Here is a 230686-nt window from a genome sequence, read left to right on the forward strand (position 1 = left end):
ACCAATTCTGAGGTTGATCTTCAGTACCAGCATCGAGATCAGCGCGGAAAAGAAGATCGCCGTGCCGGTCGCGGAAATCGGGTCGAGTTTGAACACCGCCGGTATAGCGGTCGGGGCGGCCACGATCGGTGCGACCTTGATCACCATTTGGTCCAGATGCGGGATCGCGAAGTTGAACACCCAGCTGTACATCGAACCGCCAGCGGCAAACATTGCCTTGAAGGGTTTCAGGGTCCAGATAGTGACCAGCACGGTGAGGATCAGGAACGGTGACCAGGCTTTGAGAATTTCACCGAGGCTGTAAGGCGAAGCCACGGTGCTGCGCGGCTGACCGAAACCGCCGGTGCTGGCGCTGACTACGGAAGCCGAGACGGCGCCAACGATGTGTTGGCCCGCTGCGCGCTTCGGCTGCCATACCTTCAGGAACAGCGTCAGGGAAATCAGACTGGCCAGGGCCGAGGTGATGTCCGGCAGTTCCGGGCCGATGTAGTTCGAGGTGAAGAACTGGGTGACGGCAAAGCTCAAACCGGCGACCAGTGCTGCCGGCCAGGTTTCCCGCACGCCGCGCAGGCCATCCATCATGAACACCAGCCAGAACGGCACGAACAACGACAACAGCGGCAGTTGACGGCCGGTCATGGCGCCGATCTTAAAGGCGTCGATTCCGGTCACTTGCCCAGCGACGATGATCGGAATCCCCAAGGCACCAAACGCCACTGGCGCGGTGTTGGCGATCAGGCACAGGCCAGCGGCGTACAGCGGGTTAAAGCCCAGCCCTACAAGCAGTGCGGCGGTAATCGCGACCGGCGCACCGAAACCGGCTGCACCTTCCAGGAAGGCACCGAAGCAGAAGCCGATCAGCAGCACTTGCAGGCGCTGGTCGTCAGTGATTGACAGCACCGAGCTGCGGATCACTTCGAACTGACCACTCTTGACCGTCAGTTTGTAGAGGAATACCGCCGCCACGATGATCCAGGCAATCGGCCACAGACCGTAGGCGAAGCCATAGCCGGCGGCGGCGAAGGCCATGTCGACCGGCATCTGGAAGGCGAAGATCGCCACAGCAATGGACAAGGCCAGCGTGATGCTGCCGGCCACATGTCCTTTGAGCCGGAACACGGCCAATGCCAGGAAGAAAAACACGATGGGGATAACGGCCGCGAGCGCGGACACGCCGAGACTGCCGAGCGGGGAATAGAGCTGTTGCCAGGTTTGCATATGGGGTGGCCCCTAATTGTTGTTGGTCAGGCACTGGTCAGCGTTCTTGGATAATTGGTAATACCAATTTACAATCGCTGTTGGCTAGGGTAAAAGCCTTGTAGGCGGCATGTCAATTTGCCGTTCTAAAACTTTTGTCGAATAAGCGGTGCAGAGGGCATCTGGTCCGCTCGACAAAATGCCATCTGATAGGTGCTGGCATAGCGCTGATAGGCCAGAATAGAGAGCCCGGCGAGTCGTCGGGATCGTGGAGAATTGAGTTATGGGGTTTGATCAAATTCGTCAGCGCCGTTTGTCTGACGATATTGTCGAGCAGCTCGAGGGGATGATCCTCGAGGGCACGCTGAAGGCGGGTGAGCGCTTGCCGGCCGAGCGCGCGTTGGCCGAGCAGTTCGGCGTGTCACGCCCGTCGTTGCGCGAAGCGATTCAGAAACTGGCGGCCAAGGGCTTGCTGGTCAGTCGCCAGGGTGGCGGCAATTACGTGGTGGAGTCGCTGGGGTCAACCTTCAGTGATCCGCTGCTGCATCTGCTGGAAAGCAACCCTGAAGCGCAGCGCGATTTGCTGGAATTTCGCCACACTTTGGAAGCCTCCTGTGCCTATTACGCGGCCTTGCGCGCTACGGACGTTGATCGCGAGCGGTTGACCACGGCCTTCAACGAATTACAGGACTGCTATACGCGTCATGATGAAGTGAGCCGTGCGGAAGAGGGCGCGGCGGATGCGAAATTCCATCTGGCGATTGCTGAAGCCAGTCACAACGCGGTGTTGCTGCACACCATTCGTGGGTTGTTCGACCTGCTTAAGCGCAACGTGGTGACCAATATCGGCGGGATGTACAAGCAGCGCACCGAAACCCGCGACATGCTGATCACCCAGCATCGTGAGTTGTACCTGGCGATTATCGAAGGAAGGGCAGAACAGGCGCGGGAAGTTTCAAGCCGACACATTTTGTACGTGCAGGAAGTGCTGGAAGAAGTGCGTCAGGAAATGCAGCGCATGGCTCGGGCGGAGCGGCGCAAGGGGATGTAGGTTTGGCTGATGATCGTTCCCACGCTCCCGCGTGGGAATGCATCCCGTGACGCTCCGCGTCACAAAGCGGACGCGGAGCGTCCATTGCTGCATTCCCACGCGGACGGTTCGACGCCTCGACGTGGGAATGATCAAGGTGAAGGATTACTCTTCCTTACCCTTGTTGCGCACCGCACGCTGCAACTCGCGACCGGCGTCGCGTTCGCGTTCGGTATCACGCTTGTCGTATTCCTTCTTGCCCTTGCCCAGAGCGATCTCGCACTTGACCATGTGCTTGCTCCAGTACCAGGACAGGCACACGCAGGCATAACCTTTTTGCTGCACGGCAGTGGCCAGCTTTTCCAGCTCGCGCCGGTTGAGCAGCAACTTTCGGGTGCGGGTCGGATCAGCGATAACGTGGGTGCTGGCGGTCATCAGAGGCGTAATGTGGCTGCCGAGCAGCCAGGCTTCGCCATCCTTGAGCAGTACGTAACTGTCAACCAGTTGTAGCTTGCTTGCCCGCAGACTTTTTACTTCCCAGCCGGCCAGGACCAGACCAGCCTCGAACTTATGCTCGATGAAGTAATCGTGTCGCGCCTTTTTATTCTGCGCGATGGTCCCTGTTGGGTGTTTCTTCTGTTTAGCCATAGGGGCGGCATTATAGGGAGTTGCAAGCAAGTCGGCTACGGTGTCGCTACGTGCTTGAGCAGGTTGATTGAATCCCGGACAATGCGGCCTCTTTTTTGAACGCTTGGGCGTGATAACGATGTCGACAGACAAGGTTTCTGTCCACGGCAGTTGGGCTAGCCGCTGGGTCTTCATACTCGCCGCGACCGGTTCGGCCGTGGGCCTGGGTAGTATCTGGAAATTCCCATATATGGTCGGCATCTATGGCGGCGGTGCCTTTGTGCTGATGTTCCTGGCCTGTATCGCGCTGATCGGTATGCCGGTCATGTTGGCCGAAACCCTGATCGGCCGTCGTGCCCGGCAGAGCCCTGCCAACGCCTTGAAGGTGCTAGCGCTGGAAGCAGGGCATTCGGCGAAGTGGTCCTGGGGCGCATTTGCCGGAATGATCACGGCATTGCTCATCCTGTCTTTCTATAGTGTGGTCGGCGGCTGGTCGCTGGATTACATCATCAATATGGGCCGTGGTGACTTTCAGGGAGTAACGCCTGATCAGGTTGGCGCGTATTTTGGCAATGTAATCGCCGATCCATGGCGGCTGACACTTTGGCACACGATTTTCATGCTGCTGTCTGCCGTTGTCATCGCCAAAGGCGTCGTTGCCGGGCTCGAACGCAGTCTGCGGATCATGATGCCGCTTCTCTTTGTGATGATTCTGGTGCTGCTGGGCTACAGCATGACCACTGGCCATTTCATGGAGGGCGTGCATTTTATGTTCGACTTCCACCCGGAAAAAGTACTCGATGGCTTGTTGCCCGCCATGGGGCACGCGTTTTTTTCCCTGAGCGTAGGCGTCGGTTCGATCATGATCTACGGCGCCTACATGCCAAAGAACTCATCGATTTCCGGCACCATCGTCGGCGTGGCACTGCTCGATACCTTCGTTTCCCTGGTGGCAGGTCTGGCATTGTTTCCGATTGTGTTTGCCGCGGGTCTGAACCCGAGCGAAGGCCCTGGCCTGATGTTCGTCAGCCTGCCCTTTGCCTTTGGTAACGTAGCGTTCGGCCAGTTGATGGGCGTAGTGTTTTTCGTGCTGGTAGCGATTGCCGCGTGGAGTTCGGCGATTTCCTTGCTCGAGCCGATGGTGGCTTACCTGGTTGAACGCACGAAAGTCAGCCGCGCGTGGGTCACCTTCTGGCTGGCATTCACCTGCTGGTTTGTTGGCCTGGGCACGGTGTTCTCCTTCAATATCTGGAAGGAAGCCAAATTTTTCGTGAACGAAGGCGGTTTGTTCCACCTCTATCAATGGGGCGCGGCCGGAGGCCTGGATTTCTTTGGTGTGATCGATTTCTTCACCTCGCGGATCATGTTGCCACTCGGTGGTTTGTGTTTCGTGGTGTTTGCAGGCTGGGTGATGGGCCGTGAAGCGGTACGCGACGAGTTGTCGATCCGCAACCCTGCGTTGTTCGCCTTGTCCCTGTTCTTGATGCGCTATGTGGCGCCCATCGGCATTCTTGTAGTGTTTGCCGCCCAGCTGTGGAAGTGACGCTGACATGACGACACACATTCAACGTTCGGCCTTGCTGCCGTACCCGGCGCAAGCGCTGTATGACCTGGTCAACGACGTGGCGCGTTATCCGGAATTCCTGCCGTGGTGCTCGACGGCCGAAGTGCTGGAAAGCTCTCTCGAGCATATGCGCGCCAGCGTAGGTGTGGCCAAGGGTGGCCTCAGTCAGCATTTCGTGACTCGAAATACCTTGGTGCCCGGACATTCGATTGAGATGAACCTCGAGAAGGGTCCGTTCAACCAGTTGCATGGCGTCTGGGTGTTCAAATCGTTAGGGGAGAAGGCCTGCAAGATCAGCCTGGACCTGTCGTTTGATTACGCCGGGCCGATTGTTCGCGCTACCTTGGGGCCGTTGTTCAATCAGGCGGTCAATACGCTGGTGGATGCCTTCTGCCAGCGCGCCAAACAGATACATGGTTGAGGTCGTGATCGACGTTGAGGTGGTCTATGCCGCCATTGATCGTCAGGTGCTCCTGTCGCTGACGGTGCCGGCAGGAACAACCGTGCGGGCGGCTTTACTGAAGTCTGGTGTCGGCGAGGCGTTTACGGAGCTGGATCTGGCAGATTGCCCGGTAGGGATCTTCGGCAAAGTGATCGCTGATCCGGACAATCGTCCTGTCCAGGCGGGTGATCGCATCGAAATATACCGGCCATTGCTGGCTGATCCGAAAGAGGTTCGCCGGTTGCGTGCTGCCAAAGCTGCTGAGGCCAAAACCCGGAATCAGTGATTCGCTCAAACGCTGGACAATAAAAAACCCGGACATGCCGGGTTTTTTATTGCGTCGCAAATTATTGCGGCGAGGTTTCCAGAGGTTCTGGAGTCGGGACTGGAACGGTTTCTACACCGTCGACGTCTTTCTGGATCTGATCCAGCAACGAACCTGGCTTGACCGGTTTCTCCGGTTTCGGCTGCTCGACGTTTTCTGCTGGCGCAGCAACTGCAGTGCCGCTGTCCTTGCCGAGAATGGCTTCGTCCCGGCTCACGCCTGGCATGAAATCACCAGAGAGGCTGACAAGTTGGTCATTAGGGTTGAAGATAACGCTAATGCGTTCCTGTTGGCGTTCACCACCACCGGGTTGCAGGCTATACAAGTAATCCCAGCGATCGGCATGGAACGTGTCAGTCAGCAGAGGGTTGCCCATGATAAACCGTACTTGCCGACGGGTCATTCCCGGGCGTAACTGGTCTATCATGTCCTGCGTGACGACATTGCCCTGCTGGATGTCGATTTTGTAAACCCCGGGGAATGAACAACCGGCGAGTGCGAGCAGTCCCACAAAGGTGAAACTGGTTAGCAAGAGCTTGGTGTTTTGCATCGGTGGGCGACTTCCACTATCTTGGCTGGGACAACGTAAACGCCGATCATACCCGCATTAAGAGAAGCTGCGAAGCAGCATCGCGAGAAAGCTGACCATGGTTGAAAATAGCGAACTACGCAAAGCCGGCCTCAAAGTGACCCTTCCACGGGTCAAAATTCTGCAAATGCTCGATTCCGCCGAGCAACGCCACATGAGTGCCGAGGATGTCTACAAGGCGCTGATGGAGGCTGGTGAGGACGTCGGTCTGGCCACGGTTTACCGTGTTCTGACTCAGTTCGAGGCAGCTGGCCTTGTGGTGCGGCACAACTTCGACGGAGGCCATGCGGTCTTCGAGCTGGACGACGGCAAGCATCACGACCATATGGTCAACGTCGAGACCAGTGAAGTGATCGAATTCTTCGACGAAGAAATCGAGCGTCTGCAGAAGGCAATCGTCGACAAGTATGGCTTCGAGATGGTTGATCACAACCTTGTACTGTACGTGCGCAAGAAAAAGTAAGCATGTCGCGCGAACTTAAGGTTCGCGAAACGAGCGAAGGCGACCCCAGGGTCGCCTTCGTGCTTTCTGCGGATCTTAAATTTTCGCAGTGACGACCATTTTTTTGGCGTGAGCCAGAGATTCCTTGGTGAGGTCGATGCCTCCCAGCATCCGCGCCACCTCTTCGACACGATCATTTTTGCTCAGTTTGGAGACGGCTGTGTGAGTGGCATCCTCACCGCGCACTTTGTGCACGAATAGATGCTGATGCCCCTGCGCTGCTACTTGCGGCAAGTGAGTGACCGTCAGAACCTGCCCGCGCTCCCCCAGTCGACGAAGCAACTGGCCAACGATCTCGGCGGTCGGGCCGCCGATGCCCACGTCCACTTCGTCGAACACCAGGGTCGGTACACGCGACGTTTGCGCGGTGATCACTTGAATCGCCAGGCTGATCCGTGACAGCTCGCCGCCGGATGCGACTTTTGCCAAGGCTTTCAGCGGTTGCCCCGGGTTGGCGCTCACGAGCAGTTCTACCTGTTCAAGGCCATTGGGTAGCAGTTCATCGCTGCTGTTGGGGCGCAGTTCGATGGTGAAACGACCGCCGGGCATGCCCAGTCGCTGGATTTCCTGCTCCACGGCACTGGCCAGGCTGCTCGACGCCTGATGGCGTAAATCGCTCAGCTCACGAGCCTTCTCCTGATAATGACGGGCATAGGAGGCCAGTTCATCGCTCAGGCGCTCGATGGATTCGTCGTTTGCATTCAGGGTCTCGATTTCATCGAGCAACTTCTGCTGCATCTCCGCCACTTCGGTCGGCTGGATGCGGTGTTTGCGCGCCATGGTGTAGATCGCATCAAGGCGTTCCTCCAGGTACTGAAGGCGCGCCGGATCGGCGTCGAAGTTATCAAGGAAGCGGTTCAGTTCCCCCACGGCTTCTTCGACCTGGATCTGCGCACTGGTCAGCAGGCTACTGGCCTCGCCCAGTGCCCCAATCGAATTGTTGACGCTCGAAAGGCGGTTGAGGCTGGCGGTGAGGGCGTTCAGCACATTGCCGGAATCACTTTCGCTGCATTGCTCGACCACTTGCCGGCAAATGCCCAGCAGGGTTTCGGCGTTGGTCAGGTTCTTGTGTTCCTGTTCCAACTGCTCCAGCTCGTTTTCGCCGAGGCCGAGGTTTTCCAGCTCTTCGAGTTGATAGCTGAGCAATTGATGGCGAGCGCGTTGTTCGTCGCCGGAATTGGAGAGGCGTTCCAGTTCCTGGCGGGTCTGGCGCCAGCGTTGGGCGGCCAGATGCACGTGACGGGCAAGGTCTGTTGCGCCGGCGTACTCGTCGAGCAGACGGCGGTGCGTGTCGGTCTTGAGCAGGGATTGGTGTTCGTGCTGGCTGTGGATGTCGATCAGCAACTCGCCCAGGGCCTTGAGATCGCCGAGGGGGCAGGGCGTGCCATTGATGTAGCCGCGCGAGCGCCCTTCGGCGGTAATCACCCGGCGCAAGATGCACGGGCCGTCACTCTCCAGGTCGCGCTCAGCCAGCCAGGCGCTGGCTTCCGGAATATCGACCAGGTCGAAGGTTGCCAGGATATCGGCCTTGTCTGCGCCGGGACGGACCACGCCGCTGTCGGCGCGATCGCCCAAGGTCAGGCCCAGGGCGTCGAGCATGATCGACTTGCCGGCGCCGGTCTCCCCTGTGATCACGCTCATCCCGCGATCGAGTTCGAGATCGAGATGTTCAACGATGGCGTAGTTATGTACGGACAGGTGCACCAGCATAAAGGCCGCTCCCAGGCTTTAGGTCTGGTTATTTATACAGTGTTTTGTTTCTGGCTGACAATGCCCACCCTTAGCTTGATTTGCTTGACCCGACGAAATCCTTAGTGCGCCCGGGAATGACAAAGCAGCTGTTTTTTGTAGGGTTAATCAATAAGCGCCCCTTGAAGCTGAATTTTGCGGCCCCATATAGCTGGGCAGAAGCGTGAGTTGAGCTCGCGGACGATATTGAAAGGAGAAATCTATGGCTGACGAACAGACAGTGGATACGCAAAATCTAGACGCCGATCAAGCTGCCCAGGATTCGGGTGATGAACTGGCGACTCGTGTTCAAGTGCTCGAAGAGCAATTGGCTGGCGCTCATGATCAGGCTTTGCGTGTAGCGGCTGATCTGCAGAACGTCCGCCGTCGCGCCGAGCAGGATGTCGAAAAGGCTCACAAGTTCGCGCTGGAAAAATTCGCCGGTGACTTGTTGCCAATCATCGACAGCCTGGAGCGCGGTCTGGAGTTGTCCAATCCGGATGACGAAAGCATCCGTCCAATGCGCGAAGGCATTGAGCTGACCCTGAAAATGTTCCAGGACACCCTGAAGCGTTATCAGCTGGAAGCGATCGATCCGCATGGCGAACCGTTCAATGCCGTTCAGCATCAGGCAATGGCCATGCAGGAAAGCGCCGACGTCGAGCCGAACAGCGTGCTCAAGGTGTTCCAGAAGGGCTATCAGCTCAACGGTCGCCTGCTGCGTCCGGCCATGGTCGTGGTCAGCAAGGCCCCGGCGCCGGTTTCGCCTTCGATTGACGAACAAGCTTGAAATTAGCCGCAAGGCCCCCATTTAGAAGTCAAGCGTTTAAGTGCTACCGCAGTTAGCCACCACTGCTGCGGCATCCAAATCCAAAGTTTCGGGAGAGTGAACATGGGCAAAATTATCGGTATCGACCTGGGGACTACCAACTCCTGCGTCTCCGTGATGGAAAACGGCGTAGCCAAAGTTATTGAAAACGCTGAAGGCACGCGTACCACGCCGTCGATCATCGCTTATGCCAACGATGGTGAAATCCTCGTTGGTCAATCGGCCAAGCGTCAGGCAGTGACCAATCCGCACAACACCCTGTATGCGGTGAAGCGTTTGATCGGTCGTAAGTTCGACGAAGAAGTCGTACAGAAAGACATCAAGATGGTCCCGTACAAAATCGCCAAGGCTGATAACGGTGACGCTTGGGTTGAAGTGAACGGCCAGAAAATGTCGCCGCCACAAATCTCGGCTGAAATTCTGAAGAAAATGAAGAAGACCGCCGAAGACTACCTCGGCGAGCCAGTGACCGAAGCGGTGATCACCGTTCCGGCCTACTTCAACGACAGTCAGCGTCAAGCGACCAAAGACGCCGGCCGCATCGCGGGCCTGGACGTAAAACGTATCATCAACGAACCAACCGCAGCTGCTCTGGCTTACGGTATGGACAAGGCCAAGGGCGATCACACCGTGATCGTTTATGACTTGGGCGGCGGTACTTTCGACGTTTCCGTGATCGAAATCGCTGAAGTCGATGGTGAGCACCAGTTCGAAGTGTTGGCCACCAACGGCGACACGTTCCTGGGCGGTGAAGACTTTGACATTCGCCTGATCGACTACCTCGTCGACGAATTCAAGAAAGAAAGCGGCATGAACCTTAAAGGTGACCCGCTGGCCATGCAGCGCCTGAAAGAGGCCGCTGAAAAAGCCAAGATCGAACTGTCTTCGAGCAATTCGACCGACGTGAACCTGCCGTACATCACTGCAGACGCCACCGGTCCTAAGCACTTGAACGTGAAAATCTCCCGCGCCAAGCTCGAAGCGCTGGTAGAAGACCTGGTTCAACGCACCATCGAACCTTGCCGCATCGCTCTGAAAGACTCCGGTATCGACATTGGCGCGATCAATGACGTGATCCTGGTGGGCGGTCAGACCCGCATGCCACTGGTTCAGAAGCTGGTGACCGAGTTCTTCGGTAAAGAAGCACGTAAAGACGTGAACCCGGACGAAGCCGTTGCCATGGGTGCTGCTATCCAGGGCGCAGTATTGGCCGGTGACGTGAAAGACGTTCTGCTGCTCGATGTCAGCCCGCTGACCCTGGGTATTGAAACCATGGGTGGCGTGATGACTGCGCTGATCGAGAAAAACACCACGATTCCTACCAAGAAGTCGCAAGTGTTCTCGACTGCCGATGACAACCAGGGCGCTGTGACCATTCACGTGCTGCAAGGTGAGCGTAAGCAGGCTGCTCAGAACAAGTCTCTGGGCAAGTTCGACCTGGCCGAGATTCCGCCAGCGCCACGTGGCGTGCCACAAATTGAAGTGACCTTCGACATCGACGCCAACGGCATTCTGCACGTAGGCGCCAAAGACAAGGCTACCGGCAAGACTCAGTCGATCGTGATCAAGGCTAACTCCGGACTGTCCGAGGAAGAGATTCAGCAGATGATTCGCGATGCTGAAGCCAACGTCGACGCAGATCGCCAGTTCGAAGAGCTGGCCGCTGCTCGTAATCAGGGCGATGCGCTGGTTCACTCGACGCGCAAAATGGTCGCTGACGCTGGCGACAAAGTGACCGCTGAAGAGAAGACTGCAATCGAAGCCGCAGTAGTTGCCCTGGAAGCCGCCGTCAAAGGCGACGACAAGGCTGCTATCGACGCCAAGGTAGAAGAGCTGTCGAAAGTCTCCGCGCCAGTGGCGCAGAAGATGTATGCCGAACAGGCTCAGTCTGCGGAAGGCGCGGCACCGCACGACGAAAAAGCTGAAAAAGCTGACGACGTTGTCGATGCCGAGTTCGAAGAAGTCAAAGACCACAAGTAAGTTATTGGTCGCCCGGTTGACTGCCTTCAGGCGGTGACTGGTAGGATGTCGCCGCGCGGGAGCTTGCTCCCGCGTTGGCGTGTCTGGAGTTAGCGAATTTTTACAGCATGCGACAAGGCTCGTGTGTTGGCGGTATGGCCGGGAATGCTCCTGCTTTTCGAGCTGAAAGTACCGCATTGAATCAAAGACCAGGATCGTTGAATTGACGTGAGTTGGGTCCGGGCCTGTATTGGGGCTCAACGAGTTTGGCGAGGCTCAGGAGAGGTTTGCCGAACGTCCTTAAGAGTGCAAAGACTTATGGCAAAGCGTGACTATTACGACGTGTTGGGTGTTGAGCGTGGCTCAAGCGAAGCAGACCTGAAAAAGGCCTACCGTCGCCTGGCAATGAAGCACCACCCGGACCGTAATCCCGATGACAAAGCATCGGAAGACATGTTCAAGGAGGCCAACGAGGCCTACGAAGTGCTGTCCGATTCCAGCAAACGCGCGGCCTACGACCAGTACGGTCATGCCGGTGTCGACCCGAGCATGGGCGGCGGCGGTGCCGGGTTTGGCGGTCAGAACTTCTCCGATATCTTTGGTGATGTCTTCAGTGACTTCTTCGGCGGCGGTCGCGGCGGTGCTCGTGGCGGCGCTCAGCGCGGCAGCGACCTGCGTTACACGCTGGAATTGAATCTGGAAGAAGCGGTGCGCGGTACGACCGTGAATATCCGTGTTCCGACACTGGTCAACTGCAAGCCGTGCGACGGTTCGGGTGCCAAGAAAGGCTCCGCGCCGATCACCTGCCCGACGTGCGGCGGTATCGGCCAGGTGCGCATGCAGCAAGGCTTCTTCTCGGTGCAGCAAACCTGCCCGCGCTGCCATGGTCAGGGCAAGATCATTTCCGATCCGTGCGATTCCTGCCAAGGCCAGGGCCGTGTCGAAGAGTACAAAACCCTCTCGGTGAAAGTGCCGGCCGGTGTCGATACCGGTGATCGCATTCGTCTGTCCGGCGAAGGTGAGGCGGGTGCTCAGGGTGGTCCGACGGGCGACCTGTACGTGGTGATCAACGTGCGCGAGCACGCGATCTTCCAGCGCGACGGCAAGCACCTGTTCTGCGAAGTGCCGATCAGTTTTGTCGATGCGGCATTGGGTGGCGAGCTGGAGATTCCGACCCTCGATGGTCGAGTCAAACTGAAAATCCCTGAGGGGACTCAGACCGGCAAGCAGTTCCGTGTTCGCGGCAAGGGCGTTGCGCCAGTGCGCGGCGGCGGTGCTGGTGATTTGATGTGCCGTGTGGCGGTCGAAACCCCGGTCAACCTGGGTCGTCGTCAGCGCGAGTTGCTGGAAGAGTTCCGCAGCTCTCTGGCGGATGACAACAGCCATTCGCCTAAAACCACCGGTTGGTTCGAAGGCGTGAAGCGCTTCTTTGGCGATTTGTAAGGAGTCGGCATGCGACGTATAGCTGTGATGGGCGCTGCCGGGCGCATGGGCAAGATCCTGGTCGAGGCAGTGCAGCAACGCGCGCCGCTGACCGGTCTGACGGCAGCCATCGTACGCCCTGGCAGCACGCTGATTGGCGTGGATGCCGGTGAGCTGGCTTCGCTCGGGCGTATCGGCGTGCCGTTGTCCGGTCATGTGGAGGCGGTGGCCGATGAGTTCGACGTGCTGATCGACTTCACACTCCCGGAAGTCATGCTGAAAAACCTGGCGTTCTGCCGCAAGACGGGCAAGGCCATGGTGATTGGCACTACCGGTTTGGACGCTGCGCAGAAGCAGTTGCTGGTGGAGGCGGGCAAGGACATTCCCATTGTGTTCGCAGCCAATTTCAGTGTTGGTGTGAACCTGTCGCTGAAGCTGCTCGATATGACGGCTCGTGTGTTGGGTGATGAGGCGGATATTGAAATCATCGAGGCTCATCATCGGCACAAGATCGATGCGCCTTCAGGTACGGCCCTGCGCATGGGCGAGGTCATCGCAAGCGCCCTGGATCGTGATCTGCAAAAGGTTGCGGTTTACGGGCGTGAAGGCCACACCGGTGCGCGTGAGCGTGAAACGATCGGCTTTGCCACTGTTCGTGGTGGTGATGTGGTTGGCGATCATACGGTGCTGTTCGCTTGTGAGGGTGAGCGACTGGAGATCACGCATAAAGCGTCCAGTCGCATGACCTTCGCCAAGGGCGCTGTACGTGCTGCGTTGTGGCTGGAAGGTCGTGAGCCGGGTCTTTACGACATGCAAGACGTGCTCGATCTGCGTTAAGATGCGCCCGAAACCGGGTTCCAACACACTGTTTGGACCCGGTTTTATTACGCCAAGCGACGTCCTGTCGCATTCCCCGGCCTTTAAGGCTCATTGGCGGTAGACCAAAAATGCCTTTTTCTGTAAGCTACAGCTTTAGTGTGTCCACTAAAAGCGCGCAGAATTATTCGGTGAAGAAGCGGGGTGACGTGTCCATACGTCACTCCGCTTTTTTACAACCTGCGATCGCCCTTTCAGGCTTTATTTACGGGAGGTCTTCTTGACTAAGCCAGCCATACTCGCCCTTGCTGATGGCAGCATTTTTCGCGGCGAAGCCATTGGAGCCGACGGTCAAACCGTTGGTGAGGTGGTGTTCAACACCGCCATGACCGGCTATCAGGAAATCCTTACCGATCCTTCCTACGCCCAACAGATCGTTACCCTGACTTACCCGCACATCGGCAACACCGGCACCACACCGGAAGACGCCGAGTCTGACCGCGTATGGTCCGCTGGCCTGGTCATCCGTGACCTGCCGCTGGTTGCGAGCAACTGGCGTAACACGATGTCCCTGTCCGACTACCTGAAAGCCAACAACGTTGTGGCAATCGCCGGTATCGACACTCGCCGCCTGACGCGCATCCTGCGTGAAAAAGGCGCGCAGAACGGCTGCATCATGGCCGGTGACAACATTTCCGAAGAAGCCGCCATCGCCGCCGCTCAGGGTTTCCCTGGCCTCAAAGGCATGGACCTGGCGAAAGTTGTCAGCACCAAAGAAAAATACGAGTGGCGCTCAACTGTCTGGGATCTGAAAACCGACAGCCACGCGACCCTCTCAGCCTCTGAGCTGCCCTACCACGTGGTTGCATACGACTACGGCGTCAAGCTGAACATCCTGCGCATGCTGGTCGAGCGCGGTTGCCGCGTGACCGTGGTGCCGGCACAGACACCCGCTGCTGAAGCCCTGGCTCTGAAGCCGGACGGTGTGTTCCTGTCCAACGGCCCTGGTGATCCGGAGCCTTGCGACTATGCGATCCAGGCGATCAAGGACGTGCTGGACACCGAGATTCCAGTCTTCGGTATCTGCCTCGGTCACCAGCTGCTGGCCCTGGCCTCCGGTGCCAAGACCCTGAAAATGGGGCACGGCCACCACGGTGCCAACCACCCGGTTCAGGATCTGGACAGCGGTGTTGTGATGATCACCAGCCAGAACCACGGTTTTGCGGTAGACGAAGCGACCTTGCCAGCCAACGTCCGCGCGATCCACAAATCGCTGTTCGACGGCACCCTCCAAGGCATCGAGCGTACCGACAAGAGCGCCTTCAGCTTCCAGGGTCACCCTGAAGCCAGCCCTGGCCCGAACGACGTAGCACCACTGTTCGATCGCTTCATCAATGAGATGGCCAAGCGACGCTGATCGCTCGCCGTGATGTAGCAAAGCATGAGGGCGGTCCCGATGTCGGTGCCCCCTCAAGGCTCCAAAGATTGAACAAGACGGCTTGCCGACTGACCTGCGGATTTGAGTGACAAACCCATGCCAAAACGTACAGACATAAAAAGCATCCTGATTCTCGGCGCTGGCCCGATCGTGATCGGCCAGGCCTGCGAATTCGACTACTCCGGCGCCCAGGCCTGTAAAGCCCTGCGCGAGGAGGGTTACCGCGTCATCCTGGTGAACTCCAACCCAGCGACCATCATGACCGACCCGGACATGGCCGACGCCACCTACATCGAACCGATCAAGTGGCAGACCGTTGCCAAGATCATCGAGAAAGAGCGTCCGGACGCGCTGCTGCCGACAATGGGTGGCCAGACCGCTCTGAACTGCGCACTGGACCTGGAGCGCGAAGGCGTTCTGGAAAAGTTCGGCGTAGAGATGATCGGTGCCAACGCTGACACCATCGACAAGGCAGAAGACCGTTCGCGCTTCGACAAGGCGATGAAATCCATCGGTCTGGACTGCCCGCGTTCGGGTATCGCCCACAGCATGGAAGAGGCCAACGTGGTCCTCGAGAAGCTTGGCTTCCCGTGCATCATCCGTCCGTCCTTCACCATGGGCGGCACGGGTGGCGGTATCGCTTACAACCGTGAAGAGTTCGAAGAAATCTGCGCCCGCGGCCTCGACCTGTCGCCGACCAAAGAGCTGCTGATCGACGAATCCCTGATCGGCTGGAAAGAATACGAGATGGAGGTTGTCCGTGATAAGAAGGACAACTGCATCATCGTCTGCTCTATCGAAAACTTTGACCCGATGGGCGTGCACACCGGTGACTCGATCACTGTTGCGCCAGCACAGACTCTGACGGACAAGGAATACCAGATCATGCGTAACGCCTCTTTGGCGGTACTGCGTGAGATCGGCGTGGAAACCGGTGGTTCCAACGTCCAGTTCGGCATTTGCCCGGACACTGGCCGCATGGTCGTCATCGAAATGAACCCGCGCGTATCGCGTTCCTCGGCCCTGGCGTCGAAAGCTACCGGTTTCCCGATCGCCAAGGTCGCGGCAAAACTGGCTGTCGGTTACACCCTCGACGAGCTGTCGAACGACATCACTGGCGGTAAAACCCCAGCGTCCTTCGAACCGTCGATCGACTACGTCGTCACCAAGTTGCCGCGCTTCGCCTTCGAAAAATTCCCGAAAGCCGACGCACGCCTGACCACTCAAATGAAGTCGGTCGGTGAAGTCATGGCCATCGGCCGGACCTTCCAGGAATCCCTGCAGAAAGCTCTGCGTGGTCTGGAAGTGGGCGTTTGTGGCCTGGACGAGAAGCTCGACCTGAGCAACCCGGAAAGCATGAGCGTGCTCAAGCGCGAACTGACCGTGCCGGGCGCCGAGCGTATCTGGTACGTGGCTGACGCCTTTCGCGCTGGCCTGTCGGTCGAAGACATTTTCGGCATGAACATGATCGACCCGTGGTTCCTGGTGCAGATCGAAGATCTGATCAAGGAAGAAGAGAAGGTCAAGACCTTGGGTCTGGCCAGCATCGACCGCGACATGATGTTTAAGCTCAAGCGCAAAGGCTTCTCCGACATGCGTCTGGCCAAGCTGCTGGGCGTGACCGAGAAAAACTTGCGTCGCCACCGTCACAAGCTGGAAATCTTCCCGGTCTACAAGCGCGTTGACACCTGCGCAGCCGAGTTCGCCACCGACACTGCCTACCTCTACTCGACGTACGAGGAAGAGTGCGAAGCCGCGCCGTCGGGCCGCGACAAGATCATGATCCTCGGCGGCGGTCCTAACCGTATCGGTCAAGGCATCGAGTTCGACTACTGCTGTGTACACGCGGCGCTGGCCCTGCGCGCCGACGGTTACGAGACCATCATGGTCAACTGCAACCCGGAAACCGTTTCCACCGACTACGACACCTCCGATCGCCTGTACTTCGAGCCAGTCACCCTGGAAGACGTGCTGGAAATCGTCCGCGTCGAGAAGCCCAAAGGCGTGATCGTCCAGTACGGCGGCCAAACCCCGTTGAAACTGGCTCGTGCCCTGGAAGAAGCTGGCGTGCCGATCATCGGCACCAGCCCTGACGCTATTGACCGTGCCGAAGACCGTGAGCGTTTCCAGAAGATGGTTGAGCGCCTGAACCTGCGTCAGCCGCCAAACGCCACCGTGCGCAGCGAAGACGAAGCGATTCGTGCCGCCAGCAAGATCGGTTACCCGCTGGTGGTTCGCCCGTCCTACGTGTTGGGCGGTCGTGCGATGGAAATCGTCTACGAAGAAGAAGAACTCAAGCGCTACCTGCGTGATGCGGTAAAAGTGTCCAACGACAGCCCGGTGCTGCTCGACCACTTTCTCAACTGCGCCATCGAAATGGACGTGGATGCAGTTTGCGACGGCACCGACGTGGTGATCGGCGCGATCATGCAGCACATCGAGCAGGCCGGTGTTCACTCCGGTGACTCCGCATGCTCCCTGCCGCCGTACTCGCTGCCTGCACACATCCAGGACGAGATGCGCGAACAGGTCAAGAAAATGGCTCTGGAGCTGGGCGTTGTCGGCCTGATGAACGTTCAGTTGGCGCTGCAAGGCGAAGACATCTACGTCATCGAAGTCAACCCGCGCGCTTCCCGTACCGTACCTTTCGTGTCCAAGTGCATCGGCGTTTCCCTGGCGATGATCGCGGCTCGCGTCATGGCAGGTAAAACCCTGAAGGAAATCGGCTTCACCAAAGAAATCATTCCGAACTTCTACAGCGTGAAAGAGGCGGTATTCCCATTCGCCAAGTTCCCTGGTGTGGACCCGATCCTGGGCCCAGAGATGAAGTCCACCGGTGAAGTGATGGGCGTGGGTGACACCTTCGGTGAAGCGTTTGCCAAAGCACAGATGGGCGCCAGCGAAGTGCTGCCAACTGGCGGTACCGCTTTCATCAGCGTGCGTGATGACGACAAGCCACTGGTTGCAGGCGTGGCCCGTGATCTAATCAACTTGGGCTTCGAAGTGGTCGCCACTGCCGGTACTGCCAAGGTGATCGAAGCCGCAGGCCTGAAAGTGCGTCGTGTGAATAAGGTGACCGAAGGTCGTCCGCACGTGGTCGACATGATCAAGAATGACGAAGTCACCCTGATCATCAACACCACTGAAGGTCGCCAGTCGATCGCCGACTCGTACTCCATTCGTCGTAATGCCCTGCAGCACAAAATCTACTGCACCACCACCATTGCTGCTGGCGAAGCCATCTGCGAAGCGCTGAAGTTCGGTCCCGAGAAGACCGTGCGCCGCTTGCAGGATCTACACGCAGGATTGAAGGCATGATCAAGTACCCAATGACCGTCCAGGGCGCGAAAGCCCTGGAAGAAGAACACGCTCACCTGACCAAGGTCATCCGCCCGAAGCTCAGCCAGGACATTGGTACGGCTCGCGAATTGGGTGACTTGAAGGAAAACGCCGAGTACCACGCTGCCCGCGAGCAGCAAGGTATGGTCGAGGCGCGGATTCGTGACATTGAGGGCCGGATTCAGAATCAGGTCATTATTGATGTCACGACCATTCCTCGCACCGGTAAAGTGATATTCGGTACCACCGTTGAAATCGCCAACGTCGAGACGGATGAGCGCGTCACTTACCACATCGTGGGTGAGGATGAGGCTGACTTCAAACTCGGCAAAATTTCGGTGGGTTCGCCACTGGCCCGCGCCTTGATTGCCAAGGAAGAGGGTGATGTGGTTGCCGTGAAAACGCCGGGTGGCGTAATCGAGTACGAGATTGTCGAAGTTAGCCACATCTGAACGCAGGCGCCCGCTACGTGCGGGCGCCATGCTTTGGCAGCTGACTCAGATGTTGTGGGTTGGCGGCCTGTGGCTATTGCTCATCGGCCTTGTGCCGGTGCTGGGGCGAATTGGCCTGGCACCGCTGCTGATCGACGAAATTGCAGACATGCTTGATGCGCTGATGGTGGGATTCGCCGCAGCGTGCGTGACTTTTCAGGCTTTGGTGCTGGTTCAGGCCGAGGGCCTTGCCAGTCTATGGCGCGATATTCGCGGGCAGCTGCTGCTGATGGCGCTGTATGCGTGTGCGATGTATGTCGCGGTGCGTATCGGCTGGCCGGATGCGGTGCGTTGGCAGGTGTTCAGCTATCTTGTTCTGGGCTTTTCCGGGCTGGTGCTGGTGTTGCAGCCAGTGCCTGGATGGAGTGGCAGGGTGCGCGAAGCACACCCTTGACCCTTGTCATCACTTGAAGCGATGGACGTTCGACAGCTGCTTGTTGACGCTGAAGTTCTTGCGGTAAATCAGTGCCATCTTGCCGATGACTTGAACCAGATCCCCTTTGCCGACCTTGCAGAGTTCTGCAATGGTCGCCAGGCGCGATTCGCGATCGAGGATGTTGAGCTTGATTTTGATCAGCTCGTGATCCGCCAAAGCGCGTTCAAGTTCGGCTAACACACCTTCAGTCAAACCGTTGTCAGCCACAGTCAAAACTGGTTTCAGATGGTGGCCAATGGATTTGTACTGTTTCTTCTGCTCTTGAGTGAGCGGCATAATCTGACCCCTGTGTCTGATCTTGTAAAAAGCGGCGGCCAGTTTACCCGAGCGAGTCCGGGACCGCCCAGTTAATCACGACCCGTTTTATTTTCGAGGTGGCCCGTGGCCCGTTCCAAGACAAGCCTTAAGTGGCTGCAAGAGCATTTCAACGACCCATTCGTCAAAATGGCGCAAAAAGATGGGTACCGCTCTCGTGCCAGCTACAAACTGCTGGAAATCCAGGACAGAGACCGTTTGATCCGTCCAGGCATGAGCGTGATCGACCTGGGCGCCGCCCCGGGTGGTTGGTCCCAGGTGACCAGTCGTCTGATTGGTGGGCAAGGTACGCTGATTGCTTCCGACATCCTTGAAATGGACAGCATCCCTGATGTGACCTTCATTCAGGGCGACTTCACCGAGGACGCCGTGCTGGCGCAGATTCTCGAAGCTGTCGGAAAAAACGAGGTAGACCTTGTGATTTCCGATATGGCCCCCAATATGAGTGGATTGGCGTCTGTTGATATGCCGCGATCGATGTTCCTGTGCGAGTTGGCGCTGGATCTGGCGACTCGGGTGTTGAAGCCCGGTGGTGATTTCTTGATCAAGGTTTTCCAGGGTGAAGGTTTCGACGAATACCACAAAAGCGTTCGCCAGCAATTCGAGAAGGTCACGACGCGCAAGCCTAAATCATCGCGCGATCGCTCTCGTGAGCAGTATCTGCTGGCTCGTGGTTTCCGCGGTCGCAGCGAGGAATAAGAGGTTTTTCGACCGGGGTGATAGGTTTTTAGTATTTCGCCCCGTGAGCATTAGCGAATAGTGTGTAGAAAGTGTTTCACAAAGGGTTACAGACGGCGCCTGCCAGAGCCGTAGGTAATGTAGTAAGTTAGGCCGGTGAATATCATGCGAAGCGCGCGCCATTAGCGGAGCTTGCTTCAGAGGGTAGTTAATTGAACGATATGGCAAAGAATCTGATCCTGTGGTTGATCATCGCGGCTGTCCTGGTGACAGTGATGAACAACTTCTCCAGCCCTAACGAGCCGCAGACCCTCAACTATTCCGACTTCATCCAGCAGGTCAAGGATGGCAAGGTCGAGCGCGTAGCAGTTGACGGCTATGTGATTACCGGCAAACGCAACGATGGCGACAGCTTCAAGACCATTCGTCCTGCAATCCAGGACAACGGTCTGATCGGCGATCTCGTGGATAACCACGTTGTGGTCGAAGGCAAGCAGCCTGAGCAGCAAAGCATCTGGACTCAACTTCTGGTCGCAAGCTTCCCGATCCTGGTGATCATCGCCGTGTTCATGTTCTTCATGCGGCAGATGCAGGGCGGTGCCGGCGGCAAGGGTGGGCCGATGAGCTTCGGCAAGAGCAAGGCGCGCCTGCTCTCCGAAGATCAGGTGAAAACCACTTTGGGTGACGTTGCCGGTTGCGACGAAGCCAAGGAAGAGGTCGGTGAACTGGTCGAGTTCCTGCGTGATCCGGGCAAGTTCCAGCGTCTGGGTGGTCGCATTCCTCGCGGCGTACTGATGGTGGGTCCTCCTGGCACCGGTAAAACCTTGCTGGCCAAGGCGATTGCCGGTGAAGCCAAAGTGCCGTTCTTCACCATTTCCGGTTCCGATTTCGTCGAAATGTTCGTCGGTGTCGGTGCCAGCCGTGTTCGTGACATGTTTGAACAGGCCAAGAAACACGCTCCATGCATCATCTTCATCGATGAAATTGACGCCGTCGGTCGTCATCGTGGTGCCGGCATGGGTGGCGGTCATGACGAGCGCGAACAGACTCTCAACCAGTTGCTGGTAGAGATGGACGGCTTCGAAATGAATGACGGCATCATCGTCATCGCCGCAACCAACCGTCCAGACGTACTTGACCCGGCATTACTGCGTCCGGGCCGTTTCGACCGTCAGGTTGTCGTCGGTCTGCCGGATATCCGTGGTCGCGAGCAAATTCTCAAAGTTCACATGCGCAAAGTGCCAATGGGTGACGATGTCGCTCCGGCCGTAATCGCTCGTGGTACTCCTGGTTTCTCCGGTGCCGACCTGGCCAACCTGGTGAACGAGGCGTCGTTGTTCGCAGCCCGTACCGGCAAGCGCATCGTCGAAATGAAAGAGTTCGAGTTGGCCAAAGACAAGATCATGATGGGCGCCGAGCGCAAATCCATGGTCATGTCGGAGAAAGAGAAGCGGAACACCGCTTATCACGAAGCGGGCCACGCAATTGTTGGTCGCGTGGTGCCTGAGCATGATCCGGTCTACAAGGTGTCAATCATTCCGCGCGGTCGTGCGCTGGGTGTGACCATGTTCCTACCGGAAGAAGATCGCTACAGCCTGTCCAAGCGTGCGTTGATCAGCCAGATCTGCTCGCTGTACGGCGGTCGTATTGCTGAAGAAATGACCTTGGGCTTCGACGGCGTCACCACCGGTGCGTCAAACGACATCATGCGTGCCAGCCAGATTGCACGAAACATGGTGACCAAGTGGGGCTTGTCGGAAAAACTCGGCCCGTTGATGTACGCCGAAGAAGAGGGCGAAGTGTTCCTCGGTCGCGGCGGTGGTGGTCAGGGTGCAAGCTTCTCCGGTGAGACAGCTAAGCTGATTGATTCCGAAGTGCGCAGTATCATTGATCAGTGCTACGGTACGGCCAAGCAGATCCTCACGGATAACCGTGACAAGCTCGACGCAATGGCTGATGCCTTGATGAAGTACGAAACGATCGATGCCGATCAGATCGACGACATCATGGCGGGTCGTACACCTCGCGAGCCTCGCGACTGGTCAGGAGACAGCACCGGTACCTCCGGAACACCTCCGACGGTGCAGGATGAGCGTCCGGAAAAACCTATAGGCGGTCCGGCTGCTGACGTTTAAGGTTTGAAATGACTTCTGTTCTGTCCTCGACCCGGTTGCCTTGCGGCAACCGGGTTCTTGATTTGGCCCGGACGCATGTCATGGGCATTCTCAATGTCACTCCCGATTCCTTCTCTGACGGTGGCCAATACAGCCAGCTCGATGCGGCCTTGCGCCATGCTGAGGCTATGGTGGCAGCCGGCGCGACCCTGATCGACGTCGGTGGCGAATCGACCCGGCCGGGCGCCAGGGCGGTTTCACCGCTGGAAGAGCTGGAGCGCGTGGCACCCATCGTCGAGCGAATTCATCGCGAACTGGATGTGATTATCTCGGTCGATACGTCCACGCCAGCGGTCATGCGCGAAACCGCACGACTTGGGGCTGGATTGATCAATGATGTGCGATCGTTGCGGCGCGATGGCGCTCTTGATGCGGCCGCGGCCACGGGTCTGCCGGTGTGTCTGATGCATATGCTTGGTGAGCCGGGCGACATGCAGGACAATCCGCATTATCAGGACGTCACGAAAGAGGTGGGCGAGTTTCTCGCTGAACGGATGGCACAGTGTGCGTCGGTGGGGATTCCGGCTGAACGGATCATTCTTGATCCGGGTTTCGGCTTCGCGAAAAACTTGCAGCACAATCTAAGCTTGTTCAAACATATGGAGGCCCTGCATGCCTTGGGGCGGCCCCTGTTGGTCGGGGTTTCGCGAAAGAGCATGATAGGTCAGGCCTTGAATCGTCCGGTTGGAGGGCGTCTGTATGGGGGTCTGGCGCTTGCGGCGCTGGCTTCGGTCAAGGGTGTGCGTATATTGCGCGTCCATGATGTGGCCGAAACTGTCGATGTGGTGCGGATGATCGCCGCAGTGGAATCAGCCGAATAAACGATGGAGTACTTATGACTAAAAAATACTTTGGCACCGACGGCATTCGTGGTCGAGTCGGCGAGTACCCGATTACTCCTGATTTCATGCTCAAGCTCGGCTGGGCTGCAGGCATGGCATTCCGCAAAATGGGCGCCTGCAAGGTACTGGTGGGCAAGGACACCCGGATCTCCGGCTATATGTTCGAATCGGCGCTCGAGGCCGGGCTTACGTCGGCCGGTGCGGATGTCATGCTCCTGGGTCCGATGCCGACACCGGCCATCGCCTACCTGACGCGTACCTTCCATGCCGAAGCGGGCATCGTGATCAGTGCCTCGCACAACCCTCACGATGACAACGGCATCAAATTTTTCTCCGGAAAGGGCACCAAGCTTCCGGATGAAGTCGAGTTGATGATCGAAGAACTGCTCGACACCCCAATGACTGTGGTTGAGTCGAGCAAGATCGGCAAGGTATCGCGAATCAACGATGCCTCGGGCCGTTATATCGAATTCTGCAAGAGCAGCGTTCCTACCGGCACCAGTTTTGCCGGGCTGAAGATCGTGATCGACTGCGCCCACGGTGCGACCTATAAAGTGGCGCCTAGTGTGTTCCGTGAGCTGGGGGCCGATGTCGTTGTGCTTTCTGCTCATCCTAATGGCCTGAACATCAATGAGAATTGCGGTTCAACCCATATGGAGCCTTTGCAAGCTGCTGTATTGGCTGAACATGCTGATTTGGGTATTGCCTTTGATGGTGACGGTGATCGAGTCCAGATGGTCGATCACACTGGCGCGGTCGTCGACGGCGATGAGTTGCTGTTCATCATTGCTCGCGATCTGCATGATCGCGGCAAGTTGCAGGGTGGTGTAGTCGGGACGTTGATGAGTAACCTGGGGCTGGAACTGGCCCTGGCGGATCTGGCGATCCCTTTTGTGCGCGCCAATGTCGGTGACCGATATGTGATCGCTGACCTGTTGGAGCGCAACTGGCTCGTAGGTGGTGAAAACTCAGGGCATATCGTCTGCTTCAATCACACCACGACGGGTGATGCGATTATTGCTGCACTGCAGGTGCTGATGGCGCTGAAACGTCGCTCCGAGGGTCTGGCTCAAGCCCGTCAGGCATTGCGTAAATGCCCTCAAGTGCTGATCAACGTGCGTTTCGGCGGGGGTGCAAGCCCTCTCGATCATCCCTCGGTCAAAGAGGCCAGCGAGCGCGTTACCAACGCTATGGCTGGTCGTGGGCGCGTGCTGTTGCGCAAGTCCGGGACGGAGCCGCTGGTGCGGGTCATGGTCGAAGGCGAGGACGAAACACAGGTTCGCGGTTACGCTGAAGAGCTTGCAAAACTGGTTACTGAAGTTTCTGCCTGAATTCGGCTTGCCAGCCATGATTGTGTTGGGTAACATCTGCGCCCACTTTGACCGACGAGGTACAGCATGCGTCGCCCTATGGTAGCTGGTAACTGGAAGATGCACGGTACCCGCGCCAGCGTCGCTGAGCTGATCAATGGCCTTCGTCATCTGGCCTTGCCGAGCGGTGTTGATGTAGCGGTATTCCCGCCTTGCTTGCATATCAATCAAGTGATTGATGGCTTGAAAGGCAAGTCGATTTTGGTCGGCGCGCAGAATTCTGCGGTGGAATCCATGCAGGGTGCACTGACCGGTGAAGTCGCGCCGAGTCAATTGGTGGATGCAGGTTGTTCCCTGGTGCTTGTCGGGCACTCCGAACGCCGTCAGATTATGGGCGAGCAGGACGGTATGCTAATTCGCAAGTTCGCAGCGGCGCAGGCATGCGGCTTGATTCCGGTGTTGTGCGTAGGGGAAACCCTTGAGCAGCGTGAAGCCGGTAAAACTCTTGAGGTTGTCGGGCGTCAGCTGGGCAGTATCATAGAGGAGCTGGGTGTTGGTGCTTTTGCAAAGGCAGTAATTGCTTACGAGCCGGTCTGGGCCATTGGCACCGGGCTGACTGCTTCGCCGCAACAGGCGCAGGATGTGCACGCAGCCATCCGCGCTCAGTTGGCGGCAGAGAATTCTGAGGTCGCACAAGGTGTGCGGCTTCTATACGGCGGCAGCGTGAAGGCGGCCAATGCGGTCGAACTGTTCGGCATGCCGGATATCGATGGGGGGCTCATTGGTGGAGCTTCCCTGAATGCAGATGAGTTCGGTGCGATTTGTCGCGCCGCGGGAAACTGAAAAAATGCTGGAAACAGTCGTAGTCGTTTTTCATCTGCTGGGCGCATTGGGCGTAGTTGCTCTGGTATTGCTGCAGCAGGGTAAGGGTGCGGATGCTGGCGCGTCTTTCGGAGCAGGTGCTTCAAATACTGTGTTCGGAAGCCAAGGTTCCTCTACCTTTCTTAGTAAATTTACTGCTATACTTGCCGCCGGTTTCTTCATAACCAGCTTAGGGTTAGGTTACTTTGCTAAAGAGAAAGCTCAACAGCTGACTCAAGTAGGTTTGCCAAATCCGGCAGTGTTGGAAGTTCCAAAGCAACAACCGGCTTCTGATGATGTACCGGTGCTTCAAGAGCAAAAGTCGGCTACTCCAGCGACTGACGTGCCTCCAGCTCAAGAGCAAAAGTAAGAAGGGTTTCAGACGTAGTATTGCCGAGGTGGTGGAATTGGTAGACACGCAACCTTGAGGTGGTTGTGCCCATAGGGTGTAGGGGTTCGAGTCCCCTTCTCGGTACCAATTGTCAGGAGAGCCCGCGGTTGCGGGCTTTCTTGTAGGTGGAAGGTTACATTGACCCTGTCAGGGATCGGTCGTATACTTCCGCCCCAGCTTTGTCGCGGGGTGGAGCAGTCTGGTAGCTCGTCGGGCTCATAACCCGAAGGTCGTCGGTTCAAATCCGGCCCCCGCAACCAGTTTAAGGAGCCCCTTTTAAGGGGCTTTTTATTAGCTGGACACTTTCAACGCCGCTGTTCGACGGCGTTTCAAGGATGGGCGTTTCGCCCATTTTTTTATTTTGCACAGCATGCACATACATGCACGAGGGGGTTCAGGTGTCGAGCAAGCTAGAAGAGTTGCAGGCCTTGCTGGCCCCGGTGGTCGTGGCCCTAGGCTATGAATGCTGGGGTATTGAGTTTTCGGCTCAAGGTCGCCACTCAATGTTGCGCGTTTATATTGATAAAGAGGGCGGCGTGCTGGTGGACGATTGTGCCATCGTCAGCCGTCAGATCAGCGGTGTCCTGGATGTTGAAGATCCGATCGCCGTTGAGTACACCCTTGAAGTTTCCTCGCCTGGCATGGAACGCCCACTGTTCACAATTGAGCAGTTTGCAAAATTTGCCGGTGAACAAGTGAAGATCAAGTTGCGCTCGCCTTTTGAAGGACGACGCAACTTTCAGGGCCTTCTGCGCGGTGTAGAAGAGCAGGACGTCGTGGTGCAGGTAGAAGACCATGAGTTCCTGTTGCCGATCGATATGATCGACAAGGCCAACATTATTCCCAGTTTTGACTGAGACGCGGATCCCGCGGATCCAATGGCTTGCGAAAGGCGAGGCGTACGATGAGCAAAGAAGTACTGCTGGTTGTTGAGTCGGTATCCAATGAAAAGGGCGTACCGGCAAACGTAATTTTTGAAGCGCTGGAGCTGGCTCTGGCCACTGCTACCAAAAAGCGGTTCGAGGACGAAGTCGATCTGCGTGTGGAAATCAATCGCCACACGGGTGTTTATGAGACATTCCGTCGCTGGACGGTCGTCGAAGAAGCAAACCTGGACGATCCGGCCATCGAAACCTGGCCGAGCAAGGTTGCCGAAACGCATCCGGGTGCTCAGGTCGGTGATGTAGTCGAAGAAAAGATCGAATCCATTGAGTTCGGCCGGATCGCTGCACAGACTGCCAAGCAAGTCATCGTGCAGAAAGTTCGCGAAGCCGAGCGTGCTCAAGTCGTTGATGCCTATCGCGAGCGCCTGGGGGAAATCATCTCCGGCACCGTGAAGAAAGTCACCCGCGACAACGTGATCGTCGACCTGGGCAACAACGCTGAAGCGTTGCTGGCTCGTGAAGACATCATCTCTCGGGAAACCTTCCGGGTTGGCGTGCGCCTGCGTGCGCTGCTCAAGGAAATCCGCACCGAGAACCGCGGCCCGCAGCTGATCCTGTCGCGTACCGCGCCGGAAATGCTGATCGAGTTGTTCCGCATCGAAGTGCCGGAAATCGCTGAAGGCCTGATCGAAGTAATGGCGGCATCCCGTGACCCGGGTTCGCGCGCCAAGATCGCGGTCCGCTCCAAGGACAAACGCATCGACCCGCAAGGCGCTTGCATCGGTATGCGCGGTTCGCGCGTCCAGGCAGTGTCGGGTGAGTTGGGCGGTGAGCGTGTTGATATCGTCCTTTGGGACGACAACCCGGCTCAGTTTGTGATCAATGCAATGTCGCCGGCTGAAGTGGCGGCAATTATCGTTGACGAAGATGCCCATGCAATGGACATCGCCGTTGGCGCAGACAATCTGGCTCAGGCCATTGGTCGCGGTGGTCAGAACGTGCGTCTGGCTAGCCAGTTGACTGGCTGGACCCTGAACGTGATGACCGAATCGGACATCCAGGCTAAGCAGCAAGCAGAAACCGGCGACATCCTGCGCAACTTCATCGACGAGCTGGAAGTCGACGAAGACCTGGCACAGGTGCTGGTAGATGAAGGCTTCACCAGCCTGGAAGAGATTGCCTACGTACCGTTGGAAGAAATGCTCAACATCGACGGCTTTGACGAAGAAACCGTCAACGAGCTTCGCGCTCGCGCCAAGGATCGTTTGTTGACCAAAGCCATCGCTACTGAGGAAAAGCTGGCAGACGCCCATCCGGCCGAAGACCTGCTCTCGCTTGAGGGTATGGACAAGGATTTGGCGATGGAACTGGCGGTGCGCGGCGTAATTACCCGCGAAGACCTGGCCGAGCAGTCTATTGACGATCTGCTCGACATCGACGGCATTGACGATGATCGTGCCGGCAAGTTGATCATGGCCGCCCGAGCCCACTGGTTCGAGTAATTAGGCGCGGCCTGAGGAGAGAAGTGCATGACGCAAGTCACGGTGAAACAACTGGCCGATGAGGTCAAAACACCGGTAGAGCGCCTGTTGCAGCAGATGCGTGAGGCAGGTCTGCCGCACACCGCCGCCGATGAAGGTGTGAGCGATAGTGAGAAGCAGTCTTTGCTGACTCACTTGAAGAGCAGCCACAAGGCGAAAGTGGAAGAACCGCGCAAGATTACACTGCAGCGCAAAACCACCAGCACCCTGCGTGTTGCTGGCAGCAAAAGCATCAGCGTTGAAGTGCGCAAGAAGAAAGTCTTCGTACAGCGCAGCCCGGAAGAAATCGAAGCTGAGCGCAAACGCGATCTGGAAGAACGTCGCGCAGTAGAAAATGCTGCTCGTCAGAAGGCTGAAGAAGAAACCAAGCGTCGCGCCGAAGAAGAAGCGCGTCGCCAGCCTGCTTCTGCGCAAACTGCTACTAACGACGCCGTTGCAGCACCTGCTGCAGTTGCCGAGCCGGTACGCCAAAGCGCACCGGTTGTGGCCGCTGCACCAGCACCGTCTGCCGACGCTCGCAAGCAAAACGAACAGCGCCGTCCGGACAAACCACGTGCCGACGATAACAATCGTCGTGGCAGTGGTGATGGTGAGCGCAAAAACGCTCCGCATCGTGCTTCGGTCAAGGAAAAGGCGCCTGCTCCACGCGTTGCTCCACGTACTACCGACGAAGAAAGCGATGGCTTCCGTCGTGGTGGTCGCGGCAAGGCCAAGCTGAAGAAACGCAACGCTCACGGTTTCCAGAGCCCAACCGGCCCTGTCGTGCGCGAAGTGAAGATCGGCGAGACCATCACTGTTGGCGATCTTGCCCAGCAGATGTCGGTCAAGGCTGCTGAAATCATCAAGTTCATGTTCAAACTGGGTACTCCAGCGACCATCAACCAGGTATTGGATCAGGAAACTGCCCAGCTTGTGGCCGAGGAATTGGGCCACAAAGTGACCCTGGTCAGCGACACCGCCCTGGAAGATTCCCTGGCCGAGTCCCTGAAGTTTGAAGGTGAATCGTTCTCCCGTGCACCGGTTGTGACCGTAATGGGCCACGTTGACCACGGTAAGACCTCTCTGCTCGACTACATCCGTCGTGCCAAGGTAGCTGCAGGCGAAGCCGGCGGTATCACCCAGCACATCGGTGCGTACCACGTTGAAACTGATCGCGGCATGGTCACTTTCCTCGATACCCCGGGTCACGCCGCGTTTACCGCAATGCGTGCTCGTGGTGCCAAGGCGACTGATATCGTGATCCTGGTCGTTGCAGCGGACGACGGCGTAATGCCGCAGACCATTGAAGCGGTCCAGCACGCCAAGGCTGCCGGTGTTCCGCTGGTTGTTGCAGTGAACAAAATCGACAAGCCGGGCGCTGATCTCGATCGCATCCGTAGCGAACTGTCGGTTCACGGCGTGACGTCGGAAGAGTGGGGCGGCGACACCCCGTTCGTATCGGTTTCGGCGAAAGTCGGTACTGGCGTGGACGAGTTGCTCGAAGCTGTTCTGCTGCAGGCTGAAGTTCTGGAACTGAAAGCGACTCCTTCGGCTCCTGGCCGTGGCGTCGTGGTTGAATCGCGTCTCGACAAAGGTCGTGGCCCGGTTGCTACCGTTCTGGTTCAAGACGGTACTCTGCGCCAAGGCGACATGGTGCTGGTCGGTTCGAACTATGGCCGCGTTCGCGCCATGCTCGACGAGAACGGCAAGCCAATCAAGGAAGCCGGTCCTTCCATCCCTGTCGAGATCCTCGGCCTGGACGGTACCCCGGACGCTGGCGACGAGATGAGCGTAATTGGTGACGAGAAGAAAGCCCGTGAAGTGGCTCTGTTCCGTCAAGGCAAGTACCGCGAAGTCAAACTGGCCCGTGCTCACGCCGGCAAGCTAGAAAACATCTTCGAGAACATGGGTCAGGAAGAGAAGAAGACGCTTAACATCGTCCTCAAGTCCGACGTCCGTGGTTCGCTTGAAGCGTTGAACGGTGCCTTGAACGGCCTGGGTAACGACGAAGTGCAAGTGCGTGTTGTCGGTGGCGGTGTCGGTGGTATCACCGAGTCCGACGCTAACCTGGCACTGGCCTCCAGCGCTGTTCTGTTTGGCTTCAACGTGCGTGCCGATGCTGGCGCTCGCAAGATCGTCGAGCAGGAAGGTCTGGATATGCGTTACTACAACGTGATCTACGACATCATCGAAGACGTCAAGAAAGCCCTCACCGGTATGTTGGGCAGCGATGTTCGCGAGAACATCCTGGGTACCGCTGAAGTGCGTGACGTGTTCCGTTCGCCGAAGTTTGGCGCGATCGCCGGTTGCATGGTTATCGAAGGTGTTGTTCACCGTAACCGTCCAATCCGTGTACTGCGTGAAGACATCGTTATCTTCGAAGGCGAGCTGGAATCCCTGCGCCGCTTCAAGGATGACGCTTCCGAAGTACGTGCCGGCATGGAATGCGGTATTGGCGTCAAGAGCTACAACGACGTCAAAGCTGGCGACAAGATCGAAGTCTACGAGAAGGTTCAGGTTGCTCGCAGCCTCTAACTCGCGCACTTCAAGGGCCACGGCGAGCCGCCGCATGCAAGTGCGCGGCACGGCGTCAGGACTCTAAACGCAACGCCCGGTCTGGCTTTTGTCAGGCCGGGCGTTTGCCGCTTTCAGACCCCACGGGTTTCACCGTGTGGCAGTAACAGGTAACAAGACATGGCAAAAGAATACAGCCGTACCCAACGTATCGGCGATCAGATGCAGCGTGAGCTGGCACAGTTGATCCGTCGTGAAGTCAAAGACCCACGCGTAGGCCTGGTCACCATTACCGCTGTTGAAGTCAGTCGTGACGTCGGTCACGCCAAGATCTTCATCACCGTGATGGGCCAGGACAACGCCGAAGACATCGCGCAAAGCATCAAGGTGCTCAACTCCGCCGCCGGTTTCCTGCGTATGCAGTTGGCTCGCGAAATGAAGTTGCGCAGCGTTCCACAGTTGCACTTCCACTACGACGAAAGCGTCGTGCGTGGCGCGCACCTGTCGGCCCTGATCGAGCGTGCGGTGGCTGAAGACAATCAGCACCCGGTTGCGGCAGAAGCCGAAGACACCAAGGAGTAATCGGTGGCTCAGGTCAAACGGATCCGCCGTAACGTCAGCGGCATCATCCTGCTCGACAAGCCGCTGGGGTTTACCTCCAACGCGGCATTGCAGAAGGTTCGCTGGTTGCTGAACGCCGAGAAGGCCGGGCATACCGGCAGTCTTGATCCGCTGGCCACCGGCGTGCTGCCGTTGTGCTTCGGTGAGGCCACCAAGTTCTCGCAATACCTGCTCGATTCCGACAAGGCTTATGAAACCCTGGCGCAACTGGGCAAGACCACCACCACGGCCGATGCCGAAGGTGACGTTTTGCAGGAGCGACCAGTGACCGTTGGTCGCGCCGATGTCGAAGCTGTGCTACCGGGTTTTCGTGGGCAAATCAGTCAGATACCGCCGATGTACTCGGCGCTCAAGCGTGATGGCCAGCCGCTGTACAAGCTGGCCCGTGCAGGCGAAGTAGTGGAGCGCGAACCGCGTTCTGTTACTATTGCGCGCTTGGAATTGCTGGCCTTTGAGGGTGATACTGCGCGGCTTGCGGTGGATTGCAGCAAAGGCACCTATATCCGCACCCTGGTGGAGGATATCGGTGAGCAACTCGGTTGTGGCGCTTACGTTGCGCAATTGCGACGTACCCAGGCCGGGCCTTTCACGCTGGCTCAGACGGTCACGCTTGAAGAGTTGGAAGCCGTACATGCCGAAGGCGGCAACGAAGCGGTCGACCGCTTCCTGATGCCATCGGACAGCGGCCTGCTGGATTGGCCGCTGTTGCAGTTCTCGGAGCACAGCTCGTTCTACTGGCTTAACGGCCAACCGGTACGGGCCCCGGATGCACCGAAGTTCGGCATGGTACGGGTACAGGATCACAACGGTCGCTTCATCGGTATCGGTGAAGTGAGCGAAGACGGGCGCATCGCGCCACGTCGACTGATTCGGTCAGAATGACCGAACGAGGGTGGCTGTTAACAGGCACGGTCACTTCCTCATTTTATAGATACAGGGATTTGTCCCTGGCCTGTTGAAGCTGTTTCTTTGAAACAGTTTCCTGATAAAAGGATTGCCTCATGGCTCTCGACGTTCAAGAAAAAGCTCAAATCGTAGCTGACTACCAGCAAGCTGTTGGTGACACTGGTTCGCCAGAAGTGCAAGTTGCACTGCTGACCCACAACATCAACAAACTGCAAGGTCACTTCAAGATCAACGGTAAAGATCACCACTCCCGTCGTGGTCTGATCCGCATGGTAAACCAGCGTCGTAAGCTGCTGGACTACCTGAAAGGCAAAGACGTGAGCCGTTACAGCGCTCTGATCGGTCGCCTGGGTCTGCGTCGCTAATAAGCGATTGCGCTAGAGGTTGGTTGTCTGTCGTGCGTCAGTGGGTTTCCCGCTGGCGCATGGCAGGCTCCCAGCCTCAAGTTTTATCTGGATACACGTTTTACCCTGGACAGGCGTTGGGTCGACTCCCGACATTGCCCAAGAATTTCGCAAGAAGACAAGTTCCCCAAGAGCCACAAAAGAAGGTAGGACACCGTGAACCCGGTAATCAAAAAATTCCAGTTCGGTCAGTCGACCGTTACCCTCGAGACTGGCCGTATCGCCCGTCAGGCCTCCGGCGCAGTATTGGTCACCGTTGACGACGACGTCAGCGTATTGGTGACCGTAGTCGGTGCCAAACAAGCCGATCCAGGCAAGGGCTTCTTCCCTCTGTCCGTTCACTACCAGGAAAAGACTTACGCTGCCGGTAAGATCCCTGGCGGTTTCTTCAAGCGTGAAGGCCGTCCTTCCGAGAAAGAAACCCTGACTTCCCGACTGATCGACCGCCCGATCCGTCCGCTGTTCCCAGAAGGCTTCATGAACGAAGTGCAGGTTGTCTGCACCGTCGTTTCCACCAGCAAGAAGACCGATCCGGACATCGCTGCGATGATCGGTACCTCGGCTGCGCTGGCCATCTCCGGCATTCCTTTTGATGGCCCGATCGGCGCTGCCCGCGTTGCGTTCCACGAAAGCACCGGTTACCTGCTGAACCCGACTTACGAACAACTGAAAGCTTCGAGCCTGGACATGGTCGTTGCCGGTACTTCGGATGCCGTTCTGATGGTTGAATCGGAAGCCAAAGAGCTGACCGAAGACCAGATGCTGGGCGCGGTACTGTTTGCTCAAGACGAATTCCAGGTTGTGATCAACGCTGTTAAAGAACTGGCTGCCGAAGCTGCCAAGCCGACCTGGGCCTGGGCTCCACAACCAGAAGCTACCGCTCTGCTGGGCGCTATCCGTGCCGAGTTCGGCGACGCGATCTCCCAGGCTTACACCATCACCATCAAGGCCGACCGTTACGCTCGCCTGGGTGAGCTGAAGGACCAGGTTGTTGCCAAACTGTCCGGTGAAGAAGGCCAGCCATCTTCCAGTGAAGTCAAAGCAGCTTTCGGCGAAATCGAATACCGCACCGTTCGCGAAAACATCGTAAACGGCAAGCCACGTATCGACGGCCGCGACACCAAGACCGTACGTCCTTTGAACATCGAAGTCGGTGTTCTGCCTAAGACCCACGGTTCGGCACTGTTCACCCGTGGCGAAACCCAGGCTCTGGTAGTTGCGACGCTGGGTACTGCCCGTGACGCACAACTGCTGGACACCCTGGAAGGCGAGAAAAAAGACCCGTTCATGCTGCACTACAACTTCCCTCCGTTCTCGGTAGGTGAGTGTGGTCGCATGGGTGGCGCTGGTCGTCGCGAAATCGGTCACGGCCGTCTGGCCCGTCGTTCGATTCAGGCCATGCTGCCTGCTGCCGACGTGTTCCCGTACACCATCCGTGTTGTGTCGGAAATCACCGAGTCCAACGGTTCGAGCTCCATGGCTTCGGTCTGCGGCGCTTCCCTGGCGCTGATGGATGCCGGCGTTCCGATGAAGGCACCGGTTGCCGGTATCGCCATGGGTCTGGTTAAAGAAGGCGAGAAATTCGCCATCCTGACCGACATCCTGGGTGACGAAGACCACCTCGGCGACATGGACTTCAAAGTAGCCGGTACCGCCAAAGGTGTGACCGCGCTGCAGATGGACATCAAGATCAAAGGCATCACCGAAGAAATCATGGAAATCGCTCTGGGCCAAGCCCTGGAAGCGCGCCAGAACATCCTCGGTCAGATGAACCAGATCATTGGCCAGTCGCGTACCGAACTGTCGGAGAACGCTCCGACCATGATCGCGATGAAAATCGACACCGACAAAATCCGTGATGTCATCGGTAAAGGCGGCGCGACCATTCGTGCGATCTGTGAAGAGACCAAGGCTTCGATCGACATCGAAGACGACGGCTCGATCAAGATCTTCGGCGAAACCAAGGAAGCGGCTGAAGCGGCACGTCAGCGCGTTCTGGGCATCACCGCAGAAGCTGAAATCGGCAAGATCTACGTCGGTAAGGTTGAGCGCATCGTCGACTTCGGCGCATTCGTCAACATCCTGCCGGGCAAGGACGGTCTGGTTCACATCTCGATGCTGAGCGACGCTCGCGTTGAGAAAGTGACCGACATCCTGAAAGAAGGCCAGGAAGTGGAAGTGCTGGTACTGGACGTGGACAACCGCGGCCGTATCAAGCTGTCCATCAAAGACGTAGCAGCAGCCAAGGCTTCGGGCGTTTAATCACCCCCCACGCCTGACCGCTTCAACGTTATAAAAAATACCCTGCAGTGAAAGCTGCGGGGTATTTTTTTGCCTGCAAAAAAATGAGACGAGTCACGAAGTTGCCTGACCCCAAAGTCAGTGCTAGGTTTAGCCCACTGCCCGTGTAGCTCAGTTGGTAGAGCAGCGCACTCGTAACGCGAGGGTCGCAGGTTCGACTCCTGTCTCGGGCACCAGCGACACGTTGTTTTCAGATGATCCCGAATGGTTCTGAAGGCCAGATAAGCCGGGCTTCAAACGGTTTTTTTGCGTCAGAGAGATCCTTGATGATCCAGATCCATCTTCCATTCCCCAGATCAAAGAGAACGCCATGACCGTTAAAGAGTTGACCCAAGAAGCCAGACACGAAGAAGCGCTGAAAAAGTACTTGCTGGATTCGCCCCAGTTAGCCGAAGAGATCAAGGACTTGCCCGCCGACGATCAGAAAGACCAGATCCAGTGGGCGTTCGAGGATGAGGCAGAAGCCCAGGGCTTGCAGCCGTGGGAGCTGACGCTCAAGTACACCTCAACCCCTGAAGAGTTCGAGGCGGCGCGCGTTGTTCTGCACAAGGAGGCTGCCGAGGTGTTGGGCGTCGAGTGGGAAGAGTACTGCGAGATGAATAATCTGGTGTTCTGATAAAAACGCCAGCCTCACGAGGCTGGCGTTTTTCATTCACACAAGTCTTATCAAAGGCTCAGGCGCATCGACAGATCGACAGCCTTCACATCCTTGGTCATTGCACCAATGGAGATGTAATCCACCCCGGTTTCGGCGATCGGTAGCAGCGTACTTTCGTTGATACCGCCGCTGGCCTCCAGTTTCGCCTTGCCTGCGTTCAGACGCACGGCTTCGCGCATGTCATCCAGGCTCAACTCGTCGAGCATGATGATGTCGGCACCGGCTGCCAGGGCTTCCTTCAGCTCCTCCAGGCTTTCCACTTCGATCTCCACCGGTTTGCCCGGGGCAATCTTGCGCGCGGCGTTGATGGCCTCCGGGATGCCACCGCAGGCAGCAATATGGTTTTCCTTGATCAGGAACGCGTCGTACAGACCGATGCGGTGATTGTGGCAACCGCCGCAGGTCACGGCGTACTTCTGCGCCAGACGCAGCCCCGGCAAGGTTTTACGGGTGTCGAGCAACTTCACCTGGGTCTCGGCAACGTAATCCGCCAAGGACTGCGCGCGTGTGGCCACGCCAGAAAGCAATTGCAGGAAGTTCAGTGCACTGCGTTCGCCCGTCAGCAGCGAGCGCGCCGGGCCTTCGAGGTGGAACAGCGCCTGATTGGGTTTCACCCGCTCGCCATCACGCACCTGCCAGTGCACCGCAACACGTGGGTCCAGCTGCCGAAACACTGCTTCAACCCAGGCTGTGCCGCAGATGACGGCAGCGTCGCGGGTAATGATGGTGGCTTTGGCCAGGCGTTCGGCCGGGATCAGCTGTGCGGTGATGTCGCCGCTGCCGATGTCTTCGAGCAACGCACGGCGCACGTTGGCTTCGATTTCGGCGGTCAAATCGGCGAGACGTAGATTCGGCATAACGGACTCCACAAACAAAGTGGCCCGATTATAGGGCCATGGCGCCGGGCAACCCAAGGCATCAGACGCGTTCCCATCGCTGTGAAACCTGCATTTGATCGATTCGCTTGAGCAATCGGCACTCAGTCAATGCCTTCCATAAGCGTCTATTTCAATGGGAAGCGCAGAGTCTGCTGGTACAGGGGACATCTTTTGCAAGATAATCCGCCTTGCTTTTGACGTCATGGCTTTGACGTGAATTTGAATTGACGACCATTCGAAGACTCACCGTTTCAGGAGGCCTGAATGCACAACGACGGGAATGTAGTGCCTTTGCACAAGGTTGCTACCGACCAGGCGACTCACTCGCCGCTCGCCCGCCTGCCTGTGATTCTGCTTCAGGTTCGCGACAAGGCCGCTCAACAGCTCAGGCATGGATTGCAGGAACTGTTCGATAACGCCGACGACACGCTGTTCGAAATGGCCGACCGGGCCCGCAATGACGTCGATCAGAGTCTCTTCTTCGAAGCCATGCGCGACTTGCGCCTCAAGCGCAAAAACATCGAACGCGGCTTTCTCGAGCAATTCGTCGAGGCTTTTGTTCGCCTCACACAGTACGACACCACTCAGTCTGCCTTGTCCCAGGCGCTGGCCTTCGACGCCGCGACGGCGCTGTCCAATGATGAGATGGAGCGCAGCGTGGCAGTGGAGGCGATGGTCAGCAAAGTGCTGAACCGCGACGGCTTCGCCCTGGATCAACTGAGTGCCCGGCTCAGCGCACTGCTGGGCAGGGAGCTGCTCGATCAGCACAATCCGATGGGGCCGGCGATGCTCTGCGAGTACTTTTTGCAGGCTGGGCGCAACCTGGGGGTGGAGATCAAGGTCAAGCTGATCATCCTCAAACTGTTCGAACGCTACGTGCTCAGAGATGCCAATCAGCTCTACGCCGAAGCCAATCAGTTGCTGATGGCCACCGGTGTTCTGCCCGACCTCAAACCTGCTCCTGCGCGTCGGGCCACGGATCGTGCGGCTGCCAGCGTGGGTGTTGAACCCGCGCCGGCCAACACCCGCGTCGGTGGCCCGCCGATCGACGACAGCGTGCAGGAAGTCTTCGCCGCGTTGCAGCAATTGCTGTTTCACGTGCGTGGCAGTGTCGCGCCGACGCTTGAGGCCAGTGCCCAGGCACAGCCGATTTCCACCCGCGACCTGCTGCGCCTGCTCTCGCACTTGCAGCAATACGTGCCGGCGCCGGCAGCCCAGGACGACTTCGATCTGCGAAACCAGCTCGAACAACTGCTGACCCGGGTCAGCGTCAAAAGTGGCAAGTCACGCGTGGTCGGGGTGGCTGACGAAGACGTGATCAACCTGATCGCGATGCTCTTCGAATGCATCCTCGATGACCGCAACCTGCCGGATTCGCTCAAGGCGCTGATCGGCCGTTTGCAGATCCCGATGCTGAAAGTGGCGGTGCTCGACAAAAGCTTCTTCAGCCGCAGCAGTCACCCGGCTCGGCGCCTGCTCAACGAAATTGCCACCGCAGCCATGGGCTGGGGCGAGTGCGATGACCATGAGCGCGACAGCCTGTATCTGCGCATCGAGCAAGTGGTGCAACGGTTGCTGAACGATTTTGTCGATGACCCGGCGGTCTTTTCCGAATTGCTGGCGGATTTTCTCGCCTTCACCAGCGACGAGCGCCGTCGCAGTGAGCTGCTGGAGCAACGAACCCGTGACGCCGAAGAAGGCCGCGCCAGGACTGAACTGGCCCGCCAGTGCGTCGAACAGGTGTTGAATCAGGCCCTGTTGGGCAAAGTATTGCCGCAACGGGTGGTGGTGTTTGTCCAGGAAGCCTGGAGCAAAGTGTTGCTGCTGACGTGCCTCAAGCACGGCGATCAGTCAGCCGCGTGGCACGCCGATGTGCAGACCATGGAGCAATTGATCTGGAGCGTGCAGCAACATGCCCAGCCCGACGCGAGCCTGCGCTTGTTGGCGCTGGTGCCTGGGTTGCTCAAGTCGTTGCGTGATGGGCTGAGCAGTTCGGCATTCGATCCGTTCGCCACCCGCGAGTTTTTCAGTGAGCTGGAAGCCTTGCACGTTCATCTGTTCGAGCGTCCAGGGCACACGCTTGAACAGTCTGTCGATACGCCGGTAATGGTCGAAGTGCTGCAGGAAGTTGTCCTGCGTACCGCCGACGAAGGGCCGGTCGATACGGCGTCAGTGCGTGTGCCGGAGAACGATGCCGATCTGCTTCAGGTCGATCAGCTGCGGTTGGGGTGCTGGGTCGAGTTTCAGGAAGACGAGGAAAACACCCTTCGCTGCAAGCTGGCGGCGATCATTGAAGCCACCGGCAAGTACATTTTCGTCAACCGCACCGGAATGAAAGTGCTGGAGCGCAGTCGCACCGGTCTGGCGCTGGAGTTCCATCGTGGCGCGGTGCGAGCGCTGGACGACACGTTGCTGTTCGACCGGGCGCTGGAGTCGGTGATCGGTAACCTGCGGCGCCTCAATCGCGGCAAGTGATCGCGCCCCGAGGGTCTATCACGGCATACTGGGCGCCATCACAGTCGTCGTTGAAGGAACCTGTATGCAGTTGGACCCCGCGAGCGGTTGGTGTCAGGGTGTGCGTTTATGCCCCTCGCCCAACTTCAATGCGCGCCCCACGGGCGAAATTTCCCTGCTGGTGATCCACAACATCAGTTTGCCGCCAGCGCAATTCGCCACCGGCAAGGTGCAGGAATTTTTCCAGAATTGTCTGGATGTCACGGAGCATCCCTACTTTGAAGGGATCGCCGACCTGCGTGTGTCTGCGCACTTTCTGATCGAACGTGACGGCACAGTCACTCAGTTTGTCTCTTGTCTTGAGCGTGCCTGGCATGCTGGCGTTTCGAGTTTCGAAGGGCGGGAAACCTGTAACGATTTTTCCCTGGGCATCGAACTTGAGGGCACGGATGATCTGCCGTTCACCGACGCTCAGTATCAAACATTGACGACCCTGACCCGGCAGTTGCAATGCGCCTTCACGGCCATCACCGCACAGCGCATCTGCGGGCATAGCGACATCGCACCTGGGCGTAAAACTGATCCGGGGCCCGCGTTCGACTGGGCACGCTATCGCGCTGCCCTGGCAAAAGAGGAACAATAATGAGTTTTCTGGTGTTGCTGTTGGCGGTCTGGATCGAGAAGTTCTCGGCCCTGCGTCATCGGGTTCAGCGTGATGGCGGTTGGGTCCGCGAGCTGAACAAGCTTGAGGTCAGTCCGCGTCTGGCGAAAAGTCCGTGGCTGATCTTGGTGATACTGGTTTTGTTGCCAGTGGCACTGCTGGGTTTGTTGCTGCTGGTGCTGGACCCGGTGGCTTACGGTCTGCTGGCGTTGCCGGTGCACCTGCTGGTGGTGATTTACAGTTTGGGCCGCGGCGATCTGCTGGCCGGTCTTGGGCCGTTTCGCGATGCCTGGCGCCGGGAAGACCTGCAAGCTGCCGCTCATGTAGCGGACCGCGACCTGGGTATCTGCGCCGATAGCGGCGAACAACTGCTGGAACGGGTCGAAGGGCATCTGCTGTGGGAGGCCTATCAAAGCTTTTTCGCGGTGATTTTCTGGTACTTCCTGCTGGGTCCGGTCGCGGCCCTGAGCTATCGACTGCTGGCCCTGGCCGAAGAACACGGGCAGAACCCGGCCGTGGTCGAGCGCGCCGCACAACTGCGTCATGCGTTCGACTGGGTGCCGGTGCGTCTGCTGGCGGCAAGTTTTGCGCTGGTCGGTAACTTTGTCGCCGTCGGCCGGGTGATGGTGCACGAGCTGCTGAACTGGAACATCAGCGCCGCCCAATTGATCGAGAAGGTCGGGCTGGTGGCCGGTGAAATTCCAGCGCCGGTGGTCGGGCCTGACGGCATCAACAGCCTCGACCGGATCTGGGAACTGTTGCTGCGCGCGGCGGTGCTCTGGTACGCCGGTTTTGCGTTGTGGACCGTCCTTCCGTAATTGCGCAGTGAACTCCATTTGTGGCGAGGGGGCTTGCCCCCGTTGGGGGCAAAGCCCCCCCCGTTAACCTTAAGTTACAAAACCTCCCGCCGATTTAAGCTATACAGAGCTAGCGCCGAATAGTGGCTATCTGCTTTCGATCCGCGCCTGCCAATAAAAATAAGAAATCAAAGGGAGATCTCCAGTGAAGAGCTTGCTCTATCCCGCTGTCGCGCTGATGAACCGCCTGAGCTTTGGCATGAAGTTCAGCCTTATCAGCGTGCTGTTCCTTGTGCCGATGCTGGTGACCAACTTCTATCTGGTGCGCGATTCTTATCGAGAATTCCAGGGCACCCGCGTCGAACTGCAAAGCCTCGACCTGCTGGGTAGCAGCCTGACGTTACGGCGCGATCTGGAAACCTTGAACAACCTGGTACAGATCAACGTCACCCTCGGTCAGTCCGGCAAGGCCGGCAATGTCGAGTCGCAGATCAGTACCCTGGAGCAAAGTGTGCTGACCCGTTTGCAAGGGCTGACGGCGATGACCACTGACCCCGAGCAGATCATCGTTTTCGAGGGTAAACGCGATGAAATGATCGCCGCGTTCAAGGCCCAACAAGCAGAAAGCTCCCTGCAAAGTAAAAGTGGGATGATCGGCAAGTTGCTCGGCAATGCGCAGATTTTCAGTCAGATCATTGCCAGTCAGGCCGGCCTCAGCCGCGACACTCAGAGCGACATGCGCCAGCTGAGCGAACTCATTACCAATGTCACCCCGCCCGTTACCCAGCTTCTGGGTGAAGGCCGGGCGATGGGCTCTTTTTCGCTGGGGCAGGGCTTTCTCAACTCGGCATCGAGTACCCGTTTTGATGAGTTGCTGGTGCAGATCGAAAAACTGCAGGCCGAATATGCGCTGAAGTTGCAGGACGCGCTCGGTTCCAGCAAAGCGGCACGGGAAACACTGGCTGCTCAGGCCGATAGCAGCAAGGCTTCGTTGAAAAAGGCCAGTGAACTGTTCGAAGAGCAGGTAGTGATGGCCGATACGCTCAATACGCCTTGGCAGGGCTTTTACGATCAGGTCACGGGCCTGATGGACCAGACCTACAAACTTAATGAAGCCACCCTGAGTTTTCTCGGCACCCAGTTACAACAGCGACTGGAGCAGAACCGCACCCATATGGTCTTGCAGGCTGTGGCGTTGTCGGTGGTGTTTGTGCTGATTTTTTACCTTTACGGCGGCTTCTACGCCTCGACCCGCACCACCCTCAAGCGTCTTGGTGCTGTGATGGACAAGGTGGCGGCGGGTGATATGACGCAGACCTTCAGCGCTAACAGCCGCGATGAACTGGGCGAACTGGGCGAGGTGTTCAACGGCACCGTGAAGAAAATCCATGACCTGATCGAACGAGTGGGGCAGACCGTCGGCGAGGTCGAGCGCCAAGCCGGGCAGGTGCAGAACGTCTCCGCCCAGAGCAACCAGGCCGTGGCGGGGCAGCGCACGCAAATCGAGCAGGTCGCGACGGCCATGAACCAGATGTCGGCCACCTCCCTTGAGGTGGCGCGCAGTGCCGCAGCGGCGGTCAGTAGCGCCCACAGCGTCAATGACGAGACCATCAGCGGTCGCGGGCTGGTGGAGTCCCAGCAGGGCAGCATCGCTGCGCTTGCCAGTGAGATTGATCAGTCGGTGCTGGTGATCAATCAACTGGCCAGCGATAGCCAGTCCATCAGCCGCGTGCTGGAAGTCATCAAAAGCATCGCCGAGCAAACCAACCTGCTGGCGCTCAACGCCGCCATCGAAGCCGCTCGGGCCGGTGAGCAGGGTCGTGGTTTTGCGGTGGTGGCGGATGAGGTCCGGACCCTGGCCAAACGTACCCAGCAATCGACCGAAGAAATCGAGCAAATGATCGCCAAGCTGCACAGCGGTGTCGGCGCTGCGGTGAAGGCCATGGGTACCAGTCATCAGATGGCCAACGGTACCGTGGGGCAGTCGGAGAAGGTTCAGCAAGCGCTGGAGAACATCCTCGGCGCCGTCGGCATGATCGTCGATCAGAACCAGCAAATTGCCGCGGCGGTGGAGCAACAGACTGCGGTGGCTCACGACATTGACCAGAATATTGTCGAGATCAACCGCGCGGGTGAACGTACCGCCGAAGGGGCGCACCAGACCGAGGATGCGAGTCGTGCGTTGTCGGCTCAGGTGGTGGAGCTCAAACAGTTGATCAGCGCGTTTCGGGTCTGAGTATGATCGCTCCCACGCTCTGCGTGGGAATGCAGCCGGGGACGCTCCGCGTCCCAAAAGTCGTGACGCAGAGCGTTACAGGCGGCGTTACCGCGCAGCGTGGGAACGATCGGTGACTAACGCCAGTTGAACAGCTCACAGGCATTGGCAGTGCTGGCGGCGGCCAATTGCTCAGGGCTGATCGCCATGATCCCGGCCAATGCGGAGCAGATCGCCGGCAAGTGAGCCGGGCTGTTGCGTTGACCGGGAAACATGGCGGGCGCCATGTCCGGGGAGTCGGTTTCCAGCACTACCGATTCAAGCGGCAGTTCACCAAGTACGCGATGCATGCGCAGCGCCTGCGGCCAAGTCGCAGCACCGCCCAAACCAAGTTTGAAACCAAGCTTGATGTACTCACGAGCCTCTTCCTTGCTGCCGGCGAAGGCGTGGATGATCCCCGCGCGTTTCAACTTGAATCGTTTAAGCGTGGCAATCACCGCCGCATGGCTGCGTCGCACATGAATCAGAGCTGGCAGATTGAAGTCCACCGCCAGTTGCAGCTGCGCATCGAACAACGCCTGCTGGCGCTCGCGATCGAGGGTTTCGATGAAGTAATCCAGACCGATCTCGCCCACGGCGCACAACTGCCGATGGCCAGCCAGGCGGGTCAGCCAGTCGCCGAGTGCCGTCAGGTCTTCGGGACGATGATCATCCAGATACACCGGGTGCAAACCGAACGCCGCATGCAGGTCGGGATCGCTTTGCACCAGATCCCAGACCCGCTGCCAATTGCCCTGATAAACCCCCAGCACCACCATCCGCCGCACGCAGAGGGCGCGGCTCTCGGCCAGCAGCGCCGAGCGATCGGCGTCGAAGACCGGGAAATCCAGATGAGTGTGGCTGTCGATCAGCTCCACGGTTCAGTCCTGGCGAATACGCTGCTTGAAGGTCCGCGCGATGGCCTGCACGCCGGGTTGGTAATCCGATTGTTCAATGGCGGCCAGGGCCAGTTCCAGGGCTTTATCGGCGATGAGCTGATGCTGCTGGGCCATGGCATTGACCGGCAGCGGCAGGAAATCCAGCAACTGTGTGTCGCCGAACGTGCCGAGGCGCAGCGGACGGGTTTTGAGCGGGAAATCGTGCAACGCATCGAATACGCCCTGAAGCAGCACGTAGGAAGTGGTCACCAGCGCATCCGGAAAATGGCCCAGACGCTGTAGCAATTCGTTCATCAACTGCTTGCCGCACTCACGGCTGAACGACTCGCCGTGCTCGATCAGCACCTCGCCACTGAACCCGTCCAACGCCTCTTTGAAACCTGCCGCCCGCTCCTGGCTGATGCTCAGTTCGGGGCGTGCGCCGATCAGTGCGATCTGCTTGGGCAGCGGGTCCAGTAGACTGCGGGTCAGTTGCAGGCTGGCCTCGCGGTCATCGCTGATCACCGAGCAAAAATGCTCAGGCTCCATGACCCGGTCGATCGCGATGATTGGAGTGCCCTTGGCCTGCAATTGGCGATAGCTGTCATCGCCGGCCGGCAAACAACTGGCGACGATCAACGCATCGCAGCGTCGAGCCCGGAACAGTTGCAGCAACTTCCGTTCGCTGTCCGGCGCATCGTCGGAACTGGCGATTAGCAACTGATAGCCACGAGCCCGGGCGCCTTGTTCCAGCAGTTTGGCGATTCGTGCGTAACTGGGGTTTTCCAGGTCCGGCAGAATGAAACCCAAGGTGCGAGTGTGCCGACTGCGCAGCCCGGCAGCCTGGGGATTGGGCGTAAAGCCATGTTGTTCGACGACCGCGCGCACGCGCTCGACGGTGGCACTGCTGATACGTTGCTGCTCTGCCTTGCCATTGATGACATAGCTGGCGGTGGTAACGGACACACCGGCCAACTGGGCAATATCACTGAGTTTCAACCCGGGATTTCCTTATTTTTTCGAGTTTGCACCGACATTTTCGCCAATCCTACCCGATTCAGGCAGACGACCATTGCCTTCGCGCGTCCGACAATTGGACTTCAAGGATGAGACATTATCGAGTAACGTGCCAATCAATCTGGATTAAACGTTTCAGCAAGCATATTTCCTGCGTTATAGGCGCCTTTGCCGGTTCTGACGCGAAACCGCCAAAACTGCCCCTGAAAAGGTTTGCCTAAGCGCCTAAGCTGAATCATTCAAAACAATACCTGGCGTCCGAAGACGCTAAAAAGGAAAAAGCATGCTCGAGCTCACCATAGAGCAGATTTCCATGGGCCAGTCGGCTGTGGATAAGTGCGCAGCGTTGCACCTGCTGGCCCAGCATCTGGTCGCCGATGGCCTGGTGGACGAGGGTTATCTCGCCGGGTTGCAGGCGCGCGAAGTACAGGGCTCGACCTTTCTCGGTCAAGGTATTGCCATCCCCCACGGTACGCCGCAAACCCGCGATCAAGTGTTTTCCACCGGCGTGCGGCTGATGCAGTTCCCTGAGGGGGTGGATTGGGGGGATGGTCAGATCGTCTACCTGGCGATTGGTATTGCGGCCAAATCCGACGAACACCTGCGCCTGTTGCAACTGCTGACCCGTGCCCTCGGTGAAACCGACCTGGGCCAGGCGCTGCGCCGCGCCAGTTCCGCCGAAGCCCTGTTGAAACTGTTGCAAGGCGCGCCGCAAGAACTGGCGCTGGATGCGCAGATGATCGGCCTCGGTGTATCCGCCGATGATTTCGAGGAACTGGTTTGGCGCGGTGCACGTTTGCTGCGTCAGGCCAACTGCGTGAGCAACGGTTTCTCTGCGGTGTTGCAACAAGTCGAAGCGCTGCCGCTGGGCGACGGCCTGTGGTGGTTGCACAGCGAACAAACGGTCAAGCGTCCGGGCCTGGCCTTCGTCACGCCGGACAAACCCATACGCTACCTCGGCCAGCCGCTCAGTGGCCTGTTCTGCCTGGCCAGCCTCGGTGAAGCCCATCAGGCATTGCTCGAACGCCTTTGTGCGTTGCTGATCGAAGGTCGCGGCCATGAATTGGGCCGCGCCACCAGCAGCCGTAAAGTCCTCGAAGTCCTTGGCGGTGGACTGCCGGCCGATTGGCCCAGCGCTCGCATTGCGCTGGCCAACGCCCACGGGTTGCACGCGCGTCCGGCGAAGATCCTCGCGCAACTGGCGAAAAGTTTTGAAGGCGAAGTTCGCGTGCGCATTGTCGACGGCCAGGACAGCGCAGTGTCAGTGAAGAGTTTGAGCAAACTGCTCAGCCTCGGCGCCCGTCGCGGTCAGGTGCTGGAATTCATCGCTGAACCGAGCATCGCCGCCGATGCATTGCCAGCCTTGTTGGCCGCCATCGAAGAAGGCCTCGGTGAAGAAATCGAACCGCTGCCAGCCGTGAGTCAACAGCGCGAAGTGATTGCCGATGTGGCCGAGGTGATCCTCGCGCCAGCGTCCGGCAGTCTGGTTCAGGCCATTGCCGCCGCACCGGGCATCGCCATCGGCCCGGCGCACATTCAAGTGCTGCAAACCATCGATTACCCGCTGCGCGGTGAGTCTGCCGCCATCGAGCGCGAGCGCCTCAAACAGGCGTTGGCGGACGTGCGTCGCGACATCGAAGGCCTGATCGCACGCAGCACGTCCAAGGCCATTCGCGAGATTTTCATCACTCACCAGGAAATGCTCGACGACCCGGAATTGACCGATGAAGTCGACACCCGTCTCAAGCAAGGCGAAAGCGCCGAAGCGGCGTGGATGGCGGTGATTGAAGCAGCGGCCAAACAACAGGAATCGCTGCAGGACGCCTTGCTCGCCGAGCGTGCCGCCGACTTGCGTGATATCGGTCGTCGGGTACTGGCGCAGTTGAGTGGCGTCCAAACCCCGAGCGAGCCTGAGCAACCGTACATTCTGGTGATGGATGAAGTCGGTCCGTCCGATGTCGCCCGCCTTGATCCGACCCGCGTCGCCGGCATTCTCACTGCCCGTGGCGGCGCCACCGCTCACAGCGCAATTGTCGCGCGAGCCTTGGGGATTCCGGCGCTGGTCGGCGCCGGCCCGGCCGTGTTGCTGCTGGCGCCGGGCACGCCATTGCTGATTGATGGTCAGCGCGGCCGCCTGCACGTGGACGCCGACGCGGCGACCTTGCAGCGCGCGACCGAAGAGCGCGACACCCGCGAGCAACGTCTCAAAGCGGCCGCCGAACAACGCCATCAACCGGCGCTGACCACCGACGGTCATGCGGTCGAAGTGTTCGCCAATATTGGTGAAAGCGCGGGTGTCATCAGCGCGGTGGAGCAGGGCGCCGAAGGGATTGGCCTGCTGCGCACCGAACTGATCTTCATGGCTCACTCGCAAGCGCCGGACGAGGCGACCCAGGAAGTCGAATACCGCCGCGTCCTTGATGGCCTGGCCGGTCGTCCCTTGGTCGTTCGCACCCTCGACGTCGGCGGCGACAAACCGCTGCCGTACTGGCCGATTGCGAAAGAAGAAAACCCGTTCCTCGGCGTGCGCGGCATTCGCCTGACCCTGCAACGTCCGCAGATCATGGAAGCGCAATTGCGTGCCTTGCTGCGTGCTGCCGACAACCGCCCGTTGCGGATCATGTTCCCGATGGTCGGCAGCGTCGATGAATGGCGCCAGGCGCGGGACATGACCGAACGTCTGCGTCTGGAAATCCCGGTTGCCGACCTGCAACTGGGGATCATGATTGAAGTACCGTCGGCTGCATTGCTCGCTCCGGTACTGGCCAAAGAGGTCGACTTCTTCAGCGTCGGCACCAATGACCTGACCCAATACACCCTGGCCATCGACCGTGGTCATCCAACCTTGTCGGCCCAGGCTGACGGCTTGCACCCGGCGGTGTTGCAACTGATCGACATCACCGTGCGCGCGGCGCATGCCAACGGTAAGTGGGTCGGCGTGTGCGGCGAACTGGCGGCCGATCCGCTGGCGGTGCCGGTGCTGGTCGGTCTGGGCGTGGATGAGCTCAGTGTGTCGGGTCGCAGCATTGCCGAGGTCAAGGCGCGGATTCGCGAACTCAACCTGGTCCAGACCCAAATCCTTGCCCAGCAGGCCCTGGCCGTGGGCAGCGCCAATGAAGTGCGCGCATTAGTGGAGGCCCTGTAATGGCCAAGATCCTAACCCTGACCCTCAACCCGGCGCTGGACCTCACCGTCCAGTTGCCGGTTCTTGCACCCGGTCAGGTCAACCGTAGCGACGAGATGCACACCCACGCCGCCGGTAAAGGCGTGAACGTGGCTCAGGTGCTCGCGGACCTCGGGCATCAGCTCACGGTCAGCGGTTTCCTCGGGGAGGACAACCTTCAAGCGTTCGAAACCCTGTTCGCCAAGCGCGGGTTTGTCGACGCGTTCATCCGTGTTCCGGGTGAGACGCGCAGCAACATCAAACTGGCGGAAAGCGATGGGCGCATCACCGACATCAACGGTCCCGGACCCTTGGTGAGTGAAGTCGCGCAGCAGGCATTGCTCGATCGCCTCGACCAGATTGCGCCGGGGCATGACGCGGTCGTCGTTGCCGGCAGCCTGCCTCAAGGCATCAGCCCTCAATGGTTGCAGGCGTTGATTGTGCGTTTGAAAAATCTCGGTTTGAACGTGGCGCTGGACACCAGCGGTGAAGCCTTGCGGGCAGCGCTCAACGCCGGTCCGTGGTTGATAAAACCGAACACCGAAGAACTGGCCGATGTGCTGGGCTGCGATGTGAATTCAGTGGCCGCCCAGGCGCAAGCGGCTAGCCGCCTGCACGCTCAAGGCATCGAGCATGTGGTGATCTCCCACGGTGCCGACGGGGTGAACTGGTTCAGTGTAGGCTCGGCGCTGCATGCCACGCCGCCCAAGGTCAGTGTCGTCAGCACGGTGGGCGCAGGCGATTCGTTACTGGCCGGCATGCTCCACGGGTTGCTCAGTGCCGACACGCCTGAACAGACCCTGCGCACCGCCACGGCGATTGCCGCGATGGCGGTCACCCAGATCGGTTTCGGTATTGGCGACGCCACGCAGTTGGCGCGGCTCGAACAGGGCGTGCGCATGCGCACCCTGACAGAACAATAAGAGGGTTTGTAATGAAGTTAGCGATTGTTACGGCCTGCCCGAATGGCATGGTCACCAGCGTTTTGTGCGCCCGTTTGCTCGATGCAGCGGCCCAGCGTCAGGGCTGGAGCACCAGTGTCGAAGTCAACGATGCCGCGCACCCTGAACGCCAATTGTCTGCGGCCACGATCGAGGCGGCCGAGTGGGTGTTGCTGGTGACCAGCGCGCCTGTGGATATGTCGCGATTCGTCGGCAAGCGGGTCTTCCAAAGCACGCCGGCGCAAGCCCTGCAAGATGTTGAAGCGGTGCTACGGCGCGGTGCTGAAGAAGCTCAGGTATACGTCGCCCCCGAGGTCGTCGCCGAGCCTGCTGCGGTGGTAAAAAATGCGCCGCGACTGGTTGCAGTCACCGCATGCCCGACAGGCGTCGCTCATACCTTCATGGCCGCCGAGGCTTTGCAGCAAGCGGCAAAACGCCTGGGCTACGACCTGCAAGTGGAAACCCAGGGCTCGGTCGGTGCGCGCAATCCGCTCAACGCCGCAGCGATTGCCGATGCTGATGTGGTGCTGCTGGCGGCAGACATCGAAGTCGCCACCGAGCGTTTCGCCGGCAAGAAGATTTACCGTTGTGGCACCGGCATCGCCCTCAAACAAGCCGAGGCGACGCTGAACAAGGCGTTGGCCGAAGGCACGCAGGAAACCGCTTCGACCGGCGCCAAAGGCCCGGCCAGGCAAGAGAAAACCGGTGTCTACAAACACCTGCTGACCGGCGTGTCGTTCATGCTGCCGATGGTGGTGGCGGGCGGTCTGATGATCGCCTTGTCGTTCGTGTTCGGCATCACGGCTTTCAAGGAGGAAGGCACGCTCGCAGCAGCCCTGATGCAGATCGGCGGCGAGACCGCGTTCAAGCTGATGGTGCCGCTGTTGGCGGGTTACATCGCCTACTCGATCGCCGACCGTCCGGGCCTGGCGCCGGGGATGATTGGCGGTCTGCTGGCAAGCACCCTGGGCGCCGGTTTTATCGGCGGGATCATTGCCGGTTTCATCGCCGGTTACGCGGCGCAGGCGATCAATCGTTATGCGCGCTTGCCGCAAAGTCTTGAGGCACTGAAACCGATTCTGATCATCCCGTTGCTGGCGAGCCTGTTCACCGGTCTGGTGATGATCTACGTGGTGGGCAAACCGGTGGCCGGGATGCTCGAAGGGCTTACGCACTTCCTCGACAGCATGGGCACCACCAACGCGATTCTGCTCGGTGTGTTGCTGGGCGCGATGATGTGCGTCGACCTTGGCGGGCCGATCAACAAAGCCGCGTATGCGTTCTCGGTGGGGCTGCTGGCGTCGCAAAGTTATGCACCGATGGCGGCGACCATGGCGGCCGGCATGGTGCCGCCGATTGGCCTGGGTATCGCCACGTTCATCGCGAGACGCAAGTTCGCCCAGGCTGAACGCGAGGCCGGGAAAGCCGCGTTGGTACTGGGGCTGTGCTTTATCTCCGAAGGCGCGATTCCGTTTGCCGCCAAAGACCCGTTGCGAGTGATCCCGGCGAGCATCGCCGGGGGTGCGCTGACGGGTGCGTTGTCGATGTATTTCGGCTGCAAACTGATGGCGCCGCACGGCGGGTTGTTCGTACTGGCGATCCCGAATGCGATCAACCATGCGCTGTTGTATCTGCTGGCGATTGTGTCGGGGAGCCTGCTGACGGCGGTGGCGTATGCGCTGCTCAAGCGACCGGAAGTTGTTGAGATGGCGCTAGAACCCGCCAACGCCTGACACCAAACCCTTGTGGGAGCGAGCTTGCTCGCGATGACGGACTGACATTCGACATAGACATCGACTGTCAGGCCGCTTTCATCGCGAGCAGGCTCGCTCCCACAAGGGATCTGGTGTGTTGGCAAATCACTGATGACGTCGGAATGGGTTACTCGATACACACCAACTGCACGATGTGGTTCTCGTCTCTCAGGGTTCTGCCGGTCCAGTCTTCAAGTGTTCGCACTTGTTCTAGCGAAAGATCGTAGCCGTCAAACTCATCCTCTGGTGTATGCCAATCCATTAGTTTTGCTAGTTCCTTGTGACGGCTATTGGGTATTTCCACACTCAGGAGAAGCTCCTCACTGTGTCTGTCGAAGACCTCTATGACATGTTTCATTTTTCTTTAAATCCAGACCCTGAGTTGCGCGCCATTCAAAGCTCACTCGTAGCTGCTGAGATACAGCATTAGATCCTTGGGAAGTTCAATCATTGCGAGATTCTCAATGGCTGTAACCTGCTTGGCGGATAGTAGATGGCTTGCCATGGCATCCTTTTCTTCATGCCAAGCCATTATCGGCATCAGGGCATCCGTGGTAATGGTCCGGGACAAATCCACCTCGAATACGGCCAAGTCACCGTTTTCAGGTATTCCGTAAATCTGAAACTTCAGCTCGTACTTCATGGTTCAACCGCTCTAGTTTTGTTTGCTGGCTTTGTCTGGGCCCCCGTCTCCGGGTTGAACTCACCGAGGTGTTTTCCACGCTTGTTGTACTTCTCCAGCGCTCCATGTTGAGAGTCCCATTCGTAGATCGTACCGTCTTCATCTTTCCATCTATCGCGTAACCCACCGCCTTTTTTTGGAGTTTTAGGTGTTGCGCGTTTGAGCCCTGGGAACGCAGGGAAGCTGTTCGGTCTGGGGTGATAGCTGTGATCCCCCGGCAATACGCTCAGCATAATGTAGACCGGCTCTACACCTGTGTCGGCAGGGAACCAGATTGATCGCATCCTGATACTCGGGCGGATGCTCCGGGTTCACTAATGCTTTGTTGGCTTGCTCGGTGGGCGGGTATACCCATACGGACGGTAGTGGCGGTGCGCCTTCCAATGCAGGAATTCCCAGTACAACATCAGGATTCGCTGCTGGCGTCCAGGTCAGGCCAATCCCGTTACCGATGTCAGCAACAAACTTCTCGCCTTCTTGAGTGGCCTTGATGACCGGGACAAACTCCCAGTCTTTTTTCCCGCCTGTGTAAAAGCCGTAAGCGTTGACTGAGCCATCCGGCAATGCCTTTACATTGATACGGACACGGGTTCGCCCCGTATCCAGCATTGCGTATTGCTCATTTTGGTAAAAGGCACTGTCTGGCGAAATGCTGGTGTTCGGCATCAATACCGCAACTGTCCCGACCGCTGCACTAGTCGCCACAACCGCTGAGCCTGTTAGTAGACGCAGTGCAAGAGAACCGCCGAGACGTTGGGAAATGACGCCGCCCGTTGCCGAGGCACCCACCAGTTTCAGTGGAATCCCTTCGGCGGTGATCGCGACCCCGGTGCCAAGCACTGCCCACAACCCGTAGTCACTCAGTTTCTCGACGGGGACAAACCCGGTCGAGTTGTTGTGATTAATTACGCCGTCTGGGAGGTTGCAGCTTTTGGCGAACACGCAACCCATGGTATTGGGCTTCGCCTCTGGCTGCGAGGGGCGCTCGTTCCGTCGGACTTCATCGCGAGCCAGTCCTTTTTCATATCGGAGAATGTCTGCATCTTGACGCCGTATGTCGTCTGGGGTCGGTTTGCGGGGGCTACAGCGGGGACAGCCGCACATATAGAAGCTTCCATACTTTCGATGAAAAACATCCACCCTAGCGGGGAGTTCAAGTGCTGGCTGTAGGGCTATTCCCAAATGCCATATTCCGTTTTCCCTATATTGCCGACCAGTGGACAAACCTGTTCCTACTGGTCCCGGGAGCTGCTTTTTTTTGCATCAATATGCGGTTGTCCCGGAGGCTACACAGCCTTGCGCCGTTGCCTACAACTGCGCCAGAATCCGCCGGCTTGTGCGCCTTGGGGGCCGTCTGTAAGTTGGTTCTCGTCACTGCCCATCAGTGATCGGGTTTAGTAGCCCGTGGTTTTCCGGGGCGTATAGCGCATCAGATAGTCAGGTATTCATCCCTGCACTTTATGGTGGCTGTGCGTAGGGCGCTCTCGGGCGCGCCGGCTTCCTGGATTCCCGGTCTACTAACCTGCGTACAGCTACCACCTCTTGTTTAGTAGCTCGAGAGTGGTCGCCCTAATATTGGTATCCAGGAAATGTTTAAATCGACTACAAATCTGCCGGGCGACGACCCGGCCGCTCGATCCGAATCAATCGATCCAGAAAAACTCAACCAGAATCCACGCAAGCCCAGCACAATCTTCCTCATAGACCCCAAAATCGACAACCAAACGTTGCTGGAATACGCCTGCGAATCGCTGGCCTCAGCGAATGTCATGGCGAGTGACTTCGCGAGGTATCTGCAAGGCACGCAGTGCAACACGATGTTGGGGATTCAGCAGTCGATCATGTTGGGAGAACTGGCGGTGAATCGGGTGCTGGATAATCTGGATCCGCCCGGCTAGCCGCCGGATACTGTGGGAGCGGGCTTGCTCGCGAATACGGTCTTTCAGTCAGCACATTTGTTGAATGTTAAATCGTCTTCGCGAGCAGGCTCGTTCCCACAGGAGATTGCGTTTTCACACGGACGTCATGCGTGCATGCTTTAGTTTTCCTTTTCAGGGAGAACACTATGAGCGAATTCGACCTCGGCCGTCGTCGTGTCATGCAAGCCGTTGGTGCCGGGCTATTGTTGCCAGGCCTGGCGCCGGCGGTGATCGCCTCGGTCAAGGATCGTCCGCAACTCACCGATGGCGTGCAGTCCGGCGACCTGCTGGGCGACCGGGCGATGATCTGGAGCCGCTGCGATCGCCCGGCGCGGATGGTGGTGGAATGGGACACCCGCAGCCTGTTCAGTAACCCTCGTCGTTTTGTCTCGCCATTGGCCGTCTCCAATACTGATTTCACCGCCCGGGTCGAACTCACTGGCCTGCCCGCTGACCAGGCAATTTTCTACCGTGTGCACTTCGAAGACGCCCAAAGCGGTGTCGCCAGCGAACCCTGGTTCGGCCATCTGCGCAGTGTGCCGCAAACCCGTCGCGACATCCGTTTCGTCTGGAGCGGCGACACCGTCGGCCAGGGCTTCGGCATTAACCCGGACATCGGCGGCATGCGCATCTACGAAGCCATGCGTTTGCGTCTGCCAGACTTCTTTATTCACAGCGGCGACACCATCTACGCCGACGGTCCCATACCTCCCCAGCTCACCACGGAGAGCGGCCGTGTGTGGCGCAACATCACCACTGAAGCCAAGAGCAAAGTCGCGGAAACCCTCGATGAGTATCGCGGCAATTACCGCTACAACCTGATGGACGAAAACATCCGCCGCTTCAACGCCGAGGTCCCGCAGATCTGGCAGTGGGACGATCATGAAGTGCTGAACAATTGGTCGCCGGGCAAGCAATTGGATGAACGCTACAAGAGCAAAGATATCCACGGCCTGGTAGGTCGCGCGCGTCAGGCCTGGTTGGAATACGCACCGATGCGGTTGCAGAGTGCCGATGGGGGCGGGCGGATTTATCGCAAGCTCAGTTATGGTCCGTTGCTCGATGTGTTCGTGCTTGATATGCGCAGCTATCGCGAAGCCAATGGCGACAACCTGGGTGCCGCGAAACCGTTCCTCGGCCGTGAGCAACTTGACTGGCTCAAGGCTTCATTGAAAGCCTCAAGCGCGCAATGGAAAGTCATCGCCGCCGACATGCCGATCGGCCTCGGCGTACCCGACGGCGAAGTCAGCCCTGGCGTGGCGCGCTGGGAAGCGGTGGCCAACGCAGACCCAGGACCGGCTCAGGGGCGTGAGCTGGAAATTGCCGAGTTGTTGGGCTTCCTGCGGGCGCAGCAGGTGCGCAATTTTGTCTGGCTGACGGCGGATGTGCATTACTGCGCAGCGCACCACTACCATCCGGACCGTGCGGCGTTTCAGGATTTCGAACCGTTCTGGGAATTTGTCGCCGGGCCTTTGAATGCGGGCAGCTTCGGGCCTAATCCGCTGGATAAAACCTTTGGCCCGCAGGTGGTGTTCGAGAAAGCACCACCGGCACAAAACACCTCGCCGTTTGCCGGGTTTCAGTTTTTTGGTGAGGTGAATATTGAAGGGCAGACGGGGGAGATGAGTGTGGTTTTGCGTGATCTGGATGGGGTCAGTGTGTTTGAACAGCGGTTACAACCGGTCTGAGATATCAGCACATGATCGTTCCCACGCTCTGCGTGGGAATGCAGCCCGGGACGCTCCGCGTCCCATCTAGAGCCGAACGCGGAGCGTCCGTTGAGGCATTCCCACGAGCGTGGGAACGATCAGGCATGGAGGGTCAGTAGACGTCGCGGCGATAACGGCCTTGTTCGATCAGCCGGTCGACTTCTGGAATCCCGAGCACTTCATTGAGTACGTGATCCACGCCTGAAGCCATTCCCTGCAAACTCCCGCAGATGTAGATAACGGCACCATCAGCCAACCACTTTTTCAACTCCCCAGCCGACTCACGCAGTCGATCCTGCACATAAATCTTTTCGGCCTGGTCTCGGGAAAACGCTAGGTCCAAACGCTCCAGATCCCCCGAAATCAACCATTCCTCAAGCTCGGCACCGCACAGGTAGTCATGTTCCCGATGACGTTCGCCGAACAACAGCCAATGACGTTGCTGCCCATCGGCGATCCGCGCCTTGAGCAAACTGCGCAACCCGGCCAGTCCTGTGCCGTTGCCCAGCAAAATCATCGGCACCGGCTCGGTCGGTAGATGGAAACCGCTGTTGCGTCGTACGCGCAGGCTGATGGTGCCGCCCACAGGGGCGTGTTCGGTCAGCCAACCGGAGCCGACGCCCAAGCGGTCATCGGGATGCAGTTCCTGGCGCACGATCAGTTCGAGGATGCCGTCGGCGGCGATCGAGGCGATGGAGTATTCGCGCATGGCCAGGGGCACCAAGGCATTCACCAGTGCCTGGGCATGCAGGCCGACCAGATGGGTTCTGTTATCGGGCAGTTGTCGACTGGCGAGGGCTTGCTCCAGCGGTTGCGACAGGTCATCGAGCGTCACCGTGGCCCGACCGTCAATGCCCAGGCCATCAAGGAAATGTTCGATTGCCCACGGACCGTTGCGCGGCAAGACTTCCACCAGGTCACCGGCCAGCCAACTGCTGGTGGTGGGGGCGGTGAGGCCGAGCAAGTACACGCCCGAACCGGTGCTGTCAGGGTTGAGCCGTTCGCGGCGGGTCAGCGTCCAGTTGTCGTAACTGGGCGCTTGCCAGGTGTCCACGGGTGTCTGTCCGGTCAATAGGCCGAGTTGCTGCTGCCAGTGACGCAAGGCGTAAGGGTCGCCGCTGTCGACTTCTACCGGCGCGAACAGGGTCTTGCCTCCATGCTCGCCCAGCCAGGTGTGCAAGCGTCGGGCGAAACCGCAGAAGTGCTGATACTGACGATCGCCAAGCCCAAGCACGGCGTAGTTCAGGCTTTCCAGTCTCAACGCCTGGCCCAGCACCTTGCGTTCGAAGCGCCGGGCACTGTCCGGTGCTTCGCCGTCGCCGAAGGTGCTGACCACGAACAGCGCATTGCCGGAATCACGCAGATCCTGCTCGCTGACATCCGCCAGCGGCTGAACCTTCACCGGCAATCCGGCTGCTTGCAATTGTCCTGCGGTCTGCCATGCCAGTTGCTCGGCGAACCCGCTCTGGCTGGCGAAACCGATCAACCATGCGGGAGCGTCGCTACCCGGTTGCGCGAGACCTTTTTGGGCATCCTTGATCTGCTTTTTCTTGCGTCGACGATCGAGGTACAGCAACCAGCCAGTGACAAAGAACACCGGCATGGTCAGCGCGCTGAGCGTCAGGATAATCCGCCCGACAATGCCGAAGTAGCTGCCGACGTGCAGCGCGTAAATGCTGGTCAGCAGTTGCGCCTTGAGGCTCTTGTCGCTGTAGCGGTCATGCCGTTTGACGATGCCGGTCGCCGGATCGAGGGTGATCTGGTTCAGTGCGCGGTCGTGGGGCGAGCTGCTCAACAGGTAGAACACGGTGGCCGGCTGCCCGGCCACGGGCGGCATGCGGATGTTGTAGGCGCTCAGTGCCGGACCGGCAGCGCTGTAGATGCTGCTCCACATCACTGCGTAATCGGCGGTGGGCGCCGGGCCGCTCGGTGCAGGGCCACGGCCGCCGCGAACACGCTCGTTCTGCGGCGCGTCGGAAAGTAATTGGGTCAGCCCCTTGTTGTACCACTCATAGGACCAGGACAACCCGGTCAGCGCCGCCAGAAGGTAAAACACCAGGCACCAAGTACCGGCCACCGAGTGCAAATCCCAGTTAAAGCTGCGGCCCTTTTTCTTCCAGTCGAGGGTCAGCCAGGCGCGCCAGCTTTTCCACTGACGTGGCCAGCGCAGGTACAGACCGGACAGGCAGAAGAACACCAGAATCAGCGTACAGGCACCGGTGATCTGCCGACCGCTATCGCCCATGGCGAGGAAACGGTGCAGTTGCAGCATCAGGCCGAAGAAGTCCCGGCCAGTGGCGTCGCCCATGAACTCGGCGGTGTACGGGTTGAAGTAGCGCATCTCGCCGCGGCGCTCACCCGGCGGTGGAGTAAAGGACACCCGCGCGGCGTTGCCGCTGTCGGTCTCGACCCAGAGCATCGCGACTTTCTTGCCGGATGCACCCTCGATTTTCTCCACCAGCTCAACGGGCGGCAGGACGCCAGCGACCTGCTTCTCGACCTGCAACACAGAAGGGTTCAGCGCGCGCAGGATTTCATCCTGAAACGACACCGTCGCCCCGGTGATGCCCATCAGGGCCAGTACCAGTCCGGCGCTGATGCCGAAAAACCAGTGCAACTGGAACAGGGTTTTCTTCAACACGTCGCTCGCCTTGTTCGTTCGGAAATAATCATCACGGCGCGCATTATGCCGTGGGTTGTCGAGAAACATTCTTTTTACGCACAAAAGCCCCGTTCACCTGGATGAACGGGGCCTTGGTCTTCACGCGTCTATCAGAAGTGGAAGTTGGCGCTCAGCAGGGCGGTACGACCCGCCGCCACGTGGGCGTAGTGCGTCTGGAACACCTGGTCGAAGTAACGCTTGTCGGTCAGGTTCTGCACATTGAGTTGCAGGTCGACGTTCTTGGTCAGGCGATAGCTGGCCATTGCGTCGTAGCGCCAGTAGGAGGGGATCTCCACCGAGTTGGCGACGTTACCGAACTGCGAATCGACAAAGGTCGCACCGGCGCCGACGGTCAACTTGTCCGGTACCAGGTCGTAGGTCGACCAGAACGTGAAGTTGTTCCGAGGGGTGCTGGGCATGTGGTTGCCTTCATCGGCGGCGAGGGTGGTTTTGACCACTTCGCTTTCCATGTAGGTGTAGCCGCCGAAGACCCTCCAGTTACGGGTCAGCTTGCCGCTGTAGCTCAGTTCCACACCATTGACCTGCTGTTCGCCGTCCAGCACTTGAGTGGTGCCGCCGTCCGGATCGTTGATGCGGGCGTTGGTTTTTTCGGTGCGGAACAGTGCGGCGGTCAGCGACAGGTCGTCACCGAAGAAGTCCCACTTGGTGCCGATCTCGTAGTTGCGGTTCTTTTCCGGGTCTAGATCGGTGTTGTTCGCCGCCAGTTCCAGGCCACCGTTGCCGCTGGTTTCACCGGACGGGTTGCTGGAGGTGGAGTAGGCCGCGTAGATGCTGCCGTTAGGCAACACGTTGTAGACCACGCCGATCTGGTAGTTGACCAGGTCGCTGGTGTTCTCACGGGAGAAGTCGTTCGCTGGAGCGGTGCTGCTAGCGTTGGCGTGGCCGCTGGATTCGACCTGGTAGTTGTCATAACGCAGGCCCAGGTTCAGGGACCATTGCTCGTTGAACTTCAGCGTGTCGAACACGTAGGCCGCAGCGGTTTTGGTGTTGGTGTCAGTGAACGCGGCGCTGTCGGTGATCGACCCGTTCCAGCTATCTCCAGGCGTCGGGTTTTGCAGACTGGTGCAGTCGCCGGAGTTGAAGAGGGCGCGGTTGCAGCGGGTGCCGCTGGCGGTCGAGGTCAGGATGTACGGGCGGTTGTGGGTGTCTTGATAGGAAAACTCAAGGCCGGTGACCAGGCTGTGCTCGATGGCGCCGGTGTTGAACTTGGCACTCAGGTCAGTCTGGTTGATCCAGCCGCTGGACGTCGAATTACGGCTTTTCGCGCCGCGATACACGCTGCCATTGACCGCGTTGCCCTTGCTGTCGTCCGGGTTGGTGACAACGTAGTCGAGGGTCGAACGGGACATGCGGAAGCTGTTCGAGACCGTCAGGGCATCATTCAGATCGTGTTCGATCTTGAGGGTGCCGCTGTCATTGCTGGTCTGGCGATAGTCGCGACCGGTGAGGCCGTAGAAGTTGTCGCGATCGACATTCACAGGTTTATCGACGTTGTACTTGCTGCGGTTGGGGCTCAAGGTCAACGGGAGGCCGTAGTCGGGCATGTCGTCAGTTTCGACGTGGTAGTAGCCGACGGTCAGGCGGGTGTCGGTGCCCAGGCCAAACGCGAAGGAAGGTGCCACGCCCCAACGGCTGACGTCCACGGCATCACGGCCGGCGACGTTGGCTTCATGCTTCATCAGGTTCAGACGGAAGGCCGAGGTGTCGGTCATCTGCTGGTTCAGATCGAGGGTGGTGCGCTTGGTCTGGTCCGAGCCCCAGGTGAAGCCGCCGTTGTAGGCATTGCCCAGCTTGGCGGTCTTGCTCACCAGGTTCAGGCTGCCACCGGTGGAACCCGCGCCGGTAAAGGCCGATCCCGGACCCTTGCTGACTTCGATCGATTCGACGTTGAAGATCTCGCGGCTCTGGGATGCCGGGTCGCGCATGCCGTCGATGAACACGTCGCTTTCTGCGTTGAAGCCGCGAATGATCGGACGATCGCCGGCCGGGTTGCCGCCTTCACCGGCGCCGAAAGTGATACCCGGCGTGGTACGCAGCGCGTCGACCAGACTGGTGGCGCCCGTGTCGCGAATCACTTGTTGCGGAATCACGGTGACGCTTTTCGGCGTTTCACGCAGCGGTGCCGTGTATTTCTTGGAAGCCGAAGTATCAGTCTTGTAGGAAGTCTCGTCCTGGGCTTCGCCGGTGATATCGGTAGCGCCCAGGGAAATCACATTGCTCGGTGCTTTTTCGTCGGTCTTCTCAGCCGCGAAAGCCATGTGGCCCGCAGAGCTGGCAGTGATCGCGACGCCAATTGCAGACGCGAGCAAACGCGGTGAACTGACCGGTAATTGTTGTTTTTGGCGTGACATGAGAATTCCCCTCCCCAAGGATTTGAGGCGGCGGAATATAGGGTAAATACGTATTTGTATCAATTGCGAAACGTTACTATTTGCGACGAATTTACATTCTTTACAATTTACCCTTACGGTTTTTGGTGTCTCGTACGTCACGGGGGTTTTACAGAGTCAATAAGAATCAATACCATTGCCGCCTCTTTGTCTTCAGGTGTCTTCCCCATGCTGCTGCATATTCCCGGCGTGTTCGCGAAAGAAGAAGTGCAGCGCATCCGCGAGGCTCTGGAGCAGGCAGATTGGGCTGACGGCAAGATCACCGCCGGTTACCAGTCGGCCAAAGCCAAACACAATCTGCAACTGCCCGAAGGTCACCCGCTGGCCAAGGAGGTCGGCGCGGCGATGCTTGAACGGCTGTGGAAAAATCCGCTGTTTATGTCAGCCGCGTTACCGCACAAGGTCTTCCCTCCGTTACTGAACTGCTACACGGTCGGCGGCAGTTTCGATTTTCATATCGACAACGCCGTGCGCCAGCCCAAGGGCAGCAGCGAGCGGGTGCGCACCGATCTTTCGGCCACCCTGTTCTTCAGCGAGCCGGACGACTACGACGGCGGTGAACTGGAAATCCAGGACACTTTCGGCACTCAACGGGTGAAGTTGCCCGCCGGTGACATGGTCTTGTACCCCGGCACCAGCCTGCACAAGGTCAATGCCGTCACCCGCGGCACCCGATACGCCTCATTTTTCTGGACCCAGAGCCTGGTTCGCGAAGACAGCCAGCGCGCCTTGCTGTTCGAGATGGACGGAGCGATCCAGCAGCTGACCCAGGACATGCCCGATCACCCTTCGCTGATTCGCCTCACCGGTACCTATCACAACCTGTTGCGTCGCTGGGTTGAGGTGTAAGTGTCGGACTTTCGTTTACGCCGTGAGGAAGTCCTCGACGGTGATCGGCTCAAAGCGATGCTCGAGGAAAGCCCGGCACGGGCGGCTCAGGCGATTCTGATTGCTGCCCGCGAAGGCGTGCTCGATGCTCAGGCACTGTTGGGGCAGATTCTGCTGGACGGGCAGGGCATCGAACGGGATCAGCCGCTAGCCTTGCGCTGGTTCGAGATCGCCGCCCAGGGCGGACATCTGATGGCGCGCAACATGCTCGGTCGTTGTCATGAACAGGGCTGGGGTTGCGTTACCGATGCCTCGGTAGCCGCAAGGCATTATCGTCAGGCTGCTGAAGCGGGCCTGGATTGGGCGATGTACAACTACGCCAATCTGCTGGCCACTGGTCGTGGAGTGATCGAGGATCAGTTGCAAGCGCTGAACCTGTATCGGCATGCGGCTGAACTGGGCCACGCCAAATCAATGAACCTGCTGGGGCGTTATCTGGAAGACGGGCGGGTTTGCCCGGCGGATCCGCAAGCTGCGCGTGATTGTTATCGACGCTCGGCGGTCGGTGGAGATTTTCGTGGGCAGTTCAGTTATGCCGCTGTGCTGGCGGATGAAGGCAAGATCGATGAGGCGCTGGGCTGGCTGCACAAGGCACTGGATGGCGGGAATCTGATTTTTTTGCGGGTGGCGAGCAAAGCACTGTTGAACGCTGTGAATCCGCAGATTCGCGGATTGGCGGCCCTCTACCATCAACGCGTCGCTCAGATGAGCGATGAGCGGAGCGTGCCAGGGGTTGTTGAGTTGGTTTAAATCACTATGATTGGAAACTAATCACACCTCATCAAATTGCATCCTGGAGACGAGATCATGGTTGCAACCAAAGTCCTGACTGCCCACGTACCCCTGGAATTGGCTGATAAAGTCGATCAGATGGCTGCGAGGATGGAGCGCTCACGGGGCTGGATCGTGAAGCAGGCGCTTGCCGACTGGGTAGATTTGGAGGAAGAGCGAAGCCGACTGACTCGCGAAGCAATGGCTGACGTTGATGCTGGGCGGGTGATCGATCATCAGTCTGTCCAGGCTTGGGCCGACAGTTTGAGTACTGATAAGCCGTTGCCGGTACCGTACTGATGGAGTTGAAGTGGACGAGTAAAGCGTTATCGGATCTGGCAAGGCTTTTTGAGTTCCTTGCCGTGGTCAATCGTCCTGCGGCAGCACGCACTGTGCAATCTCTCACTCAAACTCCCTCGGCCTTGCTCAGCAATCCGCGAATCGGAGAGCGAGTCGACGAGTTTGAGCCGCGAGATGTGCGACGACTTTTAGTCGGCCATTACGAAGTTCGGTACGAGATCCAAGGCTCCACACTCTACGTACTTCGTCTTTGGTATGTGCGAGAAGACCGATAACCTGCTTTCAGATGTGTAGAATTTCAGACAAAAAAAAGCCCATGACACGTCATGGGCTTTTTTATTTCATACGAGTAGCGCTTACACGTAAAACGACTTCAGCGGCGGGAAGCCGTTGAACTCAACCGCGCTGTAGCTGGTGGTGTAAGCACCGGTCGACAGCCAGTACAAACGGTCACCAATCGCCAGGTTCAGCGGCAAACCGTATTTGTAGTTTTCGTACATGATGTCGGCGCTGTCGCAGGTCGGGCCGGCGATGACCACTTCTTCCACTTCGCCTTTCTTCTCGGTCCAGATCGGGAACTTGATGGCTTCGTCCATGGTTTCGATCAGGCCGGAGAACTTGCCCACATCCGTGTACACCCATCGCTCGACGGCGGTACGGGATTTACGTGCAACCAGCACCACTTCGCTGACCAGGATGCCGGCGTTGGCGATCAGCGAACGGCCTGGCTCCAGAATGATTTCCGGCAGTTCGTCGCCAAAGTCTTCCTTGAGGAAACGGATGATTTCTTCAGCGTAGGTTTCCAGGCTGTTGGTGCGGGTGATGTAGTTGGCCGGGAAGCCACCGCCCATGTTGATCAGCTTCAGGTGGATGCCGTCTTCTTCTTTCAGGCGTTCGAAGATCACTTTGACCTTGGCGATCGCCGCGTCCCAGACGCTGATGTCGCGCTGTTGCGAGCCGACGTGGAACGAGATGCCGTAAGGCACCAGGCCCAGGTCGCGGGCGAGGATCAGCAGGTCCATGGCCATGTCGGTCTGGCAGCCGAATTTGCGCGACAAAGGCCAGTCAGCGGTGGTCGAGCCTTCGGTGAGGATGCGCACGTAGACTTTCGAACCCGGTGCAGCCTTGGCGATGTTGCGCAGGTCGGCTTCGGAGTCGGTGGCATACAGACGCACGCCCTTCTCGTAGAAGTAGCGAATGTCTTTGGATTTCTTGATGGTGTTGCCGTAGCTGATGCGATCCGGGCCGACGCCCTGGTTCATCACTTTATCGAGCTCGTAGATCGAGGCGATGTCGAAGTTCGAGCCTTTCTCTTTGAGCAGGTCGATGACTTCGACGGCCGGGTTGGCCTTGACCGCGTAGTAGACCTTGGCGAATTCGAAACCGGCGCGCAGGTCGTCGTAGGCCTGGCTGATCATCGCGGTGTCGATCACCACGAATGGGGTTTCTTGCTGATCGGCGAACGCCTTCATTTTCTGGAAGGTATCGCGCGCGAAATAGTCATCGACGTTGATCGACATGCTGGGAACTCCTACTGGCAAACTGAAATTAACAATGGGTGCAAATGAACGTCCTCCGTATCCCCACTTTGGTTCGCCTACTTCCCAAGGCATGTCGCCGAAAGCAAAAAGGCCACGGGAGGCGGTGCTTCCCTTGGCCTTGCTGTCTCGTCGTCAGTACTTGAGCCGGATGGATCGTTTCCAGCATGGACGTTCGGCGCGAACTTTAGGGCGTGAGGGGCTTGAGATCAACAAAAAATGTCGCGTTTTTGCACGCATCCGTCGTGCGGTCTCGGACAACTACTGATGTAACCGAACCTGCATGACAGTGTGATGTTCCCTTACATGCTCATTCCCACGCTCTGCGTGGGAATGCATCCAGAGACGCTCTGCGTCTCAAAGGACGGACGCAGAGCGTCCAGGCAGGCATTCCCACGCGGAGCGTGGGAACGATCAGTAGAAAGGGATCAGGCGACCGCAGTCTCGGCCGGCGAAACAATGCTGGTCTTGCCCCCACGGGACTTGCCGGAACTCAAATACTCGGCAATCGATTCCTGAGTCACCTCACCCAGGAACACCCGCTCGGCATCCATCACCGGCAGCCACGAGCGGTTGAACTCGTACATGCGCGACAGCAGGATGCGCAAATGCTCGTCGTAGGCTGCGGTGGCGTTGAACTCGCGCAGGTATTGCGCGCATGTACCGGTCTGACGGTGCAGGTCGCGACGTCGTACATAACCCAACGCCTTGTTCTCACCATCTGTGACCACCACATAACGACGGTCCAGTTCGTCCATCAATTCAAGGGCTTCCGCCACCGGCGTTTCCGGGCTCACCGACGGTGCGTTGTCCGCTGCATCTTCGGCTTTCACCAGCAACAGACGCTTGAGGGTGCTGTCCTGGCCGACGAAGTTGCTGACAAAGTCATCCGCCGGGTGCGCCAGCAGCGTGTCCGGGTGATCGATCTGCAACAGTTTGCCAGCGCGGAAAATTGCGATTTTGTCGCCCAGCTTGATCGCTTCGTCGATGTCGTGGCTGACCATGATCACGGTCTTGTTCAGCGCCCGCTGCATTTCGAAGAATTCGTTCTGGATCATTTCGCGGTTGATCGGGTCGACCGCGCCAAACGGTTCGTCCATCAGCAACAGCGGTGCATCCGCCGCCAGAGCACGAATTACGCCGATCCGCTGCTGTTGGCCACCGGACAATTCACGCGGGTAGCGATTCAGGTATTGCTTGGGTTCCAGCTTGATCATGCTCATCAACTCGCGGGCGCGGTCGTGGCACTTCTGTTTGTCCCAGCCCAGCAGGCGCGGAACGATGGTGATGTTTTCCTCGATGGTCATGTTCGGGAACAGACCGATCTGCTGGATCACATAACCGATGTTGCGGCGCAGGGTCACAGCATCGAGGTCGGTAGTGTCTTCGCCGTTGATCAGGATCTTGCCCGAGGTCGGCTTGATCAGGCGATTGATCATTTTCAGCGTGGTGCTTTTGCCGCAGCCCGATGGCCCGAGGAACACACAGATCTCGCCTTCATTGACGGTCAGGCTGACCGAGTCCACGGCTTTCACATCTTTGCCGTTGCTTTGGAAGGTCTTGCTGAGGTTTTGAAGTTCGATCATTTGAGCAATCCTTTTGGAGTCAGCGTGCGTTGCAGCCATTGCAGAAGCAGGTCGGCGAAGATGGCCAAGAGACTGACCAGCACGGCGCCGACGATCAGCATCGACATGTCGCTGCGGCTGATGGAAGCGAGAATGAGTACACCGAGGCCACCGGCGCCGATGGTCGCGGCGATGGTCATGACACCTATGTTCATGACCACGGCGGTGCGCACGCCGGCGAGGATCACGGGCACGGCGATCGGCAACTCGACCATGCGCAGGCGCTGGCCAAAGGTCATGCCGATACCGCGCGCGGCTTCGCGAATGCCGGGTTCGACGCCGGTCAGGGCGAGGTAGGTGTTACGCATGATGGGCAGCAGCGAGTACAGAAACACCGCGGTAATCGCCGGCATCGGCCCCAAGCCTTGGCCGAATTTCGAATAGAACGGCAACAACAGGCCGAACAGGGCAATCGACGGCACGGTCAGCAGCACCGTGGCGCTGGCTTGCAACGGGCCGGCGAGGGTCGGGAAGCGTGTCATCAGGATGCCCAGCGGCACGCCGACCAGAATCGCCAAGGTCACGGCAATACCGACGAGGGTGATGTGCTGCCCGGTCAGTTGCAGGACCAATGGCCAGTCGAGATGGGAAAAGGCGTTCAGAAATTCCATGGCTTTTCCTCCTCAGTTGATGGGGTGTTGGCGCAGGAAATCGGCGGCAACGGATGAAGGGCTTTCGTGATCGACATCGACCCGCGCATTGAGCTGGCGCATGGTGGCGTCGTCGAACAGTTCAGCCAGCGGCTTGAGTTCTTCGGCGAGTTTCGGATGAGCATCGAGATACGTCTGACGCACCACCGGTGCTGCGGTGTAGTCCGGGAAGTAATGCTTGTCGTCTTCGAGCAGTTTCAGCTTGAAGGCGTTCAAACGACCGTCAGTGGTGTAGACCAGACCGGCAAACACCTGACCATTGCGCAGAGCGGTATAGACCAGCCCTGCATCCATCTGGCGGATGTTTTTGCGGGTCAGGTTCATGCCGTAGAGGTCCACCATGCCGTCCAGACCGTCGGAACGGTTGGCGAACTCGGTGTCCAGCGCCACCAGGTGATGGGTCTTCGCCTCAGCCTGCATCACCGTGTTCAGCTCGCTGATGGTGTTGATCTGCGGGTAGGCTTTTGCGGTTTTTTCCGGCAGGGCCAGGGCGTAGGTGTTGCTGAACTTCGACGGAGTGAGCCAGATCAGGCCTTTTTTTGCGTCGAGTTCTTTCACCTTGGCGTAGGACTGAGCGCTGTCGAGCTTGTCAGTGATGTGGTTGTAAGCCACCAACGACACGCCGGTGTATTCCCACATCAAATCCAGCTGACCACTTTCGTGGGCGCTGCGAGCCAGGTTGCTGCCCAGACCGCCGGTCACCTGAGTGTCGTAACCCTTGGTGCGCAAGTATTGGGAGGTGATTTCCGCCAGCAGGGTTTGTTCGGTGAACACCCGGGCGCCGATGCGGATCACGGGTTTTTCAGCGGCTTGGGCGATTCCTGCCAACAGCAGGGCGCAGCCTAGAAATAAGCTACTGCCTTTTATAAAAAGAGCTTTCATGAGAATTCCTTTGCAGGCTTAAGACGGGCGCAAGCCGCGTTCGAGCCAAAGGCGGCTGGTGAGTGTCACCAGGCCGTCAAGCAGCAAGGCCAGCAGGGCGGTGCAGGCCGCGCCGAGCAGCAGTTGCGGCTGATTGTTCAAGGCGATGCCTGGGAAAATCAGGCTGCCCAGACTGTTGGCGCCGATCAGGAACGCCAGCGGTGCAGTCCCGACGTTGATCGCCAAGGCCACGCGCACGCCACCGATGATGATCGGCACGGCGTTCGGCAGTTCGACCCGCCACAGGACTTGAGTCGGCGTCATGCCGATGCCGACGGCGGCTTCCTTGAGCGATCCCTGGACGTTTTTCAGGCCTTCATAGGTGTTGCGCACGATCGGCAACAGCGAGGCGAGGAACAGGGCGAAGATCGCGGGGCCGCTGCCGATGCCCAGAATCCCCAGGGCGATGGCCAGTACGGCGAGAGGCGGAACAGTGTTACCGATGTTGAAGATCTGCATGAAGCGTTCAGCGCGGCCAACCATGGTCGGGCGGCTGAGGAAGATACCGGCGGGGATGCCCACAACGAGGGCGGCCAGCATGGAGACAAGGACGAGAATCAAGTGGGCTTGCAGGTAAAACAACAAATCGTCGCGGTACTGTTCGATCGTGTTGGTGCCAATCCAGTGGACCAGCAGGGCCAGAAGGGCGACGACAACCGCACCTCCTATCAGCCCCTTGCCATAGCGAATAGCCACAGGCGGACTCCTTTTTTCTTTGTCGGCGAACGCAGTCCTTTGTGGCATGCCATTCCTGGCTGCCTGGAATAAACGTCGCGAGAAGCAGCTCTTCATGCTGATGGAACCGCATGAAATCGAGCCATAAGCGCAGCCTCGTCAGGCTAACTTGCAGATTTTTCAAACCCTGCTACGAGTGCTGTAACAGGGGAGTGGACGCCTCCACCTTTTAAAAGGTTCCATATTTAGCAGCATTTAGCCACCCTTGATGTCCCAACGGTCCCGTTAATCGCCATAGGCGACAGGGTGAGCGGTGGTCCGTGGCGCTCGGTTTGCGCTATACTCGCCGCCCTTTTTTGAATCACCTGCCAGGCGATTTCCCATGACCAAACAGGCCGCCGAAGTCGCGAAGCGCCGCACTTTCGCCATTATTTCCCACCCCGATGCCGGTAAAACCACCATCACCGAGAAGCTCTTGCTGATGGGCAAGGCGATTGCGATTGCTGGCACGGTGAAATCCCGTAAATCCGACCGCCATGCCACCTCCGACTGGATGGAAATGGAAAAACAACGGGGTATTTCCATTACCACGTCGGTCATGCAGTTCCCGTATAGCGATCACATGATCAACCTGCTCGACACCCCGGGCCACGAAGACTTCTCCGAAGATACCTACCGCACCCTGACGGCGGTGGACTCGGCCTTGATGGTCCTCGATGGCGGCAAGGGTGTAGAGCCACGGACCATCGCGCTGATGGACGTCTGCCGTCTGCGTGACACGCCGATCATCAGTTTCATCAACAAACTCGACCGCGACATCCGCGACCCGATCGAACTGCTCGACGAAATCGAAGCGGTCCTGAAGATCAAGGCGGCGCCGATCACCTGGCCGATCGGTTGCTACCGCGACTTCAAGGGCGTTTATCACCTCGCCGACGACTACATCATCGTCTACACCGCCGGTCACGGCCACGAGCGCACCGATGTGAAAATCATCGAGAAGCTCGACTCCGATGAAGCCCGCGCGCACTTGGGCGACGAGTACGATCGCTTCGTCGATCAGCTGGAGCTGGTGCAGGGCGCCTGTCACGAATTCAATCAGCAGGAATTCCTCGACGGCCAACTGACTCCGGTGTTCTTCGGTACTGCACTGGGCAACTTTGGTGTCGATCACGTGCTCGACGCCGTGGTCAACTGGGCGCCGAAGCCGCTGGCCCGTGTCGCCAACGAGCGCACCGTGGAGCCGGCTGAAGAGAAATTCGCCGGCTTCGTGTTCAAGATCCAGGCGAACATGGACCCGAAACACCGCGACCGTATCGCCTTCATGCGTATCTGCTCCGGCAAATACGAAAAAGGCATGAAGATGCGCCACGTGCGCACCGGCAAGGACGTACGGATCGGCGATGCGCTGACGTTCTTCTCCTCCGAGCGTGAGCAATTGGAAGAAGCGTTTGCCGGCGACATCATCGGCCTGCACAACCACGGCACCATCCAGATCGGCGACACCTTCACCGAAGGCGAAGTCCTGGGCTTCACCGGTATCCCGCACTTCGCCCCGGAACTGTTCCGTCGCGTGCGTCTGCGTGATCCGCTCAAGTCCAAGCAACTGCGTCAGGGCCTGCAGCAACTGGCGGAAGAAGGCGCGACCCAAGTGTTCTTCCCCACGCGCAGCAACGACATCATCCTCGGCGCCGTCGGTGTGCTGCAGTTCGATGTGGTCGCCAGCCGTTTGAAAGAGGAATACAAGGTCGAGTGCTCCTACGAGCCGATCACCGTTTATTCCGCGCGCTGGATCGATTGCAGCGATAAGAAGAAGCTCGAAGAGTTCCAGATCAAGGCTGTGGAAAACCTCGCGATTGACGGCGGCGGTCATCTGACCTACCTGGCCCCGACCCGGGTCAACCTGGCGCTGATGGAAGAGCGCTGGCCGGACGTGAAATTCCGTGCGACGCGTGAGCATCATTAAGCGTTGAGTTGAGAAACCGGAAACCCCGATGCGTCAGTCTTGGGGTTGATCGTTCCCACGCTCTGCGTGGGAATGCAGCCCGGGACGCTCCGCGTCCCAAAGCGGACGCAGAGCGTCCATTGAGGCGTTACCACGCAGAGCGAGGGAACGATCATTTCAGAAATAACCATTCGACCTAACCCCAATTCAAAACCCATCTCCCCGCCAACTTCATTCCGTCCATTCGTGAGTGTCCATCTGTTTTTCTGTAGGTCTTTTTTCCTGATTCCGTAGCTGGACTCTGATTTTCCGTGACTGGCGTTTTTACCCGAGACAACGAAACCGTTGACGTCTAGTGTTCAGAGGACATTTCGCTAGCAGCGACTTCACACGCGCAGGAGTACAAGCGATCAAAGGCATGATCAGTCGGCTGACTCACCTGATTCGGTTAGATGGCTACTTCTGTCCAATGGCCTGGGTGCTGGCGGCGCTGCTCTTCATCAATCGCTTGAGCACCATGGTCAAACTGTTCATGGCGCTGTACCTGCGCCAGGAGCTGGGGCTGGCGATTGAAACCGTTGGTTGGTTGTTATCCGGTTACGGGGCCGGCTTGCTGATAGGGTCAATGGTGGGTGGACTGCTGAGTGATCACTTCTCCACGGCCCGGCTCACGGCGGCGTTGTTTTTTGTTTCGGCGTGGGTATTGCTCTGTTTGGGGCTGGTCATTGAAGTGCCTTGGCTGGCCGGGATGCTGCTGCTCAGCGGTGCACTCGATGGTGCGATTCGAACGCTTCATCAGCGCTTGATCATGGAATATTGCCAGGTTGCGCAGCGCGCCCGAGCACAGTCACTGAGTCGTGTTGCCAGAAACCTGGGTATGGCTGTCGCGGGGGTGGTCGGTGGGGTTTTGGCGCAGACTGATTTTCGCTGGGTGTTTTTTGCCAGTGCGGTGATGACACTGTTGGCGTTGCTCTGGTTTGTCCGCACGACATGGCATCGACCGGTTCTGATGCCGGATGAGGTGTCTGATAGTGCTTCAGGCTCATGCGTCCCGTATCGAGATAAACCTTTCCTTTGGTTGTTGGCGGCTGCTGTCTTGCTCGGCCTTGCCTTTGACACGGTCTACAGCATGCTGGGTAACTACTTGCTCGATTATTATCAGTTGGATACTGAAGTCATCGGATGGCAATTTGCACTCAATGCAGTGCTGGTGGTGTTGCTGCAAATTCCTCTGTCTCATTGGAGCGAGCGCTGGGGGGCACGCCGGCAGCTGGTGGCGGGCAGCGTGTTGTTGGCTTGCGGGCTCGGAATGCTGCCTTTCGGTACCGGGCTGTTGTATGTCTGCCTGTCGACGGTGGTTTGGACGTTTGGCGAAGCTCTATTCATGCCGCCACTGAACGTGCTGGTTATGCGGCATGCGCAAGTAGGAAAAAGTGGGCACTACTTTGGCCTTTTTTTCATGTGCTGGAGTGCGAGTGCACTGCTTTCGCCCGTGCTTGGAGGCCAGCTGTATGGTCATTTCGGTGGGCATAGTGTCTGGCTGGCAGCCGCGGTTCTGGCGATGCTTTCCATACCGCTGATTTATCAGGCGACTCGCTTGTCGGAGCATCAAAAGGATCCTCCCTTAGCGCGCGGTGAGCCCGCTTCACTTAGCTGATCTGGCTATAGGCATTATTTAAAACCAATCTTCCGTCCAATGGCATTCCGTCCATTCGTTAGCGTCCTATCTGGAGAACCGCGCTGATCGGAACTAAATTTCATTCAGCGCCAGACAGGCACCCACGCTTCACTTATGAAGGATGGAATCGGCTATGAGCATTTTTCAACGCATTGTGCTGTTGCTTAAGGTTTTGGTGATGCTGTCCGTTGGCCTGTCGGCGGGGGCGTGGGCGGAGTGCCCGGACCACGGTGAGCAGGCCTCGAGCGGACAGGTGGAGAACAGTAATCTGATGATCGCCAAATCCGAATCGGAACCCGGTGACCAGGGTCAGGGTGGCAGCGCGGACGATGACGACTCGACCACTGACGGACCGGACACCGACGAGGATGAAGAGGCTTAAATGACAGACAAGAGAAAACCCCTTCTGCCGGACTGATGTGCAATCCAAAAGAAGGGGTTTTTTCAACTCATCAAAAGCGCGCCCCGGTGATCGGGGCGCGTTTTTTTATGCCGCGCCGTCGAGGAATTGCTCGGCGTAGTGGCACGCTACCTGGCGGCTGTCGAGCAGGCGCAGGGCCGGCTCTTCGGTGCTGCAGCGTACGGTCGCGTACGGGCAGCGCTTGTGGAACGCGCAGCCGGATGGCGGGTTCAGCGGGTTGGGCAACTCGCCGACGATCTTGATTTTCGGCTTGTTCGGGTCAGGGTGAATGGTCGGGGTGGCCGACAGCAACGCCTGGGTGTACGGGTGCAGAGGACGCTCGTAGATGTCGTTCTTCGGTCCCATTTCCACTGGGCGACCGAGGTACATCACCATCACGTCATCGGCGACGTGTTGCACCACCGCCAGGTTGTGGGAGATGAACACGTAAGCGGTGTTGAACTCTTGCTGCAAGTCCATGAACAGGTTCAGCACCTGTGCCTGAATGGACACGTCCAGCGCCGAGGTCGGTTCATCCGCGACCAGCACTTTAGGCTGCAACATCATCGCGCGGGCCAGGGCGATTCGCTGGCGCTGACCGCCGGAGAACATGTGCGGATAACGCTGGTAGTGCTCAGGGCGCAAGCCCACCTGCTTCATCATCGCCTGAACTTTCTCGCGACGTTCGGAAGCCGACAGGTTGGTGTTGATCAGCAGCGGCTCGCCGAGCTGGTCACCGACTTTTTGCCGTGGGTTCAACGACGCGTAAGGGCTCTGGAACACCATCTGCACGTCTTTGCGCAGTTGCTTGCGTTCAGCCTTGTTCGCGCCGGTGACTTCCTGCCCGGCGATTTTCAAGGAACCGGAGGACGGCTCTTCAATCAGCGTCAGGGCACGGGCCAGGGTGGATTTTCCGCAGCCCGATTCGCCGACGACAGCGAGGGTCTTGCCGGCTTCCAGTTCGAACGACACACCGTTCAAGGCGCGCACGGTCGCATGGCCCTTGAACAGGCCACGGGACACTTCGTAGTGACGGGTCAGGTCGCGGGCGGTAAGTACGACGGCCATTACGCCACCTCCTGATTCAGCGGGTAGAAGCAGCGGGCGAGGCTGTTGCTTTTCGGGTCAAGGGTTGGACGTTGCTGACGGCAGGAATTCTGCACATACGGGCAACGCGGCGACAGCAGGCAACCCTGCGGGCGGTCATAACGACCGGGAACGATACCCGGCAGCGTGGCCAGGCGCGTGGCGCCCAGGCTGTGTTCCGGAATCGCCTTGAGCAGCGCTTCGCTGTACGGGTGCGCCGGAATGTCGAACAGCTGAGGCACTTGACCCACTTCCACCGCTTGGCCGGCGTACATCACGCACACACGCTGAGCGGTTTCGGCCACGACCGCGAGGTCGTGAGTGATCAGCACCAGACCCATGTTCTGTTCTTTCTGCAGGGCCAACAGCAGGTCCATGATTTGCGCCTGAATCGTGACGTCCAGTGCGGTGGTCGGTTCGTCGGCGATCAGCATTTTCGGTTCGCCGGCAATCGCCATGGCGATCGCAACACGCTGGCTCATGCCACCAGACAGCTGATGCGGGTAGGCGTCCATACGGCTGGCGGCGCCCGGGATTTCAACTTTTTCCAGCAGTTCGATGGCGCGTGCGCGGGCTTGCTTGCCGGACATTTTCAGGTGCAGACGCAGCACTTCTTCGATCTGGAAACCGACGGTGTAGCTCGGGTTCAGCGCGGTCATCGGGTCCTGGAAGACCATGGCCAGGTCTTTGCCGACGATTTTGCGACGCTGACGGTTGCTGAGCTTGAGCATGTCCTTGCCGTCGAAATTCAGCGCGTCGGCGGTGACGATCCCCGGATGTTCGATCAGGCCCATCAGCGCCATCATGGTCACGGATTTGCCGGAACCCGATTCGCCAACGATGGCCAGAACTTCGCCCTTGTCCACGGTAATGTCGAGACCGTCGACCACCGGAACGGCGTTCTTGTCGCCGAAGCGAACGTTGAGATTCTTGATTTCTAACAGTGACATTTGAATCTCCTCAGGCGGCATTCTTGAGTTTCGGGTCCAGCGCATCGCGCAGGCCGTCGCCCATCAAGTTGATTGCCAGCACGCTGAGCAAAATGGTCAAACCAGGCAGACTGACGACCCACCAGGCGCGTTCGATGTAATCGCGAGCCGAAGCCAGCATGGTGCCCCACTCAGGGGTTGGCGGTTGCACGCCAAGGCCGAGGAAGCCCAGTGCCGCGGCATCGAGAATCGCCGAGGAGAAACTCAAGGTGGCCTGAACGATCAGCGGTGCCATGCAGTTAGGCAGCACGGTGATGAACATCAGGCGTGGCAGCGTGGCGCCGGCCAGACGCGCGGCGGTCACGTAGTCGCGGTTCAGCTCGCCCATTACCGCTGCGCGGGTCAGACGAACATAAGACGGCAGGGACACCACGGCGATGGCAATAATGGTGTTAATCAAGCCAGGGCCGAGGATGGCGACAATCGCCACCGCCAGCAGCAGGGATGGCAGGGCTAGCATGATGTCCATCAGACGCATGATGGTCGGGCCCAGCAGGCGCGGGTAGAACCCGGCGAACAGACCCAACAGGATGCCCGGAATCAGCGACATCACCACTGACGACAAGCCGATCAGCAGGGACAGGCGCGAACCGTGGATCAGACGCGACAGCAGGTCGCGACCCAGTTCATCGGTGCCGAGCAGGAACTGGATTTGCCCACCTTCCAGCCAGGACGGCGGGGTCAGCAGGAAGTCGCGGTACTGCTCGCTCGGGTTATGCGGTGCCACCCAAGGGGCGAACAGTGCGCAGAAAATCACCAGCAGCATGAACATCAGGCCGGCGACAGCGCCTTTGTTCCTGGAGAATGCATGCCAGAATTCTTTGTACGGGGACGGGTACAGCAGGCTTTGATCGACTGCTACCGATGGAATTGAAGTGGTCATGGTCATGATGATCTCAGCGCTGATGACGAATGCGTGGGTTGGCAAAGCCGTAGAGGATGTCCACCACGAAGTTGACCAGAATCACCAGGCAGGCGATTAGCAGGATGCCGTTCTGCACCACGGGATAATCCCGTGCGCCAATGGCTTCGATCAGCCATTTGCCGATGCCGGGCCAGGAGAAGATGGTTTCGGTCAGGACCGCACCGGCCAGCAATGTGCCGACTTGCAGGCCGACCACGGTCAGTACCGGAATCAGCGCGTTGCGCAGGCCGTGAACGAACACCACGCGCGACGGCGACAGGCCCTTGGCGCGGGCGGTACGAATGTAATCTTCACGCAGCACTTCGAGCATCGAAGAGCGGGTCATCCGCGCGATCACCGCCAGCGGGATGGTGCCAAGCACAATGGCCGGCAGGATCAGGTGGTGCAGCGCATCGAAGAACGCACCGACGTCATCGGCCAGCAGCGTGTCGATGAGCATGAAGCCGGTCCGCGGCTCGATGTCATAGAGCAGGTCGATCCTCCCGGACACCGGGGTCCAGCCCAGTGATACCGAGAAGAACATGATCAGGATCAGGCCCCACCAGAAGATCGGCATCGAATATCCCGCCAGGGAGATGCCCATCACCCCGTGGTCGAACAGGGATCCTCGCTTGAGTGCCGCGATCACCCCGGCCAGAAGGCCCAGGATGCCGGCGAACAACAGGGCGGCCATGGACAGTTCCAGGGTCGCGGGGAATAGAGAAGTGAATTCGGTCCAGACGCTTTCACGGGTACGCAGGGATTCGCCGAGATCGCCGTGGGCCAGTTTGCCAACGTAATCCAGGTATTGGGCATACAGGGGTTTGTTCAGCCCCAGGCGTTCCATTGCCTGAGCATGCATTTCGGGGTCGACGCGACGTTCGCCCATCATCACTTCCACGGGGTCGCCAGGAATCATGCGAATCAGTGCGAAAGTCAGCAAGGTGATGCCGAAGAATGTGGGGATCAATAACCCCAATCGGCGGGCAATAAAACTAAACATCTTGTGGTGTACCTCATCAGCCGGTTAGGCGTGCCCGGCATTCCTGGGTCAGGAATGCCGGTAGTTTCTTATCTACTTCACCTGGGTGGTGGCGAAGTTATTAGTGGTGAGCGGGCTAATGTGATAGCCCTCTACGTTGTTGCGCATTGCGGTGAACATACGGGTGTGCGCCATGCTGATCCATGGCTGGTCCTGATTGAAAACTTCCTGGGCTTGTTCGTAGAGCGCTGCACGTTCCGTCGGGTTCACTTTAGCCCGAGCTTCGTCAATCAGCGTCTGGAATTTCTCGTTGCACCAGCGCGCGTAGTTTTCGCCGTTCTTGGCTGCTTCGCAACTCAGATTAGGCGTCAGGAAGTTATCCGGGTCGCCGTTATCGCCCGCCCATCCGGCAGACACCATGTCGTGCTCGCCGTTTTTCGCGCGTTTGAGCATTTCGCCCCATTCCATGACGCGAATGTCGACCGTGATCCCGACCTTGGCCAGGTCAGCCTGCATCATCTGCGCGCCGAGCATCGGGTTCGGGTTGGTTGGACCGCCGCCGTTACGGGTGAACAGAGTAAAAACACTGCCATCCGGCACGCCCGCTTCCTTGAGCAGGGCGCGAGCCTTGTCTAGATCACGTGGCGGGTTTTTCAGGCCGTGGTTGTAGCCTAGCAGCGTGTCCGGGAACGGATTGACCGCGACAGTTGCGTTGCCTTTGCCAAACAGCGCGTTCACGTACGCAGCCTTGTCGAACGCAATGTCGATGGCCTTACGCACACGCACGTCGCTCATGTATTTGTGCGAGGTGTTCATCGCGATGTAGGAAACGGTCATCGCGTTCATCTCATCAACCTTCAGGTTGGTGTCTTTCTTGATGCTCGGGATGTCATCCGGTTTCGGATACAGAGCGACCTGGCACTCGTTGGCCTTGAGCTTTTGCAGGCGCACGTTGTTATCGGTGGCGATGGCGAGGATCAGGGCATCAGCCGGCGGCTTGCCACGGAAGTAGTCCGGGTTGGCCTTGAAGCGCACCTGGGCATCTTTGTTGTAACGCTGGAAAACGAACGGGCCGGTGCCGACCGGCTTGTTGTTCAGGTCGCCGGTCTTGTCGGCCTTGAGCAACTGGTCGGCGTACTCAACGGAATAGATCGAGGAGAAGGCCATGGCGACGTCTGCCAGGAACGGCGCTTCGCGACGGGTCAGCGTGAATTTGACGGTGTTGTCGTCAACTTTCTCGACGCTTTTCAGCAGTTCCTTGAAGCCCATGCTTTCAAAGTACGGGAAGCCCACGCTCGACTTGTTGTGCCACGGATGTTTCGGGTCCAGCTGACGCTGGAAGCTCCAGACCACGTCGTCGGCGTTCATGTCGCGGGTCGGCTTGAAGTATTCGGTGGTGTGAAACTTGACGCCTTTGCGCAGGTGGAACGTGTAGGTCAGACCGTCCTCGCTGATGTCCCAGGATTCGGCCAGTGCCGGAATCACTTCAGTGGTACCGGGTTTGAAGTCCGCCAGACGATTGAAGATGGTTTCGGCCACTGCATCGGCGGTGACTGCAGTCGTGTACTGGACCATGTCGAAGCCTTCCGGACTGGCTTCGGTGCAAACCACCAGGGGTTTGGCCGAGACGCCAACAGCGACACTCAGCAACGCGGCAGCGATGGCCGCACGTAGGGGAAGCATTTTCATCAAAGAACCCTCTGCAATCGGTTGAAGACAAAAAACCGAACGGCCGACTCGTCATGAGTCAGCCGTCGGGCAGTGTTTTTACAAAATCTTGAACGGGATAGTGGTCACGAGACGGAACTCGTTGATGCTGCCGTCAGACTGGTTATCACTGGCGCGGTGAGTGGTGTAGGTCGCGCGAACAGTGGTGGCCTTGAGCGGACCGCTTTGCACGGCGTACGAAGAACCGATGCCGTATTCATAGTGGTTCTCGCCGTCCATGTTGCGAACGTCGTAGGCGGTACCGGTGTAGTGCGTACCGTCGATGCCCCAGCCGCGAGCCTGGTAGATGTTGAACTTCAGGCCTGGCACGCCGTATTCGGCCATGTTCAGACCGTAGGCGATCTGGAAGGACTTCTCGTTCGGGCCGTTGAAGTCCGACAGCAGGGAGTTGGCCAGGTAGATGCCGTTGGTTTCGTGCAGGTAGTCGAAGTACTCGTTACCGTTCACTTCCTGGTACGAGAAGGTCAGGCTGTGGGCCTGGTGAGTCAGGCCGAACGACAGAGAGTAGGTGTCGTTGTCGATTTCACCCATCAACTTTTTGCCTTCGTCGACGGTTTTGTAGTAGTTCAGGCCGGTGGTCAGGCTCAGGACCGAGCTGTCACCCAGTTCGTGAGTAGCGCCGAAGTAGTACTGGTTCCAGAAGTCTTCGACGTTGGTCGCGTACAGGCTGGTTTTCAGGCTTTTGAACGGCTGATAGTTCAGGCCGGCAGTGTTCACGTGGTCGGTTTCAGCGCCGTTGTTGGTGTACTCGGAGCGGAACTTCGACAGGCTCTGCTCGGTACGTGGCGACACGCGGTCGAAAGTGCCGAGGTCGAACGACAGGTTGTCGAACTCTTCGCTGTGAATGGCCACACCTTCAAAGCTTGAAGGCAACGGACGGTTGCCGATGACATCGACGATCGGGCTGCTGAAGTTCATGCGGCCGGCGGTCAGGGTGGTGTTGGAGATACGTGCCTTGACGTTGGCCAGACCCAGTTTGCTCCACTGATCCACGGCATCGCCGTTGGTGTGAGCCAGGGTACGGTTGGAACCGCCCTTGATGTCTTCGCGGCTGCGATCCAGCGCAATGGCGTTGTAGGCAGCAACTTCGGTGCTGAAACCCACGGTGCCTTGGGTGAAGCCCGAGGTGTAGTTCAGGATGGTGCCCTGAACCCAGTTGATGCGACGCGAGCCGGTCAGCGTTTCACCATGGCGTTCGTACTTGAAAGTACCGCCACGTTGTTTGTCTTCGTTGGCATACCAGTTACGGGTAGAACCCGACAGGCTTTGGCCATCGATGAAGCCTTTGGCTTCCGACTGGGAATTGGTGCTGGCCAGTTGGGTCGGAACGAAGTCCTGGCTTTGGGTTTCTGCGTAAGCCGTGGCGGTTACGCTGCTGATGGCCATAGCCAATAGCGCAGATTTACTCAGTTTCATGGGGTGAAGCTCCTTTCTATCTTTTTTTTATGCCGGTCTTTTTTTGTGATCCGGCTATTTTTTTTTTAACTCATTCAAGGCATCGCAAACGTTTGCTACACGCCGAACTGAGGATTTACGGCAATACGCTTGCGTGAGGGCGGAATCCGCCCTCAGCGTTTCTGGCTAATCGATTATTTTTCTATGCTGACGCCCGAGAACACGTTACGACCGAAAGGACTCACCATGAATCCTTCGATTTTGGCGCTCAACGGCTGGTTAACCGTCGAGTGAGCGACTGGCGTCATGGGCACCTGCTGCTTGAGGTACTGCTGCGCCTGTTTGTAAAGCACGGTGCGCTGGTCGCGGTCGGTGACGACCTTGGCCTGCTTGATCAGCTTGTCGTAAGCCGGATCACACCACATGGAGTAGTTGTTGCCGCCAATGGCGTCGCAGCTATAAAGCGTGCCGAGCCAGTTGTCCGGGTCCCCGTTGTCACCGGTCCAGCCAATCAGGCTGATGTCGTGTTCGCCATTCTTGGTGCGCTTGATGTACTCGCCCCATTCGTAGCTGACGATCTTGACCTTGAGGCCGATCTTCGCCCAGTCAGCCTGAAGCATTTCGGCCATCAACTTGGCATTGGGGTTGTACGGGCGTTGGACCGGCATGGCCCAGAGGGTAATTTCAGTGCCTTCCTTCACGCCGGCAGCCTTGAGCAGTTCCTTGGCTTTTTCCGGGTTGTAGGCGACGTCTTTGATGGTCTCGTCGTAGGACCATTGGGTCGGTGGCATGGCGTTGACCGCCAGTTGCCCCGCGCCTTGGTAAACGGCGTTGAGAATGCCCTGCTTGTTCACCGCCATGTCCAGCGCCTGGCGAACTTCGAGTTGATCGAAAGGCTTGTGCCGAACGTTATAGGCGATGTAACCGAGGTTGAAACCAGGCTTCTCGATGAGCGTGAGTTTCGGGTCGTTCTTCAGCGCAGTCACATCGGCAGGGCGCGGGTGCAGGGTGATCTGGCACTCGTTGGCCTTGAGCTTCTGCACGCGCACCGAGGCATCGGTGTTGATGGCGAAGATCAGATTATCGAGCTTGACCCGGCTCGGGTCCCAGTACTGCTTGTTGCCGGTGTAACGGATGTTGGAATCTTTCTGGTAGCTCTTGAACACGAACGGCCCGGTGCCGATCGGCTTCTGGTTGATATCGCTCGGTTTGCCTTCGGCCAGCAGTTTGTCAGCGTATTCGGCGGACAGAATGGCGGCGAAGCTCATGGCGATATTCTGGATGAACGCGGCGTCCACGCTGTTGAGTGTCATGTCCACGGTCAACGGCCCGGTCTTCTCGACCTTGGCGATGTTCTTGTTCAGGCTCATCCCGTTGAAATACGGGAACTCGGTCGGATAAGCCTTACGGAAAGGTTGCTGTGGATCAAGCATGCGATTAAACGTGAACAGCACGTCGTCGGCGTTGAAATCACGGGTCGGCGTGAAGTATTTGGTCGTGTGAAATTTCACCCCTTCGCGTAGGTGAAAAGTGTACTTGAGGCCGTCCTCGGAAATATCCCAACTAGTGGCCAAACCTGGTACGACGTTGGTGGCGCCTTTTTCGAACTCTGCCAACCGGTTGTACAACGGCTCGGCGGCGTCATTATCGGTCGAAGTCGTGTACTGCGCGGTGTCGAAGCCAGCGGGGCTGCCTTCGGAGCAGAACACCAGGCTGTTATTGGCGGCCTGGCTAATGGAAGTGGCGGCCAGCAGGCCGGTGCCCAGTAATGCGGATAAAACCAAGGTATGGCGCATGACACTCGCTCCTTATTTTTAGTGTTTTAACAATGAGCCGTCCCGTCCAGAGACGTGGAGGCCTCACTGATCTCAAACCATGACGTGCAGCAAAAACCGAGAGCCCACGCCTGCACTGGTCAGATCCCGACGGTATGAGCGATGGGTCTGGCAGTAAATGCGTAAAGTCCTAAAGACTTGTAGGAAAGGTCAACGCGTCCGACACCGCTGCCGTAATACTCAGCGGAAATGGATGTGGGTTGTTTCCTACTTTCTCGGCAGATAAAGCAACGGCGACGTCAAAAACGTCGCCGTTGCCAAACCTTATTTGCTGACGCTGACGCCGTAGAAGGAGTTCAAACCGAATGGGCTGATCTTGAAGTCCTGCACGTTGTCGCGCATGGGTTGGTACACCGTCGAGTGAGCGATAGGTGTCATTGGAACGGCGTCCTTGAGGACGTGTTGCGCCTGTTTGTACAGTTCGGTGCGCTTTGCCTGGTCGGTTGTGCGCTTGGCTTCTTTCACGATGCCGTCAAACTTCTTGTCGCACCACTTGGAGAAGTTATTGCCGCTCAGCGAGTCGCAACCAAACAACACGTTGAGCCAGTTGTCCGGATCACCATTGTCGCCGCTCCAGCCGATGATCATCGCCTGGTTTTCGCCGCCTTTGGAGCGCTTGATGTACTCGCCCCATTCGTAGCTCTGGATCTTGACATTGAGACCGATCTTGGACCAATCGGACTGCAGCATTTCTGCCATCAGCTTGGCGTTCGGGTTGTATGGACGCTGCACCGGCATCGCCCACAGAACGATTTCGGTACCTGGCTTGACGCCGGCTTCCTTGAGCAGCTCTTTAGCTTTCTCAGGATCGTATTTGGCGTCTTTGATGGTGGTGTCGTAGGACCACTGGGTCGGCGGCATGGCATTAACAGCCAGTTGGCCGGCGCCCTGATAAACCGAATCAATGATCTGCGGTTTATTCACCGCCATGTCCAGCGCTTCGCGAACTTTCAGGTTAGCCAACGGGTTTGGCTCGTTGCTGCCCTTGACCTTGTCCATCACGTTGTAGGCGATGTAGCCCAGGTTGAAACCGGCCTGGTCAGGCATTTTCAGGGTCTTGTCTTCCTTCAGCGCCTTCAGGTCAGCCGGACGTGGGAACAGAGTGATCTGGCACTCGTTCTTCTTCAGCTTTTGAATACGCACCGACGGGTCGGTGGTGATGGCGAAGATCAGGTTGTCGATCTTGACGTCTTCAGGCTTCCAGTAGTCCTTGTTCCCGGTGTAGCGGATGTTGGAGTCTTTCTGGTAGCTCTTGAACACAAACGGGCCAGTGCCGACCGGCTTCTGGTTGATGTCGGCGGCTTTGCCTTCCTTGAGCAACTGAGCAGCGTACTCGGCGGACTGGACCGAGGCGAAACTCATGGCCATGTTCTGGATGAACGCGGCATCAACTTCTTTGAGGGTGAACTTGACGGTGTGGTCGTCGACTTTATCGATCTTGGTGATGTTGGTGTCCATCCCCATGTCGGTGAAGTACGGGAATTCGGTCGGGTATACCTTACGGAACGGATCATCCTTGTTAATCATGCGATTAAAGGTGAACAGCACGTCGTCGGCGTTGAACTCACGAGTCGGTTTGAAATACGCGGTGGTGTGGAACTTGACGCCTTCACGCAGGTGGAAGGTGTAAGTCAGGCCGTCATCGGAGATGTCCCACTTGGTCGCCAGACCAGGAATGACAGCAGTGCCGCCACGTTCGAACTGAGTCAAACGGTTGAACATGGTTTCTGCAGAGGCGTCGAAGTCGGTTCCGGTGGTGTACTGACCAGGATCAAAACCGGCCGGGCTCCCTTCGGAGCAAAACACCAGGTTAGTCGCCGCTTGGGCGAAAGGTGCGCTAGCTAACAAACTTGCGCCGACTAAAAACGGAATGACCGCGTGTTTAAGCATGGTGGCCTCATGATTGTTGTCATTTTTGGAATTAGAGGACGACCTCGTGAGTCGTGCCTGCGGATACTTATGCAGGGGCCATACCCATTGCAAGATCCTGAGTGGCAACAAGCCTTAAACAGTGGTACGAACGTACCTTAATGTCGCATATGTATAAATTCCTGCGCATTTGACCGTTTGCGCAGGTTTTTTTCGGTGCAAATCGCGCACCGACAGAGGGCGACCGGGGCGCCTGGCGCACCCGGTTGGAGCGAGGTGTTACTTATTTATACCCACACCATAGAAGGGTGTGAGACCGAACGGGCTGATCTTGAAGTCGGTGACTTCCTTGCGCAGCGGCTGAAACACCGTCGAGTTCGCAATTGGTGTGATAGGTACTTTTTGCTTAAGGATTTGTTGTGCCTGTTGGTACAAATTGATCCGTTGCTGTTTGTCAGTGGACACTTTGGCCTGCTGAATCAATTTGTCGTACGCCGGGTCGCACCACTTGGCGTAGTTGCTACCTTTCACCGTGGCGCAGCTGTAAAGCACGCCGAGCCAGTTGTCCGGGTCACCGTTGTCGCCGGTCCAGCCATCAATCATCTATGGTCGTCGATTTTGTCTACGCTCTTGATCGTTTTGTTCAGGTCCATGTCGGCGGCAGGTAAGTGAGCACAAATCCCTGGTTAGATATAGGCGAGGGATGCATGCTCGTAAGGCAGGAGCTTGAAATCCCACATGGAAGATTTGGAATGACTCGAATTGTTGAAATCCTGATGTACACCTTGAAACCGGGATCAGGACTGGATTTCCATCGAATAATGCAGGAAGTAAGCGTTCCGCTTCATTTAAAGGCGGGTGTGGATGTCGTTTCTTATGGCGGCTCTTTGCATGACGATGATAGCTATCATTTGATTCGCTCCTATGAGAGCGAGAGCCATCGCCAAGCTTCTCAAGATCTTTTTTACTCAAGTACTGAATGGAAGCAAGGTCCGAGAGCAGGCATCATCAGCCGAATTGAAGTCAGTACAAAGACAGTTATGGCGCTCACTCAAGATGCGATTGATACCATCAGAGCTTCCCGTAAATCTAACCAGGGCTGATGCTCAATCAGCGTAGCCATTCACTAACAATCTCGGGGTAGTCGGTGAACCGTGTGCTGGACACCATCGATCCGGTATAGACCGCGTTAGCGTTCATCGTCGCAACGCCGCCCGAAGCAGGCTCGCCCCCACAGGGATCGAGTGTGTACATGGATTGTGTGCACGACACAGATCACATGTAGGAGCGAGCCTGCTCGCGATGACGGCGGATCAATCACCACAAAGTCATCAGACCCACCCCAGCTTCCGCCAGGCAATAAAAAACGGCGATCACTTCAGTGACCGCCGTTTCTGTGTACGGGTTATCGAATCAAGGCATCAACACTTCGATCGCTCCATCCGCCGTCATGCTGACCTGGCTGGTGCCGGCTTCAACTTCCGGGGTCACTGGTGCGGAGTCCATGGCGGCGGCTTTCATCATCATCGGCCCGCGCATGTACGGCTGTGGATAACCGTTGCTGTTCAGGTTCAGGTTAACGATTTTGTAACCCTTGCCACCCAAGGCGTCGGTCGCCAGTTGAGCTCGGGTCTTGAAGGCCGTCACGGCTTCTTTAAGCAGCGCATCTTCGCTGGCCTTGCGGGTTGGCGTGGCGATGGCGAAATCCATGCCGCCCATTTTCAGGTCGGTGAGAAGTTCGCCGGTCAGTTTCGACAGCGCGGCGAAGTTCGAGCTTTCCAGGCGCAGTTCGGCGCGTTCGCGCCAGCCGGTGATTTTCTGGCCCTTGGTGTCGTAGATCGGGTAGCTGTTGCGGCTGCCCTGACGCAGGGTGATGTCTTTGACTTCTTTAGCCTGGGCCAGCGCTTTGTTCATGGTGGTGCTGACGTCGGCGGCAAGTTTGGCCGGGTCGGTGTTTTGTTCTTCGGTGTAGAGGGTCACGATCATCAGGTCGCGGGCGACTTCCTGACTGACTTCGGCGCGCAGGGCGATCTGGTTGTAATGAAGTTCGTCGGCAGCCAGGGCCGGGAGGCTGGCGATAGTGCCAACGCTGAGGGCGAGAAGGGCGGCGCTGCGGCGGAATGTGTGCATGAAAGCTCCTTGATGAGGGCGCAGGTGATGGTTCGGGGGCCTGCGTGAAACCATCAGACTCTAGCTTTTATGATCCGGTTCGCCCAGTTACAACTTCTATACAGATAGTGGTGGCCGCTGGCGGGTCGTGCGCAAGTTTTAACGAACAAGCGGCACCGTACCTGTCAGGTCTGACAGTAGATATGGTTTTTTACTTGATGCAGCATGATCTCGAGCCAAGCCAAACTTGGCCGTTAGCGGCAACGGCGATGGCTTCGATCATCACTAAGTCTGACAGAGGAAATCAAAATGGACGAGCAACGTAAAACGGAGATGAGAAACCATGGTTATGACGTTCTCGAAGTCGCCGGAGGTACTGACAGTTGGATAGCCGTTTTCGTCGGCGGACAGCAAGTAAGCGGCAAATTCGGAACTTGGGACGAAGCTTGGGCGGACGCCTGGAACAGGTATAACTCCAGAGTCGCTCCCTCTCATTACTAATTGTCTCGATATTTGAGCGTCTACAACCAGCCACCACCAGAAATTCGGGGGAGTGAATGGTTGCTTCGCCAAACCGGCAATGACCAATGGATTGCCGGTTTTCTGAAGAGGCAGTGTGCGCAATGCACATGAAATCAGGTGTCCGCCTCGACAGCGTTTCTGATTTGTTGTCTCCACTCCGAAAAGTCTTAGCTTGCACAGATCGTCGCACCCTGTGGTCGTTTGCCGCACTTTCGCCCCTCCACCCCGCGCCTTGGTTATACTCCGTGCGATCCGCCTGGAGCGCTCATCAGGAGAGCTCATGCTCGCCCCCGTTCAAATCACTTCTGCTACTCGCCAGAATCTCTGGCGACTGACGTTCATCCGCACGTTGGTGTTGGCCGCTCAGGCCGGTTCCGTGGGCCTGGCCTACTGGCTCGACTTGCTGCCACTGCCCTGGTTTCAACTGGCCGCAACCCTCGGTTGCTCGATGTTGTTGTGTGCGTTCACGGCCATTCGCCTGCGCACCTCATGGCCGGTTACCGAGCTCGAATACGCCGTGCAACTGGCCTGCGACCTGTTTATCCACAGTGCGTTGCTGTATTTCTCCGGCGGCTCGACCAACCCCTTCGTCTCTTATTACCTGGTGCCGCTGACCATCGCCGCCGTGACCTTGCCATGGCGCTATTCGGTGATTCTGTCCGGTATCGCGTTGACGATGTACACCCTGCTGCTGGCGCGCTTCTATCCGTTGCAAACCTTCCCTATCGCTCGGGAAAACCTTCAGGTTTACGGGATGTGGCTGAGTTTCGCCTTGGCCGCGGCAGTCATCACCTTCTTCGCCGCACGCATGGCCGAAGAGCTGCGTCGTCAGGATGAGCTGCGTGCCATTCGTCGTGAAGAAGGCTTGCGTGATCAGCAATTGCTGGCCGTCGCCACCCAGGCCGCCGGTGCCGCCCATGAATTGGGTACGCCGCTGGCGACCATGAGCGTGCTGCTCAAAGAGATGCAGCAGGATCATCACGATCCAATGCTGCAGGACGATCTGAAGGTGCTGCAAGATCAGGTCAAGGCGTGCAAGCAGACCTTGCAGCAACTGGTGCGCGCCGCCGAGGCCAACCGGCGTCTGGCGGTGGAGATGCAGGACGTCACCGATTGGCTCGACGAAGCGCTGAACCGCTGGCACCTGATGCGTCCGGAAGCCAGTTATCGCTTCCAGCGCTTGGGTCAAGGCACCGTTCCGCGCATGGCGCCGCCGCCGGACCTGACCCAGGCACTGCTGAATTTGCTCAACAACGCCGCCGACGCTTGCCCCGAAGGGCTGCAAGTGACGCTGGACTGGAATGCCGACGACCTGACCATCAGCATCCGCGACCACGGCGCCGGTGTGCCGCTGGCCATCGCCGAGCAGATTGGCAAACCGTTTTTTACCACCAAGGGCAAAGGTTTCGGCCTGGGCCTGTTTTTGAGCAAGGCCAGCGTGACACGCGCCGGTGGCTCAGTGAAACTCTACAGTCATGAGGAAGGCGGCACGCTCACCGAGCTGCGCCTGCCCCGTGTCGCCCGAGGAGACGAACATGAGTGACGAGATCCAAGTCGAAGGCGAAGAACTGCCGCATTTGCTGCTGGTAGACGACGACGCAACTTTTACCCGGGTGATGGCCCGTGCCATGTCCCGCCGTGGCTTTCGCGTCAGCACCGCCGGTTCCGCCGAAGAAGGCCTGACCATCGCTCAGGCCGACCTGCCGGACTACGCCGCGCTGGACCTGAAAATGGACGGCGATTCCGGCCTGGTGCTGTTGCCCAAGCTACTTGAGCTGGACCCGGAAATGCGCGTAGTGATCCTCACCGGTTACTCGAGCATCGCCACCGCCGTCGAGGCGATCAAGCGCGGCGCCTGCAATTATCTGTGCAAACCGGCGGACGCCGATGACGTGTTGGCCGCGCTGCTTTCCGAGCACGCCGACCTCGACACGCTGGTGCCGGAAAACCCGATGTCGGTGGATCGCCTGCAATGGGAGCACATCCAGCGCGTGCTGACCGAACACGAAGGCAACATCTCCGCCACTGCCCGCGCCTTGGGCATGCACCGCCGCACGCTGCAGCGCAAACTGCAGAAGCGTCCCGTTCGTCGCTGAACGACAATCGCCGTTTCGAGGAATGTACGAGCTAGTGCGGCAGTCGTTTTTTAATAAGGCTACCCAGCTATCGGGTAGCCCACGGACGATTAATTTTTAACGATGAAGGTGAGTACAGAAGACTTTGTAAGTTCTCCGTCAGGAGGTGCTGCGTAGTAAAACGCTTTTACGCTGCTGCCTATATCCTCGGGAATAAAAATATCCTTATTAAATCTCCAGACCTTTTCATTGGTTTTGGGTTGTTCGGGGTGGTCTTTATTGGCTTCGCGGTCAAGCTCTCCTGAAGTACCGTCTGGGTACTCCATTTCAAAAGCCCCATATTTATAGCCTTCTAACCGGGTAGTTCTAAAGACGACCTCGTCACCTTCAATGCTCGCCAAAGACAGCGTCCCGTCTCGTATTTCGTCGCAAGTGAGTGTCGGTACTTCAGATTTTTCAGTGCTCATACCCGGTCCCCTTTCGCTAAGGATTCGCTTGATTTACCTGTTCAGCCTGCGGCTACAGTTAAGCGCTGCGGCGCTTGGGCTTTCTACTGTCATAAATGACAGTAGCGACCAGCGGTGTCTTTTGAGTGGCCAAATCCCGTCACCGATGTTCCGGAATTGGCTGAATATCCCCTGAACAATTCATGACCGCCCTCGCGATAACAGGGTCTGATCATCTATGATCGGTTCGTGTGTGTTCTTTTCTTTATCGAGCCTTATCCATGAATCAGAACGCTGAATATTGCGCGGTCAATGATGCTGTGCGCGGGCAGTTTTTTCGCAAAGTCTGGGCGATGATCACCCCTTACTGGCGCAGCGAAGAGAAGGGCAAGGCCTGGACGCTGCTGATCGCCGTGATCGCGCTGTCGCTGTTCAGTGTGGCGATTTCGGTGTGGATCAACAGTTGGTACAAGGACTTCTACAACGCCCTGCAGAAAAAGGACGAAGCGGCCTTCTGGCAGTTGATTTTGTATTTCTGCGGCATCGCGGCGGTGGCGATCCTTGGCGCGGTGTATCGGCTCTACCTGACGCAGATGCTGACGATTCGCTGGCGGGCCTGGCTCACCGAGAAGCATTTTGCCCGTTGGCTCAGCCACAAGAATTACTACCAGCTGGAGCAGGGCGGATACACCGATAACCCGGACCAGCGGATTTCCGAAGACCTCAATAAATTCACCAGCAACACGTTGGGCCTGGGGCTCGGGTTGATCCGCAACATCGTCAGCCTCGTATCGTTCTCGATCATTCTGTGGGGCGTATCGGGCAGTATCGAAGTGTTTGGTTTCACGATTCCCGGTTACATGTTCTGGTGCGCGCTGGTATACGCCGCCGTCGCCAGCTGGCTGACGCATTTGATTGGCCGTCGCCTGATCGGCCTCAACAACAACCAGCAACGCTTCGAAGCCGACCTGCGTTTCTCGATGGTGCGGGTTCGCGAGAATGCCGAAAGCATTGCGCTGTACAACGGCGAGCCTAATGAGAACCGCCGCTTGAGCAGCCGTTTCGGGATGGTCTGGCACAACTACTGGGACATCATGAAAGTGTCCAAGCGCCTGACCTTCTTTACTTCCGGTTATGAGCAGATCGCCGTCATTTTCCCGTTCATGGTCGCCGCGCCGCGTTACTTCACTGGCAAGATCGAGCTGGGTGAGCTGATGCAAATCAACTCGGCGTTCGCTAACGTCCAGGATAACTTCAGTTGGTTCATCACGGCGTACCAGGACCTTGCCGAATGGCGCGCCACCTGTGATCGTCTGCTGAGTTTCCGCCAGGCCATGACCGACAACGAAGAGCGTGCGCCGGCGATTGATGTGCAAAACCATGGCTCGGCGTTGAAGGTGCATAACCTTGGCCTCGACCTGGCGGATGGTCGTCACCTGCTGACCAACGCCGACATGACCGTGGAGGAGGGCGAGCGCGTCATGCTCAGCGGGCGTTCCGGCAGCGGCAAGTCGACCTTGCTGCGGGCGATGGGGCATTTGTGGCCTGCTGGCCACGGCAGCATTCGCCTGCCGTCGGCACGGTATCTGTTCCTGCCGCAAAAACCGTATCTGCCGATTGGCAGCCTGCGTGAAGCGCTGAGTTATCCACAGTCTGGCGATACGTATCCGCACGAGCGCTATGTTCATGTGCTGGAAACCTGCCGTTTACCGCATCTGGTATCGCGTCTTGATGAAGCGAATCACTGGCAGCGCATGCTGTCGCCGGGTGAGCAGCAGCGTCTGGCCTTTGCCCGTGCGCTGCTGTATGCACCGCAATGGCTGTATATGGACGAAGCGACCTCGGCGATGGACGAGGAGGACGAAGCGTCGCTGTATCAAACCTTGATCGATGAAATTCCGGGATTGAGCATTGTCAGCGTTGGGCATCGCAGCAGCCTGAAGCGGTTCCATCCACGGCATGTTCGTATCGAGAATGGCCATCTGGTGGATCAGACCGTGACCGCCTGATATCCATCGCCCTGATGTGGGGGGCTTTTGTGGTGAGGGGATTTATCCCCGTTCGGCGGCGCAGCTGTCGTGAACCCTCTGCACTCGGTGAACTTGTTACACCGAGGCTGCAGGTTTTAGGATGGCTCTGCCATCCAACGGGGATAAATCCCCTCACCACAGCTTGCTCCTACAGGGGCGGTGGTGATCGTACAACCGCGTTGAGCTATGATGCGGTTTCAGCCGCAACCTTCGAGAAAGACGTTCACCATGGAAAACCCGATCGACGCACCACGCCTCCCTCGCAAGCGCCGCAGCCTCGCTCAGGAACTGGTGACGGTGCTGTCCGACCAGATCCGCGACGGTCACCTCAAGCGTGGCGACAAGTTGCCCACCGAGTCGGCAATCATGGATGCCCATGGCATCAGCCGCACCGTGGTGCGCGAAGCGATTTCGCGTTTGCAGGCGGCCGGGCAGGTGGAAACCCGCCATGGCATCGGCACCTTCGTGCTCGACACCCCAAGCCCGAGCGGTTTCCGTATCGACCCGGCGACTGTGGTGACGTTGCGCGATGTGCTGGCGATTCTGGAATTGCGCATCAGCCTCGAAGTGGAGTCCGCCGGTCTCGCCGCGCAACGCCGCAGCCCCGAGCAGTTGGCGTTGATGCGAGCGGCGCTGGACGCGTTGAATGAAAGTGTCTCCCATGCCAGCGATGCCGTGGCGTCCGACTTCCAGTTTCACCTGCAAATCGCCCTGGCAACGGGCAACCGCTATTTCACCGACATCATGACCCACCTGGGCACCAGCATCATTCCGCGTACACGCCTCAACTCCGCGCGCCTGGCCCATGACGATCAGCAGCACTACATGAATCGCCTGAGCCGTGAACACGAAGAAATTTACGACGCGATTGCCCGCCAGGATTCCGATGCGGCCCGGGCGGCTATGCGCTTGCACCTGACGAATAGCCGGGAGCGGCTGCGCCATGCCCATGAAGAGGCAGAGGCGCAGCGAGGGTAGGCTTTTAACTGCTCGGCGACAGAAGCATTTTCAACAACCGTTGTCGCCTGGGCTTGACTACTCCACTACAGATGCAGTTGCTTTGTCAGAGGTGACTTTGTTTGGCTCGTTCGGGAGCTTCACGGTGTACCAAGCGGTAGCTTTTTCGCCTACCTTGTCTGCGAAGTTGCTGTGCCGGATTCTGCTGTCAACGTAACCTGTGTTACCAGGCTTTACAGTATGGTCTTCGCTACCAAACTGCCACGTCATGAATACCGACACGATAGTGTTTTCCGGCATACCGTTGGTATCGACGCGAACATAAATGTCTCCCGGGTTAACAGATACGGAAATCTCGCCTCCGAGATCTCGATGATGGATATCTTGATATTTCGGAGCTGGATAGTCTTCGGGTTGCGTAGTCATGCTGAAATGTCCTTCTTCATGAATTGAATTCGCCTGGAATTGCTCGAGACGTTCGATACCGTCTCAAGCCAGACTCTAAGGTGAAGAGACTTCGTCATCTACTGTCAGAAATGACAGTTCAGATGAGTGGCAACTCAGTCCATTCAATCGACACGCCGCTGATCGATTGGCCCAATCATGGTTATGTCCTATCAACACCTCCGCCAACGAATCACCTGATTCGCCGTTAGCCTTGTGGCGGTGTTTCCCGTCCTTGATCGCCTAGCTAACCGCCGCCCTTGTAATCGACAAGGAAGATTTCCAATGCCAAGGAATTACTTTTCCGACTCGAAATTTTGGGGTTGGCGATGAAATGCAGTTGACGGTTATTTTTTAAGTTGTACGATGACCTACAACTTCGGCGCAGGCTGAATGGTTTCTCACACACACACACATATGTCGCTACCCAGGGTGTTCGAATAATGAATCCACAAGAACTGAAGTCCATCCTCTCTTCCGGTCTGCTGTCTTTCCCGGTTACCGATTTCAATGCTCAGGGCGACTTCCATCGCGCGGGCTACATCAAACGTCTCGAATGGCTGGCCCCATACGGCGCCTCGGCATTGTTCGCCGCGGGCGGCACCGGTGAGTTCTTCTCTCTGGCGGCCAGCGAATATTCGGAAATCATCAAGACGGCCGTCGATACCTGCGAAACCAGCGTGCCGATTCTGGCCGGCGTTGGCGGTTCGACTCGTCAAGCCATCGAATACGCACAGGAAGCCGAGCGTCTGGGCGCCAAAGGCCTGTTGCTGCTGCCGCACTACCTGACCGAAGCCAGCCAGGAAGGTGTTGCCGCCCACGTTGAAGCGGTGTGCAAATCGGTGAAGATCGGCGTGGTGATTTACAACCGCAACGTCTGCCGCCTGACCGCGCCATTGCTGGAACGCCTGGCCGAGCGCTGCCCGAACCTGATCGGCTACAAGGATGGCCTGGGCGATATCGAGTTGATGGTGTCGATCCGTCGCCGCCTCGGTGATCGCTTCAGCTACCTGGGCGGTTTGCCGACCGCCGAAGTCTACGCCGCGGCTTATAAGGCCTTGGGCGTACCGGTTTACTCCTCGGCGGTGTTCAATTTCATCCCGAAAACCGCAATGGATTTCTACCACGCCATTGAGCGCGAGGATCACGCCACCGTCGGCAAGATCATCGACGACTTCTTCCTGCCGTACCTGGACATCCGTAACCGCAAAGCCGGTTACGCGGTGAGCATCGTCAAGGCCGGGGCAAAAATTGCCGGCTATGACGCAGGTCCTGTGCGTGCGCCGCTGACCGATCTGACCGGCGAAGAGTACGAAATGCTCGCCGCGCTGATCGACAAGCAAGGTGCGCAGTAACACACCCGATTAAACAGGCCGCTGAGCAATCAACGGCCTTTTGCGTGAGGACTTCTTTTTTAGGGGAAAGTGTTGTGGCAGATGCAAAGCGTTTCGATAACTACATCAACGGTGAATGGGTGGCGGGCAGTGATTACTGCGCCAACATCAACCCGTCCGAACTGACCGACACCATTGGCGAATACGCCAAGGCTGATCTGGCTCAAGTCCATGCCGCCATCGACGCCGCTCGCGCCGCGTTTCCGGCGTGGTCGACTTCGGGCATTCAGGCGCGTCACGATTCGCTGGATAAAGTCGGCAGCGAAATCCTTGCTCGCCGCGAAGAGCTCGGCACTTTATTGGCTCGGGAAGAGGGCAAGACCCTGCCTGAGGCTATCGGCGAAGTCACTCGCGCCGGCAACATCTTCAAGTTCTTCGCCGGTGAATGCCTGCGCCTGTCCGGCGACTACCTGCCGTCGGTGCGTCCGGGCGTGAACGTCGAAGTCACTCGCGAAGCGCTGGGTGTGGTCGGTCTGATCACGCCATGGAACTTCCCGATCGCGATCCCTGCGTGGAAAATCGCTCCGGCGCTGGCCTACGGCAACTGCGTCGTGCTGAAACCGGCGGACCTGGTGCCGGGTTGCGCCTGGGCGCTGGCCGAAATCATCTCCCGCGCAGGCTTCCCGGCCGGCGTGTTCAACCTGGTGATGGGCAGCGGTCGAGTGGTGGGCGATGCGCTGGTGCAGAGCCCGAAAGTCGACGGCATCAGCTTCACCGGTTCCGTGGGCGTTGGTCGTCAGATCGCCGTCAGTTGCGTGTCGCGCCAGGCCAAGGTTCAGCTAGAAATGGGCGGCAAGAACCCGCAGATCATTCTCGACGACGCCGACCTCAAGCAAGCGGTCGAGCTGTCGGTACAGAGCGCGTTCTACTCCACCGGCCAGCGTTGCACCGCCTCGAGCCGTTTCATCGTCACCGCCGGGATTCACGACACGTTCGTTGACGCCGTGGCCGAGCGCATGAAGTCGATCAAGGTCGGTCACGCGCTGAAAACCGGCACCGACATCGGTCCGGTGGTTTCCCAGGCTCAGCTTGAACAAGACATGAAGTACATCGACATCGGCCAGTCCGAAGGTGCGCGTCTGGTCAGCGGCGGCGCTCTGGTGACCTGCGATACCGAGGGCTACTACCTCGCGCCAACCCTGTTTGCCGACAGCGAAGCCGCGATGCGCATCAGCCGTGAAGAGATTTTCGGCCCGGTAGCCAACGTGGTTCGCGTAGCGGATTACGAGGCAGCGCTGGCCATGGCCAACGACACCGAATTCGGTCTGTCCGCGGGCATCGCCACCACATCGTTGAAGTACGCCAACCACTTCAAACGCCACTCCCAGGCGGGGATGGTGATGGTCAACCTGCCGACGGCGGGCGTGGATTACCACGTTCCATTCGGTGGGCGTAAAGGTTCATCCTATGGCTCCCGCGAGCAAGGTCGCTACGCACAAGAGTTCTACACCGTCGTAAAAACTTCTTACATCGGTTCGTAACCCGCTGCCCCCGCGCGAGGTCCTTGCCCAAGGCCTCGCGCGGCACAAGACCAAAGAATGTTTTACCCGCATAAAAATAATCAGTGGGAGTACATCTACATGCAAGCGACCAAGCCGACCCACGTCCGCTATTTGATTTTGCTCATGCTTTTCCTGGTGACCACGATCAACTACGCCGACCGGGCCACTATCGCCATCGCGGGCTCCAGCCTGCAAAAAGACCTCGGCATCGACGCGGTCACCCTCGGTTATATCTTCTCTGCATTCGGTTGGGCCTACGTGGCCGGGCAAATTCCCGGTGGCTGGTTGCTGGACCGTTTCGGCTCGAAAAAAATCTACGCGTTAAGCATTTTCACCTGGTCGCTGTTCACCGTGTTGCAGGGCTATGTCGGTGAGTTCGGCGTGTCCACGGCGGTGGTTGCGCTGTTCATGCTGCGCTTCCTGGTGGGCCTGGCCGAAGCGCCATCCTTCCCCGGTAACGCGCGCATTGTGGCAGCCTGGTTCCCGACGGCTGAACGCGGTACGGCGTCTGCGATTTTCAACTCGGCGCAATACTTCGCCACGGTGCTGTTTGCGCCGCTGATGGGCTGGATCGTCTACAGCTTCGGCTGGCAGCACGTGTTCATCGTCATGGGCGTGATCGGCATCATCTTTTCGGGGATCTGGCTGAAGGTAATCCACAGCCCGCGCCAACACCCGATGATCAACGAGGCCGAGTTCAAACACATCGCCGACAACGGCGGCATGGTCGACATGGACCAGGACAAAGGCAAAGGCGCCAAGGCCGACGGTCCGAAGTGGGACTACATCCGCCAGCTGCTGACCAACCGCATGATGCTCGGCGTGTACCTTGGCCAATACTGCATCAACGCCATCACCTACTTCTTCCTGACCTGGTTCCCGGTGTACCTGGTACAAGAGCGCGGCATGACCATCCTCAAGGCAGGTTTCATTGCCTCGCTGCCGGCGATCTGCGGCTTTATCGGTGGTGTGCTCGGCGGCGTGATTTCCGACTACCTGCTGCGCAAAGGGCATTCCCTGACCTTCGCCCGCAAGGCGCCGATCATTGCTGGCTTGCTGGTCTCCAGCAGCATCGTGGCCTGCAACTATGTCGATGTTGAATGGATGGTCGTCGGTTTCATGGCCCTGGCGTTCTTCGGCAAAGGCGTGGGCGCGCTGGGTTGGGCGGTAGTGTCTGACACGTCGCCGAAGCAGATCGCCGGTCTCAGCGGTGGTTTGTTCAACACCTTCGGCAACATCGCCTCCATCACCACGCCAATCGTGATCGGTTACATCATCAGCTCCACCGGTTCGTTCAAATGGGCGCTGGTGTTTGTCGGCTGCAACGCACTGGTCGCAGTGTTCAGCTACCTGGTGATCGTGGGGCCGATCAAACGTGTGGTCCTCAAAGAGCCGCCAGTCAGTGGCCCTGAAACGAACCATACATTATCTGAAGCGCATTCCTGAGGAGCGGCGTCATGCAGTTGATTGAACATTCCGACTCGCCGCGCTACATCCGCCTGCACGAGCGGGACAACGTCGTGATCGTGGTCAATGACCAGGGCGTGCCTGCCGGCACCGAATTTCCGGACGGTCTGGTCACCGTGGATTTCGTGCCGCAGAGCCACAAGGTCACCCTGGAAGACATTCCCGAGGGAGGCCAGGTGATTCGTTATGGCCAGACCATTGGCTACGCGTTGCAGCCGATTCCGCGCGGCAGCTGGGTCAAGGAAGATCAACTGCGCATGCCGACCGCGCCACCGCTGGACAGCTTGCCGCTGTCCACCGAAGTGCCGGCGGCACAGGCACCGCTGGAAGGCTTTACGTTCGAGGGTTTTCGCAACGCCGACGGTACGGTCGGTACGCGCAACATTCTGGGGATTACCACGACTGTTCAGTGCGTCACGGGCGTACTCGATCATGCGGTCAAGCGCATCAAGGACGAGTTGCTGCCCAAGTACCCGAACGTCGATGACGTGGTCGCGCTGACCCACAGCTACGGCTGCGGCGTGGCGATTACCGCGACTGACGCGTACATCCCGATCCGTACCGTGCGCAACCTGGCGCGTAACCCGAACCTGGGTGGCGAAGCGTTGGTGATCAGCCTGGGCTGCGAGAAATTGCAGGCCGGCCAGGTGATGCACGAGAACGACAATTCGGTGGATTTGAGCGATCCGTGGCTGTACCGCTTGCAGGATTCAAGTCACGGTTTCACCGAAATGATCGAGCAGATCATGGCGTTGGCCGAGACCCGTTTGAAGAAACTCGATCAGCGTCGCCGGGAAACGGTACCGGCGTCCGAGCTGATTCTCGGCATGCAGTGCGGCGGCAGCGATGCGTTTTCCGGCATCACCGCCAACCCGGCGCTGGGCTATGCCTCGGACCTGTTGCTGCGGGCGGGCGCGACGGTGATGTTTTCCGAAGTCACCGAAGTGCGCGACGCCATTTACCTGCTGACGTCCCGTGCGCAAACCGAGGAAATCGCTCAGGAACTGGTGCGTGAAATGGACTGGTACGACCGTTACTTGGCCAAGGGCGAAGCGGATCGCAGCGCCAACACCACGCCGGGGAACAAGAAGGGCGGGTTGTCGAACATTGTCGAGAAGTCCCTGGGCTCGATCGTCAAATCCGGCAGCAGCGCGATCAATGGAGTGCTTGGCCCTGGCGAGCGTTTCAAGCACAAAGGGCTGATCTTCTGTGCGACCCCGGCCAGTGATTTTGTCTGCGGGACGTTGCAATTGGCGGCAGGGATGAACCTGCATGTGTTCACCACTGGACGTGGCACGCCGTATGGGCTGGCGATGGCGCCGGTGGTGAAGGTGTCGACCCGGACCGAGCTGGCGCAGCGTTGGCCGGACCTGATCGACATCGATGCCGGGCGGATTGCGACCGGGCGGGCCTCGATCGAAGACCTCGGCTGGGAGTTGTTTCACTACTACCTGGATGTGGCCAGCGGGAAGCAGCAGACGTGGGCGGAGAAGCACAAGCTGCATAACGACATTACGTTGTTTAACCCGGCGCCGATTACCTGAGATTGTGGCGAGGGAGCTTGCTCCCGCTGGGCCGCGAAGCGGCCCCAAAAGAAGGGACTGCTGCGCAGTCCAGGCGGGAGCAAGCTCCCTCGCCACAGGTGACCATTGCCTGCTCGACCAGACGCCAGAGGACTGGGTGGCTTATCATTAGCCCCCTAACGACGCTCACCCAAGGTTACCCCCGGCATGCTGGCTATCTTCCTCGAAACCCTGAACATCACCGCGCCGGTGTTTGCCATGCTGTTTCTGGGTGTGCTGCTCAAGCGCATCGACTGGATCAACGACAACTTTATCCACACTGCGTCGGCCCTGGTGTTCAACGTCACCATGCCGGCGTTACTGTTTCTGGGCATCCTGCATGCCGACCTGCACGCCGCGTTGCAACCGGCACTGCTGATTTATTTCTCGCTCGCCACCCTGGTGAGTTTCGCCATCGCCTGGGGCTGGGCGATCTGGAAATGCCCGCGGGTAGACCGGGGGATTTACACCCAAGGCGCATTTCGCGGCAACAACGGGGTGATCGGCCTCGCACTGGCAGCGAGCATGTACGGCGACTACGGGATTTCCCTCGGGGCGATTCTCGCGGCGTTGGTGATCCTGCTTTACAACACGCTCTCGACCATTGTGCTGGCGGTTTACAGCCCGGTGATCAAGTCCGACCCTTGGAGCATCTGCAAAAGCGTGATGGTCAATCCGCTGATCATCAGCGTGTTGGTGGCGGCGCCGTTTGCCTACTTCAAGATCAGCTTGCCGGGATGGCTGGAGACGTCCGGCCAATATCTGGCGCAAACCACCCTGCCATTGGCGTTGATCTGTATCGGCGGCACGCTGTCACTGGCGGCATTGCGCAAAAGCGGCAACCTGGCGCTGAGCTCAAGCCTGGTGAAGATGATCGGCCTGCCGGTGCTGGCGACACTGGGTGCGTGGCTCTGGGGCTTTCGTGGTGCGGAGTTGGGCATTCTGTTTCTGTACTTCGGCAGCCCGACCGCCGCCGCCAGTTTTGTCATGGCTCGTCAGGCTAACGGTAACCATGAATTGGCGGCGGCGATCATCGTGATCACCACGTTGATGGCCGCGGTCACCACCAACATCGGGATCTTCCTGTTGCAGTGGGGTGGGTGGATCTAGTCGGCTTTTTGGTAGCTATCGATCACTTCCTGCGCCGCCCGAAACGCATCGATTGCCGCCGGCACGCCGGCATACACCGCGCAATGCAGCAACGCCTCGCGAATCTCTTCCACGGTGCAGCCATTGTTCAGCGCACCACGCACGTGACCTTTCAATTCCTGCGGGCACTTCAATGCGGTCAGCGCGGCGAGGGTGATCAGGCTGCGGGTTTTCAATGGCAGGCCTTCGCGGTTCCAGACGCTACCCCAGGCGTGCTCGTTGACGAAATCCTGCAGCGGTTGAGTGAACTCGGTGGCATTGCTCAGCGCGCGGTCGACGAAGGCGTCGCCCATCACTTGGCGGCGTACTTCAACGCCAGGCTTTCTATCATCGGTCATGGCAATTCACTCTTGTGGTGTTGGCGACGCCAGGCGCGCAGCGACGTGAACAGCAAAAACGCCAGCAGCGCCGGCAGGGCAAAAAACAGCATCAGGTGTTCAAGCTTGCCGGCCAGCGGCATGCCGGTGGTGAACGACACCACGTGCAGACCGTAAGCCAGATACAAACCCAAAAACATCAGACCTTCGGCGCGGGTCACCCGGTAACCGGAATAGAACACCGGCAGGCACAACACCGCGACGCCGAGCATTACCGGCAAGTCGAAATCCAGGGCGTTGGGCGATACCGACAGCGGCGACGGCGCGATCAACGCGGTGAAGCCCAACACGCCCAAGAGGTTGAACAGGTTGCTGCCGATCACGTTGCCCACGGCGATGTCGCGCTGACCGCGCAAGGCGGCAATCAACGAGGTGGCCAGTTCCGGCAGGGAGGTACTGACAGCGACGATGGTCAGGCCGATGATGCGTTCCGACAGCCCGAGATCGGTCGCGACCGAAACCGCCGCGCCCAACAGCAAGTGCCCGGCGTAGACCAGCATCGCCAATCCGCTGACGATCATCAGCAAGCTGCTGATCCAGGGTGCTTGCGGGACTTCGTGGGTCGTCGATTGCGGACGGGCCGAGTGCCGCGACTGGCGCAGTAGCAGGCCCAGATACAGCACCAGTGCCGCCAGCAGCATCACGCCGTCGGCGCGAGTCAGTTCTTTGTTCCAGGCCAATACGAACACCAGCAGGCTGGCGCCGATCATCAGCGGAATATCCAGGCGCACCAGTTGCCGTGAAACCCGCAGCGGAATGATCATCGCCGAGAGTCCGAGGGTGACGAGAATGTTAAAGATGCTACTGCCGATCACGCTGCCGACGGCGATGTCGGCGTTCTGCGCCAGGGTGGCTTGCAGGCTGACCGCCATCTGCGGTGCGCTGCTGCCGAGGGCGACGATGGTCAGGCCGATAATCAGCGGTCGTACATGCAAGCGTGCGGCCAGGCGCACGGCGGCGCGCACCATCAGCTCGGCACCGGCAATCAGCAACAGCAAGCCGCTGAGCAATTCAATCACGCTGATCAGGGGTAAATCGGCAAGTCCGAAAATGGTCGGCGCTCCATCAGTCAGTCGTCGAGGGCTTGCACGCGAACCCGTGCGGTGCCGCTTCTGAGCATACCCAGTTGTTCGGCGGCCTCGTGTGAAACATCGATCAGACGTCCACGGGTGTGCGGCCCGCGATCGTTGATACGCACTACACAGGATTTGTCGTTATTCAGATTGGTGACCTTCACCCGTGTGCCAAAGGGTAGCTGGGGGTGGGCGGCGGTCAGGGAATTCTTGTTGAAACGCTCGCCGCTGGCGGTGCGTTTGCCTTGGTGTTTGGCGCCGTAATACGAGGCAACACCGGTCTTGTTGTAGCCGTGTGGATCGATGGCATCGGTGCTGGCGCAACCGGCCAGCAAAGAGAGTAGGGCGCAGGCACCCAGTAGACGCTTCATTAGGTGTTCCCATGATCGTTCCCACGCTCCGCGTGGGAATGCAGCCCGTGACGCTCTGCGTCACAAAAGCGGACGCAGAGCGTCCAGTGAGGCGTTCCCACGCGGGAGCGTGGGAACGATCACTGTGGTTAGCCTTCGAGCTTGCTTTTCAGCAGTTCGTTGACCTGTTGCGGGTTGGCCTTGCCTTTGGAGGCTTTCATGGCCTGGCCGACGAAGAAGCCGAACATTTTGCCGCGTTTGGCTTCGTCTGCCGCGCGGTATTGTTCAACTTGTTCGGCGTTGGCCGCGAGCATCTCGTCGAGCACCGCAGAGATCGCGCCCGTGTCGGTCACTTGCTTCAGACCGCGCTTGTCGATGATCTCGTCCGCACTGCCTTCGCCGTTGGCCATGGCTTCAAAGACCACCTTGGCGATTTTGCCGGAGATGGTGTTGTCAGTGATGCGCAGCAACATGCCGCCCAATTGCTCGGCCGAGACCGGCGACTGATCGATGTCCAGGCCCTGTTTGTTCAACAGGCTGCCCAATTCAACCATGACCCAGTTGGCCGCCAGCTTGGCGTCGCCGCCGATGCTCACGACTTTCTCGAAGTAATCGGCTTGCTCGCGGCTGGTGGCCAGGACGCTGGCGTCGTAGACCGACAGACCAAACTGCGCCTGGAAGCGCTCACGTTTCTGCGGTGGCAATTCCGGCAGGGTGGCGCGCACGTCGTCGAGGAACGAATCTTCGATGACCACCGGCAGCAAGTCCGGATCGGGGAAGTAGCGGTAGTCGTTAGCTTCCTCTTTGCTACGCATCGGACGGGTTTCGTCCTTGTTCGGATCGTACAGACGGGTTTGCTGGATCACCTTGCCGCCGTCTTCGATCAGTTCGATCTGACGCTGCACTTCGCTGTTGATCGCCTTCTCGATGAAGCGGAACGAGTTGACGTTCTTGATCTCGCAGCGCGTGCCGTATTCAACCTGGCCCTTCGGACGGATCGATACGTTGCAGTCGCAACGCAGCGAGCCTTCGGCCATGTTGCCGTCGCAGATGCCGAGGTAACGCACCAGCGCGTGGACCGTCTTGACGTAAGCCACGGCTTCCTTGGCGCTGCGCATGTCAGGCTCGGAAACGATTTCCAGCAGCGGCGTGCCAGCGCGGTTCAGGTCGATGCCGGTGGCGCCGGTGAACTCTTCGTGCAGGCTTTTACCGGCATCTTCTTCCAGGTGCGCACGGGTGACGCCGACACGTTTGATCGTGCCGTCGTCCATGGCGATGTCCAGGTGACCCTTGCCAACAATCGGCAATTCCATCTGGCTGATCTGGTAGCCCTTCGGCAGGTCCGGGTAGAAATAGTTTTTACGGGCGAACACGTTGTGCTGGCCGATCTCGGCATCAATCGCCAGACCGAACATCACCGCCATGCGCACCGCTTCCTGGTTCAGCACCGGCAATACGCCAGGCATGCCGAGGTCAACCAGGCTGGCCTGGGTGTTCGGCTCGGAACCAAACGTGGTGGAGCTACCGGAAAAGATTTTCGACCGGGTGGTGAGCTGGGTGTGAATCTCCAGCCCGATCACGACTTCCCATTGCATGTGTTTCTCCTCAGAAGCCGGTTGGGGTGCGAGTGTGCCAGTCAGTGCTGAGCTGATACTGGTGCGCAACGTTGAGCAAGCGGCCTTCCTGGAAATACGGGGCGAGCAGTTGCACGCCGACCGGCAAGCCATCGACAAAACCAGCAGGCATGGACAAGCCCGGCAGGCCGGCGAGGTTGGCGGTGATGGTGTAGACGTCTTCCAGGTAAGCAGCAACCGGGTCGCTGTTCTTGGCGCCAAGCTTCCAGGCCGGGTTCGGCGTGGTTGGGCCGAGGATGATGTCGACCTCATTAAAGGCTGCCATGAAGTCGTTCTTGATCAAGCGACGAATCTTTTGGGCCTTCAGGTAGTAGGCGTCGTAGTAACCGGCCGACAACGCATAGGCACCGACCATGATCCGGCGCTGCACTTCCGGGCCGAAACCTTCGCCACGGGAGCGCTTGTACAGGTCTTCCAGATTCTTCGGATCTTCGCAGCGATGGCCGAAGCGCACGCCGTCGAAACGCGACAGGTTGGAAGAGGCTTCTGCCGGCGCGATCACGTAGTACGCAGGGATTGCGTGCTGCATGTTCGGCAGGCTGATTTCCTTGACCACGGCGCCGAGTTTTTTCAGCTCTTCGACACTGGCCATGACCAAGTCGGCGATACGCGGGTCCAGGCCGGCGCTGAAGTATTCCTTCGGCACGCCGATGCGCAGGCCTTGCAGCGAACCGTTGAGGCCGGCGCTGTAATCAGGCACGGGCTCGTCGATGCTGGTGGAGTCTTGCGGGTCGAAACCGGCCATGCCTTGCAGCAGGATCGCGCAGTCTTCGGCGGTGCGGGCCAGAGGGCCGCCCTGATCGAGGCTGGAGGCGTAGGCAATCATGCCCCAGCGCGAAACGCGACCGTACGTCGGTTTCAGGCCGGTGAGGTTGGTCAGTGCGGCGGGCTGTCGGATCGAGCCGCCCGTGTCAGTACCGGTGGCCGCAGGCAGCAGGCGCGCGGCAACCGCAGCCGCCGAACCGCCGGACGAACCGCCCGGTACGTGTTCCAGGTTCCACGGGTTTTTCACCGGGCCGTAGTAGCTCGACTCGTTGGCCGAACCCATGGCGAATTCGTCCATGTTGGTCTTGCCCAGGGTTACGGCCCCGGCCGCGGCCAGCTTGGCAACGACAGTGGCGTCGTACGGTGCTTTAAAGTTGTCGAGCATCTTCGAACCGCAGCTGGTGCGGATGCCTTGGGTGCAAAACAGGTCTTTGTGCGCGATCGGCGCGCCGAGCAGGGCGCCGCTCTCACCCTTGGCGCGGCGTGCGTCAGCGGCTTTCGCCTGCTGGAGCGCCAGGTCTTCGGTGAGGCTGATAAAACTGTTGAGCTGCGGATCGAGCTGAGCAATACGCGCCAGCAGGGTTTTGGTCAGCTCTTCGGAAGAAAACTTTTTATCGGCGAGTCCGCGGGCGATCTCGGCCAGAGTCAATTGATGCATTGCAGGCTCTTTCCCTTTAGTCGATGACTTTCGGAACCAGGTACAGGCCGTTTTCGACCGCTGGTGCGATGGACTGATACGCCTCGCGATGATTGGTCTCGGTCACGACGTCTGCACGCAGGCGCTGGCTGGCTTCCAGTGGGTGGGCGAGCGGCTCGATACCGTCGGTATTGACCGCCTGCATTTCGTCAACCAGCCCGAGAATGCTGTTCAGGGCCGAAGTGATGTGTGGAAGATCGGCATCATTGAGGCCAAGGCAGGCCAGATGAGCGATTTTTTCCACGTCGGAGCGTTCAAGCGCCATGGGAATCTCCAGTGGAAAACAGAACGGACGGCGTCCGTGTGTTAGATTGTCGGAACACTACCGCATTTCTACGGTCATAAGGCCGCGATTGTGGGGGTTGGTGCACAGAAAAGCGGCCAATTTAACATATTGGCGCCTTGCCCAAAATCCCTGTCGTTGTTAGAGTTTGCCGCACTTTTTTACCCACGCGTTGCCTAGGGTCCCTTTCCCATGTTCAAGAAACTGCGTGGCATGTTTTCCAGCGATCTTTCCATTGACCTGGGCACTGCCAACACCCTTATTTACGTGCGCGAGCGCGGTATCGTCCTGAATGAGCCCTCGGTTGTGGCTATTCGGACACACGGTAACCAGAAAAGTGTTGTTGCTGTCGGCACCGAGGCCAAGCGCATGCTCGGCCGTACGCCGGGCAACATTGCTGCCATTCGTCCGATGAAGGACGGCGTGATCGCCGACTTCAGCGTTTGCGAAAAGATGCTGCAGTACTTTATCAACAAGGTTCATGAAAACAGCTTCCTGCAGCCTAGCCCTCGTGTGTTGATCTGCGTTCCGTGCAAATCCACCCAGGTTGAGCGTCGTGCCATCCGTGAATCGGCCCTCGGTGCCGGTGCCCGTGAAGTGTTCCTGATCGAAGAGCCAATGGCTGCTGCGATCGGTGCCGGCTTGCCGGTTGAAGAAGCTCGCGGCTCGATGGTTGTCGATATCGGTGGTGGTACCACTGAAATCGCGCTGATCTCCCTGAATGGTGTGGTTTACGCCGAGTCCGTACGGGTTGGCGGCGACCGCTTCGACGAAGCGATCATCACTTACGTGCGTCGCAACTACGGCAGCCTGATCGGCGAATCCACTGCCGAGCGCATCAAGCAGGAAATCGGTACGGCCTACCCGGGCGGCGAAGTTCGCGAAGTCGACGTTCGTGGCCGTAACCTGGCCGAAGGCGTTCCACGCGCATTCACCCTGAACTCCAATGAAGTGCTGGAAGCTCTGCAAGAGTCCCTGGCCACCATCGTTCAGGCTGTGAAAAGTGCGCTGGAGCAATCGCCTCCGGAATTGGCTTCCGATATCGCCGAGCGTGGTCTGGTGCTGACCGGTGGTGGCGCCTTGCTGCGTGACCTCGACAAGTTGCTGGCCCAGGAAACCGGTCTGCCGGTGATCGTTGCCGAAGACCCGCTGACCTGCGTTGCTCGCGGTGGTGGCCGTGCATTGGAAATGATGGATAAACACACCATGGACCTGCTCTCCAGCGAATAAGTCGTTGGTTTGCCTCTATGCTGTTGGCGCACAGGCAGCACTTTGCAGTGCTGCCTGTTGGCGTTTATCTTCTGTCAGTCTGCATCCAGGCCGGTTTGATGCCGTATGAATAACGAGAACATTTGCCTGGGAGGAGCGGCTTATTAAACCGCTTTTCACCAAAGGGCCTTCACTGGGCGTGCGCTTGTTGGTGCTGGTCGTGCTATCGGTCGCGCTGATGGTGGTCGATGCCCGCTTCACACTGTTCAAGCCAGTGCGTAGCCAAATGTCGCTGGTGCTGATGCAGTCCTACTGGATCACCGACCTGCCGCAGCGGCTATGGCAGGGTGTGTCCAGCCAATTTGGCAGCCGAACCGAGCTCGTCGCCGAAAACGAAAAACTCAAAACCGAAAACCTGCTGTTGCAGGGCCGCATGCAAAAGCTTGCCGCCCTCACCGAGCAGAACGTTCGGCTGCGCGAGTTGCTCAACTCCTCGGCACTGGTCAACGAGAAGGTCGAAGTGGCCGAGTTGATCGGCATGGACCCCAACCCCTTCACCCATCGCATCATCATCAACAAAGGTGAGCGTGACGGTGTGGTCCTTGGTCAGCCGGTACTCGATGCCCGCGGCCTGATGGGTCAGGTGGTCGAGTTGATGCCGTACACCTCTCGTGTGCTGCTGCTGACCGACACTACTCACAGCATTCCGGTGCAGGTGAACCGCAACGGCCTGCGGGCGATTGCCAGCGGCACCGGCAACCCGGAACGCCTGGAACTGCGTCATGTCGCCGATACCGCCGACATTAAAGAGGGCGATCTGCTGGTCAGCTCCGGTCTGGGTCAGCGGTTCCCGGCGGGTTACCCGGTGGCGACGGTCAAGGAAGTGATTCACGATTCCGGTCAGCCGTTCGCCATTGTGCGTGCCGTGCCGACCGCCGCCTTGAACCGCAGCCGTTACCTGCTGCTGGTGTTCACCGACGGCCGCACAGCCGAAGAGCGCGCCAATGACGCCGCCCAGGCGCAAGAGGCTCTGGACCACCACGGTGGCGGGCCAATCATTCCAGCGACCGTGCCAAAACCTGCCATCGTCCCGGCTGCTGTTGCTGCGCCCACGACACCGGTTGCGCCGACGACTGCCCCGGCTGCCGCAACCCCGGCCAATTCTGCGGCAACTCATCCTGTTGCAGCGAAACCTGCCGCCAGTAAGCCGCCCGCGACGCAACCTGCGGTTGCCAAACCGCCGGCCCTGCAACCCGCTGCCGTGAAGCCTGCTGCCAAACCGCCTGTCTCTGCGCCGGCTACCACTGGGGGACGAGAATAATGGTTGGTGCTACTGCATCCCGAAACGGCTGGATCGTCTGGCTGACCTTCGCCATCGGCATGCTGCTCAGCGTTTCGCCGCTGCCGCAATTCATGGAAATCCTCCGTCCGCTGTGGCTGGCCCTGTTGCTGGCGTTCTGGGCGTTGGCCATGCCGCAGAAAGTCGGGATGGTCACCGCGTGGTGCCTGGGCCTGGCCGAAGACGTGCTTTATGGCACGCTGCTGGGTCAGAACGCGTTGATCCTGACGCTGATCACGTATCTGGTGCTGGCGCTGCAACAGCGCCTGCGCATGTTCCCGATGTGGCAACAGAGCCTGGTGATCCTGGTGATCTTCGGCCTCGCGCAGCTTGTTCAGTTGTGGCTCAGCGCCCTGACCGGCAACCGTCAGCCGACGCTGGCGCTGGTCTTGCCGGCCCTGGTCAGTGCATTGCTGTGGCCGTGGATCAGCTACGGTTTGCGCGGTTTGCGTCGACGCTACAAAATCAATTAATTCGGTCAGGCATTTTGCCCGCACTAGACAGGGAGATGTCTGGATGAAACAGCTCTACCTCGCCTCAGGCTCGCCGCGTCGGCGTGAACTGCTCACGCAGATCGGCGTGCCGTTCTGCGCCATCAGTGCGGACATCGATGAAACCCCTTTAAAAGATGAATCCCCGTCGGCCTATGTCGAGCGTCTGGCGCGCGGCAAAGCCGAGGCCGGACGCGGGATTGTCGTGTCCGGCGCAGATTTTTGCGTGCTGGGCGCCGATACCGCCGTGGTGCTGGACGGGAAAATTCTCGGCAAACCGGTTGATGAAGCGCAAGCGTGCGCCATGCTTATGATGTTGTCCGGGTGTGAACATGAAGTCCTGACGGCGATAGCGGTGCGAGAGGGTGAGCGTTGCGAGTCTCGGGTCGTGCGCAGTCTGGTGCGTTTTCGCAACATCAGTCGTGATGAAGCGATGGCCTACTGGGCCAGCGGCGAGCCGCAGGACAAGGCCGGCGGCTACGGCATTCAAGGGCTCGGCGCAGTGTTTGTCGCCGGGCTCAATGGCAGTTACTCGGCGGTGGTCGGGTTGCCGCTGTGCGAAACCGCTGAGCTGCTCGGCCATTTCGGCATACCCTGTTGGCAAACCCTTAACGCGCGTTGAGCGTCGTACTGACAAGATGCGGCCATTATCGTGAACATGCCTGAACGAGACCCTGCCATGAGTGAAGAGATCCTGATCAACATCACGCCGATGGAATCGCGCGTGGCGGTGGTTGAAAACGGTGTCCTGCAAGAGGTCCACGTCGAGCGCACGCAAAAACGCGGGATCGTCGGCAACATCTACAAAGGCAAGATCGTGCGGGTATTGCCGGGCATGCAGGCGGCATTCGTCGACATCGGTCTGGACCGCGCCGCGTTCATTCATGCCTCGGAAATTTCCCTGCGCGAAGGCTCTGCGGTGGAGAGCATCAGCGCTCTGGTTCACGAAGGCCAGAGCCTGGTGGTGCAAGTCACCAAGGACCCGATTGGCTCCAAAGGCGCACGCCTGACGACTCAGCTGTCGATTCCGTCGCGTTATCTGGTGTACATGCCGCGCACTGCGCACGTCGGTATTTCGTTGAAGATCGAAGACGAAGCCGAGCGCGATCGACTCAAGCAAGTGGTCACCGATTGCGTGGCCAAAGAAGGCATCAAAGAGGACGGAGGCTTCATCCTGCGAACCGCCGCCGAAGGTGCTGGCGCCGATGAAATCCTCATGGATATCCGCTACCTGCGCCGTCTCTGGGATCAGATCAACGAACAGATCAAAACCATCGGCGCACCCAGTGTGATCTACGAAGATCTCGGCCTGGCGCTGCGCACCTTGCGTGACCTGGTGAGCCCGAAGATCGAGAAGATCCGGATCGATTCCCGGGAAACCTTTCAGAAAACCACACATTTTGTCGCCGAACTGATGCCGGAAATCGCTGATCGTCTTGAGCATTACCCGGGTGAACGGCCGATCTTCGACCTGTACGGCGTCGAAGACGAAATCCAGAAAGCCCTGGAACGCAAAGTCCCGCTGAAGTCCGGCGGTTATCTGGTGGTCGATCCGGCAGAAGCCATGAGCACCATCGACGTCAACACCGGGGCATTCGTCGGTCATCGCAACCTCGAAGAAACCATCTTCAAGACCAACCTCGAAGCGGCAACCGCCATCGCTCGTCAGCTGCGCCTGCGCAACCTGGGCGGGATCATCATCATCGATTTCATCGACATGGAAGATGAAGAACACCAGCGTCAGGTGCTGCGCACACTCGAGAAGCAACTGGAGCGCGATCACGCCAAGACCAACATCATCGGCATCACCGAGTTGGGCCTGGTGCAGATGACTCGCAAGCGCACCCGCGAAAGTCTCGAACAAGTGCTGTGCGAGCCGTGCAGCAGCTGTCAGGGTCGCGGCAAGCTCAAGACGCCGGAAACCGTTTGCTACGAGATTTTCCGCGAAATCCTCCGAGAGGCTCGCGCCTATCAGGCGGAAGGCTATCGTGTATTGGCAAACCAGAAAGTGGTCGACCGCCTGCTCGATGAAGAATCGGGCAATGTCGCCGAGCTCGAAGGTTTTATCGGGCGCACCATTCGGTTCCAGGTGGAAACCATGTATTCCCAGGAGCAATACGACGTGGTGCTGCTCTGATTCGCTGTATTCCACCCCTACTAGAACGGCTGGCTTCAGCTTTTTGCAGTATTTTTGCCATGGGAGCCAACTGACATGGAACGTCTGACACGCATTTTGGCCGCTTTGACCCGTTGGGGTCTGGGCCTGTGCGCGTTGGTATTGGTGTTGATGGCGTTATACGTCAGCCTCGGCCGAGAGCTGACGCCGCTGGTGGCTGAATACAGTGCCGAAGTCGAAGCCAAAGCCAGTGCGGCCTTGGGCATGCCGCTGAGTATCGGTGAACTTGAAGGCAACTGGAGCGGCTTTGCGCCGATGATGCTGGCTCACGATGTCATGGTCGGCGAGGGCGCCAATGCCCTGCGTCTGGATCAGGTTCGCGTGGTGCCGGACCTGTGGGCCAGCCTGCTGGCTCGCGAGGTGCGCATCGCTCACCTGGAACTCAGCGGCCTGAAGATCAGCCTCAAAGAAGGCGAGGACGGCCATTGGGCACTTGAAGGTTTGCCGGTGCAGCAGGATCAGCCGCTGGATCCTGAAAAATTGCTCAACCGCATGCAAATGGTTCAGCGGCTGTCGGTGCTCGATAGCCAGGTCACTTTGCAGCCTCTGCAAGAGCAGCCCCTGACCCTGACTTACGTCGGTCTGAATCTGAAAACCGGCGCGTCGCGTCAGCGACTCGACGTTCGCCTGACCCTGCCCGACGGCCAACCGGTGGCCATGAGTGTGCGCACCCGTCTACGCGCCAGCGAGTGGAAGGACGGTGAAGCGGATGCCTATCTGAGCCTGCCGCAAAGCGACTGGTCGAAATGGTTGCCTGAGCGCCTGACCCAGCAATGGAATTTCTCCGAGATCAAGGCCGGTGGCGAGCTCTGGGTGAGCTGGGGCAAAGGCGCCCTGCAAAGTGGTGCGATACGCTTGAACGCGCCGCAACTCAAAGGTGCCTACGCCGAGCGCAAGCCGATCCAGATCCATAATCTGGCGCTCAACGGCTATTTCCAGCGCGGTGCCGAAGGCGTCCTGGTGACCCTGGATTCCCTGGCCATGAACCTCGGCGATACCCGCTGGGAAACGCATCTGCAACTCAAACAAAGCGCGGCTACCGACAAGATTGAAGAGCTTTGGCATCTGCAAGCCGATCGCCTCGACCTCACCCCGATCACACCGTTACTGAATGCCTTGGGGCCGCTGCCCGAAGGCGTTGCCACGGCCGTCGAGCGACTCAAAGTAACAGGTGGCCTGCGCAACGTTCTGATCGACTTCCGGCCCAATGCCACCGACAACAGCAAGTTCGGCTTTGCCGCCAACCTGGATCGGGTCGGCTTCGATGCCTATCACGGCGCTCCGGCGGTGCGAAATGTCAGTGGCAGCATCAGCGGTGATCTGGGCGGTGGCGAGCTGCGCATGGACAGCAAGGATTTTTCCTTGCACCTGGACCCGATCTTCGCCAAGCCATGGCAGTACATTCAGGCCAATGCCCGGCTGACCTGGACGCTCGACAAAGACGCCTTCACCTTGATCGCGCCGTACCTGAAGGTACTCGGTGAAGAAGGTAAGATTGCCGGCGACTTTCTGATCCGCCTGCATTTCGATCACACCCAGGAAGACTACATGGACCTGCGGGTCGGTCTGGTGGACGGCGACGGTCGATACACCGCCAAGTACCTGCCGCAAATGCTCAGCCCGGCGCTGGACGAATGGCTGCGTACGGCCATTCTCAAAGGTGCGGTGGACGAAGGGTTCTTCCAGTACCAGGGTTCGCTGAACCACGGTGCCGCCGAGACTGCCCGCAGCATCAGCCTGTTCTTCAAGGTTCACGATGCCGAACTGGCTTTCCAGCCAGGCTGGCCACCTGTCAGCAAGGTTACGGGTGACGTGTTTGTTGAAGACAGCGGCGTGCGGGTACTGGCCAGCAAGGGCCAGTTGCTCAATACCCAGGTCAGCGACATTTACGTCAATATTCCCCATGTGCCTGCGGGGCAAAACGTCCACCTGTTCCTCGACGGTGGATTCGCCGGCGGGCTGGGCGATGGACTGAAGATTCTCCAAGAGGCGCCAATCGGTACCGCAGCTACCTTTGCCGGTTGGGAAGGTGAGGGCGATCTGCAGGGCAAGCTGAAACTGGATATTGCGCTGGCCAAAGGCGAGCAACCGAAGATCCTCGTCGACTTCAAGACCGCCAAAGCCCGTCTGAAACTGGCCGAGCCAACCTTGGAGCTGACTCAGCTCAAGGGCGATTTCCGTTTCGACAGCACCAAGGGGTTGAGCGGGAAAAACATCACCGCACGCGCCTTCGATAAACCTGTCACCGCACAGATTTACGCCGATGGCAGCCCCGGCAACCTCAAGACTCGCGTCACCGCTTCGGGTCAGGTCGAGGTCAAGAAACTTACTGATTGGCTGAGCGTTACGCAGCCGTTGCCGGTGGCCGGTGTCATCCCTTATCAGTTGCAGCTGAACCTTGATGGTGCCGACAGTCAATTGATGGTCAACTCCAGCCTCAAGGGCGTAGCAATCGATTTGCCGGCGCCGTTCGGCTTGGCTGCCGATGTGGGCCGCGACACCACGTTCCGCATGACCCTGCAGGGGCCGGAGCGACGCTACTGGGTCAGGTACGGTGATTTGGCAAGCTTCACGTTTGCGGCACCGACCGGCAATTTTGCCGACGGTCGTGGCGAGTTGTTCCTGGGGGGCGGCAATGCTGTGTTGCCCGGCGCCAAGGGCTTGCGAGTGCGAGGTGTGCTGTCGGAACTGGATGTCGGCCCGTGGAAGGATCTGGTGGACAAGTATGCTGGCCAGGATCCGGGCGGCAGCGCCAAACAGTTGCTCAGCAGCGCGGACTTCAAGGTCGGCAAACTCAGCGGTATCGGTACCACGCTCGATCAGGTTTCCGTACAGTTGAACCGCAAACCTGCCGCGTGGGCCCTGCAACTCGACAGTCAGCAGGTCAAGGGCGGCGCCAGCCTCCCCGATGCGAAAGCCGCGCCGATTGCGATCAATCTGCAATACGTGCGTTTGCCGGCGCCCGCCCCGACGGTCCTGGCCGACGAAAACTCGACGGATCCGCTGGCCTCGGTGGATCCGACGAAGATTCCGGCGCTGGATATCACCATCAATCAGCTGTTCCAGGGGAAGGACCTCGTCGGGGCCTGGTATCTGAAAGTCCGTCCGACCGCCAAGGGCATTGCGCTTAACACACTGGATCTGGGCCTCAAGGGCATTCTCTTGCAGGGCAGCGGCGGTTGGGAGGGCACGCCCGGTTCCAGCAGCAGTTGGTACAAGGGCCGGATCAGCGGCAAGAATCTCGCCGATGTGCTGAAGGGCTGGGGCTTTGCGCCGAGTGTCACCAGTGAAGACTTTCATATGGATGTAGATGGTCGCTGGCCCGGTTCGCCGGCCTGGCTGGCCACCAAGCGCTTCTCCGGAACCCTCGATGCTTCGCTGAACAAAGGCCAGTTTGTTGAAATAGAGGGCGGCGCCCAGGCATTGCGAGTGTTTGGCTTGCTGAACTTCAATTCCATCGGCCGGCGGCTGCGCCTGGACTTCTCCGACCTGTTCGGCAAAGGCTTGAGTTACGACCGGGTCAAAGGCCTGCTGGTCGCGACCAACGGCGTATACGTGACGCGTGAGCCGATCCTGATGACCGGTCCATCGAGCAATATTGAGCTCGATGGCACCTTGGACCTGGTGGGCGATAAGGTCGATGCTAAGTTGCTGGTGACCTTGCCTGTGACCAATAACCTGCCGATTGCTGCGCTGATTGTCGGCGCACCGGCTATCGGTGGCGCGCTGTTCCTGATCGACAAGCTGATCGGTGACCGCGTAGCGCGTTTCGCGAGCGTCAAATACACCGTCAAGGGGCCGTGGAAAGAGCCGAAAATCACCTTCGACAAGCCTTTTTGACTCGTTTTTTGAAAAGCCACGCCCGGGGCCGATGGAGTAGCATGAACCTGCATAGCGGCGCAGGTCCCCTGTAGCAGCTGCCGAAGGCTGCACAGGTCGGTGTACAGATTTCAAGTAAGGAAAGGCCATGTCTTTTGCGGTGATTCAAATGGTCAGCCAGAGCGATGTGCTGGCCAATCTGGCCCAGGCCCGTCGTCTGCTTGAGCAGGCCGCGGCCGGTGGTGCGCAGCTCGCCGTCCTGCCGGAAAACTACGCCGCCATGGGCCGTCGCGACATTGGCGACATCGGCCGCGCCGAGGCGTCGGGCGAAGGTCCGATCCTGCCATGGTTGAAACAGACCGCCCGCGACCTCAAGTTATGGATAGTGGCCGGCACGTTGCCGTTACCGCCGGTAGACCAGCCGATGGCGAAGGTGCATGCCTGCTCGCTGCTGGTGGATGACCACGGCGAAACCGTTGCACGGTATGACAAGCTGCATCTCTTCGACGTCGATGTGGCGGACAATCGCGGGCGTTATCGCGAATCCGATGACTATGCTTATGGCAGTGGGGTGGTGGTGGCGGACACGCCCGTCGGTCGAGTCGGGCTGAGCGTGTGTTACGACCTGCGTTTCCCGGAGCTGTACAGCGAATTACGCGCTGCCGGTGCGGAGTTGATTACCGCGCCGTCGGCTTTTACCGCGGTGACCGGCGCGGCGCATTGGGATGTATTGATTCGCGCGCGGGCCATCGAGACTCAATGTTATGTGCTCGCGGCCGCTCAGGGTGGAAGCCATCCGGGGCCGCGAGAAACCTGGGGTCATGCGGCAATCATTGACCCGTGGGGACGTGTGTTGGCGCAACGGGACCAAAGCGAGGCCGTGCTGCTGGCCGAACGCGATAGCAGCGAACAGGCGTCCATCCGGGCGCGGATGCCGGTGTCCAGTCACCGGCGCTTTTTCTCGCAGGGCGCCAAGCGACCTGCCTCAGAACGACGAATTTAAGGCGTAAAGCATATGAGCGAGTTGTTGTCCTCAGTCAGTGAACACCTCCTGGCGCCCGGCGGCGTAACGATCGAGAGCCTGCAAGGTGTGCTCGGCGATTTGGCCGGCCCTGGCATCGATGCCGCCGACCTGTATTTCCAGGGGCAGATCTCCGAGTCCTGGGCGCTGGAAGACGGGATCGTCAAGGAAGGCAGCTTCAACCTCGACCAAGGTGTCGGTGTGCGAGCGCAATCGGGTGAGAAAACCGGATTTGCCTACAGCAACGCCATTACCCTCGAAGCCCTTGGCGCTGCGGCCCGTGCTGCGCGTTCGATCTCCCGCGCCGGGCAGAACGGCACGGTGCAAGCATTCACCACTCAGGATGTCGCCCAGTTGTATGGGCCGGACAACCCACTGGAAGTGATGACCCGTGCCGAGAAAGTCGAATTGCTCAAACGCATCGACGTCGCGACTCGCGCCCTCGATCCGCGTATCCAGCAAGTCACCGTGAGCATGGCCGGCGTCTGGGAGCGAATCCTCGTGGCTTCCACTGATGGCGGCCTGGCCGCCGATGTACGGCCGTTGGTGCGCTTCAATGTCAGCGTGATCGTCGAGCAGAACGGTCGCCGTGAGCGCGGCGGTCATGGCGGTGGCGGTCGTACCGATTACCGCTATTTCCTCAGCGACGACCGCGCCATGGGCTATGCCCGTGAAGCGTTGCGTCAGGCTCTGGTCAACCTCGAAGCCATCCCTGCGCCGGCCGGTACATTACCGGTGGTGCTGGGTTCGGGCTGGTCCGGCGTGTTGCTGCACGAAGCGGTCGGCCACGGCCTGGAAGGCGACTTCAACCGTAAGGGCAGTTCGGCTTATAGCGGGCGCATGGGCGAGATGGTTGCGTCCAAGCTTTGCACCATCGTCGATGACGGCACGCTGGCCGGTCGTCGCGGTTCCCTGAGCGTCGATGATGAAGGCACGCCGACGGAGTGCACCACGCTGATCGAAAACGGCGTACTCAAAGGCTACATGCAGGACAAGCTCAACGCCCGCCTGATGGGCGTAGCCCGTACCGGTAACGGCCGTCGCGAATCCTATGCGCACCTGCCGATGCCGCGCATGACCAACACCTACATGCTGGCAGGCGAAAGCGACCCGGCAGAAATCATCGCCTCGGTGAAGAGGGGCATCTACTGCGCCAACCTTGGCGGCGGTCAGGTCGACATCACCAGCGGCAAGTTCGTGTTCTCCACCAGCGAGGCGTACTTGATCGAAGACGGCAAAATTACTGCCCCGGTCAAAGGCGCGACGTTGATCGGCAACGGCCCGGAAGCCATGAGCAAGGTGTCGATGGTCGGTAACGATCTGGCGCTGGACAGCGGCGTGGGGACGTGTGGCAAGGATGGGCAGTCGGTGCCGGTGGGTGTCGGCCAGCCAACCCTGAAAATTGATGCGATCACTGTGGGTGGCACAGGATCTTGAGAAATGGAGCTTCGGGTGAACTGCAATGCAGCTCACCCGATTCGAGATTTAACGCAGGCCGCGTTGAGTCTCGTCCAGCTCACGGATGTACTTGAAGATTTTACGGCTCGATGCCGGTGGCTTGTTGGTCGCCAGTTCGTGCTGGGCCTGACGGATCAGGGAGCGCAATTGCTGGCGATCAGCCTCCGGGTAGTCGATGACGAACTTCTCCAGGACGCCGTCGTCGCCAGCGATCAAGCGATCGCGCCAGCGTTCCAGGCCATGGAAACGTTCGTTGTACTGCCGAGTGGAGGCATCGAGTTGATCGAGCAAAGTCAGAATGGCGTCAATGTCCTGATCGCGCATCAGTTTGCCGATGAACATAAGGTGCCGTTTACGCGCGATATTCGCGGTGTGCTTGGAGGCATCGCCCAGAGCCCGGCGCAAAGCGTCGGTCAATGGCAGCTTTGCCAGCAAGTCAGGCTTGAGCGTTGTAAGGCGCTCGCCAAGGTCAACCAGAGCATGAAGCTCGCGTTTAACCTGGGATTTGCTTTTTTCTCCCGTATCGAGGGAGTCGTCGTAAGAATCAACCATGGTGGCAGTCCGCAAAGAAACGCCGCCATGATAACCAGTCGGGGGCCGCTTGTCCGGCCCGGTCGCTCGAAGGCCCCAGCCGAAAGCAGAATTTGAGTGGAGAACAGCATGAGTGCAGTTGAAAGCGTCGGTCCACAAGCGTTGCCGGCACTGCAAGAACAAGTCGAGCAGATCATCGCTGAAGCCAAGCGCCAGGGTGCCAGTGCCTGTGAAGTGGCGGTGTCCCTGGAGCAGGGCCTGTCCACCACGGTGCGTCAGCGTGAAGTCGAAACCGTCGAATTCCACCGCGATCAGGGTTTTGGCATCACCTTGTACGCTGGCCAGCGCAAGGGCTCGGCCAGCACGTCGGCCAGCGGTCCGGAGGCGATTCGCGAAACCGTCGCCGCCGCATTGGCCATCGCCAAGCACACTTCCGAAGACGAAGCTTCGGGCCTGGCGGACGCCGCGCTGATGGCCAAGGATCTGCAGGATTTTGACCTGTTCCATCAATGGGACATCACCCCGGAACAAGCCATCGAGCAGGCCCTGGCCTGTGAAGCGGCGGCGTTTGCCACCGACAGTCGGATCAAGAACGCCGACGGCACCACCCTCAGCACCCACCAGGGCTGCCGCGTTTACGGCAACAGTCATGGTTTCATCGGGGGCTACGCGTCGACCCGTCACAGCTTGAGCTGCGTGATGATCGCCGAGGCCGACGGCCAGATGCAGCGCGATTACTGGTACGACGTGAACCGTCAGGGCGAATTGCTGGCCGACCCGGTGAGCATCGGCCAGCGTGCCGCGCAGCGGGCGGCGAGCCGTCTTGGCGCGCGACCGGTGCCGACCTGCGAAGTGCCGGTGCTGTTTTCCGCAGAACTGGCTGGCGGTTTGTTCGGCAGTTTCCTCTCAGCGATTTCCGGCGGCAGTCTGTATCGCAAATCGTCGTTCCTTGAAGGCACGCTGGGGCAGAAGCTGTTCCCGGAATGGCTGACCCTCGATGAGCGTCCGCACCTGATGCGCGCCATGGGCAGTTCGGCATTCGATGGCGACGGTTTGGCGACTTACGCCAAGCCGTTCGTCGAAAAAGGCGAGTTGGTGTCGTACATCCTCGGCACGTACTCCGGCCGCAAGCTCGGGATGCCGAGCACTGCCAATGCCGGCGGGGTGCACAACCTGTTCGTCACCCATGGCGACGAAGACCAGGCAGCCTTGATGCGACGCATGGGCCGCGGCCTGCTGGTGACTGAGTTGATGGGCCAGGGTCTGAACATGGTCACTGGCGATTACTCCCGTGGCGCGGCGGGTTTCTGGGTGGAGAACGGTGAAATCCAGTTCGCGGTCCAGGAAGTGACCATCGCTGGCAACATGCGTGACATGTTCAAACAGATCGTTGCGGTGGGAAATGACCTGGAACTGCGCAGCAACATTCGCACAGGTTCGGTGCTGATCGAACGGATGACGGTGGCGGGCAGCTAACGCTTAACCGTTACGCAAAAAGGCGCGCCACCCATCGTTGGGCGGCGCGCCTTTTTTTGCGTTGATTTTCTCGGGATTGTTTTGGTTCTCATTATCATCTAATAATAAATCTCATTACCGAATGAGCCCGGATCATGGGTTCTGCCTTGCACGAGCAGCCTTGCACTCAACCGATCATTGGTTACCAAAAAGCCGCGGAGATCGCCAAGAAGGCCTATCAACAAGGCCGGTCGGTGATCGATGTGGCTCTGGAACACACCGACCTGACCCGCAGCCAGCTTGAGGTTTTGCTGGACCCGGAAAAACTCACCGCAGGCGGCGTGTAATCACCGCAACCGCTTTGGAGGCTCACATGGAGCACTGGAAACGCACGATCGAACGGGCTAATCGCTGTTTCATGCTGGGCGAACTGGTCGATGCCCGCGAGGCTTACTTGCAGGCATTAGCCTTGGCTCAGGTGTTGTTCGAGCGCTGGGCGGACGCCGACGAAGCGGTCGCGGCCTGCGTGATTTCCCACCACAACCTGGCAGATCTGCACTTGCGTCTGAACCAACCGGAGGAGAGTGCCGAGTACTTGTGCGCCATCCATCAGCGGTTGTTGCAGACCATGCAGGACCCACGACTGGCGCCGGCCCTGCGCGAAGCAGCGTTGCGCCAGAGCAGCAAGAGCTACGTCGAACTGCTGAATTTCATCAGCGAACACGGCGAGTATCCGCGCACCCATCGTTTGCTGCCTATCGATGCCGTATCGCCTACGCCTCTACATCATGGAGTGCATTGAAAATGGCTTTTACCCTGCCTGCCTTGCCATACGCCTACGACGCCCTGGAACCGCACATCGATGCGCAGACCATGGAAATCCACTACACCAAGCACCACCAGACCTACATCAACAACCTCAACGCTGCGGTCGAAGGCACCAAGTTTGCCGAGTGGCCGGTGGAAAAACTGGTGGCCAGCATCCAGCAGTTGCCGGAAAAGCTTCGTGCGGCAGTAGTCAATCAGGGCGGCGGTCACGCCAACCATTCGCTGTTCTGGGAAGTGATGGCGCCCAATGGCGGCGGCAAACCTGAAGGTGAATTGGCAAGCGCGATTGAAGAACAGCTCGGCGGCCTCGACAGTTTCAAGGATGCCTTCACCAAAGCCGCGCTGACGCGTTTCGGCAGCGGCTGGGCCTGGCTCAGTGTGACGCCGCAAAAGACGTTGGTCGTTGAAAGCGGCGGTAATCAGGACAGCCCGTTGATGATTGGTAATACGCCAATCCTCGGCCTGGATGTTTGGGAGCATGCGTATTACCTGCGTTATCAGAACCGTCGCCCGGAATACATCAACGCGTTCTACAACGTGATCAATTGGCCTGAAGTCGCTACGCGCTATCAGGCTGCATTGGTTTAAGACTTCTACAAAAACAATCCAAGGCTGGCTATGGGCACTGGAACACTGGCGATCGGAAGTGGCCGAATGTTTCGTTACGCATTCGGATCGCTGTTACTGCTGGCGGGCATGACGTTATTGGTTGCTCAGGGGCTGGCTTGGCTGGACCTCGAGCCGAAACTGCTGCGCGCGCTGCAAGGCGGGGCGATCTGCGCCTTGGGCACTGCCTTGGGCGCGGTGCCCGTGCTGGTGATTCGGCAGATGCCCCAGGCGGTCAGTGATTCGCTGCTTGGCTTCGGGGCCGGGGTAATGCTCGCGGCGACAGCGTTTTCGTTGATTGTTCCGGGAATCTCAGCCGCAGAAAACCTGGGGCTGACGCCTTGGGCGGCCCGCGGACTGATCAGTTTCGGCATCATGCTGGGTGCGTTCGGGCTGTTTCTTGTGGATCGAAAGGTCTCTGGGGCCAGTCCGAAAATGTGGGTCGGCACCCTGGAACGGCCAGTGATTCCACCGCGAATCTGGTTATTTGTGTTTGCGATCATTGCCCACAACATCCCCGAAGGCATGGCGGTTGGTGTGTCGGCGGGTGGTGGCATGCCCGACGCTGATAGCCTGGCCATGGGCATCGCCTTGCAGGATGTGCCGGAAGGTCTGGTAATCGCGCTGGTATTGGCCGGGGCAGGGATGTCGCGGGTCAAGGCGTTCCTGATGGGTGCTGCATCAGGTCTGGTTGAACCGGTCTTCGCGCTGTTGTGCGCTTGGCTGGTGAGCCTGGCCGAATTGTTGTTGCCCTTGGGGTTGGCACTGGCGGCCGGGGCAATGTTGCTGGTAGTCACCCATGAAGTCATTCCCGAGTCGCGCCGCAATGGGCACGACAAGCTTGCAAGTCTTGGGCTGCTGATCGGGTTTTGCTTGATGATGGTGATGGATACAGCGCTCGCCTAGGCGAGCGTTACTCGCCTTCGCCGAAGTAGTCGTTGATCAAAGCCACCAATGCCTGCAGCGCCTCATCAGCCTTTTCGCCTTCGGTACTCAGGTAGATCCTGGTGCCCTTGCCAGCCGCCAACATCATCATTGCCATGATGCTTTTACCGTCGACCGTGGATTCCGGCGTGCGTCCTACTCTGATCGTGCAATCCTTGAACTCACCGGCGACGCCAACGAATTTTGCAGAAGCGCGGGCATGCAGGCCCAGCTTGTTGATGATTTCAATTTCCAGAGCAGGCATCGCGGTGTGAATCCTTTAGCTGAGGTCGCGGTGGCGAACCTGGACGTTCTTCAGGGATTTTTGCAGGGCCTGGCCCAGACGTTCGGTCAGGTACACGGAACGGTGATGTCCGCCGGTGCAGCCAATGGCAATGGTGACATAAGCGCGGTTACTGGCGGCAAAGCGTGGCAGCCATTTAAGCAAGTATGTGGAAATGTCCTGGTACATCTCTTCGACATCCGGCTGTGCCGCCAGGTACTCGGCGACCGGTTGATCGAGCCCGGAATGATCGCGCAACTCCGGCTTCCAATAGGGATTGGGCAGGCAACGCACGTCGAACACCAGATCAGCGTCCACCGGCATGCCACGCTTGAAACCAAAAGACTCCACCAGAAACGCAGTACCGGGCTCCGGCTGGTTCAGCAGGCGCAGCTTGATGGTATCGCGTAGCTGATACAGGTTCAGGCTGGTGGTGTTTACTTTGAGATCGGCGAGGTCGGCAATCGGCCCGAGCAGGCTGGTTTCATCGTTGATGGCTTCGGCCAGCGAGCGATTGGCATTGCTCAGCGGGTGCCGTCGGCGGGTTTCCGAGAAGCGTTTGAGCAAGGTTTCTTCGTCGGCGTCCAGATAAAGCACATCACACTGGATATGCCGGCTGCGCACTTCTTCCAGCAGCTCGGGAAACCGCGACAAGTGACTTGGCAAGTTGCGCGCATCGATAGACACGGCAACCAGCGGTTGTGCCAGCTCGGTGTGAATCAACGCGCGTTCGGCCAGTTCCGGCAGCAGGCCGGCGGGCAGGTTGTCGATGCAGTAGTAGCCGTTGTCCTCGAGGACATCGAGCGCGGTACTTTTACCTGAGCCGGAGCGGCCACTGACGATGATCAAACGCATGATTAGTGACCGTTTTGCTCGTCCAGGACAACCTGATACAAGGCTTCATTGCTCGGAGCGCTGCGCAGTTTTTCGCGCACTTCCTTGCGATCGAGCATGCTGGCGATCTGGCGCAGTAGCTCCAGGTGCGCGTCGGTGGCCGCCTCCGGGACCAGCAGAACAAACAGCAGGTCAACCGGGGCGCCGTCGATGGCGTCGAAATCGATAGGGGCGTCGAGGTGCATCAAGGCGCTGATGGGCGAGTTGCAGCCCTTCAGGCGACAGTGGGGGATGGCGATGCCGTTGCCAAAACCGGTGGAACCGAGTTTTTCACGGGCGACCAGACTCTCGAAGACATCCTGCATCGCCAAATCCGGCACTTCGCGGTGGATAAGGTTGGCAATTTGCTCGAGGGCTTTCTTTTTGCTGCCGCCCGGCACGTTCACGAGGGAACGGCCGGGGGTCAGGATGCTTTCAAGTCGGATCATGGGTTGGGAGTGTTAACGACCGGTTGCGCCCTGGAGGAGGCTCTGGGTCTTTTCCTTATGCTTTTTGAGTTGTTTATCCAGCTTGTCGGTCAGTGCGTCGATCGCCGCGTACATATCGGTATGCTCCGCGTTGGCGACCACTTCATTGCCGGGAATATGCAGCGTGGCTTCGATTTTCTGCTTGAGCTTTTCGACCGTCATCGTGACTTGCACGTTGGTGATCTTGTCGAAATGCCTCTCTAATCGTTCGAGTTTTTCGCCGATGTAGGTGCGAAGAGGTTCGGTCACTTCCAGTTGGTGTCCACTGATGTTGACTTGCATACAGCTCTCCTTCGTTGCCAGTGCATAAAGCGGCAGGCAGAAATGCCTGCCACTGGAACGCTGTGGCGTGGCTCTACATCAACCGCTTGCGTTCGCTCGAAGGCGCGATCCCGAGGGATTCGCGGTACTTGGCGACGGTGCGGCGAGCCACCTGAATGCCTTGTGCCTCCAGTAAACCAGCGATCTTGCTGTCACTCAACGGCTTTTTCTGATTTTCCGCGGCAACCAGTTTTTTGATGATCGCTCGGATCGCCGTGGACGAGCATTCACCGCCCTCTGAGGTGCTGACGTGGCTCGAGAAAAAGTATTTCAGTTCATAGATGCCCCGTGGGGTATGCATGAACTTTTGCGTGGTCACCCGTGAAATTGTCGACTCATGCATGCCCACCGCTTCGGCGATGTCATGCAGGACCAGCGGTTTCATGGCTTCGTCGCCGTATTCAAGAAAGCCGCGCTGATGCTCGACGATCTGGGTGGCTACTTTCATCAGGGTTTCATTGCGGCTTTGCAGGCTCTTGATGAACCAGCGGGCCTCTTGCAACTGATTGCGCATGAAGGTGTTGTCGGCGCTGGTGTCGGCGCGTCGCACGAAACCGGCGTATTGAGCGTTGACCCGCAGCCGCGGTACGGATTCCTGGTTCAGTTCCACCAGCCAGCGCTCGTTGTCCTTGCGTACGATCACGTCGGGAACGACGTATTCGGCTTCGCCGGACTCGATTTGCGAGCCTGGACGCGGGTTGAGGCTCTGGACCCGTTCAATCACTTGGCGCAGCTCATCTTCCTTGAGCTTCATGCGACGCATCAGCTGGCTGTAATCGCGGCTGCCGAGCAGGTCGATGTAATCGGTGACCAGGCGTTTGGCCTCGACCAGCCAAGGGGTCTTGACGGACAACTGACGCAATTGCAGCAGCAGGCATTCGCCCAGGTTACGGGCGCCGATGCCAGCGGGTTCGAATTGCTGGATGCGGTGCAGGACGGCTTCGATTTCGTCCAGTTCGATGTCCAGTTCCGGATCGAAGGCTTCGAGAATCTCCTCGAGGGTTTCGTCCAGGTAGCCCTGATTGTTGATGCAGTCGATCAGGGTCACGGCAATCAGGCGATCAGTGTCGGACATCGGTGCCAGGTTCAGTTGCCACAGCAAGTGGCTTTGCAGGCTTTCGCCGGCCGATGTACGGGTGGTGAAATCCCACTCGTCGTCATCGTTGCTCGGCAGGCTGCTGGTGCTGGTCTGGTAGACGTCTTCCCACGCGGTGTCGACGGGCAGTTCGTTGGGAATGCGCTCGTTCCAGTCGCCTTCCTCGAGGTTGTCCACCGTCGGGGCGGTTTCCTGGTAGGAGGGTTCCGAAACATCGGCGTTGGGAGGCTGTTCGGCTTTGTCGGCCAAGGGGTCGGCGTTATCGAAGTCGTCGCCTTCTTCCTGGCGTTCGAGCATCGGATTGGACTCCAGGGCCTCCTGGATTTCCTGTTGCAGGTCCAGGGTCGACAATTGGAGCAGGCGGATGGCCTGTTGCAGCTGCGGTGTCATCGTCAGCTGCTGGCCCATTCTCAAGACTAGCGATGGTTTCATGGCAGGGGCTTAACACCTTATTCGCCGGCGCGCATGCGCCATCCACTACAGGGCGCCGGAGCGCCAAACATAAGCAAATTATATGCCTGAAACTGCAACGTTTGCCTAGAGCGCTGTAACAATAAAAAAGTATTCATTTTTATCGAGACAAGCGCTCGGTCGACTGGCCAGGCACCTCAGTGCTTACAGGCGGAACTCATGACCCAGATACACTTCCTTGACCAAGTCGTTGGCCAGGATGGTGGCAGAGTCACCCTCGGCAATCAGTTGGCCATCGTTGACGATGTAAGCGGTTTCGCAAATATCCAGGGTTTCACGGACGTTGTGGTCGGTGATCAATACGCCAATGCCCTTGGCCTTGAGGTGATAGATGATCTGCTTGATGTCGCCCACCGAAATCGGGTCCACGCCGGCGAACGGTTCGTCGAGGAGGATGAATTTCGGGTTGGTGGCCAGTGCCCTGGCGATTTCCACGCGGCGGCGTTCACCGCCGGACAGGCTCATGCCGAGGTTGTCGCGGATGTGGCTGATGTGGAATTCCTGCAGCAGGCTTTCCAGCTCTTTGCGACGACCGGTCTTGTCGAGTTCCTTGCGGGTCTCGAGGATGGCCATGATGTTGTCGGCTACCGAGAGTTTGCGGAAAATCGATGCTTCTTGCGGAAGATAGCCGATACCGGCCTTCGCACGACCGTGCATAGGCTGGTGGCTGACATCCAGGTCATCAATCAGTACCCGGCCCTGATCGGCCTGTACCAGGCCGACAATCATGTAGAAACAGGTGGTCTTGCCGGCGCCGTTGGGACCCAGCAGGCCGACGATCTGACCGCTGTCGATCGACAGGCTGACGTCGCGCACGACTTGGCGGCTCTTGTAGCTCTTCGCCAAGTGCTGAGCTTTCAGAGTTGCCATTACGGGGCCTTTTGCTCTTCGGTTTTCTTTTTCGGCTGGATCACCATGTCGATCCGCGGACGCGACTCGGTGACCTTGCTGCCCGTAGCGCGACCGGCGCTGGCGAGCTTTTTGTTGGTGTCATAGACGATTTTTTCGCCCTGGGTCACGTTGCCGTCCTTGTCGATGACTTTGGCGCGGTCGATCAGCACGACACGGTCTTGCGAGGCGTGGTACTGGATAGTGACGCCATAGCCTTGAACCGGCTTTGTATCGCCTGCCGTTTGCAGTTGCTCGAAGTAGGCGAGGTTGCCCACCGAAGTCACTACGTCGATATCGCCGGCTGGGGTGCGGGTCATGGTCACCGTATTGCCGGTGACCTTCATCGAGCCCTGGGTGATGATCACGTCACCTTTATAGGTGGCAATGCCGTTCTTGTCGTCCAGTTGGGCATCGTCCGCCTGGATGCGGATAGGCTGCTGTTGATCGTCCGGCAGAGCCCAGGCGCTCACGCTTCCCAGTGCTGCGCTCAGGCCGAGCAAAATAGGGAGGGTTTTAACGAACCTCATACTGTCCTCTTACGTTCGATAGCAGGTGTATCCTGCTTTCTTTCAAATACGCTTTCATTCCCTTGCCAGTCGACACACCACCAGCGCCGTCGATTCTAACGGGTTGCTCGGTCTGCGCATATTGCTGCTGCGGGAACACTGTCATGCGGGTGGTGGTAATCAGAGTCTTGCGGTTTTTCTCGTCGAAGCGCGTGATGCGCACCGAGTCAATCAGTTCGACCTGAGTGCCGTCGGGGTTCACTTCGCCGTGCTCGCTCTGGACGTGCCAGGGAAACTCGGTGCCGCGGAACAGGTTCAGGTCGGGATTGGTCAACAGCGTCACTTCGGTCGCTTTCAGGTGTTCAACCTTGTCGGACGTCATTTCGTATTGCAGTTTACCGTCCGGCAGGTACTGCACGCTGTGGGCGTTGACCGCGTAATAGTCGATTGCGGTTTCATCGACCTTTGCCACTGGCTGGTCGAGGAAGCGTTCCGGGCTGATGTTCCAGTAGCCGACCGCCGCGAATATCGCTGCGATGCAACCGAATACCAGGAATTTGCGAATCTTTTTACTCAGCATGGTTGGCTCACAGGTACGCGGCGTTGGCCGCATCGAGGTGGCCCTGGGCGCGCAGGATCAATTCGCAGAATTCGCGAGCGGCACCCTCGCCACCACGAGCCTGGGTGATGCCGTGGGCGTGTTCACGGACGAAACTGGCAGCGTTGGCCACCGCCATGCCCAGGCCGACGCGGCGAATCACCGGCAGGTCCGGCAGGTCGTCGCCGAGATAGGCGACTTGCTCATAGCTTAGTTTGAGTTGGGCAAGAAGCTCGTCGAGCACCACCAGTTTGTCTTCGCGCCCCTGGTACAGGTGTGGAATGCCGAGGTTCTTCGCTCGTCGCTCGACCACCGGGGTCTTGCGGCCGCTGATGATAGCGGTCTGCACGCCGGCTGCCATCAACATCTTGATGCCTTGTCCGTCGAGGGTGTTGAAGGTCTTGAATTCGCTGCCGTCTTCGAGGAAGTACAGGCGTCCGTCAGTCAGTACGCCATCGACGTCGAAAATCGCCAGCTTGATGTTCTTGCCGCGTTGCAACAGGTCGGTGCTCATCACATTACTCCTGCGCGCAGCAGATCGGACAGGTTGAAGGCGCCGATCGGTCGGTCCTCCTTGTCCACCACCACCAGCGCGTTGATTCGATGGTCTTCCATGATTTTCAGAGCCTCGGCCGCGAGCATCTCGGGACGGGCGGTCTTGCCGTGAACGGTCATGACCTCGTCGATGGTCGCGTGATGGATATCGATGGCACGGTCCAGGGTGCGGCGCAGGTCGCCGTCGGTGAAGATCCCGGCGAGTTTGCCATCGGCTTCAAGGATCGCGGTCATGCCCAGGCCCTTTCGGGTCATTTCCATCAATGCGTCCTTGAGCAGAGTGCCGCGTTGAACGTGCGGCAGCTCTCGCCCTGCGTGCATGACATTTTCCACTTTCAGCAGCAGGCGTCGGCCAAGCGCGCCACCGGGGTGGGAAAAGGCGAAATCTTCAGCGGTAAAGCCGCGGGCTTCCAGCAGCGCAACGGCCAGGGCGTCGCCCATGACCAGCGCGGCAGTGGTCGACGAGGTCGGTGCCAGGTTAAGCGGGCAGGCTTCGTGCTCGACGCGCACGTTGAGGTTGACCTCGGCAGCCTTCGCCAGTGGTGATTCAGGGTTGCCGGTCATGCTGATCAATTGAATGCCCAGACGCTTGATCAGTGGCAGCAAGGTAACGATTTCATTGGTGGAGCCGGAGTTCGACAGCGCCAGGATGATGTCGTCGCGGGTGATCATGCCCATGTCGCCATGGCTGGCTTCGGCCGGGTGCACGAAAAAGGCCGTGGTGCCGGTGCTGGCCAGGGTGGCAGCGATCTTGCTGCCGATGTGCCCGGACTTGCCCATGCCGACCACGACCACGCGGCCTTTGCTGGCCAGGATCATCTCGCAAGTGCGTACGAAATCTGCGTCGATACGGGGCAGCAGGCCTTGTACGGCTTCCAGTTCGAGGCGGATGGTGCGTTGGGCAGATTGAATCAGATCGCTGGATTGGCTCATGTCAGAAATCGTATAGCCTGATGAAAAGGCGGCGATTATAACGGTAATGCTCGAAACCCTCACGCAAGTTCGTCGCGCTTTGTCATTCCCTGTTACCGAATACCCCTGAATAGAAGCTTTTTCCTTGTCATGTTGCTGAACATGGCCCGGCGTGGGCCTTGGGCGCTTGGCCTTTGCAGTGATATAGTTCGCCGCCAGTTCGGCCTGCCCGGGAGGTATGTGCTTTCGTCAGAAAGTCAGGCGTCCGAGTGAGAGGCTGCATCGCAAGGAGTTTAGATGAGTGCCGATAAAGCCTACGCGGTCGAGCTGAAGGGACTGACCTTCAAGCGCGGTGCGCGCAGCATTTTCAATAACGTCGATATACGTATCCCGCGCGGCAAGGTCACCGGCATCATGGGGCCTTCCGGCTGTGGCAAGACTACGCTGTTGCGGCTGATGGGCGCACAGTTGCGGCCCACCAAAGGCGAAGTCTGGGTCAACGGGCAGAACCTGCCGAAGCTGTCGCGCAGTGATCTGTTCGATGCGCGCAAGCACATGGGCGTGCTTTTTCAGAGCGGTGCACTGTTCACCGATCTCGATGTGTTCGAGAACGTTGCCTTTCCGTTACGCGTTCATACCGAACTGCCGGAAGAAATGATCCGGGACATTGTCCTGCTCAAATTGCAGGCCGTGGGCTTGCGTGGCGCCATCGACCTGATGCCTGACGAATTGTCCGGTGGCATGAAGCGTCGTGTCGCGCTGGCCCGGGCGATTGCCCTCGATCCGCAGATCCTCATGTATGACGAGCCCTTTGTCGGCCAGGACCCCATCGCCATGGGCGTGCTGGTGCGCCTGATCCGCTTGCTCAACGATGCGCTGGGCATCACCAGTATCGTGGTCTCCCACGACCTGGCCGAGACCGCGAGCATCGCCGATTACATCTATGTCGTCGGCGAAGGCCAGGTGTTGGGGCAGGGCACTCCCGAGGAACTGATGAACTCGCAGGAGCCACGCATCCGTCAATTCATGACAGGCGAGCCGGACGGTCCGGTCGCCTATCACTTTCCAGCGACGGATTACCGCGCAGATCTTCTGGGGAAGCGTTGATGCGCAAGATTTCACTAATAGAGCGGGTTCGCCGGTTCGGCCACTCTGGCATTGACGTGCTGGGGGTATTCGGCCGTTCGGCGATATTCCTGTTTCATGCCTTGCTCGGCCGTGGTGGCATTGGTGGCGGTTTTGGCCTGCTGATCAAGCAACTGCATTCAGTGGGCGTGATGTCCCTGGTGATCATCGTGGTCTCCGGGGTATTCATCGGCATGGTGCTGGCGCTGCAAGGCTTCAATATTCTATCCAGCTACGGTTCGGAGCAGGCGGTCGGCCAGATGGTTGCGCTGACGCTGTTGCGCGAACTGGGGCCCGTGGTCACGGCATTGTTGTTCGCCGGGCGCGCCGGTTCGGCATTGACTGCCGAAATCGGCAACATGAAGTCCACCGAGCAGCTGTCCAGTCTGGAAATGATTGGTGTCGACCCGCTCAAGTACATCATTGCCCCGCGCCTGTGGGCCGGCTTCATTTCCCTGCCGGTGCTGGCGATGATCTTCAGCGTGGTGGGCATCTGGGGTGGTTCATGGGTGGCCGTCGACTGGCTGGGTGTCTATGAAGGTTCCTACTGGTCGAACATGCAGAACAGCGTGACCTTTGCCGACGATGTGCTCAACGGCATCATCAAAAGCATTGTTTTCGCCTTTGTCGTGACCTGGATCGCCGTATTCCAAGGCTATGACTGCGAGCCCACTTCCGAGGGGATCAGTCGTGCCACTACCAAGACCGTGGTGTATGCCTCTTTGGCTGTACTCGGCCTGGACTTTATTTTGACCGCCTTGATGTTTGGAGATTTCTGATGCAAAACCGCACCCTGGAAATCGGTGTCGGCCTTTTCTTGCTGGCTGGCATCCTGGCTTTGCTGTTGCTGGCGTTGCGGGTGAGTGGCCTGTCCCCGAGCGCAACCACCGATACTTATAAAACTTATGCGTATTTCGACAATATCGCCGGTTTGACTGTCAGAGCTAAAGTGACCATGGCCGGTGTGACCATCGGCAAGGTCACGGCGATCGATCTGGACCGCGACAGTTTCACCGGTCGAGTGACCATGCAGCTGGAAAAGCGCGTAGATAACCTGCCGACTGACTCCACTGCATCTATCCTGACCGCTGGCCTGTTGGGCGAGAAGTACATCGGTATCAGCGTAGGCGGGGAAGAAACCTTGCTCAAGGATGGTTCAACCATCCACGACACGCAGTCGTCGCTGGTGCTTGAGGACCTGATCGGTAAATTTCTGCTCAATACCGTAAGCAAAGACGCCAAATGAGGAGCTTTTGAATGATCTCTACCTTGCGACGTGGCCTGTTGGTAATACTCGCAGCCCTGCCGTTGGTGGCTAACGCCGTGGCGGCGCCTTCGGCGCACGATCTGGTACAGGACACCACTAACCGGCTGCTGGCCGATCTGGACGCTAATAAAGAAAAATACAAACAAGATCCGCAAGATTTCTATACGGCGCTGAACACCATCGTTGGGCCTGTGGTGGATGCCGAGGGCGTTTCCAAGAGCATCATGACGGTCAAATACTCACGCAAGGCCACGCCTGAGCAGATGAAGACCTTTGAAGAAAACTTCAAAAGGGGTCTGTTCCAGTTCTATGGCAACGCCTTGCTCGAGTACAACAACCAGGGCATCACCGTCGACCCAGCCAAGGATGAGTCGGGAGACCGTACAAGCGTTGCCATGACGGTCAAAGGCAGCAATGGCGCGGCCTATCCAGTGTCTTACACACTGGAAAAGATCAATGGCGAGTGGAAGCTGCGCAACGTAATCATCAACGGCATCAACATCGGCAAGCTGTTCCGTGATCAGTTTGCTGATGCGATGCAGCGCAATGGCAACGACCTGGACAAAACCATCAATGGTTGGGCCGGAGAAGTCGCCAAAGCCAAGGAAGCCAGCCAGAAGCAAGCCACTGAGACGCAAGCTCAATGAGTGTGTCGGCCATTCGCATGAGCGAATCCGGCGAGCTGGCGCTTAGCGGCATGCTGGATTACCGCACCGGCCCGGGCTTGCGCAAGCAGGGGCAGGCGCTGATCAAGTCCAGCAAGGCTGCGGCACTGGTGGTCGATTGCTCGGCGGTGTTGAAGTCCAGCAGTGTCGGCTTGTCGCTGCTGCTGTGCTTCATGCGTGATGCAGAGGAGGCCGGCAAGGCGCTGAGCATCCGTGGAATGCCAGAAGACATGCGCGAAATCGCTCAGGTCAGCGAATTGACCGAGCTGTTGGCGCATCCCTAACCAGCATCAATAAAGAAGCCCCCTGTCAGAGTCCTGCTTCGCGGGGTTCGCAGGCGCGGGGCTTTTTTGTATGATGTCCGACCCGCGCGCACAGGGCGCCGATTGAGGTTGAGCATGCAGGCCGTAGAAGTGAAGAGCTTCCTTGAAGGAAAGCTGCCCGGAACGTTGGTAGAAGTTGAAGGCGAAGGCTGCAACTTTCAGCTGAACGTGATTAGCGATGAACTGGCGGCGTTGAGCCCGGTGAAGCGTCAGCAGCAGATCTATGCCCATTTGAACCCATGGATCACCGATGGCAGCATCCATGCGGTCACTATGAAATTTTTCAGCAGCGCGGCCTGGGCCGAGCGCACCTGAGCCCAAGGGCGTCGAGATTCTTATGGATAAATTGATTATTACCGGTGGCGTTCGTCTTGATGGCGAAATCCGCATCTCCGGGGCAAAGAACTCTGCCCTGCCGATCCTGGCTGCAACCCTGCTGTGCGATGGCCCGGTTACCGTTGCCAACCTGCCGCACCTGCACGACATCACCACCATGATCGAGCTGTTCGGTCGCATGGGTATTGAGCCGGTGATCGACGAGAAACTCAGCGTCGAAATCGACCCGCGTACCATCAAGACCCTGATCGCACCGTACGAACTGGTTAAAACCATGCGTGCGTCGATTCTGGTACTGGGCCCGATGGTTGCCCGTTTCGGTGAGGCCGAAGTCGCACTGCCTGGCGGTTGCGCCATCGGTTCGCGTCCGGTTGACCTGCACATCCGTGGCCTCGAAGCCATGGGCGCGGTCATCGACGTCGAAGGCGGCTACATCAAGGCCAAGGCGCCTGAAGGCGGCCTGCGCGGTGCGCACTTCTTCTTCGACACCGTCAGCGTGACCGGTACCGAAAACATCATGATGGCGGCCGCTCTGGCCAAGGGCCGCAGCGTTCTGGCAAATGCCGCTCGCGAACCTGAAGTCATCGACCTGGCGAACTTCCTGATCGCCATGGGCGCCAAGATCACTGGCGCCGGCACCGACACCATCACCATCGATGGCGTCGAGCGTCTGCACCCGACCACTTACAAAGTGATGCCTGACCGTATCGAAACCGGCACCTACCTGGTCGCTGCTGCCGTGACCGGCGGTCGTGTGAAGGTCAAGGACACCGATCCGACCATCCTTGAAGCCGTTCTTGAGAAACTCAAGGAGTCGGGCGCGGAAATCACCTGCGGCGAAGACTGGATCGAGCTGAACATGCACGGCAAGCGGCCAAAAGCCGTCAACGTGCGGACCGCTCCGTACCCGGCGTTCCCGACTGACATGCAAGCGCAGTTCATCTCCCTCAACGCCATTGCCGAAGGCACCGGTGCCGTGATCGAGACGATCTTCGAGAACCGCTTCATGCACGTTTACGAACTGCACCGCATGGGCGCCAAGATTCAGGTCGAAGGCAACACTGCCATCGTCACCGGCACCGAAAAGCTCAAGGGCGCGCCAGTGATGGCCACCGACCTGCGTGCTTCGGCCAGCCTGGTGATCTCGGCGCTGATCGCTGAAGGCGACACCCTGATCGACCGCATCTACCACATCGACCGTGGTTACGAGTGCATCGAAGAGAAACTGCAGATGCTCGGCGCCAAGATTCGCCGCGTACCGGGCTAGTTTCTGCTGCATGGGCACAGGGACGTGCTCGTTGGATTTGTTTCAAATCGAGGCTGCCTTTTCATTATCGAAGAAGCCTCGACGTATGTTCGGCGCCATTTGCGACCGGGCATGAGTACCTTGATAAGGACTGACGTTTCCCATGTTGACCATCGCACTGTCCAAGGGCCGCATCCTTGACGACACCCTGCCGCTTCTGGCTGAAGCGGGCATCGTGCCGACCGAGAATCCGGACAAGAGCCGCAAGCTGATCATCCCCACGACCCAGGCCGATGTGCGGCTGCTGATCGTGCGCGCCACCGATGTGCCGACTTACGTCGAGCATGGTGCCGCGGACCTGGGCGTCGCCGGTAAAGATGTGCTGATGGAATATGGCGGCCAAGGTTTGTACGAGCCTTTAGACCTGCGAATTGCCCTCTGCAAGCTGATGACCGCCGGCCGTGTCGGCGATGTCGAGCCCAAGGGTCGTTTGCGGGTGGCGACCAAGTTCGTCAACGTTGCCAAGCGTTACTACGCCGAACAGGGACGCCAGGTCGACATCATCAAGCTTTACGGCTCGATGGAGCTGGCGCCGTTGATCGGTCTTGCGGACAAGATCATCGACGTGGTCGACACCGGCAACACCCTGCGCGCCAATGGCCTGGAACCCCAGGATTTCATTGCCGACATCAGCTCCCGGCTGATCGTCAACAAAGCTTCGATGAAAATGCAGCACGCCCGTATCCAGGCGTTGATCGACACCCTGCGCAAGGCAGTGGAGTCTCGACACCGCGGCTGACTCACCCGCGCGGCCATAAACCGCGCCCGTCTATCCGCCTCATAGCCAGAATTCTCAGGTGCCCAAGCGGAAACGACTGGTGGGGAAGGTGCGCTGACGTTTAATAACGAATCGCGCCTTACTCCAAAAGGCAATTTATGGCAGTAGAAGAATTTTTTCTCGAAAGTAAGAATCGCGCAGCGGCCTGCCTTTTGGAGCAAGGCCCTGCGGGTTGGCACTGTGGTCGCGCCATGCTGCGTTGCGGGACTTGGTAAGGAAACAACCCTTACCGTCGTCCCGCGCCTTGCCTGGCACGACCACAGTACCAACGCGATTCGTTATTAAACGTCAGCGCACCTTCGGGCGCCTGAGTTTTTGCCAATTCTATGAGGCTCTCGCTATGACCGCACCGACTGCAATTCGCCGACTCAACGCTGCTGACCCGGATTTCGCACATCATCTGGATCATCTGCTGAGCTGGGAAAGTGTGTCTGACGACTCGGTCAATCAGCGAGTGCTGGACATCATCAAGGCCGTGCGCGAACGTGGCGATGCGGCGCTGGTGGAGTTCACTCAGAAGTTCGATGGCCTGCAAGTCGCGTCCATGGCGGACCTGATCTTGCCCCGCGAACGTCTGGAACTGGCCCTGACCCGAATCACCGTGCCTCAGCGTGAAGCGCTGGAAAAAGCCGCGACTCGAGTACGCAGCTACCACGAGAAACAGAAACAGGATTCCTGGACCTACACCGAAGCCGATGGCACCGTGTTGGGCCAGAAGGTCACGCCGCTGGATCGCGCCGGCCTGTATGTACCGGGTGGCAAGGCATCTTATCCTTCCTCGGTTCTGATGAACGCAATTCCGGCCAAGGTGGCCGGCGTGACCGAAGTGGTCATGGTGGTGCCGACTCCTCGTGGTGAAATCAACGAGCTGGTACTGGCCGCAGCTTGCATCGCCGGCGTCGACCGCGTGTTCACCATCGGCGGCGCGCAAGCGGTCGCTGCGTTGGCTTACGGCACCGAAAGCGTGCCGAAGGTCGACAAGGTGGTCGGTCCGGGCAACATCTATGTCGCCACGGCCAAGCGCCACGTGTTTGGCCAGGTCGGCATTGACATGATCGCCGGCCCCTCCGAAATCCTCGTGGTGTGTGACGGCAAGACCGATCCGGATTGGATCGCCATGGACCTGTTCTCCCAGGCCGAACACGACGAAGACGCCCAGGCGATTCTGGTCAGCCCGGACGCCGAGTTCCTCGACCAGGTCGCCGCCAGTATCGCCAAGTTGCTGCCGACCATGGAGCGTGCCGAGATCATTGAAAACTCGATCAATGGCCGTGGCGCGCTGATCAAGGTTCGCGACATGGAGCAAGCCATCGAAGTGGCCAACCGTATTGCGCCGGAACACCTTGAGTTGTCCGTTGCTGATCCGCAGGCCTGGCTGCCGAAGATTCGCCATGCTGGCGCGATCTTCATGGGTCGTCACACCTCTGAAGCCTTGGGCGACTACTGCGCCGGTCCGAACCACGTGCTGCCGACTTCCGGCACCGCGCGTTTTTCCTCGCCGCTGGGCGTGTACGATTTCCAGAAACGTTCGTCGATCATCTTCTGCTCCGAGCAGGGTGCGTCGGAACTGGGCAAAACCGCTTCCGTGCTGGCCCGTGGCGAGTCGCTGACCGCGCACGCCCGCAGCGCCGAATACCGCATCGTTGACGAAGATTTTCCGCAAGGGCAGGGGAACTGAACATGAGTAAATTCTGGAGCCCGTTCGTCAAGAATCTGGTGCCTTACGTGCCGGGCGAGCAGCCGAAGCTGGCGAAACTGGTGAAGCTCAATACCAACGAAAACCCGTACGGCCCCTCGCCAAAAGCCTTGGCGGCGATGCAGACTGAACTGAATGACAACCTGCGTCTGTACCCGGACCCGAACAGCGACCTGCTCAAGCAAGCGGTCGCTCAGTACTACGGCGTGCAGACCCAGCAGATATTTCTCGGCAACGGTTCCGATGAAGTCCTGGCGCACATCTTTCACGGCTTGCTGCAACACGATCAGCCGCTGCTGTTCCCGGACATCAGCTACAGCTTCTACCCGGTTTACTGCGGGTTGTACGGCATCACCTTCGACGCCGTGCCGCTGGACGAGCAGTTCCAGATCAACCCGGCGGACTACGCAAAGCCGAACGGCGGGATCATCTTCCCGAATCCGAATGCACCGACGGGCTGCTTGTTGGCGCTGGATGCCGTGGAGCAAATCCTCAAGGCCAGCCCGAATTCGGTGGTCGTGGTCGATGAGGCTTACATCGACTTCGGTGGTGAGACGGCGATCAGCCTGGTGGACCGATATCCGAACCTGCTGGTGACCCAGACCCTGTCCAAGTCCCGATCACTGGCGGGCCTGCGGGTGGGTCTGGCGGTGGGGCATCCGGACCTGATCGAGGCGCTGGAGCGGATCAAGAACAGCTTCAATTCCTATCCGCTGGATCGTCTCGCGAATGTCGGTGCAGCCGCAGCGTTTGAAGATCGTGAGTACTTCGACAAGACTTGCCGATTGGTCATCGAGCATCGTGAAAAGGTCGTTGCGCAATTGGAAGCGAAGGGCTTTGAAGTCTTGCCGTCGGCGGCGAACTTCATTTTTGCCCGGCACCCGCAGCACGATGCGGCAGGGCTGGCGGCGAAGTTGCGCGAGCAGGGTGTGATCGTTCGGCACTTTAAGCAGGAGCGGATTGCCCAGTTCTTGCGGATTTCGATTGGTACGCCGGAGCAGAATCAGGCGTTGATTGATGGGCTTGGTGATCTCTAAGTCATCCCCCGATCCTGTGGGAGCGAGCTTGCTCGCGATGGCGGTCTGACATTCAACATAGATGCTGAATGTTATGGCCTCATCGCGAGCAAGCTCGCTCCCACAGTTGTTTTGGGGGGGCTTTTATTCGTGATGCGCTTCGCCGAGGAACGTCAACGAACTGAACACCCCTCGAGTCGCCACGTCCGGATTGTCCTTCAACACAATCTCCATCTGCGCCGAAATGACATTCAGCCCTTCATTTCGCACCACTACCTGCGCGCGACCCTGCGCATCCGTTTCGGTACTCAACGTATTCGGCGCACTGCGATAGTCTCCAGTCAACTTCACACCCGCCGCTGGTTTGCCATCCAGTAGCACTCGAACCGGCAACGACTTACCCGGCCCGACCGTCAGCGGATCAACCTCCGGCAGAATCAGCAATTTCAGCTGATCAAGCTTCGGCAGCTTCGCGCCCGGCTGATAAATCGCCAGGCTGTACTTGAAGGTCTGGGTCGACTCGATCGCCCCCGGCACTTTGCTGCGTCCCTCATTGATCCATTTTTTGTCGGTGGTCTGCGACCACATGCCGTTATCCAGCGCCACCGCCAATACAGCTGGCGGTTTCAACGGTTGCAGGCGTGCGTGGTCGGCCAGGCGCTGCACGGCCACCGGGATCATTTTACCGTTGACGTCATAAGCCCAGGCGCCGCTGATTTTCTGCGCCTTGAAGACGTTATCCTCGGCGCCGTGGCCGTAAATCACTTCGATGTTGCCGCGGCGCTGTTCGGTCCAGAGGCCATGGGCCGAGACTTGGCCGGTAAACAACAGGCCGAGCAGCAGGTTGAGCAGTGCGGGTTTGAGGTGTTGCATGGTGACGTCCTTTTACAGATTGAGTGTCAGGCTGACGGTGAAATTGCGCGGCTCGCCGGGGTTGACCCAGTAGTTGCTGTAGGAGCGCTCGTAGTATTTCTCGTCGAAAAGGTTGTTCAGATTCAGGCCCACGGTGACATTTTCGCTGGCCTTGTAATGGGCCAGCAGGCCGACGGTGTGGTAAGCCGGCAATTCGAATTCGCCGCCGGCTTCACCCGAACGATCGCCGACATAAGTGAAGGAGGCACCGACGTCCGAGCCGCGCAAACGACCATTCTGAAACTCATAAACTCCTAGCAGACTGCCGCTGCGTTTGGCCACACCGAGGATTCGGCTGCCGGCGGGAATGAGCTTGTCGCCCTCGGTGACTTCGGCATCGATGTAGGCGAAGGCACCGATCACCCGTACGGCGTCGGTGACTTGCCCGGTGATTTGCAGATCGAAACCCTGACTGCGGGCCTTGCCCACGGCGCGGCTGGCGTCGGTGCCCGGATCGAGCGCGAGGACGTTTTCTTTCTCGATATGGAAAGCGGCGAGGGTGCTGCTCAGGCGGTTGTCGAACAGCTCGCTCTTGATCCCGACTTCATAGCCGATACCTTCTTCCGGGTCGAAGGATTTACCGGCGACGTCCAGGCCGTTGTTCGGTTTGAACGAGGTGGAGGCGTTGGCGAATACCCCGACCTCAGGCGTCAGCTGGTAGAGCAGGCCGGCGCGTTGAGTCAGGGCGTCGTGGCGCTGGCGGCTGGTGGAGCCACGGTTGTGATCGTCGATGCGTTGCTCAAAATGTTCGAAGCGCGCACCGAGCATGCCTCGCAGCTTGTCGGTGAAGACGATCTGGTCCTGCAGGTTCAGCGCGTGGCTTTCGACGTGTTCAAAGAAATCAGTGCCCGAGCGAGCACCGTTGGGTTTCGGTTGGCCGTAGATCGGCTGATAAATGTCGATGGCGTAGGGGCTGCCGGCAATGGTCGTCACCCGTTCGTTTTTGCGGTAGTTCTCGTATTCGCTACCGATCAGCAATTCGTGCTGCCAGCCGCCGATGTCGAATAAACCACGCAGTTCGAGCTGGGTGATGCTGTCGTGCCAATCATTGTCGCGCTCGCGGTAGCGGCGATTAACGGTGTGGCCGTCGGCATTCAGCGGGCGAGTCTCGGAGGCGAACCCCCAGAGTTTGCCTTCCTTGTAATGGCTGGCCAGGCGCAGTTTCCAACGGTCGCTGAGCTGATGTTCGAGCGCGGCCTGCAGCATGTTGTTGTGGTTGTCGAGGTCGCCATCGTTGGCCTCACCCAGGAATGTCGAGCGGGAGACGCCGCTCCATTTATCGTTCGGTGCGACGATGCCGCGGTCGAACGTCGAGCTGTGGCGAACGAGCTCGCTCTCTACCAGCAGGCTGGTTTCCGGGTTCAGTTGCCAGCTGAAGGAGGGCGCGACGAATACGCGCTGGCTGTCGACGTGATCACGGAAGCTGTGGTTATCCTCGACGGCCAGGTTCACTCGGGACAGTACGTAGGCGTCGTCATCCAGCGGCGTGTTGACGTCCAGCGCGGTGCGATAGCGATCCCAACTGCCGGCGCTGGTTTGTAAAGTGGTGAACGCTTCGGGCTGTGGTTTCTTGGTGACGATGTTAACCGTGCCGCCCGGATCGCCTCGGCCATAGAGGCTGGCCGCCGGGCCTTTGAGCACTTCGATGCGCTCGATGCTCGCCACGTCCGGTGTACTCGGGTAGCCACGGTTGGCGCTGAAGCCGTCCTTGTAGAACTCCGATGTGGTGAAGCCGCGCACGCTGTATTCGTAGAGGGTCAGGCCGCCGAAATTGTTTTGCTTTGACACGCCACCGGCAAAGTCCAGTGCTCGTTCGACGCTGGTGCTGCCCAGATCCTTGAGCACGCTGGCGGGAATCACGCTGATCGATTGCGGGATGTCGCGAAGGGCCGTGTCGGTTTTGGTCGCGCTGGAAGAGCGCGTCGCGCGATAACCCTTGACCGAACCGGTGGGGGATTCGTAGTCGGAGGTGACGTTGATGGCGTCCAGTTCAAGGGTTCTGGATTCTTCGGCGAAGACCGGTTCCCCCAGCAGACCGAGGGCCAGGCTTGCGAGGTAAGCCATTGTTCGAGATGGCATGTTATGGTGTTCCAATATTGATATTGAAACAATATAACATGTCTAATGAGACTGTCTGCTATTAACGATTTTGGAGTTATTGAGCGGTCGAGGGTGCAAAAGATCGCAGCCTTCGACAGCTCCTACGGGCTTACTCTTCTACTTTCTCTTTGACCGGCGCAGGTGGCGGGCGCAAACCGATCTCTGCGGTCAGCTTGAGCTCTTTGCCGTTGCGCATTACCTGAATCGTGACCTTGTCGGTGGGTTTGATCCGTGCGACCTGGTTCATCGAGCGGCGACCATCGCCAGCCGGCTCGCCGTCGATGCTGAGGATCACGTCACCTAGTTGCAGGCCGGCCTTCTGCGCCGGCCCGTCGCGGAAAATTCCCGCGACCACAATGCCCGGACGCCCCGACAGACCAAACGATTCCGCCAGTTCCTGAGACAACGGCTGCACTTCGATCCCGAGCCACCCGCGAATGACTTGGCCATGCTCGATGATCGACTTCATCACTTCCATGGCCAGTTTCACCGGGATCGCGAAACCGATGCCCTGGGAGCCGCCGGACTTGGAGAAGATCGCCGTATTGATGCCGGTCAGGTTGCCATTGGCATCCACCAGCGCGCCGCCGGAGTTGCCTGGGTTGATCGCGGCGTCGGTCTGGATGAAGTCTTCGTAGTTGTTCAGGCCCAGCTGATTGCGCCCGGTGGCGCTGATGATGCCCATGGTCACGGTCTGGCCGACGCCGAACGGGTTACCGATAGCCAGGGCTACGTCGCCGATGCGGATGTTGTCGGAACGCCCGACCGTGATCGATGGCAGGTTTTTCAGATCAATTTTCAGTACCGCAAGGTCGGTTTCCGGGTCGCTGCCGATCACTCGGGCCAGGGTTTCACGACCGTCCTTGAGGGCCACCACGATCTGGTCGGCGCCACTGGTCACATGGTTGTTGGTCAGCAGGTAACCTTCCGGACTCATGATCACGCCGGAGCCGAGGCTCGATTCCATGCGCTTCTGCTTGGGCGAGTTGTCGCCGAAGAAGCGGCGGAATTGCGGGTCCTCGAACAGCGGATGGTTCGGTTTGTTGATGACTTTGGTGGTGTACAGGTTGACCACCGACGGCGCGGCGGTGGTCACCGCGTCGGCATAGGACACGGGGCCTTGTTGCATCGTGGTGGTTTGCGGGGCTTGCTGCATGTTGACGTCGAGGCTCGGGAGCCCGACCCACTGCGGGTAACGCTGGATTATCAATAGAGCGATAAGCACGCCGGCCAACAGCGGCCAGCCGGAAAAACGCAGCGCCTTGAGCATTAAGCACGTCCTGAGAGGTTGCAGGCGGTATGAGACCGCCCATAATGTCGCGCATTATACGAGGCGAAGCGTGCCTCTGAACGGGATATTTAGGAGTCTTTTATGGCCGTCGCCCTGAGCACCCTGGTCGAAGAAGCCGACCGTTACCTTAGCAGTGCAAAGATTGCCGATTACTGCCCCAACGGGCTGCAGGTCGAAGGCCGGCCGCAGGTGATGCGCATCGTCAGTGGCGTCACCGCCAGCCAGGCTTTGCTCGACGCCGCGGTGGAAGCCAACGCCGACCTGGTGCTGGTGCATCACGGCTACTTCTGGAAGGGTGAGAACCCATGCATCACCGGCATGAAGCAGCGTCGGTTGAAAACCCTGCTCAAGCACGATATCAGCCTGTTGTCCTACCATCTGCCGCTGGATCTGCACCCGGAAGTCGGCAATAACGTGCAGCTGGCACGTCAGCTGGACATCACCGTTGAAGGCCCGCTGGACCCGGACAACCTCAAAGTGGTCGGCCTGGTCGGTTCATTGAACGAGCCAGTGACGCCCCGCGATTTTGCCCGTCGCGTACAAGAAGTCATGGGGCGCGAGCCGTTACTGATTGAAGGCAGCGAGATGATCCGCCGCGTTGGCTGGTGCACCGGTGGCGGTCAGGGTTACATCGATCAGGCCGTGCTGGCTGGCGTCGACTTGTACCTCAGCGGTGAGGCGTCCGAGCAGACCTTTCACAGCGCCCGGGAAAACAACATCAGCTTCATCGCCGCCGGCCACCACGCCACCGAGCGCTATGGCGTTCAGGCGCTGGGGGATTATCTGGCGCGGCGTTTTGCCCTTGAGCACATCTTCATCGATTGCCAGAATCCCATCTGACCTACGGGATCGCAGCCCAAACGCGGGGGTATATTCATATACCCTTTCGATCTAGTCGGCGTCCTGATTAGAAGAGGTCGCTGTGCTAGCATTCCCCGCTCGAACACGGCCCGCTGGCCGTCCATAAGATCGTTTTCGTGAGTAGCCATGGTCGACAAACTGACGCATCTGAAACAGCTGGAGGCCGAAAGCATCCACATCATCCGCGAGGTCGCCGCCGAGTTCGATAACCCGGTGATGCTGTACTCCGTCGGTAAAGACTCCGCCGTGATGCTGCACCTTGCGCGCAAAGCATTCTTCCCCGGCAAACTGCCGTTCCCGGTGATGCACGTCGACACCCGGTGGAAGTTCAAGGAAATGTACGCGTTCCGCGATCGCATTGTCGAAGAACTGGGCCTGGACCTGATCGTGCACGTGAACCCCGATGGCGTCGCGCAGGGCATCAACCCGCTGACCCACGGTAGCGCCAAGCACACCGACATCATGAAAACCGAAGGCCTCAAGCAGGCCCTCGACAAGTACGGTTTCGATGCCGCTTTCGGTGGTGCCCGTCGCGACGAAGAGAAATCCCGTGCCAAAGAGCGCGTGTATTCCTTCCGCGACACCAAGCACCGCTGGGACCCGAAAAACCAGCGTCCCGAGTTGTGGAACGTTTACAACGGCAAGGTCAACAAGGGCGAATCGATCCGCGTGTTCCCTTTGTCGAACTGGACCGAGCTGGACATCTGGCAGTACATCTACCTCGAAGGCATCCCGATTGTGCCGCTGTATTTCGCCGCCGAGCGCGACGTCATCGAGATGAATGGCACCTGGATCATGATTGACGACGAACGCCTGCTCAATCACCTGAGCGATGAAGACAAGGCGCGTATCGTCAAGAAGAAGGTCCGTTTCCGTACACTCGGCGACTACCCGTTGACCGGTGCGGTCGAGTCCGAGGCCACCAGCCTGACCGACATCATTCAGGAAATGCTCCTGACGCGAACTTCCGAACGCCAGGGCCGGGTCATCGATCACGATGGCGCCGGCTCGATGGAAGAAAAGAAACGTCAGGGTTATTTCTAAGGGGTTGTCATGTCGCATCAATCTGAGTTGATCAGCGAGGACATCCTCGCCTATCTGGGCCAGCACGAACGCAAGGAAATGCTGCGCTTTCTTACCTGTGGCAACGTCGACGACGGCAAGAGCACCCTGATCGGGCGCCTGCTGCACGACTCCAAAATGATCTACGAAGATCACCTGGAAGCCATTACCCGCGACTCGAAAAAAGTCGGCACCACCGGCGATGACATCGATCTGGCATTGCTGGTCGACGGCCTGCAGGCCGAGCGGGAGCAGGGCATCACCATCGATGTCGCTTACCGTTATTTCTCCACCGCCAAACGCAAATTCATCATCGCCGACACCCCTGGCCATGAGCAGTACACCCGCAACATGGCCACCGGTGCGTCCACCTGTGACCTGGCGATCATCCTGGTCGACGCCCGTTACGGCGTGCAGACGCAGACCCGTCGCCACAGCTTCATTGCCTCGTTGCTCGGCATCAAGCACATCGTTGTCGCCATCAACAAGATGGACCTCAACGGCTTCGACGAAACAGTCTTCGAGTCGATCAAGGCCGATTACCTGAAATTCGCCGAAGGCATCGCGTTCAAGCCGACCACCATGGCCTTCGTGCCGATGTCGGCGCTGAAGGGCGACAACGTGGTGAACAAGTCCGAGCGCTCGCCGTGGTACACCGGCCAGTCGCTGATGGAAATTCTTGAAACCGTCGAGATCGCCAACGACCGCAACTACACCGACCTGCGTTTCCCGGTGCAGTACGTCAACCGTCCGAACCTGAACTTTCGTGGTTTCGCAGGTACCTTGGCCAGCGGCGTCGTGCACAAAGGCGACGAAGTCGTTGTGCTGCCGTCGGGCAAGAGCAGCCGCGTGAAATCCATCGTCACCTTCGAAGGTGAGCTGGAGCACGCCGGTCCAGGTCAGGCCGTCACGCTGACCATGGAAGACGAGATCGACATCTCTCGCGGTGACTTGCTGGTGCACGCCGATAACCAGCCGCAAGTGACTGATGCCTTCGACGCCATGTTGGTGTGGATGGCTGAAGAGCCGATGCTGCCGGGCAAGAAGTACGACATCAAGCGCGCCACCACTTACGTGCCGGGTTCGATCACCAGCATCGTCAATCGTGTTGACGTGAACACCCTGGAAGAAGGTCCGGCCAGTTCGTTGCATCTGAACGAGATCGGTCGGGTCAAGATCAGCCTCGACGCGGCCATCGCGCTGGACGGTTACGCGAGCAACCGCACCACCGGTTCGTTCATCGTCATCGATCGTTTGACCAATGGCACTGTTGCGGCCGGCATGATCATCGCTCAGCCGTTGAGCCATGGCACCAGCACGCATCACGGCAAACTGGCTCACGTTGCCACCGAAGAACGCGCCCAGCGCTTCGGCCAGCAACCGGCCACCGTGTTGTTCAGCGGTTTGTCGGGCGCGGGTAAAAGCACCCTGGCTTACGCGGTTGAACGCAAGCTGTTCGACCTGGGCCGTGCGGTGTTTGTACTCGATGGTCAGAACCTGCGTCACGACCTGAACAAAGGTCTGCCACAGGACCGCGCCGGGCGTACCGAGAACTGGCGTCGTGCGGCGCATGTTGCGCGTCAGTTCAACGAGGCTGGCCTGCTGACCCTGGCAGCCTTCGTTGCGCCGAATGCCGAAGGTCGTGAGCAGGCCAGGGACCTGATCGGCAAGGAGCGTCTGCTGACGGTCTACGTCCAGGCCTCGCCGACGGTCTGTGCCGAGCGTGACCCACAAGGCCTGTACGCGGCGGCCGGGGATAACATCCCGGGCGATTCCTTCCCGTACGACGTGCCGCTGGACGCCGACCTCGTGGTCGACACCCAGTCGCTGTCGCTGGAAGAAAGCGTCAAGCAAGTGCTGGATCTGCTACGTCAGCGTGGCGCGATCTAAGCGTTAGCTGCCAATAAAAAACCCGCCGATGAGTGATCATCGGCGGGTTTTTTTGTGTCTGGTCGGACGCCTTTGTGATCGTTCCCACGCGCTGCGTGGGAATGCCTCAATGGACGCGCAGCAATCGCTTCGACAGGGACGCGGAGCGTCCCGGGCTGCATTCCCACGCGGACGGTTCGACGCCTCGACGTAGGAACGATCAAGCAGAAGTGAATTCGCGATGCATCTGCGCAAGCAGCGCATCCTTGTCTTCCCACAGCTGATTGATCCACCCCTGAAACTGCAGTCGATATTCCCCATCCTGGTCGTAGTTCTTGCCGATGAACTGCGGCGGAATCTTCAGTTCCTGAAAGTGCACCACCACATCCTTCACATTCCCGCACAGCAGATCCCAGTAACCAGGACGCCCGGCCGGATAGTGAATGGTCACGTTGACGATGGCTTCCAGTTGTTCACCCATGGCATCCAGCACAAAGGCAATGCCGCCGGCCTTCGGTTTGAGCAAGTGGCGGAACGGCGATTTCTGCTGCGCATGCTTGCCTTCGGTGAGGCGTGTGCCTTCGACGAAGTTGAAAATCCCCACCGGGTTATTGCGGAACTTGTCGCACGTCTTGCGGGTGGTTTCCAGGTCTTTGCCTTTCTTTTCCGGGTGCTTCTCCAGATAGGCCTTGGAGTAGCGCTTCATGAACGGAAAGCCAAGCGCCCACCACGCCAGGCCAATCACCGGCACCCAGATCAGCTCCTGTTTGAGAAAGAACTTCAGCGGGCGGATGCGGCGGTTCAGCACGTACTGCAGCACCATGATGTCGACCCAGCTCTGGTGGTTGCTGGTGATCAAATACGAGTGCTGATAGTCCAGGCCTTCGAGGCCGCTGAGCTTCCAGCGCGTGTGCCCGAGCAAGTCCATCCAGGCTTTGTTGTTACTGATCCAGGCTTCGTGGATATGGCCCATCAGCCAATCGGTAAAACGCTGGGCGGCGGGGAAGGGCAGCAACAGTTTGAAGATCGCCACGATGAACAGCGGGGTGCAGCAGGCAATCGTGTTCAGTGCCAACAACAACGAGGCAATCACGCCTCGCAGCGGTGCAGGTAGGGAATCCAGCATTTAAAGATCCAAAGGTCGGTTGGCAGCTTGAATCGCGGTCAACGCGATGGTGTAGACGATGTCATCGACTTGCGCGCCGCGCGGCAGGTCGTTCACCGGTTTACGCAGTCCTTGCAGCATCGGCCCGAGGCTGACGCAGTCGGCACTGCGCTGCACGGCTTTGTGGGTGGTGTTGCCGGTGTTCAGGTCGGGGAACACGAACACTGTGGCGCGACCGGCGACCTGGCTGTTTGGCGCCAGTTGCCGGGCGACGGTTTCGTTGGCGGCGGCGTCGTACTGCAAGGGGCCGTCGATCAACAGCGAGTTCTGTTGTTCGTGGGCAAGCAATGTCGCTTCGCGAACCTTCTCGACTTCTTCGCCGCTGGCCGATTCACCGCTGGAGTAGCTGATCATTGCCACGCGAGGGGTGATGCCGAATGCGGCGGCCGAGTCGGCGCTTTGCAGCGCGATCTCCGCCAGTTCGCTGGCGCTCGGGTGCGGGTTCATCACGCAGTCGCCGTAGACCAGCACTTCCTCGGGGAAGAGCATGAAGAACACCGACGACACCAACGTGCAGCCCGGTGCGGTCTTGATCAGTTGCAGGGCTGGGCGGATGGTGTTGGCGGTGGAGTGAATGACCCCGGACACGAGGCCGTCGACTTCATCCAGCGCCAGCATCATGGTGCCGATCACCACGGTGTCTTCCAGTTGCTGCTCGGCCATCGGGGCGTTGAGGCTTTTGCTTTTGCGCAGGGCGACCATCGGTTCGACGTAGCGCTCGCGGATCAGGTCCGGGTCGAGAATTTCCAGCCCCGGCGGCAACTCGATGCCTTGGGCGCGGGCGACGGCTTCGACATCCGCAGGTTTCGCCAGCAACACGCAGCGGGCGATGCCACGCGCCTGACAGATCGCCGCGGCTTGCACCGTCAGCGGCTCGCTGCCTTCGGGCAGAACGATGCGCTTGTTGGCGGCCTGGGCACGCTGAATCAATTGATAGCGGAACACGGCGGGCGACAAGCGCATTTCCCGTGGCGTACCGCAGCGCTGGTGCAGCCAGTTCGCGTCCAGATGACTGGCGACGAAATCGGTGATGATTTCCGCACGCTCGCGGTCGTCGATCGGGATTTCCTTGTTCAAACCGTTCAACTGGTTAGCGGTTTCGTAGGAACCGGTGCTTACCGACAACACCGGCAGGCCAGCCTGCAAGGCGCCACGGCATAAGTCCATGATGCGCGGGTCGGGCAGGGTGTCGCTGGTCAGCAACAGGCCGGCCAGGGGCACGCCATTCATGGCGGCGAGGCTGACGGCGAGGATGATGTCGTCGCGATCGCCAGGCGTCACCACCAACACGCCAGGCTTGAGCAGCTCCACGGTGTTGCGCATGGTGCGGGCGCAGATGATGATTTTGGTCATGCGCCGGGTTTCGTAGTCACCGGCATTGAGAATTTGCGCGCCCATCAGATCGGCGACGTCGCGGGTGCGCGGGGCGTTCAATTCCGGCTGGAACGGGATGCAACCCAGCAGACGGAAATCGCCACTGCGCAGCAACGGCGAATGCTCTTTCAAGCGCGAGGCGAAGGCCTCCATGCTCTCGTCGGTTTTGACTTTGTTGAGGATCACACCGAGGACTTTCGGGTCTTTTGGGCCGCCGAACAATTGCGCCTGCAATTCCACTCGGCCCGACAGTTCGGTCAGCACTTCGTTTTCCGGCGCCGAGACCAGGATCACTTCAGCGTCGAGGCTCTTGGCCAAATGCAGATTGACCCGCGCGGCGTAGCTGGCGCTGCGGGTCGGGACCATGCCTTCGACGATCAGCACATCTTTGCCGACTGCCGCCTGCTGATAGAGGGTGATGATTTCTTCGAGCAGCTCATCCAGCTGACCGTCGCCGAGCATGCGTTCGACGTGTGCCAGACCGAGCGGCTGAGGCGGTTTCAAGCCGTGGGTGCGGGCCACCAGTTCGGTGGAGCGTTCTGGCCCGGTGTCACCCGGATGCGGCTGGGCAATCGGCTTGAAAAAACCGACTTTGAGGCCGGCTCGCTCAAGGGTACGTACCAGCCCGAGGCTGATGGAGGTCAGACCCACACCAAAATCGGTGGGTGCGATAAAAAAAGTTTGCATGCGAATTCTCTGGAGGTGCATGTGGGCAGCCCGTGTGGCCTTTGCCGTCAGTCAAATTCGGCGCCTGAAATCCATATCCTGCGTTGCTGTTCCTCCCCATAGCGAGCTATGACTCGTCACAGCGCCTTGGCTATGGACTTCAGGCATCCGAATTTGATCTGACGCAAAGGCCGTACGGGCCGCCAGGCGATCATCTATAACTGACGATCTACCGAAATTCAGTCGCCAAGGTTATCGCTAACGGAGCCCTGTGCACACCAACCGCAATCAAAGGGCTGGCCTATTTTTTCAATACGTTGCGCGGGGTCCAGCACCCAGGCGCGCGATTGCCACGGCGGCTGGTGGCGCAGGTGCTGGGTGTGACCGCAGGAAAGCTCGGCCACCCAGTGCCCATCCTCATCCTGATGGAAACCTGTGACCGTCGAGCCTTTCGCCGCGTTCCGTTTGTCCGGGTTGTGTTCGCTTTCGGGCGATTGCTTCGCTAAACTTGGCCATTCTTCATTCTTATGCAAAAGGTCTCGCCCCATGCTGATCGCCGCCAATAAGGCTGTCTCCATCGACTATACCCTGACCAACGACGCCGGTGAGGTCATCGACAGCTCCGCCGGCGGCGCGCCGCTGGTCTACCTGCAAGGCGCAGGTAATATCATCCCGGGCCTGGAAAAGGCACTGGACGGCAAAGCAGTCGGCGACGAGCTGACCGTAGCTGTTGAACCTGAAGATGCCTACGGCGAATACGCTGCTGAACTGGTCAGCACATTGAGCCGCAGCATGTTCGAAGGCGTCGAAGAGCTGGAAGTGGGCATGCAGTTCCACGCATCCGCGCCGGACGGCCAAATGCAGATCGTCACCATTCGCGACCTGGACGGCGATGATGTCACCGTCGACGGCAACCACCCGTTGGCCGGTCAGCGCCTGAATTTCCAGGTCAAGATCATCGACATCCGTGATGCCAGCCAGGAAGAAATCGCTCATGGTCACGTCCATGGCGAAGGTGGCCATCACCACTGATTTTCTGCGCTAAGCTTTCGAGAACTGGAGAGGCGCCCGAGGGCGCCTTTTTAGTCCGCGGCTGTCCCTGGTGGCGCCGCCAAGTGGCTATTTCGAGAAGAACACGGGATTTGGAGTACGTCATGAGTGCTTTTCACGACCTTAAATTGACAGCCCTGGATGGTCAGGAGCTACCGCTGGCGCCTTTTAAAGGGAACGTCGTGCTGGTGGTCAACGTCGCCTCCAAATGTGGCTTGACCCCACAATACGCGGCGCTGGAAAACCTCTACCAGCAATACAAGGACAAAGGCTTCAGCGTGCTGGGCTTGCCGTGCAACCAGTTTGCCGGGCAGGAACCGGGCTCCGAGCAAGAGATCCAGGAGTTTTGCAACCTCAACTATGGCGTGACCTTTCCGTTGTCCAGCAAGCTGGAAGTCAACGGTCACGATCGTCATCAGCTGTACCGTTTGCTGGCGGGCGAGGGCGCTGAATTTCCCGGTGACATTACCTGGAACTTCGAAAAATTCCTGCTGGGCAAGGACGGGCGTGTGCTGGCGCGGTTCTCGCCACGCACACCTCCAGACGATCCGTCTGTCGTTCAGGCGATCGAAAAAGCGCTGAGCTGAACCCCCCTCTGTAGGAGCGAAGCTTGCTCGCGAAGGCGTCATGTCATTCAAAATTGATATCGACTGACCTGACGCCTTCGCGAGCAAGCTTCGCTCCTACTGTCTTTTGATCCTTAATCACCCAAATCAATAGTGCTGTTCAAGGCTGGCAACTCTTCATATTATCGCCGTCATAAAGTCATTTCCCCGTGGAGCGTCCCATGCCAGTCAAAGCCCTGTTTAAACCGTTCCACCTCGGCACCCTTGAATTGCCGACTCGCGTCGTCATGGCGCCGATGACCCGCTCGTTTTCGCCGGGTGGCGTTCCTAATTCCAAAGTGATCGAGTACTACCGTCGTCGCGCCGCCGCAGGCGTCGGTCTGATCATCACCGAAGGCACTACCGTCGGCCACAAGGCTTCCAACGGCTACCCAAACGTGCCGCATTTCTACGGTGAAGCAGCGCTGGCCGGCTGGAAGAAAGTGGTCGACGCGGTTCACGCTGAAGGGGGCAAGATCGTTCCGCAGCTGTGGCACGTCGGCAGCGTGCGCCGCATCGGCACCGAGCCCGACGCCAGCGTGCCGGGTTATGGCCCGTCGGAGAAATTGAAGGACGGTCAGGTCGTGGTTCACGGCATGACCCAACAAGATATTCAGGACGTTATCGCCGCGTTCGCCCAGGCCGCCAAAGATGCCCAGAGCATCGGCATGGACGGCGTGGAAATTCACGGTGCCCACGGCTACCTCGTGGACCAGTTCTTTTGGGAAGGCAGCAACCAGCGCACCGACGAATACGGTGGCTGCCTGGCCAACCGATCGCGTTTTGCCATTGAACTGATCCAGGCGGTGCGTGCAGCGGTCGGCGAAGGCTTCCCGATTATTTTTCGTTTCTCCCAATGGAAGCAGCAGGATTACACCGCGCGTCTGGTGCAAACACCCGAAGCGTTGGGCGAATTCCTCAAACCGTTGTCCGACGCTGGCGTGGATATTTTCCACTGCTCGACGCGCCGTTTCTGGGAGCCGGAATTCGACGGTTCCGAGCTGAACCTGGCAGGCTGGGCCCGCAAGCTCACTGGCAAGCCGACCATCACGGTGGGCAGTGTCGGCCTGGACGGCGAATTCCTGCAGTTCATGGTCAACACCGACAAGATCGCGCAGCCGGCCAGTCTGGACAAACTGCTGGAGCGTTTGAACAATGATGAGTTCGATCTGGTGGCGGTAGGTCGTGCGCTGCTGGTGGACCCGGACTGGGCGCAGAAAGTGCGTGATGGCCGGCAAGAAGACATCCTGCCCTTCAGCCGTGAGGCGTTGATGACCCTGGTTTAAGCGCTGTCTGAGCGGGCCTCTTCGCGAGCAAGTCGGATCGCCGCACCGCCGCTCCCACATTATTCGACCGCATTTCTCTTGAAGAACACGGTCACCTGTGGGAGCGAGCTTGCTCGCGAAGACTGACTGACAGTCTCCGAAAAACTAGGGTACTGTCGATGCATTCGGCACCACCTGCTCCCCAACACAAGCCCCCCGCAATTGCCCCTCAAACTGTTCGATAATCGCCGGCCAACCCTGGCGACTCGCATGCTGACGCGCATTAAGCCGTACGCAGCGCAAGGTTTCGCGCTTTTCCAGCAGCCAACACGCTGCATCGCAGAACGCCTCTTCGTCCCCCGGCATCGCCAGTACACCGTTGTAGCCATGGCGGATGTGCTGAGCCGCCGCCGCTTGATCGTAAGCCACCACACCTAAACCCGAAGCCAGCGCCTCAAGCACCACGTTGCCGAAAGTCTCGGTCAGGCTCGGAAACAGAAACACATCCCCTGATGCATAGTGACTGGCCAAGGCTTCGCCGCGTTGTGAACCACAGAAAATCGCCTCGGGCAGTTCCTTCTCAAGTGCCGCTCGTTGCGGACCGTCGCCGACCACGATCAATTTTATTGTTCGCTGTGGATAAGTCGCTTTCAGCGCGTCAAAACTGTGCTTGAGCAGGCCCAGGTTTTTCTCCGGTGCCAGGCGTCCTACGTGGATGACAGCAATGTCGTCGTTACCCACCCCCCAACTCTCACGCAGGGCGTTAATCCGTTTGGTCGGGTGAAACAATTGGCTATCGACCCCTCGGGACAGCAACGCCAGACGCTCGAAATGTCGGCGCTCCAGTTCCAGCCGCTGGCTGACGCTGGGCACCAGGGTCAGGGTCGAGCGATTGTGAAACCAGCGCAGGTAGTGAGTCACCAAACGTGTCAGTAACCCGAGCCCATACTGGCTGGAATACTGCTGGAAATTGGTGTGGAAGCCACTGACGACCGAAATCCCCAAGCGCCGTGCCGCGCGCAAGGCCGACAATCCCAGCGGTCCTTCCGTGGCGATGTACAGCACGTCCGGCCGATGACGCTTCCAGCGCCGCAGCAATTTGTGCATCGACGACTGGCCCCATTGCAAACCGGGATATCCCGGCAGCGGCCAGCCCCGACACAGCAACAACGCATCGTCGCTGCCCAGTTGCTGATCGCAACCCTGGCGAGGTCGCACCAATTCCACCTGATGCCCGCGCGCGCGCAAGCCGTCGCACAAGCGGCCAAGGGTATTGGCTACGCCGTTGATTTCCGGTGGGAAGGTTTCGGTGATCAGGGTGATATGCAGAGCTGTCGTCATGACCTCAGTGTCGGCTGAGGCCATGTCGTCAGTGTGACGGTGGGATGATGGATTTGTGACAGGATCAGCGCTGGGTCACCAGGTTTTCAGCGCCGCGTTCGCGCACCCAGAACAAGGTCGCTCCCGCCACGGCGGCCGGCATCATCAGGATGTTGACCACCGGAATCAGCAGCACCAGATAAACACTCCCGCCGAAACTCATGCTCTGCCAGCGCTTCTCGCGCAACCAGGCAAGCATCTCGTTCCAGCCCAGTTTGTGGTTGTCCGCCGGGTAGTCGATGTATTGGATCGCCATCATCCACACCCCGAACAGCAGCCACAGTGGCGCAGCGATGATGTTCACCACCGGAATGAACGAAAGGATGAACAACCCGATGGCGCGCGGCAGGAAGTAGCCGAGTTTGCGCATTTCCCGGGCCAGGGTGCGAGGGATCATGGCGATCAATTCGCCCCAGCTGAAGGCCGGGAAGTCGTCGGTGCCACGCACCACCACTTCGACTTTCTCCGCCAGGAAGCCGTTGAATGGCGCGGCGATGACGTTGGCCAGCATGGTGAAGGTAAAGAACACCATCAACACCACCAGCACGACAAAAATCGGCCACAGGACGTAATTGAGAAAACTCAGCCAGTCGGGCAGGGACGGCATCAATGTATCGACCCACAGGCTGAATTGATGGCTGGCCAGATAGATCAATCCGACGAACAGCACCAGGTTGATCACCAGGGGCAACAATACGAATAGGCGCAGGCTTGGGCTCAGGACCAGCTTGAGGCCTTCGCGCAGGTATTGCGGGCCGGACAGAACGGGGGCGGGCATAACGTGCTCCGAGCAAAGGGGAAACGCGCCGACCTTACCGGCTTTGTCTGACGGGCGAAAGCGCGGTAGCAGCATCGACATTAACTGTAACAAAGGCGCCTATCTCTTCCTCGTGATGGGATAGAGACGGCCTATGAGCTGGATTGTTAAACCGTATTTCCTTAATCTTCGCCCCCTCGATACGCTGCACCCAATCTTTTTACAGGACTGTCGAACTCAAGCCTTCCCCAAGTGCTTTCAACGGTCCTTTTTTATTCCCGCCGGCAACCCGGCGTTCCGCGCCAGAAGTTTCGGGCCGGTCAACAGGAGCAGGTCATGTCTGAAGTCCGTCATTCGCGAGTGATTATTCTCGGTTCCGGCCCTGCCGGTTACAGCGCCGCGGTCTACGCCGCCCGTGCCAACCTCAAGCCACTGCTGATCACCGGCATGCAAGCCGGCGGTCAACTGACCACCACCACCGAAGTCGACAACTGGCCGGGCGACGTCCACGGCCTGACCGGCCCGGCATTGATGGAACGCATGAAAGAGCACGCCGAGCGCTTTGAAACCGAGATCGTCTTCGATCACATCAATGCCGTCGACTTCGCTGCCAAGCCTTACACCCTGACCGGCGACAGCGCGACTTACACCTGCGACGCACTGATCATCGCCACCGGCGCCAGCGCTCGTTACCTGGGCCTGCCGTCGGAAGAAGCGTTCATGGGCAAAGGCGTTTCGGCCTGCGCAACCTGCGACGGCTTCTTCTACCGCAACAAGCCAGTGGCTGTGGTCGGTGGCGGTAACACCGCTGTTGAAGAAGCGCTGTACCTGGCCAACATCGCCAGCACCGTGACCCTGATCCACCGTCGCGAAACGTTCCGCGCCGAGAAGATCCTGATCGACAAGCTGAATGCCCGGGTTGCCGAAGGCAAGATCGTCTTGAAGCTGAACTCGACGCTGGACGAAGTCCTGGGCGACAACATGGGCGTAACCGGTGCTCGCCTGAAGAACAACGACGGCAGCTTCGACGAGTTGACAGTCGACGGCGTGTTCATCGCCATCGGCCACACCCCGAACACCTCGTTGTTCGAAGGTCAGTTGACGTTGAAAGACGGTTACCTGGTGGTGCAGGGCGGCCGTGACGGCAACGCCACTGCCACCAGCCTCGAAGGCATCTTTGCTGCCGGTGACGTGGCTGACCATGTTTACCGTCAAGCCATCACCTCGGCTGGCGCTGGCTGCATGGCGGCACTGGACGCCGAGCGTTACCTCGACGACCTGCAGAACGCTTCGTTCTGATGGCGTAGCAATGAAAAAACCGGCCTCGGTTATTCCCCCACCTAGGAATACATAGTTAGGGTCTTTTCTAGACTGTTACTACACAAATACCCCTCTATGAGGGGTATTTTTTTTTGACATCGCTAATCTCGCCACAGGAATGACCGCCTCTATGTGTGATGACAGTTGTATCGCGGTCGGTGCCAGCACCTATAAACGAATGCTCATCTTGAAAATGCAATTGCAAATTTGTATCATTCGCTTTCAATTCAGCGAAGCAGGGAACGCAGCGCCAAAACAATAATAAGGTCAAGGCAATGCTCAAAATGCTTCTCGTATACGGTCATCTGCTCGCTACGTGTATTGCCTTGGGGAGGGTGTTGCAGGCGGATCACAAGCTGTGGAGTTGGCGCAAGGAAATACTGGACCAGGCGAGGCTTGAGTACCTTGATGAAACTCAGAGGATCGTCACCCTCGCACTACTGGCCCTTTGGGCAAGCGGACTGTTGCTGGTGCTTCAGGGTTATCTCAATGAAGGCGACGCGTATCTGCTCAATCAGAAACTCTGGGCCAAGGTAACTGTCGTCGCGCTGCTTAGCCTCAACGGTGCATTATTGCATCGAGTCGGCTTCCCGTTGCTGCAAAAGGCTCCATTCGTCGCACTGCGCAGTGCAGGCCGCACGCGGCTCGCCTTGTTGGGTGCGCTTTCCATGAGCGGTTGGCTATTCGCCGCTTTCCTGGGGGTGGCTCGAGCCTGGAATCACGTGTTGCCTTATCTACATGTGATGGGCGCATTCGCCGCATTCTCGTTACTGGCTTGTTGCGTGGCACTTGCAGTCGCCGGTAGGGCGGGCAGTGTCGGTGCGCAAAAATCCTCGGTACCGGGGTAGCTATCAATAACGTGCAGCCGGTAGCCTGGAGTTTGTCGAGCCACCGCCAGCGCTTGAGCCTGCTCCCGTCCCGGCGCCGCTGCACTCGAACCGCCCTTCTGGCCGAGACTGTGTGAAAACTGTCTTCGTCGCTCAGTTCGCCTTGATAAAGAGATCTTGCAGTAAGGCTGGTGCTCGTGCGGCCAAGTCGGGCTGCGACCAGTTCGGCTTGCGAAAGAACCCAAGCTCCAATGCCACGTTTCCGAGCATCGCGAAGTACGAAAATTTCATAGATAAGGCCCTCAGGCCGTTCCCAATCTTCATATACAAGTAGGCCTGCCTTCACATCATCAAGCAAAGCGATGAACTCCCGAGTATTGGAAGTTTGACCTTGCAAAAGTCGTTCGCGAAGAATCTTGTTTTTCACCTCGTCAGGAGCCCCATCGAGGTCTATCCAGACCTCGAGTCGGGCAAGGCCGTGTTCCGCCGCAGCCAGTTGCTCGACGCAGTTCTTTGCCGCGAGAACCTATCGCCCGTGTTCATGCTGTTGAGTGAGCGGGAGCAGTTGCTTGCCGGCCACGCCTTCCTGCGCCACCTTGCCCAACAGATGAATCCACATCGCAACACAGGAAGCTAAGAGGCCCCGTAAACCGGGGTTCTAGATTGCCAAAACTCTATCTATGCACTTTCAGGGTATAAGTCCTCCGGCCGGTTTTTTGTGGCCGGTGAACAAAGATGCATGGCCGACACCGGCCCTTGTGGGAGCGAGCAAGCTCGCTCCCACAAGTTTTTGCGTCGCCGAAGTCGATTGCGATCAGCCGCGCAATCTCTCCTGGACAAAATCCATGAGCTTCAGCGATTGATAGATCGCATTGGCGGCAACGCGTCCGAACGGTCCACCATTCCAGTCCAGCAGGTACGGTTTGAACAACTGATACCGTGCACTTTCTCCACACACCGCTTCAGCGATCACCCGGCCGCCAATCGAGCCGGTATTCAAGCCATGGCCACCAAACGAGGTGCAGGCCCAGACGCCCGGTTCCAGCAATCCCAGGTTGGGCATCTTGTTGGTGGAGTAACCCATCAGGCCGGACCAGGCCAATTCGATTTTGACCGGGGCCAGCTGTGGATAGACCGACACCATGTCGGCCTTGAGCATGGTGGCGAGGGCCTTTTCGTTCTGTTCGTTGCGAGTGGTGATGCGTCCGCCCCAGAGCAGGCGGTCGCCTTCGACCACGCGGTAGTAGTCCGAGGCGCGGCGGTCGTCGGAGAACGCGGCGCCGGAGTCGAGGACGTTTTTGATCGAGTCGCCCAAGTGTTCGGTCAGCACCACATAGGTAGCGATGGGCAGGTAGGCGCGGCTGAGTTTTTGCAGCTCCGGGCCGCCGTAACCGCCGGCGCAGAACACCAGGTCCTTGCAGCACACGGTGCCGTTGGCGGTCTGGACAATTTTGTCGGCGCCGTCGCGCCGCCAGGCCAGCATTTTTGATTGTTCGAAAATCCGGCCTCCCGCGGCTTCGATGGCGAGGGCCAGCCCCAGGCAATAATTCAGCGGGTGAAAGTGCAGCGCCTTCGGATCCTCGATGCCCTGGAAATAGCGCAGGGTGTGTGCCCGCTCGCGGACCTGAGGGGTGTCGAGGTAGTTGAGTTCATAGCCGAAGTCCCGGCGCATCGTGTCGATGTGGTTTTTCACACCCGCACTGTCGTCGTAACGCTTGACCTGAATGGTGCCGGCGGATGGATCGCAACCGGGCAGCGCCAATTCAGCCATGTTGCGGCGGACAATCTCCACGCCCTCAACCGACATTTGAAAGAGCGTCTTGGCCTGTTCCAGTCCAAGTTTCTTGCGGATCGCTCCCGACCCTTCAGCCCAGCCCGGCGAGACCACGCCGCCATTTCGACCGGACGCGCCCCAGGCGACGTGCTGGGCTTCGAGGATGATCACGCGTTTCCCGCGCCGGGTCAGCTCCAGCGCGGCGGTAAGACCCGCGATCCCGGCGCCGATGATGCAGACGTCGCAGGTTTCGTTTGTGTTCAATTCGGACCTGGCCGCGCGGGGCAGCGAGGTTTGGGAGTACCAGTTGGTGGGGAAGGACATGGTCAATCCTTGAAAATTGCCGGTCGATTAAGCGTACGTCTGGCTTCGCGAAAAACGTAAAGACGACGCGTGCTTTCAGACAGACCGCGTCATCGTTGACGTCATTCGCGAGCAGGCTCGCTCCCACAGGGTTCAGGGTTCAGGGTTCAGGCGTTTACTTGACGGTCGAATAATCCACGCCGTACCACTTGGTCGACAGCTTGGTCAGCGTGCCGTCCTTGTGCATCGCGCCGATGATTTCACCGAGCTTGGCCTTCAACTCCGCGTCACCCTTGTCGGTGGCAATGGCCAGGGGTTCGTAGAACACCACGCCGTTGTCGACGGCCCGCAGCGGGTAGTTTTTCTTGATGGCCGCTTCCAGCGTGCTGCGCTGAGTGAGGATGCCGTCGAGACGAACACCGTCGCCCAGTCGCAAGTCATCCAACGGTCCAAGGGAGCCGGCATAGGTTTTCATCTTTTTGGTCTGTACGTCGTAGGTGACTGGGGGCAGGTCAGTCGCTTCGATGGCCAGCGCTTGGTTCAGGTAATCCTCGGACGTGGTGCCGCCTTCGACACCGATAGTTTTGCCATTGAGGGTTTTATGGTCGGTGAGTGTGGATTTGTTGTGAACCGCAAACACATAGGGCACGTAGTAATAGGTCGCGGGGAAGTCGAGAATTCGCGCGCGACTTTTGGTGGCGGTCATCGAGCCCACGGACATGTCCCAGCGCCCGTTCCACTTGCCGGCGGTAATCACGTCCCAATCGGGGGTGATGAACTTGACCTCGACGCCGAGACGCTTGGCGATCTCCTTGGAAACGTCGATATCAAACCCGTCGATTTCATTCTTGTCGTTGATAAACCCCTGGGGTGGCCAGGTCGCCGACGTGGCGACGGTCATTGTTTTACTGCTCTGGATTTTGTCCAGTACGGCTCCGGCGTTGGCGGCGCCGACGAACACCAGCGACATTGCGGCTGCGATTACGTGTTTTTTGCTGACCATGTCCATCTCCACTTATCGTTATTGTTATGAAGGGGCAAAGCGGTGCTCAGTGACCAATGATCTGTGACAGGAATTTCTGTGCGCGTTCGGTTTGCGGGTTGTTGAAAAACTCGGCAGGGGTGGCTTGTTCGATCACCTGGCCCTGGTCCATGAACAGCACGCGGTCGGCGACCTTGCTGGCAAAACCCATCTCGTGGGTCACGCAAATCATGGTCATGCCGTCGGTGGCCAACTCGCCCATCACGTCCAGCACTTCGTGGACCATTTCCGGGTCCAGCGCCGAGGTCGGCTCATCGAACAGCATCACTTTGGGGTTCATGCACAGCGCCCGGGCAATCGCCACGCGTTGCTGCTGGCCACCGGACAGTTGCGAAGGGTACTTGTCGGCATGTTCGGCAATTCTCACCCGCTCCAGGTAGACCTGAGCGCGCTTTTTCGCTTCGCCGCTCGACACGCCTTGCACAAGTTGCGGGGCCAGGGTCAGGTTGTCCATCACGCTTAAATGTGGGAACAGGTTGAAGCTCTGGAACACCATGCCGATTTCCCGGCGCACCGCGCTGACACTTTCTGCCTCGCTGGTGAGGGTGATGCCGTTGACCTGAATGTGGCCTTTCTGGAAATTCTCCAGATGGTTGATGCAACGAATCATCGTCGACTTGCCCGAGCCTGACGGCCCGCACACCACCAGGATTTCGCCCGTGGCGACGTTCAGGTCGACATCGCGCAATGCGTGAAAATCGCCGTACCACTTGTTCAGGCTGGTGATGGAAATCATTGAAGGGCGGGGTTGCGCAGCAGGCGCAAGGTTGAGTAGTTCGGCGGTATTGGTTCGAGTTATCACGCATCAACCCCTGGCAATGGATCGGTTGACCCGTTTTTCGATCCGCGCCTGCACCCGTTCGAGGATGAACGACAGGGCCCAGTAAATCATCGCGGCGGTGATCAGCATTTCCAGGTGGCGGAAGTCCGCGCGGCCCTGGGTCTTGGCCAGGTACATCAGTTCCCAGACGCCGATAACCGACACCAGCGAACTGTCCTTGAGCATGGCGATGAACTGGTTGCCGGTGGGCGGGATGATCACCCGCAAGGCTTGCGGCATGATCACCCGGCTCAGGGTCTTGAGCGGGCTGATGCCCAGGGCTCGTGAGGCTTCCCACTGACCCACCGGAATACTCTGGATGCCCGCACGAAAAATCTCGGTCATGTAGGCGCCGTAGCACAGCGACAACGCGAGGATGCCGGCCGGCACTGCGTCCACCACATAACCCAATTGCGGCAGCCCGAGGTAAATGAGGTAGATCTGGATCAGCAGCGGAACACCGCGAAAAAACGAGGTGTAGAACGAGGCGATGGCGTTGGCCAGGCCGTTGTTCGACAGCTTGGCCACGGCACCGATCAACGCCAGCACGAAGGCAATCACGATCGCCACGGCGGAGATGTACAGCGTGGTCGCGGCGCCCTGGATGATCAGGAAGCCGATCTTGTCGAGGATGAAGCTGTAGGAAAGGTCGAAGGTGTCGAAGAACGCCAGGAACAGGATCAGCAGTTCGATCCATACCACGGTGGTCTGCACCTTGAATTTCAAGCGTCCGAGGACGTGAAAGTTCAGCGTGCCCAGTGCGGCAATCGCCAGACCGATGGCGATGTTGCGAGCGGTCAGGCTGTCCGGGGCATTGCCCAGCAGCGGATGGAGGAAATGACTCAGGGCGCTGTTACCCAGGTTCATCAGGTAGGAGCCGAGAAACAGCACCACGGCTACGCCAAGCAGGAATTGAGGATCATTGGACTTTTTTTTATAAATTATATTGTCGTGATACATGACTGCCTCAGGCTTGTAGGTGGTAGTGATCTCGCTTGGTAAAAGGGGTGTTTGGTCAGTATTGCGACGCAAAATCGGGGACTACAAGCGAACATAATTCGCTATGTCAGTCCCTGATCGTAGTTTGCTTTTCAGGAAAGCTTCGCCAGGCAGGCCTCGAGGATGTCCAGCCCTTCCTCCAGCACCGCGGCTTCGGTAGTCAGCGGTGCCAGCAGCCGAATGATGTGGCGCGCCTTGCCGCTGGGCATCACCAGCAAACCTGCGTCTCGTGCCAACGCCAGCAGCTGGGTCAACTGCGCCGATGCCGGTGTGCCGTCGGCATTGATCAACTCGATGCCCCGCATTGCACCCACGCCGGTCAAACGGCCCAGATACGGCGACAGCCTGCTGGTACGCCATGATTCGTAGCGGCTGACAATCGCTTCTTCCTGTTGTGCGCCCCAGGCTTGCAGGTGCGCGTCAGTCATTTCGTCCAGGGTCGCCAGCGCTGCGGCACAGGCGATGGGATTGCCTGAGTAGGTGCCGCCCAGCCCGCCCTTTGGCAAGGTGTCGAGCAGCGACTTACGGCCGACAACCGCACCCAGCGGCACGCCGCCGGCAATGCTTTTGCCCAGCAGGATCAGGTCCGGCTCTATGCCCAGTCGCGAGAACGCAAAGCGCTGGCCGGTGCGACCGAAGCCGGACTGGATTTCGTCGGCGATCAGCACAATGCCCTTCTCATCGCAGAAGCGTCGCAGCGCCTGGGCGAACTCCACGTCCATCGCCAGGAAGCCAGCTTCACCTTGCACCGGTTCGACGATAAAACAGGCGACGTCGTCGACGTCGATCTCGACGCTGAATAGTCGCTCCATGGCTTTCAGGGCCTCGGTGCAGGTCACGCCGTTGTCCTTGCTCGGGAAGGGCAGGTGATAAACCGGGCCCGGCAGCACACCGACCTTCTGCTTGTAGGGCGCGACTTTGCCGTTGAGGTTTAGGGTGGCGAGCGTGCGGCCGTGGAAGGCCCCGTCGAAGGCGATGACGGCTGTGCGGCCGGTCGCGCCTCGGACGATCTTCAAGGCGTTTTCCGCTGCTTCCGCGCCGCTGTTGGTGAGCATGCCGCTGACCGGGTAGTCCACCGGAATAAATGCCGTCAGGCGGTCCATCAGTTCGATGTAGGGCGCATGGGGCGCAGCGTTGAACGCGTAGTGGGTCAGGCGCGTGGCTTGTTCGCGAATGGCCTCGACGATGCGCGGATGGCAATGGCCGAGGTTCAGCACCCCGATGCCTCCGACGAAGTCGATGTAGCGTTTGCCATCGGTGTCCCAGACCTCGGCATTTTTGCCGTGGCTGAGCGTGACGGGATGAACGATGTTGATCGACCGGCTGATGGTTTCGCTGCTCATGGATACCTGACTCAGAAGAAGGGATGCTTCTTTTTATCTAAGCCGTGAGCAGAGGTGCCCGGCAAACGAAATAAAGTCGCCGGGTCAATCTTAAAAGTCGGGATGTGTTGGGTGGGCGTGGAGTCAGCGACGAGTCAGCGGCTGCTGAGTGAACTTCACCCCGGCCAAACCATGAGCAATCAACGCGCGGATATTGCTGTGGTCGCTGCCTTCAGGCGTCGCCACCACCGAACGGTAATGCTCGCCGAACGCCAACAGCGCTTCTTCATCGCTCAAGCCTTCCAGCAGCGCCAGACCCAGGGTTTTGCACGAACCTTCGTTCTGCCCGGCTGCGTTTTCCACGCCACCGTTGTTGAAAGCCTGAGGCTGGTAGTCGTAGCCGGCGGCAATGAGCGCCAGGGTGTCGGCAAAGACGTGTTCGCCGCTCTTGAGGCGGGTGCGCAGGGTGTTCAAATCACTCATTGGGTTTTCCTTTGGCGAACGCCGCTTTTTGTTCGGCGTTGGCTTCTTGCTGGTAGTGGGCTTTCCACTCGGCGTACGGCATGCCGTAAACCACTTCGCGGGCGTCATCGAGGCTGACTTCGATCTGGCGTTCGTCTGCGGCGGCCTTGTACCACTTGGACAAGCAGTTGCGGCAGAAACCGGAGAGGTTCATCAGGTCGATGTTCTGCACATCCTTGCGGCTGTCCAGGTGGGCGACCAGTCGGCGAAAGGCGGCGGCTTCGAGTTCCAGGCGTTGTTGATCGTTCATGGCGGGGCTCTGTGCAATCAAATCGTGGCGCGGATGATAAAAGCCTGGCGAACAATGCGCCAGACGCGGTCAGCGGCTCGCCGCGAGGGTGATCGACACCGACTCGGCAAAACGCAGGGCGTGTGGCTTGTCGACTTCGACCTCGACGTACAGCACCGATTCGTTGGCCATGACCAGATCGAGAATTTCCTGAGTCAGGCGCTCGAGCAGGGCGAACCGATTGCCTTCCACGTGGGCGATGATCGCCTTGGTGATGGTGCGGTAATTCAGCGCGTGATCGATGTCGTTGTCACGCACCGCTTCCTGAGCGGCATACAGGATGGTCAGGTTGATCAGCACATCCTGCTTGTTGAGGATTTCATCCTCGTTGATGCCGATGAAGGTCCGCAGGCGCAGGTCCTTGACCCGGATGCGTGCCATTCCTGGTTGAAGTTGTGGCATTGCTATTTGCTCCGTCCAATCAATTGCAGGAACTCCTGGCGGGTGTTGCTCGAGTCGCGGAAGGCGCCGAGCATCACCGAGGTGTTCATGGTCGAATTCTGTTTCTCGACGCCGCGCATCATCATGCACATGTGCTTGGCTTCGATGACCACCGCGACGCCCGCCGCGCCGGTCACTTGCTGTACAGCGTCGGCGATTTGCCGGGTGAGGTTTTCCTGGATTTGCAGGCGACGGGCGAACATGTCCACCAGTCGCGCAATCTTCGACAGGCCCAGCACCTTGCCCGTTGGAATATAAGCCACATGCGCCTTGCCGATGAAGGGCAGCATGTGATGTTCGCAGAGCGAGTACAGCTCGATGTTGTCGACGATGATCATTTCATCGTTGTCAGAAGCGAACAGCGCGCCGTTGACGATCTCTTCGACGCTTTGCTCGTAACCATGGCAGAGGTACTGCATGGCTTTTGCCGCGCGAGCCGGGGTGTCTTGCAGGCCCTCGCGGTCGGGGTTTTCACCGAGGCCGATGAGGATCTCGCGGTAGCTCTGTGACAGGGAATTCTGGGGCCGGGATAACGTCATGGAGCATCCTCGCGGGACCGCTTATTTGATGTGCCGTCCGCCGTTGACGGTCAGGGTTGTGCCGGTGACATAAGGGTTGTCGAGCAAATAGCGCAAGCTCTGGTAGATCACTTCGCTGCCGGGTTCGATACCCAGCGCGGACTTGGCCAGGGCCTTGGCGCGGTACGTCGCGTCGTCGTCAGGGTTGAACAGTAGCAGGGCAGGCGCGATGCCGTTGACCTTGATTGTCGGCGCGTATTTCGCGGCGAAGGACAAGGTGAGGCTGTCGAGCCCGGCTTTGCTGGCGCAGTAGCCGATGTGTTTGCTGCTGCCCTTGCGGGTCACGTCGTCGCCGATATGCACAATGTCGGCGGGGCTTGAGCGTTGCAGCAAGTCGGCACAGTGCAGGTTGATCAGGTAAGGCGCCAGCATGTGCACGCTGAACATGCGGGTGAAGGCCGCAGCGTCGGTGTCGGGGGTTTCGGCCAGCCATTCGGAGGCGTTATGGACAATCGCCCGCAGGCTGTCGGTGTGGTTTTTCAGTTCGCTGATGAACGCGAAGATCCCTGCTTCAGTGGAGAAGTCTGCAAACACTGCGGTCGCCCCCAGGTCGCGCAGGGTTTGCACACCGGGGCGTTCACTGCGGTAGCTGAAGATCACCGGCTGGCCATCCTCAAGCAAACGCTGCGCGCAGTGCAGGCCAACACGTTGGCCGGCACCGGTGATGAGGATCGGGGCTACGGAAGAAGTCATGAACGGCTCGCGTCGCGGTAAGAGCAAAACTATACCAGCGACGAGCCGTAAGGTGGCTTTTGTAAGGATCAGTGATTTTGGGTGGTGGGCTCGACGGGCAAGCGCCGACGTGGCGTGGTGTTCAGCCAGCCGGCCAGCACATGAGTCGACAGCGGAATGAAGAAGTAGACCATCAGCGGGGTCAGGCACAAGGTGCTGATGAACACCCGGCTCAGCAGCCCCATGTCGCTCAGCAACGGCCCCAGGACAAAGTTGAACAGCAGGGAAACCGGAAAGAACGCCAACCAGATCGCCACGGCCTGTTTCCAGCGTGGTGGGCGCTGGCCGGCCGCACCGAACCAGCCTTCGATGCCGCTGACCCGATGTTCCGTTGGATGGGCGAACAAGTCGCTGCCGCGTCCTAGCCAAGCGGTGCGCGACACAGAATGCTCCCAGGCGTGCAGGGTCTGTTCGTCGGCGAAGCGGAAAATAATCTGGAATTCGTCATCGTCGGGCGGCGGAGCGAGCACGCCAGAGCCGAGATAGCCGGGAAAATCGGTAGCCAGTTGTTCGCCTTCACGCAACCAGGCGATCAGGTCTTGATAACGCCCATCGGCGACGCGGCGCGCAACCATCAGCGTGACGGGTGAGGTAGACATTGTGCATCTCCGTTTAACAATCGCGTCGCTCCGGGTAGGAGTTTCGCCAGGCGCAGCGCCGGGGTGGTGGGCTACGTCTCAGAACAAGCAAGGATTATTCCTGATTCTGCCGGGTACGTCAGTGATATTCGTCGTAAGCAACGTCTTGAATGGTAGGGGGGCAGGAGAGTTAGAATGGGATCCAATTTAGACACGGACGTAGACTTTTAAAATGCCAGTCCTGACTGAAGTTGTCCCGGGATTGCAGCCCGGTCTTCCTCTCGAACAGGAAGAACTGTTCCCGATTCGCGAAGTGGCGCGCCTGACCGGGGTCAACCCGGTCACGCTCCGCGCATGGGAACGCCGCTATGGGCTGATACAGCCCTCGCGCACCGAAAGTGGGCACCGCCTGTATTCGATGGCCGATATCGATCGGGTCCGCAGCATCCTGGACTGGATTGATCGCGGCGTTGCCGTCAGTAAAGTTGGCAAGATCCTGGCCAGGATTGCACCGCTTCAAACGCTTTCGCACATCATCTCCAATGAACTCGTGCAAGCTGACTACACGCAATGGCAGCAGCAAGTTCAGGCGGTGGTGAGTGCCTTTGATGAGGTCCAACTGGAGCAGGTCTATGGACAGATCTTTTCAAGCTATCCTCTGACTGTCGTGTTTCAGGACATTCTGCTTCCACTCCGAAAGCAATTACTGCAGCGCCATGACGCGTTCGGCCAGGCCAGCGAGTGGCTTTTCCTGGATGGTTTTCTGCGTTATCGAGTGTTGCAGCGACTGCTGCTGGTGCGTGTCAGGCAGCCGCGACGGGTGATTGTCTGCGCCCTGAACGATCAGTGTCGTGAACTCGAACTGCTGGTAACAGCGCTGTTTTTGAGCAGTGTCGATTTGGCCATTCAAGTGCTGGCTATCGGTCAGCCATTCGATGAATTGACTCTGGTCTGCGAGAGGGTCAAGCCCCAGGCGCTGGTGCTGGTTTCTAATCACGCGCCTGCGCTCGAGTTGTCACGGCGTTTGAATCGCCTGGCCTTGAGCCTGGATTGTCAGTTGATGCTGGCGGGGGATGCGTCCGATCTGGTGCAGGAGAACCTGGCTGGATCGTCGATTGGATGTCTGGGTAACGAGGGAGTGGTCATGCGTCAGCGTCTGAAACAGTTCCTGACAGGCAACCTGGATACTTGAATCAGAGATGCATGGCCGGATGCGTCAGCCGATGCTGCTGAAGGATGTATTGGCGCAGGCGCTCGGTTTCGTCCTTATCATCCTGACTGAACTGATAGGCATAGAAGCCGTTCGCGGTTTCTTTCTCGAAGGAGCCGCGCAACGCAATTCGCTCATAGCCGGACGGGCTGAACCACAAGGCGAAATGTTTTGGCGGTTTGGTCTTGTTGCGAACTTCCACCAAAACCCCTTTGAATGACACTTCGTGCACCCACAACGTACCGGGTTGGCCACTGGCATTTTCCAGCGCAACCGGGTCTTCGAGTACCAGGCGCCAGGGCCGGACCATCGGTCCGTCTTCATAGATGCTGGGGACGCCGAGGCGTAAATGCATCGCGTGAAACTCGTCTTCCACCAGGTGCAGGGGGAAGGTCATTTGCTGATTTTCGAAGTTGGCCTGGAGGGTGACTTGCTCATGAGCGGCTAAGCGTGTGAGCAAATCACGGATTTGTGAACCACCGTTGACGAGCAGGCTCGACGTCGCATCCCGCACATTGAGTTGCGGGTTGTGTTGCATGGTCTGGATAAAATCCAGCTCATCCTGAGTCAGGAGTGCGTCGCGTTGCATGATCTGCTCGACAGAAATAGTTACAAAGTCACTGGTGATTGTAGTTAATGACAATCAATTCTTCGTTTTGTTTTCGCCGTTCGTCGCTTTTAGTGCGGCAAGCTCGGCCTGGACCTCAGCCAATTGCGCCTCCAACTGCGCGACTCGCTGCTGCGCCTTGACCTGAACGGTGACGTCTTTCTGCACACCGACAAAATAAGTCTGCCCGTCGCTGGGGTTCTTCACCGTCGAAAGGGACAGCTCGTTCCAGAACGGCGTACCGTCCTTGCGGTAATTCCTGAGGATTTCCCGGCAGGAACCGCCACTGCTCAACGCCTCGCGAATAAATGGGAGAGCTTCCTGGTCGCGGTCTCCGGACTGAAGAAAACGGCAATCCTGGTAGAGGATTTCTTCGCTGGTGTAACCCGTCAGGCGTTCGAATGCCGGGTTGACGTAAATCAGGATGTTGTCCTGCTCGCCTTCCTTTTCGGCAATCACGATGCCGTCGTTGGAAGCGTTGATCACCAGTTGCAGCAGTTGGGCGTTAATCATCGGAGAATCCTTTCCAATTTGATTGTGGACTGCATTCTAAAAGAAGCACTGTCTACTGACCATCAGCGTTCATTGAGAGTCAATCGCAGCTTTTTTGCCATGGCTGCTAATATCCCCCGTCTTTTTACTCAGCTTCAGGATCAGATTGATGAAAGTCGCCATCCTTTCCGGCTCGGTGTACGGCACGGCTGAAGAAGTCGCCCGCCACGCCGCGAGCATTTTGAACGCCGCGGGTTTCGAAGCCTGGTACAACCCGCGTGCGAGCCTCGCCGATGTTCAGGCCTTTTGCCCCGAAGCCTTCCTGGCGGTGACCTCGACCACTGGCATGGGCGAGTTGCCGGACAACCTGCAGCCATTGTATTTCGCAATTCGCGACCAGTTGCCGGCTGACTGGCGTGGCTTGCCGGGCGCGGTAATCGGCCTCGGCGATGCGAGCTATGGCAACACCTTCTGCGGCGGCGGTGAGCAGATGCGCGAATTGTTCGGCGAATTGGGCCTACGTGAAGTCCTGCCCATGCTGCGCCTGGACGCCAGTGAAAGCGTGACGCCGGAAACCGACGCCGAGCCTTGGCTGGCGGAGCTGGTCAGCGCTCTGCGGAACTGACCGGACGCTCGCGCAGCAAGGCGAGCCAGGCTTGCGCGGCTTTTGACAGGTACGCGCCCTGACGCCAGATGAAGGCGATGTCCCAACGCAGATAGCTCAGCGCGTTCAAAGTCAGGCGCACCACGCCTGGCCGCACCAGCCCGTGAGCCACCACGCGGGGCAATAACACCACGCCTTGGCCGGCGGCCACCAGCGCCGCGAGAAAGTCGGCCTGGCCGCTGCGGCCGCCTTCCTTGGGCGTAAACCCCAGCTGCTGGCAGGCTTGCAGCAAACGGAGCTCAAGTCATCCAGCTCACTGAGCAGTTCGTTGCGCAGCCGCAACATGCCTTTGGCCCGTTGCAGAACCACGCTGCCAGCAGCGGTCAGGTGGAGCTGCGAACCCAGTCGCATGGCGCCGGGGTCAGCCGAGCGCATGAAGTGGGAGGGGAGGAGGGTTCGGTGGCGGGGTTAGTCATAGTTCTGACGGGGCTGCTGAATCTGTTCGCCGCACCGTTGTTGGCGGCGGGACTTTGACGTGGATCCAGCTTCGTTGGCGGACTGACTCGCTAGGCCATCAAGCTGGCTGCCAATGCAACTACACGATTCCCGGGGCGTGACTAGACTGCTGTAACGTCGGTAAACAATAGAAACCCCAAGAATAAAAATTAGAGGTTCCTTGCCGTGAACGTAGCCCCCGCCCAATCACCACACAGTGTCAAAGACCAAGTCAGCGCCGCCGAGTGGCAGACCCGCGTCGACCTCGCTGCCTGCTATCGTCTGGTCGCCCTGCATGGTTGGGATGATCTGATTTTCACCCACATCTCGGCCAAGGTGCCCACTACCGAAGACTTTCTGATCAACCCGTTCGGGTTGATGTTCCACGAGATCACCGCGTCGAGCCTGGTCAAGGTCGATCAGGCCGGCAACAAGCTGATGGACAGCCCTTACGAGATCAACCCGGCGGGTTACACCATCCACAGCGCGGTGCACGAGGTTCGTCACGATGTCGTTTGCGTGCTGCACACCCATACCGCGGCAGGTGTCGCGGTATCGGCGCAGAAACAAGGCATTTTGCCGATCAGTCAACAGTCGTTGTTTGTCCTGTCCAGCCTGGCTTATCACGCTTACGAAGGTGTTGCGCTAAACCATGAAGAGAAGGCGCGACTGCAAGCCGACCTCGGCGAAAACAATTTCCTGATGCTGCGCAACCATGGTCTGTTGACCTGTGGCGCTACCATCGCCGACACGTTCCTGATGATGTTTACCTTCCAGCGTGCCTGCGATATCCAGGTGCTGGCGCAGAACGGTGGCGCCGAACTGATCGCCATCGAACCGCAGATTCTGGCGGGCGCCAAGGCGATGATCGCCGGCGTCACCAAAAGCGCTCAAGGGATGGGCGGCGCACTGGCCTGGCCAGCGCTGCTGCGCAAACTCGATAAACAAGACCCGGGTTATAAACTCTAATGCCACTCGCCGAGATCCCCCTGAGTGCCTGGCGCAAGCGCGGCCAGACGTTCGTATTCCGTGGCCAGACCATCCGTTACTGGACGGCGGGGCAGGGTGAGCCACTGTTGCTCATTCATGGCTTCCCCACCGCCAGTTGGGACTGGCATTTCCTGTGGCAGCCGCTGACCCAGCGCTATCGGGTAATTGCCTGCGACATGCTCGGCTTCGGTGATTCCGCCAAACCGGTGGACCACGAATACAGCCTGCTGGAGCAGGCCGATCTGCAACAGGCTTTGCTGGCACACGTGAACGTCGAGCAGCCGGTGCACCTGTTGGCTCACGATTATGGCGACAGCGTGGCCCAGGAACTGTTGGCCCGGCATTACGAAGCGCGCATTGATGTAGCCAGTTGTGTGTTCCTCAATGGCGGCCTCTTTCCCGAAACCCATCGCCCGATATTGATGCAAAAACTCCTGCTCAGCCCCTTGGGCTGGATGATCGGGCGAGCCTTTTCCCGTGACGGCCTGGTGAAGAGTTTCCGACAAATCTTCGGTCCGCAGAGCCGTCCCACCGAGAGCGAAATGGATGATTTCTGGAGCCTGATCGAGAGCAATCACGGGCCACGGATCATGCACAAATTGATCACCTACATCCCTGAGCGGCGTGTCCAGCGCGAGCGTTGGGTCGCAGCCATGCAGCGTGGTGAAGTGCAGTTGCGGGTGATCGATGGGGAAGTCGATCCGATCTCCGGTGCGCACATGGTCGAGCGCTATCGGGAACTGATTCCGAATCCGGACACGGTCTTGTTGCCCGGCATTGGCCACTACCCTCAGACCGAGGCGCCGGGGCAGGTGCTCAAACACTATCTGGAGTTTCGCGATCAGCTGGTTTCACCGCCGCGCAGGGTCGCCTGCTCCTGACTATCCCCCTGCCTTATTGCGCACCATTCAGCCTCACCGCTGTTCATTGTGACCCGCATCGCCGTGCCTGACACTCGGACTCATTGTTCCCTGGCCTGCTGGAGTCCCCCAATGAATGAGTCTGTGCGCTTCGAAGATAAAGTGGTGATCATCACGGGTGCAGGCGGCGGCCTGGGCCGGGCGCACGCGCTGCTGTTCGCCAAACAGGGCGCCAAAGTGCTGGTCAACGATCTCGGCGGCTCGACTCAAGGCGAAGGTGCAAACGCATCGTCGGCAGACAGAGTGGTGGCCGAAATTCGCGAGGCAGGTGGCATCGCCGAGGCCAACCACGACTCTGTTACTGACGGCGACAAAATCGTTCAGAACGCCCTCGACACCTTCGGCCGTGTCGACGTAGTGGTCAACAACGCCGGGATTCTGCGGGACAAGACCTTCCACAAAATGGACGACGGCGACTGGGACCTGGTTTACCGTGTCCACGTCGAAGGCGCCTACAAAGTCACCCGCGCCGCCTGGCCGCACCTGCGCGAGCAAAACTACGGGCGCATCATCTTCACGGCTTCGACCTCGGGCATTTACGGCAACTTCGGCCAGTCCAACTACGGCATGGCCAAACTCGGCCTCTACGGCCTGACCCGCACACTGGCCATCGAAGGCCGCAAGAACAACATCCTGGTCAACGCCATTGCCCCCACCGGCGGCACCCGCATGACCGAAGGCCTGATCCCGCCGCAAGTCTTCGAACAACTCAAACCGGAACTGGTCAGCCCGCTGGTGGTGTACCTCGCCAGCGAGAACTGCCAGGAAACCTCCGGGTTATTTGAGGTCGGCGGCGGCTGGATGGGCAAGGTCCGCTGGGAACGAAGCCTGGGTGCCGGGTTCGACCCTCGTGTTGGTTTCTCCCCGGAAGAGGTGGCGGCGCATTGGCAGCAGATCTGCGATTTCGAAGGCGCGGTGCATCCGAAGGACAACATTGAAGCGTTGAAGGAAATGATGGGGAATTTGCAGAAGTATTCGATTTAAGCCTTGTGCCATGAGTCGCAGGGACGCGGCTTGGGACCAGTGGAGTTTCAGACATGCGTTTTGTCTGTGACGAACTCAGTCGGATAGTCGCCTATAAAAATAGCCGCTGAAAATGCAGCGGCTGAAGTCGGGTTTGCACTTGGTTTGAATAGTCATCGCGTTTATTTATTATTCGGTTTTGAAACCCTGCTTTCCGTTTTCAGCTCGCCAGGCTTTTACTTTTTTAATGATGGCTTCGGGGGTGGAGTCTTCGTCTGAGTCTGCGTAGTAAAATAAGTCAGAACCGTCTGGATGCTCCGTCAGCTCCTCAAACAAAAGTACTGCGGCTATTTGTTCTTTTTCAGTCGGGTATTCAGATCTGCAGATCTCAGTTAAAAATTCAAGAAACTCTTCTTCGGTGTAATCGGAAATGTTGCTCATATCAGTTTCCTCCTTTGTGTAGTTCGGAGTGTCGTTTGGGAGTGACAATTCGGATGTTTTCGATATCGTAGATCTCGCCGCCTCTAGAAACACGGTTCACATGGTGTAACTCAAATTTTACTTTGCCACCTGACCTGTCGTCTTTTCGCGAAAAAGGGGCTCTTCCGTTTTTCATTTCTTGAATATTGTTGGCAGTAAACTGTTTGGATAACTCAGAATCGGCAATTGCAGCTCTCCAGAGAGCCTCTCTAAAAGCCCTGAAACTCGAAAAATTCTGTCCTCGAAGTTTATCCGCAATCTGATTGGGAATCACCGCTCCATTATCTTGCGAGGCTGATCCCAGCCAAATACCCAATACTGGCTCTCCATACCCACTAGCCACTCCGGGATCATCCCGCCGATCCCTGAACATCGTGTAGATCGGAGGAATACCCGATTCAGCCGGAAAGACATTGATGAAACCACCAAAGCTGTAGAGATCCAGTTCCGGATATTCATCAAGTCTTCCTTCCAAAGGGGCCGGAGTAGTGCCGTTGTAAATGAAAATCCTCGACTCGCGAGCCGGAGACGTTGTTGATGCGTTTTTTTGCTCAACAATCGGCGTCCAGGTCATGCCGATAGAAGGGGCATCTGGGCTGTAGGACTTGTAAATATTCAGGCCTGGATCGAGAGTTGCAAGCCGCACCAATACCTTGGAAGGTACCGTCGTTCCGTTTGTGGCGGCGACAACGAACTCTATGGTGTCATCCACAGTTCTCGAGCCGATGGATACCGGCAATTCGATTTCCCCACTGGCCTCGGCGATGGCGTACAAGTCATTGAGATCGTCGGGAGTGAGATCCGAGAGCGGGACGCTCAAAGCGTAGAGCTCGCTGTTACTAAGTGGCGAGGGGAACAGGAGCGCCGCAAATCCGCCAATTACCACACCGGTAGACGTGGTTAATGCTGCAATAACTGCTGCTACTGCCAATCGCAGTGCATCCTTGATTGCCAAAGCGGTATTAGCAGTTGTAAAGATGCTTCCTGTTGCTACGGTAAATACCGGAACTACCGAAGCCGCTGAACCCGATACGGGGAACTGGCGATTGGCTTGGTCGATATCTAACGACTCCGACCAGGAGCCAAGATATTTCAATCGTACATCCTGTTCTGCACGGCTTTTGGCAGCAGCTTCCTCTGCTGCTCTCTTCTTCTGCGCTTTGCGGGCCTCTTCAGCGGCAACCCGTTGTGCTTCTTGTTCTGCCGCCATTCGCGCCCGTTCGGCGGCAACCCGTTGGGCTTCATGTTCCGCTGCCAACCGGGCCACTTCAGCGGCTACGCGTTTTGTTTCTTGCTCCTTCGCCAGTCGCTCTTGTTCAGCAGCTACCCGTCGCGCTTCCTGATCAGATGCTTGCTGCCTTTGTTCTTGCGCATGCGCAGCGGCAAGAAGGTTCTGCACATGGACTTGTTTGTTATTTAAAAGCTGAATTTGCTCTGTCAGTAGTTTTGCAGAGTAAGCAGCTTTGTAGGAGTTAGCCCATGTTGTATAAGCTGTTCCATAAGGCTGTACAGTTTTCTCAAGAGTTTCTACCTTGGCGATATAGTCTTTTGCTGTCGCATTGAGAGGGCTGTGGCCGTAGAACGCGTTGGCGAGCCCTGTTTGTACATGCAGTTCAGCTGTTTTCTGCTGAATTAAAATATTGCTGATTTTTAGTTCGTGTTGGTATGCCTGTGTCTGTGTAGATGTTGCAGCGGGGTATTGGGTTTTAAAATTTGCGAATTCGACCTCCGTTGCTCTTGGCAAATCCTGGGATTTCGCCGCATAATCGTTTTGTGCTGACTTCTCCGTAGCAAAGACGTTCCTCAGAGTTTGACCTCTTAAATGTTCCTTATATGTAATGCCAGGGCCTATTCCTCCTGGGCGTGTCGGTGGAACGCTGAACCCACCGCCATTTGGGTGCTTTCCAGGTTTCGGTTGTTTTCCAACATAAGTTGTTGGTAATTCAATGGTGGTGCTTTGTCCAACAATACTAGTTGCCGGTAATTCGTGCGGGGGACCGTGTTTTCCTGACATTTTGGATCTTCCATGAACGTAATTAATCGGGTGCTGAACAAGCTTACGTCAGGGCGGGTGAGGCTGGGTCCGAAAAGGTTGTAGGAGGTTTCTATATGTAAGGTGCGCAGTTTTGTGCTGTTTTTGTGAATAGAAAGATTAGTCCTTAATTTATGTAAGAACACTCTCTAGTTGTCGAGCAGTACTTGCGCCAACGAGGGCTGTCGCAATTGAACAAAACGTACCCATAAAAAAGGCCGCTGCAAAAGCAGCGGCCAAAGTAAGACGATTGATCAAGGAGCAATAAATCAACGTCAGTGAACACGGGGCGATGAGTCGAAAATCTTCAATTCATCTGAAATCTGTCGCTAATGACGTGGACTAGCCACCGCCATGCTTCCTGCTTTCCGGCCGTTTGCCGTGAAAGCCCGGCAAGAATAAGGCCTTGAGCCAAAAGGAAAAATAGCCATTCATGACATGAACTGTTGCAGCATGAGTAACAGTGGCGACAGGCCCGCCCACACGCCATGCGTTGCGTTGATAACACTCCATCCAGCCCATCCATAACCCGCCAAAAACGCCGTCCCATGCGGGCATTCATCCTTTGGAGGTACATCGCGAATACCTCCTTGGTGCGCTTATCGCTCCCAACGTGCGGCAGTAGGGTGTGGCCTTCTGTCACTCACCGGGGAAGACGCATGACAAAAACAACAATGCGCGCCATCTTCAAACTGCAGGCGCTGGCCGCTGCGGTTGCCTTGGGTTGTTGCGCCCAGGCGCAGGCTGTTTCATTCAACATCGGGGAAATCGAGGGGACATTCGACTCCTCGTTGTCCGTCGGCGCGAGCTGGGGCATGCGCGATGCCGAAAAATCGCTGGTGGGCACCGTCAATGGCGGGACCGGTCAGGCGTCCACTGGTGACGACGGGCGACTGAACTTCAAGAAGGGCGAAACCTTCTCCAAGATCTTCAAGGGCATACACGACCTTGAACTGAAGTACGGCGACACCGGGGTGTTCGTCCGTGGCAAGTATTGGTACGACTTCGAGCTGAAGGACGAAGACCGCGAGTTCAAGCCGATCAGCGACCACAATCGCAAAGAAGGCTCCAAGTCTGCCGGTGCGCAAATCCTCGATGCCTTCGTCTATCACAACTATTCCATCGCCGATCTGCCAGGCACTGTGCGCGCCGGCAAGCAGGTGGTCAGTTGGGGCGAAAGTACCTTCATCGGTAACTCGATCAACAGCATCAACCCGATTGACGTTTCAGCGTTCCGCCGTCCTGGTGCTGAAATCAAAGAAGGCCTGATTCCGGTGAACATGCTGTTCGCCTCCCAGGGCTTGACGGACAAACTCACCGTGGAAGGTTTCTACCAACTGGAGTGGGACCAGACCGTTCTCGACAACTGCGGCACTTTCTTCGGTGGTGACGTGGCGGCAGATGGATGCACCACCGGCTACACGGTCGCCAGCCCGGCTATCGCGCCGTTACAACCGATCGCCGCCGCTTTTGGGCAGGGCTTCCAGGTCGGCAGGGAAGGCGTGATTGTTCCCCGTGGCGGTGACCGTGATGCGCGCGACTCCGGGCAATGGGGCACGGCGCTGCGCTGGCTGGGTGACGACACCGAGTACGGTCTGTACTTCATGAATTATCACAGCCGCACGCCGAACGTCGGCACCACCACCGCCGGGCTGGGTACGCTGGCGCGGATCCCGGCCATCGTCGGTGCCGCCAACGCGATTGCACCCGGTAGCGGTTCGGCATTGGCCCAAAGCGTGATGCTCGGTCGCGGCCAGTATTACCTCGAATACCCGGAAGATATCCGCCTCTACGGCGCGAGTTTCTCCACCACCTTGCCAACAGGCACCGCATGGACTGGCGAGATCAGCTATCGCCCGAACTTGCCGGTGCAGATAAACAGCACTGACCTGACCCTGTCCATGCTCAACCCGATTGCCGGCGGCACGCTTTCGCCGATCGCTACCCGGCCCGGCGCTGATAACAAAGGGTATCGCCGCAAGGAAGTGACGCAGGTGCAGAGCACCCTGACGCACTTTATCGATCAAGTTGCCGGCGCGGACCGTTTGACCCTTGTGGGCGAAGCGGCGGTTGTTCATGTCGGTGGGCTGGAGGACAAAAGCAAGCTGCGTTACGGGCGTGATTCGGTGTACGGCCAATACGGTTTCGGCGGTGACACCGACGGTTTCGTGACCTCGACCTCCTGGGGCTACCGCGCCCGCGCGATCCTCGACTACAACAACGTCATCGCCGGGATCAACCTCAAGCCCAACCTGTCCTGGTCCCACGACGTCGCCGGCTACGGCCCCAACGGGCTGTTCAACGAAGGCGCCAAGGCGGTCAGCGTCGGCGTCGATGCCGACTACCGCAACACCTATACCGCGAGCCTCAGTTACACCGATTTCTTCGGCGGTGACTACAACACCTTGGAAGACCGCGACTTCCTGGCGCTGAGCTTCGGCGTGAACTTCTGATCTGGCTGAGAAGGATGACTTTAATGCGCAAGATGATTCTGCAATGCGGTGCCCTGGCCCTGAGCCTGTTGGCTGCCAACGTGATGGCGACGGTGTCGCCGGAAGAAGCGAACAAACTCGGCACCAGCCTTACGCCGTTGGGCGGCGAGAAGGCCGGCAATGCCGATGGCTCGATCCCGGCCTGGACCGGAGGCATCCCGAAAAACGCCGGTACCGTGGACAGTAAAGGTTTCCTGGCTGACCCGTTTGCCAATGAAAAGCCGCTGTTTACCATCACCGCGGCGACGGTCGACAACTACAAGGACAAGCTCTCCGATGGCCAGATAGCGATGTTCAAGCGCTACCCCGAGACCTACAAGATCCCGGTTTATCCAACCCACCGTACCGTGGCCGTACCAGCGGACATCGATGAGTCGGCCAAGCGCAGCGCCCTGAACGTGACGCCGATCAACGACGGTAACGGTCTGGCCAATTTCACCGGCAACCGCTATTACGCCTTTCCTATTCCGAAGAACGGTGTCGAGGTGATCTGGAACCATATCACCCGTTATCACGGCGGGAACCTGCGTCGCACCATCACCCAGGCAACGCCGCAGTCCAATGGTGATTTCACCGTCATCCGATTCAAGGACGAGGTTGCGGTACCTTCGTTGCTCGGTGATTTTAAACCGGGCAGCGATGAAAACGTCCTCAGCTATTTCAAGCAGGAAGTCACCGCACCTGCGCGCCTGGCGGGTAACGTATTGCTGGTTCACGAGACCCTCGATCAGGTCAAGGAACCGCGCAAGGCCTGGATTTACAACGCGGGCCAACGACGTGTGCGCCGTGCGCCTCAAGTGGCCTATGACGGCGTGGGGACCTCGTCCGACGGGCTGCGCACCACCGACAACTTCGACATGTTTTCCGGCGCACCGGATCGCTACGACTGGAAGCTGGTCGGCAAGAAAGAAATGTACATCCCTTACAACAGCTACAAGCTCGACTCGCCCAGCCTCAAGTACACCGATGTGATCAAGGCCGGGCATATCAATCAGGACCTGACCCGCTATGAGTTGCACCGGGTCTGGGAGATCGTGGCCACGGTCAAGCCGAACGAGCGGCACGTGTATGCCAAGCGTCACATGTACATCGACGAAGACAGCTGGCAGGTGGCGCTGGCCGATCACTACGACGGTCGCGGTCAGCTGTGGCGCGTCGCGGAAGGTCACGCTCAGTTCTACTACGATCACCAGGTTCCGGCCTATACGGTCGAAGCCCTGTATGACCTCATTGCCGGTCGCTACATTGCGCTGGGGATGAAGAACGAGGAGAAGCGCAGCTTCGAATTCAACATCGATGCCAAAGCAGGGGACTACACGCCGGCAGCCTTGCGGAGTACAGGGGTGAGGTAATCAGTCCTACAGGCTCTTACACAAAAAGGTGACCTCGTGGTCACCTTTTTTATAGGTGCCGATCAGTGTGTTGAATACTTCTCAACAAGCGGGTTAGAGAGGGCTAGGGTTGCCGCACAATTATAAAAAGGCACGCCGCAATGACCTCCATGATCCCGTGTCTCGACCGTTCTGGATTCTTGCCTCGTCTGTCCTCACATCACCTGTCGCGTGATCGCCTCAGTGCGCCGTTACTGGCGTCCTCGGCGCGGGTGAAATTACTCTGCTCGCCGGCTGGCAGTGGCAAAACTGCGCTGCTCGCGGAATGCCTGTTGCAGGCACCGCCGCAGTGCCGGGTGTGTTGGTTGCCATTATCTGGCGTGGCGTCGAGCGCGGCGGATTTTCGTCGTCGTCTGGCAGAGACGCTGGGGCTGGCCTCGTCGGACGAACCCGAGTTGCTTGGGTATCTCGCCCGATTGCAGACGCCGACCTGGCTGTTTCTCGATGACTATTGCCGCCTCCCGAACCCGGAACTGGACCCACTCCTGGATCGGGTGCTGACGATCAGCAGTCCGATGCTGACCTGGTGGTTGAGCGCTCGTCGCCGGCCGCCATGCAACTGGCCAAGGTTGCTGCTCGATGACGAGTTGTACGAGTGCGAGAGCGCCTCGCTGGCTTTTACTTCAGGAGAAGTCGAGCAACTGTTGCAGCCCTGGGTACCGGATCAGGCGGGCAAGGTGGCCTGTCGGATCATCCAGCGCACCGGCGGCTGGTGTGCCGGTGTGCGGATAGCGCTGCTGCAGAAATGCGACTGGTCGCGTCAGGACAAACCCCAGGGGCGGGCGGACACCTTGCTCGATTACCTGGAGCACGAGTTGTTCAGCTCGCTGACGCCAGAGTTGAGCGAGGCCTGGCGCGTGCTGGCCCACTTCCCACGCTTCAATGCCCGACTGTGCGATCACCTGTTCGGGGCCGGGGAGGGTGCGCAGTACCTGCGGACCTTGCAATCGCTGGGCTGTTTTATCGAACCCTGGCGGGACTCCACCGACTGGCTACAGATTTTCACCCCTTTCACCCAGTTGTTGCGCGATGAGCATTGGCCCGCGGGACGCTCCTGGCATCGGCGTGCCTGCCAGTGGTTCTGTGCCGAGCAGGATTGGAAATCGGCCTTCGAACAGGCATTGCTCGCCGAGGAGTACGAAGTGGCGGTCAGTCTGTTGCAGCATTTCAGTTTCGAGCATTTGTTCGAGGAGCAGACGGTGGTGCTCTTGTTGCGTTTGCATGAGCAGCAAGGCGAGGAACTGACGCTGGGCAGTCCGCAATTGGTCGGATTGGTTACAGCCGCTCTATTGTTCGCCGGACGTTTCGAGCAGGCGACTGCCTGCATCGCTCATTTGGCGCATTTCGCGCCTCAACCCTCGGCGGCGCTTCAGCGTCAACTGATTGCACGCTGGCAGGCCCTGCAGGGTTGGTTACTGCATTTGCAGGGGCGAATGGACACTGCGCATGCGCACTTTCTGGACGCGTTGAGCGAACTCGATCCCGAATGCTGGACGGCGCGCCTGATGTGTTTGTCCGGTCTGACGCAGCAGGCATTGCTCAGGGGCGAACTCGACGTGGCGCAAGCCCATAACCGCGAGGCCTTGTGCCTGGCGCGGGCGCAAGGTTCGCTGGTGTTCGAGGGCTTGATGGAACTCGATCATGCGCAATTGCTGGAGCAACGGGGCGCGGCGGCGCGGGCTGAAAGTTTGCTCTGCGACATCGATGCATTACTCCGCCAATGTTCGGACCTACCTGCACCGTTGGTGGGACGAATTGCGTTGCGTCGTGGACGGTTGGCCCTGTGCCGGGGCGCAGATGAGCGCGCTGCCGAGTTCTTTCAAGCAGGCCTGGACGATTGCTTGCGTAACCACGACAAGCGCGTGCTGTATGGGTTTCTCGGTCAGGCCCAACTGGCTGCGATCAAGGGCGATTACGCGCTGGCATTTGTCCGGTTGCGCGATGCTGAGCGGCTGATGCAGCAACGGCATATTCCAGACACCGTCTACCGTGGTGTCCTGCTGCAAGTCAGCAGCCAGCTCTGGTTGCAACAAGGCCGCCCGGACCTGGCGCACGAGGCCCTGACCCGCGTGTTGCGTCACTATCGCGGGCCGAATGCTCGGCAGGCGCCGCCGGCGACCCTGGAGCTCATTGCGCGAATCGAATACCTGCTGGTGTTAGCTGATACCCAATTGCACGTGGCGATCGAACCTTTGACGCAGCTTCAACGGTCGCTGGTCGCTGCGCACGAACGCGGCATGTTGAATTTGGAAACAGAACTGCAACTGATGATCGCTCAAGTGGCCTGGCTGACTGGCGATAGTGCGCTGGCGCAGAGTGCCCTGCGGCGGGGCCAGGAGCTGGCGGAGCGCGGTCATTTGAAGCTGGCGCTGCGTGAACTGAGTTTGCGCCAACCCGATTTGTACAGCTGTTCGGGGCTGGTAGATCCCAGGGACAAGGCTAAGGCGGTGGTTGCGGATGGCCCTCTGAGTCGACGTGAACTTGAAGTACTCACCTTGATTGCACAGGGTAATTCAAACCAACAGATCGCCGAGCAACTTTATATCTCCGTCCATACAGTAAAAACCCATGCGCGTCGTATTAATGAGAAGTTAGGCGTAGAACGTAGAACGCAGGCAGTTGCCAGGGCTAAGTTGTTGATGTTGTGTTAGTTAAGTAAAGATTATGATTGGGAATTAAATTTATTGAAATGAACATCGTGTTTTCGAGGGGGGATTATTCTTTTAGAGTTGGGTCGTGGTAAATAAAAAATTATTTGCCATTTCACTCAAAAGAAAGGATGAATCAAATGAACAAGATGTTCACAAGTTTAATGATTGATACCCTGCGCCAACGCGTCGATAGTGCAACTGAATTGAAGAGCGCGTATTTGGCAGGTCAACAAATGTTGGCGGTGCTGGAGGCAATTCCTTCCTTCAAGGAAATGGCTCGCAGTCGACTGGTTGAAAAACTGCGGGAGTCTCACCCTGGTATTGAACTGGATAAGGTTTTTGTGAACAGAGGCGGCTTTGCGGCACATCTTGAAAGTCGACCGACAGGTTCGTTGCTGGAGGTCCACTTCGAATGCCTGTCACGTAATCTGTCTCCCAACTACGTGATCGGTTCTGATGGTGTTTATGATCGCCCGAACACGACCGATAGCCAATTCAAAGTGTCTGGGCTGGATATCTATCAGGTAGAACGTCTTCTCGATAATGCCCGACTGAATCTGAGCTGGGAGCATCGCAATAGTCTTGACCAGTATTGGAAGACTGCGGCCAGTCGGCAAACCGATGGAGGCACTTCATCTACCCATAAGGATAGTCTGCAGCAATCGATAGCAAGTACGTTGATGGCCGAGCTTTCCCTGAGTGTTATCGGTGGGCGACTGGAGCCTCATCAGGGCGAGCGAGTTGCGGATCTCCTACTGTCGGGTCATGGCAGTTCGCTGTATCAGGTGGTGATTAACAATGTGGGTGAATTACCTGTTCGGCTCCCATCCGGATTTGTCGTGGACATGTCCGGTTTGGGTGATCCTGAACTAATACTGGACAATGAGCATTACACGAACGTGCTATATACCCCTGATCGAGGGTTCGAGTTTTTCCTGAGCAGCAATGATGTGCATGCGGCTTTGTGCAGTCATCTGTCGGTATCCGGGAGCAGCATTACGTACCCTGGTTTGCAGGAAAGTGTCTTTCAGTATTGCGTCGGTTCGCGGATCAAACAGCAGAAAGACGAAGTGTCTAAACTCTTGGACAGCAGCAACTATAACGGTGCGGACCTCTTTGCTTCTCTAGCGAAAATTCAGCAACTGAGCACACTTCGATCCAGCTGGTTGCTAAACTTCGAAGCGTTGCAATCCGCCATTAAGCGCACCGAATGGCCCAACTGGTTGAAGGTTGCAAGCCCATCCGTACAGGAACGCTATTCGGAACTTGAGTACTCGATGATCAAGTACGACGACGACTTCCAACACACCCATGCGCCGTATTTTTCGCTGGGGGCGTATGCCCGTCGCCAAGTGGCTGAGTGGTCGAAGAGTGCTTTGGGTGTTGAGGTGGATGCCGATACCATTCGGGTACGGACGCGTTATGAGCTCAAGGTCGCGGGGAAGACGATTCGTCAGGAAGACAGCCGCACCCTGACTGAGTTTGTCGCACTTGGTTTGCACGACGCCGGTTATGCGCCGCAGATTTTCCTGGAAGGGGCGCAAGCCAGCGGACTGACTGTCGCCAAACTTGAAAGGTGGCTGCAGACCGTCGATGTTCGCAAGGATTTTGTTGAAACGCGATCAGACACTCCACCTTTCGATTATCGTGAGGCGTTGAGCAATAAACACATCAGCAAACTTCACTTCGATCTTTGGACAGCCCATTACAGTGGACAATTTGGCAAAACCGATTTCGATCTGGTCAATCGAGCGATTGCAGGCGACTCGTCGGTATTGATCAACGGGGTAAATTTCGTAGGCGCCACTCAACCGTTGACGGGCATTCTGGTGTTCCAGGGTAGCCAAAGAGACCAAGGGCCGCAGCAAGTCTATTTGAGAAACTCTGAGGGACGTCATGAGTTTTTGCGATTTAACCATTTTGCGGAGTTTGCCACTCAACTCAGAATCTGGATGAGCAATGACTCCGCTTATGCCGCCACCTTGTTCAATGCCGATGACGTGCCGCGCATTGGCAAGCAGTTACAGCACGCAAAAGGCCTGCAATGGGATCTGAACAACATTCGTGTGAACTCGGTGTTATTGCATCGCAGCCCTCAGGACCCGCTGGCCGGTGCGGTGCAGGTGGATTTCCTTTGGTCGCTTGCTATGGTCAATCGTATTGCGCCATCAAACTATCGAGCTGCTCCAAAGTCGCTACGTCAGCAGCATGTTCGGCTCAACACCGAACTCAAGGCGTTGTACACCGTCGAGTCGCGTGAGACAGGTTTCCCCTCCTTCGAAAAGTTCTCCCGTGAATTAATCAAGAGCAGGGTCGAAGAGGTCCTTCGCTCACGGGGCAGTTTTGTCGAGGTTAATCCGGATCTCATCTATGTGAATATCACGCCCGGTGACGACATGAGTCTGTCGGAGTTGATCCAGCAAGAGCGCAGTTTCGAGGCGCCGAACAGCCCCCGTCCGGATCCCCGGGACTACCCGCGCTTTCACTGGTCGGGAGCCCACCCGGCATTGGACAAGTTGTCCATCAGGGATATCGCCGGATGGTCGAAAACCCTGCGTCCAGGCGAAAGATACATTGAGCTGTTGAAGACGCAGTATCTGTCGGGCCAGCCACTCTATGCCTTCAGGCGGGGGGTGTATTACAAGCAACTACAGTGCGAGATGATGCAGGCTCTGCTGTCTCAATACTTCGATGCGAAGCTGAACGTGCAGCAGTTCCAAAGCCTGGAGCGCATGATCAATGGTCTGAGCACCCCTCAGCCCGTGAAGATCAGCGATCCCGTGGTCAAAACAGAGAGTGTTTATGAGTTCAGGGTCAACGTCACTCGCAAAGTCGAGGGCGTGTTTGTGTTTCGCGCGGTGACAAGTGCCGGTATTGAGGATTTCATTTATACGCCGCAGGCACCGGATGAACTTGCCTTTCGCACCGTGGATGATTTTGTCAGTTCGGTCCGCTATCGTTACGGGCCGATGCGCGACTACTACATCAATCGAGTGGAGTTTCGCGATAAGAAAGTCATCAATGATTATTTCGACCAGCTTCGGGCAACCGTCAACACGGTGCCCGCGCCCCAACCTTTAGTCAATTCGCGGATCAGGGACTTGCGCCTCGCCTACGGCAGCCATATCCATCGGGTCATTCGTGATGTGGATGCACAAACCACCAGCCTTGGCGAAATCATCGGTGGCCTGATTTATGAAAACGTGAAACTGGCGGCGACCATTATCAGTCTGGTCATTCCGCCGGTGGGGCTGGCTGTGACGGCGGTACAGCTGATCAAGGATGTCTACGATGGTTTGAACGCCACACGCTACGGGGAAAATGAAGCGGCGTTCACCCACTTCCGGGACGCTTTGCTTGGGCTGGTCAGCCTCGGAAAGGCAGGGGGTGCCGCCAAGCAGGTGACCAAGGCACAAAGGACACTGATCGAACTGGTGGGCGATGCCAATACCGTAGTGGGCCTGATGTCCACTGCTGTGGGACAGAAACTTGGACATCAGCGCTTGTTGCAGCTCATTCAAGAGGTATTGGATGACGACGATACCAGCACCAGTGCGACCACGATTCACTGATCGCATCGCGAACCCTCGACGTCGGTTTGGCTGAACGTCTAAAGATCAGCCTGCACTGCCCGGATCGAAACCCATCCGCCAACTCACGGCCCGCGTCGCCGCCATCAACCGCTGCGCCGCCGGGCCGTTTTCGTCTGCGTGAAACAATGAGGCCGGACCAACAATGGTCATGACCGCCGCTACATTCCCGACCGCATTGAATACGGGAGCCGATAACGCATCGACCCCCGGCATCAGCAAACCATGCACGTGATGCAGACCGCGTTCGCGGATCTGTTTGCACAACGCTGCATAGGCTCGATCGTCCGCCAGTGCATGGGTCGAACTGCGTTGCAATTCCTGCTCGCGCAAGTCCACGGTTTCGCGTTTGGGCAAGTACGCGCCGAACACCAGACCTGTTGATGAACTGAGCAACGGCAACACCGAGCCCAATTGCGTCACCACCGTCACCGCACGCACCGCCGGCTCGATGTGCACCACGGTTGCGCCCTGATTGCCCCACACCGCCAAAAAGCAGGTTTCGTTCAGTTCATCGCGCAACTCGGCCAGGGGCAGGGCGCCGACTTTCAGCACGTCCATACTGTTGAGTGCGGCGAGACCGACGCGCAAGGCCTCGCGGCCCAGACCGTAATGGTTGGTGGCAGCATTCTGTTCAGCGAAACCACTGGCAATCAGTGCCTGCAAATAGCGATGAACCTTACTGGCCGGCATCTGCACGTGTTCAGCCAGGCGCGACAGTGAAGTCGATGGCGACAACTCGGCCAAGGCCTTGAGGATGTCAGTGCCGACCTCGGCCGAGCGGACTTTCTGTTTATCGTTGCTGCGCGGCGTTTCCATGGAGGCGGTTTGATCCCGGGACGAATGGGCGTCTTTATAGCTTGACGGTCAATACCAATCAAATTACGTTATGCGTAATCTAATTACGATAAAAATAACCCGGGCGTGCCGAGACCTCTTGAATGGAGCGACAGGCCATTGCCTACTTCCTGTTCAGGAGGCTCCATGAACCTCGATTCAACGGCGCCAGCGCTGGCTTATCAGTCCGGCTTCGGCAACGAATTCAGCAGTGAAGCGTTGCCCGGCGCACTGCCCGTCGGCCAGAACTCCCCGCAAAAAGCCCCATACGGTCTCTATACCGAACTGTTCTCCGGCACGGCGTTCACCATGGCTCGCAGCGAAGCGCGACGCACCTGGATGTACCGCATTCAGCCGTCGGCCAATCACCCTGCGTTCGTCAAACTGGATCGGCAACTGGCTGGCGGCCCGTTGGGGGAAGTGACCCCCAATCGTCTACGCTGGAACCCGCTGGATATTCCGAGCGAACCCACCGACTTCATCGACGGGCTGGTGAGCATGGCCGCCAACTCGGGTGCGGAAAAACCGGCCGGGATCAGCATCTATAGCTACCGCGCCAACCGCTCCATGGAGCGCGTGTTTTTCAACGCTGACGGCGAACTGTTGCTGGTGCCGGAACTGGGGCGTCTGCGCATCGCCACCGAATTGGGCGTGCTTGAATTGGAGCCGCTGGAAATCGCCGTGCTGCCACGCGGTCTGAAATTTCGTGTCGAACTGCTCGACCCGCAGGCTCGCGGCTACATCGCCGAAAACCACGGCGCGCCCCTGCGCCTGCCGGACCTGGGGCCTATCGGCAGCAACGGCCTGGCCAACGCGCGGGACTTCCTGACGCCGGTCGCCCATTACGAAAACCTCAAAAAACCGACCACGCTGGTGCAGAAATTCCTCGGTCAGTTGTGGGGTTGCGAGCTCGATCATTCGCCGCTGAATGTGGTCGCCTGGCACGGCAATAACGTGCCGTACAAATATGACTTGCGTCGTTTCAACACCATCGGCACGGTCAGCTTCGATCACCCGGATCCGTCGATCTTCACCGTCCTGACCTCGCCAACCAGCGTTCACGGTCTGGCCAATCTGGACTTCGTGATCTTCCCGCCACGCTGGATGGTGGCCGAGAAAACCTTCCGTCCACCGTGGTTCCACCGCAACCTGATGAACGAATTCATGGGCTTGATCAAGGGCGAGTACGACGCCAAGGCCGAAGGCTTCGTGCCCGGAGGCGCGTCCTTGCACAGCTGCATGAGCGCCCACGGCCCGGACGGCGAAACCTGCACCAAGGCGATCAACGCCGAACTTTCGCCAGCGAAAATCGACAACACCATGGCCTTCATGTTCGAGACCAGCCAGGTGCTGCGCCCGAGCCGTTTCGCGCTGGATTGCCCGCAACTGCAAAACCACTACGATGCTTGCTGGGCCACGCTGCCCGCCACGTTCGACCCGACCCGGAGATAACCCATGAATCAGACTTCCATCACTCGTAGCTGGGTTGCCTCCGCCAACGGCCATACCGATTTCCCGCTGCAAAACCTGCCGCTGGGCGTGTTCAGCGTGAAGGGCTCCGCACCCCGTAGCGGTGTGGCCATCGGCGAGCACATCTTTGACCTCGAAGCAGCACTGGACGCGGGTTTGTTCGACGGTGCGGCGAAGGCGGCAGTCGAGGCCACCCGTGGCGGTCTGCTGAATGCGTTTTTCGAACTTGGCCGTGAGGCTCGCGTTGCCCTGCGCGAACGCTTGCTCGAACTGTTCAAAGAAGGCAGCACCCTGCACGGCAAGATTGAAGCCCAAGGCGCAAAACTGCTGCCACTGGCGGCGAATTGCGAGATGCACCTGCCGGCGAAAATCAACGACTACACCGACTTCTACGTCGGCATCGAGCACGCGCAGAACGTCGGCAAACTGTTCCGTCCGGACAACCCGCTGCTGGCGAACTACAAATACGTGCCGATCGGCTACCACGGCCGTGCCTCGACCATTCGCCCATCCGGCACTGACGTTCGTCGTCCGAAAGGCCAGACCTTGCCGGCCGGTCAGACCGAGCCGACGTTTGGTCCGTGCGCACGTCTGGACTATGAGCTGGAACTGGGGATCTGGATCGGTCAGGGCAACGACATGGGCGACTCGATCGCCATCGGTGACGCCGCCGATCACATCGCCGGTTTCTGCCTGCTCAACGACTGGTCCGCACGGGACATCCAGGCCTGGGAATACCAGCCGCTGGGGCCGTTCCTGTCGAAAAGTTTCATCACCAGCATCTCGCCGTGGGTGGTGACTGCCGAAGCGCTGGAGCCGTTCCGTCGTGCTCAACCGGCACGTCCGGAAGGCGATCCGCAGCCGCTGCCGTACTTGTTCGACAAACGCGATCAGGCCGCTGGTGCCTTCGACATCGAACTGGAAGTGCTGTTGCTCACCGAAACCATGCGCGAGCAGAACCTGCCGGCCCATCGCCTGACCCTGAGCAACACCCAACACATGTACTGGACCGTGGCACAAATGGTCGCTCACCACAGCGTCAACGGCTGCCAGTTGCAGGCTGGCGACCTGTTCGGTTCAGGCACTTTGTCTGGCCCGCAAAACGGTCAGTTCGGCAGCCTGCTGGAAATCAGCGAGGGTGGTAAAAAGCCGATTGAACTGGCGTCCGGCGAAGTGCGTAAGTTCCTTGAGGACGGCGACGAAATCATCCTGCGCGCCCGTTGCAGCCGCGACGGTTATGCCTCCATCGGTTTTGGTGAATGCCGCGGCAAAGTACTGCCGGCGCGTTAAGAGGATCGGGTTATGGAACTCTATACCTACTACCGTTCGACATCGTCCTATCGGGTGCGTATCGCGCTGGCGCTCAAGGGGCTGGATTACCAGGCGCTGCCGATCAACCTGATCGCGCCGCCAGGCGGCGCGCATCGACAGGCGCCGTATCTCGCCGTTAACCCGCAAGGCCGAGTGCCGGCCTTGCGCTCTGACGACGGTGAACTGCTTATTCAGTCACCGGCGATCATCGAGTACCTGGAGGAACGTTATCCACAGGTGCCGCTACTGTCCAAAGACCTCGCCGCTCGCGCCCGTGAGCGTGGCGTGGCGTCGGTGATTGGCTGCGATGTGCATCCGCTGCACAACGTCAGCGTGCTCAACAAGCTGCGGCAATTGGGTCATGATGAGTCGCAAGTGGTGGAGTGGATCGGGCACTGGATCAGCCAAGGGCTGGCGACGGTGGAGCAGCTGATCGGCGATGACGGGTATTGCTTTGGTCCGACACCTGGGCTGGCGGACACCTACCTGATCCCGCAGTTATATGCTGCCGAGCGCTTCAGCCTTTCACTTGAGGCGTATCCGCGGATTCGTCGAGTGGCGGCGTTGGCGGCGACGCACCCAGCGTTCATCAAGGCGCATCCGGCGAACCAGCCAGACACTCCTTAACACCTCACACCGGCCCTTGTAGGAGCAAGGCTTGCCCGCGAAGAGGGAGTGTCAGACGACATCAACGCAGCTGACACACCGCTTTCGCGGGCAAGCCTCGCTCCTACAAGGACTCTGTGATCAGTGGACGATGGAGTTTGGCGGCAAATGCCCCAGCCGTTCAGTCAGGCGAATCCGCTGGATCGGGTCGTCACTGAGTAGCAATGCATGCTCCAGGTCAAAGCGCTCAGCGTTCGGGCAGTCCAGCCGTTGATAGAGACTGGCCCGGGCCAGGTAGTCGGCGGCACTGGCGTTGCCCAGTTCCAGTACCCGTTCGGCGTCGATCAGGGCGCCTATGTAGTCATCGTGAGAAAGGTGTAACTGACGCAGATTGCGCGACAGCCGCTGCAGCATGTGCACCGGCTCGGCGGTGAGCAAATGCTCGGCGCTGAGCTTCATGTTCGGGCCGTACTGGCGTTGCAGCAATTCCCGGCAATCGTTGGGGTACAAACGGCGCCCGCCGCACGGGTCCAGCAGGTGATCGGCGCCCGGTACTCGCAGCAGAAAATGCCCAGGGAAGTTGACCCCGACCAAGGGGATCTCCAGACCTTTGGCCAGTTCCAAAGCGATCAACCCCAGACTCAGCGGCTGCCCACGCCGGCGTTCCAGCACGTGATTGATCAGCGCGACGTGCGCACGCAATGGCGTGAAGTCGTCCTGGGCAAATCCCAGGTCATTCATACGACGTAACAACGGCTGCGCCAGTTCGCTCACCGGCAACATCGGCAAGCCATAGCTGACGCGCTGTTGCAGGTCCTTGAAGTCTTTCAGCACCGCTTCGGGATTCACCTCTTTATCGTGTTCGACCGCAATCCATAGCGCCGCCTCGAACAGCGCGGGCGGTGAACGTTGCAGGCAGTCGAAGAAGCGTTGGCGCGGGGTCATCAAAATCTCCGGGGAATGCCTCGTTTTAGCCCCGTCTACAGCATTCGTCCAGTGCCGCACATAGGCGGTAACAGGTTATGTCTGAAAGTCTGCATGGCGACGACGCTTATTCCCGTGCGCTTCTGCAATTTTTGGGCGCAAGCCTATACTGGCGACTACAAGTCGTCATTCGGGAGCCCTGCGATGTTCGCTCTCATGCAAAGCACTCGCCTTGAATCGCTGCATCTGAGCGTCGACCCGGTCACCGGGTTGAAGGCGGTGATTGCCATTCATAACAGCCGTCTGGGGCCTGCCCTGGGCGGTTGTCGTTACCTTGCTTATCCCAGCGACGAGTCCGCCGTCGAGGACGCGGTACGCCTTGCCCAAGGCATGAGTTACAAGGCGGCGCTGGCCGGTCTGGCTCAGGGCGGCGGCGTTGCGGTGATTGTCCGCCCGATCCATGTGGAAAACCGCGCCGCACTGTTCGAAGCGTTCGGGCGCTGCATCAATCAGCTCGACGGCCGCTACATCACCGCCATCGACAGTGGCACCTCCGTGGCGGACATGGATTGCATCGCCCAACAGACCCAATACGTCACCAGCACCACCTCGGCGGGCGACCCTGCGCCGCACGCGGCGATGGGGGTGTTCACCGGCATTCGTGCCACCGCCATGGCCCGTCTGGGCAGCGATAACCTCGAAGGCCTGCGCGTGGCGATTCAAGGGCTTGGCAACGTCGGCTATGCCCTCGCCGAACAGCTGCACGCCGCCGGAGCCGAACTGCTGGTCAGTGACATCGATCACGGCAAGGTGCAACTGGCGATGGAGCTGCTCGGCGCTCACCCGATTGCCAACGACGCGCTGCTCAGTACGCCCTGCGACATCCTCGCGCCCTGCGGTTTGGGTGGCGTGCTCAACAGCCACAGCGTGACGCAACTGCGCTGTGCAGCGGTGGCCGGTTCGGCGAACAACCAATTGACCCATCTGGAAGTCGCCGATCAATTGGAGCGGCGAGGCATTCTGTATGCGCCGGATTACGTGATCAATTCCGGCGGGCTGATCTACGTTTCGCTCAAACACCGCGGCGAAGAGCTCACGACCATCACCGCGCACCTGTCGAAAATCAGCTCACGGCTGACCGAAGTCTTCGCCCATGCTCAGGCGGAAAAACGCTCGCCGGCCCGAGTGGCAGACGAATTGGCGGAGAAAGTGTTGTATCGATGAAGTGAACTGATGAAGGAGTGAGGGCCTATCCGGCAGACTTGCTCCCAAGGCCTGGCGCCACAAGCGTCCAGCAACACCGGTTCGTAGAGACTCGCGGCATTTGTGCCAGTGCTGCGCGATGTCGGGCATCGCACCTCGGCTGATTTGAAAGAAGGGGTCATGCGATTAAGGGCCGATGTGCAGGCGCGATCGATCCCCCCCCAAGGAAATGATGGGGGCGACCCTGACGTTGTCGAATTTCGGCACCTTGTTCGGCCGCTACGCCAACCCGGTGGTGGTGGTGGTGGTGGTGGTGGTGGTGGTGGTGGTGGTGGTGGTGGTGGTGCCGCAAGTGACAATCCTCGCCGCAGGCGCGATTCGTGACGAACCGGTGGCGGTCGACGGCGCAGTGGTGGTGCATCCGGTTCTGCCGCTGTCCCTGACTTTCGATCATCGCGTGGAGACGGGCGGCGAGGCGGCGCGGTTCTTCAAGGCGCTGGTCGAGGCGCTGGAACAACCCGACGCTTAGGTTTTTCGCAGACATGAAAAAGGCCCTGAGTCATTTGACTCAGGGCCTATTCAATTCGGGTGTTGCTTACTTCGGTGTCTTGGCGGCTTTAGCTGGCTTGGTCGGCTCAGCGTCCGCCACTTCAACAGGTGCAGGCGCTTCAACAGGTACCGCCTGTTCAACGACTTCAGCAGGCGCATTGAGCAATTCGGACAACGCATCCGGCTGGCTCTTGAACGCCTTGGCGAACACATCGCGATTCTTCGCCATGTAGATCCCGGCTTCTTCAACTTGCTGTTCGGTCAGGGACGGAACGGCTTTTTGCAACACTTCAGCCAGCAATTCGGCCAGTTCGAGCATTTTGTCATGACGGTCAGCTTCGGCTTTATCCATGAACAAGCGCTCCAGATCTCGGCTGCTGCGGTATACCACTTCGACGGCCATTCACCACCTCACATGCCTTCACATTAAGTTGTCTTATTCGACCACTGTATTTATATACAGCGAAAAGGATAAGCGAATCCCTGCGCTTTGGGTAGTGGCTTTTTAAAGTAGACCGAATTCAGGTGGTCTGCGCAAAACCTGTGGGAGCCGAGCTTGCTCGCGATGAGGCCCTCGAATTCTCCACAAAAGTGTCCAATGGCAGCCTATCGCCATCTCACCCAACAGCCCCTGGCCTTTTTTCTGCATGCAGAACAACCGTCACGTCAAACCCGCATCATCCGCTCGAACCGAGCTAAGGAAGAATCATCGTGAAAATCAACTGGGCCGAGAACCTGCGGCAGAACGTGCACCAACTGGCCGAGTCCCTGGGTAACCTGTTCGTCGAGACCTTCCACTATCTGGCGCTGTTCGCCATTGGTGCAGTCACCGCGTGGGCGGCGGTGATGGAGTTTTTGGGGATGATCGAAGAAGGGGACATCAAGATCGATGACATCTTGCTGCTGTTCATCTACCTGGAATTGGGGGCGATGGTCGGGATTTATTTCAAGACCAACCACATGCCGGTGCGCTTCCTGATCTACGTGGCCATCACCGCGCTAACGCGGCTGCTGATCTCCAACGTCTCGCACCACAATCCGCCGGACCTGGGGATCATCTACCTGTGTGGCGGGATTCTGCTGCTGGCGTTTGCCATTCTGGTGGTACGTTATGCCTCGTCGCAATTCCCTTCGGTGAAGATCGCGCACCCGCAACGCAAGGTTGGCGCGGGCTCCGGTGAGCATCCCGACGTCGAGAAGGGCGAGATTTAAAGCCCCATGACTGGCCGACTGTGGCCCTTGACGTGCGGCGGTGGTGGGGTGTGATTGTCGCCGTCAGTCATGGCTTCAAGGATGGCCACGGCGCTGTGGCCCTGTTCGATGGCAATGCCGAATTGAATGCTTTGCACCAGGCGTTTGAGGCGCTGGGGGTCGTTGCGTTGTTCGGCGCTGATCATCCGTTTGGCGACCACGCGGCCGCTATTGGAGAGAGTCAGCATGATGCGGCCATCCAGACCCTGAATGCTCAGGTTGATCTGATAATCCGGTGCAAAGGCATCGGTAATGAGCTGAAAAGGGTTGTCCATGATGCGTCACCGCCTGATTGAACGTGCAGTTGTTGACCGGCCGCGATCGGGTTGGTTCGCAATACCAGACCATCGGCAGACCGTTCGCTGAGATTTGAAAATTCCTTTTAGCCTCAGCAGTGACGTAGCAAGTGGCATGCCGGAAAAATGGTCGAACAATAGACACGGCAAAAAAGAGGCGGGCGCCGAGGCCCGCCTTCTTTTTTCCTGCACGTTTCAGGGCATGAATGAGTAGATGATCGCAGACAGTGCAATCAAACCGATCAGCACCACGAACACGTTCGAGGCCGGCCCCGAGTACTGCTGCAAGGCCGGCACCCGGCGGATGGCGTACATCGGCATCAGGAATAACAGGCACGCGATGATCGGCCCGCCAAGTGTTTCGATCATGCCGAGGATGCTCGGGTTGAAGGTCGCCACAGCCCAGCAACTGAGGATCATGAACAGCGCGGTCACGCGGTTCAGCCAGCTCGCCGACATCACCCGGCCACGGCCGCGCAGGCTTTTCACGATCAGGCCCTGAAAGCCTTCGCTGGCACCGATGTAATGGCCGAGGAAGGATTTGGTGATCGCCACCAGCGCAATCAACGGCGCGGCGTAAGCGATGACCGGGGTCTGGAAGTGGTTGGCCAGGTACGACAGGATCGAGATGTTCTGCGCCTTCGCCGCCGCCAAATCAGCCGGGGACAGGGCCAGCACGCAGCTGAAGCAGAAGAACATTACCGTCACCACCATCATGGCGTGGGCGATGGCGAGGATGCCGCTGCTCTTGCGCTCGGCTTGCTCCCCGTAGCGCTGTTTCTGGTCCACGGCGAACGCTGAGATGATCGGGGAATGGTTGAACGAGAACACCATCACCGGGATCGCCAGCCACAGCGTTTTGAAGAACAACGGCAATGGCATCCCTTCACTGGCGGTGGCGAAGAACGCGCCGTTCCAGTTCGGGATCAGGCTGAAACCGAGCAGCAGCAACGCCGCGACGAACGGGTAAACCAGCACGCTCATGCATTTGACGATAACGCCCTGGCCGCAACGCACGATCGCCATCAGACCGAGGATCAACCCCAGCGACAGAATCGCCCGCGGTGGTGGTGCGATGTGCAACTGATGTTCCATGAAGCTGCTCAGGGTGTTGGTCAGCGCCACGCTGTACACCAGCAGAATCGGGAAGATCGCGAAGAAATACAGCAGCGTGATCAGCTTGCCGGCGCCGATGCCGAAGTGTTCTTCCACCACTTCGGTGATGTCCCCGGAACGCCCGGACAACACGAAGCGGGTCAGGCCGCGGTGGGCGAAGAACGTCATCGGAAATGCCAGAACCGCCAGAATCAGTAAGGGCCAGAAACCACCGACCCCGGCGTTTATCGGCAGGAACAGCGTGCCGGCGCCGATCGCCGTGCCGTAGAGGCCAAGCATCCAGGTGGTGTCGTGTTTGCTCCAGCCCTTGGTGGCTGTTGCGGTGTCGCGTTTGAGGTCTACAGCAGGATTATCGGCAGCAGGTGTACGTACATCGGTCATCGGTATCGCCTCGTTATTGTTCTTGCTCGGGCTCACGCGAAACGGTCAGGGAATGCTCCTCAGCACTCCACCCAGCTCACCGCCAGGCCGCCCCGTGAAGTCTCTTTGTATTTGTCATGCATGTCGGCGCCGGTATCGCGCATGGTGCGGATCACCCGGTCCAGGGAAATGAAGTGTTTGCCGTCGCCGCGCAGGGCCATTTGTGTGGCATTGATCGCCTTCACGGCGGCGATTGCGTTGCGCTCGATGCACGGCACTTGCACCAGCCCGCCGACCGGGTCGCAGGTCAGGCCGAGGTTGTGTTCCAGGCCGATTTCGGCGGCGTTTTCCAGTTGTTCCGGTGTGGCGCCGAGGATGTCGGCCAGCCCGGCGGCGGCCATCGCGCAGGCGGAACCGACCTCTCCTTGGCAACCGACTTCAGCACCGGAAATTGATGCGTTTTTCTTGCAGAGAATGCCTACGGCCGCAGCGCCCAAAAAGAACGCCACCACGTCATCGTCCGACGCGTCCGGGTTAAATTTCATGTAGTAATGCAGCACAGCCGGAATGATCCCCGCCGCGCCGTTGGTCGGCGCCGTGACCATTCGTCCGCCCGCCGCGTTTTCTTCGTTCACGGCGAGGGCAAACAGGTTCACCCACTCCATGGCCGACAGCGTGGAGGTGATGACATTCGGCTTGCCGATTTCCAACAGGCTGCGGTGCAATTTCGCGGCGCGGCGCGGAACGTTCAGACCGCCGGGCAGGATGCCTTCGTGGCGCAACCCTTGTTCGACACACTCGCGCATCACCGACCAGATGTGCAGCAGGCCCTGGCGGATTTCGGCTTCGCTGCGCCAGGCCAATTCATTCGCCATCATCAACTCGGAAACGCGCAGGCCGTGCTGGTTGCAGAGCTTGAGTAATTCGGCGGCGCTGGAGAAATCGTACGGCAGCACCACATCGCTGGTTGGCGCGATGCCGGACTCGGCTTCGGCCGCTTCGATGATGAAACCACCGCCGATCGAGTAGTACGTTTGCTCCGACAACTCACCGGTTTCACCAAAGGCTGTCAGGGACATGGCGTTGGGGTGGTAGGGGAGGCTCTCGTCGAGTAGCAGAAGATCGCTCTGCCAGTTGAAGGCGATGGTGGTTTTGCCTGCCAGAGACAGTTCGCCGGTTTCACGCAGTGTCTGGATTCGGCTGTCGATGGAAGTGGGATCGATGCTATCGGGCCATTCGCCCATCAGGCCCATGACACAGGCACGGTCAGTGGCATGGCCGACGCCGGTGGCGGAAAGGGAACCGTACAGGCGGATTTCCACCCGACGTACGGCGTCCAGCAATTGCTGGTCAATCAGTGCCTGGGCGAAGGTCGCCGCGGCGCGCATCGGGCCGACGGTATGAGAACTGGACGGACCGATGCCGACTTTGAAGAGATCGAAAACACTGATAGCCATGCTAAAGCCTATACAAGCAATGGAAGAGAAATCGCTGCCATTTTTGTAGGACAAGCGCAATGTCGGCGATACTGCCTACCTCGGTCCTACGTGACCAACGAAACTTCCTAAGACAGCCTTTAGCAGGACTAAACGATGAGTCGTCAATTGCATGCCCAGACTTACGTCTGGCTGCACGTGTTTTCCTGTGCCGCACGGCACTTGTCGTTCACTCGATGCGCCGAAGAGCTGCACATCACGCCGGGTGCGGTCAGTCAGCAAATCCGCCAACTGGAAGAACGGCTGGGCTTTCGACTGTTCCACCGTCGCGCTCGGGGTGTGGAATTGAGTGCCGAAGGCCAGCGACTGGCCATCACGGTCAACGAGGCTTACGGCAGCATCGACGCGGAATTGCGACGACTGGATGCGGGGATGATCAGCGGAGTTTTACGGCTGCGCTCGATTCCGTCGTTCCTGAGCAAGTGGCTGACGCCGCGTCTACCGCGGTTGCAGCAGCGCTTTCCGGACATTCAATTGCGCCTGGTGGCCGAGGACAGCAGCGTGCCATTGCACGAAGGCGATTTTGATTTGGCCATCGACCTGAATGACGGTAGTTATCCCGGACTTTTATCCACAACCTTGCTCGACGAACAAATTTTCCCTGTCTGTGCCCCGAGCCTGTTGCGCGGCCGACCGCCGCTGCATGGCCCGGCGGATCTGATGCACTTTGCGTTGTTGCACGACATCACTGCCTGGCGCGGCAGTTACGAGTACGCGGAATGGGAGTTCTACCTCAATGCCATCGGCTTCGAAGGTGCCGACGTGCGGCGCGGGCACACCTTCAATCGCAATCACCTGACCATCGAAGCGGCGACAGCCGGGATGGGCGTGGCGATTGCACGACGAACGCTGCTGAACGATGAACTGGAACGGGGGACGTTGATCGTGCCGTTTGGCCTGGCGGTGCCCAATCACAAGCGTTACGTGCTGCTTTATGCGCCGGGTGCGCTGAGCCATCCGGGCGTGCGCGCGGTGCATGACTGGCTGGTAGAAGAGGCGGGGATTTTTCGTAGCCTGCACCCGCTGGGGGAGCGGCAGATGTGAGCCATTATGACAAAGAAGCGATGCGACCCAACTCCCGACCTTAACAGCGCTTTTGCTCCTTGTCCGGCTTTTTTTGCGAATCAAAATTTATCTTTTTTTAGGGGTTGAATTGTTCTGCGAGCAGACCGATTGTGTAAGTAAGAGGTCACGGTGATGACGCCCAAGGGCCAGCCGAAGTGCCTCTCGCTAGCTAGCTGAAATAAGGGATGAACTATGCAAATCCAAGTCAACAGCGATAACCATATTCAAAGCAGCATCCGACTGGAGGAGTGGGTACGTACTACCATTGAGAGCACGCTAGAACGTTATGAAGAAGACCTGACACGCGTCGAGGTTCATCTGCGGGACGAGAACGGCGACAAGCCCGGTCCCCATGACATGCGCTGTCAACTGGAAGCGCGGCCAAAAGGCCACCAACCGATTTCTGTCACCCATAAAGCCGACTCCCTGGAACTGGCGATCGACGGGGCGGCCGAAAAACTTGAACATGCGCTCGAGCACCTGTTCGGCAAACTGCGGGGCAAACCACGTGCCGCTGTGGTGCCATTCGAGAGGGTCGCTGCCGATGCGCTGCTGGAAGACGAGTTTCTCGAGAACGAACAGGCTGCCCAAAACGGCTGAAGCCTGATTCACTTTTTACCCTCCCACTCAAAACGGGCCTGCAATCGCAGGCCCGTTTTGATTTTTGCGTTCACCAGGCACGCCGTGTTTCAGCAGGTCGGCATCCCTTCCATCGCAACTCTTTTGCGTATGAGAATATTTATCATTAATATTACGGCCTTGTTGGCCCCGTGACGTTCACGGGGCTTCACCCGTTTCAAGGTCGAAACATGAAAGGCAAAATCCCCGCGCTCCCTGCTTCCTACCGGCTGGCCGTCACTTCCCGAGTGCTGGCCGCCGTGCTGGGGGGTTACCTCGTCGCGGCATTGGCGAGTGTCAGCCTGACGATGTGGCTGCCGATGCCCCGCGCCGAAGCGGTGGTCACCGGTATGATGAGCTCATTTCTGGTCTATCTGGTCGCCGTACTCTGGTGCTTTGCCTGTCGCAGTGCGTGGCAAGCCTGGTTCGGATTAATCGTGCCAAGCGTAGTTTTAGCGGCGGTGTCGGGGTTGGCGTACTGGATGGGCCTCTCATGAAAGAGGGCTTTCGTCAGGCAATGGCCTGGCTGCATACCTGGGTCGGGTTGATCTTCGGCTGGCTGCTGTTCGCGATTTTCCTGACCGGCACACTCGCCTATTTCAAGGATGAGATCAGCCACTGGATGCGGCCGGAAATTCCCGCACGCTCGGTGTCCTCCGAAACGAGTCTGACCCTGGCCCAGCACTATCTTCAGCAGCACGCCGCCGGTGCCTCGCGATGGCTCATCGATTTACCTGATGCTCGCGAACCCGCGCTGTCGGTGCGGTGGCAGCAAGCACCGGCCAAGCCCGGCACGCGGGGTCAATTCACAGAAAAACTCCTCGACCCGCAAACCGGCGCGCAAGTACAGGGCCGGGACACACGCGGTGGCGAGTTCTTTTACCGCTTCCACTTTCAGTTGCAGATGCCCTATCCGTGGGGTCGCTGGCTGTCGACCCTCGCAGCGATGGTGATGTTCGTTGCGCTGATCAGCGGGATCATCACTCACAAGAAAATCTTCAAGGACTTCTTCACCTTTCGCCCGCGAAAAGGCCAGCGCTCCTGGCTCGACGGGCACAACGCGGTGGGTGTGCTGGTGTTGCCGTTTCACCTGATGATCACGTACAGCAGCCTGGTGATTTTCATGTCGATGGTGATGCCCGCGAGCATCGTTGCCTCTTATGGCAGTGACAGCGATACCTTCTACGATGAAGTGTTTCCTGTTTCCAATACCCCCGAGCGTGCCGGTGAACCGGGCCAGTTGGCGCCGTTGGCGCCGCTGCTGGAACAGGCTCGCGAGCAGTGGTCGGGCGGGCGGACCGGGCGGCTGACGGTCAACAATCCGGGCGATGCGAATGCCTCGGTCGTCCTTGCGCGTGACGGCACCGACCACGTAGTCCACGACTTTGGCAGCGCGGTGACGTTCAACGGGGTGACCGGACAATTGCTTGGCGTCACGGCGCAACAACCCTTGCCGATGGCCATTGCCGGCAGCTTCTACGGCTTGCACATGGGTCATTTCGCCGGTCCTGTGTTGCGCTGGCTGTACTTCATTTGTGGTTTGGCGGGCACGGCGATGATCGGTACCGGGCTGGTGGTCTGGCTCGGCAAGCGTCAGCTCAAACAGGCGAAGAGCGGTGCGATGCCGTTCGAGTTGCGGCTGGTGGAAGTGCTGAACATCGCCGGCATGTCGGGGTTGATGGTCGCGGTGGTGGCGTTCTTTTGGGCCAATCGACTGTTGCCGGTCGAGATGGCCGGGCGGGCAGATTGGGAAGTGAACAGCTTCTTCATCGTCTGGGGCTTGAGTGTGTTGCATGCCATGGTCCGCCGTGGTATCGCCGCGTGGGTCGAACAATTGGCGCTGGCGGCGTTGCTGTTCTGTGCGGTGCCGCTGCTGAACGCGCTGACCACGCCGCATCACTTGGGTATCACACTGGTGCAGGGCGATTGGGCCATGGCCGGTTTCGATCTGGCATGCCTGGGCAGTGGTCTGTTTTTCGCTTGGGCTGCGTGGAAAATGCAGCGCTCGGGGCAGCCTGGAATCGTCATCCGACCGCGGGCGAAATCGATACTGCTTGAGCAAGAGGCGCACTGAATGTTCCTGGCCTTGCTGCTGTGCTACGGCGGTTTCACCGCGCTCTGTTTATCCATGGATCGGCATCACGCCGAACTGCTGGGGCGCAAACCCTCGACCCGTCGCCGCCAAGGGATGAAACTCAGTGGCGGGCTGCTGCTGGCGTTTTCGTTGTGGGCTGCGGTGTCGTCGACAGGGTGGGGACTTGGGTTGGTGGAGTGGTTGGCGGTGTTGATGCTCAGCGCTCTGGTGCTGGTGCTGTTGATGCCGTATCGCCCGCGTCTGGCCCTGGTGTTGGCGGGTTTGAGTCTGCTCGCCAGCCCCGTTGCCGCGTTTGTGCGGTGCTGAGCTGATGATCACCACCCCCCCCGAATCCCATGACGATGAACATCGCGGTGCGCGTGCGCATTTCCTGCAGGTGTTCCTTTCCCAGCGTTCGCAAATGGAAGCGCTGGTGAGTCGTCGTGTCGGGTGTCGGGCGACGGCCGCAGACCTGGTGCAGGACTTGTTCCTGCGCTTCTGGCGTCGGCCGTTGGTGCAGGTCGAAGAGCTCAGCACTTATCTGTTGCGCTGCGCCGGCAACATCGCCATCGACCATTTGCGCAGTGAAGGCACGCGAGTGCGGGTCAACGAGGGCTGGATGCCGGATCAACCGGACAGCCACGGCAGCGAACCGCAAGCGGCGTTGGAGGCGGGCAACGATTTGCGTCATGTCGAAGCGGCGTTGCGCGCGTTGCCTGAGCGCACGCGGCAGATCTTTTTGCTCAACCGTATCCATGGCCGCAAATACGCCGAGATCGCCAAGGCCATGGGTTTGTCCCAAAGCGCCGTGGAAAAACATATGATGCGCGCGCTCGAGGCTTGCAAGGCCAGCCTGCGGGAACCCGAACCGCGCACGCCAGGGAAAGCACTGTGAACAACGCCGAACGCGTCACCCCGACGCCCGCGCAGGAGCAGGCGGCCTTCGCCTGGCTGAGCCTGTTGCATGACCAGCCCAGCAGCGGGGATCAGGCCACCTTCAGCCATTGGTTGCAGGCCGACCCCGCCCATGCCGAGGCTTACGCCCAGGCGCAAGTGGTGTGGGAGTTGAGCGAAGCACCGGCGCGGACGTTGGCGGATGAAGACGCGTTCGCCTTGCAGGGTTACCTCAACGCCATGAATCGCTCGCGCCGTACCCGCGTCCGGCGTTGGTCCGGTGCGCTGGCGATGGCCGCGTGTCTGGTGCTGATGATCGGCTTCAGCACTGGCTGGCAACCGTCGCGCTGGGTCGATGATCTGGGCGCCGACTATGTGTCGGCTCCGGGGGAAATTCGCACCGTCACGCTGGCTGATCAGTCGCAAGTCACCCTGGATGCCGACAGCGCGATTGCGGTGGATTTCAGTCGTGGCGAACGGCACGTTGAGCTGCGTCGCGGTGCCGGATTCTTCAGCGTGACCCATAACGGCGAGCCGTTTGCGGTGGACGCTGAAAAGGGCCAGGCGCAAGTGCTGGGGACTCAGTTCGAAGTACGCCTGCAACCTTACGGTGCGCAGGTCACGGTGTTGTCCGGGCGCGTCGGTGTGACAGCGGACAAGAACGCCGCGCAGCAAATCCTGACGGCTGGCCAGCAAGTGGCTTTTGGCGATGGTTTGGCGGAAAAACTCCACAACGTCGACAGCGAAGCGCAATTGGCGTGGCGTCAGGGTTGGCTCAATTACTACAAGGCGACACTCGCCGATGTGGTGCAAGACCTGGAACGTTATTACCCGGGACGGATTGTACTGCTCAACGATGAACTGGCGGCGCGGCGAGTCAGTGGCAGTTTCCCGAGCAAGGATCCGCAGGCGGTGTTGAGTTCGTTGCAAGGAGTGTTGGGGTTTGAGCAGCACCAGGTTCTGGGGCATCTGATTATTCTTCGTTGAAGCGACTGGCCTCTTCGCGAGCAAGCTCGCTCCCACATCTGAAATGCATTCCCCTGTGGGAGCGAGCTTGCTCGCGAAGGCGTCAGATCAAACACCGCATGGCCCGAATGAAAATATTTTCAACTTTCTGGTGAGGTAAACCCCGACGCCATCCGTGTAGTGACTGAAACTGCGAGTCATTCGCATCCGTAGCGGTTCTACACAGGTCATGAGCAATGAAGTCCAGGGCAAAATCGGGTTCGGTCAAACACTGGTTGGGTACGTGCGCATTGAGCTTTTCGGCGTTGGCGTTGCTGCCGTTGAGTGTGGCGGTGGCAGCTGAGGCCGGCAGTGCCCGGCAGAGTGCGCAGTTCAGCTTCGCGATGGCCGCCAAACCGCTGCCCCAGGCCTTGAGCGACTTCAGCCGGATCACTGGCATCAGCGTGGTCTACACCGATGAGGCGCCGTACGGTATTAACGCTCCCGCGCTCAGCGGGCAGATGAGTGCTGAGCAGGCAATGCAGCGTTTGCTCGGTGGTTCGGGATTCACATTCCGTCGTACCGACGGCCACACGTTGGTCCTGGAGCCGTTACCCACCGAAGGCACTTTGAACCTCGGCGCGACCACCATCACCTCGGTGGCCGATCAATCCATGAGCTATCAACCACCGCCCACCCGTTCGGTGATGCGCTCTTCAGCCTTGCTTCAGGAAATCCCCCAGACCGTCAACGTGATCCCGGCCCAGGTCATTCGCGATCAGGCGCCGCGCAATCTGGACGATGCACTGGCCAACGTCAGCGGCATTACTCAAGGCAACACACTGGCGAGCACCCAGGATTCGGTGATGACGCGTGGTTTCGGCGACAACCGTAACGGCTCGATCATGCGCGATGGCATGCCGATCGTGCAGGGCCGTGGCCTCAATGCAACCGTGGATCGGGTCGAAGTCCTCAAGGGCCCGGCATCCTTGCTTTACGGCATCCAGGACCCGGGTGGCGTGGTGAACATGGTCAGCAAAAAACCTGAGCTTGAGCAGTACAACGCCTTGACCTTGCGTGGCTCGACCTACGGCGACGGCAAAAACGGCAGCGGTGGCGGCCTCGACAGCACCGGCGCACTCGGTACTTCCGGCCTCGCTTACCGCATGGTCCTGGACCACGAAGACGAAGATTACTGGCGCAACTTTGGCACTCACCGCGAGACATTGGTGGCGCCGTCACTGGCCTGGTTCGGTGAAAGCACCAAGCTGCTGTTCGCCTATGAACACCGCGAGTTTCTGACCCCGTTCGACCGTGGCACGGTGATCGACCCGCGTGACAACCACCCGCTGGACATCTCCCGTGAACGCCGTCTCGACGAACCCTTCAATAACATGGAAGGGCGCTCGGATCTGTATCACTTCGAGGCCGATCACGAACTCAACGACAATTGGAACGCCCACTTCGGCTACAGCTGGAACCGCGAAACCTACGACGCCAGCCAAGTGCGCATCACGGCCATCGACACCAAGAAAGGCACGCTGACCCGCAGCATGGACGGGACACAGAACGCCATCAGCACCGCCCGTTTCACGACCGCCAGCCTCGAAGGCAACGTCAACGTTCTGGGCTTGCAACATGACCTGGTGTTCGGCATCGATGACGAGTACCGCAAGATCTACCGTGAAGACCTGATCCGCCAGAAAAGCCTGAGCACCTTCAGTTACCTCAATCCGGTCTACGGCCGCGAAGTCGCCGGCACCACCGTCAGCCCTGCGGACAGTGCGCAGACTGACGAACTGCGCAGCGATTCGGTATTCCTCCAGGACTCGATCCACCTGACCGATCAATGGACTTTCGTCGCTGGCGGGCGTTTCCAGGAATACGACCAGTACGCCGGCAAAGGCGTGCCGTTCCAGGCCAACACCGACAGCAACGGCCAGAAATGGGTGCCTCGCGCCGGTCTGGTGTATCGCTACACCGATGAACTGTCGTTCTACGGCAGCTACACCGAGTCGTTCAAACCCAACTCGACCATCGCCCCGTTGAGCGGCAGCAGCACCGTGCTTGACGGCAGCATCGCGCCGGAAGAAGCCAAGTCCTGGGAAATCGGCGCCAAGCTCGACATGCCGGGCCGCGTTACGGGTAACGTCGCGCTGTTCGACATCAAAAAACGCAACGTGCTGGTGGCCAACTCCGAAGGCCCGGTGACGATTTACAGCGCCGCTGGCGAAGTGCGTTCCCGTGGGCTGGAAGTGGACTTGACCGGTCAGTTGAGTGATCGCTGGAGCATGATCGGCAGCTATGCCTACACCGACGCGGAAGTCACTGAAGACCCGACCTACAAAGGCAAAAAACTGCAAAACGTAGCGAAGAACAGCGGCTCGCTGTCGGCGGTCTATGACTTCGGCACCCTCGTTGGCGGCGATCAGCTGCGGGTCGGCGCGGGCGCGCGGTATGTCGGTGAGCGAGCGGGTAATGCCGTGAATGATTTCGACCTGCCGAGCTACACCGTGGCTGATGCGTTCGCCACCTACGACACCAAAGTCGAAGGGCAGAAGGTCAAGTTCCAGCTCAACGTGAAGAACCTGTTTGATCGCACCTACTACACCTCGGCGGCGAGCCGGTTCTTTGTGTCGATGGGGGATTCGCGGCAGATTTCGCTTTCGAGCACGTTGGAGTTCTAACGGTCGACCGCGTCATCGTTCTTCGCGAGCAGGCTCGCTCCCACAGGGCAAACGCGCTCAAAATGTGGGAGCGAGCCTGCTCGCGAAGGCGTCTGCACAGACGCCGACTATCTCAGGACTAACGCAAAAACGCTTGCCGATACTCGCCAGGCGTCCCACCCAACGCCTGGCGAAACCGATGAGTGAAATGACTCGCACTGGCAAACCCGCACGCCAACGCGATCTCCCCCAACGGCTGCGACGTCGAGCGCAGTAACGCCCGTGCCCGGCTCAGACGTCGCGACAGCACATACTGATGCGGCGGCAATCCGAAACTCTCACGAAACATTCGCGCAAAATGGTATTCCGACAGCGCACACAGCCCCGCCAATTGCCCCAGGCTGATGGCTTCGGCCAACTGACTGTCGATGAACTCGATCAACTGCCGGCGCTGATGCGCAGCCAATCCACCCTTGAGCCGCAAGCCCTCGCGAATGCCGACCTGGCCGAGCAAAACGTGGCTGAGCATTTCGTGGGCCAGGCTGCTGGTGAGCAGGCGTTCGCCGGGCTCGTCCCAGTTCAGCGTGATCAACTGCCGAAAGCGCCGAGCCTGCGTTGGGTCCTCCAGAAAGGTGCCTTCGCGCAACAGCAGTTCGCGAGGTTCTCGGTCCAGCAACGTAACGCAACCGAGGGCGAACTGTTCGGGGCTGAAATACACGTGGGCCAGGCGAATGTCGCCGTTGATCACCCAGCCTGACTGATGTTCAGCGGGCAGGACGCACAGCTTGTCGGGGCCGCCCTTGGTGCCGGGCTGGTCGCGGCGAAAGGTCCCGGTACCGCCCGCGATGTAGCAGGACAGGGTGTGGTGGCTCGGCGCTTCGTAGTCCTGAGCATCGTGATGATTGCTCCACAAGGCTGCAGCCATGCCGTCACCGAGCTCGGCGCTGTGCTCCAGACGAGCATTGGGCGAGCGGTTGAGGGCTTGAAAGACTTGCAGTGATTCCAGTGCGGGCATGATCGGTTCTCTCCAACGCCTTGCATCCTACTCCGTGGACGTTCACGTGCCAGCCCCGGCCTGACAAAAGCGCAAGTTTATGCAAGTGCGGCGAGGCTTGGGGCGGGACACTGAGCCCCTATTGAGGAGCCTTTGCCATGAACCTGTCGTTGTATTTGCTGACCGTGCTGATCTGGGGCACCACCTGGATTGCCTTGAAATGGCAACTGGGCGTGGTGGCGATTCCGGTGTCGATCGTCTATCGCTTCGGCCTCGCTGCGTTGGTGCTGTTCGTCATGCTGCTGCTGAGTCGCCGCCTGCAAGTGATGAACCGTCGAGGGCATCTGATCTGCCTGGCGCAGGGGCTGTGCCTGTTCTGCATCAACTTCATGTGCTTCCTGACCGCCAGCCAGTGGATCCCCAGCGGTCTGGTCGCCGTGGTGTTTTCCACCGCCACCCTGTGGAACGTGCTCAATGCGCGGGTGTTCTTCGGCCAGAAAATTGCCCGCAACGTGCTGATGGGTGGTGCGTTGGGCTTGTTCGGACTTGGCCTGTTGTTCTGGCCTGAATTGGCGGGCCATACCGCCAGCCCGGAAACCTTGCTCGGGTTGGGCCTGGCGCTGCTCGGCACCCTGTGTTTCTCGGCGGGCAACATGCTCTCGAGCCTGCAACAGAAGGCCGGTTTGAAGCCGCTGACCACCAACGCCTGGGGCATGGCGTATGGCGCCGCGATGTTGTTGGTGTGGTGCCTGGTCAAAGGCATTCCTTTCGACATGGAATGGAACGCGCGTTACATCGGCTCGCTGCTGTACCTGGTGATTCCGGGTTCGGTCATCGGATTCACCGCTTACTTGACGCTGGTCGGGCGTATGGGCCCGGAGCGTGCGGCCTATTGCACCGTGCTGTTCCCAGTCGTGGCGCTGAACGTGTCGGCGTTTGCCGAAGGTTATCAATGGACGGCGCCGGCATTGGTGGGTTTGGTACTGGTGATGCTGGGCAATGTGCTGGTGTTTCGTAAGCCCAAGGCACCGATGGTGCAAGGGAATGGCAAGCTGGCGTGAAGGTTTGGGTATCGAACGCTGAAACGTCAGCGTTCGATTTTAAGGGAGATGTAAATCAGCAGCGGAAACATGAAGTCTACGATGTGCCGAGCCCAATCCTTGGCGTTCCAGATTTCGGATTCATCCATGTTGAACCATTCGGTGCCGATCACTTGCAGGCAAATGTAATAGACAAAAAAGCCGATCAATAGTCCGATGATCGCAAACTTCTTCGCTTCATGGAAAATGGCAGCAGGTGTATTGATGTTTCGATAAAGATGGTAAGTGCCCAGCACGCAGAAAGCCGTGTAAATAACTTCAAGAGTGATGATGAGCCAATAGATGCGGTGGTGGAGCATGGGCGAAGTGATCGCTCTGTAGCTCAGATTCAGGTTTTCTCTGGTGGTGTCCATGCTGAGAATGTGGCCGACATATTCGTAATTGGATGCGTAGTCGGTAAAGTTGCTGTACATCACCATCAAGCCAAAGAAGCTGATATAGGCCATGAGTATTACTTTGCTGTATCTAATAAGTTTGTCGGTCGTAAGGTGGTTCAATGTAAACGCTCTCGATAACTAAGATCCGCCAGTTCGGCTAAGTAATAGGGAGTCTATAGTGAGTCTATTTTTTTATCAGTGAACTGGATTGCAAGGTGTGTATGTAACGGGCAGGTGGTTATTACGCCTGCCCTTTGGAATCAACCTTTCCAAACTTGTGGGTTCACCAGATCTTGCGGCCGCTCGCCCAGCAGGGCGCTGCGCAAGTTAGCCAACGCGCGGTTGGCCATGGCCCCGCGGGTTTCATGAGTCGCCGAGCCGATGTGCGGCAATGTCACCGCGTTTTTCAGTTGGAACAGGGGGGACACGGCCAGCGGTTCTTCCTCGTAGACGTCCAGCCCGGCGCCACGAATGCGGTTGTTTTGCAGCGCTTCGATCAGCGCAGGCTCATCGACGACCGGACCGCGGGCGATGTTGACCAGAATGGCGCTTGGTTTCATCAGTGCCAGTTCGCGGTGGCTGATCAGGTGTTTGGTTTTCTCGCTGAGCGGCACCACCAGGCAGACGAAATCGGCTTCAGCCAGCAGTTGTTCCAGGCTGCGGAACTGCGCGCCGAGTTCTTGCTCCAGCTCGGTCTTGCGGCTGTTACCGCTATAGATGACCGGCATGTTGAAGCCCAGCCGTCCGCGACGGGCGATGGCCGCACCGATGTTGCCCATGCCGACGATGCCCAGGGTTTTGCCGTGCACATCACAACCGAACAATGGCGCACCGACGGTGGCTTGCCATTGGCCGGCCTTGGTCCAGGCGTCCAGTTCGGCCACGCGCCGGGCGCTGCTCATCAGCAAGGCGAAGGCCAGGTCGGCGGTGCTTTCAGTGAGGACGTCGGGGGTGTTGGTGAGCATGATCCCGCGTTCGTTGAAGTAGGCGATGTCGTAGTTGTCGTAGCCGACCGAGACGCTGGAGACGACTTCCAGTTTGGCGGCGTTTTCAAGTTGAGCGCGACCGAGTTTGCGACCGACGCCGATGAGACCGTGGGCGTGGGGGAGGGCTTCGTTGAACTGGGCGTGGATGTCGCCGTTTTTCGGGTTGGGTACGATGACGTCGAAATCTTGCTTGAGGCGTTCGACCATTTCGGGGGTGACGCGGCTGAAGGCGAGGACGGTCTTTTTCATGGGAGGAGGGCTCGTCGGGCTTGGAGATTGCCAAGCACGCTAACATTTCTCTCCGTCGTTATGCGAGTGTCTGGATCAATTCGCCACCCGAACCCCACCCATACTCCCGCTCAATTCATAAGCCACCAATTCCGCCTGATGCGCCGCCAATATCTCCGGCAATGACCCACGCAAATACTCAACCCACGTTTTAATCTTCGCATCCAGATACTGCCGCGACGGATAGATCGCATACAGATTCAGTTCCTGCGACCGGTAATTCGGCATCACCCGCACCAGTGTCCCGTTGCGCAACCCTTCAATTGCCGCATACACCGGCAACACGCCAACCCCCATGCCGCTGGTGATCGCTGTCTTCATCGCATCAGCGGAGTTCACCAGAAACGGCGAGCTATTAATGGTGACCATTTCCTGGCCTTCAGGGCCGTCGAAGGTCCATTTCTCCAGCGGAATCACCGGGCTCACCAGGCGTAAACAGGCGTGGTTCAGCAAGTCGCTGGGCTTCTGCGCGCAGCCGTTGGCTTTTACATAGGCGGGCGAGGCGCAAACGATGCTGTAGGTGATGCCCAAACGCTGGGAGACGAACCCCGAGTCCGGCAGTTCGCTGGCGAGCACGATGGACACGTCGTAGCCCTCGTCCAGCAGGTCCGGCACGCGGTTGGCCATGGTCAGGTCGAAGGTCACGTCGGGATGGGTTTTGCGGTAGCGGGCGATGGCGTCGATCACGAAGTGCTGACCGATGCCGGTCATGGTGTGCACCTTGAGCTGCCCGGCCGGGCGCGCGTGGGCGTCGCTGGCTTCGGCTTCGGCTTCTTCGACGTAGGCCAGGATCTGCTCGCAGCGCAGTAGATAACGCTTGCCGGCCTCGGTCAGGGCGATGCGGCGTGTGGTGCGGTTGAGCAGGCGGGTTTGCAGGTGGGCTTCCAGGTTGGAAACCGCGCGCGAGACGTTGGCCGTGGTGGTGTCGAGTTGCACGGCGGCGGCGGTGAAGCTGCCAGCCTCGGCCACGTAACTGAAGGCGCGCATGTTTTGCAAAGTGTCCATGGGGTGCTCTCTAGGCGAATGGCAAATTGTGACACGAAGTTGCTGATTTTCTACAGGCGACTAAAGATGGACCAAGGGATTATCGCGCTAACGGTAACAAAGATTCACAGGATTCCCAGCTTATCGCCAACAAAGCCGACCCCTAGAATTGCGCACCTCAGGAACAACTCCCCACCTCAGGAAATCGCAGCAGTGCCGCGTCGCATCAGCAGAGCGCTTCAGACGCTCAGTGTTTTGGCTTTAACCCTGGCAATCAGCGGCTGCATCGGTACCGCAGGTTTGACCCCGCAGGGCAAGGCACTCGAGGCCAATTCATTGGCCACCGACGAAGCTATTCAGAGTGCCGCGCAGGACGCTCACTGGCCTGCCGCCCAATGGTGGCAGGCGTATGGCGACCGGCAACTGAACCGCTGGATCGACCTCGCCCTGCAAGGCAGCCCGACCATGGCCATGGCTGCAGCGCGAGTACGCCAGGCCAAGTCCATGGCCGGCATCGCCGAGTCCGCCGAGTCGTTGCAGATAAACGGTGAATCCACGCTCAAACGCCACAACTGGCCCACCGATCAGTTCTACGGGCCGGGCGAGCTGGCCAACACAACGACTTGGGACAACAACGCCGCGCTGGGTTTCAGCTATGCCCTCGACCTCTGGGGCCGCGAAAGCAACGCCACCGAGCGCGCCGTGGACATGGCCCACATGACGGCAGCCGAAGCACGGCTGGCGCAGCTCGAATTGCAGAACAACATCGTGCGCGCCTACATCGAGCTTTCATTGCATTACGCGCAACGGGACATCGTCGCCGCGACGCTGAAACAGCAACAGCAAATTCTCGACCTGGCGCAAAAGCGTCTCAACGGCGGCATCGGCACCCATTTTGAAGTCAGCCAGGCCGAAACGCCGTTGCCGGAAACCCATCGTCAGATCGATGCGCTGGACGAAGAAATCGCCCTGAGCCGCAATCAACTCGCAGCCCTGGCAGGTTTTGGCCCAGGGGAGGGCGCACAGTTGCAGCGGCCGACGCTGTCGTTGGGCGCGCCGCTGAAGTTGCCGTCGTCCTTGCCAGCGCAATTGCTCGGTCAACGCCCGGACGTGGTCGCCAGTCGTTGGCAAGTGGCGGCCCAGGCGCGGGGCATTGATGTGGCCCACGCCGGGTTCTACCCCAACGTCGATCTGGTCGGCAGCCTCGGCTACATGGCCACGGGCGGTGGAGCGTTGGAGTTCCTGACTGGCAAGAAACTCAACTACAGCGTCGGCCCGGCCATTTCGTTGCCGATTTTCGATGGCGGCCGTTTGCGCTCGGAGCTGGGCGCAGCCTCGGCCGGTTACGACATCGCCGTGGCCAAGTACAACCAGACGCTGGCCAATGCACTGAAAAACATCTCCGACCAGTTGATCCGCCGCGAATCCATGGACAAGCAGCAAACCTTCGCCGCCGAGTCGGTGGCCACCGCGCAGAAGACTTACGACATCGCGATGATCGCCTATCAGCGCGGCCTCACCGATTACCTCAACGTGCTTAGCGCCCAGACCTTGTTGTTCAAACAGCAACAGGTTCAGCAGCAGGTTCAGGCCGCACGCCTCAGCGCTCACGCTGGACTGGTGACGGCTTTGGGCGGCGGACTGGGCGCGGGTAACGATGCGCCGAAAGACAGTCGAACCCAGGCACCGAAAACCCCGGCCATTCTCCAAGCCCTCAATCATTGAACAGGACTCCATGACTCCCTTGCCCGCACCTTTGCGCTGGCTGTATTCCCTTGAATGGCGCCGGGGGTTCTTCGACTGGGCGCGCAGCGATGGTGTGACCTGGGTCTATATTTTCAAGGTGCTGTTCGCGGCGTTCCTGACCCTGTGGCTGGCCATGCGTCTGGAGTTGCCGCAACCGCGCACGGCGATGATCACCGTATTCATTGTCATGCAACCACAAAGCGGCCACGTATTCGCCAAGAGTTTCTATCGCTTCCTCGGCACCTTGGCCGGCTCGGCGGTGATGGTCGCGCTGATTGCCTTGTTCGCCCAAAACACCGAGCTGTTCCTTGGTTCGCTGGCGATTTGGGTGGGCATCTGCTCGGCCGGCGCGGCGCGCTATCGCAACTTTCGCGCCTACGGTTTCGTGCTCGCCGGGTACACCGCGGCGATGGTCGGTCTGCCCGCATTGGTTCACCCGGACGGCGCGTTCATGGCCGCCGTGTGGCGGGTGCTGGAAATTTCCTTGGGGATTATTTGCGCCACGCTGGTCAGCGCCGCGATCCTGCCGCAAACCGCCAGTGCCGCGATGCGCAACGCCTTGTATCAGCGCTTCGGCGTGTTCGCATTGTTTGTCACCGATGGATTGCGCGGTCGCAGCAAACGGGAGGCTTTCGAGGCGAGCAACGTGCGCTTCATCGCCGAGGCCGTGGGGCTGGAAGGGTTGCGCAGCGTCACTGTGTTCGAAGACCCGCACATGCGTCGGCGCAACGGTCGGCTCAGTCGATTGAACAGCGAGTTTATGGGCATCACTACGCGCTTCAACGCCCTGCACCAATTGCTTGAACGCTTGCGCAGCAGCGGCACTGATCACGTGGTCGCGGCGATCAAACCGGGTTTGCAAGACCTCGCCGAACTGCTTGATGGCTTCAGCGGCCGTGCCCTGACCAACGCCGATGCGGGGCGTCTGGTGATCGCGCTGACCACCTATAAAGGAGGTTTGCCGGCGCGCGTTCGCAGCTTGCGAGCGACCTTTCAGGAGTGCAATCCGAGCGACGTCGAGCAGCTGGATTTTCACACGGCATACGAATTGCTTTATCGCTTTGTCGATGACTTGCACAGTTATGCGCAGACCCACGCGTCACTGGCGGATCACAGCCATGCGCGCGAGCGTTGGGATGAGCCGTTTACCCCGCAAACCAACTGGATGGCGTCGGCCGCCTCGGGGATTCGCGCGGCATTCATTCTGGTTGTTCTGGGCAGCTATTGGGTCGCCACCGCGTGGCCGAGCGGAGCGACCATGACGCTGATCGCCGCTGCGACCGTGGGCCTTTCAGCGGCGACACCGAATCCAAAACGCATGGCATTTCAGATGGCTTGCGGGACGTTGCTCGGGGCACTGATCGGCTTCGTCGAGATGTTTTTCATCTTCCCCTGGATCGATGGTTTTCCATTGCTCTGCGTGATGCTCGCGCCGGTGATCGTGCTCGGTTCGTTCCTCACTTCGCGGCCACACTACGCCGGCGTGGGTCTCGGTTTGCTGATCTTTTTCAGCACCGGTTCGGTGCCGGACAACCTCACCGTCTACAACCCTTACGCCTTTATCAACGACTACATCGCCATGGTGCTCGGCATGCTGGTCTGCGCAGCCGCCGGGGCGATTATTCTGCCGCCCAACAGTCGCTGGTTGTGGCGTCGGCTGGAGCAGGATCTGCGCGGGCAAGTGGTGTACGCCATCAGCGGCAAACTCAAGGGTTTGGCGTCGAGTTTCGAAAGCAGCACCCGCGACCTGCTGCATCAGGCCTACGGTCTCGCGGCAGGGCAGCCGCAGGTGCAGCGGGACTTGCTGCGCTGGATGTTTGTGGTGCTGGAAGTCGGTCACGCGATCATCGAGTTACGCAAGGAACAGGCGATCCTGCCGGTGCATCCGGCCTATGCCGAATCTCAACCCTGGCGTCAGTCAATCAGGGTGATGGGCCGCTCGCTGGTGCGGCTGTTTTTGCAACCGAGCCAGAGCAATCTGGAGCGTGGATTGATCGCCGTCGATCACGCGATCAGCCGTGTGCAAGCCACCGACGAACCTTTCGCGCCGCACTTCGACACCTCGGCCCTGCGTCGGGTGAAGAGCTACCTGCACTTCATCCGCACCTCGTTGCTGGACCCGCAATCACCGCTCGCCGGCTACATGAATGCCAACGCCACCGCCAAGCCTCAAGGACTTGAACATGCCTCGTGAAATCGCCTTCCACGGCGTGTACATGCCGACCATGACCCTGATGTTTTTTATCGCAGCGGCACTGGCCTGGGCGCTGGACCGATTCCTGTCCGGGTTCGATCTGTACCGCTTCTTCTGGCACCCGGCGCTGTTGCGCCTGAGTTTGTTTACCTGTCTGTTCGGCACCCTGGCGCTGACTGTTTACCGTTGACTCTCTACCACTGACTCTCTATCACTGAAGAAGGCCCTGATGAAAAAGCTTTTCAGCCTGCTCGCCACTCTGTTGGTGCTGGTCCTTGCGATAGGGATCGGCCGGACCCTCTGGGTGCATTACATGGACACGCCGTGGACCCGCGACGGCCGGGTGCGCGCCGACATCATCAATGTGGCGGCGGACGTTACCGGCGAAGTGGTGGACGTGCCGGTGCGTGATAATCAATGGGTGAAGAAGGGTGATTTGCTGATGCAGATCGACCCCGAGCACTACCGCATCGCGGTCAAACAGGCACAGTCGCTGGTGGCCTCACGCAAGTCGACGTGGGAGATGCGCAAGGTCAATGCTCACCGCCGCGCCGACATGGACAACCTGGTGATCTCCAGGGAAAACCGCGACGACGCCAGCAACATCGCTGACTCGGCCCTGGCCGATTACCAGCACGCTCAGGCGCAACTGGAGGCCGCCGAACTGAACCTCAAACGCACCGAAGTGCGGGCGGCGGTGGACGGCTATGTGACCAACCTCAACGTGCATCGCGGCGATTACGCGCGCATCGGCGAAGCGAAAATGGCCGTGATCGATATGAACTCGTTCTGGGTCTACGGCTTCTTCGAAGAAACCAAATTGCCCCACGTGCGGGTCGGCGATAAAGCCGACATGCAGTTGATGAGCGGGGAAGTGCTGAAGGGGCATGTGGAGAGTATTTCTCGCGGTATCTACGACCGTGATAACCCGGAAAGTCGCGAGCTGATTGCGGACGTCAACCCGACCTTTAACTGGGTGCGGTTGGCGCAACGGGTGCCGGTGCGGATTCACATTGATGAAGTGCCGGAGGGTGTGCTGTTGGCGGCGGGGATTACTTGTACCGTGATAGTAAATCCCGCGGCTGGTGAGTAACCCTGTGGCGAGGGAGCAAGCTCCCTCGCCACAAAAAGCGACCGCATCAGCCGTTACAAAACGTCTCATGCAAATGCCGCCAAACCACCTTGCCATCCGCCAGGTTCTCAAACACCACCGTCGATCGCCGATCAGAGTGCAACCCCGTCGCATCGGTCTGCCGGTCGCGATAACTCACCGTTGCACCACCGTCGTACAGAGCGACGCCGCGCAACTCGCTGAGCTCAATTCTGAACCCGAGCTTTTTCCCGCCCGCCAGCAGAAACAACTCATTCAACGCCTCAAAATCCAGCACCCGCCCCAATGGCGAGATCATGGAAAACTGTGGCGAAAAACGGGTCAGCAACTGTTCAAGCTCTGACTCGTCTCGTTCCTCGGCCAGCCACTGCTCAATGGCAACGTGGGCCTGAATCACTTCGTCAAAGTATTGGGTGTAGTCGGTCACAAGAGCTGCCCCTTCAATCCAAACCGCTTCATTAATCCCGCTTCCAGCCAGGCTTTAGGCAACAACCCCGCCAACAACGGCAACGCCCGACTGCCATTGCCCAGACGAATCAGGCGCGGTGGTTTGCTCTGCTGCACAGCCTTGAGCAAATCCTCTGCAAACTCCTTGGCTGGCGTCGGTTTGTCCTGAGAAGCCTTGGCCCGCGCGCGAATACCTTCACGCAGCGGAAACCACGGCGATTGCTCAGTGATCAACTGCTCAGCCTCATGACCGGCATTCTTGGCAAAACTGGAAGCGATGGCTCCCGGCTGGACCTCCATGACCCGCACGCCAAACGGCGCCAGCTCCATACGCAACGCATCGGTCAAGGCATGCACTGCCGCTTTCGAGGCGCAGTAGGCGCCGGCGAATGGCGTGACCAAAACCCCGGACACGCTGCCGATGTTCACCACCAGACCTTTGGCCCGGCGCAGCACCGGGAACATCGCGCGGGTGACGCCGACGATGGCGAACACATTGGTTTCGAATTGCCGCTGCATGGCCGGCACACCGCCGTCGAGCAACGGCCCCATGGCGCCGTAACCGGCGTTGTTGATCAGCAAGTCGAGGCCGCCATGTTGCTGGTTGATGTGTTCGCTCAAGTGTTCGAGTCCGGCACCGTCGTTGACGTCCAGTTGCACGGCGGTGAAACCGGCAGCGGCCAGAGCCACCACGTCTTCAGCCTTGCGGGCGCTGGCCCAGACTTCGTAACCGGCACTTTTGAACACCTCGGCGAGGGCACGGCCAATGCCGCTGGAACAACCGGTAATCAATGCAACGGGCATGGCGCGGTCCTTGTGCAAAAAGAGAAAAGGGAAGATCAATCGGAGAAACTACCGTGCAAACGCTCGGCGCGAAACTCCAGCGTTTGCGGGCGATAGCCAGGACGCAGCGGCGGCATTGGCAAGCAGTCTTCCCAGTTCGCGCCGGCCTGCAGTTCGCCGGGGCCGCGATAGCGCGGTGCGGCGTATTGATTGTCGGCCAGATTGACCGTGTCGCCCGGCGCATAGGCGGCGATGCGCCAGCGCAGTTCGGTCAGCGGCACGTCGTTGCCGTTGTTCATTTTCAGTTGCAACGGGCGATCGGTCGGACAGTGTTCTGGCGCGTAGGTGATGCGCAACTCCAGGCGCGCCAGTTGCTTGACCTCGCGGTTGTCCAGCCAGATCACCCATGTTGCCACCAGAGCCAACCCAATGGCCGCCGCCACCGAGACCGGCAATGCCTTGGCTGGGTAGCGCAGCAAAAGGATCAGCCAGGTAATGACCAGCAGGACGCCGATGAACATGTTTGAACGCTCCTTGAACTCATGACCACCATCCTACCGAAGGGCCGAAGGAATGGACATTCGTCGATCAAGGTCCTTTGCCGTTGGTCGGCACTGTGATTTCTGACAGTAGCCACGCTTGTCCACGAACGGTTAGATGACCACTGGTAAACAGGGACGCCACCGGCATGCAGACCTTGACGATGGGAATGCACCACAAAACACCCAGATTGTCCGTTGTCGAGCCACGTGGTCTGCCGATCCGTTCGGTTGATTATTGGCGCGAGGTCGAAGGCGTTCCTACTCAGGCACGTATCAACCGCATCCTCCACAATGCCGCAGGACTCGCGGTGAAACTGTGGGATCCGCGGTTTTGGGCGATGAAACAAGAAGAGCTGATGACTCCCGCCAACCTCACGACGGTGTTTTCGCTGTCGGGTAACGCGCTGCTCACTGACAGCGTCGATGGCGGTTGGCAGCTCAACCTGCCAGGTCTGGGTCATGAGGTTTTGCTGGGATGGGACAGTCGAGGCGCGCGACGTGAAGTCGAGTATGACGATCTGCTTCGTCCCGTTTCGGTGTTCGAGCAGGGCGGGACGGAGCCAGGCCGTTGTGTTGAACGCATGGCCTATGGAGGGCCCGATCACGGCGATCACAATCAATGTGGCCAGTTGATCCGTCACGACGACCCCGCAGGAACGGTACTGTTCGAGGCCTTTTCAATCACTGGCCAATGCGTGAAGCAAGTCCGTCACTTCACCCTGGACCCTGTTACACCTGACTGGCCGGCGTTGGAAGCCGATCGCCAGCGCCTGCTTGAGCCGGGGGACGGAGCCGCTTCGACGTGGCGTTTCGGTCCACTGAATGATGTGCAGGATCAGAGCGATGCCAAGGACAACCGCCAGGTCTTCAGCTTGACCCTTGAGGGTCGTTTGCGTGAGACGCGTCTGCAACTTCAGGGACTGACCACGTGGCAAACGCTGGTCAACAATATTCAGTACAACGCCGAGGGGCAAGTTACCCACGAAACTGCCGGCAATGATGTAGAAACAACCCTGCTTTACCGCGCTGAAGACGGTTTGTTGATGGAGCGTCGGGCACAGGACGCCAACACCCGAATCCTGCAGCAGCTGATCTACGACTACGACCGGACGGGCAATGTCCTGAGCATCGAGGACAAGGCATTGCCGGTGCGTCACTTCGCCAACCAACGTATCGAACCGATCAGTCGCTTTAGCTACGACAGCCTTTACCAATTGATCGAGGCCTTTGGTTGGGAGGCGGGTAGCGCCAATCAGGGACCGGAATCGGTAGGGAGGACCGATCCTGCGGCGGTCAGCAACTATCACCAAACCTACCGTTATGACGAAGGCGGCAATTTGTTAAAGCTGACGCACGTCGGCGCACAAAGCCCGGGGCGTGAACTGCAAGCCGCCCGATACAGCAATCGTTGTCTGCCCTATCGCAGCGGCGTGCCGCCGACCGAAGCAGAAATCGCCACCGCGTTCGATGCCCGGGGTAATTGTCTGGAACTGGATCAGGGACGGTTTTTGACGTGGGGCCTGCGTAACCAGTTGCAATCGGTCAGCCCGGTGGAGCGCACCTCCGGGGACAATGACCGGGAGGCCTATGTCTACGATGGCAGTGGTCAACGCGTGCGCAAGATTCGCTCGTTGCAGACCAATGCCCGAACCGTTGTGGCTGAAATGCGTTACTTGCCGGGACTTGAACTGCGCACCGATGACGGGACTGCGGAAAGGTTACAGGTGATCACCGCCCAGGCGGGTCTCAACAGCGTGCGCGTGCTGCACTGGGAGACCGATCCTTCGCACAGCATGAACAACGATCAATACCGTTACAGCCTCGGCGACCACTTGAGTTCTTGCACGCTGGAGCTTGCGGATGACGCACGAATCATGAGTCGGGAAATCTATTACCCGTTTGGCGCTACGGCCTGGGTTGCCGGGGATGATGTGATAGAGGTCAGTTATAAAGTCATTCGCTACTCGGGCAAAGAGCGGGATGCCACCGGGCTTTATTACTATGGTTTGCGTTATTACGTGCCGTGGTTGCAGCGCTGGCTCAATCCTGATCCCAAGGGGTTTGTCGATGGGCCGAACCTGTATCAGATGGTTGGTAATTCGCCCATGAATTATGTCGATAGCGACGGCGGTGGAAAGACCAAAGCTTCAGAGTTGAGCCGAAGCCTGGACAAGCAACAGGCCTTGGTCTCATCGGTTGGAGGAGCCGTTTCTGATCTCAAAAATTCAATGCTTAACCACACCTATGCGCAGCATCGGTTCAAAGCTTTGGGCAGACGAGTCGCTACCCAGCTTGTTAGCAGTGCTTTCAGTACTGCCAGTGAGGCGGCGGGAGCGGCGGGGGGCGGTGCCTTGGGTGGGTTGGCGGGGCCGTTGACGGGTGCGCTCGGAGCTAAAGCCGGGAAGGCAATCGGCTCCAGGATGGCAGATGCCTTGATTGCCAAGGTGGTGGACACCCATCAACTGGACCGTCCGATCAACTTCAAGGGTAACGAAATGAACCCTAAAACATTTGTTGAGAGCGTTGAACCCAAAAAGAAACTCAGTCTTGCAACGGCAAAACTTGAACTGTCGGCGGTTGACCCGCGGACACGTGAAGGGCGAAAGCAATTGGAGAAAAAAGTCACCACTGCGGTTGTGGATAAAGTTGTCGCAAAGGTGGCCAGTAAGTTGGGATCGGAAGCGCCGGGTCTGATCAAGACAGGTCGGGAGTTTTACCAGGCATCGCAAGGACTGAACGCGACATCGCTTAGCGAGGCTTATGACGAGACGCCAGCAGTGATCGATATGCTGGAGTTCAGGATGCAGGCAATCAAAACTGAATTCGCGGTTTCCGGTAGCGCGGATCCGGAAACCTTCGAGCGTATCGCTGAGCTCTCGACGCAGACGCAGGCAGTGGTTCAGACATTGAACCGAAACCAGGATTTCATTGAGCTCGTCGCGCCCAAGCCTTACGCCGGAAGACGACAATCACTGAATGGAACGTCCAGGTCAGCCCCGGTTCGGCAAATGTCAAAAGGCTGATGCAAGAAAAAAGCCCCCACCCAACCCGCTGCGGATAGGGGAAACGCAGCGGGTCGGACGGGGGCTTCTGGTGTTACAGATCAATTACCGCGCGATGGTTTTCACCGATACGCCGCGTTCTATCGGGGTAGAGCGACCGTAGATATCTTCAAACCGCTCGATATCGTCTTCGCCCAAGTAGCTGCCCGATTGCACTTCGATGATTTCCAGCGAGATCTTGCCCGGATTGCGCAAGCGGTGGACCGAAGCGATCGGGATGTAGGTCGACTGGTTTTCAGTGAGCAGGAACACGTTTTCGTCGCAGGTCACTTCAGCCGTGCCGCTGACCACGATCCAGTGTTCGGCGCGGTGGTGGTGCATCTGCAGCGACAGACACGCGCCCGGTTTGACCGAGATGCGTTTGACCTGGAAGCGGCCGCCCATGTCCACCGAGTCGTAGGAGCCCCACGGACGATAGACTTCGCAGTGGGTCTGGGTTTCGCTGCGGCCTTGTTCGTTGAGGGTGTTGACCATCTGTTTCACGCCTTGGACCTTGTCCTTGTGGGCGATCATCATGGCGTCCTTGGTTTCGACGACCACGATGTTTTCCAGGCCAATCACCGACACCAGTTTGCCGTTGCCATGGATCATGCAGTTTTTGCTGTCCTGGATGACCACGTCGCCTTTGGTGACGTTGCCGTTGGCGTCTTTTTCATTCACTTCCCACAACGACGCCCAGCAGCCGACATCGCTCCAGCCCGCGGTCAGCGGTACAACGCAGGCGCGCTGGGTTTTTTCCATCACCGAGTAGTCGATAGAGTTGTCCGGGCAGCAAGCGAAGGTGGCGGCGTCGACGTCGACGGTGTCGGCATCCTGCTCGCTGCGCTCAAGGGTCAGCATGCAGGTGTCGTAGATGTCCGGATCGTGTTTTTTCAGTTCTTCGAGGAAACGGCTGGCGCGGAACAGGAACATGCCGCTGTTCCAGAAGTAACCGCCGGACTCGACGAACTCGGTGGCGCGCTTCACGTCCGGTTTTTCGACGAAGTGCGAGACGCGGCTGACGCCTTCCGGCAGCAGCGAATCATTGGCCGACTTGATGTAGCCATAGCCGGTTTCCGGTTTGGTGGCCGGTACGCCGAACAGCACCATTTCGCCGTTTTCTGCGGCGACGGTGGCCAGGGCCAGCGCGCGTTGCAGGGCTTTCTGATCTTCCAGCACGTGGTCGGCCGGCAGCACGAGCATCAACTCGTCGCGACCTTCGTTGACCAGCATCATCGCGGTCAAGGCAACGGCCGGCGCGGTGTTGCGGCCGAACGGTTCCATCAGGATGCGCTGGGTGTCCAGTTTACGGGCGGCCAATTGCTCGTTGACGATGAAACGGTGTTCTTTGTTGCAGACCACGATCGGCGTGTCCATGCCTTCGAACACCAGGCGTTCCAGGGTTTGCTGGAACAGTGTTTGTTCGCCGGTCAGGGCGAGAAATTGCTTGGGGAATTGCTTTCGCGAAAGCGGCCAAAGACGTGAGCCGCTACCACCTGACAAGATCACCGGAATCATGTTGTTACTCCTTGAAAATCGTATGGGTCAGAGCTACTGCGTTCTGTCGTTTCACTCTTGTTCTTATTCCGTGTCCGGGTAGCCCGTGGGCTACCCGACAAAATGATTAGCGCGTCGAAACCGGGCGTTTTACCCAGACTGGCGACAGGCTGCTGCCGGTGCCAGTGACGTACAGCACGGCGGCTTCACCACGTTCCAGGGCAACCGGTTTCACGTCGCCGACTTTCTTGTCGCCATCGTATAGAGCCAGGCTGACTTTCACTGGGTTGATTTCACGCTCGCCACGGCCCTTGGCGGCCACGGTCGGGACCACTTCGGTCTTGCCGTCAGCGGTTTTCAGGGTCAGGGCCTTGTCGCTGAGGTTCTGTACGCGAACCAGGGATTTCTGCTTGTTCTTGAATGGCGGCTCTTCGATCAGTTGCGGCGCGCCGCTGGCGTTGCTGACCAGGGTGTAATAGTGATCACCGGCCAGTTTCACCGGCAGGGTCTGGCTGCCGACCTTGGCGCTGTAATCGCCGCCCGGCATGAAGCTGAAGTCACTGCTGGACAGCGGCGCGACTTCGCTCAGGTTGGTAGTACCGACGGTGGCGCTGACTTCAGCGTTACCGGCGTTGTAGATACGCACGAAGCTTGAGCCTTTCGGTGCGGTCGGGCCGTAGAGTGCGGCGTCGCCAGCGAAGGCGGACATCGACAGAACGCTCATGCCAGCGACGAGAGCAAAAGTCTTGGCGAGACGGCGAGGAGTAGTAGTGAAAGTCATGGTGTACCTCTCTTTCAGTTTTGCGCCCGGTCGGGCGTCTCGGATTTAGTGTTTGCGGCTACGTTTTGTTGGCGAGCGCCGGCTTCTTTGAGCTCTGCGACCCACTGCGGGTCGGCGTCACCGATTTCGTTGTTCACAGGCAGATAACGTTCAGGAAACTCCCAGATCAGCACCTGTGGCGGGCTGTTCTTGAAAGCATCACTTTTCAGGTAGGTGAGCATCGGCAGAATCGGGCCGTGGCCGTCTTCGGCGTAATTGACCACGTCGCTGTTCAGTGCTTGTTTCAGCGCACCGACGAAGTTCCAGTTGGGGTTGGCGCTGTAGCTGGTGCCGATCAGGGCCACCGGCACTTCAGTGTTGGCGAACAGGGCGTCATCACCGGCAGGCTGGTCTTGCGCCGCAACGGTATTGCGCTTCTGCAACGGCTCGGGCTTGGGCATCAGGTTTTCGAACAGCGGGTCCAGCGGCAGGAACAACCGCAGGTCGCCCTTGTGAGTCACCTTCTCCGCAGGTTCAGTGACGAAGTGTTGCGGCTCGCCGCTCAGCGGGTATTTTTCGGTAATGGATTTCGCCAGGGTTTCGGCGGCGATTTGCGCGCCTTCCGGGGTCCAGTGGGTGTCGGTGCGCAGGAACACTTGCTGACCGTCCAGTTTGCCCCTCAGCAGCGGGCCGAACAGGTCGGGAGCGAGGACCTTGTTGGCCGCCACACGAGCGTGGAAGTCCTCATAGAGGTTGGCGTGGATACTCGAAGGTTTCGCTTCACCCAAGTGTTCCGGGTACACGCGAGTCTTGGCCGGCAAGATCGCCATGACCAGTTTCACGCCTTTGGCTTTCAGTTCCTGGCGCACGCCTTCGACCAGCGCGTAGTTGCCTTGCAGGTTCAATTCTTCGTTAACGATCGGGTTGAATTCCTCATCGCTGTACAACCACTGATCGCGACCGAGCACGACGCCCGGACGACCTTCGTTGAACAGTTTGAAATCCAGCGCAGCCCAAAGGTTGGTGCCCAGACGCTTGATCGGGAACTCTTCGTCGTAGTGCGTCTCGACGGCCTTGGTCCAGCGACCGTTGAGCACGGTCGCATCGGCGTTGGTGCTGAAGCCGAAGAAGCTGCGCGTCGACCACAGGCCGAGGACGACCAGCGTCACCATGAACAGGGCGATGTAGAAGATGCGTAATGAGCGGGTCATGGTCAGATCCCTCAGAACTGGAAGTAAAGGAACGGCGAGAAGCTTTGCGCCGAGAGTTTGAAAATCGAGGCGATGAACAACACCAGTACCAGCGTACGCATCACGTAACGAGACCAGTCAGCGGTCCAGTAGGCCGGTTGCACGGTCGCATCAACGCCAACGGTGTAGCCAGGTTCGTGGATGCTGCCCGGGTTGTCGCCCGGTACGGCTTTGATCATTCCAGGCGTCGCGGTGGCCGGGCCATCGGCCTCGACGTTCACCACAGGCTGGGTCTTTTCAGGCGGCAGGTTGCTGTAGAAGTCACGAATGCCAAAGAACGCCAGGGTCATGTAAGCCACCACCAGGGTCGCCACTTGCAGACCGGTGAGGCTGGCCGCGTTGAGTTCCGACAGTGACCATTCGCCGAAGCTGAACATCGCGCCGTACATACGACCGGCGACGTGCAGGTTTTCCGAGCGGAAGATCACCCAGCCCATGACCACGAGCAGGAAGGTCAGCGCCCAGCGGATCGGGTTGATGCTGCGCGGCGACGTGTTCAGGCCAAGGGCTTTTTCGATTGCCAGCCACATGCCGTGCCAGGCGCCCCAGATGATGTAAGTGATGTTCGCGCCGTGCCACAGACCACCCAGCAACATGGTCAGGAACAGGTTGCGATAGGTCATCAGCGTACCTTTGCGGTTACCGCCCAGTGTGATGTACAGGTAGTCACGCAACCAGGTGGACAGGCTGATGTGCCAGCGACGCCAGAACTCGGTGATCGACTGGCTGATGTACGGCTGCTTGAAGTTTTCCATGAAGCGGAAACCCATCATCAAGCCCAGACCGATCGCCATGTCGCTGTAACCGGAGAAGTCGAAATACAACTGCGCGGTGTAGGCCAGAGCGCCGAGCCAGGCGTCGCCTGTGGTCGGGTTCTGCAAGGCGAAACAATGGTCGGCCACCACCGCGAGGGTGTCGGCGATGAAGACCTTCTTGATGAAACCCTGCATGAACCGCGTGGCACCCTCGGAGAACTTGTCGAGGGTGTGAGTGCGGTTGTTGAACTGGTCGGCGAGATCGCGGAAACGCAACACGGGACCTGCGATCAGGTGCGGGAAGATCGCCACAAACGCTGCGAAGTCGATCAGGTTGCGGGTCGCCGGCGTGTCACCACGGTAGACGTCGATAATGTAGCTGATGGACTCGAAGACGTAGAACGAGATCCCGATCGGCAACAGCACGTGGGTCAGGATGAACGGCGACAGACCGACCGAGCTCATCATCGCGTTGATGCTGTCGACGCCGAAGTTGGCGTACTTGAAGTAGCCGAGAATGCACAGGTCGACGCCCACGCCCAGGAGCAACCAGCGCTGTGCCGGTTTGGTCCGAACGCCTGCGGCACCGACTTTGAGGCCGATCCAGTAGTTCCACAACGTGACGGCTGCGAACAGCGCAAGGAAGTCCACACGCCACCAGGCATAGAACACGTAGCTGGCGAGCAGCAGCAGCAGGTTGCGATAGCGTATTCCGCTTAAGTAGTACATGCCGAGAAAGATCGGCAAGAACAAAAACAGGAACACGTTGGATGAAAATACCATCCCGGTCTCTCCATGTTTAACCAACAGTCAAGGGCCAACGGCCCCCCCAAACCCCCCACCGAAATCCGGGGGATACATGATCGTTCCCACGCTCTGCGTGGGAATGCCTCACTGGACGCTCTGCGTCCGCTTCGGCATGTGACGCGGAGCGTCACGGGCTGCCATTCCCACGCAGAGCGTGGGAACGATCACCGATGACTCAACTGCCTTTTTTGCCTTTTTCACTCGCCGGGTCGTAGACCTTGGTCAAATCCCCACCGAGGCGGAAGGTCTTGAACGGCTGCATTTCGCGCTTTTTCTCAAGCACATCCGGCGAGCAGGTGTAGAGCGTGCAGAACGGTTCGAGCCAGGAAAATTTCGAGTCGACCTTGAGGTCGGTCATGTCCTGCTCTTTACCGGTCTTCTTCTCGAATTCTTCCGGGTCTTCGACACCCGCGAGCACTCGATCACCCAGGCGCTTCAATGCGCCGTTGTTTTCCTGACGCAAGTCCACACCGTTGACCTGAGCGAAACTGGCGATCATTGCCAGAGGCGGCAGGGCGTAGTTGTGATAGGCGAGGGCGCGTTGCTGGCGCTTGAGTTCGTTGGGCAGGAAACCCTGCGCGTCGATTTGATTGACGCCGACTTTGTATTCCTTCACCGACCAGTCGAACAGGTCGCGGCGGTTGGTGGCGATGGACGTTGCCATCACCGACCAGGCGGACCAGTACGAGTGGTTGTTGGTTTTTTCCAGCGGCAGGTTGTCCCAGTCGCTGACCACTTGATCAGCCATCCTGCTGAACCAGGCCTCGATCAGTTGCGACTCTTGCTGATGGTTCGCCAACGGATGCGAGTCGGAGAACTTCAGGCGGATATAGGACGAGGCCATGCTGCCCAACGCCCATTTGCGCATGGACTTGCCGGTGTGGTTGAAGTCCTTGGACATCAACGCATCGGCCTTGGCCCAGGCGGTCAACCAATTCAGGGTGCATTCCAGCTGTTCCGGACGACCGTCACGCATGTACTGCATCACGCGCTTGCTGGTGCCGCGCTCAATCTTGGTGATGTCGGCCGTGGTGTCACGGAAGGCTTTTTCCGATGCCTCGTTCAGGGTCGAACGGGCCTTGTCGGAGCCTTCGTACTTGCTGCGAAATTGCAGCGAACCGGTGTACGGCGTCGGCATCGCATCACAGCCTTCGCTCTTGTCGCCGGTTTTGACTTTTTCAATCGGCGCGAAGTATCCCTGTGGCGGACGCAGGGGCGCGGCGGCCTGGGTGGCCCCGGCGAACATCGCCAGTGCCAGCAGGGAGGGCGCGATTAACTTTTTCAAAGTTCGGGTTTGCATGCATGTCATAGGAGGTAGCCTCATTGCCCGGCCTGAGCCGTACGCTGCTCAGCGCCTGGGAACACGTTGCGTTTGCAGATTTTCGCTTCGACTTTCTGTGGCGCGGCACCTGCTTCAGGGCCCTGGATTTCGACGGCCAGCAGATTCTGCGAGGCCCAGTCTTCGTCCGTGCGCAACTCAAAGGCGAAACGCCCGTCGGTATCGGAGGTTTCCGGTTTTTCGATCTTGATGTCCTCGTGGCGACCGTTCATGTACCAGAGGGTGGCTTGCAGATTTTTCACCGACGGATCGGCGAAGCGAATGTCAACCTGGTGGCTGCGGTTTTGCAGATTCAGGTTCTTGGTGTTGACCATCAATTCGTTCTTGCCCGGTTTCAACGTGGTGCTGCCGGTCATCTGTGCATCCTTTCCTTCGCAACCGTTGTCCAGCAGCGCCATCATCTGGCGGTAGATGGTTTCCTGGTCGAGGCGATAGAGCGGCGAGAATTCCCAAATCAGAATCTTCGGTGGCTTGGTCTGGAACTCTTCGCTGCCCAGGTACTGCAGCATCGAACCTTCCAGGCCACCGCCGGGGAACGCCACGTTGAGGATGTCGGCGCCGATGGCCTCTTCGAGGAAGCCGGAGAAGTTGTAGTTCTTGCCACTGTGGCTGGTGCCGACCAGGGTGACCTCCGGATTGCCGGAATCACTGAACAGATCGCCATCAGCTGCTTCGCCTTTCGGCTCGGTGGTGAACTGATCCATGTACTGGGTCGCGTAGCTGGTGCCACAGAGTTGACCGGCCATATTGTGTAACGTTCCGGTCTTGCCCATGCGACCCGACTTATGGCTCTCGAATTCGCGTTTCGGCACGTCGGCAAAGGCCGGCATTTTCTTGATTTGCTCACCGACGATTTTCGCCGTGCGCTGGGCGCCATACGGCGTCCAGTGTTGGTCGCCGCGGAAGTAGAAGTCGTGGGCCTGCTGGGTCTCAGGCAGCGATTCGTTGGTCAGCGGCGACAGGTCCGGCACGGTGTAGCCCATGGCGGCGAAACGCCCGAGCATGGTCTTGTAGTTCTTCAAGGCCTTGTCGAAATCGAACTTGGCTTTGTCTTCCGGGTTGAGCTTGTCACGGTTCACAAGACCACGGGTCGGCTGGTAAACAACGACCAGCTCCACGCCTTTGCTCTTGAACGCGTCGTGCAGTTCTTTCATGCGTTTGTAGCCGGCGGGCGTGGTGTCGAACTCGGTGCGCAAGTCTTCTTGCGTACGGAATAGCCAATCGCCTTGGGCCTGCACCAGCGTGGTGAAGTTCTGCTGGTAACGCGTGATGTAGTTTTTCGCGTCGTGCGCTGCCGGGCACAGGTTGCAGCACGGCTCGGCGTCGAAGCTGGGTGGCTTTATGTTGCCGGCAGCTGCATCGGCACGAGCGCCGGCGCTGGCCGCGAGAATGCCGACGGTCAGGGCCGACAGGCTGAGTAATTTGATCAAGTGTGAGTGCATAAAATTGTCCTCAGTCCTGCATTTCGGTCTGGCGTTCGACAGGGTCGATCAGCACGGCTTTCTGCTGGCGAACCAGCAGGTCGAGAATTTCATCCTGGCGCTCGCCAAGAATTCCGTTGAAGCTGATGCCGCTGGATTTGGTCGGCGAGAGCATGGACACGCGATACAACTCGACGCTCAGCGGCGAGTCGATGGACAGTGGTCCGCTGCCGTTGCCGGCCAGTTCGCCACCGACGATGATCAGCGACACCTGGGCGTCGAACGGGTCGAGCTTGATGTCACGGTCGGTGTCGCTCAGGTCCTTGATGTGCCCGTAGACACCGGTCAGGCCGTTGGCCATGGACAGGTTTTCGTAGAGGCGGATGTTCACGCTGTTACGAATCCGGATGCCGTGACGACGGTTGCTGATCACCTTGTTGCCCCACAGCAGGTTGTCGCCACTCTCGTAGAGGGTGATGCCGTCGGTGTGGTTCTTGTAAATCTCGTTGTAGGCGATCAGGTTGCTCACGCTGTTACGGTCGATCACCAGGCCCGACAACTTGTTGTCGTAGCTGCGGTTGTTGAAGATGAAGCTTTTGTTGACCTCACGGGAAATGATGATCCCGTGCTTCTTCTTGGTCCCGAACACCGTGTTGTCGGCGATGATCAGACCGTGGGAACGGTCATGCGGGTCAATGCCGTAGACGATGTTGTCTTTGTAGGTGTTGCCCTTGACCACAAAGTCGCGGGTTTCGTAGCAGTAGAAGCCGTACCACATGTCCGAGAACTCGGAGCCGACAATCCAGCCGGTCGGTTCAGGGCGCTTGAGCACCTTGGCCATGTTCGGCGTGTACTGGGAAATACTCACGCCGTAAGACTTACTGTTGGCATAACCGAAACTGGCGATCTTGCTGTTGGCGATGTAAGTCTCGGTGCCACCCCAGGACAACATGAACGGACGGAATTCCTTCGCCGACTTGAACATCGCCGGGCCGTTTGCCTTCTCACTCCAACCGGTGATTTTGGTATCACGCACGAACAGCTGACCGTCGTTGACCAGGAACGAACCGGCCTCCTGAGACAGGCGCAGTTCCTGGGTCTGCTTGTCGATTTCCAGAATGCCCTTGTTACCCACCACAATCGGCAACTTCGCCAGGAATACGCCCGGCGAGGTTTCGCTGAAGTACTGCTTGGGCACCTTCTTGGCCAGATCCTTGAGGTTCATATAGCCGTCATCAATGAAGATGGCCTGCGGGATGCCGTGCTGACGCACCACCCATTCAGCCATCTTGTTGTCGCCGCCGATAAAGTCCTTCAGGGCGTTTTCCTGCATCATCCGGCGCACGCTGATTTTGCCGGGGTTGGTGCGCACGATTTTCGCGGCGATGGCTTCGGCGGTGTAGCCGGAGGTGTCCGGCAGTGTCGGTTTGGCCAACTCCAGCGGCGCGGTCGGGGCGCTGCTGACGGTGTAGGTCTTGGCCTGTTGCAAGCCTTTGGCAATGGTCGCCGGTTGCCCTTTTTGAACGGGCGCGGTCGGCTCCACCGCGGCGAAAGCTGCCGTGCTGGCCAGCAACATCGCGCCGGCCAGCAAGGTTATCGAGCCTCTCTTCGGACTGTTCATGTCAGGAACTCCCTTAGCGGTTCGCATCAGAAGCGCCAGATCACGTCGACAAACGCGCGGTGCATGTACGAGTCGACGCCTTTGCCATACGCATCACCGGGCTTGAACACACCGCCACGCAAACGCACCAGGGCCGAAGGCTCATCGATCGATTGGCTCAAGGCTGCGGGCAGCAGGCCTTGCTTGAAGTACTTGGTGACGACCACGTCCATTTCCTGACCGAGGTCTTTGCTGCCATCTTCCAGTGGCAGGGACGTGCTGGAGAGCACCGCGCCGGTCACGTCGTCGGTGTCATTCTGGACGGCATTGATGCCGTTGCTGCCGACCGGCTTGTTGCCGTCGACGCGCCAGAATTTGTGGTAGATCACACTGGCGTCGTATTCGTCGTTGAGCATCCACGAGCCGAACAAGGTCGCGGACTGCATGTTGTTCGTTTCACCACGGAACGCTTCGCCGAAACGGTGAACCCGCGAGCGAGTACCGGTGTAGTTCGAACGGTTGCTTTGCAGGCCGTTCTGTTCGTAATCAGCGCTGGCACGGGCATAAGCTGCACCGACTTGCCATTGCGGATCGAGGCGCAGGCGTACACCGAGGTCGGTGGCCCAGCCATCGACGTTGCCGCTGGATTTGGCTTGTGCCGGCGCGTTGCCCTCGGCGGTCAGCGGGTTGACCGTGTCGCGGTCGCCGCTCATGCCGGTGACGCTGCCCCAGTAATTGACGGTGTTGGTGTTGCGCCAGTTGTAGGCATCGCTGTCGGCGGTGAGGCCGAGCCAGCTGATATTGCCATTCTCTTTCTTGTCCAGAGAATCGGCGGGAACACCTGGCTGCGCGGTATCGAGCTTGCCGTCATCGTAGGTGTGATGACCGCGAATGCCGACCCAGTTGCCCGGGTTCCACTGATACGCCGCATCGGCGTAAGCGTGCAGGCGATCCTTGTCCTTGGGCGCGAGTTCGGTGAGGTCGGTACGGTACTCGCTGAAGCGTTCGGCAACACCGGCGTTGGCGCGTAACAGGGTGGTGTCGAAGGTCCAGTTCAGGGCTTCGATGTTGGTGTCGCGCCATTGGCCGTCGTCATTGCGCAGGCGCTGGCGACCGAGTTTGAGTATCTCGCCCGGGTAGGGCGTAAGGCCGCTGTAACCGACCCAGAACTCGCGCATCGCCAAGTAGTTTTTCTTGGTCTTGCGATCACCGTTGTCGGTGGCCTGGGTGCCGTCGCTGTCGGACTGCTGAAGGGTGTCGGTCTCGATGATGTCGGTGGACGTCACCGCCTGGCCCATGGCGTAGGCGCTCCACGCGCCGCTCTCGCCATAGACCCACGGACGCAAGTCGAGGCCGACGCCATTGACGTCACCGCCCTCGGCAGTGCCAAGGTCGGCGTCGTCTTCGGACTGGGCGGTGACTTTCACGTCAAGGCCGTAATTCTTGCTTTCAGTCAGGGCCGCCAGGGTCGGGCACGACCACAAGAGGGCGAATGACAGGCCAATACCGGCCTTAACGAATGGATTCAACTTCATAGGGATTCCTCGCCGTCTTCTTCTTCCAGGGCATGCAGTTCCAGCGTGTTCTGGCTCAAGGCACCACGAACGGCCTGTTCTTGTTTCAACAGGCGTTGGGCCTCGGCGAGCTGGGCAGGCGGCAATTGGGTTTCGATTGTTTGCGCAAGTTCAGTGGCTTGCGGGGTGTTCTGCGCCTTGGCCAATTGGCTGAAGACGTAAGCGTTCAGCGGGTCGGGCTTGGTGCCCTTGCCCTGGGAGAACAGTTGGGCAATGGCGAAGTCGGCGCTGTTCTGACCGTTACGCGCAGCCTTGAGCAGGTGATCCAGCGCTTTCTGCGAATAGACCTTGCCCAGGTAACCACGGCGGTAAATCTGGCCGAGGTAGTAATCGGCGGCCACTTCTCTGCCGACGGCTTTCTTGAAGTGTTCTTCGGCGACCTTGGCGTCGGTCGGCACCATTTTGCCTTCGTAGTAGAGCTTGCCCAGCAACAGTTCGGCGCGCGGCTGGTCAGCGGCGCGGCCGTTCTCCAGGTATTTCATCATCGTGTCGACGTCGCCGAGTTCCGGGAAGTCGTAGAGCAGTTGCGCCAGGCTGACCCAGGAAGCGGGGTAGCCGGGTGCGATGCCTTCGAGCAGCGACTGGGCGGTTTTTTCGTCGGTCGTGCCCAGGGTTGCATTGCCCAGTACGCGGGCCACGCTGTCCACGCGTTGGGCGGAAACCGTGCCACGAGCCTGAGCGGCCTGCATCTGCTTGATCAGCTCGGCCTGTTGTTCAGGCTGGGCTTTTTTCTGATAAACCGTGGCCAACTCGACGTAGCAGATGTCGGTGGTGTTCAACGCGGCTTTGCAGATGGTTTCGACTTCGTCCAAGTGCTGGTCGTAAGTGCCCTGAGTGCGATAGAGCAGCACTTGGGCCAGGCCCGCTTCCGGTTTGCCTTCGGCGCGCCATTGGCTGATCTGCTGTTGCGCGTTGACGTTCGGGAAACTGTGTGGGTATTGCAGGTACAGCATCGCCAGCGGGATCAGAGTGTTGCCTTCACCTGCGGCCGAGGCTTTTTTCAACAGGCCTTCGGCTTCGTGCTGTTCGGCTTCGGTGGAACCGGGTTTGGCCACCAACAGACGACCCAGGCGAGCCTGGGCCCGCGGCGAGACGCTGGCCGCGGCGCGGTAAGTCGCCTCGGCTTGTTTGATCTGCGCCGGGTCACGGCTGTCGACCTGAATATCGGCCAGGCCAACCTGTGCTTCGCTGTAGCCCAGGTCTGCCAGTTGCTGGTAATTCTGCGCCGCCAGCGTGGTATCACCGCGCTTGAGGGCTTCGTTGGCCAGACGCTGGTCGGGCAGACCGGCGCATCCGGCCAGGGCAATTGCCATGGCCAGAGTCAGCGGGACTGGCAGGATTCTGATTGGGCTAGTCACGGGCATGTCCTCTGTTATTAACGACCGGCGGCCATGGCTTTATCGATCAGCCAGTTCAGGTTCGGACCACGAGTGCTGTTCACTTCAACCGGACGACCGGAGAATTTGCTGTCCAGCGGCTCGTCAGGCTTGATCAGCACGCGGATGTCGGACGACAGGTCGGCGCTTTTCAGGCTGGTGCTGCTGACGATCGTGCCGCTGCGAGTTTTGTCTTCGCCGGCGATCTGGAAGCTGACGGTGCTGCCTGGAAGCACATCGCCGAACTGACGATAGGAGAAGCGCGCTTCAACGTTGGCTTCGCTGTTGCGCGGCACCAGTTGGAAGATCACGTCGCCCTTGGTGGCGTACTGGCCGTCGGCGACCATTTGCTGCGCCACGGTGCAATCGCACGGCGACGTCAGGGTGCCGGTCATTTGCTTGCCGAACAGCTCTTCAACCTTGGCCGGTTGCAGTTGGTTATCGTCCAGATGGCCCTTGAGTACGTCGAGCATGCTGGTACTGAACGTCGCCAGCGGGGCGCCTTTGGCCGCAACACCGTCGGTTTTCACCAGGCTCTGCACAGTGCCGTCGCGCGGCATGGTGATGTTCATGCCCGCCACGCTGACCAGGCCGGCCTGCGCGTGGCTGACGAAGTACATGCCGTACACCGACTTGAAAATGAAGCCGAATGCCGTCAGACCGACGAGGAAAATCGCGAAGCTGAAGGTCACTGCACGCAGACGACCGAACGCGGTCATGCCGTGGCCGCCATCCTTGACCTTGCGCGCCTTGGTGAAGTTGTCGCGCTGCAGGGTTGCCAGCACTTCACCCATGCTGACGATGTCGCCGGCCAGGTGCGAGGTGATCAAGTGGCGCAGGGTGGAAATGTCCTGAGGTTCGAGGTTCTGGAACTCGCAACCGGTACGGCCGGTTTCGCGCTCGTGGGAGCGGACCAGTAGCTCGACGTCCATGGCCAGGCCGAGGTTATCGATGACGAACTGCAGGCGGGCCTTGTACTTGTCGCCGATCTTCAGTGGCAGCTGACCGGCGTTGAAGGCCAGGCCGCCAGCGGAGAGGTCGAGGACCCGAGCTTCTACCGGGGTCCGGTCAGGACCGTAGAAGCGCAGCTTGGCCGGGATTTTCACTCGGGCGTGCTGGCGCTGAGCTTCTGATTCATGCACTACGTTGGCGTTGACGGCGGTATTCATATGGACGATTTCCTAGTTAATTCAGGCGAGTTCGGTCAGACCATCATCAGCAGCACAGCAACAAAAATGCTGCCGGCGGAGAAGGTCATGGTCCGAGACGACCAAGTGTTGAACCAACGTTGAAAGCTGGCGAGATCACGGGTCAATTTGGTGTCCTGGCGAGTCCAGGATTGTTGGTCGAGGCGGAAGAACACGTAGATCTTCACCAGCGCGCCGACGATCTGGTTGTAATACAGAATCGCCGGGTAGGCCGGGCCGATCTTGTGACCGGAGCAGGACAGCAGCAGGGTCAGGATCAGGCGGGTAATGCCGATCCACAGCAGGTAAACCAGGATGAACGCGGCGCCGTACTTGACGGTGGCGAGGATCGCGACCGTCAGGCCCAACAGCGATGTCCACATCGATACACGCTGGTCGAACAGCACCACCGAAGTGAACAGGCCAAGGCGTTTCATCCCCAGGCCCAAGGCGCGGGAGTTCTGGCGCAGGTTGTTGCCGTACCAGCGGAACATCAGTTTGCGACTGGCCTTGATGAAGCTTTTTTCCGGCGGGTGTTCCACAGTGTGAATAGCGGCGTCCGGCACGTAGAACGTGTCGTAGCCCAGGCGCATCAAGCTGAACCAGCTTGACTTGTCATCACCGGTGAGGAACTTGAAGCGGCCCAGGCGCCAGTGTTGCAGCGAGTCGCTTTCCACGTCGGCGATGAAGTCCGGGTCGGTCACCACGGTGGCGCGAAATACCGACATCCGCCCGGTCATGGTCAGCACGCGCTTGGACAGGGCCATCGAGCACATGTTGATGTGGCGCTGGGCGAATCGCAGTTTGTGCCACTCGCTCATGATGTAGCCGCCGCGCACTTCGCAGAACTCGTTGGTGGTCAGGCCGCCGACATTGCCGAACAGCTGGAACCACGGCACGGTCTTGAGCACGACGCCTTCGGCGAGCACGGTGTCGCCATCGATCACTGCAACCACTGCGCGGTCGTCCGGCAGGTGGCGGGAGATGGCGCGGAAACCGTAGGCCAGGCCATCGCGCTTGCCGGTGCCGGGAATGCGCACGAAGTCGAGCTTGACGCGAGCCGGTGGGTTCATCCGGGCCCAAAGGCTTTTCACCAGCTTCTCATCGGACATTTCCACGATGGAGCAGACCATGGTGGTCGGCAGGCCGCAGTCGATCGCTTCGCGAATCACCGAGGCGTAGACCTGGGCGGTGGTCAGCGCATCGATACGAAAACTGGTGACCATCAGGAACACATGGGACGGGTCTGCCGCTTTACCCAGCTTGCGCACTTTGCGCCGCAGGTGCGGGTAGACCACGTACAGAAACAGCATGCCGCGCAGAAAGTGCGTGGCACCCATCGAGTAGCGCCAGATACCGACGATACCGATCAGGAAGATGAAGTCCTTCGACTCGGCGTCGAACGTGGACGCAGGCAACGCCATGGCGATGCCCATCAATAAACTTAGGTAAAACAGCCAACCGGCGACCTGAAGTAGGCCGTGCTTTAGCCTGTGCATAATCTGCATCCGTCTCTATCTCGGGCGAGCCTGTGGGGTGGCCCGATGGGGTTAAGGCAGGCGAAAAAGCCGGGAGGGTTTGCTGGCGATATGAGCGCCGCGAACCCTCCCGATGCCGCTTGTTACCAGCAGATGCCTTCAGTCCGGCCACTTGTGCTAGTGGCTTGGGACATGAAACCGACCAGGTCGATCACTTGCTTGCCGTGTGGAGCTTGTTGCGCCAGAGCGCGGAACTTCTCGTCACGGTTGCCGAGGATGATCACGTCGGAGTTGTTGATCACGTCGTCGAAGTCAGCATTGAGCAAGGACGAGACGTGAGGGATCTTCGACTCGATGTAATCCTTGTTCGCGCCGTGAACGCGGGCATATTCGACGTTGGTGTCGTAGATGCTCAGGTCGTAGCCCTTGCCGATCAGCATTTCCGCCAGATCAACCAGCGGGCTTTCGCGCAGGTCGTCAGTACCGGCCTTGAAGCTCAGACCCAGCAGGGCGACTTTGCGTTTTCCGTGGCTGGAGACGATGTTGAAAGCGTTCTGCACCTGGGACTCGTTACTGCGCATCAGCGAGTTGAGCAGCGGTGCTTCCACGTCCAGCGAACCGGCGCGGTAGGTCAGGGCGCGAACGTCTTTCGGCAGGCAGGAACCGCCGAACGCGAAACCAGGGCGCATGTAGTATTGGGACAGGTTCAACGTCTTGTCCTGGCAGACCACTTCCATCACTTCACGACCATCGACGCCGACAGCCTTGGCAATGTTGCCGATCTCGTTGGCGAAGGTCACCTTGGTGGCGTGCCACACGTTGCAGGTGTACTTGATCATCTCGGCCACTGCGATGTCCTTGCGGATGATCGGAGCA

Annotated in this window: 204 protein-coding genes, 3 tRNA genes and 8 pseudogenes (2 of these 215 running past the window's edge); 118 read left to right on the forward strand and 97 right to left on the reverse strand. The window is 58.8% G+C overall.

All coding sequences use genetic code 11. The features are described from left to right. Positions 1-1218 carry the 5' portion of a lactate permease LctP family transporter gene (locus ACYZTR_RS04775; RefSeq protein WP_461976865.1) on the reverse strand. 477 nt of this gene lie to the left of the window's left edge, so 1218 of the gene's 1695 nt are visible here — the first part of the coding sequence; the start codon lies at positions 1216-1218; its stop codon lies off the left edge, out of view. Between the two features lie 262 nt (positions 1219-1480). On the opposite strand from ACYZTR_RS04775, the gene ACYZTR_RS04780 reads away from it, so the two are divergent. Further along, entirely contained in the window at positions 1481-2248 is a 768-nt protein-coding gene (locus tag ACYZTR_RS04780) for a GntR family transcriptional regulator (RefSeq protein WP_461976867.1), read from the forward strand. Positions 2249-2392: 144 nt separating this feature from the next. Here the strand turns inward: ACYZTR_RS04780 and smpB are convergent, their stop codons facing one another. Next, entirely contained in the window at positions 2393-2875 is a 483-nt protein-coding gene (gene smpB / locus ACYZTR_RS04785; protein ID WP_076028704.1) for an SsrA-binding protein SmpB, read from the reverse strand. Between the two features lie 118 nt (positions 2876-2993). Here smpB and ACYZTR_RS04790 point away from each other — a divergent pair, with 118 nt between their 5' ends. Genes ACYZTR_RS04790 through ACYZTR_RS04800 form a run of 3 tightly spaced genes read left to right on the forward strand, consistent with a single transcriptional unit; the run spans position 2994 to position 5146 of the window. Beyond that, positions 2994-4397 (forward strand): sodium-dependent transporter, encoded by a 1404-nt coding sequence (locus tag ACYZTR_RS04790; RefSeq protein ID WP_461976869.1) that lies wholly within the window; start codon positions 2994-2996, stop codon positions 4395-4397. A gap of 7 nt (positions 4398-4404) precedes the next feature. Continuing rightward, a complete protein-coding gene (locus tag ACYZTR_RS04795; protein ID WP_461976871.1) occupies positions 4405-4839 on the forward strand; it encodes a type II toxin-antitoxin system RatA family toxin in 435 nt (144 codons plus the stop codon). Beyond that, complete coding sequence (locus ACYZTR_RS04800) at positions 4832-5146, forward strand: RnfH family protein (RefSeq protein ID WP_461976873.1); 315 nt, start codon at positions 4832-4834, stop codon at positions 5144-5146. The genes ACYZTR_RS04795 and ACYZTR_RS04800 overlap by 8 nt, the downstream gene beginning before the upstream one ends. Before the next feature lie 61 nt (positions 5147-5207). Here ACYZTR_RS04800 and ACYZTR_RS04805 read toward each other — a convergent pair whose 3' ends face one another. Continuing rightward, the gene (locus ACYZTR_RS04805; RefSeq protein WP_461976875.1) at positions 5208-5735 is read right to left on the reverse strand and encodes an outer membrane protein assembly factor BamE; all 528 of its coding nucleotides are present in this window, start codon (positions 5733-5735) and stop codon (positions 5208-5210) included. A 97-nt stretch (positions 5736-5832) separates the two neighbouring features. Here ACYZTR_RS04805 and fur point away from each other — a divergent pair, with 97 nt between their 5' ends. Next, on the forward strand, positions 5833-6237 hold the full coding sequence (fur, locus tag ACYZTR_RS04810; RefSeq protein ID WP_003197684.1) for a ferric iron uptake transcriptional regulator: 405 nt from the start codon (positions 5833-5835) through the stop codon (positions 6235-6237). A 75-nt stretch (positions 6238-6312) separates the two neighbouring features. On the opposite strand, the gene recN is transcribed toward fur, so the two are convergent. Then, entirely contained in the window at positions 6313-7986 is a 1674-nt protein-coding gene (recN, locus tag ACYZTR_RS04815; RefSeq protein WP_461976877.1) for a DNA repair protein RecN, read from the reverse strand. Positions 7987-8227: 241 nt separating this feature from the next. Here recN and grpE point away from each other — a divergent pair, with 241 nt between their 5' ends. The 8 genes from grpE to ACYZTR_RS04855 all read left to right on the forward strand — a co-directional run bounded on the left by grpE (position 8228) and on the right by ACYZTR_RS04855 (position 18692). Next, on the forward strand, positions 8228-8794 hold the full coding sequence (gene grpE, locus ACYZTR_RS04820; RefSeq protein WP_449643156.1) for a nucleotide exchange factor GrpE: 567 nt from the start codon (positions 8228-8230) through the stop codon (positions 8792-8794). A gap of 102 nt (positions 8795-8896) precedes the next feature. Further along, positions 8897-10813, forward strand: a complete 1917-nt coding sequence (gene dnaK, locus ACYZTR_RS04825) for a molecular chaperone DnaK (protein ID WP_461976879.1) — start codon at positions 8897-8899, stop codon at positions 10811-10813. A 297-nt stretch (positions 10814-11110) separates the two neighbouring features. After that, positions 11111-12235, forward strand: a complete 1125-nt coding sequence (gene dnaJ / locus ACYZTR_RS04830; RefSeq protein ID WP_461976881.1) for a molecular chaperone DnaJ — start codon at positions 11111-11113, stop codon at positions 12233-12235. 9 nt (positions 12236-12244) lie between these two features. Next, the gene (gene dapB, locus ACYZTR_RS04835) at positions 12245-13051 is read left to right on the forward strand and encodes a 4-hydroxy-tetrahydrodipicolinate reductase (protein WP_461976883.1); all 807 of its coding nucleotides are present in this window, start codon (positions 12245-12247) and stop codon (positions 13049-13051) included. A gap of 259 nt (positions 13052-13310) precedes the next feature. Further along, positions 13311-14447, forward strand: a complete 1137-nt coding sequence (carA, locus tag ACYZTR_RS04840; RefSeq protein WP_461976885.1) for a glutamine-hydrolyzing carbamoyl-phosphate synthase small subunit — start codon at positions 13311-13313, stop codon at positions 14445-14447. 117 nt (positions 14448-14564) lie between these two features. Then, on the forward strand, positions 14565-17786 hold the full coding sequence (carB, locus tag ACYZTR_RS04845; protein ID WP_461976887.1) for a carbamoyl-phosphate synthase large subunit: 3222 nt from the start codon (positions 14565-14567) through the stop codon (positions 17784-17786). Next, positions 17783-18259: a transcription elongation factor GreA gene (gene greA / locus ACYZTR_RS04850; RefSeq protein WP_449643161.1), complete on the forward strand. Its 477-nt coding sequence runs from the start codon at positions 17783-17785 to the stop codon at positions 18257-18259. The genes carB and greA overlap by 4 nt, the downstream gene beginning before the upstream one ends. A 28-nt stretch (positions 18260-18287) precedes the next feature. Continuing rightward, complete coding sequence (locus ACYZTR_RS04855; RefSeq protein WP_461976890.1) at positions 18288-18692, forward strand: MFS transporter; 405 nt, start codon at positions 18288-18290, stop codon at positions 18690-18692. 9 nt (positions 18693-18701) lie between these two features. Here ACYZTR_RS04855 and ACYZTR_RS04860 read toward each other — a convergent pair whose 3' ends face one another. Continuing rightward, positions 18702-19010, reverse strand: a complete 309-nt coding sequence (locus ACYZTR_RS04860) for a YhbY family RNA-binding protein (RefSeq protein WP_282374969.1) — start codon at positions 19008-19010, stop codon at positions 18702-18704. A gap of 105 nt (positions 19011-19115) precedes the next feature. On the opposite strand from ACYZTR_RS04860, the gene rlmE reads away from it, so the two are divergent. The 17 genes from rlmE to ACYZTR_RS04945 all read left to right on the forward strand — a co-directional run bounded on the left by rlmE (position 19116) and on the right by ACYZTR_RS04945 (position 35071). Continuing rightward, on the forward strand, positions 19116-19748 hold the full coding sequence (rlmE, locus tag ACYZTR_RS04865) for a 23S rRNA (uridine(2552)-2'-O)-methyltransferase RlmE (protein WP_282374971.1): 633 nt from the start codon (positions 19116-19118) through the stop codon (positions 19746-19748). Between the two features lie 200 nt (positions 19749-19948). Continuing rightward, complete coding sequence (gene ftsH / locus ACYZTR_RS04870; protein ID WP_461976892.1) at positions 19949-21862, forward strand: ATP-dependent zinc metalloprotease FtsH; 1914 nt, start codon at positions 19949-19951, stop codon at positions 21860-21862. Positions 21863-21870: 8 nt separating this feature from the next. Further along, a complete protein-coding gene (gene folP / locus ACYZTR_RS04875) occupies positions 21871-22722 on the forward strand; it encodes a dihydropteroate synthase (protein WP_461976894.1) in 852 nt (283 codons plus the stop codon). A 14-nt stretch (positions 22723-22736) separates the two neighbouring features. Further along, positions 22737-24074, forward strand: a complete 1338-nt coding sequence (glmM, locus tag ACYZTR_RS04880; RefSeq protein WP_461976896.1) for a phosphoglucosamine mutase — start codon at positions 22737-22739, stop codon at positions 24072-24074. Between the two features lie 66 nt (positions 24075-24140). Beyond that, entirely contained in the window at positions 24141-24896 is a 756-nt protein-coding gene (gene tpiA / locus ACYZTR_RS04885) for a triose-phosphate isomerase (RefSeq protein WP_461976898.1), read from the forward strand. A gap of 4 nt (positions 24897-24900) precedes the next feature. Then, positions 24901-25284, forward strand: coding sequence for a preprotein translocase subunit SecG (gene secG / locus ACYZTR_RS04890; RefSeq protein WP_010463489.1), 384 nt, complete (start codon positions 24901-24903; stop codon positions 25282-25284). Between the two features lie 22 nt (positions 25285-25306). Then, positions 25307-25392 (forward strand) — tRNA-Leu (locus ACYZTR_RS04895). Between the two features lie 96 nt (positions 25393-25488). Next, positions 25489-25565: transfer RNA gene (locus tag ACYZTR_RS04900), tRNA-Met, on the forward strand. A gap of 138 nt (positions 25566-25703) precedes the next feature. Further along, positions 25704-26162 carry a ribosome maturation factor RimP gene (gene rimP / locus ACYZTR_RS04905; protein ID WP_010463487.1) on the forward strand — a complete coding sequence of 153 codons (459 nt, stop codon included), beginning with the start codon at positions 25704-25706 and terminating at the stop codon, positions 26160-26162. Positions 26163-26209: 47 nt separating this feature from the next. After that, positions 26210-27691, forward strand: a complete 1482-nt coding sequence (nusA, locus tag ACYZTR_RS04910) for a transcription termination factor NusA (RefSeq protein WP_461976899.1) — start codon at positions 26210-26212, stop codon at positions 27689-27691. Between the two features lie 27 nt (positions 27692-27718). Beyond that, positions 27719-30244, forward strand: coding sequence for a translation initiation factor IF-2 (infB, locus tag ACYZTR_RS04915; RefSeq protein ID WP_461976901.1), 2526 nt, complete (start codon positions 27719-27721; stop codon positions 30242-30244). A 159-nt stretch (positions 30245-30403) separates the two neighbouring features. Next, positions 30404-30805, forward strand: a complete 402-nt coding sequence (gene rbfA, locus ACYZTR_RS04920; RefSeq protein ID WP_008149016.1) for a 30S ribosome-binding factor RbfA — start codon at positions 30404-30406, stop codon at positions 30803-30805. 3 nt (positions 30806-30808) lie between these two features. Next, positions 30809-31726, forward strand: a complete 918-nt coding sequence (truB, locus tag ACYZTR_RS04925; RefSeq protein WP_461976903.1) for a tRNA pseudouridine(55) synthase TruB — start codon at positions 30809-30811, stop codon at positions 31724-31726. 119 nt (positions 31727-31845) lie between these two features. Beyond that, on the forward strand, positions 31846-32115 hold the full coding sequence (rpsO, locus tag ACYZTR_RS04930; protein ID WP_282374990.1) for a 30S ribosomal protein S15: 270 nt from the start codon (positions 31846-31848) through the stop codon (positions 32113-32115). A gap of 195 nt (positions 32116-32310) precedes the next feature. Then, positions 32311-34416 carry a polyribonucleotide nucleotidyltransferase gene (gene pnp / locus ACYZTR_RS04935; RefSeq protein ID WP_461976905.1) on the forward strand — a complete coding sequence of 702 codons (2106 nt, stop codon included), beginning with the start codon at positions 32311-32313 and terminating at the stop codon, positions 34414-34416. A gap of 139 nt (positions 34417-34555) precedes the next feature. Then, positions 34556-34631: transfer RNA gene (locus tag ACYZTR_RS04940), tRNA-Thr, on the forward strand. Between the two features lie 134 nt (positions 34632-34765). Beyond that, complete coding sequence (locus ACYZTR_RS04945) at positions 34766-35071, forward strand: DUF6388 family protein (protein WP_461976907.1); 306 nt, start codon at positions 34766-34768, stop codon at positions 35069-35071. 50 nt (positions 35072-35121) lie between these two features. Here ACYZTR_RS04945 and nadC read toward each other — a convergent pair whose 3' ends face one another. Further along, the gene (gene nadC / locus ACYZTR_RS04950) at positions 35122-35970 is read right to left on the reverse strand and encodes a carboxylating nicotinate-nucleotide diphosphorylase (protein ID WP_461976909.1); all 849 of its coding nucleotides are present in this window, start codon (positions 35968-35970) and stop codon (positions 35122-35124) included. Positions 35971-36255: 285 nt separating this feature from the next. Here nadC and ACYZTR_RS04955 point away from each other — a divergent pair, with 285 nt between their 5' ends. The 4 genes from ACYZTR_RS04955 (at position 36256) to ACYZTR_RS04970 (ending at position 42139) form a co-directional block, all read left to right on the forward strand. Further along, positions 36256-38466 (forward strand): DUF1631 domain-containing protein, encoded by a 2211-nt coding sequence (locus ACYZTR_RS04955; RefSeq protein ID WP_461976911.1) that lies wholly within the window; start codon positions 36256-36258, stop codon positions 38464-38466. 64 nt (positions 38467-38530) lie between these two features. Continuing rightward, on the forward strand, positions 38531-39088 hold the full coding sequence (gene ampD, locus ACYZTR_RS04960) for a 1,6-anhydro-N-acetylmuramyl-L-alanine amidase AmpD (protein ID WP_461976913.1): 558 nt from the start codon (positions 38531-38533) through the stop codon (positions 39086-39088). Continuing rightward, positions 39088-39924 carry a regulatory signaling modulator protein AmpE gene (gene ampE, locus ACYZTR_RS04965; RefSeq protein ID WP_461976915.1) on the forward strand — a complete coding sequence of 279 codons (837 nt, stop codon included), beginning with the start codon at positions 39088-39090 and terminating at the stop codon, positions 39922-39924. The genes ampD and ampE overlap by 1 nt, the downstream gene beginning before the upstream one ends. Before the next feature lie 184 nt (positions 39925-40108). Next, positions 40109-42139, forward strand: coding sequence for a methyl-accepting chemotaxis protein (locus ACYZTR_RS04970; protein ID WP_461976917.1), 2031 nt, complete (start codon positions 40109-40111; stop codon positions 42137-42139). A 116-nt stretch (positions 42140-42255) separates the two neighbouring features. Here ACYZTR_RS04970 and ACYZTR_RS04975 read toward each other — a convergent pair whose 3' ends face one another. Together ACYZTR_RS04975 and cra are read right to left on the reverse strand one after the other, a co-directional pair. Further along, entirely contained in the window at positions 42256-43035 is a 780-nt protein-coding gene (locus tag ACYZTR_RS04975; RefSeq protein ID WP_461976919.1) for a TatD family hydrolase, read from the reverse strand. Between the two features lie 3 nt (positions 43036-43038). Then, complete coding sequence (gene cra / locus ACYZTR_RS04980; protein ID WP_461976921.1) at positions 43039-44034, reverse strand: catabolite repressor/activator; 996 nt, start codon at positions 44032-44034, stop codon at positions 43039-43041. A 301-nt stretch (positions 44035-44335) separates the two neighbouring features. On the opposite strand from cra, the gene ptsP reads away from it, so the two are divergent. Genes ptsP through ACYZTR_RS04995 form a run of 3 tightly spaced genes read left to right on the forward strand, consistent with a single transcriptional unit; the run spans position 44336 to position 49889 of the window. Next, positions 44336-47197: a phosphoenolpyruvate--protein phosphotransferase gene (gene ptsP, locus ACYZTR_RS04985; protein ID WP_461976923.1), complete on the forward strand. Its 2862-nt coding sequence runs from the start codon at positions 44336-44338 to the stop codon at positions 47195-47197. Continuing rightward, the gene (gene pfkB, locus ACYZTR_RS04990) at positions 47197-48138 is read left to right on the forward strand and encodes a 1-phosphofructokinase (protein WP_461976925.1); all 942 of its coding nucleotides are present in this window, start codon (positions 47197-47199) and stop codon (positions 48136-48138) included. Before ptsP ends, pfkB begins: the two co-directional genes overlap by 1 nt. Positions 48139-48149: 11 nt before the next feature. After that, positions 48150-49889 carry a PTS fructose-like transporter subunit IIB gene (locus ACYZTR_RS04995; protein ID WP_461976927.1) on the forward strand — a complete coding sequence of 580 codons (1740 nt, stop codon included), beginning with the start codon at positions 48150-48152 and terminating at the stop codon, positions 49887-49889. Between the two features lie 148 nt (positions 49890-50037). Here ACYZTR_RS04995 and ACYZTR_RS05000 read toward each other — a convergent pair whose 3' ends face one another. The 3 genes and pseudogenes from ACYZTR_RS05000 to ACYZTR_RS05010 form a co-directional block, all read right to left on the reverse strand. Next, complete coding sequence (locus tag ACYZTR_RS05000; RefSeq protein ID WP_461976929.1) at positions 50038-50268, reverse strand: DUF7683 domain-containing protein; 231 nt, start codon at positions 50266-50268, stop codon at positions 50038-50040. A gap of 42 nt (positions 50269-50310) precedes the next feature. Further along, entirely contained in the window at positions 50311-50553 is a 243-nt protein-coding gene (locus tag ACYZTR_RS05005; protein WP_461976931.1) for a pyocin S6 family toxin immunity protein, read from the reverse strand. After that, a pseudogene (locus ACYZTR_RS05010) lies at positions 50550-51696 on the reverse strand (colicin E3/pyocin S6 family cytotoxin). The gene ACYZTR_RS05005 and the pseudogene ACYZTR_RS05010 overlap by 4 nt, the downstream one beginning before the upstream one ends. Before the next feature lie 485 nt (positions 51697-52181). Here ACYZTR_RS05010 and ACYZTR_RS05015 point away from each other — a divergent pair. Both ACYZTR_RS05015 and ACYZTR_RS05020 read left to right on the forward strand, forming a co-directional pair. Then, complete coding sequence (locus ACYZTR_RS05015) at positions 52182-52490, forward strand: DUF6124 family protein (RefSeq protein ID WP_461976933.1); 309 nt, start codon at positions 52182-52184, stop codon at positions 52488-52490. A 167-nt stretch (positions 52491-52657) separates the two neighbouring features. Beyond that, entirely contained in the window at positions 52658-54199 is a 1542-nt protein-coding gene (locus ACYZTR_RS05020; RefSeq protein WP_461976935.1) for an alkaline phosphatase D family protein, read from the forward strand. Positions 54200-54332: 133 nt separating this feature from the next. Here ACYZTR_RS05020 and ACYZTR_RS05025 read toward each other — a convergent pair whose 3' ends face one another. Both ACYZTR_RS05025 and ACYZTR_RS05030 read right to left on the reverse strand, forming a co-directional pair. Then, positions 54333-56861: a PepSY domain-containing protein gene (locus ACYZTR_RS05025; protein WP_461976937.1), complete on the reverse strand. Its 2529-nt coding sequence runs from the start codon at positions 56859-56861 to the stop codon at positions 54333-54335. 131 nt (positions 56862-56992) lie between these two features. Next, positions 56993-59254: a TonB-dependent receptor gene (locus ACYZTR_RS05030; protein ID WP_461976939.1), complete on the reverse strand. Its 2262-nt coding sequence runs from the start codon at positions 59252-59254 to the stop codon at positions 56993-56995. Positions 59255-59461: 207 nt separating this feature from the next. Between ACYZTR_RS05030 and ACYZTR_RS05035 the strand changes: the two genes are divergently transcribed. Genes ACYZTR_RS05035 through ACYZTR_RS05050 form a run of 4 tightly spaced genes read left to right on the forward strand, consistent with a single transcriptional unit; the run spans position 59462 to position 61527 of the window. After that, positions 59462-60142: a Fe2+-dependent dioxygenase gene (locus ACYZTR_RS05035; protein ID WP_461976941.1), complete on the forward strand. Its 681-nt coding sequence runs from the start codon at positions 59462-59464 to the stop codon at positions 60140-60142. Between the two features lie 57 nt (positions 60143-60199). Beyond that, complete coding sequence (locus ACYZTR_RS05040) at positions 60200-60931, forward strand: tetratricopeptide repeat protein (protein ID WP_461979582.1); 732 nt, start codon at positions 60200-60202, stop codon at positions 60929-60931. Positions 60932-60988: 57 nt separating this feature from the next. Beyond that, positions 60989-61252: a CopG family ribbon-helix-helix protein gene (locus tag ACYZTR_RS05045; RefSeq protein ID WP_461976943.1), complete on the forward strand. Its 264-nt coding sequence runs from the start codon at positions 60989-60991 to the stop codon at positions 61250-61252. Continuing rightward, entirely contained in the window at positions 61252-61527 is a 276-nt protein-coding gene (locus ACYZTR_RS05050; RefSeq protein ID WP_461976945.1) for a type II toxin-antitoxin system RelE/ParE family toxin, read from the forward strand. The genes ACYZTR_RS05045 and ACYZTR_RS05050 overlap by 1 nt, the downstream gene beginning before the upstream one ends. An 81-nt stretch (positions 61528-61608) precedes the next feature. On the opposite strand, the gene ACYZTR_RS05055 is transcribed toward ACYZTR_RS05050, so the two are convergent. The 5 genes from ACYZTR_RS05055 to ACYZTR_RS05075 all read right to left on the reverse strand — a co-directional run bounded on the left by ACYZTR_RS05055 (position 61609) and on the right by ACYZTR_RS05075 (position 66682). Continuing rightward, positions 61609-62772 (reverse strand): type III PLP-dependent enzyme, encoded by a 1164-nt coding sequence (locus ACYZTR_RS05055; RefSeq protein WP_282375022.1) that lies wholly within the window; start codon positions 62770-62772, stop codon positions 61609-61611. Between the two features lie 446 nt (positions 62773-63218). Next, positions 63219-64376 (reverse strand): osmoprotectant ABC transporter ATP-binding protein OsmV, encoded by a 1158-nt coding sequence (locus ACYZTR_RS05060; RefSeq protein WP_150633942.1) that lies wholly within the window; start codon positions 64374-64376, stop codon positions 63219-63221. Continuing rightward, positions 64373-65026: an ABC transporter permease gene (locus ACYZTR_RS05065; RefSeq protein ID WP_131062971.1), complete on the reverse strand. Its 654-nt coding sequence runs from the start codon at positions 65024-65026 to the stop codon at positions 64373-64375. The genes ACYZTR_RS05060 and ACYZTR_RS05065 overlap by 4 nt, the downstream gene beginning before the upstream one ends. 12 nt (positions 65027-65038) lie before the next feature. Next, on the reverse strand, positions 65039-65932 hold the full coding sequence (locus tag ACYZTR_RS05070; protein ID WP_461979584.1) for a glycine betaine ABC transporter substrate-binding protein: 894 nt from the start codon (positions 65930-65932) through the stop codon (positions 65039-65041). A gap of 33 nt (positions 65933-65965) precedes the next feature. Then, positions 65966-66682, reverse strand: a complete 717-nt coding sequence (locus tag ACYZTR_RS05075) for an ABC transporter permease (RefSeq protein ID WP_461976948.1) — start codon at positions 66680-66682, stop codon at positions 65966-65968. A gap of 361 nt (positions 66683-67043) precedes the next feature. On the opposite strand from ACYZTR_RS05075, the gene ACYZTR_RS05080 reads away from it, so the two are divergent. The 3 genes from ACYZTR_RS05080 (at position 67044) to ACYZTR_RS05090 (ending at position 70666) form a co-directional block, all read left to right on the forward strand. Next, complete coding sequence (locus tag ACYZTR_RS05080; protein WP_461976950.1) at positions 67044-68627, forward strand: peptide chain release factor 3; 1584 nt, start codon at positions 67044-67046, stop codon at positions 68625-68627. Positions 68628-69024: 397 nt separating this feature from the next. Next, the gene (locus ACYZTR_RS05085) at positions 69025-70263 is read left to right on the forward strand and encodes an MFS transporter (RefSeq protein ID WP_461976952.1); all 1239 of its coding nucleotides are present in this window, start codon (positions 69025-69027) and stop codon (positions 70261-70263) included. A gap of 154 nt (positions 70264-70417) precedes the next feature. Continuing rightward, positions 70418-70666, forward strand: coding sequence for a hypothetical protein (locus ACYZTR_RS05090; protein ID WP_461976954.1), 249 nt, complete (start codon positions 70418-70420; stop codon positions 70664-70666). A 105-nt stretch (positions 70667-70771) separates the two neighbouring features. On the opposite strand, the gene ACYZTR_RS05095 is transcribed toward ACYZTR_RS05090, so the two are convergent. The 9 genes and pseudogenes from ACYZTR_RS05095 to ACYZTR_RS05135 all read right to left on the reverse strand — a co-directional run. Then, a complete protein-coding gene (locus ACYZTR_RS05095; protein ID WP_461976956.1) occupies positions 70772-71752 on the reverse strand; it encodes a peptide ABC transporter ATP-binding protein in 981 nt (326 codons plus the stop codon). Next, complete coding sequence (locus ACYZTR_RS05100) at positions 71752-72720, reverse strand: ABC transporter ATP-binding protein (protein ID WP_461976958.1); 969 nt, start codon at positions 72718-72720, stop codon at positions 71752-71754. The genes ACYZTR_RS05095 and ACYZTR_RS05100 overlap by 1 nt, the downstream gene beginning before the upstream one ends. 10 nt (positions 72721-72730) lie before the next feature. After that, positions 72731-73642 carry an ABC transporter permease subunit gene (locus ACYZTR_RS05105; RefSeq protein ID WP_461979586.1) on the reverse strand — a complete coding sequence of 304 codons (912 nt, stop codon included), beginning with the start codon at positions 73640-73642 and terminating at the stop codon, positions 72731-72733. 13 nt (positions 73643-73655) lie between these two features. Next, a complete protein-coding gene (locus ACYZTR_RS05110; RefSeq protein ID WP_282375033.1) occupies positions 73656-74666 on the reverse strand; it encodes an ABC transporter permease subunit in 1011 nt (336 codons plus the stop codon). Between the two features lie 72 nt (positions 74667-74738). Then, positions 74739-76334 carry an ABC transporter substrate-binding protein gene (locus ACYZTR_RS05115; protein WP_461976960.1) on the reverse strand — a complete coding sequence of 532 codons (1596 nt, stop codon included), beginning with the start codon at positions 76332-76334 and terminating at the stop codon, positions 74739-74741. A gap of 78 nt (positions 76335-76412) precedes the next feature. Then, positions 76413-77789 carry an OprD family porin gene (locus tag ACYZTR_RS05120; protein ID WP_461976962.1) on the reverse strand — a complete coding sequence of 459 codons (1377 nt, stop codon included), beginning with the start codon at positions 77787-77789 and terminating at the stop codon, positions 76413-76415. 173 nt (positions 77790-77962) lie between these two features. Continuing rightward, positions 77963-79564 carry an ABC transporter substrate-binding protein gene (locus tag ACYZTR_RS05125; protein WP_461976964.1) on the reverse strand — a complete coding sequence of 534 codons (1602 nt, stop codon included), beginning with the start codon at positions 79562-79564 and terminating at the stop codon, positions 77963-77965. A gap of 303 nt (positions 79565-79867) precedes the next feature. Continuing rightward, positions 79868-81493: an ABC transporter substrate-binding protein gene (locus ACYZTR_RS05130; protein WP_461976966.1), complete on the reverse strand. Its 1626-nt coding sequence runs from the start codon at positions 81491-81493 to the stop codon at positions 79868-79870. A gap of 258 nt (positions 81494-81751) precedes the next feature. Further along, positions 81752-82075: pseudogene (locus tag ACYZTR_RS05135) on the reverse strand (ABC transporter substrate-binding protein); the annotation flags it as partial. Between the two features lie 149 nt (positions 82076-82224). Here ACYZTR_RS05135 and ACYZTR_RS05140 point away from each other — a divergent pair. Continuing rightward, on the forward strand, positions 82225-82575 hold the full coding sequence (locus ACYZTR_RS05140) for an NIPSNAP family protein (RefSeq protein ID WP_449643203.1): 351 nt from the start codon (positions 82225-82227) through the stop codon (positions 82573-82575). A 310-nt stretch (positions 82576-82885) separates the two neighbouring features. Here the strand turns inward: ACYZTR_RS05140 and ACYZTR_RS05145 are convergent, their stop codons facing one another. After that, a complete protein-coding gene (locus tag ACYZTR_RS05145) occupies positions 82886-83602 on the reverse strand; it encodes an SIMPL domain-containing protein (protein WP_461976969.1) in 717 nt (238 codons plus the stop codon). A gap of 781 nt (positions 83603-84383) precedes the next feature. Here ACYZTR_RS05145 and ACYZTR_RS05150 point away from each other — a divergent pair. Together ACYZTR_RS05150 and ACYZTR_RS05155 are read left to right on the forward strand one after the other, a co-directional pair. Beyond that, positions 84384-85646 (forward strand): ATP-binding protein, encoded by a 1263-nt coding sequence (locus ACYZTR_RS05150; RefSeq protein WP_461976971.1) that lies wholly within the window; start codon positions 84384-84386, stop codon positions 85644-85646. After that, positions 85639-86199, forward strand: a complete 561-nt coding sequence (locus ACYZTR_RS05155) for a response regulator transcription factor (RefSeq protein ID WP_003171731.1) — start codon at positions 85639-85641, stop codon at positions 86197-86199. The genes ACYZTR_RS05150 and ACYZTR_RS05155 overlap by 8 nt, the downstream gene beginning before the upstream one ends. A gap of 89 nt (positions 86200-86288) precedes the next feature. Here the strand turns inward: ACYZTR_RS05155 and ACYZTR_RS05160 are convergent, their stop codons facing one another. Beyond that, a complete protein-coding gene (locus tag ACYZTR_RS05160) occupies positions 86289-86645 on the reverse strand; it encodes a hypothetical protein (protein WP_461976973.1) in 357 nt (118 codons plus the stop codon). Positions 86646-86905: 260 nt separating this feature from the next. Between ACYZTR_RS05160 and ACYZTR_RS05165 the strand changes: the two genes are divergently transcribed. Then, positions 86906-88633: an ABC transporter ATP-binding protein/permease gene (locus tag ACYZTR_RS05165; protein ID WP_461976975.1), complete on the forward strand. Its 1728-nt coding sequence runs from the start codon at positions 86906-86908 to the stop codon at positions 88631-88633. 249 nt (positions 88634-88882) lie between these two features. Continuing rightward, positions 88883-89632, forward strand: coding sequence for a FadR/GntR family transcriptional regulator (locus ACYZTR_RS05170; protein ID WP_461976977.1), 750 nt, complete (start codon positions 88883-88885; stop codon positions 89630-89632). 57 nt (positions 89633-89689) lie between these two features. Here ACYZTR_RS05170 and ACYZTR_RS05175 read toward each other — a convergent pair whose 3' ends face one another. Continuing rightward, positions 89690-90037, reverse strand: a complete 348-nt coding sequence (locus ACYZTR_RS05175) for a hypothetical protein (protein ID WP_461976979.1) — start codon at positions 90035-90037, stop codon at positions 89690-89692. Between the two features lie 461 nt (positions 90038-90498). Between ACYZTR_RS05175 and kdgD the strand changes: the two genes are divergently transcribed. From kdgD to ACYZTR_RS05200, 5 genes are all read left to right on the forward strand, one after another. Next, complete coding sequence (gene kdgD / locus ACYZTR_RS05180; RefSeq protein ID WP_461976980.1) at positions 90499-91410, forward strand: 5-dehydro-4-deoxyglucarate dehydratase; 912 nt, start codon at positions 90499-90501, stop codon at positions 91408-91410. A 74-nt stretch (positions 91411-91484) separates the two neighbouring features. Next, positions 91485-92930, forward strand: coding sequence for an aldehyde dehydrogenase family protein (locus ACYZTR_RS05185; protein WP_461976982.1), 1446 nt, complete (start codon positions 91485-91487; stop codon positions 92928-92930). A 99-nt stretch (positions 92931-93029) separates the two neighbouring features. After that, entirely contained in the window at positions 93030-94397 is a 1368-nt protein-coding gene (locus ACYZTR_RS05190) for an MFS transporter (RefSeq protein WP_461979588.1), read from the forward strand. 11 nt (positions 94398-94408) lie between these two features. Next, on the forward strand, positions 94409-95962 hold the full coding sequence (gene garD, locus ACYZTR_RS05195; RefSeq protein ID WP_461976984.1) for a galactarate dehydratase: 1554 nt from the start codon (positions 94409-94411) through the stop codon (positions 95960-95962). A 186-nt stretch (positions 95963-96148) separates the two neighbouring features. After that, on the forward strand, positions 96149-97090 hold the full coding sequence (locus ACYZTR_RS05200; RefSeq protein ID WP_461976986.1) for an AEC family transporter: 942 nt from the start codon (positions 96149-96151) through the stop codon (positions 97088-97090). Here ACYZTR_RS05200 and ACYZTR_RS05205 read toward each other — a convergent pair. The 6 genes from ACYZTR_RS05205 to gatC form a co-directional block, all read right to left on the reverse strand. Further along, positions 97087-97467, reverse strand: coding sequence for a carboxymuconolactone decarboxylase family protein (locus ACYZTR_RS05205; protein ID WP_461976988.1), 381 nt, complete (start codon positions 97465-97467; stop codon positions 97087-97089). The genes ACYZTR_RS05200 and ACYZTR_RS05205 overlap by 4 nt on opposite strands. Then, on the reverse strand, positions 97464-98525 hold the full coding sequence (locus tag ACYZTR_RS05210) for a calcium/sodium antiporter (RefSeq protein ID WP_461976990.1): 1062 nt from the start codon (positions 98523-98525) through the stop codon (positions 97464-97466). Before ACYZTR_RS05210 ends, ACYZTR_RS05205 begins: the two co-directional genes overlap by 4 nt. Before the next feature lie 50 nt (positions 98526-98575). Beyond that, positions 98576-98950 carry a septal ring lytic transglycosylase RlpA family protein gene (locus ACYZTR_RS05215; RefSeq protein ID WP_461976991.1) on the reverse strand — a complete coding sequence of 125 codons (375 nt, stop codon included), beginning with the start codon at positions 98948-98950 and terminating at the stop codon, positions 98576-98578. Between the two features lie 128 nt (positions 98951-99078). After that, positions 99079-100524, reverse strand: a complete 1446-nt coding sequence (gatB, locus tag ACYZTR_RS05220; protein WP_461976993.1) for an Asp-tRNA(Asn)/Glu-tRNA(Gln) amidotransferase subunit GatB — start codon at positions 100522-100524, stop codon at positions 99079-99081. Between the two features lie 10 nt (positions 100525-100534). Further along, positions 100535-101986, reverse strand: a complete 1452-nt coding sequence (gene gatA, locus ACYZTR_RS05225) for an Asp-tRNA(Asn)/Glu-tRNA(Gln) amidotransferase subunit GatA (RefSeq protein WP_461976995.1) — start codon at positions 101984-101986, stop codon at positions 100535-100537. Positions 101987-102002: 16 nt separating this feature from the next. After that, entirely contained in the window at positions 102003-102290 is a 288-nt protein-coding gene (gene gatC / locus ACYZTR_RS05230) for an Asp-tRNA(Asn)/Glu-tRNA(Gln) amidotransferase subunit GatC (protein ID WP_007901429.1), read from the reverse strand. Between the two features lie 210 nt (positions 102291-102500). Between gatC and mreB the strand changes: the two genes are divergently transcribed. From mreB to tldD, 8 genes are all read left to right on the forward strand, one after another. Beyond that, entirely contained in the window at positions 102501-103538 is a 1038-nt protein-coding gene (mreB, locus tag ACYZTR_RS05235; protein ID WP_002555108.1) for a rod shape-determining protein MreB, read from the forward strand. A gap of 142 nt (positions 103539-103680) precedes the next feature. After that, the gene (mreC, locus tag ACYZTR_RS05240; RefSeq protein ID WP_461979590.1) at positions 103681-104838 is read left to right on the forward strand and encodes a rod shape-determining protein MreC; all 1158 of its coding nucleotides are present in this window, start codon (positions 103681-103683) and stop codon (positions 104836-104838) included. Continuing rightward, positions 104838-105329 carry a rod shape-determining protein MreD gene (gene mreD / locus ACYZTR_RS05245; protein WP_046045842.1) on the forward strand — a complete coding sequence of 164 codons (492 nt, stop codon included), beginning with the start codon at positions 104838-104840 and terminating at the stop codon, positions 105327-105329. The genes mreC and mreD overlap by 1 nt, the downstream gene beginning before the upstream one ends. Before the next feature lie 43 nt (positions 105330-105372). Then, positions 105373-105969 (forward strand): Maf family protein, encoded by a 597-nt coding sequence (locus tag ACYZTR_RS05250; protein WP_461976998.1) that lies wholly within the window; start codon positions 105373-105375, stop codon positions 105967-105969. Between the two features lie 57 nt (positions 105970-106026). After that, the gene (gene rng, locus ACYZTR_RS05255) at positions 106027-107484 is read left to right on the forward strand and encodes a ribonuclease G (protein ID WP_461977000.1); all 1458 of its coding nucleotides are present in this window, start codon (positions 106027-106029) and stop codon (positions 107482-107484) included. A 75-nt stretch (positions 107485-107559) separates the two neighbouring features. Continuing rightward, the gene (locus ACYZTR_RS05260) at positions 107560-111363 is read left to right on the forward strand and encodes a YhdP family protein (protein WP_461977002.1); all 3804 of its coding nucleotides are present in this window, start codon (positions 107560-107562) and stop codon (positions 111361-111363) included. A 127-nt stretch (positions 111364-111490) separates the two neighbouring features. Then, entirely contained in the window at positions 111491-112345 is an 855-nt protein-coding gene (locus ACYZTR_RS05265; protein ID WP_461977004.1) for a carbon-nitrogen hydrolase family protein, read from the forward strand. 12 nt (positions 112346-112357) lie between these two features. Beyond that, the gene (gene tldD, locus ACYZTR_RS05270) at positions 112358-113800 is read left to right on the forward strand and encodes a metalloprotease TldD (RefSeq protein WP_033058018.1); all 1443 of its coding nucleotides are present in this window, start codon (positions 112358-112360) and stop codon (positions 113798-113800) included. Between the two features lie 48 nt (positions 113801-113848). Here tldD and yjgA read toward each other — a convergent pair whose 3' ends face one another. Continuing rightward, on the reverse strand, positions 113849-114373 hold the full coding sequence (yjgA, locus tag ACYZTR_RS05275) for a ribosome biogenesis factor YjgA (RefSeq protein ID WP_461977006.1): 525 nt from the start codon (positions 114371-114373) through the stop codon (positions 113849-113851). Between the two features lie 108 nt (positions 114374-114481). Between yjgA and pmbA the strand changes: the two genes are divergently transcribed. From pmbA to ACYZTR_RS05300, 5 genes and pseudogenes are all read left to right on the forward strand, one after another. After that, positions 114482-115828, forward strand: coding sequence for a metalloprotease PmbA (pmbA, locus tag ACYZTR_RS05280; RefSeq protein WP_461977008.1), 1347 nt, complete (start codon positions 114482-114484; stop codon positions 115826-115828). Between the two features lie 170 nt (positions 115829-115998). Beyond that, a pseudogene (gene aspA, locus ACYZTR_RS05285) lies at positions 115999-116154 on the forward strand (aspartate ammonia-lyase); the annotation flags it as partial. 26 nt (positions 116155-116180) lie between these two features. Next, a complete protein-coding gene (locus ACYZTR_RS05290) occupies positions 116181-116609 on the forward strand; it encodes a hypothetical protein (protein WP_461977010.1) in 429 nt (142 codons plus the stop codon). Positions 116610-116611: 2 nt separating this feature from the next. Beyond that, on the forward strand, positions 116612-117223 hold the full coding sequence (locus tag ACYZTR_RS05295; RefSeq protein ID WP_461977012.1) for a superoxide dismutase: 612 nt from the start codon (positions 116612-116614) through the stop codon (positions 117221-117223). A 30-nt stretch (positions 117224-117253) separates the two neighbouring features. Next, complete coding sequence (locus ACYZTR_RS05300; protein WP_461977014.1) at positions 117254-118147, forward strand: ZIP family metal transporter; 894 nt, start codon at positions 117254-117256, stop codon at positions 118145-118147. A gap of 7 nt (positions 118148-118154) precedes the next feature. Here ACYZTR_RS05300 and ACYZTR_RS05305 read toward each other — a convergent pair whose 3' ends face one another. The 10 genes from ACYZTR_RS05305 to ACYZTR_RS05350 form a co-directional block, all read right to left on the reverse strand. Continuing rightward, a complete protein-coding gene (locus tag ACYZTR_RS05305) occupies positions 118155-118430 on the reverse strand; it encodes an HPr family phosphocarrier protein (protein ID WP_461977016.1) in 276 nt (91 codons plus the stop codon). A 15-nt stretch (positions 118431-118445) separates the two neighbouring features. Beyond that, on the reverse strand, positions 118446-119303 hold the full coding sequence (rapZ, locus tag ACYZTR_RS05310) for an RNase adapter RapZ (protein WP_461977018.1): 858 nt from the start codon (positions 119301-119303) through the stop codon (positions 118446-118448). A gap of 2 nt (positions 119304-119305) precedes the next feature. Then, positions 119306-119770, reverse strand: a complete 465-nt coding sequence (ptsN, locus tag ACYZTR_RS05315; protein WP_416127848.1) for a PTS IIA-like nitrogen regulatory protein PtsN — start codon at positions 119768-119770, stop codon at positions 119306-119308. A gap of 12 nt (positions 119771-119782) precedes the next feature. Further along, positions 119783-120091, reverse strand: coding sequence for a ribosome hibernation-promoting factor, HPF/YfiA family (hpf, locus tag ACYZTR_RS05320; RefSeq protein WP_007941242.1), 309 nt, complete (start codon positions 120089-120091; stop codon positions 119783-119785). 73 nt (positions 120092-120164) lie between these two features. Beyond that, positions 120165-121658, reverse strand: a complete 1494-nt coding sequence (locus ACYZTR_RS05325; protein WP_461977020.1) for an RNA polymerase factor sigma-54 — start codon at positions 121656-121658, stop codon at positions 120165-120167. Positions 121659-121841: 183 nt separating this feature from the next. After that, positions 121842-122567, reverse strand: a complete 726-nt coding sequence (gene lptB, locus ACYZTR_RS05330) for an LPS export ABC transporter ATP-binding protein (protein WP_282375090.1) — start codon at positions 122565-122567, stop codon at positions 121842-121844. Then, positions 122567-123115 (reverse strand): lipopolysaccharide transport periplasmic protein LptA, encoded by a 549-nt coding sequence (gene lptA, locus ACYZTR_RS05335; RefSeq protein WP_461977022.1) that lies wholly within the window; start codon positions 123113-123115, stop codon positions 122567-122569. Before lptA ends, lptB begins: the two co-directional genes overlap by 1 nt. Continuing rightward, complete coding sequence (lptC, locus tag ACYZTR_RS05340) at positions 123102-123674, reverse strand: LPS export ABC transporter periplasmic protein LptC (RefSeq protein WP_461977024.1); 573 nt, start codon at positions 123672-123674, stop codon at positions 123102-123104. The genes lptA and lptC overlap by 14 nt, the downstream gene beginning before the upstream one ends. A 7-nt stretch (positions 123675-123681) precedes the next feature. Then, entirely contained in the window at positions 123682-124206 is a 525-nt protein-coding gene (locus ACYZTR_RS05345; protein ID WP_461977026.1) for a KdsC family phosphatase, read from the reverse strand. Next, a complete protein-coding gene (locus tag ACYZTR_RS05350) occupies positions 124206-125180 on the reverse strand; it encodes a KpsF/GutQ family sugar-phosphate isomerase (RefSeq protein ID WP_461977028.1) in 975 nt (324 codons plus the stop codon). Before ACYZTR_RS05350 ends, ACYZTR_RS05345 begins: the two co-directional genes overlap by 1 nt. Positions 125181-125456: 276 nt before the next feature. Here ACYZTR_RS05350 and ACYZTR_RS05355 point away from each other — a divergent pair, with 276 nt between their 5' ends. From ACYZTR_RS05355 to hisC, 10 genes are all read left to right on the forward strand, one after another. Next, on the forward strand, positions 125457-126266 hold the full coding sequence (locus tag ACYZTR_RS05355) for an ATP-binding cassette domain-containing protein (RefSeq protein WP_059403257.1): 810 nt from the start codon (positions 125457-125459) through the stop codon (positions 126264-126266). Next, positions 126266-127063 carry a lipid asymmetry maintenance ABC transporter permease subunit MlaE gene (gene mlaE / locus ACYZTR_RS05360; RefSeq protein ID WP_008150745.1) on the forward strand — a complete coding sequence of 266 codons (798 nt, stop codon included), beginning with the start codon at positions 126266-126268 and terminating at the stop codon, positions 127061-127063. Before ACYZTR_RS05355 ends, mlaE begins: the two co-directional genes overlap by 1 nt. After that, the gene (mlaD, locus tag ACYZTR_RS05365; protein ID WP_131061201.1) at positions 127063-127530 is read left to right on the forward strand and encodes an outer membrane lipid asymmetry maintenance protein MlaD; all 468 of its coding nucleotides are present in this window, start codon (positions 127063-127065) and stop codon (positions 127528-127530) included. Before mlaE ends, mlaD begins: the two co-directional genes overlap by 1 nt. An 11-nt stretch (positions 127531-127541) precedes the next feature. Further along, a complete protein-coding gene (locus tag ACYZTR_RS05370; RefSeq protein ID WP_461977029.1) occupies positions 127542-128198 on the forward strand; it encodes an MlaC/ttg2D family ABC transporter substrate-binding protein in 657 nt (218 codons plus the stop codon). Continuing rightward, positions 128195-128500, forward strand: coding sequence for an STAS domain-containing protein (locus tag ACYZTR_RS05375; RefSeq protein WP_461977031.1), 306 nt, complete (start codon positions 128195-128197; stop codon positions 128498-128500). The genes ACYZTR_RS05370 and ACYZTR_RS05375 overlap by 4 nt, the downstream gene beginning before the upstream one ends. Before the next feature lie 114 nt (positions 128501-128614). Further along, the gene (locus tag ACYZTR_RS05380; protein ID WP_007912386.1) at positions 128615-128854 is read left to right on the forward strand and encodes a BolA family protein; all 240 of its coding nucleotides are present in this window, start codon (positions 128615-128617) and stop codon (positions 128852-128854) included. A gap of 22 nt (positions 128855-128876) precedes the next feature. Then, positions 128877-130142, forward strand: a complete 1266-nt coding sequence (gene murA, locus ACYZTR_RS05385; protein WP_046045865.1) for a UDP-N-acetylglucosamine 1-carboxyvinyltransferase — start codon at positions 128877-128879, stop codon at positions 130140-130142. A gap of 142 nt (positions 130143-130284) precedes the next feature. Further along, entirely contained in the window at positions 130285-130920 is a 636-nt protein-coding gene (gene hisG, locus ACYZTR_RS05390) for an ATP phosphoribosyltransferase (protein ID WP_007901570.1), read from the forward strand. Between the two features lie 379 nt (positions 130921-131299). Next, positions 131300-132637: a histidinol dehydrogenase gene (gene hisD, locus ACYZTR_RS05395; RefSeq protein WP_461977033.1), complete on the forward strand. Its 1338-nt coding sequence runs from the start codon at positions 131300-131302 to the stop codon at positions 132635-132637. A 2-nt stretch (positions 132638-132639) separates the two neighbouring features. Then, positions 132640-133692, forward strand: a complete 1053-nt coding sequence (hisC, locus tag ACYZTR_RS05400; protein WP_461977035.1) for a histidinol-phosphate transaminase — start codon at positions 132640-132642, stop codon at positions 133690-133692. A gap of 123 nt (positions 133693-133815) precedes the next feature. Here the strand turns inward: hisC and ACYZTR_RS05405 are convergent, their stop codons facing one another. From ACYZTR_RS05405 to algW, 3 genes are all read right to left on the reverse strand, one after another. Beyond that, the gene (locus tag ACYZTR_RS05405) at positions 133816-134544 is read right to left on the reverse strand and encodes a DUF4198 domain-containing protein (protein WP_461977037.1); all 729 of its coding nucleotides are present in this window, start codon (positions 134542-134544) and stop codon (positions 133816-133818) included. A 12-nt stretch (positions 134545-134556) separates the two neighbouring features. Then, positions 134557-136662 (reverse strand): TonB-dependent siderophore receptor, encoded by a 2106-nt coding sequence (locus ACYZTR_RS05410; protein WP_461977039.1) that lies wholly within the window; start codon positions 136660-136662, stop codon positions 134557-134559. A gap of 130 nt (positions 136663-136792) precedes the next feature. Continuing rightward, a complete protein-coding gene (gene algW / locus ACYZTR_RS05415) occupies positions 136793-137953 on the reverse strand; it encodes a Do family serine endopeptidase AlgW (protein ID WP_461977041.1) in 1161 nt (386 codons plus the stop codon). Positions 137954-138055: 102 nt separating this feature from the next. Here algW and ACYZTR_RS05420 point away from each other — a divergent pair, with 102 nt between their 5' ends. The 3 genes from ACYZTR_RS05420 (at position 138056) to cysN (ending at position 141787) form a co-directional block, all read left to right on the forward strand. Beyond that, positions 138056-138814, forward strand: coding sequence for a Nif3-like dinuclear metal center hexameric protein (locus ACYZTR_RS05420; protein ID WP_461977043.1), 759 nt, complete (start codon positions 138056-138058; stop codon positions 138812-138814). A gap of 147 nt (positions 138815-138961) precedes the next feature. After that, a complete protein-coding gene (gene cysD, locus ACYZTR_RS05425; RefSeq protein WP_461977045.1) occupies positions 138962-139879 on the forward strand; it encodes a sulfate adenylyltransferase subunit CysD in 918 nt (305 codons plus the stop codon). Positions 139880-139888: 9 nt separating this feature from the next. After that, complete coding sequence (gene cysN / locus ACYZTR_RS05430) at positions 139889-141787, forward strand: sulfate adenylyltransferase subunit CysN (RefSeq protein WP_461977047.1); 1899 nt, start codon at positions 139889-139891, stop codon at positions 141785-141787. A gap of 199 nt (positions 141788-141986) precedes the next feature. Here the strand turns inward: cysN and ACYZTR_RS05435 are convergent, their stop codons facing one another. From ACYZTR_RS05435 to ACYZTR_RS05445, 3 genes are all read right to left on the reverse strand, one after another. After that, on the reverse strand, positions 141987-142892 hold the full coding sequence (locus ACYZTR_RS05435) for an acyltransferase (protein ID WP_461977049.1): 906 nt from the start codon (positions 142890-142892) through the stop codon (positions 141987-141989). After that, the gene (gene pta / locus ACYZTR_RS05440; RefSeq protein WP_461977050.1) at positions 142893-144992 is read right to left on the reverse strand and encodes a phosphate acetyltransferase; all 2100 of its coding nucleotides are present in this window, start codon (positions 144990-144992) and stop codon (positions 142893-142895) included. 218 nt (positions 144993-145210) lie between these two features. Then, positions 145211-145549 carry a DUF3565 domain-containing protein gene (locus ACYZTR_RS05445; RefSeq protein WP_461977052.1) on the reverse strand — a complete coding sequence of 113 codons (339 nt, stop codon included), beginning with the start codon at positions 145547-145549 and terminating at the stop codon, positions 145211-145213. Here ACYZTR_RS05445 and ACYZTR_RS05450 point away from each other — a divergent pair. The 3 genes from ACYZTR_RS05450 to ACYZTR_RS05460 all read left to right on the forward strand — a co-directional run bounded on the left by ACYZTR_RS05450 (position 145518) and on the right by ACYZTR_RS05460 (position 147912). Then, positions 145518-146003 (forward strand): FKBP-type peptidyl-prolyl cis-trans isomerase, encoded by a 486-nt coding sequence (locus ACYZTR_RS05450; protein WP_461977054.1) that lies wholly within the window; start codon positions 145518-145520, stop codon positions 146001-146003. The genes ACYZTR_RS05445 and ACYZTR_RS05450 overlap by 32 nt on opposite strands. A 122-nt stretch (positions 146004-146125) precedes the next feature. Then, entirely contained in the window at positions 146126-146608 is a 483-nt protein-coding gene (locus tag ACYZTR_RS05455) for a glutathione peroxidase (protein WP_461977056.1), read from the forward strand. Between the two features lie 200 nt (positions 146609-146808). Next, positions 146809-147912 (forward strand): NADH:flavin oxidoreductase, encoded by a 1104-nt coding sequence (locus ACYZTR_RS05460; protein WP_461977058.1) that lies wholly within the window; start codon positions 146809-146811, stop codon positions 147910-147912. 144 nt (positions 147913-148056) lie between these two features. Here ACYZTR_RS05460 and ACYZTR_RS05465 read toward each other — a convergent pair whose 3' ends face one another. Further along, a complete protein-coding gene (locus ACYZTR_RS05465) occupies positions 148057-149256 on the reverse strand; it encodes a glycosyltransferase family 4 protein (RefSeq protein ID WP_461977060.1) in 1200 nt (399 codons plus the stop codon). 40 nt (positions 149257-149296) lie between these two features. Then, entirely contained in the window at positions 149297-150049 is a 753-nt protein-coding gene (cysZ, locus tag ACYZTR_RS05470; RefSeq protein WP_461977062.1) for a sulfate transporter CysZ, read from the reverse strand. A 315-nt stretch (positions 150050-150364) separates the two neighbouring features. On the opposite strand from cysZ, the gene trxB reads away from it, so the two are divergent. Next, positions 150365-151327, forward strand: a complete 963-nt coding sequence (gene trxB / locus ACYZTR_RS05475; protein WP_131061180.1) for a thioredoxin-disulfide reductase — start codon at positions 150365-150367, stop codon at positions 151325-151327. Positions 151328-151623: 296 nt separating this feature from the next. After that, complete coding sequence (locus ACYZTR_RS05480; protein WP_282375328.1) at positions 151624-152196, forward strand: hypothetical protein; 573 nt, start codon at positions 151624-151626, stop codon at positions 152194-152196. 190 nt (positions 152197-152386) lie between these two features. Here ACYZTR_RS05480 and ACYZTR_RS05485 read toward each other — a convergent pair. Beyond that, a pseudogene (locus ACYZTR_RS05485) lies at positions 152387-152602 on the reverse strand (GNAT family N-acetyltransferase); the annotation flags it as partial. Between ACYZTR_RS05485 and ACYZTR_RS05490 the strand changes: the two are divergent. Beyond that, positions 152567-152812, forward strand: a complete 246-nt coding sequence (locus tag ACYZTR_RS05490) for a hypothetical protein (RefSeq protein WP_461977064.1) — start codon at positions 152567-152569, stop codon at positions 152810-152812. The pseudogene ACYZTR_RS05485 and the gene ACYZTR_RS05490 overlap by 36 nt on opposite strands. Positions 152813-152989: 177 nt before the next feature. Here ACYZTR_RS05490 and ACYZTR_RS05495 read toward each other — a convergent pair whose 3' ends face one another. The 11 genes from ACYZTR_RS05495 to ACYZTR_RS05545 all read right to left on the reverse strand — a co-directional run bounded on the left by ACYZTR_RS05495 (position 152990) and on the right by ACYZTR_RS05545 (position 161596). After that, on the reverse strand, positions 152990-154273 hold the full coding sequence (locus ACYZTR_RS05495; protein ID WP_461977066.1) for an NAD(P)/FAD-dependent oxidoreductase: 1284 nt from the start codon (positions 154271-154273) through the stop codon (positions 152990-152992). Between the two features lie 154 nt (positions 154274-154427). Continuing rightward, the gene (locus ACYZTR_RS05500) at positions 154428-155255 is read right to left on the reverse strand and encodes a transporter substrate-binding domain-containing protein (protein WP_461977068.1); all 828 of its coding nucleotides are present in this window, start codon (positions 155253-155255) and stop codon (positions 154428-154430) included. A gap of 46 nt (positions 155256-155301) precedes the next feature. Continuing rightward, positions 155302-156030: an amino acid ABC transporter ATP-binding protein gene (locus ACYZTR_RS05505; RefSeq protein ID WP_461979592.1), complete on the reverse strand. Its 729-nt coding sequence runs from the start codon at positions 156028-156030 to the stop codon at positions 155302-155304. A gap of 69 nt (positions 156031-156099) precedes the next feature. Further along, positions 156100-157074 carry an amino acid ABC transporter permease gene (locus ACYZTR_RS05510; protein ID WP_129438427.1) on the reverse strand — a complete coding sequence of 325 codons (975 nt, stop codon included), beginning with the start codon at positions 157072-157074 and terminating at the stop codon, positions 156100-156102. 131 nt (positions 157075-157205) lie between these two features. Then, entirely contained in the window at positions 157206-158456 is a 1251-nt protein-coding gene (locus tag ACYZTR_RS05515) for a 2-aminoadipate transaminase (RefSeq protein WP_461977070.1), read from the reverse strand. 123 nt (positions 158457-158579) lie between these two features. Further along, complete coding sequence (locus ACYZTR_RS05520) at positions 158580-158918, reverse strand: HopJ type III effector protein (RefSeq protein WP_449643776.1); 339 nt, start codon at positions 158916-158918, stop codon at positions 158580-158582. Next, positions 158911-159207, reverse strand: a complete 297-nt coding sequence (locus tag ACYZTR_RS05525) for a DUF1244 domain-containing protein (RefSeq protein ID WP_461977073.1) — start codon at positions 159205-159207, stop codon at positions 158911-158913. The genes ACYZTR_RS05520 and ACYZTR_RS05525 overlap by 8 nt, the downstream gene beginning before the upstream one ends. A 69-nt stretch (positions 159208-159276) precedes the next feature. Next, positions 159277-159648, reverse strand: a complete 372-nt coding sequence (gene folX / locus ACYZTR_RS05530; RefSeq protein ID WP_461977075.1) for a dihydroneopterin triphosphate 2'-epimerase — start codon at positions 159646-159648, stop codon at positions 159277-159279. Positions 159649-159650: 2 nt separating this feature from the next. Further along, a complete protein-coding gene (gene folE / locus ACYZTR_RS05535; protein ID WP_461977077.1) occupies positions 159651-160226 on the reverse strand; it encodes a GTP cyclohydrolase I FolE in 576 nt (191 codons plus the stop codon). A 21-nt stretch (positions 160227-160247) separates the two neighbouring features. Then, a complete protein-coding gene (gene folM, locus ACYZTR_RS05540) occupies positions 160248-160958 on the reverse strand; it encodes a dihydromonapterin reductase (protein WP_461977079.1) in 711 nt (236 codons plus the stop codon). A 68-nt stretch (positions 160959-161026) separates the two neighbouring features. Then, positions 161027-161596: an antibiotic biosynthesis monooxygenase gene (locus ACYZTR_RS05545; RefSeq protein WP_461977081.1), complete on the reverse strand. Its 570-nt coding sequence runs from the start codon at positions 161594-161596 to the stop codon at positions 161027-161029. A 211-nt stretch (positions 161597-161807) separates the two neighbouring features. Between ACYZTR_RS05545 and ACYZTR_RS05550 the strand changes: the two genes are divergently transcribed. After that, positions 161808-162767, forward strand: coding sequence for a MerR family transcriptional regulator (locus tag ACYZTR_RS05550; protein ID WP_461977083.1), 960 nt, complete (start codon positions 161808-161810; stop codon positions 162765-162767). A 1-nt stretch (position 162768) separates the two neighbouring features. Here the strand turns inward: ACYZTR_RS05550 and ACYZTR_RS05555 are convergent, their stop codons facing one another. Both ACYZTR_RS05555 and ACYZTR_RS05560 read right to left on the reverse strand, forming a co-directional pair. Next, positions 162769-163374, reverse strand: a complete 606-nt coding sequence (locus ACYZTR_RS05555; protein WP_461977085.1) for a hypothetical protein — start codon at positions 163372-163374, stop codon at positions 162769-162771. Between the two features lie 54 nt (positions 163375-163428). Then, positions 163429-163905: a PAS domain-containing protein gene (locus tag ACYZTR_RS05560; RefSeq protein ID WP_461977087.1), complete on the reverse strand. Its 477-nt coding sequence runs from the start codon at positions 163903-163905 to the stop codon at positions 163429-163431. A gap of 148 nt (positions 163906-164053) precedes the next feature. Between ACYZTR_RS05560 and ACYZTR_RS05565 the strand changes: the two genes are divergently transcribed. After that, positions 164054-164509, forward strand: coding sequence for a flavodoxin (locus tag ACYZTR_RS05565; RefSeq protein WP_461977089.1), 456 nt, complete (start codon positions 164054-164056; stop codon positions 164507-164509). Here the strand turns inward: ACYZTR_RS05565 and ACYZTR_RS05570 are convergent. Then, positions 164490-164896 (reverse strand): annotated as a pseudogene (locus ACYZTR_RS05570) (LysR substrate-binding domain-containing protein); the annotation flags it as partial. The gene ACYZTR_RS05565 and the pseudogene ACYZTR_RS05570 sit on opposite strands and share 20 nt — an antisense overlap. Here ACYZTR_RS05570 and ACYZTR_RS05575 point away from each other — a divergent pair. From ACYZTR_RS05575 to ACYZTR_RS05590, 4 genes and pseudogenes are all read left to right on the forward strand, one after another. Continuing rightward, a pseudogene (locus tag ACYZTR_RS05575) lies at positions 164894-165022 on the forward strand (LrgB family protein); the annotation flags it as partial. The pseudogenes ACYZTR_RS05570 and ACYZTR_RS05575 overlap by 3 nt on opposite strands. Positions 165023-165169: 147 nt before the next feature. Then, positions 165170-165952 (forward strand): class II aldolase/adducin family protein, encoded by a 783-nt coding sequence (locus tag ACYZTR_RS05580; protein WP_461977091.1) that lies wholly within the window; start codon positions 165170-165172, stop codon positions 165950-165952. Then, positions 165952-166854, forward strand: a complete 903-nt coding sequence (locus tag ACYZTR_RS05585) for an alpha/beta fold hydrolase (protein ID WP_461977093.1) — start codon at positions 165952-165954, stop codon at positions 166852-166854. Before ACYZTR_RS05580 ends, ACYZTR_RS05585 begins: the two co-directional genes overlap by 1 nt. Before the next feature lie 111 nt (positions 166855-166965). Further along, positions 166966-167877, forward strand: coding sequence for an SDR family oxidoreductase (locus ACYZTR_RS05590; protein ID WP_461977095.1), 912 nt, complete (start codon positions 166966-166968; stop codon positions 167875-167877). 168 nt (positions 167878-168045) lie between these two features. Here the strand turns inward: ACYZTR_RS05590 and ACYZTR_RS05595 are convergent, their stop codons facing one another. Next, positions 168046-168297, reverse strand: a complete 252-nt coding sequence (locus ACYZTR_RS05595) for a bacteriocin immunity protein (protein ID WP_461977097.1) — start codon at positions 168295-168297, stop codon at positions 168046-168048. A 1-nt stretch (position 168298) separates the two neighbouring features. Beyond that, on the reverse strand, positions 168299-170350 hold the full coding sequence (locus ACYZTR_RS05600; protein ID WP_461977099.1) for an S-type pyocin domain-containing protein: 2052 nt from the start codon (positions 170348-170350) through the stop codon (positions 168299-168301). Positions 170351-171027: 677 nt separating this feature from the next. Between ACYZTR_RS05600 and ACYZTR_RS05605 the strand changes: the two genes are divergently transcribed. From ACYZTR_RS05605 to ACYZTR_RS05620, 4 genes are all read left to right on the forward strand, one after another. Beyond that, positions 171028-172821, forward strand: a complete 1794-nt coding sequence (locus ACYZTR_RS05605; RefSeq protein WP_461977101.1) for a DUF1302 domain-containing protein — start codon at positions 171028-171030, stop codon at positions 172819-172821. A gap of 23 nt (positions 172822-172844) precedes the next feature. Further along, complete coding sequence (locus ACYZTR_RS05610; RefSeq protein WP_461977103.1) at positions 172845-174212, forward strand: DUF1329 domain-containing protein; 1368 nt, start codon at positions 172845-172847, stop codon at positions 174210-174212. Positions 174213-174352: 140 nt separating this feature from the next. Continuing rightward, complete coding sequence (locus ACYZTR_RS05615; protein WP_461977105.1) at positions 174353-176902, forward strand: LuxR C-terminal-related transcriptional regulator; 2550 nt, start codon at positions 174353-174355, stop codon at positions 176900-176902. Positions 176903-177039: 137 nt separating this feature from the next. Continuing rightward, positions 177040-180474 carry a dermonecrotic toxin domain-containing protein gene (locus ACYZTR_RS05620; RefSeq protein ID WP_461977107.1) on the forward strand — a complete coding sequence of 1145 codons (3435 nt, stop codon included), beginning with the start codon at positions 177040-177042 and terminating at the stop codon, positions 180472-180474. Positions 180475-180519: 45 nt separating this feature from the next. Here the strand turns inward: ACYZTR_RS05620 and ACYZTR_RS05625 are convergent, their stop codons facing one another. Beyond that, the gene (locus ACYZTR_RS05625) at positions 180520-181311 is read right to left on the reverse strand and encodes an IclR family transcriptional regulator (protein WP_461977109.1); all 792 of its coding nucleotides are present in this window, start codon (positions 181309-181311) and stop codon (positions 180520-180522) included. 165 nt (positions 181312-181476) lie between these two features. On the opposite strand from ACYZTR_RS05625, the gene hmgA reads away from it, so the two are divergent. The 3 genes from hmgA to maiA are packed head-to-tail and all read left to right on the forward strand — an operon-like array spanning position 181477 to position 184737. Beyond that, complete coding sequence (gene hmgA, locus ACYZTR_RS05630) at positions 181477-182781, forward strand: homogentisate 1,2-dioxygenase (RefSeq protein WP_461977111.1); 1305 nt, start codon at positions 181477-181479, stop codon at positions 182779-182781. 3 nt (positions 182782-182784) lie between these two features. Continuing rightward, the gene (gene fahA / locus ACYZTR_RS05635) at positions 182785-184089 is read left to right on the forward strand and encodes a fumarylacetoacetase (protein ID WP_461977113.1); all 1305 of its coding nucleotides are present in this window, start codon (positions 182785-182787) and stop codon (positions 184087-184089) included. Positions 184090-184101: 12 nt separating this feature from the next. Next, entirely contained in the window at positions 184102-184737 is a 636-nt protein-coding gene (maiA, locus tag ACYZTR_RS05640; protein WP_461977114.1) for a maleylacetoacetate isomerase, read from the forward strand. A gap of 120 nt (positions 184738-184857) precedes the next feature. Here the strand turns inward: maiA and ACYZTR_RS05645 are convergent, their stop codons facing one another. Continuing rightward, on the reverse strand, positions 184858-185661 hold the full coding sequence (locus tag ACYZTR_RS05645) for a SirB1 family protein (protein WP_461977116.1): 804 nt from the start codon (positions 185659-185661) through the stop codon (positions 184858-184860). A 183-nt stretch (positions 185662-185844) separates the two neighbouring features. Between ACYZTR_RS05645 and ACYZTR_RS05650 the strand changes: the two genes are divergently transcribed. Both ACYZTR_RS05650 and ACYZTR_RS05655 read left to right on the forward strand, forming a co-directional pair. Further along, a complete protein-coding gene (locus ACYZTR_RS05650) occupies positions 185845-186864 on the forward strand; it encodes a Glu/Leu/Phe/Val dehydrogenase family protein (RefSeq protein WP_461977119.1) in 1020 nt (339 codons plus the stop codon). Between the two features lie 99 nt (positions 186865-186963). After that, positions 186964-187372: pseudogene (locus tag ACYZTR_RS05655) on the forward strand (2-oxo acid dehydrogenase subunit E2); the annotation flags it as partial. A gap of 168 nt (positions 187373-187540) precedes the next feature. Here ACYZTR_RS05655 and ACYZTR_RS05660 read toward each other — a convergent pair. Then, a pseudogene (locus ACYZTR_RS05660) lies at positions 187541-187795 on the reverse strand (YebG family protein); the annotation flags it as partial. 308 nt (positions 187796-188103) lie between these two features. On the opposite strand from ACYZTR_RS05660, the gene ACYZTR_RS05665 reads away from it, so the two are divergent. After that, on the forward strand, positions 188104-188604 hold the full coding sequence (locus ACYZTR_RS05665) for a phosphate-starvation-inducible protein PsiE (protein WP_461977121.1): 501 nt from the start codon (positions 188104-188106) through the stop codon (positions 188602-188604). Here the strand turns inward: ACYZTR_RS05665 and ACYZTR_RS05670 are convergent. The 3 genes from ACYZTR_RS05670 to ACYZTR_RS05680 all read right to left on the reverse strand — a co-directional run bounded on the left by ACYZTR_RS05670 (position 188601) and on the right by ACYZTR_RS05680 (position 191872). After that, the gene (locus ACYZTR_RS05670) at positions 188601-188918 is read right to left on the reverse strand and encodes a DUF3509 domain-containing protein (protein WP_282375179.1); all 318 of its coding nucleotides are present in this window, start codon (positions 188916-188918) and stop codon (positions 188601-188603) included. The two genes, ACYZTR_RS05665 and ACYZTR_RS05670, sit on opposite strands and share 4 nt — an antisense overlap. A gap of 216 nt (positions 188919-189134) precedes the next feature. Continuing rightward, positions 189135-190436, reverse strand: coding sequence for a serine/threonine transporter (locus ACYZTR_RS05675; RefSeq protein WP_461977123.1), 1302 nt, complete (start codon positions 190434-190436; stop codon positions 189135-189137). A gap of 59 nt (positions 190437-190495) precedes the next feature. After that, entirely contained in the window at positions 190496-191872 is a 1377-nt protein-coding gene (locus tag ACYZTR_RS05680; protein ID WP_461977125.1) for an L-serine ammonia-lyase, read from the reverse strand. A gap of 135 nt (positions 191873-192007) precedes the next feature. Between ACYZTR_RS05680 and ACYZTR_RS05685 the strand changes: the two genes are divergently transcribed. The 8 genes from ACYZTR_RS05685 (at position 192008) to ACYZTR_RS05720 (ending at position 200194) form a co-directional block, all read left to right on the forward strand. Beyond that, positions 192008-192955: a LysR substrate-binding domain-containing protein gene (locus tag ACYZTR_RS05685; RefSeq protein ID WP_461977127.1), complete on the forward strand. Its 948-nt coding sequence runs from the start codon at positions 192008-192010 to the stop codon at positions 192953-192955. A gap of 213 nt (positions 192956-193168) precedes the next feature. Beyond that, positions 193169-193576: an HPF/RaiA family ribosome-associated protein gene (locus ACYZTR_RS05690; protein WP_074873857.1), complete on the forward strand. Its 408-nt coding sequence runs from the start codon at positions 193169-193171 to the stop codon at positions 193574-193576. A gap of 209 nt (positions 193577-193785) precedes the next feature. Then, entirely contained in the window at positions 193786-194091 is a 306-nt protein-coding gene (locus tag ACYZTR_RS05695) for a DUF3649 domain-containing protein (RefSeq protein ID WP_461977129.1), read from the forward strand. After that, entirely contained in the window at positions 194088-195668 is a 1581-nt protein-coding gene (locus tag ACYZTR_RS05700; RefSeq protein WP_461977131.1) for a PepSY-associated TM helix domain-containing protein, read from the forward strand. Before ACYZTR_RS05695 ends, ACYZTR_RS05700 begins: the two co-directional genes overlap by 4 nt. Then, the gene (locus ACYZTR_RS05705) at positions 195669-195995 is read left to right on the forward strand and encodes a DUF3325 domain-containing protein (protein WP_461977133.1); all 327 of its coding nucleotides are present in this window, start codon (positions 195669-195671) and stop codon (positions 195993-195995) included. It abuts the gene before it with no gap. Between the two features lie 4 nt (positions 195996-195999). Beyond that, entirely contained in the window at positions 196000-196563 is a 564-nt protein-coding gene (locus ACYZTR_RS05710) for an RNA polymerase sigma factor (RefSeq protein ID WP_461977135.1), read from the forward strand. Continuing rightward, positions 196560-197549 (forward strand): FecR family protein, encoded by a 990-nt coding sequence (locus ACYZTR_RS05715; protein ID WP_461977137.1) that lies wholly within the window; start codon positions 196560-196562, stop codon positions 197547-197549. Before ACYZTR_RS05710 ends, ACYZTR_RS05715 begins: the two co-directional genes overlap by 4 nt. A gap of 215 nt (positions 197550-197764) precedes the next feature. Next, the gene (locus tag ACYZTR_RS05720; RefSeq protein ID WP_461977139.1) at positions 197765-200194 is read left to right on the forward strand and encodes a TonB-dependent siderophore receptor; all 2430 of its coding nucleotides are present in this window, start codon (positions 197765-197767) and stop codon (positions 200192-200194) included. A gap of 118 nt (positions 200195-200312) precedes the next feature. On the opposite strand, the gene ACYZTR_RS05725 is transcribed toward ACYZTR_RS05720, so the two are convergent. Then, entirely contained in the window at positions 200313-201188 is an 876-nt protein-coding gene (locus ACYZTR_RS05725) for a helix-turn-helix domain-containing protein (protein WP_461977141.1), read from the reverse strand. A 137-nt stretch (positions 201189-201325) separates the two neighbouring features. Between ACYZTR_RS05725 and ACYZTR_RS05730 the strand changes: the two genes are divergently transcribed. Continuing rightward, a complete protein-coding gene (locus ACYZTR_RS05730; protein ID WP_461977143.1) occupies positions 201326-202228 on the forward strand; it encodes a DMT family transporter in 903 nt (300 codons plus the stop codon). A 26-nt stretch (positions 202229-202254) separates the two neighbouring features. Here ACYZTR_RS05730 and ACYZTR_RS05735 read toward each other — a convergent pair whose 3' ends face one another. The 3 genes from ACYZTR_RS05735 to ACYZTR_RS05745 form a co-directional block, all read right to left on the reverse strand. Continuing rightward, entirely contained in the window at positions 202255-202764 is a 510-nt protein-coding gene (locus tag ACYZTR_RS05735) for a DUF2165 family protein (RefSeq protein ID WP_461977145.1), read from the reverse strand. A gap of 140 nt (positions 202765-202904) precedes the next feature. Beyond that, positions 202905-203879, reverse strand: coding sequence for a 2-hydroxyacid dehydrogenase (locus ACYZTR_RS05740; RefSeq protein ID WP_461977147.1), 975 nt, complete (start codon positions 203877-203879; stop codon positions 202905-202907). Between the two features lie 75 nt (positions 203880-203954). Beyond that, positions 203955-204923 carry a LysR family transcriptional regulator gene (locus ACYZTR_RS05745; RefSeq protein WP_008150590.1) on the reverse strand — a complete coding sequence of 323 codons (969 nt, stop codon included), beginning with the start codon at positions 204921-204923 and terminating at the stop codon, positions 203955-203957. Positions 204924-205115: 192 nt separating this feature from the next. Between ACYZTR_RS05745 and ACYZTR_RS05750 the strand changes: the two genes are divergently transcribed. Genes ACYZTR_RS05750 through ACYZTR_RS05765 form a run of 4 tightly spaced genes read left to right on the forward strand, consistent with a single transcriptional unit; the run spans position 205116 to position 209935 of the window. Further along, positions 205116-206627: an efflux transporter outer membrane subunit gene (locus ACYZTR_RS05750; RefSeq protein WP_461977149.1), complete on the forward strand. Its 1512-nt coding sequence runs from the start codon at positions 205116-205118 to the stop codon at positions 206625-206627. A 10-nt stretch (positions 206628-206637) separates the two neighbouring features. Further along, positions 206638-208842: an FUSC family protein gene (locus ACYZTR_RS05755; protein ID WP_461977151.1), complete on the forward strand. Its 2205-nt coding sequence runs from the start codon at positions 206638-206640 to the stop codon at positions 208840-208842. Beyond that, the gene (locus ACYZTR_RS05760) at positions 208832-209032 is read left to right on the forward strand and encodes a DUF1656 domain-containing protein (protein ID WP_461977153.1); all 201 of its coding nucleotides are present in this window, start codon (positions 208832-208834) and stop codon (positions 209030-209032) included. The genes ACYZTR_RS05755 and ACYZTR_RS05760 overlap by 11 nt, the downstream gene beginning before the upstream one ends. Positions 209033-209071: 39 nt before the next feature. Next, complete coding sequence (locus ACYZTR_RS05765) at positions 209072-209935, forward strand: efflux RND transporter periplasmic adaptor subunit (RefSeq protein WP_461977154.1); 864 nt, start codon at positions 209072-209074, stop codon at positions 209933-209935. A gap of 46 nt (positions 209936-209981) precedes the next feature. On the opposite strand, the gene ACYZTR_RS05770 is transcribed toward ACYZTR_RS05765, so the two are convergent. From ACYZTR_RS05770 to ACYZTR_RS05780, 3 genes are read right to left on the reverse strand one after another with little or no spacing between them, the layout of a single operon-like run. After that, positions 209982-210380, reverse strand: coding sequence for a DUF4440 domain-containing protein (locus tag ACYZTR_RS05770; RefSeq protein WP_461977156.1), 399 nt, complete (start codon positions 210378-210380; stop codon positions 209982-209984). Then, positions 210377-211204: an SDR family oxidoreductase gene (locus ACYZTR_RS05775; RefSeq protein WP_461977158.1), complete on the reverse strand. Its 828-nt coding sequence runs from the start codon at positions 211202-211204 to the stop codon at positions 210377-210379. The genes ACYZTR_RS05770 and ACYZTR_RS05775 overlap by 4 nt, the downstream gene beginning before the upstream one ends. A 35-nt stretch (positions 211205-211239) precedes the next feature. Continuing rightward, positions 211240-211704, reverse strand: a complete 465-nt coding sequence (locus tag ACYZTR_RS05780; protein WP_461977160.1) for a multidrug transporter — start codon at positions 211702-211704, stop codon at positions 211240-211242. A gap of 182 nt (positions 211705-211886) precedes the next feature. Between ACYZTR_RS05780 and ACYZTR_RS05785 the strand changes: the two genes are divergently transcribed. Continuing rightward, a complete protein-coding gene (locus ACYZTR_RS05785; protein WP_461979594.1) occupies positions 211887-214748 on the forward strand; it encodes an RHS repeat domain-containing protein in 2862 nt (953 codons plus the stop codon). An 84-nt stretch (positions 214749-214832) separates the two neighbouring features. Here the strand turns inward: ACYZTR_RS05785 and ACYZTR_RS05790 are convergent, their stop codons facing one another. The 12 genes from ACYZTR_RS05790 to ACYZTR_RS05845 form a co-directional block, all read right to left on the reverse strand. Further along, complete coding sequence (locus tag ACYZTR_RS05790; RefSeq protein WP_461977162.1) at positions 214833-216284, reverse strand: mannose-1-phosphate guanylyltransferase/mannose-6-phosphate isomerase; 1452 nt, start codon at positions 216282-216284, stop codon at positions 214833-214835. A gap of 106 nt (positions 216285-216390) precedes the next feature. After that, a complete protein-coding gene (locus tag ACYZTR_RS05795; protein ID WP_461977164.1) occupies positions 216391-217044 on the reverse strand; it encodes an alginate O-acetyltransferase AlgF in 654 nt (217 codons plus the stop codon). 14 nt (positions 217045-217058) lie between these two features. Beyond that, a complete protein-coding gene (locus ACYZTR_RS05800; protein WP_461977166.1) occupies positions 217059-218234 on the reverse strand; it encodes an alginate O-acetyltransferase in 1176 nt (391 codons plus the stop codon). 11 nt (positions 218235-218245) lie between these two features. Next, positions 218246-219811 carry an MBOAT family O-acyltransferase gene (locus tag ACYZTR_RS05805; protein ID WP_461977167.1) on the reverse strand — a complete coding sequence of 522 codons (1566 nt, stop codon included), beginning with the start codon at positions 219809-219811 and terminating at the stop codon, positions 218246-218248. A 199-nt stretch (positions 219812-220010) separates the two neighbouring features. After that, a complete protein-coding gene (locus tag ACYZTR_RS05810) occupies positions 220011-221144 on the reverse strand; it encodes a mannuronate-specific alginate lyase (RefSeq protein ID WP_461977169.1) in 1134 nt (377 codons plus the stop codon). 11 nt (positions 221145-221155) lie between these two features. Beyond that, positions 221156-222616 (reverse strand): alginate O-acetyltransferase, encoded by a 1461-nt coding sequence (locus tag ACYZTR_RS05815; RefSeq protein WP_461977171.1) that lies wholly within the window; start codon positions 222614-222616, stop codon positions 221156-221158. Positions 222617-222626: 10 nt separating this feature from the next. Continuing rightward, positions 222627-224216, reverse strand: coding sequence for a mannuronan 5-epimerase AlgG (gene algG / locus ACYZTR_RS05820; RefSeq protein WP_461977172.1), 1590 nt, complete (start codon positions 224214-224216; stop codon positions 222627-222629). A gap of 26 nt (positions 224217-224242) precedes the next feature. After that, complete coding sequence (locus ACYZTR_RS05825) at positions 224243-225730, reverse strand: alginate export family protein (protein ID WP_461977174.1); 1488 nt, start codon at positions 225728-225730, stop codon at positions 224243-224245. Continuing rightward, the gene (algK, locus tag ACYZTR_RS05830) at positions 225727-227133 is read right to left on the reverse strand and encodes an alginate biosynthesis TPR repeat lipoprotein AlgK (RefSeq protein ID WP_461977176.1); all 1407 of its coding nucleotides are present in this window, start codon (positions 227131-227133) and stop codon (positions 225727-225729) included. The genes ACYZTR_RS05825 and algK overlap by 4 nt, the downstream gene beginning before the upstream one ends. Before the next feature lie 11 nt (positions 227134-227144). Next, a complete protein-coding gene (locus ACYZTR_RS05835; protein WP_461977178.1) occupies positions 227145-228314 on the reverse strand; it encodes a PilZ domain-containing protein in 1170 nt (389 codons plus the stop codon). Positions 228315-228349: 35 nt separating this feature from the next. Continuing rightward, entirely contained in the window at positions 228350-229831 is a 1482-nt protein-coding gene (gene alg8 / locus ACYZTR_RS05840) for a mannuronan synthase (protein WP_461977180.1), read from the reverse strand. A 122-nt stretch (positions 229832-229953) separates the two neighbouring features. Next, a protein-coding gene (locus ACYZTR_RS05845) for a nucleotide sugar dehydrogenase (protein ID WP_461977182.1) crosses the window boundary here: on the reverse strand, positions 229954-230686 show its 3' portion. Its footprint extends 584 nt past the window's final position; only the last 733 of its 1317 coding nucleotides appear in the window; its start codon lies beyond the right edge, outside the window — the gene reads right to left on this strand; it ends in the stop codon at positions 229954-229956.

Source organism: Pseudomonas sp. Hz4 (assembly GCF_054898165.1).

Excerpts from the sequence above, each read along its gene's own strand:
- ACYZTR_RS05105 (WP_461979586.1), bottom strand. The coding sequence starts at position 73,642 with ATGACCACTTCAATTCCATCGGTAGCAGTCGATCAAAGCCTGCTGTAC.
- pfkB (WP_461976925.1), top strand. The coding sequence starts at position 47,197 with ATGGCCAAGATCCTAACCCTGACCCTCAACCCGGCGCTGGACCTCACC.
- mlaE (WP_008150745.1), top strand. The coding sequence starts at position 126,266 with ATGCGCAAGATTTCACTAATAGAGCGGGTTCGCCGGTTCGGCCACTCT.
- ACYZTR_RS05610 (WP_461977103.1), top strand. The coding sequence starts at position 172,845 with ATGCGCAAGATGATTCTGCAATGCGGTGCCCTGGCCCTGAGCCTGTTG.
- rpsO (WP_282374990.1), top strand. The coding sequence starts at position 31,846 with ATGGCTCTCGACGTTCAAGAAAAAGCTCAAATCGTAGCTGACTACCAG.
- ACYZTR_RS05200 (WP_461976986.1), top strand. The coding sequence starts at position 96,149 with ATGCTGGCTATCTTCCTCGAAACCCTGAACATCACCGCGCCGGTGTTT.
- secG (WP_010463489.1), top strand. The coding sequence starts at position 24,901 with ATGCTGGAAACAGTCGTAGTCGTTTTTCATCTGCTGGGCGCATTGGGC.
- ACYZTR_RS05290 (WP_461977010.1), top strand. The coding sequence starts at position 116,181 with ATGGAGCACTGGAAACGCACGATCGAACGGGCTAATCGCTGTTTCATG.
- gatA (WP_461976995.1), bottom strand. The coding sequence starts at position 101,986 with ATGCATCAATTGACTCTGGCCGAGATCGCCCGCGGACTCGCCGATAAA.
- ACYZTR_RS05305 (WP_461977016.1), bottom strand. The coding sequence starts at position 118,430 with ATGCCTGCTCTGGAAATTGAAATCATCAACAAGCTGGGCCTGCATGCC.
- fahA (WP_461977113.1), top strand. The coding sequence starts at position 182,785 with ATGAATCAGACTTCCATCACTCGTAGCTGGGTTGCCTCCGCCAACGGC.
- gatC (WP_007901429.1), bottom strand. The coding sequence starts at position 102,290 with ATGGCGCTTGAACGCTCCGACGTGGAAAAAATCGCTCATCTGGCCTGC.
- ACYZTR_RS05600 (WP_461977099.1), bottom strand. The coding sequence starts at position 170,350 with ATGTCAGGAAAACACGGTCCCCCGCACGAATTACCGGCAACTAGTATT.
- ACYZTR_RS05000 (WP_461976929.1), bottom strand. The coding sequence starts at position 50,268 with ATGAAACATGTCATAGAGGTCTTCGACAGACACAGTGAGGAGCTTCTC.
- ACYZTR_RS05775 (WP_461977158.1), bottom strand. The coding sequence starts at position 211,204 with ATGCCCGTTGCATTGATTACCGGTTGTTCCAGCGGCATTGGCCGTGCC.
- hmgA (WP_461977111.1), top strand. The coding sequence starts at position 181,477 with ATGAACCTCGATTCAACGGCGCCAGCGCTGGCTTATCAGTCCGGCTTC.
- folM (WP_461977079.1), bottom strand. The coding sequence starts at position 160,958 with ATGACTTCTTCCGTAGCCCCGATCCTCATCACCGGTGCCGGCCAACGT.
- kdgD (WP_461976980.1), top strand. The coding sequence starts at position 90,499 with ATGAATCCACAAGAACTGAAGTCCATCCTCTCTTCCGGTCTGCTGTCT.
- ACYZTR_RS05520 (WP_449643776.1), bottom strand. The coding sequence starts at position 158,918 with ATGAGTGATTTGAACACCCTGCGCACCCGCCTCAAGAGCGGCGAACAC.
- recN (WP_461976877.1), bottom strand. The coding sequence starts at position 7,986 with ATGCTGGTGCACCTGTCCGTACATAACTACGCCATCGTTGAACATCTC.
- ACYZTR_RS05645 (WP_461977116.1), bottom strand. The coding sequence starts at position 185,661 with ATGACCCCGCGCCAACGCTTCTTCGACTGCCTGCAACGTTCACCGCCC.
- ACYZTR_RS04995 (WP_461976927.1), top strand. The coding sequence starts at position 48,150 with ATGAAGTTAGCGATTGTTACGGCCTGCCCGAATGGCATGGTCACCAGC.
- rng (WP_461977000.1), top strand. The coding sequence starts at position 106,027 with ATGAGTGAAGAGATCCTGATCAACATCACGCCGATGGAATCGCGCGTG.
- ACYZTR_RS05190 (WP_461979588.1), top strand. The coding sequence starts at position 93,030 with ATGCAAGCGACCAAGCCGACCCACGTCCGCTATTTGATTTTGCTCATG.
- hisD (WP_461977033.1), top strand. The coding sequence starts at position 131,300 with ATGACCGCACCGACTGCAATTCGCCGACTCAACGCTGCTGACCCGGAT.
- ACYZTR_RS05015 (WP_461976933.1), top strand. The coding sequence starts at position 52,182 with ATGTTTAAATCGACTACAAATCTGCCGGGCGACGACCCGGCCGCTCGA.
- ACYZTR_RS05300 (WP_461977014.1), top strand. The coding sequence starts at position 117,254 with ATGGGCACTGGAACACTGGCGATCGGAAGTGGCCGAATGTTTCGTTAC.
- pmbA (WP_461977008.1), top strand. The coding sequence starts at position 114,482 with ATGAGTGCAGTTGAAAGCGTCGGTCCACAAGCGTTGCCGGCACTGCAA.
- ACYZTR_RS04800 (WP_461976873.1), top strand. The coding sequence starts at position 4,832 with ATGGTTGAGGTCGTGATCGACGTTGAGGTGGTCTATGCCGCCATTGAT.
- ACYZTR_RS05545 (WP_461977081.1), bottom strand. The coding sequence starts at position 161,596 with ATGTCTACCTCACCCGTCACGCTGATGGTTGCGCGCCGCGTCGCCGAT.
- alg8 (WP_461977180.1), bottom strand. The coding sequence starts at position 229,831 with ATGCACAGGCTAAAGCACGGCCTACTTCAGGTCGCCGGTTGGCTGTTT.
- ACYZTR_RS05565 (WP_461977089.1), top strand. The coding sequence starts at position 164,054 with ATGAAAGTCGCCATCCTTTCCGGCTCGGTGTACGGCACGGCTGAAGAA.
- mreD (WP_046045842.1), top strand. The coding sequence starts at position 104,838 with ATGGTTGGTGCTACTGCATCCCGAAACGGCTGGATCGTCTGGCTGACC.
- ACYZTR_RS05790 (WP_461977162.1), bottom strand. The coding sequence starts at position 216,284 with ATGATTCCGGTGATCTTGTCAGGTGGTAGCGGCTCACGTCTTTGGCCG.
- ACYZTR_RS05060 (WP_150633942.1), bottom strand. The coding sequence starts at position 64,376 with ATGATCGAACTTCAAAACCTCAGCAAGACCTTCCAAAGCAACGGCAAA.
- ACYZTR_RS05815 (WP_461977171.1), bottom strand. The coding sequence starts at position 222,616 with ATGCACTCACACTTGATCAAATTACTCAGCCTGTCGGCCCTGACCGTC.
- ACYZTR_RS05495 (WP_461977066.1), bottom strand. The coding sequence starts at position 154,273 with ATGTCCTTCCCCACCAACTGGTACTCCCAAACCTCGCTGCCCCGCGCG.
- ACYZTR_RS05130 (WP_461976966.1), bottom strand. The coding sequence starts at position 81,493 with ATGCTTAAACACGCGGTCATTCCGTTTTTAGTCGGCGCAAGTTTGTTA.
- folX (WP_461977075.1), bottom strand. The coding sequence starts at position 159,648 with ATGCCACAACTTCAACCAGGAATGGCACGCATCCGGGTCAAGGACCTG.
- ACYZTR_RS05345 (WP_461977026.1), bottom strand. The coding sequence starts at position 124,206 with ATGAGCACCGACCTGTTGCAACGCGGCAAGAACATCAAGCTGGCGATT.
- lptB (WP_282375090.1), bottom strand. The coding sequence starts at position 122,567 with ATGGCAACTCTGAAAGCTCAGCACTTGGCGAAGAGCTACAAGAGCCGC.
- ACYZTR_RS05100 (WP_461976958.1), bottom strand. The coding sequence starts at position 72,720 with ATGTCACTGTTAGAAATCAAGAATCTCAACGTTCGCTTCGGCGACAAG.
- tldD (WP_033058018.1), top strand. The coding sequence starts at position 112,358 with ATGAGCGAGTTGTTGTCCTCAGTCAGTGAACACCTCCTGGCGCCCGGC.
- cysN (WP_461977047.1), top strand. The coding sequence starts at position 139,889 with ATGTCGCATCAATCTGAGTTGATCAGCGAGGACATCCTCGCCTATCTG.
- ACYZTR_RS05410 (WP_461977039.1), bottom strand. The coding sequence starts at position 136,662 with ATGCCATCTCGAACAATGGCTTACCTCGCAAGCCTGGCCCTCGGTCTG.
- ACYZTR_RS04790 (WP_461976869.1), top strand. The coding sequence starts at position 2,994 with ATGTCGACAGACAAGGTTTCTGTCCACGGCAGTTGGGCTAGCCGCTGG.
- ACYZTR_RS05080 (WP_461976950.1), top strand. The coding sequence starts at position 67,044 with ATGACCAAACAGGCCGCCGAAGTCGCGAAGCGCCGCACTTTCGCCATT.
- ACYZTR_RS05740 (WP_461977147.1), bottom strand. The coding sequence starts at position 203,879 with ATGAAAAAGACCGTCCTCGCCTTCAGCCGCGTCACCCCCGAAATGGTC.
- ACYZTR_RS05455 (WP_461977056.1), top strand. The coding sequence starts at position 146,126 with ATGAGTGCTTTTCACGACCTTAAATTGACAGCCCTGGATGGTCAGGAG.
- ACYZTR_RS05405 (WP_461977037.1), bottom strand. The coding sequence starts at position 134,544 with ATGCAACACCTCAAACCCGCACTGCTCAACCTGCTGCTCGGCCTGTTG.
- ACYZTR_RS05005 (WP_461976931.1), bottom strand. The coding sequence starts at position 50,553 with ATGAAGTACGAGCTGAAGTTTCAGATTTACGGAATACCTGAAAACGGT.
- ACYZTR_RS05050 (WP_461976945.1), top strand. The coding sequence starts at position 61,252 with ATGGAGTTGAAGTGGACGAGTAAAGCGTTATCGGATCTGGCAAGGCTT.
- pta (WP_461977050.1), bottom strand. The coding sequence starts at position 144,992 with ATGCAAACTTTTTTTATCGCACCCACCGATTTTGGTGTGGGTCTGACC.
- garD (WP_461976984.1), top strand. The coding sequence starts at position 94,409 with ATGCAGTTGATTGAACATTCCGACTCGCCGCGCTACATCCGCCTGCAC.
- ACYZTR_RS05150 (WP_461976971.1), top strand. The coding sequence starts at position 84,384 with ATGCTCGCCCCCGTTCAAATCACTTCTGCTACTCGCCAGAATCTCTGG.
- ACYZTR_RS05260 (WP_461977002.1), top strand. The coding sequence starts at position 107,560 with ATGGAACGTCTGACACGCATTTTGGCCGCTTTGACCCGTTGGGGTCTG.
- lptA (WP_461977022.1), bottom strand. The coding sequence starts at position 123,115 with ATGAGGTTCGTTAAAACCCTCCCTATTTTGCTCGGCCTGAGCGCAGCA.
- ACYZTR_RS04945 (WP_461976907.1), top strand. The coding sequence starts at position 34,766 with ATGACCGTTAAAGAGTTGACCCAAGAAGCCAGACACGAAGAAGCGCTG.
- ACYZTR_RS05690 (WP_074873857.1), top strand. The coding sequence starts at position 193,169 with ATGCAAATCCAAGTCAACAGCGATAACCATATTCAAAGCAGCATCCGA.
- ACYZTR_RS05615 (WP_461977105.1), top strand. The coding sequence starts at position 174,353 with ATGACCTCCATGATCCCGTGTCTCGACCGTTCTGGATTCTTGCCTCGT.
- ACYZTR_RS05120 (WP_461976962.1), bottom strand. The coding sequence starts at position 77,789 with ATGAAACTGAGTAAATCTGCGCTATTGGCTATGGCCATCAGCAGCGTA.
- ACYZTR_RS04795 (WP_461976871.1), top strand. The coding sequence starts at position 4,405 with ATGACGACACACATTCAACGTTCGGCCTTGCTGCCGTACCCGGCGCAA.
- gatB (WP_461976993.1), bottom strand. The coding sequence starts at position 100,524 with ATGCAATGGGAAGTCGTGATCGGGCTGGAGATTCACACCCAGCTCACC.
- ACYZTR_RS05090 (WP_461976954.1), top strand. The coding sequence starts at position 70,418 with ATGAGCATTTTTCAACGCATTGTGCTGTTGCTTAAGGTTTTGGTGATG.
- rapZ (WP_461977018.1), bottom strand. The coding sequence starts at position 119,303 with ATGCGTTTGATCATCGTCAGTGGCCGCTCCGGCTCAGGTAAAAGTACC.
- ptsP (WP_461976923.1), top strand. The coding sequence starts at position 44,336 with ATGCTCGAGCTCACCATAGAGCAGATTTCCATGGGCCAGTCGGCTGTG.
- ACYZTR_RS04805 (WP_461976875.1), bottom strand. The coding sequence starts at position 5,735 with ATGCAAAACACCAAGCTCTTGCTAACCAGTTTCACCTTTGTGGGACTG.
- ACYZTR_RS05670 (WP_282375179.1), bottom strand. The coding sequence starts at position 188,918 with ATGGACAACCCTTTTCAGCTCATTACCGATGCCTTTGCACCGGATTAT.
- ACYZTR_RS05145 (WP_461976969.1), bottom strand. The coding sequence starts at position 83,602 with ATGCACACATTCCGCCGCAGCGCCGCCCTTCTCGCCCTCAGCGTTGGC.
- ACYZTR_RS05445 (WP_461977052.1), bottom strand. The coding sequence starts at position 145,549 with ATGGAGACAGCCTTATTGGCGGCGATCAGCATGGGGCGAGACCTTTTG.
- mreB (WP_002555108.1), top strand. The coding sequence starts at position 102,501 with ATGTTCAAGAAACTGCGTGGCATGTTTTCCAGCGATCTTTCCATTGAC.
- ACYZTR_RS05125 (WP_461976964.1), bottom strand. The coding sequence starts at position 79,564 with ATGCGCCATACCTTGGTTTTATCCGCATTACTGGGCACCGGCCTGCTG.
- ACYZTR_RS05215 (WP_461976991.1), bottom strand. The coding sequence starts at position 98,950 with ATGAAGCGTCTACTGGGTGCCTGCGCCCTACTCTCTTTGCTGGCCGGT.
- cysD (WP_461977045.1), top strand. The coding sequence starts at position 138,962 with ATGGTCGACAAACTGACGCATCTGAAACAGCTGGAGGCCGAAAGCATC.
- ACYZTR_RS05155 (WP_003171731.1), top strand. The coding sequence starts at position 85,639 with ATGAGTGACGAGATCCAAGTCGAAGGCGAAGAACTGCCGCATTTGCTG.
- ACYZTR_RS05435 (WP_461977049.1), bottom strand. The coding sequence starts at position 142,892 with ATGCTGGATTCCCTACCTGCACCGCTGCGAGGCGTGATTGCCTCGTTG.
- ACYZTR_RS05265 (WP_461977004.1), top strand. The coding sequence starts at position 111,491 with ATGTCTTTTGCGGTGATTCAAATGGTCAGCCAGAGCGATGTGCTGGCC.
- dapB (WP_461976883.1), top strand. The coding sequence starts at position 12,245 with ATGCGACGTATAGCTGTGATGGGCGCTGCCGGGCGCATGGGCAAGATC.
- ACYZTR_RS05795 (WP_461977164.1), bottom strand. The coding sequence starts at position 217,044 with ATGACTTTCACTACTACTCCTCGCCGTCTCGCCAAGACTTTTGCTCTC.
- rbfA (WP_008149016.1), top strand. The coding sequence starts at position 30,404 with ATGGCAAAAGAATACAGCCGTACCCAACGTATCGGCGATCAGATGCAG.
- ACYZTR_RS05810 (WP_461977169.1), bottom strand. The coding sequence starts at position 221,144 with ATGACATGCATGCAAACCCGAACTTTGAAAAAGTTAATCGCGCCCTCC.
- ACYZTR_RS05800 (WP_461977166.1), bottom strand. The coding sequence starts at position 218,234 with ATGACCCGCTCATTACGCATCTTCTACATCGCCCTGTTCATGGTGACG.
- folP (WP_461976894.1), top strand. The coding sequence starts at position 21,871 with ATGACTTCTGTTCTGTCCTCGACCCGGTTGCCTTGCGGCAACCGGGTT.
- ptsN (WP_416127848.1), bottom strand. The coding sequence starts at position 119,770 with ATGATCCGACTTGAAAGCATCCTGACCCCCGGCCGTTCCCTCGTGAAC.
- ACYZTR_RS05765 (WP_461977154.1), top strand. The coding sequence starts at position 209,072 with ATGAAAAAGCTTTTCAGCCTGCTCGCCACTCTGTTGGTGCTGGTCCTT.
- ampD (WP_461976913.1), top strand. The coding sequence starts at position 38,531 with ATGCAGTTGGACCCCGCGAGCGGTTGGTGTCAGGGTGTGCGTTTATGC.
- smpB (WP_076028704.1), bottom strand. The coding sequence starts at position 2,875 with ATGGCTAAACAGAAGAAACACCCAACAGGGACCATCGCGCAGAATAAA.
- hisG (WP_007901570.1), top strand. The coding sequence starts at position 130,285 with ATGTTGACCATCGCACTGTCCAAGGGCCGCATCCTTGACGACACCCTG.
- ACYZTR_RS05590 (WP_461977095.1), top strand. The coding sequence starts at position 166,966 with ATGAATGAGTCTGTGCGCTTCGAAGATAAAGTGGTGATCATCACGGGT.
- ACYZTR_RS05710 (WP_461977135.1), top strand. The coding sequence starts at position 196,000 with ATGATCACCACCCCCCCCGAATCCCATGACGATGAACATCGCGGTGCG.
- ACYZTR_RS05020 (WP_461976935.1), top strand. The coding sequence starts at position 52,658 with ATGAGCGAATTCGACCTCGGCCGTCGTCGTGTCATGCAAGCCGTTGGT.
- ACYZTR_RS05375 (WP_461977031.1), top strand. The coding sequence starts at position 128,195 with ATGAGTGTGTCGGCCATTCGCATGAGCGAATCCGGCGAGCTGGCGCTT.
- ACYZTR_RS05625 (WP_461977109.1), bottom strand. The coding sequence starts at position 181,311 with ATGGAAACGCCGCGCAGCAACGATAAACAGAAAGTCCGCTCGGCCGAG.
- dnaJ (WP_461976881.1), top strand. The coding sequence starts at position 11,111 with ATGGCAAAGCGTGACTATTACGACGTGTTGGGTGTTGAGCGTGGCTCA.
- ACYZTR_RS04855 (WP_461976890.1), top strand. The coding sequence starts at position 18,288 with ATGCTTTGGCAGCTGACTCAGATGTTGTGGGTTGGCGGCCTGTGGCTA.
- ACYZTR_RS05515 (WP_461977070.1), bottom strand. The coding sequence starts at position 158,456 with ATGAGCAGCGAAACCATCAGCCGGTCGATCAACATCGTTCATCCCGTC.
- ACYZTR_RS05780 (WP_461977160.1), bottom strand. The coding sequence starts at position 211,704 with ATGTTCATCGGCGTCCTGCTGGTCATTACCTGGCTGATCCTTTTGCTG.
- greA (WP_449643161.1), top strand. The coding sequence starts at position 17,783 with ATGATCAAGTACCCAATGACCGTCCAGGGCGCGAAAGCCCTGGAAGAA.
- ACYZTR_RS05720 (WP_461977139.1), top strand. The coding sequence starts at position 197,765 with ATGAAGTCCAGGGCAAAATCGGGTTCGGTCAAACACTGGTTGGGTACG.
- ACYZTR_RS05205 (WP_461976988.1), bottom strand. The coding sequence starts at position 97,467 with ATGACCGATGATAGAAAGCCTGGCGTTGAAGTACGCCGCCAAGTGATG.
- ftsH (WP_461976892.1), top strand. The coding sequence starts at position 19,949 with ATGGCAAAGAATCTGATCCTGTGGTTGATCATCGCGGCTGTCCTGGTG.
- ACYZTR_RS05680 (WP_461977125.1), bottom strand. The coding sequence starts at position 191,872 with ATGGCTATCAGTGTTTTCGATCTCTTCAAAGTCGGCATCGGTCCGTCC.
- ACYZTR_RS05745 (WP_008150590.1), bottom strand. The coding sequence starts at position 204,923 with ATGGACACTTTGCAAAACATGCGCGCCTTCAGTTACGTGGCCGAGGCT.
- ACYZTR_RS05170 (WP_461976977.1), top strand. The coding sequence starts at position 88,883 with ATGGAAAACCCGATCGACGCACCACGCCTCCCTCGCAAGCGCCGCAGC.
- trxB (WP_131061180.1), top strand. The coding sequence starts at position 150,365 with ATGTCTGAAGTCCGTCATTCGCGAGTGATTATTCTCGGTTCCGGCCCT.
- lptC (WP_461977024.1), bottom strand. The coding sequence starts at position 123,674 with ATGCTGAGTAAAAAGATTCGCAAATTCCTGGTATTCGGTTGCATCGCA.
- ampE (WP_461976915.1), top strand. The coding sequence starts at position 39,088 with ATGAGTTTTCTGGTGTTGCTGTTGGCGGTCTGGATCGAGAAGTTCTCG.
- ACYZTR_RS05035 (WP_461976941.1), top strand. The coding sequence starts at position 59,462 with ATGCTGCTGCATATTCCCGGCGTGTTCGCGAAAGAAGAAGTGCAGCGC.
- ACYZTR_RS05620 (WP_461977107.1), top strand. The coding sequence starts at position 177,040 with ATGAACAAGATGTTCACAAGTTTAATGATTGATACCCTGCGCCAACGC.
- ACYZTR_RS05675 (WP_461977123.1), bottom strand. The coding sequence starts at position 190,436 with ATGACCGATGTACGTACACCTGCTGCCGATAATCCTGCTGTAGACCTC.
- ACYZTR_RS05525 (WP_461977073.1), bottom strand. The coding sequence starts at position 159,207 with ATGAACGATCAACAACGCCTGGAACTCGAAGCCGCCGCCTTTCGCCGA.
- ACYZTR_RS05160 (WP_461976973.1), bottom strand. The coding sequence starts at position 86,645 with ATGAGCACTGAAAAATCTGAAGTACCGACACTCACTTGCGACGAAATA.
- ACYZTR_RS05550 (WP_461977083.1), top strand. The coding sequence starts at position 161,808 with ATGCCAGTCCTGACTGAAGTTGTCCCGGGATTGCAGCCCGGTCTTCCT.
- ACYZTR_RS05380 (WP_007912386.1), top strand. The coding sequence starts at position 128,615 with ATGCAGGCCGTAGAAGTGAAGAGCTTCCTTGAAGGAAAGCTGCCCGGA.
- ACYZTR_RS05805 (WP_461977167.1), bottom strand. The coding sequence starts at position 219,811 with ATGGTATTTTCATCCAACGTGTTCCTGTTTTTGTTCTTGCCGATCTTT.
- ACYZTR_RS05595 (WP_461977097.1), bottom strand. The coding sequence starts at position 168,297 with ATGAGCAACATTTCCGATTACACCGAAGAAGAGTTTCTTGAATTTTTA.
- nadC (WP_461976909.1), bottom strand. The coding sequence starts at position 35,970 with ATGCCGAATCTACGTCTCGCCGATTTGACCGCCGAAATCGAAGCCAAC.
- algK (WP_461977176.1), bottom strand. The coding sequence starts at position 227,133 with ATGCCCGTGACTAGCCCAATCAGAATCCTGCCAGTCCCGCTGACTCTG.
- yjgA (WP_461977006.1), bottom strand. The coding sequence starts at position 114,373 with ATGGTTGATTCTTACGACGACTCCCTCGATACGGGAGAAAAAAGCAAA.
- ACYZTR_RS05480 (WP_282375328.1), top strand. The coding sequence starts at position 151,624 with ATGCTCAAAATGCTTCTCGTATACGGTCATCTGCTCGCTACGTGTATT.
- hisC (WP_461977035.1), top strand. The coding sequence starts at position 132,640 with ATGAGTAAATTCTGGAGCCCGTTCGTCAAGAATCTGGTGCCTTACGTG.
- ACYZTR_RS05040 (WP_461979582.1), top strand. The coding sequence starts at position 60,200 with ATGCTCGAGGAAAGCCCGGCACGGGCGGCTCAGGCGATTCTGATTGCT.
- grpE (WP_449643156.1), top strand. The coding sequence starts at position 8,228 with ATGGCTGACGAACAGACAGTGGATACGCAAAATCTAGACGCCGATCAA.
- ACYZTR_RS05685 (WP_461977127.1), top strand. The coding sequence starts at position 192,008 with ATGAGTCGTCAATTGCATGCCCAGACTTACGTCTGGCTGCACGTGTTT.
- ACYZTR_RS05030 (WP_461976939.1), bottom strand. The coding sequence starts at position 59,254 with ATGTCACGCCAAAAACAACAATTACCGGTCAGTTCACCGCGTTTGCTC.
- ACYZTR_RS05700 (WP_461977131.1), top strand. The coding sequence starts at position 194,088 with ATGAAAGAGGGCTTTCGTCAGGCAATGGCCTGGCTGCATACCTGGGTC.
- ACYZTR_RS05505 (WP_461979592.1), bottom strand. The coding sequence starts at position 156,030 with ATGATTTCCATCACCAGCCTGAACAAGTGGTACGGCGATTTTCACGCA.
- ACYZTR_RS05095 (WP_461976956.1), bottom strand. The coding sequence starts at position 71,752 with ATGGCCGTCGTACTTACCGCCCGCGACCTGACCCGTCACTACGAAGTG.
- carB (WP_461976887.1), top strand. The coding sequence starts at position 14,565 with ATGCCAAAACGTACAGACATAAAAAGCATCCTGATTCTCGGCGCTGGC.
- ACYZTR_RS05165 (WP_461976975.1), top strand. The coding sequence starts at position 86,906 with ATGAATCAGAACGCTGAATATTGCGCGGTCAATGATGCTGTGCGCGGG.
- ACYZTR_RS05460 (WP_461977058.1), top strand. The coding sequence starts at position 146,809 with ATGCCAGTCAAAGCCCTGTTTAAACCGTTCCACCTCGGCACCCTTGAA.
- ACYZTR_RS05555 (WP_461977085.1), bottom strand. The coding sequence starts at position 163,374 with ATGCAACGCGACGCACTCCTGACTCAGGATGAGCTGGATTTTATCCAG.
- ACYZTR_RS05465 (WP_461977060.1), bottom strand. The coding sequence starts at position 149,256 with ATGGCCTCAGCCGACACTGAGGTCATGACGACAGCTCTGCATATCACC.
- ACYZTR_RS05350 (WP_461977028.1), bottom strand. The coding sequence starts at position 125,180 with ATGAGCCAATCCAGCGATCTGATTCAATCTGCCCAACGCACCATCCGC.
- ACYZTR_RS05175 (WP_461976979.1), bottom strand. The coding sequence starts at position 90,037 with ATGACTACGCAACCCGAAGACTATCCAGCTCCGAAATATCAAGATATC.
- ACYZTR_RS05650 (WP_461977119.1), top strand. The coding sequence starts at position 185,845 with ATGTTCGCTCTCATGCAAAGCACTCGCCTTGAATCGCTGCATCTGAGC.
- ACYZTR_RS05065 (WP_131062971.1), bottom strand. The coding sequence starts at position 65,026 with ATGGAATTTCTGAACGCCTTTTCCCATCTCGACTGGCCATTGGTCCTG.
- ACYZTR_RS05355 (WP_059403257.1), top strand. The coding sequence starts at position 125,457 with ATGAGTGCCGATAAAGCCTACGCGGTCGAGCTGAAGGGACTGACCTTC.
- murA (WP_046045865.1), top strand. The coding sequence starts at position 128,877 with ATGGATAAATTGATTATTACCGGTGGCGTTCGTCTTGATGGCGAAATC.
- ACYZTR_RS05500 (WP_461977068.1), bottom strand. The coding sequence starts at position 155,255 with ATGGTCAGCAAAAAACACGTAATCGCAGCCGCAATGTCGCTGGTGTTC.
- ACYZTR_RS05785 (WP_461979594.1), top strand. The coding sequence starts at position 211,887 with ATGGGAATGCACCACAAAACACCCAGATTGTCCGTTGTCGAGCCACGT.
- ACYZTR_RS05560 (WP_461977087.1), bottom strand. The coding sequence starts at position 163,905 with ATGATTAACGCCCAACTGCTGCAACTGGTGATCAACGCTTCCAACGAC.
- ACYZTR_RS05510 (WP_129438427.1), bottom strand. The coding sequence starts at position 157,074 with ATGTATCACGACAATATAATTTATAAAAAAAAGTCCAATGATCCTCAA.
- algW (WP_461977041.1), bottom strand. The coding sequence starts at position 137,953 with ATGCTCAAGGCGCTGCGTTTTTCCGGCTGGCCGCTGTTGGCCGGCGTG.
- ACYZTR_RS05140 (WP_449643203.1), top strand. The coding sequence starts at position 82,225 with ATGACTCGAATTGTTGAAATCCTGATGTACACCTTGAAACCGGGATCA.
- ACYZTR_RS05605 (WP_461977101.1), top strand. The coding sequence starts at position 171,028 with ATGACAAAAACAACAATGCGCGCCATCTTCAAACTGCAGGCGCTGGCC.
- ACYZTR_RS05325 (WP_461977020.1), bottom strand. The coding sequence starts at position 121,658 with ATGAAACCATCGCTAGTCTTGAGAATGGGCCAGCAGCTGACGATGACA.
- algG (WP_461977172.1), bottom strand. The coding sequence starts at position 224,216 with ATGAACAGTCCGAAGAGAGGCTCGATAACCTTGCTGGCCGGCGCGATG.
- cysZ (WP_461977062.1), bottom strand. The coding sequence starts at position 150,049 with ATGCCCGCCCCCGTTCTGTCCGGCCCGCAATACCTGCGCGAAGGCCTC.
- fur (WP_003197684.1), top strand. The coding sequence starts at position 5,833 with ATGGTTGAAAATAGCGAACTACGCAAAGCCGGCCTCAAAGTGACCCTT.
- ACYZTR_RS05295 (WP_461977012.1), top strand. The coding sequence starts at position 116,612 with ATGGCTTTTACCCTGCCTGCCTTGCCATACGCCTACGACGCCCTGGAA.
- hpf (WP_007941242.1), bottom strand. The coding sequence starts at position 120,091 with ATGCAAGTCAACATCAGTGGACACCAACTGGAAGTGACCGAACCTCTT.
- ACYZTR_RS05730 (WP_461977143.1), top strand. The coding sequence starts at position 201,326 with ATGAACCTGTCGTTGTATTTGCTGACCGTGCTGATCTGGGGCACCACC.
- ACYZTR_RS04780 (WP_461976867.1), top strand. The coding sequence starts at position 1,481 with ATGGGGTTTGATCAAATTCGTCAGCGCCGTTTGTCTGACGATATTGTC.
- infB (WP_461976901.1), top strand. The coding sequence starts at position 27,719 with ATGACGCAAGTCACGGTGAAACAACTGGCCGATGAGGTCAAAACACCG.
- ACYZTR_RS05110 (WP_282375033.1), bottom strand. The coding sequence starts at position 74,666 with ATGTTTAGTTTTATTGCCCGCCGATTGGGGTTATTGATCCCCACATTC.
- ACYZTR_RS05085 (WP_461976952.1), top strand. The coding sequence starts at position 69,025 with ATGATCAGTCGGCTGACTCACCTGATTCGGTTAGATGGCTACTTCTGT.
- ACYZTR_RS04860 (WP_282374969.1), bottom strand. The coding sequence starts at position 19,010 with ATGCCGCTCACTCAAGAGCAGAAGAAACAGTACAAATCCATTGGCCAC.
- dnaK (WP_461976879.1), top strand. The coding sequence starts at position 8,897 with ATGGGCAAAATTATCGGTATCGACCTGGGGACTACCAACTCCTGCGTC.
- ACYZTR_RS05755 (WP_461977151.1), top strand. The coding sequence starts at position 206,638 with ATGACTCCCTTGCCCGCACCTTTGCGCTGGCTGTATTCCCTTGAATGG.
- ACYZTR_RS05705 (WP_461977133.1), top strand. The coding sequence starts at position 195,669 with ATGTTCCTGGCCTTGCTGCTGTGCTACGGCGGTTTCACCGCGCTCTGT.
- tpiA (WP_461976898.1), top strand. The coding sequence starts at position 24,141 with ATGCGTCGCCCTATGGTAGCTGGTAACTGGAAGATGCACGGTACCCGC.
- ACYZTR_RS05725 (WP_461977141.1), bottom strand. The coding sequence starts at position 201,188 with ATGCCCGCACTGGAATCACTGCAAGTCTTTCAAGCCCTCAACCGCTCG.
- ACYZTR_RS05045 (WP_461976943.1), top strand. The coding sequence starts at position 60,989 with ATGGTTGCAACCAAAGTCCTGACTGCCCACGTACCCCTGGAATTGGCT.
- ACYZTR_RS05115 (WP_461976960.1), bottom strand. The coding sequence starts at position 76,334 with ATGAAAATGCTTCCCCTACGTGCGGCCATCGCTGCCGCGTTGCTGAGT.
- maiA (WP_461977114.1), top strand. The coding sequence starts at position 184,102 with ATGGAACTCTATACCTACTACCGTTCGACATCGTCCTATCGGGTGCGT.
- ACYZTR_RS05760 (WP_461977153.1), top strand. The coding sequence starts at position 208,832 with ATGCCTCGTGAAATCGCCTTCCACGGCGTGTACATGCCGACCATGACC.
- ACYZTR_RS05450 (WP_461977054.1), top strand. The coding sequence starts at position 145,518 with ATGCTGATCGCCGCCAATAAGGCTGTCTCCATCGACTATACCCTGACC.
- nusA (WP_461976899.1), top strand. The coding sequence starts at position 26,210 with ATGAGCAAAGAAGTACTGCTGGTTGTTGAGTCGGTATCCAATGAAAAG.
- ACYZTR_RS05250 (WP_461976998.1), top strand. The coding sequence starts at position 105,373 with ATGAAACAGCTCTACCTCGCCTCAGGCTCGCCGCGTCGGCGTGAACTG.
- glmM (WP_461976896.1), top strand. The coding sequence starts at position 22,737 with ATGACTAAAAAATACTTTGGCACCGACGGCATTCGTGGTCGAGTCGGC.
- ACYZTR_RS05695 (WP_461977129.1), top strand. The coding sequence starts at position 193,786 with ATGAAAGGCAAAATCCCCGCGCTCCCTGCTTCCTACCGGCTGGCCGTC.
- ACYZTR_RS04955 (WP_461976911.1), top strand. The coding sequence starts at position 36,256 with ATGCACAACGACGGGAATGTAGTGCCTTTGCACAAGGTTGCTACCGAC.
- ACYZTR_RS05825 (WP_461977174.1), bottom strand. The coding sequence starts at position 225,730 with ATGAAGTTGAATCCATTCGTTAAGGCCGGTATTGGCCTGTCATTCGCC.
- ACYZTR_RS05055 (WP_282375022.1), bottom strand. The coding sequence starts at position 62,772 with ATGTCGATCAACGTCGATGACTATTTCGCGCGCGATACCTTCCAGAAA.
- ACYZTR_RS05370 (WP_461977029.1), top strand. The coding sequence starts at position 127,542 with ATGATCTCTACCTTGCGACGTGGCCTGTTGGTAATACTCGCAGCCCTG.
- ACYZTR_RS05835 (WP_461977178.1), bottom strand. The coding sequence starts at position 228,314 with ATGAATACCGCCGTCAACGCCAACGTAGTGCATGAATCAGAAGCTCAG.
- mlaD (WP_131061201.1), top strand. The coding sequence starts at position 127,063 with ATGCAAAACCGCACCCTGGAAATCGGTGTCGGCCTTTTCTTGCTGGCT.
- ACYZTR_RS05585 (WP_461977093.1), top strand. The coding sequence starts at position 165,952 with ATGCCACTCGCCGAGATCCCCCTGAGTGCCTGGCGCAAGCGCGGCCAG.
- folE (WP_461977077.1), bottom strand. The coding sequence starts at position 160,226 with ATGACGTTATCCCGGCCCCAGAATTCCCTGTCACAGAGCTACCGCGAG.
- ACYZTR_RS05420 (WP_461977043.1), top strand. The coding sequence starts at position 138,056 with ATGGCCGTCGCCCTGAGCACCCTGGTCGAAGAAGCCGACCGTTACCTT.